Here is a 230,686-nt window from a genome sequence, read left to right as displayed (position 1 = left end):
CTATGCCATCAAGGCCCACGAGATCCAAGGCTGCTACGCGCTCAAGAACAGCTTCAACCGCGTCGGGCAGGACCACGTGATCCTGGTACGCCTGGCCTCCACCGCCGTGGCCACGGCCATGCTGGGCGGCACCAGGGAGCAGATCGTCACCGCCATCTCGCAGAGCTGGATCGACAACGGATCCCTGCGGACCTACCGGCACGCCCCGAACACCGGCCCCCGCAAGAGCTGGGCAGCCGGGGACGCCTGCCGTCGCGCCGTCACCCATGCCATCAATGCCGTCTACCGCGGCGTGGTCGGCTACCCCTCGGCACTCAGCGCCAAGACCTGGGGTTACTACGACGTGGCCTTCAAGGGCCAGGCCTTCCAGTTCGAGCGGCCGTTCGGCAGCTACGTCATGGAGAACGTGCTGTTCAAGATCAGCTTCCCGGCCGAATTCCATGCCCAGACGGCCGTGGAGTGCGCCATGAGGCTGCATGGCGCCGTGGCCGGCCGGCTCGACCAGATAGATAAGGTGGTGATCGAGACGCAGGAGGCGGGGGCCCGCATCATCGACAAGACCGGCCCCCTGGCCAACTACGCCGACCGCGACCACTGCATCCAGTACATGGTCGCCGTACCGCTGATCTTCGGCCGCCTCACCGCCGATGACTACAACGACGAGGTGGCTGCCGACCCGTGCATCGACGCCCTGCGCGACAAGACGGTGGTCAGCGAGAACCCGCAATTCACCAGGGACTACTATGACCCCGGGAAGCGCTATATCGGTAACTCGGTCCAGGTCTTCTTCAAGGACGGCAGCCACACTGACAAGGTGTCCGTCGACTACCCGATTGGCCACCGCAAGCGCCGCGCCGAGGGCATCCCGCTACTGTTGAAGAAGTTCGAGGCAGCCCTGCGCGGCCACTTGCCAGCCCATCGGGTGAGGGCCATTCTGGACGTGACAGCTGACCCGGAGACCTTGGACGCCATGCCGGTTCAGGATTTCCTGGGTCTCTTCACGCTGTAAAGACGGCGTTAGCAGAAAATGAACAGGCGTTTGGGGTCGATTTGCAATTGTTTAACTTTTGCTAAGCTACTCCGCGCCCGTTTCGGGTAAACCTAGCATCGAAGTTCCGTAGGTAAGTCGGCGGGTTCATAGGAGTTCGAACTCACGGCTGATGATTTTCCCGTCTGGGGTGAACGGACGCGTACACCAATAAACGAGGAGACACCTGATGAAACGTAAGGGCTTGTACATGCTCATTGCCCTCGCCTTGGGCGGCGCAGGCGCCGTTCACGCGCAGGACAACACTTCGACTTCCGCTCCGACCACAACGCCAAGCTATGACGGTCGCTGGTACATCGCCCCGACCGTGGGTGGTTACTACAACGACACCGACCGCAACACCAACAGCCGCCAGTTCTACTATGGCCTCGGTGTCGGCCGCTTCTTCTCGCCCAACTTCTCGCTCGACCTGTTCTTCGATCGCACCAAGCGCGATCGCGACACGTTGGTCAATGGTGTAGCCACCAATGGCGGCAAGTGGGCGAACAACAACTGGGGCGTGGCGGCACGCTACTACTTCGGTGAGTGGACCGCGTGGCGTCCGTACCTGTTGGGTGGTGTGATCGGCAGCTACCACCAGAACAGCAACGACAACGGTTGGGATCCGGCAGTGGAAGGCGGCCTGGGCGTTTCCAAGACCGTCACCGACAGTTCGGATATCCGCATCGAAGCGGGCTATCGCTATGACTGGGACGACAAGACCCAGTCGAACAAGAGCGGTTACGGCGACTGGTTCCTGGGCTTCAGCATCGTGTCCCGCTTCGGCGAGCCCGCTGCTGCGCCGGTGGTTGCAGCACCGCCGCCGCCGCCGGACTGCTCGAAGATGGACAGCGACGGCGATGGCGTCAACGATTGCGACGACAAGTGCCCGAACACGCCGGCCGGCACGATCGTCGGTCCGGATGGTTGCCCGCAGAAGGTCGTGATCGACCTGCGCGGCGTCAACTTCAAGTTCGATCGTCCGAAGAAGGGCGAGAAGGACATCAGCAAGTCGCTGGCTGAGCCGAGCAAGGATTCGATCGCGGTTCTCGACCAGGCAGTTGATACCCTGCAGCGCTATCCGCAGGTCAAGGTCACGGTTGCCGGCTATACCGACTCTGTCGGTAAGGATGCCTACAACCAGAGCCTGTCCGAGCGTCGCGCTCAGATCGTGTACGACTACCTGACCTCGCATGGCGTCGACGCGAGCCGTCTCGAAGGCCCGATCGGTCACGGCAAGAACGATCCGATCGACACCAACGACACGGATGCTGGTCGTGCCCGCAACCGTCGTACGGAATTGCAGGTCCAGCAGTAATCGCTTTGCTCAACGCAGTACGAAAAGCCCGGCGAAAGCCGGGCTTTTCTTTTGTACGGCTGCATGCGGCGGTGATCAGGAAACAACGCAAGGACATGCTAATGCGCGACACGTTGTCGCACCTTGCGGGCACTTCGTGCGCATCAGACGGGCGTTGTCTGAACCGGGATTCACCAACGACGTCTCGGTAGGCGTGCGATGCGCTTAACGATTTTGCTACACTCCGCCGCGCTTTGATCTTTGACACCAAATTTGATCGGGACGCAAAGCAAGGGACGGAAGTAAGTCCCTGGATGTAGAAGTCAGTGACGCGCGTTTTCCGTCTGGGGTGGAGCGGACGCGAATACCAATAAACAAGGAGACACCTGATGAATCGTAAGGGCTTGTATTTCCTGATTGCCCTGGCCCTGGGCGGCGTAGGTGCCGTTCACGCGCAAGACAACACTGCCGGTGCGACCACGCCGAGCTATGACGGCCGTTGGTACATCGCTCCGACCGTGGGCGGCTACTACAACGACACCGATCGCAACACCAACAGCCGTCAGGTCTATTACGGCCTGGGCTTTGGTCGCTTCATTGCGCCGAACACCTCGATCGACCTGTTCGTGGACCGCACCAAGCGTGATGCCGACGCTGGCGGCAAGTGGTCGAACAACAACTACGGCGTTGCCGCTCGCTTCTACTACGGCGACTGGAACGCATGGCGTCCGTACCTGCTCGCAGGCGTGATGGGCAGCTACCACCAGAGCGCAGCCGACCACGGCTGGTCGCCGGCTGCAGAGCTGGGCGCTGGCGTGTCCAAGACCGTCACCGACAGCACCGACATCCGCGTCGAAGCTGGCTACCGCTATGACTGGGACGACAAGACCCAGCCGGCGAAGAACGGCTACGGCGACTGGTTCCTGGGCTTCAGCATCGTGTCGCGCTTCGGCGAGCCGGCTGCTGCTCCGGTGGCCGCAACCCCGCCGCCGGCTGCTCCGGACTGCTCGAAGCTCGACAGCGACGGTGACGGCGTCAACGATTGCGACGACAAGTGCCCGAACACCCCGGCTGGCACCATCGTCGGTCCGGACGGCTGCCCGCAGAAGGTCGTGATCGACCTGCGCGGCGTCAACTTCAAGTTCGATCGTCCGAAGAAGGGCGAGAAGGACATCAAGAAGGCGCTGGCTGAGCCGACCACCGACTCGATCGCCATCCTCGACCAGGCTGTGGACACCCTGCAGCGCTACCCGCAGGTCAAGGTCAACGTTGCCGGCTACACCGACTCGGTCGGTAAGGACGCCTACAACCAGGATCTGTCCGAGCGTCGCGCTCAGATCGTGTTCGACTACCTGACTGCTCACGGCATCGCCGCCAGCCGTCTGGAAGGTCCGGTCGGTCACGGCAAGAACGATCCGATTGGCAGCAACGACACGGATGCTGGCCGCGCCCAGAACCGTCGTACGGAGCTGCAGGTCCAGCAGTAACCGGACTTGTAAATGCAGTACCGAAAAGCCCGGCGCAAGCCGGGCTTTTCTTTTGTGCGTCGTGTGTTGCCACGCGATCCCCTACCATGTCGCGACACTCGTCGCGTATTCCTTCGTCATTCCATGCGTCCGTCTCGTCCTTCCAAACCAAACTCCGCTTCACAGCCGCCACGCCATGGCCTGGCGCGCGTGCTCAGCAAGCTGGGTGTGTGTTCGCGTAGCCAGGCGGAGAAGGCCGTGCGCGAGGGCAGGGTGCGTGTGGACGGCAAGGTCGTGCTCGATCCCGAGCGTCCTGCCGATGCGCAGCGGCAGCGCATTACGCTCGACGGCGAAGCGGTAGCGGCAAGCGAGCGCGTCTATATCGCGCTCAACAAGCCGCGTGGCATCGTGGTGAGCGCAGCGGATGAGCGTGGCCGCGATACCGTTTATGACCTGCTGAAGAGCGCTGGTCTGCCATGGCTAGGGCCGGTGGGCCGCCTGGACAAGGCGAGCGAAGGTCTGCTGCTGTTGAGCAACGACAGTGTGTGGGCTGCGGGGCTCACCGAGCCGAAGCATCATGTCGACAAGACGTATCACGTGCAGATCGACAGCATTCCCGACCAGGCCTTGCTTGATGCGCTGGTCGAAGGCGTGGTGGAGCAGGGGGAGCGGCTCGCTGCGCGCCGTGCGGTGTTGTTGCGGCAGGGTGAGAAGAACGCGTGGCTGGAGATTGTGCTGGATGAGGGGCGCAACCGGCATATCCGGCGGCTGCTCGCGGCGCACGATGTTTCGGTGATGCGGTTGATTCGCGTGGCGATCGGGGCGTTGGCGCTTGGCGAGTTGGCCAAGGGGCAGTGGCGGCACCTCACCGAGGCTGAGGTGCGGGCCTTGGCCCAGCTGTAAGCGCTTTGGCGCGGGCTTTTGCACTCACGCCGTCCTTGTCTACCTCTGCCAACTGTAGGAGCGCACCCAGTGCGCGCCAACTATGTCCATGCGAGCCGTGACTCCCTCTCCCTCCGGGAGAGGGTGCGGTTCTCGCCCCTGTCTGTCATCAGTGCGCAGGTAGGTAGAGCTTTACAGGAGCCAAGAGTCGGCGCGTGGAGTCTCGGCTTTTGCTCGATACGTTATCGCGAGCTTGCCGCTTACGCAGCGGGCGTTTCGATCCCCTGCCGGCGCTCGAGTCACTTTTCTTTTGCTGGCCCAAAAGAAAAGTAACCCAAAGAAAATGGCCTTAAGGGCTCTCGTAGCGAATTGCGGAATACGAGCGCCCGTGATCGAGGCCAGCCGGACCGGTCTCGTGCTACCTCAGGGATAGCGGCTACACCGCAACGCGTCGATGCGCTGAGGACTTAGAGCGGGAGTGGCGAAGAGGGCTTTGTAATGCCCTCTTCGTCGACTTGCCTGCTTAGATCACACCCAGCTTCTTGCCCACCTTCGTAAACGCGGCGATGGCCTGATCCAGGTGCTCCCGCGTATGCGCCGCACTCATCTGCGTGCGAATGCGTGCCTGCCCCTGCGGCACCACCGGGTAGAAGAAGCCGGTGACGTAGATGCCTTCGTCCAGCAGCTCGGTGGCCATGGCCTGGGCCTTCTTGGCGTCGTAGATCATCACGGGCACGATCGGATGCACGCCCGGCTTGATGTCGAAGCCGGCTTTGGCCATCTGTTCGCGGAAGTAGGCGGTGTTGGCCTTGACCTGGTCGCGCAGTTCGCCAGCGGCGGCGAGCATGTCGAACACCTTGATGCCGGCGGCGACCACGTGCGGCGGCAACGAGTTCGAGAACAGGTACGGACGCGAGCGCTGGCGCAGCATCTCGATCACTTCGCGCGGGCCGGTGGTGAAGCCACCGAGCGCGCCGCCGAGCGCCTTGCCCAGCGTGCCGGTGATGATGTTGATCTTGTTGAGCACGCCTTTGACTTCAGCCGAACCGCGGCCGGTATCACCGAGGAAGCCGGTGCAGTGGCATTCGTCGATGTGCACCAGCGCGTTGTACTTCTCGGCGAGTGCGGTGATCTCATCCAGCGGGGCGATGAAGCCGTCCATCGAGAACGCGCCGTCGGTGGTGATCAGCTTGGTGCGTGCGCCGGCGGCGTCGGCAGCCTGCAGCTGCTTCTCGAGATCGGCCATGTCGCAGTTGGCGTAGCGGAAGCGCTTGGCCTTGCACAGGCGAATGCCGTCGATGATCGAGGCATGGTTCAGCGCGTCGGAGATGATTGCGTCCTCTTCGCCCAGCAACGGCTCGAACAGGCCGCCGTTGGCGTCGAAGCAGGCGGCGTAGAGGATGGTGTCCTCGGTGCCGAAGAAGTCGGCGATCTTCTTCTCCAGCTGCTTGTGCAGGTCCTGCGTGCCGCAGATGAAGCGCACGGAGGCCATGCCGAAGCCGTGGGTGTCCAGCGCATCCTTGGCGGCCTGGATCACGTCGGGGTGATCGGCGAGGCCGAGGTAGTTGTTGGCGCAGAAGTTGAGCACTTCCTTGCCGCTCTCGAGGCGGATCTTCGCCGACTGCGGCGAGACGATGATGCGCTCGGCCTTGAACAGGCCCTGCTCACGAATGGATTCGAGTTCGGCGGCGAAGCGCGACTGACCGGGGTAGCTCATGGGGGCATTCCAAGGGGGGGGCAAAAGGCTATTTTGACCCCCTGGAAGCGAGCTGTGAAGGAAGCGGCTCTTGAAACCGGCGGAGCGCCGCTATTCCGGCTTGCGCCGGAGTGACGGCCCCGGGGAGGGCAGTGGCAAAGCGGCCTCAGCCCTGGTGCAGGCCGAATTCCGCCCGCGTGGTCTTGCCCTTGTCGTCGATGCCCTTGGTGTCCAGCACGGGATCCTTCAGCGACATGCGCTTGTCGTCCAGCTTGCCTTTCAGCCAGGCCTGTACGGCGGTGGCGCGGCGCTGCCCGAGGTCGCGCATGGCCGCGTCGTCGACAGGGATGTTGGTTTCCATCAGGCTGCGCATCTCGTCGGCATCGAGCGATTTCTTGAGACCGATGAAGTTCTTCGGCTTGCCCTTGAAGTCGTCGTCCTTGTACGCGCGCTTGAGGTACTTCTCGTATTCGTCGGGCGTGACATTGACCGCTGCGAGCGCGGCATCCGAGGTATCGGCGTTCTTGCCGTCCTGATCCAGCGCCTTCTGGCGGCGCACCAGGTTGTCCACCGTGACCTTGCGCAGGCCATCCTGATCCTTCGAGGGATCCACGCGGCCGGTGATGTCCAGCTTGAGCGAAGGCTTCTGGTTGAGCATGGCGACGATCTTGCCGAGTCGATCCTGTGCGTTCTTGTCGAGTACGGCCGACCCCGGGTCGAACTCCACGTAACCGAGGTCCTCATGGTTGCTGCCGCCGAACGCCGCGCCGAGCAGGCGGAACGGAGCGGTGACCGCCTTGGCGATCAGATTGCCGACGGCGCGCCAGATCAGGCCGCCCATGCTGAACTGCGGATCGTCCAGCGAGCCGGATACCGGTACGTCCACATCGATGTTGCCTTGCGTGTCCTTGAGCAGGGCCACCGCCAGCTTCACCGGCATGTGCTGGATGCCCGGGCTTTCGTCGCGGTCGCCGAAGGTCAGCTGGGTAATGAAGATGTGGTTGTCGGCATTGAGCTTGCGCTGGTCAAGCATGTAATGGACGTCCATCGTCAGCTTGCCTGCCGTGATGGGGTAGCCCGTGTACTTGGTGGAATACGCGCTCAGTCCCGTCAGCTCAACTTCGTTCGCCTTGCCCTTGATGTCGAGAAAGGCCACGGGCTGCAGCGGGTTGATGGTGCCGTCGATATCGATGGGCGAGTTGTCGTTCAGCGCGGCCTGCACCGACAGGTCCGCCGGCGGGTCGCCCGGCGTGGTGCCAAAGGCGCCGATCTTGCCGGTGACCTTGGTCATGTTGGCGGTGTAGTTGGGCTTGATGAAGTTGTCGGTGTAGTTGAGCTGGCCGTTGACCAGCGTGAGGCCGCCGATGTGGATATCGGCTGGCGGTGTCGCTGGCGCGGTGGTGGACGGGGCGGGTGTCGCCGCAGCGGCTTGTGTCTTCGCCGTCGAAGCGGGCGCCGGTGCGGGGCGCGGCGCTGGCGCCGGCTTTGCGCCGGGGACGGGTTGCTCGTTTTCGCCGCGCGTCACCGAGACGGGCGCCGACTCGGGATTGGCCACTACCTCGGACAGGTTCAGCGTGCCGTTCGAGTTGACGATCATGCGCGCATAGAACGAGCTGAGCACCAGGCTTCCGACATGCATGCGTGGCGCGCCGATGCCGTAGGAGACGTCCAGCTGGTTGCCGCTCAGCGTGCGCCAGCGCAGGAAGTCGTCACCCGTGAGCTTGTCCTGGATGCGTACCTGTTCCAGCGCCGCATTGCCCTTGTAAGTCATCTTGGGCTCGGCGCTGCGTCCGTCGTAATGCAGCTTGCCGCTGCTGGTGACGCGCGCGCTGGAGATGGTGACGTTCAGCGGCACGCTGATGTATGGCTGGAAGGTGGAGATGTCCAGGCGCTTGGTGTCGAGCTGGATGTCGGCGAGCGTCGGCAGCGGCTGCACCTTGCCGTTGGCCGTGAAGCTGCCCTTGTCGATGTTGCCCGACAGCTTCATCTCGCGTGGCTCGTTGAGCTTGTCGCTCAGGTTGTCCATGCCGCCGCTAAGCGAGTCGATCTTGATCTTCACCGGCTTGTCGCTACCGGAGGCCAGGTCGGTGAATGCGACCGCAGTTTTGTCGAACACCAGGTGCTCGATGCTCCAGTGCCATGGTGTACTGCTGGCCTCGGCCTTCTTCGCTGGCGCCCCCTTGGCGGCGAACAGGTCGACCAGGCTGATGTACTTGTTGCTGTTGCGCTGCACGTCCAGGCTCAGGCCCGTCGCTTTGACGGTGCCCAGCTGCGCCTGTTGGGTAGCGAGATCGATCTGCTTGATCTCCGACTCCAGCACCTTCCAGGCCACCGGCGAATCGTGGCCCTTGTACTGCGGCTCCATCACAAAATCAGTGACGGTGGTGTGGGCGTCCGACAGGTGCACGTTGAACGGCTTGCCCCAGTCGACTTGAAGCTGGCCGGTGGCATCGAGCTTGCCCTTGGTCAGGCGGGCTGCCAGCCCCTGGTAGGTGGCTGCCTGCAGCGGCGCCATGTCGACCTGCTTGGTGTTCAGTGCGGCAACGAGTTTGTCCTTGGCGAGGTCCACCGTGCCCTTCATGGAAAGCTCGCCGCCAAAGAGCTGCGCCGTTACATCCAGTTTCGCCGGTGGGGCGGCCAGCATGCTCAGCGCCTGCATGCCACCGTGGACGTTGCCCAGGTCGATCTTGCCGGTGGCATTGGCGTAGTGGATGGTGCTGTTGGCGAGCGTCATCGAGGTGATGCGCAGGTCCATCGGCTGGGCTTTCGCATCGGCGGCCGGCTTTGCCGGCGGCGCCAACAGCGTGTCGAAATTGCTGCGGCCGTCCGCCGTGGACGTGTAATAGAGCTGCGCCTGCTCGAGCGCGAGCGTGCCGATCACGTAGCGCGATTGCAGCGGCTGCACGTCGGACAGGTCGGCGGTGCCCTTGCCAAGGGCGAGGATCGCCTGGCCATCGCTGCTGTTGAGCACGAAGTCGTCGAGCTGCAGCTTGCCGGTGAGCTGCACTTGCGGCTCGGGCTTGGCCTGGACGAAATGCAGCGTGAGGTCACCACTAAGGAGGCCCTTGGGAATCCTGACGGGCAGTGTGGTGGGGGCGTAGCCGATGTAGCGCGCGAGGTCGAGTCGATCGAGCCGGAAGTCGATGGTCGATTCGCGGTTGTCCGCGAACGGCTTGGTGTGGCCATCCACGCGCAGCGGGCTGCCATCCACCTTCATCGACAGCAGCGGTTGCACGAACACATCCGTGTCGCTGGGCAGGTTGGCGATGAACGGGATGCCGAGCTCCAGATTCTCGACGTGATGGCTGGCCTTCAGCGCTTCATCCTCGAACTGGATGTCGCCGTTGTGCACGCTGATGTTCGAGAGCGCGAAGCGCGTGGGCGGCGCGTTCGGATCCGACGGTGTCGCGTTGAAGCGGTCGATGATGTCGCTGAAATTGAAGCGCTGGTCGCCCGTGCGCACGAGGCGGATGCGCGGGCGTTGCAGGGAGAGCTCGTCCAGCACCGGCTTCAGGCGGAACAGCGAACCCCATGAGGCGTTGATCACCGCCTGGTCGATGTCGACGAACGGCGACTTGCCGTCAGCGTCGGCGATGTGCAGCTGGTCCAGCTGCAGGCGCAGGGTGTAGGGATTGAGATGAACGGCGCCCACGGTGACCTGGCGCTGCAGCGCGACGCTGGCGCGCTTCTCGATCTGGCTGCGGATGATGTAAGGCGCTGCGAAGAAACCGAGCAGGCCAAAGACCACGATCGCGATGACCCCGATCAGGGTCCATTTGCGGACGCGATGCGAATGGTAGACGGCGAGGGCGCGGTCGCGTCCTGCGGCCATACGGGGGTTGCTGAAAAGATCAGCCATGCCGACGATGCTCCGATGTCATCGCGAGCCGACCGTGCGAGGTCTCGACGACCCGGCAACGTCACTGTTCCGGTCATGCTATCGGCGCGCCCTAGGCGAAGAGTGTACTAGGGCGGCCGAGACGGTAGCAGCGTTTTCCGCCGATCGGATCGGCGGAGTGTTTGGTTATGTGATGGTTTCGTGGAAGCTCAGCTCCAGGAGCACACGACCTTGCCGCACTTGCCCGCATCCATCAGGTCGAAACCTTTCTGGAAGTCGTCGATGTGGATCTGGTGCGTGAGCACCTTTTGCAGCGGGAAGCCGGTCAGCACCATCTGAGTCATCTTGTACCAGGTCTCGTACATCCGGCGGCCGTAGATGCCCTGCAGGGTGAGGCCCTTGAAGATCACCTTGTCCCAGTCGATGCCAGCACCGCGCGGCATGATGCCGAGCATGGCCACCTTGCCGCCGTGGTACATGCATTCGAGCATGTCGTTGAAGGCGCGCGGATTGCCGCTCATTTCCAGGCCCACGTCGAAGCCTTCCATGTGCAGGTCCTTCATCACGTCCTTCAGCGACTGGTTGGCCACGTTCACCACGCGGGTGGCGCCCATGTCCGCCGCCAGCTTCAGGCGGTAGTCGTTGATGTCGGTGACCACCACGTTGCGTGCGCCCACGTGCTTGGCGATGCCTGCGGCGATGATGCCGATCGGGCCGGCGCCGGTGATCAGCACGTCCTCGCCGATCAGGTCGAACTCCAGCGCGCAGTGCGCGGCGTTGCCGTAGGGGTCGAAGAACGCGGCCAGCTCGGACGGGATCTGGTCCGGGATCGGCCACAGGTTCGAGGCCGGCATGGTCATGTACTCGGCGAACGCGCCGTTGCGGTTGACGCCGATGCCGATGGTGTTCGGGCACAGGTGCTGGCGGCCGGCGCGGCAGTTGCGGCAATGGCCGCACACGATGTGACCTTCGGCCGAGACGCGGTCGCCGATCTTGTAGCCGGTGACGCCCGGGCCGATCTCCACGATGCGGCCGACGAACTCATGACCGATGGTCAGGCCGGGCTTGATGGTGCGCTGGGACCAGTCGTCCCACTTGTAGATGTGCAAGTCGGTACCGCAGATCGCGGTCTTTTCCATCTTGATCAGCACCTCGTTGGGGCCGACCTCGGGGACGGGCACTTCTTCCATCCAGATGCCCTGTTCGGGGTTGCGCTTGACCAGGGCTTTCATCATCTGAGGCATGGGATTTCCGTGGGGAAGGACAGGAAAACCGACATTATAGGAGGCTGTCGGGGTGGCGGCTTCCTGCACTGCAACGTTGTGGTCCCGGGCCCATGCTTTTACTGTCGCAAGACTGTGCGTCACTGAACGGAGCGGACGAATGCGTTTGAGCAGGATGGGGAGTTCGGTTTTGGCGGGGCGGAAGTTGGGGCGGCGGTCCGTCGCGGCCACACTGATACTGGTGGGCCTGGCGCTGTCGCCGGCCTGGGCGGCGCAGGACCCGGGCACCAAGCCGCCGCTGCAGTTCCGCATTACCGAAGGCAACATCGAGAACGCGTTCTTGCAGAAAGGCAGCATTGCCGCCCATCTGCTGCTCAGCTCCGGCGACAAGCCGCGCGTGCTGGTGGCGTTCCCGGCCGGGAACAGCGGGGCAGGCGTGTGGTTCGAACCGACCGACAAGCCGGTGCACTGGACCCTGGGCTCGCTGACCGGTCAGCAGCGTATGGTGGACGGTCGCGCCTGGAACGGCATCGCCGCCGATGCCACTGTCACGGTGGACCGCCTGGTGTTGAAGGACGCCGTGCTGGGCAGCATCCGCATGCTGCGCGACTACCAGCAGGGCCAGGGTTACGCGGCCCAGCTCGCGGCCACGCCCAAGGTTGCCGCCACGCCGCAACTCACCGAGCGCTCCGTCAGCTGGCAGCGCCAGCGACTGGATGGCGCGCCGGGCTATGCCATTGCGCTTAGCTCGGACAACGGTCGTTTTACGCGCGAGGATGGGCACCTCGTGCTGCGCCCGGACCATGCGGGCGAGGCGATGCACCTGCATATTGAAGCGAGCACCGGCGAGACCCCGCTGACGCCCTTCACCAACCTGCTCAATGATCGGGCGCAGCCGGACGAACGCAGCCGCGAGGCCTTGCAGTTCCTCAGCTACCGCGAAAAATTCCTCGCCGGCTCCTGGCGCTTCGATACCTATTTCGGGCGCGACACGATGATGTCGCTGCGCCTGCTGATGCCGGTGCTGCAGCCCGCTGCGGTCGATGCCGGTATCGCCTCGGTGCTGGCGCGCCTTTCGCCCGATGGCCAGGTCGCGCATGAGGAAGGCATCGGCGAGTTCGCGGTGTTGCAGCACCTCAAGGAAGAGGGCAAGCCATCGGCCGAGCCGATCTACGACTACGTGATGGTGGATAGCAACGTGATGCTGCCGCCGGTGGCAGCGGCGTGGCTGCTGGAGGATCCGCGCGGCCGCGATGGCGCACGAGCCTTCCTCGCCGGCAAGCTCGGAACGGGGCGGCAGGGCGATGCGCTGGTACGCAACCTGATGTTCGTTGCCAACAGCAGCGAAGCGTTCGCGCACGATCCGGTGTACTCGAACCTGATCGCACTCAAGCCCAACGCCAAGGTGGGCCAGTGGCGCGACAGCAACGAGGGCATCGGTCGCGGTCGGTATCCCTATGACGTCAATGCAGTCTGGATGCCTGCCGCGTTGCGTGCCATCGGCCAGTTCCTCGATGCCGGCCTGCTCAATGACTACACCACGCCGGCTCAACGCGAGCGCCTGCACGCGGCGGCGGCCAGCGCCAACGAGTGGGAACAGCATGCGAGCGCGCTGTTCGCCGTGCGGATCACGAATGACCGTGCCACCCAGCAGGTGCGCGATTACGCAAAACAGATCGGTGTGTCGGATGCCTCCGCCCTGAAGGCGATGGACGGCGCCAGCGTGGAGTTTCCGGCCATCGCGCTCGACGCGCAGGGCAAGCCGGTTCCCGTGCTGAATTCCGACGAAGGCTTCCAGTTGCTGTTCGGCAAGCCGGACGCTGCCGTGCTGGATCGCAACGTCAGCAACCTGATGCGGCCGTTCCCGGCGGGCCTGATGACCGACGTCGGCATGGTGGTCGCCAATCCCGCCTATGCGGATCACGATGTGTGGTCACGTTTTGGCAACAGCGCCTATCACGGCACCGTGGTCTGGGCGTGGCAGCAGGCGATCATGGCCGCCGGCCTGAAGCGCCAGCTGGCGCGCAGCGACCTGTCGGCGACGACGCGACAGCATCTGGAAACCGCACAGGCGGGGTTGTGGCGTGCGATCTGTGCGGCCAATGCGGTGCGTACATCGGAGCTGTGGTCCTGGTCTTACGCCAACGGCCACTACCGCATCGAGCCGTTCGGTGCGGAAGGTGCGCACGAGGATGAGTCCAACGCCGCGCAGTTGTGGAGCACCGTATTCCTGGCGCTGCCGCCGCCGGCTGGACAATCCTGTCATTGAACCGAGCTGACGCCCGCAACCCATGGGGGCGTCAACCTTGCAGCTGCAGGCGCCGATCCGTTCCTGCCTGAAGTGTGCAATGCAGCGTTACCCGCGCGGGCGTTTCGTTCTATGGTCGCAAGTTATTGCGAATCGTCCGAGGAACAGGCATGCGTTTGAAGAAGATGGGGTGGGTCATGGTCATGGTGCTTGCTACGACAGCGCACGCGGATGAAGGCATGTGGATGCCTTCGCAGCTGCCCAGCATCGCCAAGCAACTGCATGCCGCGGGTTTCCAGGGCAATCCCGCCGATCTTGCCGATCTAACCAAGGCGCCGCTCAGCGCAGTGGTGAAGGTGGGCGGCGCCACCGGTGCCTTCGTCAGCAACGATGGCCTGGTGCTGACCAACCACCACGTGGCCTTCGGTGTCATCCAGTACAACAGCAACGCACAACGCGATCTCATCCAGAACGGCTTCGTCTCGCACGAGCGCGCGGAAGAGCTGCCGGCCAACCCCGATTTCCGCCTGCGCGTCACCACCGGTTTCGACAAGGTCACCGATAAGGTGCTCGGCGCGGCCAAGGGCAAGACGGGGCGTGCGTACTACGACGCCATCGACACCGCCAGCAAGGCGCTGGTGACCGAATGCGAGCGCGAGCCCGGCATGCGCTGCAGCGTAGTCAACATGTTCTATGGCCGCGACTTCTACCTGGTGAAGCAGCTGGAGCTGCGCGACGTGCGCCTGGTCTACGCGCCGCCGCGCGCGATCGGCAACTACGGCGACGAGGTGGACAACTTCGTGTGGCCGCGCCATTCGGGCGACTTCACCATCCTGCGCGCCTATGTGGGCCCGGATGGCAAGCCGGCCGACTACGCCAAGGACAACGTGCCGTACCACCCGCCGGCGCATCTGCAGATCGCCGCACAGGGCGTGCACGAGGGCGACTTCGTGATGCTGGCGGGCTATCCGGGCGTCACCTATCGCCACCGTACCGCCGCCGAGTTTGCCGACCAGGTGCAGTGGCGCCTGCCCACCACGGTGGACGTGTTGCGCCAGTTGCAGGACGTGATCGAGGAGGTCGGTCACACCGACCGCCAGGCGACCATCCGCTATGCCTCGCAGCTGCAGTCGCTGAAGAACAACATCAAGCGCTACAGCGGCGAGCTCGACGGACTCAAGCGCAGCGATGCGGTCGCCATCCGCCGCAAGGACGAGGAGGCGATGCTGGCGTGGCTGGCCACGCAGCCATCGGCTGCCACGTTGCGGCCCCAGATCGACGAAGTTGCGAGGCTGATTGCCACCGGCAACGCCACGCGCGAGCGGGACCTGCTGCTCGCCGTGATGCAGACGCAGACGCAACTCATGCGTTCGGCCTTGACCCTGCAGCGCCTTGCCCACGAACGCGCCAGGCCCGATGCGCAACGCGAAAGCGGTTACCAGCAGCGCGATGAAGACCTGACGGCCGGCATGCTGCGCCAGGTGCAGCGCCGTTATGACCCGAAGGTCGAGAAGCAACTGCTGGTTTCGCTGCTGACGCGCTATCAGAAGCTGCCCGATGCGCAGCGGTTGCCCGAGTTCGACGCCGCGTTCGGACGCACGCCGGCTGAGCTGACGGCCACGCTGGACAAGATCTACGCGGCCACCCACCTGGGCGACGAAGCGCAGCGCCTGCACTGGCTGACGGCCGAGCCGGCGGAGCTGGCCAAGTCGGACGACGCGCTGCTGGTGCTGGCGGCGAAGCTGCAGCCGGCGTTGCTGCGCATGGAGGAAGAGCGCAAGGCGCGCGAGGGCGACCTACTGCGCCTGCGGCCGGCCTATATGGACGCGCTGATCGCCTACCGCGAGAAGCAGGGCCGCGCGGTATATCCCGATGCCAACTCCACGCTGCGCGTGAGCTACGGCAAGGTCACGCCGCTGCAGGCGCGCGATGCGGTCGTCTACCAGCCGCTCACCACAACGGCGGGCATCGTGGAGAAGAACACCGGCGTGGAGCCGTTTGATGCGCCCAAGCCGCTGCTGGACGCCATCGCGCGGGGCGACTATGCCGGTTACGCCGACGCGAAGACCGGCGCCATGCCGGTGGACTTCCTCAGCAACCTCGACACCACCGGCGGCAACTCCGGCTCGCCCGTGCTCAACGCCAAGGGCGAACTGGTCGGCCTCAACTTCGACAGCAACTGGGAGGCGGTGAGCGCGAGCTGGATGTTCGATCCACGCTACAAGCGCGCCATCCACGTGGACCTGCGCTACATGCGCTGGCTGATGGACAAGGTGTACCCGGCGCCGCAGCTGTTGAAGGAGCTGGGCGTTCCTGCCCACTGACGATCCGCGCCACTTCCCCCTTTGTAGGAGCGCACCCAGTGCGCGACCGCGGAGTCTGGGGTTACAGCTCCGTAGGCTTTTCGCGCACTGGGTGCGCTCCTACAGGGAAGGCGGCGTGATCGTTACAATGGCTGGATGACGATCGATCAGCGCCCACTCGCCGTATTCCTGATGGGCCCGACCGCGTCGGGCAAGACGGCGCTTGCCTGCGCGTTGAGCGAACGGTTTCCGGTGGAGCTGGTGAGCGTCGATTCGGCGTTGGTCTATCGCGGCATGGACATCGGCACCGCCAAACCCGACGCCCAGACACTGGCGAGGTATCCGCATCGCCTCATCGATATCCGCGATCCGGCCGAGCCCTATTCGGCGGCCGATTTTCGCGGCGACGCGATGGAGGCCATGCAGGGAATCACCGCCAGGGGCAGGGTGCCCTTGCTGGTGGGGGGCACGGGTCTTTACTTCAGGGCGCTGCAGCAGGGACTCTCCCGCCTGCCCGAGGCCGACCCGGCGATTCGCGAGCGACTGAGCGCCGAAGCCGTGGAAGCGGGGTGGCCCTCCCTGCATGCACGCCTGCAGCGCCTCGATCCAGCCGCCGCCGCACGCATCGGCCCCAATGACGCCCAGCGCATCCAGCGCGCGCTGGAGGTAATCGAGCTCACCGGCCGGCCGTTGTCCGAGCAACAGCAGGGCGGCAGCGGCGAACGGTTTCCATGGCGGGTGCTGAAGCTGGCGTTGTTGCCGGCCGACCGCGCACCCTTGCACGCGCGTATCGCCGAACGCTTCGACGCGATGCTGGCGGCCGGCTTCCTGGGCGAGGTGCGAACCCTTCGCGAGCGCAAGGACTTGCACGCCGACCTGCCGGCCATCCGAGCCGTGGGATATCGCCAGGCATGGGAGCATCTGGACGGCCAAACGGACGCCGCCGAGTTTCGCGACAGGGGTGTCTTCGCCACCCGCCAACTCGCCAAACGGCAGATCACCTGGCTGCGCAGTGAGCTCGATGCCCGCGTGCTTGATCCGGATCGAGCGGGTTTGCAGGCTCGTGCCGAGGATGCGCTCGAGCTCTTTCTTTGAGATGCAGAACACATCTCGTGAGGCGTTTTCTAAACGTCTTTTTCACAGATCGGGCAGATGTACTTCTGCTCTTTCATCAACGATTTAAAAGTGGTTAATATTCATCCATCTTGGGCCGGGGCGCGGCGTGCGTCTTTTATCCGGCCCGTCCGTTTGCGAGGGGAGAACAAGAAATGTCCAAGGGGCAGTCATTGCAAGATCCGTTTCTGAACGCACTTCGCCGGGAGCGTGTCCCGGTAGCGATCTACCTGGTCAACGGCATCAAGCTGCAGGGCACGATCGAATCCTTCGACCAGTTCGTTGTGCTGCTGCGCAACCAGGTCAGCCAGATGGTCTACAAGCACGCGATCTCCACCGTCGTGCCGAGCCGCAACGTTCGTGTCGGCAACGGCCACGAAGGTCATGGCGACGCGCCCATGGCCCCCGACACCGAAGGTTGATTCGGCGGACCTGTCGACCCATGTGAGTGAGAGGGCGTAACGCCGGTCCCGTTTTGGGGTCTGGCGGCACGTCGGCATACACTTTCCACTCCCGCCTGGCGCCGTGGGCTTCCCGCCCGCGGCGCCGCGTCTTCCTACAGGTCCGTTCCTATCCGTGTTTGATCGTCAAAAGAAAGGCGAACGCGCCGTCCTCGTCCTCCCGCATTCGCGCGCAGGGGACGCAGTGCGGCGTGCCGAAGAATTCGCCGAGCTGACCAAGTCGGCCGGCGCCGAGATCCTGGGCAGCATCAGCGCTCGCGTCGACGTTCCCAACCCGCGCTACTACATCGGCACCGGCAAGGCCGACGAGATCGCCGAAGCGGCGCGTGCGCTGGAGGCGGACCTGGTACTGGTCGACCATCTGCTCACGCCCGTGCAGGAGCGCAACCTCGAGAAGCTGCTCAATATCCGCGTGGTGGACCGGGCCGGCCTGATCCTGGACATCTTTGCCCAGCGAGCCCGCTCGCACGAAGGCAAGCTGGAAGTGGAGCTGGCCCAGCTCAAGCACCTGGCCACCCGCCTGGTGCGCGGCTGGACCCACCTGGACGCCCAGCGCGGCGGTGCCATCGGCAACCGCGGTCCGGGCGAAACCCAGCTGGAAACCGACCGCCGCCTGCTCGCCGAGCGCGTGAAGATGCTCACCAAGCGACTGGAAAAGGTGCAGACGCAGCGCGTGCAGCAGCGTCGTGCCCGCCTGCGCAACACGGTGCCGCGCGTGGCGCTGGTGGGCTACACCAACGCCGGCAAGTCCACCCTGTTCAATGTGCTGACCGAGGGCGAGGTGTTCGCCGCCGACCTGCTGTTCGCCACGCTGGACCCGACCGTGCGCAAGCTCGACGGCCTGTCCTGCGGGCCGGCCGTGCTTGCCGATACCGTGGGCTTCGTGCGCGAGCTGCCGCATGACCTGGTGGCTGCGTTCCGCGGCACGCTGGCCGAGGCGCGCGACGCGGACCTTCTGCTGCACGTAAGCGATGCCGCCGACGAGGAGCGCGAGCGCCTGGCCAAGGTGGTCGACAACGTGCTCGAGGAAATCGACGCGGGCGACCTGCCGCAGCTGCGGGTGATGAACAAGATCGATCTGGCCGATCTCGAACCCCGCATCGACCGCGACGCCGAGGGTCGACCGACCACGGTATGGCTGTCTGCCGCCACCGGCGTGGGCCTCGATTTGCTGAGGCAGGCGCTGGGCGAGTTGCTGGGCGGTGATCGCGTGCAGTCGGAACTGCGCCTGCCGCATTCCGCGGGCCGCCTGCATGCCCGGCTCAAGGCCGCGGGCGCCATCGCGGGCGAAGAGGTGGACGAGCACGGCTGGCGGCTGAGCATCGACGCGCCGCGCAGCGTCATCGCCCCCTTGAGCGGCGGCAGTGCCGCCGAAGCGGCCCTGCTGCGCGAGATCCTGGGAAGCGTGGAAGAACAGGAAACCCTGTAATCCGTCCGTCGCCGGCCATGGGGAGGAATCCCCGTCCGGCTCTGGTAGAATCCCCGGTGTTTGTGCGGCCATCCGGGCCCGGGCGGCACACTTGTCACGACAAGCACCCGAGACCATGTCCAAACCCGTTCAATGTGTTTCCCGGCCAATGCAGCCGGCCTCCCAGCGGCCTCAAGGAGACTGACCATGGCCTGGAACGAACCCGGTAACGGGCAACGTGATCCCTGGGGCAAGAATCGCCCCTCCGGCAACAAGCCGGGGCTGGACGACATCCTCAAGCAGCTTCGAGACCGCTTCGGCAAGCTCGGCGGCGGCGCGGGCGGCATCTTCGTGATCCTGCTGGCCTTCGTCATCGTGTGGGTGGTGATGAGCAGCTACACCATCGTGGACGCCCGCCAGGCCGGCGTGGTGCTGCGCTTCGGCAAGTACTCGCGCACGCTGCAGCCGGGTTTCCACCTGAAGTTTCCGCGCCCGCTCGAAACCGTGACCAAGGTCGGCACCACCGAGATCCGTTCGGTGTCGGACAAGGTGCGCATGCTGACCAGCGACGAGAACATCATCTCGGTCGACTTCAACGTGCAGTACCAGGTCTCGGATGCGCGCAAGTACCTGTTTTCGCTTAGTGGCCCGCCGGAAGACACGCTGCGCCAGGCCGCCGAAGCCGCCGTACGCACGGTGGTGGGCGCCAACATCATGGACAACATCCTGACCAGCCAGGGCAACGAGCAGGGCACGGCCGCCACCCCGGCCACGGCCAGCACGGCCGCGACGGTCGCCGTGCCGGTGGTCCCGGCGACGCCGGCCGCGGCGGTTCGCGACACGCTGCAGCAGCAGACCCGCGAGATCCTCCAGGCCACCCTGAACGAGTACGACTCGGGCCTGATGGTCACCGATGTGAGCTTCCAGAACGTGGCCCCCCCGCAGGAAGTGAAGGACGCCTTCGACGACGTCAACGCCGCGCGCGAAGACAAGCAGGGCACCGAGAACAATGCGCGCGCCTACTCCAGCCAGGTGGTGCCGGTGGCGCGCGGCGATGCCTCGCGCATCCTGGCCGAGGCGCAGGGTTACAACGCGCAGCGCGTGGCCATCGCCACCGGCGACGCGGCCCGCTTCAACCTGATCCTCAAGGAATACAAGGGCGCCCCCGACGTGACCCGTCGCCGCCTGTGGCTGGAAACGGTCGAGGCCGTGATGTCCAACAATCCCAAGGTGCTGGATGGCTCCGGTGGCCGCAACATGATCTATCTGCCGCTTGACCGTGCCGCAGGCAAGGACGTACCCGGCGTGGGCGCGGTGATGCAGTCCGCGGGCAGTGACGCGATGGCCGGCAAGGAGAAGCAGCCATGAAGTTCGTCTCCGCCATCATTGCCGTGCTGCTGGTGCTGGTTGGCTTCAACAGCCTGTTCGTGGTCAACGAAGGGCAGACCGCCCTGGTGCTGCAGTTCGGCCGCATCGTGCGTACCGGCGACACGCCGGGCCTGCATGTGAAGATGCCGTTCGTGCAGCAGGTGATGACCTTCGACAACCGCATCCTCACCCTGGAAGCGCAGCCCGAGCGTTACTTCACCTCGGAGAAGAAGAGCGTCAACGTCGACTTCTACGTGAAGTGGCGCATCGCCGACAACGCCGCCTACTACCGTGCCACCGCCGGTGACGAGCTGCAGGCGGCCAACCGCCTCACGCCCATCGTGAAGGACGCGCTGCGTTTCGAATTCAACGGCCGCACCTTGCAGGAGCTGGTTTCGGCCGGCCGCAAGGACGTCACCGAGCGCGTGCGCAAGCAGACCGACCTGGCTGCGCGCAAGAACCTCGGTATTGCCGTGGTCGACGTGCGCATCAAGCGCATCGACCTGCCGGACGAAGTGAGCGAGTCGGTCTACAAGCGCATGCGCGCCGAACGAGCCCAGTTGGCCAACGAGCTGCGTTACACCGGTCAGCAGGCTGCCGAGACAATCAAGGCTGACGCGGATCGCCAGGCCCAGGTCATCAAGGCCGAGGCCGAGCGCGACGCCGCCAAGGTGCGTGGCGAGGGCGATGCCCAGGCAGCCGCCATCTACGCGCAGGCCTATGGGCAGGATCCGGAGTTCTTCGCGTTTTATCGAAGCCTGGCGGCGTACCGTAAGTCGTTCGAGGACGGCAAGGGCGTGCTGGTGCTGAAGCCGGACTCGGAGTTCCTGCGGTATTTCAACGACGGCGCATCGCCCAAGCACTGAGTGGTGGACGGCGATGTCGCGTGAGCTGCTGGCGGCACTGTGTCTGGTGCTGGTGATCGAAGGGCTGGTGCTGTTTGCCGCGCCGCGCGGTTGGCAGGCCACCATGCGCGAGGCGGTGAAGCTGCGCCCGCGCACGCTGCGCGTGTTCGGCGCGGTGGCCATCGGCATCGGGCTGGTCGCGTTGCAGTTGATGCATTGATTTGATGCGGTGGATGGGCCGTTAAAAACCATCGTGAACATGCGGGACGTGGTGGTTGCAGCGAGCCGGTTGCCGGCGGCATGACCACGTCGCGGAAAGAATGCGCCCCTCAGGGCACCGACCTTTTCAAATTGACGAGAGCAACATCATGGGCAAGTCAGTAGTCATCCTCGGCGCGCAATGGGGCGACGAAGGCAAGGGCAAGATAGTCGACCTGCTGACCGAGCAGGTCAAAGCCGTCGCTCGCTTCCAGGGCGGCCACAACGCCGGCCACACGCTGGTGATCAAGGGCAAGAAGACCGTCCTGCACCTGATTCCCTCGGGCATCCTGCGCGATGACGCGCTGTGCCTGATCGGCAACGGCGTGGTGCTGTCGCCGCAGGCGCTCAAGCAGGAAATCGAAGAACTGGAAGCGCAGGGCGTCGAAGTGCGTTCGCGCCTGAAGATCAGCCCGGCCACGCCGCTGATCATGCCGTACCACATTGCCGTGGATAAGGCGCGCGAAGCCGCCGCCGGCAAGTCGGCGATCGGCACCACCGGCCGTGGTATCGGCCCGGCTTATGAAGACAAGGTGGCACGCCGCAGCGTGCGCGTCGCCGACCTGATGTACCCGCACGAGCTGCCCGAGAAGCTCAAGGCGGCCGTCGAGTACCACAACTTCATCCTCACCCAGTGGCTGAAGGCCGAGCCGGTCGATTTCCAGACCGTGCTGGATGACGCGCTGGCCTATGGCGAATTCATCCGCCCGATGGTCGACGACGTCGCCACCATCCTGCACGACGTGCGCAAGGAAGGCGGTCACATCCTGTATGAAGGTGCGCAGGGCGCGCTGCTCGACATCGATCACGGCACCTATCCGTACGTGACCTCGTCCAACACCACCGTCGGTGGTGCGCTGGCAGGTACCGGCGTGGGCGCGGGTGACATCGACTATGTGCTGGGCATCTGCAAGGCCTACGCCACGCGCGTGGGCGGCGGTCCGTTCCCGACCGAGCTCGAGGACGAGATGGGCGAGCGCCTGCGCAAGGTCGGCAACGAGTTCGGTGCCAGCACCGGCCGTCCGCGTCGCTGCGGCTGGATCGACCTCGTCGCGCTCAAGCGCGCCGTGCAGATCAACGGCATCAACGGCCTGGCCATCACCAAGCTGGACGTGCTCGACGGCCTGCCGTCCATCAAGGTCTGCATCGCGTACGAATACCGCGGCAAGCGCCGCGAACTGGCGCCGCTGGACGCCGACGGCTGGGCCGAGTGCAAGCCGGTGTACCTGGAATTCCCGGGTTGGGAAGAATCCACTGCCGGCATCCGCGAGTGGGACAAGCTGCCGCCGGCCGCGCGTGCCTACCTGCGTGCGGTGGAAGAACTCTCCGGTTGCAAGCTGTCGCTCGTCGCCACCGGCGCCGATCGCGACGACACCATCGTGCTGGACGATCCGTTCGCCTGATCCGGCGATCTCGGATTCAGACCCAAAGAGCCCCGCATTGCGGGGCTTTTTGCTGCGCCACGCTGGAGCCTCTGTAGGAGCGCACCCAGTGCGCGAAAAGCCAACGGCGCGATGACACCGTGACTTTGCGGTCGCGCACTGGGTGCGCTCCTACAGGAGAAGGGGCGCGTCTGAACCCACCATGACTTCCGGCCATGTTGGTCGGCGCGCGCATACAGCAACATCGACCTGTTTTGCACCATTTCAGGGCCACCGACTTGGCCCATCTACGAGGGGATACAACATGCGTACTCGCCTGGTTTCCGCCATAGCGCTTGCTCTGGCTGGCGTGACTTTCACCGGAGCCGTGCTGGCTGCCGATGCCGCACCGACCGCCCAGACCACCACCCAGCTGCCGCGCGCCGTACGTCCTTCGCACTACGCCGTGTCGATCACGCCGCATGCGTCCACGCTGACGTTCGACGGCAAGGTGACGGTGGACGTGGAAGTGCTCGCGCCCACCAACAGCATCACGCTCAATGCCATCGACATGAGCTTCAGCAAGGTGGAGCTCACGGCCGGCAAGGGCGCCTCCGCCCTGGCGCCGAAGGTGACTACGGACAACGATGCGCAGACCGCGACCTTCACCTTCGACAAGCCGATCGCCAAGGGCAAGTACCAGCTGTCGATGACCTACAGCGGCAAGATCGGCACCCAGGCCAACGGCCTGTTCGCCATCGACTACGACAGCAAGGCCGGCAAGAAGCGCGCGATCTACACCCAGTTCGAGAACTCCGACGCCCGTCGCTTCATCCCCTCGTGGGACGAACCGAACTACAAGGCCACGTTTGATCTCGACGTGACGGTGCCCGCCGGCGACATGGCGGTGAGCAACATGCCGGTGGCGTCGAAGACCGATGCCGGCAATGGTCTCTCGCACATCACGTTCCAGACCTCGCCGAAGATGTCGACCTACCTGCTGTTCTTCGGCACGGGTGAATTCGACCGCATCACGACGAAATCCGAGGGCGTGGAGATCGGTGTGGTGACGCAGAAGGGTCTCACCTCGCAGGCTGCCTTCACGCTTGAATCCGGCAGTGCAGTGCTGAAGGAATACAACGACTACTTCGGCGTGCCGTACCCGCTGCCCAAGCTCGACAACGTTGCTTCGCCGGGCAGCAGCCAGTTCTTCTCGGCGATGGAGAACTGGGGCGCGATCTACACCTTCGAATACGCGTTGCTGCTCGATCCGTCGATCTCCACCCAGTCGGACAAGCAGGAAGTGTTCAACACGGCCGCGCACGAAATGGCGCACCAGTGGTTCGGCGACCTGGTGACCATGCGCTGGTGGGACGACCTGTGGCTCAACGAAGGCTTCGCCTCGTGGATGGCCTCGCGTACCACCGACCGCCTGCATCCGGAGTGGAACACCAAGCTCGATGCGGTCGGCATTCGCGAAGGCGCGATGTCGCGCGACGCCGTGGTCACCACGCATCCGGTCGTGCAGCGTATCGACACGGTGGAGCAGGCCAGCCAGGCGTTCGACTCGATCACCTATGCCAAGGGCGAATCGGTGATCCGCATGCTGGAAAACTACGTGGGCGCCGACAACTGGCGCACCGGCGTGCGCAACTACATCAAGGCGCATGCCTACGGCAACACGGTGTCGGACGACCTGTGGCATGCCATGGACGCCGTGGTGCCGGGCAAGCAGGTCACCACCATCGCGCACGAATTCACCCTGCAGCCGGGCATTCCGCTGATTCGCGTGGAAGCGGGTGAGTGTGCGAACAACACGGTGACGCTCAAGCTCACCCAGGGCGAGTTCACCAAGGATCGCCCGGACAAGAAGCCGCTGCGCTGGCACGTGCCGGTGACCGCGCAGAGCATCGGCGGCAAGCCGGTGCGCACGCTGGTCGACGGCGAAGGTACGCTGGCCGTGCCGGGCTGCGGTCCGGTGCTGGTGAATGCAGGGCAGAGCGGTTACTACCGCACGCTGTACGCACCGGCTCAGGTTGCCGCGATCAAGGGCAGCTTCACCAAGCTCGAGCCGATCGACCAGCTTGGCGTGATGAGCGACACCTGGGCGCTGGGCATGGCCGGGCTGCAGCCGGTGGCGGATTTCATGGATCTCGCCAAGGCCACGCCGGTCGATGCCGATCCGCAGATCTGGGACGAAGTGGCCGGCAGCCTCGCCGCGCTCAATGACTACTATCGCGGTGATGCGAAGCGCCAGGCGACGTTCCGCGCGTTCGCCATCAAGCGCCTGTCGCCGGTGTTCGCGCACGTGGGTTGGGAAGCCAAGCCGAACGAGAGCGTGCCGACCACGATCCTGCGCAGCCACCTGATCAATGTGCTCTCCGCTCTGGGCGACAGCACGGTCATCGACGAAGCCCGTCGCCGCTATGCGGCGCAGGCTACCGATCCGAAGGCGGTGCCGGCCGAACTGCGCAAGACCATCCTCGCGATCGTTGCCAACCACGCCGACGCCGCTACCTGGGACAAGCTGCACGCCGCCGCCAAGGCCGAGAAGACGCCGCTGGTGAAGGATCGCCTGTACGCACAGCTCGCTTCGGTCGAAGACGAGGCACTCGCCAAGCGTGCACTCGATCTCGCCTTGACGGATGAGCCGGGCGCCACCAACAGCGCCGGCATGATCCGCATCGTGTCGCGCCTGCATCCGGAACTGGCTTTCGACTTTGCCATGGCCCATCGCGAACAGGTCGACAAGGTGGTGGACGGCAGCTCGCGCAGTCGCTACTACCCGACGCTCGGCGCCAGCTCGTTCGACCAGGCGATGATCGACAAGATCAATGCCTATGCGACCAAGTACCTGGCACCCAGCTCGCGTCGCGATGCGGAGACCGCCGTGGCCAACATCAAGTACCGCATGATGGTCCGCAACGAGCGCCTGCCGTCGGTGGATGCCTGGTTGGCGAAGAACGGCGGCTGATCTTTCCGTCCGCCTGAAGCCCGAAAAGCCCCTCTCCCATCGGGAGAGGGGTTGGGGAGAGGGTGCGGGGCTTGCGCGGGCCTTCATGATTCGCTCCGCCCGTACCCTCATCCGGCTGCCGCCACCTTCTCCCAGAAGGAGAAGGGTTCCTCCGCTCACATCTGTGCTAATCCCTCTCCCGTCCGCGCATCGAAAGGAGTCCCCAGTAGCGAAGAGAGACTGGGCGAGGCTTTCCGTACCGCCAGTCCCGTCGAATCGCTAACATCGGCTCGACCACGGCGCGGAGGGCGCCGCTGGCACTCAATGTGACAGGGGAAACTAACGTGGCTAGGAGCAGCAAGCCGGAACGCTGGTATTGGCCGGAGATCGGCAATCTCGCCGATGCGGAGCAGGCTTCGAATCAAGGTTTCTGGGCAGCGGTGGTGTGCGCGGTGGTTACCGTGCTCATTGCGACCGTCGCCATAACCGCTGGAAAATCGATTGCTGGCATCGATGCGACGGCCTATGCGGACGCCGCGGCATTCGCCGTGATTGCCTGGCGTATCCGCGCGCGCTCCAAGAGTTTCGCCGTGATTGGCCTGGTGTTGTTCCTGATCGAGAAGATCATCCAGTTCGCCACGCAGCCATTGAACCTCGGGTTCGGCATTGTCGTGGCGGTATGCCTGTTGCTGGCCTTTATCACGGGTGTCCGCGGTACGTTTGCCTACCACCGCCTCAAGGACGCTGCTTTGTTGCAGCAGGGCGCAACTCAGGACGCCTGAGCGAACGACGTATAGCAGCGCTGAAGCGTGCAAATGAAAAGGGCTCCGCATGCGGAGCCCTTTTCGTTCATCACAGCGTGAACGTGCTTACGCCACGTTCGGCTCGCTGAACGCCTCGATCTCGCCCTTGAACGCTTCCACCGGCACGCAGCTGCAGAACACGTTCTTGTCGCCGTAGACGTTGTCCACGCGGGCCACTGGCGACCAGTACTTCTGGAACTTCAGGCTGGGCAGCGGGAAGGCGGCCAGTTCGCGGGTGTAGGCGTGCGTCCACTCCGACGCCGACACCATCACGGCGGTGTGCGGCGCATGCTTGAGCGGGTTGTCTTCGCGATCGAGCTTGCCGCTTTCGATGGCGCGGATTTCGTCGCGGATCTGGATCATCGCGTCGATGAAGCGGTCTAGCTCGTACTGCGATTCGCTTTCGGTCGGCTCGACCATCAGCGTGCCCGCAACCGGGAAGCTCAGCGTCGGTGCGTGGAAGCCGAAGTCAATCAGGCGTTTGGCCACGTCTTCGGCGCCGATGCCGGTGGCGTCCTTGATCGGGCGCACGTCGAGGATGCACTCATGCGCCACCAGGCCGTTGCGGCCGGTGTAGAGCGTCTCGTAGTGCGGCGCAAGGCGCTTGGCGATGTAGTTGGCGTTGAGCAGGGCCACCTGGGTGGCACGGCGCAGGCCGGCGGCGCCCATCATGGTGATGTACATCCAGCTGATCGGCAGGATCGAGGCCGAGCCGAAGCTGGCAGCACTCACCATGCCTACGGTGCTTTCAGCACCGTAGGTACCCGGCAGGAACGGGGCCAGATGCGACTTCACCGCGCACGGGCCGACGCCCGGGCCGCCACCGCCGTGCGGGATGCAGAAGGTCTTGTGCAGGTTGAGGTGCGAGACGTCCGAACCCCACTTGCCCGGCTTGGCGACGCCGACCAGCGCGTTCATGTTGGCGCCGTCGGTGTACACCTGACCGCCGTGCTCGTGCACGATCTCGCAGATCCTGACGATGTCTTCCTCGAACACGCCGTGCGTGGACGGGTAGGTGATCATCAGGGCGGCGAGGCGGTCGCTGAACTTCTCCGCGGCGCGCTGGATGTCTTCGACATCCACGTTGCCATTCGCATCGCACTTGGTCACCACCACCTGCATGCCGCACATCTGCGCGGAGGCCGGGTTGGTGCCGTGGGCCGACTCGGGAATCAGGCAGATGTCGCGATGGCCCTGGCCGCGCGAGCGGTGGTAGGCGCGGATCGCCAGCAGGCCGGCGTATTCGCCCTGCGCGCCGGAGTTCGGCTGCAGGCTCACCGCGTCATAGCCGGTGCATTCCACCAGCATCGCTTCCAGCTCGTCGATCAGCTGCTTGTAGCCGGTGGCCTGGTCGGCCGGGGCCAGCGGATGGATGTTGGCGAACTCGGGCCACGTCACCGGGATCATCTCGGCGGTGGCGTTGAGCTTCATGGTGCAGCTGCCCAGCGGGATCATGGTGCGATCCATCGCCAGGTCCTTGTCGGCCAGCGAACGCATGTAGCGCAGCAGTTCGTGCTCGCTGTGGTGCGTGTTGAAGGCCGGGTGGGTCAGGAACTTGGTCTTGCGGACCAGATCGCGCGGCAGTGCATCGTGCACCTGGGCATCGAGCGCATCGATGTCGGCGATGGCGGCGCCGAACACGGCGGCGAGCGCGACAACGTCAGCACGCGTGGTGGTTTCGTCCAGGCTGACGCTGACGCTGTTCGCGTCGATCGCTCGCAGGTTGATACCGGCGGCCCGTGCCTTGGCGTGCACGGCGGCGGCATCCACGCCGGTCACGTGCAGCGTGTCGAAGAAGTCGGGGCCAGCGGTGACGCCAGCCTGGCGCAGCGCCACGAACAGGATCGAGGCCAGACGATGCACGCGACGGGCGATGCGCGTGAGGCCTTCCGGACCGTGGTACACGGCGTACATGCTGGCCATCACGGCCAGCAGCACCTGCGCGGTACAGATGTTGGAGGTGGCCTTCTCGCGGCGGATGTGCTGCTCGCGGGTCTGCAGGGTGAGGCGGTAGGCCGGCTTGCCCTCGGCGTCGATGGAGACGCCGATCAGGCGGCCCGGCATCGAGCGCTTGTAGCTGTCGCGGCAAGCCATGAAGGCGGCATGCGGGCCGCCGAAGCCGAACGGCACGCCGAAGCGCTGGGTGTTGCCGACCACGATGTCCGCGCCCCATTCGCCCGGCGAGGCGATCAGGGTGAGGGCGAGCAGGTCGGTGGCCACGCAGACCACGCCTTGGCGCGCGTGCACCGTGTCGGCCAGGGCCTTGTAGTCGTTGATGCGGCCGAAGGTGTTGGGGTACTGCAGCAGCACGCCGTAGCTTTCGACCGTGGTGGCTTCGCTGTCGTCGCCGATGTGCAGGTCGATGCCCATCGCCTCGGCGCGGGTCTTGATCACTTCCAGCGTCTGCGGATGCACGGCATTGGAAACGAAGAACACGTTGGACTTGGACTTGGCCGAGCGCTTGGCCAGGGTCATGGCCTCGGCGGCGGCAGTGCCTTCATCGAGCAGGGACGCGTTGGCGATCTCCATGCCGGTGAGGTCGGCGCACATGGTCTGGAAGTTGATCAGCGCTTCCATGCGGCCCTGCGAGATTTCCGCCTGGTACGGCGTATAGGCCGTGTACCACGCCGGGTTCTCGAGGATGTTGCGCAGGATGACGTTCGGGGTCAGCGTGCCGTAATAGCCCTGGCCTATGAAGCTGCGGAACACCTGGTTTTTGTCGGCGATGGCGCGGATCTTGGCGATCGCTTCGACTTCGGTGATCGGCGCGGGCAGGGCGAGCGGGGCCGGCGACTTGATCTTGCCCGGCACGATGGCATCGGTCATGGCCTCAAGCGAGTCGTAGCCGACCACGCCCAGCATGGTGGCGATTTCCGCGTCGTTGGGGCCGATATGACGCTCGATGAAGGCGTCGTGGTGCTCGAGGTCGCGCAGCGAAGGATGGGCGTTCTGACTCATGGCAGGGGCTTCCGGGATGGCAATAGAGGAGCGGGACCAATGACGGCCGGACGTGCAAGCCGCACGTGAAGCGCCCCTCTGTCCTTTTGCCTGAGAGTTTGGAAGCTTGCGCTTCGTGCCCCTTCGGCGCCGGATTTCAGAGTCGCTAACAAAACGTAGCGAGCGTTCTCGAGGTGGGTGTGGGCGGCACGCAGGAACCGGAAAGTACTTAAGGTGTACATGAGGATTCCGAGCACCGACCGCGCCCGCCTCGGGGACGCGCAGTAGTTTTGTTAGCGACTCTTGACCGGTCTCTCCAGAGTGTTGGTACGAGTGATGGTATGGGGCCTGAGCGATTACGGGCTTTTGCGCCTTCGGCAGCGGTTCGCACCGCTTCTCCCACCACACGCTAAACCACGATTATAAGGTGCCCGGACCCGCTTTGCCTCCCTCCGGAGCCTCGGCTTCAGTCGCGGTGCGGCTCGAGTCTCACCCCGCGTAAGATGGTCGCCCCCAGCCCCGGTAAGCGCCATGACCCCTCCCTTCCAATTAACCCGGATCGATCATGTGGTGCTGCGCGTGGGCGACCTGCCAGCCATGCAGCGCTTCTATTGCGATGTGCTCGGTTGCCGCGAGGAACGCAGGCAGGACGAGATCGGCCTGGTCCAGCTGCGCGCCGGCGACTCGCTGATCGATCTGGTGGTGCTGGACAGCAAGCTCGGCCGGCTGGGTGGCGCGGGACCGGGGGCGGAAGGGCACAACATGGATCATCTGTGCCTGCAGGTAGAGAACTACGACGAAGCGACCATCGTGTCCCACCTCAAGGCCCATGGCGTGCGGGTGGGCGAGATCGGTTCCCGCTACGGCGCCAAGGGCGAAGGCCCGTCGATCTACCTGTATGACCCTCAGGGCAACATGATCGAGCTGAAGGGGCCGCCTCACGCGTGATCGCCGCTTTCGACCTGCCGGCGTCGTCTTCACGCGGCGGCGGAGAAGGCGCCCTTATAGTCCCCTCCCGTTGGTCCCGGTTGCGCGACTGCCGCGTCACCGGGGGTGCCCCGTCCCTGGCAAGCCGCAGACCGGCGCCACGGGACAAGCGCTGTGCCTGTGCCGCCCATCGCGTTCCTTTCTCACGTTGGATCCAGACAGGAGAACCAGCATGGCGACATATATCTCGCTCACGCACCTGACCGATCAGGGCATGCGGGCGATCAAGGACACCACCAAACGGGCGGACGCCGTGAAAGGCGTCGCGGCGAAATTCGGCGCCACCGTCCAGGGCATCTATTGGACGCTTGGGCAATACGACCTGGTGACCATCATCGATGCCCCCGATGAGCAGTCCGCAACGGCGTTCGGCCTGACCATCGCGGCGGCCGGGAATACCCGATCCGAAACCATGCGCGCGTTCTCCGCTGAAGAGATGCAAAGCGTGCTGGGCAAGATGGGCTAGGTTGTCCCCGGGACGGACCAAACCCGCCTTGGGTTTGGTCCTCTCACCAACGCTCAGCCCTGCGGCACTCCCGCCATGTCAGGCAGATGATGGGCGATGCCCTTGTGACAATCGATGCAGGTCTTTTCACCTGAGCCCAGCCAGCGCTTGTGGATTTCCGCCGCGCGGCTCGATTGCCGCGTGAGATCCATCGAGGCGTAGTTGTGGCAGTTGCGGCATTCCAGCGAGTCGTTGGCTTTTAATCGCGCCCATTCGTGCTCGGCCAGTTCCAGGCGGTGGTCGAGGAATTTTTCGCGGGTGTCGATCGTGCCGAAGATCTTGCCCCATACCTCCTTGGAGGCCTGCATCTTGCGCGCGATCTTGTCCGTCCAGTTGTGCGGCACATGGCAGTCGGGGCAGGTGGCGCGTACGCCCGAGCGGTTGCTGTAGTGGATGGTGGACTTCAGTTCCTGGAACACGTTGTCGTGCATCTCGTGACAACCGGTGCAGAACGCTTCCGTGTTGGTCGCTTCCAATGCGGTATTGAACGCGCCCCAGAACAGCAGGCCGGCGACGAATCCTCCCAGCGTGAGGAAGCCCAGGCTGTAGTGCACGCTGGGTCGGCGCATGGTCCGCCAGAAGGCGATAGCCCACGACTTGATCCGTGTCCACATGGTCAGTTCGCCTTATGCTCGGGCTGTTCGGACAGGATGGTGTCGATATCCTTGAAGTTGTTGGCGACCAAAGGCTTGGCATCTGTTTGCACCACGTGACACTGGTTGCAGAAGTAGCGTCGCGGGGAGATGGTCGCCAGGAACTGGTCGTCGCGATCCATGTAGTGGGTCACGCTGACAGGGGGCGCCTGGAACTTGTCCGCATTGGCGCGTGCATGGCACAGCAGGCAGCGGTTGGAGTTCTTGTCGACCTGGTAGTTGTCGATGGAGTGCGGGATGGTCGGCGGCTGCATGGGGTAGGCGCGATTGCGTTTGATATCGGCGTTTTCCACATGGGCCAGCGACGGTACCGCGCCTTCCTGATTGACCGGGATACCGCGCCTCATGGCATCGATCTGGTTGCCCTGTGGCGCTTCCTCCGCGGCGGGTTTGGCGCCGGGTGACGGCAGGTTGGCAGAGGTGGCCGCCGTCGCGGTTACCGGCGGCGGGGTGTTGGCTGCTTTCCTGCCCGCCATGAAGGCCACGGCGGCCACGACGATCAGTACCAGCAGGCCAATGGCGATGAGAGGTTTGTCGCGCATATCGATGTCCCCTTAGACAGCCACGACCTTGACCGCACACTTCTTGTAGTCGGTCTGCTTGGATATGGGATCGGTCGCGTCGAGCGTGACCTTGTTGATCAGTTGGCCTGCGTCAAACCACGGCACGAACACCACGCCGGTCGGCATGCGGTTGCGTCCGCGCGTCTCGATGCGCGAACGCATGTCGCCACGACGCGATATCACGCGTACCTCGTCGCCACGCTTGAAGCCGCGCGCTTTCGCGTCGTCGGGGTTCATGAACACCACGGCCTCGGGGAACGCGCGATAAAGCTCGGGCACGCGCATCGTCATCGAGCCGGAATGCCAGTGCTCCAGCACGCGGCCGGTGACCAGCCAGAGATCGAATTCCTTGTCCGGGCTTTCGGCGGGCGGCTCGTAGGGCAATGCCCAGATCACGGCGCGACCGTCCTTGTTGCCGTAGAACTGGAAGCCGGTACCGGCCTTGACGTAAGGATCCGTGCCTTCGCGATAGCGCCACAGCGTTTCATGGCCATCGACTACAGGCCAGCGCAGGCCGCGCGCCTGGTGATAGGCGTCGAACGGCGCCAGGTCGTGGCCGTGGCCGCGGCCGAACTCGGCATACTCCTCGAACAGGCCCTTCTGCACATAGAAGCCGAAGGCCGCCGATTCGTCGTTGTCGTAGCCGGCCTCGATTTCCGAGGTGGGAAATTTGTCGACCTTGCCGTTCTTGAACAGCACCTCGAACAAGGTCTTGCCCTTGTATTGCGGGTTCGCGGCCAGCAGGTCCGCCGGCCAGCATTCGTCGGTGGTGAAGCGCTTGGAAAATTCCATCAGCTGCCACAGGTCCGACTTCGCTTCGCCGGGCGCCTTCACCAGCTGGTGCCAGAACTGCGTGCGTCGTTCGGCATTGCCGTAGGCGCCTTCCTTCTCGACCCACATCGCGGCGGGAAGGATGAGATCGGCGGACTGGGCGGTGACGGTGGGGTAGGCATCCGATACCACGATGAAGTTGCGCGGATCGCGATAGCCCGGATACGTCTCCTGCATCAGGTTCGCACCGGCCTGCATGTTGTTGTTCACCTGCACCCAGTAGGCGTTGAGCACGCCGTCACGCAGCTTGCGGTTCTGCTCCACCGCGTGGAAGCCGGGCTTGGGCTGGATGATGCCGTGCGGAATGTTCCAGATTTCCTCGGCGTGTTTGCGGTGCTCGGGGTTGGCCACCAGCATGTCGGCCGGCAGGCGATGGCTGAAGGTGCCCACCTCGCGCGCGGTACCGCAGGCGGAGGGCTGTCCGGTCAGCGAGAAGGGGCTGTTGCCCGGCATGGAGATCTTGCCGGTCAGCAGATGCAGGTTGTAGACCATGTTGTTGGCCCACACGCCGCGCGTGTGCTGGTTGAAGCCCATGGTCCAGAAGGAGACGACCTTGGTATTGGGGTCGGCATACAGCTCGGCGAGCTGTTCCAGCCAGCCCTTTTCGACGCCGGTCATCTCGACCGCTTTTTCCAGCGTGTACGGCGCCACGAAGGCGGCGAACTGCTCGAAGTCGATCGGGTCGCTGGCAGTCGGATCCTTCGCGTTCTTCGCCTTCATCTCCAGCGGGTTGTCGGGACGCAGGCCATAGCCGATGTCGGTGACGCCGCGCTTGAACGTGGTGTGCTGGTTGACGAAATCCTTGTTGACCTTGCCGTTTTTGATGATGTAGTTGGCGATGTAGTTGAGGATCACCAGGTCGGTCTGCGGCGTGAAGATGATCGGGATATCCGCCAACTCGAAGCTGCGATGCTCGAAGGTGGAAAGCACCGCCACTTTCACGTGGGGATTGGACAGGCGGCGGTCCGTGACGCGCGTCCACAGGATGGGATGCATCTCGGCCATGTTCGAGCCCCAAAGCACGAATGCGTCGGTGGCCTCGATGTCGTCATAGCAACCCATCGGCTCATCCATGCCGAACGTACGCATGAACCCCATCACGGCCGATGCCATGCAGTGACGCGCGTTGGGGTCGAGGTTGTTGCTGCGGAAGCCTGCCTTGAACAGCTTGTTCGCGGCATAGCCTTCCCAGATGGTCCATTGTCCGGAGCCGAACATGCCGACCGAGCCGGGGCCCTTGTCCTTGAGCACACGCTTGAATTGCGCGGCCATCACGTCGAAAGCTTCGTCCCAGGATACGGGCGTGAACTCGCCGTCCTTGGCATAGGCACCGTCTTTCTTGCGCAGCAGTGGCTGCGTCAGGCGGTCGTTGCCGTACATGATCTTGGAGAGGAAATACCCCTTCACGCAATTGAGGCCGCGGTTCACCTCGGCATGGACGTCGCCATGGGTGGCCACCACGCGACCGTCCTTGACGGCCACGTTGACGCCGCAGCCCGTGCCGCAGAAGCGGCAGGGCGCCTTGCTCCATTTGAGCTGGGTGAGGTCGCCTTCGAGCAATACGTTGGTGGCGCTTGCCGGGAGCGCGAGGCCGGCGACATTCGCAGCAATCGCGACGGCCGTATTGCGTATGAACTCGCGTCGCGTCATGGTCGGTGTCATACGTCGGCTCCCTGATGCGATTTCATGGTCATGGCGGGCTTGTCGAGTTCGTCGGCAGACTCGACATGGTGGTAGACCAGCGACACGTTGATGACGCCCGGAAGCAGGGTCAGTGCATCGATGTGATCGACGATGGCGCGCTGATTGTCCGTCTCGCACAACAGCACGCAGCGGCTATCGCCTTCGGCGGCGATGTCCAGGGCGTCATGCGCCGCGGTGAATTCGCGCACTATCGCCGCGCTTTCCGGACGGTGCAGAACGACCAGGCTTGATATGTGCTGTTCGCCTTTCATGGCTTCCCCTCTTGCAGATAAGCCGTTGCTCGCACGCCATCGCGTCAGTGGCCCGGTGGGCCGCTGACGAACATTTGCCAGAACCAGACGATGAACCCGTAGGTGGCGACGAACATCACAGCCACTACGGGAAAAAGGACAACGGCGAGCAGGAGGAACGTGTTCCTCTCCTGGCGTTTCAGACCCGCTTTCGGTGGTGTTTCCATGCACACCTCACGAGTAAGAAGCTCTCACACGGATCATGCGAGATCGGTACGCGTCTATGGCGAGAACCTGCATGAAGCGGATCGCACGAATGGAGACTAGTGTACGCAGCGAGCTGACTTTTGCAGTGAAAGCAGTGTGAATTCGCGCGACTTGGTATGACGATGATGAGCCGAGCGCGTCGGACGAAGTTCGAACCACATCCACGCATTCAGACACGCGAGTGCTGCGTGGAACCGCGTCGCGAGTAAGGGAGTCGCCGCGATCCGCGTGGCGAGCGCGCACCAATCCGCGCGGCAGCGCTTTTCCAGATGGAGTTGCTGGACGACCGTGCCGAGTGCACGTGCATGGATCGAGGGCAGGGCGAGTCGTTGGGAGGTGCGGTACCTAACGGTGTTCGCTAACGGCCGACAGATGCCTGGGGCAGCCGGTTCCGCAGTGTAGTGTCCAGCATGAAGGTTGTGCGCGGCCTTGGCTCGGGAGAGCTGGCGTTACGCCGGCGGTGCTTCCAGTTCGGCGATGGCTTCCCTGGCCAACGGCATCAGCCCTTCACCGCCTTGCGCGAGATGAGCCTTGATCTGCCGCCGCATCGCGGGATCCCAGTAGCGTTTCAGGTGATCGCGCACGCTCATCACGGCGGCAGCGTGATCAGGCTCCGTGGTGAAGTAGGTCGCGATGTCGTTGGCCATGGTGACCAGTCGCTCGATTCTCATGGCGTCTCTTGCTTCGCCGGCGGTTGCAGGCGATCCGGGTGAGTGTAGACGTTGTGGCTGCCCGGCCGGGTGAAGCCCACCAGGGTGATGCCCGCGCTGCGCGCCAGTTCGATCGCCAGTGCGGTAGGAGCCGAGATGGCCGCCAGTATCGTGATGCCGGCACTGGTGGCCTTGGTCACCATTTCGTAGCTGGCCCGGCTGGTCACGAGTGCCATGCCGTCGTTGGGATCAAAGCCACCGCGACGCATGGCGCCGATCAGCTTGTCCAGCGCGTTGTGGCGGCCGACGTCTTCGCGCACCAGCAGCACGCTGCCCGAACAGTCCGCCCAGGCGGCAGCATGGACCGCGCCGGTGGCGGCATTCATCGGCTGGCGGGATTGCAGCTGGCGCTGGGCTTCTTCCAGCGCCTCCCGCGTAATGGCCTGACCCGTGCCGACCGGATGGTCGTGACGGATCACGTTTTCAAGGTCGCGCATGCCGCAAATGCCGCAGCCGCTGCGGCCCGGCAGCAGGCGTTCGCGCTCCTTGCCGATGCGTGCTCCCGATGCATTGTCGGTGACCCGCATGGCCAGTTCGATGCCTTCGATGAGCGCGTGGTTTTCCAGCTGGAGCAGTTGCGAGGGATCGTTGATGAGGCCTTCGCTGAGCGAAAAGCCCAGCGCGAAATCGTCGAGGTCGTGCGGAGTGGCCATCATCACGGCGAAGGTCACCCCGTTGTAGACCATCGCAACGGGCACTTCCTCGGCGACGAAGTCGCTCTCGTGCGTGGACGCACCGTCGCGCCAGCGATCGACCGGCCGGGTCACGTATCCCTTCGCGCGTTCCTCTTGCTCGGGCGTGGTCAAGCGGGCTTCACCGATGGGGCGAGCAGGCCTTCCTGCGTCTCGCTAAAGGCGCGGTAGCGCCGCTGCCATTCGGACGGCTGGGTGACGCGGGTGACCTGTACGGCCGTTACCTTGTATTCGGGGCAGTTGGTCGCCCAGTCCGAGTTGTCGGTGGTGATGACGTTGGCGCCGGAGCCGGGGAAGTGGAACGTGGTGTAGACCACGCCCGGCTGCATGCGTTCGGAAATCAGCGCGCGCAGTACGGTCTCGCCCGAACGGCTGGTAATGCCAACCCAGTCGTCGTTGGCGATGCCGCGTTCTTCGGCGTCGTGCGGATGGATCTCCAGGCGGTCTTCGTCGTGCCACATCACGTTGGCGGTTCGCCGTGTCTGCGCGCCCACGTTGTACTGGCTGAGGATGCGGCCCGTGGTGAGGATCAGCGGATGTTCGGCGTTGACCTTCTCGGTGGTCGGCACGTACTCGGTCAGCATGAAACGCCCCTTGCCGCGGACGAACTCGTCCACGTGCATCACTGGCGTACCAAGGGGATGCTCTTCGTTGCACGGCCACTGGACGGAACCCAACTCGTCGAGCTTGGCGAAGCTGATGCCCTGAAACGTCGGGGTGAGGCGGGCGATCTCGTCCATGATCTCCGAAGCATGCGTGTAGTGCATCGGATAGCCCATCGCCTGGGCCAGCAGCTGGGTAACCTCCCAGTCCGCATAGCCGCCCTTGGGCTCCATCACCTTGCGTACGCGCGAGACGCGCCGCTCCGCGTTGGTGAAGGTGCCGTCCTTCTCCAGGAAGGAGCTGCCCGGCAGGAAGACGTGCGCGAACTTGGCCGTTTCGTTGAGGAACAGATCCTGCACCACGATGCACTCCATCGAGGTGAGCGCCGCGGTAACGTGCTGGGTATCCGGATCGGACTGGGCGATGTCCTCGCCTTCGATGTAAAGACCCTTGAAGCTGCCGTCCAGCGCGGCTTCGAACATGTTGGGGATGCGCAGTCCCGGCTCGGCCAGCAGCGTCACGCCCCAGGCTTCCTCGAAGCTGTGGCGTACCGCGTCGTCGCTCACGTGGCGATAGGCGGTGAACTCATGGGGGAACGAACCCATGTCGCACGAACCCTGCACATTGTTCTGACCGCGCAACGGGTTGACGCCCACGCCTTCGCGACCGATGTTGCCGGTGGCCATGGCGAGATTGGCGATGCCCATCACCGCCGTGGAGCCCTGGGCGTGTTCGGTGACGCCGAGTCCGTAATAGATCGCGGCATTGCCGCCGGTGGCGTACAGCCGGGCTGCGCCACGCACCTGGTCCGCGGGTACGCCGGTCACTTCCGCCATTGCCTCGGGGCTGTATTTGTCCTGTGCCACGAACGCACGCCACTTGGCGAAGGCTTCGGGCTCGCAGCGATTGGCCACGAAGGCCTCGGCCACCAGTCCCTCGGTCACGATCACATGGGCCAGGCTGTTGAGCATGGCGACATTGGTGCCGGGGCGGATCTTGAGATGGAACTTCGCTTCAACATGCGGCGTGCGCACCAGATCGATGCGGCGCGGATCGATCACGATCAATTTGGCGCCCTGGCGCAGCCGCCGCTTCATCTGCGAACCGAATACCGGGTGTGCGTCGGTGGGGTTCGCGCCGATCACCAGCACCACGTCGGTCGATTCGATCGAGTCGAAATCCTGGGTGCCGGCCGATTCGCCGATGGTGGACTTGAGCCCGTAGCCGGTGGGCGAATGGCAGACGCGCGCGCAGGTATCCACGTTGTTGTTGCCGAAGCCCGCGCGTACCAGCTTCTGTACGAGGTAGGTTTCCTCGTTGGTGCAGCGCGAAGAGGTGATGCCGCCAACGGCTTGTTTGCCGTAGGTCGACTGCAGGCGCTTGAACTCGCTGGCGACGTGGGCAATGGCCTGCTTCCAGCTCACCACTTGCCACGGGTCGGAGATCTTCGAGCGGATCATCGGCGTAGTGATGCGGTCCGGATGCGACGCGTAACCGATGGCGAAGCGCCCCTTCACGCAGGAATGGCCATGGTTCGCATGGCCGTCCTTGTTGGGGACCATGCGCACGATGTCCTGTCCCTTCATCTCCGCGCGGAAGCTGCAGCCCACGCCGCAGTAGGCACAGGTGGTGACCACGCTGTGCTCGGCCTGGCCCTTGTCGATCAGCGACTTTTCCGACAGCGTGGCGGTGGGGCAGGCCTGCACGCAGGCGCCGCAGGAGACGCACTCGGAATCAAGGAAGCGATTGTCCTGGCTGGCCGCTACCTTCGAGTCGAAGCCGCGATTCTGGATGGTCAGCGCAAAGGTGCCTTGCACTTCCTCGCATGCGCGCACGCAGCGCGAACAGACGATGCACTTGGAAGGATCAAAGGCAAAGTAGGGATTGGATTCGTCCTTGGCCACGAACAAGGGGTTGGCCGAACCGTCCTGCTGTTTCGCATGAACATGGTTGGCGCCGTCATAGCCATAGCGAACCTCGCGCAAGCCGACTACGCCGGCCATGTCCTGCAGTTCGCAGTGGCCGTTGGCGGGGCAGGTGAGGCAGTCGAGCGGGTGGTCGGAGATGTACAGCTCCATCACCCCGCGGCGTATCTCCGCCAGCTTCGGCGTCTGCGTGCTCACCTTCATGCCGTCGGTGACGGGCGTGGTGCACGAAGCGGGATAACCCTTGCGCCCCTCGATCTCTACCAGGCACAACCGGCAGGAACCGAACGCTTCCAGCATGTCGGTGGCGCACAGCTTGGGAATGGCGATACCCGCCTGTGCGGCCGCACGCATCACCGAGGTGCCTTCCGGCACGCGGATGCTGCGACCGTCGATGTTCAGCTCGACCAGGGTTTCGGATGGGGACTTGGGCGTGCCGTAGTCGATTTCCACGATGGACAGCATGGCGTTCTACCTCCTCAGGCGCCGGCCTTGTCGGCCGTGCCTGCGAAATCTTCATGGAAATGATCGAGCGCACTGAGCACCGGGAAGGGCGCCATGCCGCCGAGCGCACAAAGCGAGCCGGCGATCATGGTCTGGCACAGGTCGCGCAGCAGCACTTCGTTGCGCTCGCGTTCCTGCGCGCTGCCCTCGACCATGCGGTCGATGACCTCGACGCCGCGCGTGGAGCCGATGCGGCACGGCGTGCATTTGCCGCAGGATTCGATGGCGCAGAATTCCATCGCATAGCGCGCCTGCGCGGCCATGTCGACCGTGTCGTCGAACACCACGATGCCGCCATGGCCGAGCATGCCGCCGATGGCGGCGAATGCTTCGTAGTCGATGGGCGTATCGAGACGGGATGTAGGAATATAGGCACCGAGCGGACCACCGACCTGCACGGCCCTGATCGGGCGACCGCTGGTGGTACCACCGCCATAGTCTTCCACCAGATCGCGCAGGGTGAGGCCGAAGGCATGCTCGACCAGACCTGGCCGTTTGAGGTTGCCTGCCAATTGGATCGGCAGCGTACCGCGCGATTTGCCCACGCCATAGTCGCGGTAATAGCCGGCGCCGCGATCAAGAATGATTGGTACGGAGGCCAAGGTCACCACGTTGTTGATGACCGTGGGTTTGCCGAACAGACCTTCAATCGCAGGCAAGGGCGGCTTGAATCGCACCTGCCCCCGCTTGCCTTCCAGCGATTCCAGCAACGAGGTTTCCTCGCCGCAGATATAAGCGCCGCCGCCCATCCGGACTTCAAGACGGAAGGCCTTGCCGCTGCCGCATACATCGTCGCCCAGATAGCCGGCGGCTTCGGCGGTGGCGATGGCGTGTTCAAGGGCGCGCTGGGCATGCGGGTATTCGACGCGCAGGTAGATGTAGCCCCACGTAGCGCCGACGGCTAGACCGGCGATGGTCATGGCTTCGATCAGCACGAACGGATCGCCTTCCATGATCATGCGGTCGGCGAAGGTGCCCGAGTCGCCCTCGTCTGCGTTGCACACCACGTATTTCTGCGTGGCCGGTGCATCGAGGCAGGTCTTCCACTTGATGCCTGCAGGGAAGGCGGCGCCGCCGCGTCCCCGCAAGCCGGAATCGAGCACGGTTTGCACGATCTCTTCGCCAGCTATGTGCAGTGCGGCGGCGAGGCCGCGGTAGCCACCGTGCGCGCGATAGTCGTCCAGGCTGCGGGGGTCGACCACGCCCACCCGTTCGAAAGTGAGGCGCTGCTGGTTTTTCAGGTAGTCGATATTTTCGGTAGGACCGTGTGCGAGCGCGTGCTCGCCACCGTGCAGGAAATCCGCATCGAACAAGGCGGGCACATCCTCGGCCAATACCGGGCCATAGGCGAGGCGGCCCGCTGGGGAATCGACCTCCACCAGAGGCTCGAGCCAATACATCCCGCGTGAGCCGTTGCGCACCAGGCGTACCTCGACGCCGCGGCGGGAGGCTTCCGCCGCGATGGCGGTTGCCACGGCCTCCGCACCCAGCGAAAGAGCGCCGGCGTCACATGGCACGTACACCGTAATGCTCATGTCGCCTCCGCCTCGAGCCAGGCGTCGAAACGAGCAGGGGTCATGCGACCCTTGAGCTCGCCATCCACCATCATCGCCGGCGAGCACGCGCAGTTGCCGAGGCAATAGACCGGCTCCAGCGTATAGGCGCCATCGGCCGTGGTCTGATGAAAGTCTATGTCCAGGCGTTGCTTGATATGTTGCTCGAGCGTGACGGCGCCCATGGCCTGGCAGGATTCCGCACGGCACAGGTGGATCACGTGCTGCCCTGCGGGCCGCTGCCGAAAGTAGTGGTAGAAACTGATCACGCCGTGCACATCGGCGCGCGAGAGATTCATCTCGCGCGCGATGAGGGGTACGGCCTCTTCAGGTACATAACCCAGCGCGTCCTGCACCCCATGCAGGATGGGGAGCAGGGCGCCCGGCGTGCCTTTCAATCGCGCGGTCACTCCGAGCACAACCACACGGATGTGCTCGGGAATGGCCGGCAGTACGGCGATATCTATCGCTCGCTTCATGTTCCCACCATCGTGGATCTCTTCAGAACAAGGCGGCAGCCTTGGTGATAGCTATCCATACACCGATCAGGAAGGGAATGCCAACCGCCGCCCAGGCAACGACGCCCACCAGGCCGAAGCCGCCACGTGCCGCCGTCTGGGCGTTGGTGGAGAGGGTCGCCGCCTCGTGTTGCAGCGATCGCTCGTGGTCCAGTTCTTCATCGGTCATCTGCGCACTTTCCTTCACCGGCCGCACGAGCAGGTTGCAGACCATGCCGACCAGCAGGAGAACGGCGAGGATGTAGAGCGTGCGGTCATAGACCAGGTTCTTGGCCACACCCGCATTGAGTTGCGCCTCGCGGACCGCGGCGATCAGGAATGGACCCACGATGCCCGCCACCGACCATGCCGTCAGCAGGCGCCCGTGGATCGCACCCACCATCTGCGTGCCGAAGATATCCGAGAGATACGCCGGCACCGTGGAGAAGCCGCCGCCGTACATGGACAGGATGATGCACACCGCGATCACGAAGGCACCGGCCAGGCCCATGTGGCCCAGCGTTGGCAGCGAGCAGTACAACGCGATGCCGAGCGCGAAGAAGATGAAGTAGGTGGTCTTGCGACCGATGAAGTCCGAGGTCGAGGCCCAGAAGATGCGGCCCAGGCTGTTGAACAGGCTGATCAGGCCAACCAACCCTGCCGCCGATGCCGCGATCGCAGCTTTTTGCGCTGTACTCAGCTCGACCGCACTGTCCAGGCCGAGCAGCTTGCCACCGAACACATCCTGGAACATCGGGCTCGCCATCGACAGCACGCCGATGCCTGCCGTGACGTTTACGCACAGCACCGTCCAGATCAACCAGAACTGGGGTGTCTTCCAGGCCTCGCGCAGATGCACGTGCCGATGGGTGATGAGTTTGTTCGACGACTCGGACGGTGGCGTCCAGCCCAGCGGTCGCCAACCGGAAGGCGGCACGCGGAAACCGAAGGCGCCCGCGGACATCGCGACGAAATACAGCAGACCCATGCAGACCAGGGTGGAGGCCACACCAGGCACGCCATTCGTGGTGAATTTCTGCATCAGCGCCACGGCGATGGGGGCACCGATCATGGCGCCGCCGCCGTAGCCCATGATCGCAAAGCCGGTCGCCAGGCCTCGTCGGTCAGGGAACCACTTGATGAGTGTCGAAACGGGCGATATGTAGCCGAGTCCCTGGCCTATGCCTCCCAGTACACCTGCCCCCAGGTAGACGAGCCATAGCTGATGCATCGCTACGCCGATGCCGCCGATGACCAGGCCGCCGCCCCAGCAAAGTGCCGCAATGAAACCCGCCTTGCGAGGACCGGCGTGTTCCAGCCAGGCGCCCCAGATCGCGGCGGAGATGCCGAGCATGGCGATGAAGGTTTCGAAGATGTGGTTGACCGCTGGCACCGTCCAGTTGCAGCCGGTGCTGAACAGCTGCGCGAGAAAGCCCAGCTTTGCGCAGGCGGCCGGATCGGCCTCCGTCACCAGCTTGGTCATCGGCAGCCAGAACACGGAGAACCCGTAGGCCATGCCGATGCTCAGATGGATGGCCAATGCCGCGGGCGGTACCAGCCATCGGTTGAAGCGTGGACCGGCAATGGTGCGTTCCCTGGCAAGTACTCCCGGCGTTGCTCCATTCGCCGTCTTAAGGACATCCGCTCCCGGCACGCTGACCATAAGCATCCCCCGCGTTGTCGCCAGGCCAGGGGGCCTGGCTCCCCGCGCGATCTTCAAGCGGTCGCCTCAGTCGATGCCACCCGACTTAAGTCGAATATGGGGGCGTGAGGTGTACGTGGCGATGGACGAGCTCGTTCCTTTGTTGCGTCGCGGCGAGTCCGTGCCCGCATTGGCAAGCACTTGGCGGCAAAAGGATTGTGGTTGCGTATGCCCCGCCCGGCGATGCCTCGCGCCGACCCACGAGACCGCACTTGCAGCAGACATTCCGCAAGGCAGCACATCTACCGTGCTACGCATCTCTGCCCGGGGTGCCCGTCGAGATCCGCGAGCAGCCGGTTCCCTGAAACACCTTCGGAAGGGGACGGTTAGGAATCCCGACTCAAGTCGGGTCTTCGTCATGCAGGCCGCGTTCAACCGCATAGACGGCCATTTGTACGCGGCTGTTGAGGTTGAGCTTCTTCAGGATGTTCTGCACGTGAGCCTTGACCGTACTTTCGGCCACGTTGAGGCAACGAGCGATTTCCTTGTTGCTCTCACCGCGTGCAACACCGCGAACTATCACGTGCTCGCGCGCGGTGAGCCGATCTGCCGCGCCGGCAGGTTGGGGCGCGGGAGCAGGCCTGGCGGCGGAGCGAAGCTGGGCCACAAGCTTGGCGGTCATGTCGTCGGCGATGACCGAGGCGCCCGTGGCCGCCTTGCGGATGCCGGTGACCAAGGTTTCCGTTTCGATGTTCTTCACCAGGTATCCGCTCGCCCCCGTGCGCAGGGCCGTGACGAGCTCTTCGGCGTCTTCCGATACGGTGAGGATCACCACGGCGGCGTCGGGCACGTCCTGGATCAACAGCTGCAGGGTTTCGATGCCGGACAAACCTGGCATGTTCAGGTCCAGCAGGATCACGTCGGGCCGGTGCCGTTTGGCTCGCTTGATGCCCTCCAGTCCGTCCGCAGCTTCGTCCACGACATCGATGTCCGCCTGCCGTTCGAGCAGGAGCCGAATGCCGGAGCGGAACAGGGCGTGGTCATCGATCAGGAGTACGCGAATGGGCATGGGAAAGTCCGTCTATCGGTGGATTGGGTCAGGCCGGCTGGCGGTTGTTTTCCGGTAGCGTCAGGCGCACCGATGCACCGCGTTCGAGGACGCCGTGGAGTTGCAGTCGCGCATGCAGTCGGTCGGCGCGCTCGAGCATGATGCTCAGGCCCACATGCAACTGATCTCCGGCGAAGACGATCGCCGGGTCGTAGCCGCGGCCGTTGTCTTCGATGGCGAGCGTAAAGTCGGGCCCGTCCCGTACGTCGACGATGACCTGGCTGGCCATGGCGTGCTTCCTGACGTTGGAAAGCGCCTCCTGCAGGATGAAAAGCACCTGCAACTGTTGTTCGAGCGCCATGGGGGTACCACCGTCATCGGTAAAGCGGAGCGTCGCCTTGACGCTGCTCTGGCGCTGGAACCGCTCGATGGTGTCTTCGATGGCCAGCCTAAGGTTGCCGTGGCCGAGCTTGGTGCGGAAATTCGCGAGGAGCTCGCGAACATCCTGATAGCTTTCTTCCACGCCCCGTCGCAACCGGGGCACGATGGCGTGCACGTCGTGCAGATTGCCCGTCGCAATGGCATCGGCCAGCATCTGGATCTGCAGGTTCAGGTAGTTGAGCGCCTGCGCGATGCTGTCGTGCAGCCCCTGCGCGACGAGATTGCGTTCCTCCACGACGGCAAGCTGGCGTGCACTTGCCGAGAGGCGCTGGTGATTGATGGCCACACCCAGATGGTGGCCCAGCGTTTCGAGCAGGTCGGATTCGGCAGGCGACAGGCCTCGGGGCGTACGGAAGTGCAGCGAAAACGATCCCTCGGCATCATGCCGTGCACCGATTCGAAAGACCCACAGGCCTGCCAGGCCCAGCCGCAGGCATGGATAGCGTCCCTGGTCCGTTTGTGTCGTCGTCGCCTGAAGGTCGCGCACCAAAGGCGTACCCAACCGTACCGGGGCGCCGCATAAGCAGGCATCGACCGTCATGCAGTGTTCGGTCGCAGGCCACGTGGGCGGGAATCCCTCGGATACCACCAGATGGAGCTTGTCTTCACTGGGGTTGAGTATGCGCAGGCTGCCGCCGTTGGCATCGAACTGGGCCATCACCCTCTGAAGGAATCCGCGACACATCGTTTCAACGTCGTGGGGCTCGCTCAGAAAGGTGGTCATGTCATAGAGGGAAGCCAGTGCATGATTGCGAGCGGCCAGCTCCGCGGTCTTGTCCTCCACGCGCCGTTCGAGGTCGGCATAGAGGCCCTGCAGCTCTCCTGCCATGCGATTGAACCCAAGGACAAGCTGACCGAACTCGTCACGTGTCTCTACCGGAAGACGCACGGTGAAATCGCGTTCGGCCATACGGTTGAGGCCATCCTGCAGACTACGCACGGGACGAATGATCCACAGATAGAGCAGATGGATCATGGCCGCCGTGCCTATGCAGGCCAGTAGCGCAAGCAGGATCTGCGACAGGCGAAGCAGGGCGGTCTTCTGCGTATTGTCCTGCTCGATCATCCGCACGAGCTTGTCGGCCTCGCCGACGAAGCCCGGGAGCATCGCCAGGTACGTGCCGGAGTCATCGTATGGACGACGCGCGTCGTCCATGAGTGCTGGTCTGACCGTGTCGTGCCACTGATGCGCCACGCGATCGAGCTGGCCTCGCAGGGATGGCTCATCGGGAAGGAACAACGGTCGGGCCGGATTGCCGTCGCGCAGGCGCGCCAGGGTGTCTTCAAATTGCGTCATCTGCTCTTGCAGGCCGTTGGGTCGGCCTGAGCGTGTGGCCACCAGTTCTATGGCCATGCGGTTGGCCCGCATGCGCAGGCTGCCTGCATCGTTGATCGCGGCACCCGCACCCTCGAGCTTCCACGACAACAGGAGCGTGCTGAAGATCATCCCCAGCACCAAAATCAGCGCCGCCAGGGATACGGCAATGATCCGCGTGGAGAGCTGTTCCCTTGGTGCCGGTACGTTGGCTTGCACGCCAACCGGGTCGGTGGGCTCATGCGCCGCTGTGGCAGAAATGTCGATCACGGCGTTCCACCCCGCGACAACCAGCGTTGCCCGCGTCATTCCTGATGTCGGCGGGATCCCAGGCCGGATGGATCGACGGGGATGGTGATGTCCAGATGTCCCGTGATCCCGCAGGTAACCGCTATCCATGAGGCACTCCGGCCCCGATGGCAGGAATGTCGTCGTAGCTCCGCCATCCGGAGCTGCTGACCTCATCGATGGCGCGGCGAGCGTCATTCCGGGAAGGACGTCCCGTCCTCTGACCTTCCACCCGAGGTTACGTGACGCCATCCACCTTATCGATGCGGCACGGCGTCACTGGAGGCATGACGCCGCCCCAACCTCCAGGCGCTTGCGTGCGGACCGCAGCGATGGGTCCGAGGTTCTCGGAGGATTCGCAACGTTGACGTTCAGCGAGGACGTACCAGCTGCCACGCGCGACCCAGGTAGGTCACCGAGGCCAGGCCACTCCACACGTGCACGAGTCGCGTGAACGGGAAGATCAGGAACAGCGTTAGACCCATGAACAAATGCGCCTTGTAGACCAGGGGAATGTCGACGATGTAACTGGATGCATCACCCCGGAACGTCGTCACGTGCTGGGCCCAGGCCATGAGTTGCACCATGACGTGGCCGTCGAGGTGTTCCGCAGACACGGCAATGGTCGACAGGCCAAGCAGTAGCGTGATCAGCAACCATGCGAGCAGCAGTTTGTCGCCCCGTGTGGTGACCGCCGCCAGGCGTGCGTGGGCAAGGCGTCGCTGAAGCAGGATCACCAAGCCGATCAGACAGAGTGTCCCCATGACGCCACCGGCGACCATCGCCACTTGCTGCTTGAATCCATGCGATATGCCGAGTGCGTCCCAGAAGGCGACGGGCGTCAGCAGGCCGACCAGATGACCGAGGAACAGACCTAGGATGCCGACGTGGAACAGGATGCTGCCGAGTCGAAGTCGTCCGTGGTAGAGCAGCTGCGAGCTGTCGCTCTTCCACGTGTACTGCTCGCGTTCGAAGCGGATCAGACTGCCCAGCAGGAAGACCGTCGCGGCGATATAGGGGTAGACGCCGAACAGAAATGAATGAAGGAGGGACATGGCGGGCGCCTCGCTACGCGGAAGGAGTGGAGCGGGGATGCGGGCGGAACGGATCCGCCTGGCATGCGGCGGGAGCCAGCAGCGGCTCCACGCCATCCACGCCCGGGCCAAAGCGCTCCATGGCTTCATCCATGTCCCTGACGGGCGGTTCGGGTTGCTGTCTTGGCTGGATGGGCGTCAGCGTACGCAGCAAGGTGAAGACTGCCGCATAGGGACTCGTTTCGCGGGCCAGGCGATCCCCGATGGCGGCGAGAATGTGTATGGCTTCACCCAGCCAGCGGGCAGCGTCGTCTTCGCCCGCCTCCGTGGAACGCACGCCAAGGAACTCGAGAAAGACCGGAATATGGTCCGGCAGCTCATGTGCGCTGGGGGCCCAGCCGTGGCGACGATACTCATTGAGGAGGTCGACCATGGCTTGTCCGCGATCCCGGCCTTCGCCATGTATGTGTTCGAACAGATACAGCGCGCATCCCGGATGCCGATCGAACGTGGCGACGTAGCGTTCCTGCAGGTCGATCAGGTCATCGTTGTGCAGGTGAGCCAGCAATGGCGCCAATATGTCGCGCACGGTGGGCCGGTCGGCCAGGTATGCCTCGATGTCCGGCAGTCCGGCGATCAGCCGCGGCTCCGGATAAGCAAGCAGAGCCGATGCGAGATGGTAGATGCGACCGTCCTTCTGCGGACCGGTCGGGTGTCCGGCGGTGTTCATGTGGGGGTCTCCGGTTTCTTCCTTGACGGGGAGTGGCTGGTCCCTCGTGGTCGCAGGGCGAACAGTGAGCCGGGTGAGGCGCCCCCCGAACAGCCGTTGCCGAAGGTGAATCCGCAGCTTCCCTTTTCATTGAAGCTGTCTTCAGCCGTTTCCTTGTGCGAGGAGGGCACAACGAAACGATCCTCGTAGTTGGCAATGGCCATGGTCTGGTACATGTCCTCGACCTGCGCCGCCGTCAGGCCGACTTGCTCCAGCACCGCCTCGTCGCAAGCGCCGTGGACCGTCTGTGCGCGCTTGTAGGCGCGCATCGCCAGCATGCGTTCGAGCGCCTGGACGACGGGTTGCTCGCGACCCGCAGTCAGCAGGTTGGCGAGATAGCGCAGGGGAATACGCAGGCTGGCCACATCGGGGATGATGCCATTCATGCCCATGTGGCCGGCCTTGGCGGCCGTCTGGATGGGCGACAGGGGCGGGACGTACCAGACCATCGGTAGCGTCCGGTATTCCGGATGCAAGGGAAAGGCGACCTTCCACTCGCAGGCCATCCGGTAGACGGGTGAGCGCTTTGCGGCGTCGATCCAGCTCTGGGCAATGCCCTGCCGTAGCGCTTCGGCTTGCACCTCGGGGGCGTGCGGGTCGAGGAATACGTCCAGCTGCGCCTGGTACAGATCGCGCTCGTCGCGAGTTGCTGCGGCCTCGGCGATACGGTCGGCGTCGTACAGCATGACACCGAGGTAGCGTATGCGGCCAACGCAGGTTTCCGAGCAAACCGTGGGCTGACCGGCCTCAAGGCGGGGAAAGCAGAACGTGCATTTTTCCGCCTTGCCGCTCTTCCAGTTGTAGTAGATCTTTTTGTAGGGACAGCCGCTGATGCACATGCGCCAGCCGCGGCACTTGTCCTGATCGACCAGCACGATGCCGTCGTCTTCGCGCTTGTAGACGGAGCCGGAAGGGCAGGACGCTACGCAGGTCGGGTTGAGGCAATGCTCGCAGAGCCGTGGCAGATACATCATGAAGGTATTTTCGAAGCTGGCGTACATCTCCTTCTGCACGTCTTCGAACAGCGGGTCACGGCTTCGCGATTCGAACTCGCCGCCGAGATCGTCTTCCCAGTTGGGTCCCCATTCGATCTTGTCCATCTTCTTGCCGGTGATGGCCGACACCGGGCGAGCCGTCGGAGGGGTCTGCGACAGGGGAGCGTTCTGAAGACGCTCGTAGTCGTAAGTGAACGGTTCGTAGTAGTCGTCGATCTGTGGCAGGTTGGGGTTGGCGAACAGGTTGCCCAGTATCCGCAGCTTGCCGCCCTGGCGCGGGCGCAGCTTGCCGTCGGCATCGCGGGTCCAGCCGCCGCGCCATTTGGCCTGGTTCTCCCACTCCTTGGGATAGCCGATGCCGGGTTTGGTTTCAACGTTGTTGAACCAGGCGTATTCGACGCCGTCGCGCGACGTCCAGACGTTCTTGCAGGTGACGGAACAGGTGTGGCAACCGATGCATTTGTCGAGGTTGAGCACCATGGCAACCTGAGCACGGATCTTCATTGGCCAGCCTCCCCGGCGATGGCGTCTTCAAGCCATTCCACCTTGCTCATCTTGCGAAGGATCACGAATTCGTCGCGATTGCTGCCGACCGTGCCGTAGTAGTTGAAGCCGTACGCCTGCTGCGCATAGCCGCCGATCATGTGCGTGGGTTTGATCACGGTGCGGGTCACCGAGTTGTGGATGCCGCCGCGCATGCCCGAAGTTTCGGCGCCCGGTACGTTCACGATCTTTTCCTGGGCGTGGTACATGAGGCACATGCCGCGTGGCACGCGTTGGCTCACCACAAGACGGGCAGTGAGCGTGCCGTTGAGGTTGAATACCTCGACCCAGTCGTTGTCCTTGAGGCCGGCTTCCTTCGCTTCCGCCTCGGAAATCCAGACATGGGGGCCGCCGCGTGAGAGCGTGAGCATGCGCAGGTTGTCCGAGTACGTGGAATGGATGCCCCACTTCTGGTGCGGCGTGATCCAGTTGAGCACGAGCTCGGGGTGGCCGTTGGGTTGCCTGGCCAGCATCGGTGTCACCGTCTTGGTGTCGATGGCGGGCTTGTAGGTGCAGGAGCCTTCGCCGAAGTCCAGCATCCAGCGATGGTCCTGGTAGAACTGCTGGCGGCCGGTGAGCGTGCGCCAGGGGATCAGTTCGTGCACGTTCGTATAGCCGGCGTTGTAGCTCACTTCCTCCGATTCGAGCCCGGACCAGGTGGGAGCGGAAATGATCTTGCGGGGTTGTGCCTGCACATCACGGAAGCGGAGCCGGTCGTGTTCGCGACCGAGGGCGAGGTGGCTGTGTTCGCGGCCGGTGATTTTCGATAGGGCCTGCCACGCTTTCACCGCGACGTGTCCGTTGGTTTCCGGCGCCAGGGTAAGGATCATTTCCGCGGCATCGATGGCCGTCTCCAATCGCGGACGGCCGCGGGACACGCCATCTTCCGTTACCACGCGCGTGAGTCCCGCTATGTCATGTACTTCGTGACGGGTGTCCCAGCTGATGCCCTTGCCGCCGTTGCCCAGGGTCTCGAGCAAGGGGCCGACGGAAGTGAACTTGCGGTAGATGTCCCCGTAATTGCGTTCGACCACCGTCATGGCTGGCGCGGTCTTGCCGGGAACAAGATCGCATTCGCCAAGCCGCCAGTCGCGCGGCTCGAAGGCCTGGCCAAGTTCGCTGGGCGTGTCGTGCAGCAGCGGCGTGCAGACCAGGTCCTTGCGCGTGCCGAGGTAGGGGCCGGCCAGTTCGCTGAACTTGCGCGCGATGGTCTTGTAGATCTCCCAATCGGTGCGGCTCTCCCACAGCGGTTGCACGGCCTCGCTCAACGGATGAATGAAGGGATGCATATCCGAGGTGTTGAGGTCGTCCTTTTCGTACCAGGTTGCCGTCGGCAGCACGATGTCGGCATAGAGGCAGGTGGTGCTCATGCGGAAATCGAGCACGGTCAGCAGGTCGAGCTTGCCTTCGGCAGCTTCGCGTACTTCGACCTGCGACGGTTTGATGGCCGTGTTCTCGTCGCTGAAGACCGCGTTCTGCGTGCCTAGCAGGTATTTGAGGAAGTATTCGTGTCCCTTGCCGGCGCTGCCGAGAATGTTGGAGCGCCACACGAACATGTTGCGGGGAAAATTGGCGGGGTTGTCGGGCTCGTCGCAGGCAAACTTCAGGGCGCCCGATGTCAGACTCTCTACCACGTAAGCGACTGGGTCTTTGCCCGCCTCCTGTGCCTGGGTCACCAGGTCCAGGGGGTTGGCACCCAGCTGCGGTGCGGAAGGCAACCAGCCCATGCGCTCGGATTTGGCGTTGAGATCCAGCAGTGAGAGGCCGTCATAGCGCGTACGATCAGCCGTGGGCGCGAGAATCTCGTCCAGCGAAAGTTTTTCGTGCCGCCATTGGCTGGTATGGTTGTAGAAGAACGAGGTGCCGTTCATCTGCCGCGGCGGGCGTGACCAGTCCAGCGCAAATGAAAGCGGGGCCCAGCCGAATTGCGGCCGGAGCTTTTCCTGTCCGACGTAGTGGGCCCAGCCGCCGCCGCTCTGGCCCACGCAGCCGCACATCACCAGCAGGTTGATGATGCCGCGGTAGATCATGTCGTTGTGGTACCAGTGGTTGAGCGCGGCACCGACAATCACCATGCTCTTGCCGCGCGTCTGGTCGGCATTGTCGGCAAACTCGCGGGCGACCTGGATGACCAGGTGGCGGGGCACGCTGGTGTGCTTCTCCTGCCATGCCGGCGTGCAGGGCACGTCGTCGTCGTAGGACGTGGCGACGTTGGCTCCGCCTAGACCCTGGTCGACGCCATAGTTCGCCATCTGCAGGTCGTAGACGGTCGCCACGGCCCTGACGGTGCCGTCGGCGAGCGTCACATGGCGCACCGGCACGCGGCGCGTGAGCAGGGCGTCGTGGTCGGCACCGAAGTACGGAAAGCCGACATCGACCACGTCGTCATGCTGGTCCACCAGGGAAAGCTGCGGGTCCACTTCGACGTCGCGCTCCCCGTCCTTCAGCTCGAGATTCCAGCGCCCGGGTGGAGCGCCGTCGCCCTGTGTCCGCTCCCAACGGAAGCCAATGGTGCCGTTGGGGACGGCGAGGGCACCGGTCTTCGCATCGATGAGCAGCGTTTTCCAGTCTGGATGGGCACCATCAGCGTGATCGCTGAGTTGCGATGCCCGCAGGAAGTGATCGGGTACGAGGCATGAGCCATGTTGTTTCAGCGTAACCAGCATCGGCATATCGGTGTAACGCTTGGCGTAGTCCCTGAAATACGTTGACTTGCCAGTGGCGTGGAATTCCTTGAGAACCACATGCCCCATCGCCATGGCGAGGGCTGCATCGGTACCCTGCTTGGGCGCAAGCCAGATGTCGCCGAACTTCACCATCTCGCCGAAGTCGCTGGAGATGGCTACGGTCTTGGTGCCCTTGTAGCGAACCTCGGTATAGAAATGCGCGTCAGGTGTGCGCGTCTGGGGAACGTTGGAGCCCCACACCATGAGGTAGGTGGAGTTGTACCAGTCGGCCGATTCGGGAACGTCGGTCTGCTCCCCCCAGATTTGCGGACTCGCCGGCGGAAGGTCGCAGTACCAGTCGTAGAAGGACAGACAGGCGCCGCCGATCAGGCTCAGATAACGTGCTCCCGCTGCATACGACACCATCGACATGGCGGGAATGGGCGAGAAGCCGATCACGCGATCGGGTCCATAGGTCTTGATGGTGTAGGCGTTGGCCGCAGCGATGATTTCCGTCGCGGTTTCCCAGTCGGCTCGAACGAAGCCTCCCTGGCCACGTGCGTTCTTGTAGTGCCGTGCATGGTCAGGGTTCTGGCTGATCGAGGCCCATGCCTCGATGGGATCGAGCGTCTTGCGCGCTTCGCGCCACAGGCGCATCAGGCGGCCGCGGACCAGCGGATGCTTCACGCGCTGTGACGAGTAGACATACCAGCTGTATGACGCGCCGCGAGCGCAGCCGCGCGGCTCATGGTTGGGGAGATCAGGCCGTGTACGGGGATAGTCGGTCTGCTGTGTTTCCCAGGTGATCAGGCCGTTCTTGACATAGACCTTCCACGAGCAGGAGCCGGTGCAGTTCACGCCGTGCGTGGAGCGGACCACCTTGTCGTGCTGCCAGCGATGGCGATAGCCGTCTTCCCATCGGCGATCCTCATCGACCACGGCGCCATGGCCGTCGGCGAAGGTCGATGTGACGCGGGTGAGGAAGGTCAGGCGATCGAGGAAATGGCTCATGCGGATCTCCTATGGGACGCCGGTGCGCACTTGCGCTCTTCGGCATCGCTTGATGAAACGGTATGCAGGCGCGAGCCCTGCGCCAATTCACTGAAGGAAGGTTTGCGCTTCGGCAGCCCGACCTAGGTCGGGCTGCGAGGGCGCTTGCGGAGGGATTAGTTCCAATGGCGAATGTCTGGCCAGGACTACTGTCCGCCTGAGCTCACCGCGGACCTTCGGTTGCGGCGATGGCCGACAATCAACACGGCATGTCCGCCGCTTTGCGCGCGTAGAACCACCAGGTGACGAGGAGGCAGCTGAGGTAGAACGCAACGAAGCAGTACAGAGCTGCATCTGGTGCGCCGGTCAGGCTGAGCGCCGTGCCGAAACTCTTGGGTATGAAGAAGCCACCATAGGCGCCGATGGAACCGGAGAAGCCCAGTACCGCGGCAGACTCCTTGCCCGCATCGAGGACGGCCTGCTTCTGCGCCACGATGCTCTTGCCTTCGGCGGCGCGCTGCCGGTCGGTGAGGAAGATGATCGGGATCATGCGGAAGGTCGATCCGTTGCCGATGCCGGTCAGGGCGAACAACACGATGAACATGGCAAGGAACCCGTCGAAATTCCCCCCTTGTCCCTGATGCGGCAGACTGGTGAGCACGCCGAATACGGCCAGGATCATGCCGAGGAACGTCCAGAAAGTGACGCGCGCGCCGCCCACCTTGTCCGAGATCCATCCGCCGATGGGGCGGGCGAGTGCGCCGGCGAGTGGGCCGAGAAAGGCATAGGCGGTCGGGTTCACATCGGGGAACTGCGATTTCGTAAGCAGTGGAAGCCCCGCCGAGAAGCCGATGAACGAGCCGAACGTGCCGACGTACAGCCAGCACATCAACCAGTTGTGCTTGCGACGGAAAATGATGGCCTGGTCGGCGAACGAGGCCTTGGCGTCGGCGATGTCGTTCATGCCGAACCATGCAGCGAGCGCTGCCGCGGCAATGAAGGGCACCCAGATGAAACCGGCGTTCTGCAGCCAGACCTGTTGCACCACGCCGTTGCTGGTGAACTCGTGGGGCTCGCCGGCAAGCGCGCCGAACACGCCGGCGGAGATCGCCAGCGGCGCGATGAACTGCACCACCGACACACCGAGATTGCCGAGGCCGGCGTTCAGCCCCGTGGCAATGCCTTTCTTCGCCTTGGGAAAGAAGAAACTGATGTTGGCCATGGACGAGGAGAAGTTGCCGCCTCCCAGTCCGCAAAGCACGGAAAGCAGCAGGAGCGTGGGATATCCGGTGGTCGGGTCGCGCAACGCGAAACCCATGCCCAGTGCGGGAATCAGAAGGCTGGCGGTCGACAGAGCGGTCCAACGCCGTCCGCCGAAGATCGGCACCATGAAGGAATAGAACAGGCGCAGCGTGGCACCCGACAGCGCGGGCAGGGCGGTCAGCCAGAACAGCTGGTCCTTGCTGAAGTGGAAGCCCGCCTTGTCGAGATTGACGACGGTGACGCTCCACAAGGACCAGATGATGAAGGCGAGCATCAGCGCGGGTATCGAAATCCAGAGATTGCGATAGGCGACCTTTTCGCCTGACGACTGCCAGAAGGCCGGGTTCTCCGGCTCCCAGCGGGAGAGAACGTGCGATGACATGACGGATGGCTCCGGTGTGGTTGCCGGGCTTAGGCCGGCGTGATGCGAATCGGGATCGGCGAGGGACGCGTTAGGGCGCCGGGTTCTTCGTGGCGTGCGCGATGCGCTCGGCACGGAAGCTGTAGTGCATGCAGACCAGGCTGATGCAGACCGTGCCGTACATGAGCATGAAGCAGGTCGAGCGCACGCCGGTGAAGTCCGAGAGCACGCCAAACATGATGGGAAGAAGGAAACCCGCCATGCCGCCGGCGAGGCCGACCACGCCGGAGACCGCGCCGATGTTGTCGGTGTAGTCATCGGAGATGAACTTGAACACCGATGCCTTGCCTACGGCCATGGCGATGCCGACGACGAACATCAGCAAGGTGAAGATCGTGGGGCTCAGGCCGATATGCAGGTTCCTGGGGCCGCCAATCGCCTGCACGATGAACGTGGTCTGCGGGTAGCTGAGGATGAAGAAGGTCACCCAGCACAACCACATTACCCACCAGGTCGTGCGATAGGCGCCATACCGGTCGGATATCCAGCCTCCGATGGCCCGGAGGACGCCCCCGGGTAGTGAAAAGCAGGCGGCAAGGAACGCGGCGACCTTCATGTCGAAGCCGTATTCGCCGACGTAGTACTTGGTCATCCACAGCGCCAGTGCGACGTAGCCGCCGAACACCACCGAGTAGTACTGCGAGTAGCGCCAGACGCGAGGATCCTTCATGACTGCCAATTGCTCGCGAAAGCTGGCCGTCTTGCCGGACAGATGCGAGGGGTTCGTGGCCGAGGCCAGCCAGAACACGATGGCGGTCACCAGCATGGCTACCGAATACACCTTGGGCACGATGGTCCAGGTCCCGGCGGCAGCGATCAATGCAGGGGCCACGAACTTCGTGAGTGCCGAGCCGGAATTGCCCGCGCCGAACACCCCCATTGCCAGGCCCTGGCGCGACTTGGGAAACCAGCGTGCAACGTACGGGGTGCCTACGGAGAACGAGCCGCCCGCCAGGCCGACGAACAGCCCCAGCACGAGGAACTGCCATAACTGGGTTGCGTAGGACAGCAACCAGATCGGCGCCACGGTGGCCAGCATGAGGATGAAGAAGACGATGCGACCGCCGTACCGGTCGGTCCATATGCCGAGCGGTACGCGGATCAGCGACCCGGTGAGCACGGGCATCGCGGCGATCAATCCGAATTCGGTATCGCTGAGGTTGAGCTGGGCCTTGAGCGGAATGCCGAGGATGGCGAACATCATCCACGCGGCGAAACAGATGGTGAAGGCGAACGTGCTGGAAACGAGCACCGAGTAGGCCTGCCGGCCCAGTGGTGGATGACGGTCGGACGCGGGATTCATGGATGCCTGCCTTTCGCTGGGGTAGCGCGAAGCCCAATGGCTTCCGGAAAGGCTAGAAAGAGGGGGCGGACCTGCCTATTCGCCGGTCGAAGGGCAAGGGCGGCTGAGGCGGTGGCACTGTGATTAGTTCAACCGACCAATGGGCGGTGCCGCGCCGGCCGGCTTATGCTTGCCCCGAGGCGGTCGGTGTGCATGGATATACGTCCACTGGACCTTCACTACGGCCACCATAGCGTTCACGCCACATGATCAGTTACGCCCAGGCACTGGAACGGCTTTGCGCACACGTCCGGCCGCTGGCTGGCGATGTCTGCCTGCTGGCGGCGGCATCCGGCCGGGTGCTTGCGCTGGATGTGATCAGCCCGATGGACCTGCCTTCGTTCGATCATGCGGCCATGGATGGGTATGCCCTGTCCGCCAAGGGGGCCTTGGATGCCGGGTCCGAACACGATGTCGGCGGCTCGCAAGCGGCAGGCGATACGGCGACCGGAGCGAATCAGCGCGCCTGGGAAATCATGACGGGGGCTCAGCTCCCGGCGGGGCTGGATACCGTGGTGCCGGTGGAGCGCACGGAACTGCTAAGCCAGGGTCATGATGGCTTGCCGCTACGTATCCGCTTGCTGGAACCGATCGAACCCGGCGCCAATGTTCGCCTCGCCGGCAGCGACGTTGCCAGGGCGGAGCGGGTTCTCGCCGCGGGCGTTCGTATCGAACCCGCTCATATCATGTTGCTGGCTGCGCTGGGTATCGCGCGAGTCGATGTTACGCGCGCCCCCCGCGTCGCCATCATTTGCACGGGCAAGGAGCTGCAGCCCGATCCGGAGCGGCCGCTGGCTGCTGGGCATATCCACAATTCCAACGGCCCGTATCTGAGTGCTGCACTTGCAGGCATGGGCGTGCGGGTGCTGTCGTGCGAAACGGTGGACGACACGGCCGACAACTACGAGCGCGCCGTGCAACGGGGGCGCAAGGCCGGTGCCGATCTCATCATCAGTACCGGTGCCGTTTCGATGGGGCGCTACGACTTCGTTCCCGACACCTTGCGCCGACTCGGTGCGGATATCTTGTTCCACAAGGTCGCCATGCGACCCGGCAAGCCCCTGCTGGCCGCGCGGATGGATGACGGTGCGCTGGTCGTGGCGCTGCCTGGCACGCCAATGGCTGTTGCCGTGGGTTTCAGGTTCTTCATCGTCCCAACGTTGCGGGCGATGCAGGGGCTGAGTAGCGAAGCGGTGCTGCATGCCCGGCTGGATACGGGGCAGCAACCCAAGCCGGGGCTGCGGCACTTCCTGCGCGCGACCCTGATGCAGGATGCAGAGGGGCGCCTGCATGCCAGCGTGGCCGCCCTGCAGCAGCCATTCCGCATCCGGCCTTTCGCTGAGGCGGACGCCTGGGTAGTCCTGCCCGAGGATGCGGGCGACTGTCCTGCCGGCACCTTGGTGCAGATTGTCAGCATGCATCCCGCTGCGAGCCTCACTTTCATGCCCACGCACGTTCCAGGAGTCACCGGATGAAACTGCAGATCGAAGGACAAAGCCTGCGTGTGCGCATCGGCGAGGCTGAGCTGACGCAGCTGCTGGCGGGCGGCACGGTTGAGTCGCATACCCGGTTCGCCCAGGCGTTCGCCATGGGGTGTGCTTTACGCCTGGGTGGAAGTATCGATGCCGGGCTGTCCGGGCGGGCTGATGCCTGGCTGATCGAGCTCCCGGAGGCAGCCGTGCGGGCACATGCCGCGCGGCTGCCCACGCGCGAAGGACTGACCTTCAACTTGCCCACGGGAAGCGGCGATGACGTGCTTGAACTGTTGTTTGACGTGGATGTGCGCGATAGCGTGAGGCAGCGTCGTTCGTCCTGACCGCTACGCCTGGATATATGACGGTGCCTGCTCCACGAATTCCGCTCGCAGATGAAAAGGGATGCAACGAATGAAATTCCATTTGGGATCCTGCCTGTTCCTGATCGCTGCCACACTGATGCCATGGCCCAAGGCCAGCGCGCAGGAGCAGCACATCACCATCGCGGCAGCGGCGGACCTGCATGACGCGATGGGCAAGCTGGTCGAGGCTTATGGCCATGATCACCCTGGCGCCAAGCTTGACGTCGTCTTCGGTGCGTCAGGCATGTTGCTGACGCAGATCGAGCAGGGCGCACCGTTCGAGTTGTTCTTTTCGGCCGACAGCAGCTACCCCCAACAGCTGGTTGCCCACGGCAAGGCGGGTGGAACACCCGTGCCCTATGCGGAGGGCCATCTCGTGATGTGGAGCGCGAGCATCGACATGCATGGCGTGCAGGTGGCCGACCTCGCACAGCCCCGCTTCGGTCGCATAGCGATCGCCAACCCGCAGCACGCGCCCTATGGCAAGCGCGCGGAGCAGGCCCTGCGCGCGGCGGGCATATGGGACCAGGTGCAGCCCCGGCTGGTGTTCGGCGAGAACATCGCGCAGACCGTCCAGTTCGCGCAGAGCGGCAACGCTCAGGTGGGGCTGGTGGCCGAGTCGCTGGTGCTGGCGTCCCCTGGCAAGGGCAGTTACGCACCGGTGCCGGCGTCTCTGCATGAGCCTTTGCGACAGAGCTTCGTGCTGACCAAGCGTGGCGCCGGCAATGCGCTGGCCGAGGACTTTGCGCGCTATGTGCAGCAAGCACCGGCACGCGCCATCCTGGCTGGTTACGGCTTCAGTCTCCCTGGTGGCGGCGAACACTGAGCGGCGGCCATGGCGTTGCTTTCCGGCCAGGATCTTCAGGCACTCGGACTCACGCTGCGGCTCGCCGGCGTCGTGACCCTTTTGCTGCTGGTGATCGGTATGCCGCTGGCATGGTGGCTGGCGCATACCGCGTCGCGCTGGCGGCGGCCGGCCGCCGCCGTGGTGGCGTTGCCGCTGGTGCTGCCTCCCACCGTGCTGGGCTTCTATCTATTGCTGCTGCTGGGGCCCGAGGGGCCGGTAGGCCGGGCCATCGCGGCGCTCGGCCTGACCGCACTTCCTTTCACCTTTCAGGGCCTGGTGGTGGCGTCCATGCTCTATTCGCTGCCCTTCGTGGTGCAGCCGTTGCACAACGCGTTCGAGTCGATCGGTGCCCGCCCGCTGGAGGTTGCATCCTGCCTGGGCGCGCGGCCACTGGATCGCTTTTTCACAGTGGCCTTGCCGCTGGCATGGCCGGGCGTGGTCACGGCGGCGGTGCTGGGCTTCGCACATACCGTGGGCGAGTTTGGTGTGGTGTTGATGATCGGCGGCAACATCCCGGGCCAGACCCGCGTGCTGTCCATGCGCATCTACGATCACGTGCAGGCAGGCGAGTACCACCAGGCCAATGTGCTGTCCCTGTGCCTGCTGGTGGTTTCGTTTGCCGCGTTGCTCGCCATGTCGCTGCTTCGCCCACGCAGGTACGTGCGTGACTGAGTCGCTGCACGGACTCGACGCGAAACTCGCGCTGCGTCGTGGCGCCCTGGTGCTGGACGTCGACATGGCGTTGCCTGCGCGAGGCATCACGGCATTGTTCGGCCCATCCGGGGCAGGGAAATCCACTTGCCTGCGCGCTATTGCGGGCCTCGAACAGGACAGCACGGGCAGGGTCTCGTTCGGACATGACCTGTGGCAGGACTCGGCGCGCCGCGTGTTCGTGCCGCCGCACAAACGGCGGCTGGGTTATGTGTTTCAGGAACCGAGTCTGCTCCCCCATCTTTCGGTGGGGGGCAACATCGACTATGGATTTCGGCGTGCGGGTCGTCCGGCACACCTTGATCGCGAGGGCATGATCGACCGTTTCGGTCTGCGCACATTGCTCGATCGTCGCGTGGGTGCGCTGTCCGGCGGTGAACGCCAGCGCGTCTCCATGGTCCGTGCACTGTTGTCAGATCCCGCCCTGCTGCTGTTCGACGAGCCGTTGTCCGCGCTCGACGCCACGGCGCGCGTGGATCTGCTGGGCTGCCTGGAGCGCCTGCACGGCACGCTGCAGGTCCCGATGCTTTACGTCAGCCACAACATCGACGAAGTGGTGCGCCTGGCAGACCACATCGTGTTGCTCGAAGGCGGCCACGTGGTCGCCCAGGGCAATCCGCAGGACACGCTCACCCGCCTGGATCTTCCACCCGCGATGGGTGAAGCGCTGGGAACGGTGATCGAGGGTACGGTGCGTGGCATCGACACGCACGACCAGCTTATCGAGCTGGAGTTTCAGGGCGGCACGCTGTGGCTTCCGCATCACGAAGAGAGGATGGGGCAATCGGTGCGTTGCCGCATCGCGGCACGTGACGTGGTGTTGAGCCGGGAGCGGCAGGTGTCCACCAGCGTATTGAACCAGGTGGCCTGCCGCATCGTCGCCATGGCCGATGCAGGGGCTTCCTCGCAATGCCTCGTGCGGCTCGACGCCTCCGGCAGCCCCTTGCTTGCCCGCATCACACGCCGTTCATGGCATGACCTGGGGCTGTCGCCAGGGGACGAGGTATGGGCGCAGGTCAAGGCCGTGGCGTTGGGTGCATGATGGAATTCGTCGCTTTGATTGTGCATCCCCGATACCCACTTCATAATCGTTGCCAGCACCTTTTCCGGGTTGCCACCGTGCCATGTCCATGACCGAGTTGATCAGCGTCGCGCAGGCCGAGGCCCTCATTGCCGAACACATGTCGTCGTTCGGCAGCGAGCCGGTGTCGCTGCACGAGGCGGCCGGCCGCATCCTGCGGCAACCGGTGCATGCCGAACACGACCATCCGCCGTTCGACCGCGTGATGATGGATGGCATCGCCATCCGCTGGCATGAAACCCTTCCGCGGGCATTCACCCTGGCAGGCATGCAGCTGGCGGGCATGTCGTTGCAGGCGCTGGTGCCGAGCGATGCCTGCATCGAAGTGACCACCGGCGCCATGCGGCCGACGGGTTGTGATTGCGTGATTCCCGTGGAGCAGACGCGGCGTGAGGGAGAGCTCTATCACCTCGCCGACGGTTATCAGCCGGCGCGTGGGCAATTCATCCATTCGCGTGGCTCCGACTGCGTCGCCGGCGAGCCGTTGCTCGACGTGGGCACACCGATTGGCGCGCCCGAAATCGCGTTGCTTGCCGCGAACGGCTTCGCCCGGGTGGAAGTGGCCTCCATCCCTTCCATCGCCATCCTCTCCACGGGCGATGAACTGGTGGAGGTGGGAGCGTCGCTGGGCGAAGGCCAGATCCGGCGTTCCAATGACATCGCCGTGGCGACCGCGATGCGTCTCCACGGATTCGGGCGAGTCACCATCGATCACGTTGCCGATGACCAGGAGGCAACGCGCGGCAAGCTGGCGAAGCTGCTTGCCGCGCACGATGTGTTGATCCTGTCTGGCGGCGTATCGATGGGGCAGCGTGATTACGTGCCGTCCGCGCTGGAGGCCCTCGAGGTGCGTCGCGTGTTCCATCGCATTGCGCAGAAGCCCGGCAAACCCATGTGGTTCGGCGTGGGATCGAGCGGTCAGGCCGTGTTCGCGTTGCCCGGCAACCCGGTATCCGCGCTGGTATGTGCCATTCGCTATGTGCGTCCGGCTTTGCTGGCCGCCATGGGCACGACGCCGACGCCGATGGAGATGGTCTGCCTGGATGCGGCGATGGATACCAATGTCATGCTGACGAGCTTCGTGCCCGCGCACGTGCACACCGATGCGCAGGGGTTGGTCATGGCTCATCCGGTGCCGTCGCGCACGTCAGGCGATTTCTCGTCGCTGCCGCGTACGCATGGCGTGGTGCAACTTCCGCCCGGACTGGGCCCCGTGCCAGCCGGCACCATTGCAGCGTTCTATCGGTGGTGACATGAGCGTCCTGCATGCCCATCCCGAAGCCTCGGCCGAACTGCCTCAGGACCAGCACGGACGGCCGATGCACGACCTGCGCATCTCGGTGATGGATCGCTGCAACTTCCGTTGCCCGTACTGCATGCCCGAATCCACGTACGGCGAACACTTCACGTTCCTGCGCAACGACGAGCGTCTGAGTTTCGACGAGATCGAGCGTCTGTGCCGGCTGGCGGCGACGCTTGGCGTCAGCAAGCTGCGCCTTACCGGTGGAGAGCCATTGTTGCGGCCGCAACTCGCCGAGCTGGTGTCGCGGCTGCGTCGCATCGATGGCATTACTGATCTGGCGATGACAACCAATGGCGTTCTGCTGGCGCGCCACGCCCGCGAGTTGCGCGACGCCGGGCTCGACCGCATCACGGTGAGCCTCGATACGCTCGATCCGGCGCTGTTCCATCGCATGAGTGGCGGGCGCGGCGCGCTCGGCGATGTGATGGACGGGATCGAGGCGGCGCAGCTCGCCGGATTTCCACACGGCGTGAAGCTCAATACGGTGGTGCAGCGGGGCGTCAACGAAGGCACGGTGACGGAGCTGGTCGAGCGCTTTCGCGGCACCGGCATCGTGGTGCGTTTCATCGAGTATATGGACGTGGGCAACCACAACGCGTGGCGCGCCGACGACGTGGTGCCTTCGCAGGAGCTGATCGAGCGCATCCATGCGCGATGGCCACTGCAGGCTGTACCACCCAAGTATCCGGGCGAGGTCGCCACGCGTTATCGCTTTGTGGACGGGGCAGGGGAGATCGGCATGATCTCGTCCATCAGCCAGCCGTTCTGCGGTGGCTGCACGCGTGCCCGGCTGTCCTCGGAGGGCCAGCTTTACACCTGCCTGTTCGCCACCCGGGGCACCGACCTGCGCAGCCTGATGCGCGATGGTGCCAGCGACGAGGCAATGACCGAATGCCTGCGCAACGTCTGGCTGCGCCGAAGCGACCGCTACAGCGAAGAGCGCGCCGAGCGTCACGGCAGCCGCAAACACAAGATCGAGATGCACTATATCGGCGGGTAGGCCTAAACGGTTTCTTCATGCCGTCGCCTTGCGCCAGGCCGATAATCACGCCATGCCGGAGCTGGAATCCATCGTGACCTCATCTACCGCCAAGCTCACCCACGTCGACGAATCGCAGCAGCCACGCATGGTGGACGTCGGCGCCAAGCCCGTCACCCATCGCGTGGCACAGGCGAGGGCGAGGGTGACATTCCCCGCCGATGTCGCCCAGGCCCTGCGCGATGCCGGCCATGTCACGCGCAAGGGTGCCGTGATCACGGTGGCGCAGATTGCCGGCGTGATGGGTGCCAAGGCAACGCCCCAGCTGATTCCGCTGTGCCATCCGCTGGCCATCGATCGTTGCGACGTGGTCATTCGCATGGAGGGTGACGATGCGCTGATCGACTGCACGGTCTCCTGTCGCGGCAGCACCGGCGTGGAGATGGAGGCGCTCACCGGCGCCAGCGTCGCCGCGCTGACCATCTACGACATGTGCAAGGCGCTGTCGCACGACATCGTGATCGGCGACATCCGCCTGATCGGCAAGAGCGGCGGCAAGCACGATTTCACCGCCACGGAGTCCGCATGAGCGACCGGCAACCACCCCTCTTTGGATTGCTGCTGAGCGGCGGTGCGAGCCAGCGCATGCGCCAGGACAAGGCGGCCTTGCCCTATCGCGGCGAACCGCAACTGCTGCGGGCATGGCGACTGCTGGAAGCTGTCACCGAGCGTGCCTTCCTGTCGGTGCGCGATCAACAGCGCGATGACCCGCTGCGCGCAGGCTTGCCGCAGATCGTGGACAGCTACGACGCCATCGGCCCCGCGGCAGGCATTCTCTCCGCACAGGACCGTTTTCCCGAGGCAGCCTGGCTCGTGCTGGCCTGCGATCTTCCGCTGCTGGACGAAACGACCCTGCAGCAGCTGATCGATGCGCGGGATGCCTCCGCCAGCGCCACGGTGTTCGCGAGTCGTCACGATGGTCTGCCCGAACCGCTCTGCGCGATCTGGGAGCCCTCCAGCCATGCCTTGCTGAAGCAGCGCTATGAGGACGGCAGCTACTGCCCCCGCAAGGCGCTGATCCAGTCGCGCATCGTGCTGTTGCCGGCGCCCGGCGACGCGCTGGACAACGTCAACACGCCCGAAGAGCGCGATGAGATGCAACACCGCATGGAGTTCCAGGCATGACCGTGGTGAACCTGCAGTACTACGCCCAGCTGCGCGAACAGGCCGGTTCGTCCGGTGAGCAGGTGCAGACGGCTGCCACATCGGTGCGCGAACTCTATGACGAGTTGCGGGCGCGCCACGGTTTTTCGCTTGCCGCCGATGCGCTGAAGGTCGCGGTCAATGCGCAATTCAGCGCCTGGGACCGACCCTTGCGAGAGGGTGACACCATTGTCTTCATTCCACCGGTGGCAGGCGGCTGATGCGCTTTCGTCTTTCCAACGTGCAGGTCGATACGGCGCAACAGCGCGAAGGGCTCAAGCACTCCGGCAGCGGCGGATTCTGCGCCTTCGAGGGCTGGGTGCGCGACAGCAATGAAGGGCGCGAGGTGGATGGCCTGGAATACGAGGCCTACGCCGAGCTGGCCGAAGCCGAGGGCGAGCGCATCCTGGCGGAAGCCATCGAGCGTTATGGCGTCACCGATGCCGGCTGCGTCCACCGCACCGGTGACCTCAAGGTGGGCGATCTCGCGGTGTGGATTGGCGTCTCCGCCGCGCATCGCGACGAGGCATTCCGCGCCTGCCGCTACATCATCGACGAGATCAAGCATCGCCTGCCGATCTGGAAGAAAGAGCATTACCTGACCGGTGACACGGCGTGGGTTGCCTGCACCCACGTACACCGGGCGCATGAGCACGAGTCGGATCCTGCGCATCACCATCATCACGAGCCCGGGGCGTTCACACCGGACTACTCGCGACAGGTCCGCCTGCGCGAAGTGGGCGAGGCAGGGCAGTCCAGGCTCGCTGCGGCGCGCATACTGGTGATCGGCGCCGGCGGTCTGGGTTGCCCGGCCATCAGCTATCTCGCTGGCGCAGGCATCGGCACGCTGGGCATTGTCGATGGCGATCGCCTGGAGGCCAGCAACCTGCATCGTCAGACCCTTTACGACACGCGGGACATCGGTGAACTCAAGGCGGAGCTGGCGGCACGACGCGTGGCTGCGCTCAATCCCACCGTGGCTGTGCAGACCTGGACCGAGCCACTGCACGCCGGCAACGCGGTCGAGATCTTCCGCCAGTTCGACCTGGTGCTCGAATGTACCGACGACATGCGCAGTCGCTACCTGAGCAGCGATGCGGCCGTGCTCAGCGGTACGCCGCTGGTTCTCGCCAGCGTCTACCAGTACGAAGGACAGCTGCAGGTGGTAACGGCACAGCCGGGTACACCGTGCCTGCGCTGCCTGTGGCCGCTCGAGCCTGCGCCCGAGGCTGTGGGCAGCTGCGTGCAGTCCGGTGTGCTTGGTCCGGTGCCCGGCATGTTCGGCACGATGCAGGCGATGGAGGCGTTGAAGCTCCTGCTCGACTTGCCACGCCCCTGCGAACCGGCCTTGTTGCTGCTCAATCTGCTCGACTACACGACGACCCGTCTGCCCATCGACGTGGCGCAGGGTTGTGCTGCGCATGGCGGTTGCGTCGCGGTTGCGCGGCAGGCCGTGGCCCTGGTGCAGTCGCAAAGCGACATCGACGTGGTGTTCGGGCGGCTGGAAGACGCCTTGGCGGCAGGCTATCGACTGGTCGACCTGCGCGAAGCAGGCGAGATCGCGATCGAGCCGCTGGAGCTGCCGTCGCTGCAGGTTCCCTCCGCGCAGGTGATGGCGCACGTGGCGGAACTTGCAGAAGGGCGGACGCTATTGATCTGCGCCAGCGGCCGACGCAGCGGACACGCGGCGCGACTGTTGCGCGCGGAAGGTCTCGAACATGTGCATTCACTGGTCGGCGGGTTGAGTGCGCTGCGTGTCATCAGCTGAGCTGGCGATGGCGCAGAGCCCGAACGACAGAAACGAAAAAGCCCGCATCGCTGCGGGCTTCTTCTATAATTGGTGCCCAGGAGAGGACTCGAACCTCCACGGTTTTACCCGCTAGTACCTGAAACTAGTGCGTCTACCAATTCCGCCACCTGGGCAGGTGTCACGCTGTGCTTTTTGAGCTGCGTGAGCCGCGTAGATTAGGCATGTGTCGGTGAGTTGTCAACTATTCTTTCACTGATTTTTGATCGGCCCGCGTTGCTCGCGGGCCGGCCCTAGCAAAAGGCATGGATGTGACCCGAAAAAAAGAACCACGCAATCGCAAGCAGGACGCCAAAACCAGCCCCGTCGCGCTGAAGAAGAGCGCACGACGCTCGGCACTCGACCCGTCGAAAGTACGGGAAGGCCGGGTGGGCGATCCGCATGCCGAACGCGAGGCACAACGTTATGAACGCCCCATCCCCAGTCGCGAGGCCATCCTTGGGCTGCTGGAATCGCGGGGCGAACTGCTGACCGAGGCGCGCATCGCCGAAGCACTCTCCCTTGCCGACGAGTACGAGCTCAATGCCCTGCGCAAGCGCCTGGGTGCGATGGTGCGCGACGGACAGTTGCTGCTCGGTCGTCGTGGCGGTTACGCGCCGGCGAACAAGCTGGACCTGATTCCCGGTGTCGTGCTGGCGAATGCGGAGGGCTACGGCTTCCTGCGACCGGACGACGGCGGCGACGACCTCTACCTGTCCCCGCAACAGATGCGCCTGGTGTTGCATGGCGATCGCGTGCTGGCCAGTGTGGTCGGCATCGACCGTCGCGGCCGCAAGCAAGGCGCCATTGTTGAAGTGCTGCAGCGGCGTTCGCCGCGCCTGGTCGGTCGCGTGGTGCTGGAGGATGGCGTGATGCTGGTGGCGCCGGACGACCGTCGCCTCCACCAGGACGTGATGATCCAGCCGGGACAGGACATGGGAGCGCGCTCCGGGCAGATCGTCGTGGTTGAGATTACCCAGCCACCGTCAGCCCACCGCGGCCCGCTCGGTGCGATTCGCGCGGTTCTGGGGGAACGCCTGCAGCCATCGTTGCTGGTGGAGATGGCGATCGCCAGCCATGACCTGCCGCACGACTGGCCGGATGCGGTCACGCGCGACGCGGCCCAGGTGGAACCGCAGGTGACGGCCGCCGAGCGCGAGGGACGTATGGACCTGCGGTCGCTGCCGCTGGTGACCATCGACGGTGCGGACGCCAGGGACTTCGACGACGCCGTGTACGCGGAACCGCGCCGTGGCGGTGGCTACCGCCTGGTGGTCGCCATTGCCGACGTATCGCATTACGTGAAGGTGGGCTCGGCGCTGGACAAGGAAGCCTACGAGCGCAGCACATCGACCTATTTTCCGGGCTTCGTGGTGCCGATGTTGCCGGAGACGCTCTCCAACGGCATCTGCTCGCTGAACCCCAAGGTCGAGCGCCTGTGCATGGTGTGCGACATGGTCGTGGACACCGAAGGCGCGGTGGTCAAGTCGAAGTTCTACGACGCGGTGATGCGTTCGCATGCACGCCTGACCTACGACCGCGTGTGGCAGGCCATCGGGCTCGAGGACGCCGATGCGCGCCACGAACTGGCCGACGTCATGCCCCAGCTGGAGCATCTGCACGGCCTGTATAAGCTGATGGCAGCGCAACGCAAGCGTCGCGGCGCGATCGACTTCGAGACGCCCGAGGTGAAGTTCCGCCTGGACCAGCGCGGCGAAGTGGAGGCCATGGGCGCCACCGAGCGCAACGATGCGCACAAGCTGATCGAGGAATGCATGATCGCCGCCAACGTGCAGGCGGCATTGTTCCTCGAGAAGAAAAAGATTCCGGCCTTGTTCCGCGCGCACGAGCCGCCGCCGGTGGAGAAGTACGAGGATCTCCAGCAGTTCCTGCGCGAGTTCAAGCTGCGCATGCCGCCGGTGGAAGAGGTGACCCCGGCCGACTTCGCCGACATCCTTCGGCTGGTGCACGACCGTCCCGAGCGCGAGCTGATCCAGTCGGTGCTGCTGCGTGCGCAGAGCATGGCCGCGTATCAGCCGGACAATCGCGGGCATTTCGGTCTCGCCCTTGAGGCGTATGCGCATTTCACCTCGCCGATCCGTCGCTATCCGGATCTGCTGGTGCATCGTGCGATCCGTTACGCCATCACCGGCGGCAAGCCCTCGGGCTACAGCTATACCCCCACCGAGATGGCGGCCATGGCCGTGCATTGCTCGCAGCGCGAGCGCCGTGCGGAAGAGGCCGAGCGCGACGTGGACGAGCGCTTCAAGTGCGCGTGGATGTCCAAGCATGTGGGCAGCGAGTTCGCCGGTACGGTCACCGGCGTCACCTCGTTCGGCCTGTTCGTCGAACTGGACGAATCGAAGGTGTCGGGGCTGGTGCACATCAGCCAGCTCTCCAACGACTACTACCACTTCGATCCCGTGCGCCATCTGTTGAAGGGCGAGCGCAGCGGCGCTCAGTTCCGATTGGGCGACCACGTGCGGGTGCAGGTGCTGCGCGCTTCGCTGGAAGACCGCAAGATCGACTTCCGCCTCGTTTCGCCGCGCAAGGAAAAGGCCGTCGAGCCGCCGCGCGGCGAGCGTCGCTACGACTACGCCGCTGCGGGCGAGCGCTATTCGCTGCCGCAGAAGGGACGCAAGGCGACGGAGCGCCCCGCGCCGCGCGATAATGCCGCCCCCGCCGTGACGCTGCCGCCGCTGCCACCGGCCGGGCGCAAGACGCCTTCGAAGGCCGTCGGCAAGCCGGCCGAGGGAGGAGGCGTGTTCGCCAAGGTAAAGTCGGCGGCCAAGGACAAGCTGAAGGCCGCGAAGGCGGCGGCGTCCCAGGCCACCTCCAAGGTCCGCAAGACCAGCAAGAAGAAAGGTAAACGATGAGTGAGAGTTGGATCGTCGGGATCAACCCGGTCGAAGGCGCGCTGAGCAACGACGCATCGCGCGTACGCGAGCTGCTGGTGGAGCAGGGGCAGCGCAATGCGCGCGTGCAGGAACTGGCCACGCGCGCCAAGGCGCTGAACATCCCGGTGCATCATCGCCCGCGCGAACAGCTCGACAAGCTGGCGGGTGAGGCGCGTCACCAGGGCATCGTGGCGCTTTACGAAGCGCCGCCGATGGGGGGCGAGAACGATATCACCGGCCTGCTCGAGGCTGCCGGCAATGATGCGCTGGTGCTGGTGCTGGATGGCGTCACCGATCCGCACAACCTCGGCGCGTGCCTGCGCAGCGCTGCTGCGGCGAAGGTCACCATGGTCATCGTGCCCAAGGATCGGGCCGTGGGCCTCACTCCCGTGGTGCGTCGCGCGTCGGCGGGCGGCGCCGATCGCGTGCCGCTGATTGCAGCGACCAACCTCGCACGTGCCTTGCGCACGCTCAAGGATGCGGGAGTGTGGATCACGGGCTTGGCTGGCGACACTGATACGTCCCTCTACAGCATCGACATGAAGGGGCCGGTGGCGCTCGTGCTCGGCAGTGAAGGCGAGGGCATGCGCCGGCTCACGCGTGAAACCTGCGATTTCGTCGCGAAGATCCCGATGCCGGGTGTGATGGAGAGCCTCAACGTCTCCGTTGCCGCCGGCGTGGTGTTGTTCGAGGCTTTACGTCAAAGGAGTGAAAAGCGATGACCTTCCTGTGGCATGACTGGTGTGGTTATGTCGGCGTGGTGCTGGTATTGCTCGCGTTCCTGTTGCTGCAGGCCCACAAGCTGCACGGCAACGGCTTGCTGTACCAGCTGATGAACGTACTGGGTGCGCTGGGGGTGATCCTGTCGCTGGTGTTCGGCGTAGCGATGAACTGGCCCGCGTTCCTGATGCAGGTCGCGTGGATCGTCATCGGCGTCTACGGCATCGTGCATTCCGCTCGCGCACGGCGCGAGGCCCGTGAGCTGGGCAGCAAGATCACATCCTGAAAGGGCATTCAGGCGGCTCATGTAGAATGACGTGACTGGCCCTGCAATGGGGCCAGTCTGCGGGGACGGCCCCGCATGCATGCTTTATCGCGGGGACGACCCTGCTCTTTCCAGAGGAGCAGTCTCATGCCCTGGATCTATCTTGCCCTTGCCGGACTGTTTGAAGTGGTCTGGGCGGTGGGGCTCAAATACACCGAAGGTTTCAGCCGGTTGTGGCCCAGTGTGGTCACTGTGTCGGCGATGACGGCCAGCATCATTCTGCTGGCGATGGCAGTGAAGACGCTGCCGATCGGGACGGCTTATGCGATCTGGACCGGTATCGGCGCGGTGGGCGCGGTGCTGCTCGGTATCGTGTTGTTTGGCGATTCGGCGTCGCCGTTGCGGTTGGCGTGCGTCGGGCTGGTGGTGTTGGGGATGGTGGGGTTGAAGATCACCAGTGGGCATTGACGCCGGAGACGACTAATTCCCATCTTTCATTGAGCATGAACGGAGGAATCCTTCTCCCTGCGGGAGAAGGTGCCGGTAGGCGGATGAGGGTGCGGGCGAAGCGAAGGGTGGGAGGCTACGCAAGCCTCGCACCCTCTCCCCAACCCCTCTCCCAATGGGAGAGGGGCTCAGAGATCAGTCCTTGTTGCCCAGCTTGGTCAGCTCGGGATTCGAGGTGAAATCACGCTTGGCGCGCTGCGCCGTCAGCGGTTCGCCGTTGACCTGATACCAGATGCTTTCGGCGATGTTCGTCGCGTGATCGCCGATGCGCTCGATGTTCTTCGCCATGAACAGCAGGTGCGTGCACGGCGTGATGTTGCGCGGGTCTTCCATCATGTAGGTGAGCAGCTGGCGGAAATAGCCGGTATAGGCTTCGTCCAGCTCGGCGTCGTCCTTCCACACCTGGTAAGCACGTTCGGCGTCGCGGTCGCGGTAGGCGATCAGCACGTCGCGCACTTCCTGCGCGGCCAGTTCGGCGAGGTAGCCCAGGCCGCTGGTCGGGCTGACCGGCGCCACCATCGACAGCGGGATGGAGCGCTTGGCCACGTTGGCGGCGTAGTCGCCGATGCGCTCGATGTCGGCCGCGATGCGCAGGGCCGCGAACACGTTGCGCAGGTCGCCGGCGATCGGCGCGCGCAGCGCCAGCAGGCGTACCACGTCGTGGCTGATTTCCTGCTCCAGCAGGTCGATGGCGTCGTCGTTGTTGACCACGTGCTGCGCGGCGCGCTCGTCACGGCGGTCGATCACGTCGATGGCCGCTTCCAGCTGGCTCACCGCGAGCTCGCCCATGCGAACGATTTCGCCGGTGAGGCGGGTCAGCTCGTCGTCGTAGCTCTTGATGATGTGTTCTTTGCTGCTGCCGCTCATGTGGATTCTCGTGCGATGAGTTGGAGCAAGTGAAGGTTGCCGCAAGACTGGCCCCTCACCCCAGCCCTCTCTCCCACGGGGACTACCTTCGGGTCGCCCAGAGGGGAGAGGGATAAAGTTAGCCGAAGCGACCGGTGATGTAGTCTTCGGTCTGCTTCTTGCTCGGCTTGGTGAAGATCTGTTCGGTACGGTCGAACTCGATCAGCTCGCCCAGGTACATGAAGGCAGTGAGGTCCGAACAGCGGGCCGCCTGCTGCATGTTGTGGGTGACGATGACGATGGTGTACTCGTTCTTGAGTTCTTCCACCAGCTGTTCGATGCGGCCGGTGGCGATCGGGTCCAGTGCCGAGGTCGGCTCGTCCAGCAGCAGCACTTCGGGCTTCAGCGCGATGCCGCGGGCGATGCACAGGCGCTGCTGCTGGCCGCCGGAGAGGCCGAGCGCGCTCTGCTTGAGCTTGTCCTTCACTTCGTCCCACAGCGCGGCGCTGCGCAGCGCCTGCTCGACGCGGATGTCCATGTCGGCGCGCGAGAGCTTCTCGTGGTGGCGGATGCCGTAGGCCACGTTCTCGAAGATGGTCATCGGGAACGGCACCGGCTTCTGGAACACCATGCCGACCTTGCTGCGCAGGCGGTTCATGGAATAGCTGGCGTCGAGGATGTTCTCGCCATCCAGCACGATCTCGCCCTTGGCTTCCAGCTTCGGGTAGATCGCATAAATGCGGTTGAAGATGCGCAGCAGGGTCGACTTGCCGCAACCGGACGGGCCGATGATGGCCGTCACCTTCTTCTCCGGAATATCCATGCTGATGCCTTTCAGCGCATGGAAACCGTTGTAGTAGAAGTGCAGGTCGCGCACCTGGATCTTGGTGGGCGCGATCGGGGCAGGCGTGGCCGCGGACTGCGGATGGATGCCGGCGGCGGCGGACTCAGTCATGGGACACCTTGTTGCGTGAAAGGACCAGACGGGAAGCAAGGCTCAGCAGCAGCACGAACATGGTGAGCACGAACGCACCGGCCCAGGCGATGGCGTGCATCGCCTCGCCCGGATCGTTGGCGTACTGGTAGATCACCTGGGGCAGGCTGGACATCTTGTCCATCGGGTTGGCGGTCATGTAGTTGTTGCCGAACGCAGTGAACAGCAGTGGCGCGGTTTCGCCGCTGATGCGCGCGAGCGCCAGCAGTACGCCGGTGATGATGCCCGAGCGCGCCGAGCGCACCAGGATCTGCGTGGTCAGCTTCCACTGCGGGATGCCCAGCGACAGCGAGGCTTCGCGCAGGGTGGAGGGCACCAGGCGCAGCATTTCGTCGGTGGTGCGCACGATCACCGGCAGGGCGATCAGCGCCAGCGCCACGCCGCCGGCCAGGCCGGAGAAGGTGGTGTTGCCGGAGGTGAGCGCCGTGGTCGGCAACACGATGATGGTGTAGACGAACAGGCCCAGCACGATCGACGGCGCCGACAGCAGGATGTCGTTGAGGAAGCGGATCGACTCGCCCAGGCGCGTGCGATTGGCGTACTCGGCCAGCCATGCACCGGCCATCACGCCGATCGGCGTGGCGATGAGGATGCCGATGAGATTGATGATCAGGCTGCCGACCATGGCGTTGGCCAGGCCGCCGTCCTCGCCGTAGGCGGTGATCTTGGTGAACAGCTTGGGCGTCAGGGCGCCGAGGCCCTGGCGCAGCGTTTCCCACAGGATCCAGGCCAGGAAAATCAGGCCAAGCACCGTGGCCATCGTGCTGAGCGTCAGCGCCAGCGCGTTGGTGAAGCGGCGGCGCAGATACAGGCTGGAATTGCCGGCCATCAGCGACCCTCCTTGTGGGCGAGCTGGCGCAGCATCCAGCGGGCGATCAGCAGCACGATGAAGGTCACCACGAACAGCAGGAACGCCAGCGCCATCAGCGTGGACTTCTGCAGGCCCGCGGCCTCGCTGAACTGGTTGGCGATGGTCGAGGCGATCGATGCACCCGGATCGAGGATGGATGCAGAGAACTGCATGGCGTTGCCGAGCACGAAGGTCACCGCCATCGTCTCGCCCAGCGCGCGGCCGAGGCCGAGGAAGATGCCGCCGATTACGGCCGAGCGTGTGTAGGGCAGCACGATGTCCCAGGACACTTCCCAGGTGCTGGAACCCAGCGCATAGGCCGACTCCTTCAGGCGCGTCGGCACCGTCTGGAACACTTCGCGCATCACTGAGGAGATGAACGGGATGATCATCACTGCCAGCACAATGCCGGCGGTGAGCACGCTGGCGCCGAACGGGTAGTCGCTGCCGAACAGCTTGCCGATGAAGGGCACGTGCGCGGCCACCCACGACAGCTTGCCGTCGTCGGGCTTGTCGCCCAGGTAGTTGGTGAGCCACGGCTTGATGTGGTCGGCGAAGAAGGGCGCAAAGATGAAGAGGCCCCACATGCCATAGATGATCGAAGGGATGCCGGCGAGCAGTTCGATGGCCGAAGCCACCGGGGTGCGCAGCCATGCGGGGGCCACTTCGGAGAGATAGAGCGCGACGCCGAAGCTGATCGGCACGGCGATGATCAGGGCGATCACCGAGGTGGCAATGGTGCCGTAGACAGGAACGAGCGCGCCGTAGGTATCCGTACTCGGATCCCACGCCGAACTGATCAGGAAATGCCAGCCGAAGGTGGCGAACGCGTGGCGACCGCCCCACAGCGTGGCGCCGGCCGCGCCGAGCAGGCTGGCCAGCACGAGCAACGCGCAACCCTTGAGCAGCCAGGAGAACAGGCGGTCATGTCGCGCATCGCGATGCGCGCGTTCCTCCTGGACCATGGTCGAGGCGACGGCGCCTACATTCGCTTGCATGTGATTGCGATCCCTCTCGTGGCTGCCGGCCAGGCGATGCAGGCCCAGCCGATCATTGACGATGCGCCGTTGCGAGGCGCCTTTCAACAACAGGCCGCCCGAGGTGAGTCGGGCGGCCATGCCGTGCGATCAAGTCCAAGGGTAGGGCCCGCCGGTTGCCGTAGCATGACCGGCGAGACGTGACGCCTTAGTGCTTGTACTCGGTGCTCCAGTAAGCCTCGATCTTCTTGACCAGGCTGTCCGGCAGCGCGACGTAGTCGAGCGAGGCGGCGTCCTTCTGGCCGTTCTCCAGCGCCCACTTGAAGAATTCGAAGGCCACCTTGGTGTGCTCGGCGTTCTTCGGCTTCTTGTACATCACCACCCAGGTGGTCGCGGTGATCGGCCATGCCTGCGCACCCGGCGCGTTGGTCATGATCACGTTGAAGTCCTTGGCGCTGCCCCAGTCGGCGGTGGCAGCGGCAGCGGCGAAGGCATCGGCGCTCGGCGCGATGACCTGGCCAGCGGCGTTCTTCAGGTTCACCCAGCTGATCTTGTTCTTCACGGCATAGGCGTATTCGACGTAGCCGATCGAACCCTTGATCTGCTTGACGTACTGAGACACGCCTTCGTTGCCCTTGCCGCCCACGCCGGTCGGCCAGTCAACGGCGGTGCCGAACTTCACCTTGCCAGCCCATTCCGGGCTCACCTTCGACAGGTAGTTGGTGAAGTTGAACGAGGTGCCCGAACCGTCCGAGCGGTGCACGACCGTGATCTTGCCGGCCGGCAGGTTCAGGCCGGCGTTCAGCGCGGCGATCTTGGGATCGTTCCACTGCGTGATCTTGCCGAGGAAGATGTCGGCGAGCGTGGCGCCGTCCAGCTTGATCTGGCCGGCTTCGATGCCGTTGATGTTGACCACCGGCACGATGCCGCCGACCACGACCGGGAACTGGCCCAGGCCGAACTGCGCGAGGTCTTCAGCCTTCACCGGTGCGTCGGTCGCGCCGAAGTCGATGGTGCCTTCCTTGATCTGGGCCACGCCGGCGCCCGAGCCGACGGACTGGTAGTTGAGCTTGTTGCCGGTCTTCTCGGCATAGCCCGCGGACCACTTCGAGAGCACCGGGTAGACGAAGCTCGAGCCAGCGCCCGTGATGTCGGTGGCCTGTGCGGCCATGCCGAACATCGAGGCCGCGGCGAACACGGCGGTGGTGAGGTATTTGGTTGAGGTCAACACGGTGGCTCCTTTGAGCGATAAGGGTCTCGGGGGATTCCCGCCCGCCGCTATTTCATGCGTGCCGTGTTGCAATGAAATGAGTTCAATGTTTCAGCTATATGACAATGCGCAAGACTTGTCATATGGCGCTGATAAAAAAGGGATTAAGGCGACACCCCGGAAACGCCCCCGGGGCGGCTTTTGCCTTTACATCGACTCAATGCCGATCTGCTCGCGCTCGAATACCTCGAGGCGGCGCCAGCGGTTGACGATGGTGCAGAACAGTTCGGCCGTGCGCTCGGCGTCGTAAATGGCCGAGTGCGCCTCGCGCGTATCAAAAGGAATGCCAGCCGCCTGCACGGCCTTGCTGAGCACCGTCTGGCCGAATGCCAGGCCGCTCAGGGTGGCGGTATCGAAGCAGCTGAAGGGGTGGAAGGGGTTGCGCTTGTGCCCCACGCGGCGCACCGCGGCATTGAGGAAACCCAGGTCAAAGGCCGCGTTGTGCCCCACCAGGATGGCGCGCTGGCAATCCATGTCACGCATGGCGTCGCGGATGGGCTTGAACACGTGGTCCAGCGCCAGACGCTCGTCCAGCGCGCCGCGCAGCGGGTTGTCCGGGTCGATACCGGTGATTTCCAGCGCACGCGGATCGATGTTGGCGCCGGGAAACGGCTCCACATGGGCCGCCACGGCGGGCATCGGCTGCAGATAGCCTTCGGGTGTCATGCGCAGGATGACGGCGGCGATTTCCAGCAGCGCGTCGCGCTCGGAGTCGAAGCCACCGGTTTCCACGTCCACGATGACCGGCAGGAAGCCGCGAAAGCGCTCGGCCATGCGGCCGGCCATGCTGTTGCAGAGGTTTTCCATCCCGCAAGCATAGCAGCCACTGCCAGGTGGCCGTGGCCCGGTGCTCAGGGCAGGGCGCTCGTTAGCTCTCCGTTGGCGGGCTCCAGCAGACCGATGTCTTGGTTCTGTCACATAACGTGCATCTAACGGTAAAGACGCGGCCGCATCCTGCGCTCCGATCGTGCTTGGACGGCCGGAGATCGAAAGGGGGCGGTCCAGGTGGTTCCTACCTACATGCGGAGAATATCCATGCGTTCCAAGTTGCTCGCGGTAGCCGTTGCTGCCGGTTTGGGCGTTACCAGCTTTCACGTGATGGCCGATCCGGCCCAGGCGAACTCGAAGACCACGCAGTCGTCGCAGTCCGCTGAAATCGAAGCGCTGAAGGCCCAGTTGCAGGCCCTGCAGGCGAAGGTGGTCGAGCTGGAGCAGCGTACGGATGCTCAGTCCGACATCAACGTGTCCACCGGCCAGGCCGTGGAGCAGGTGCAGAAACAGGTCGCCGCGACCGACACCCAGGTGAAGAAGTCGGCTGACAAGATCGCCTACAAGGGCGTGAACATCACGCTCGGTGGCTTCCTGGCGGCTGAAACGATCTACCGTTCGGCCCAGGAAGGCGCGGACATCGCCTCCAACTACAGCGCGATGCCGTACAAGAACGTGCAGACCGCGCACATGAGCGAGTTCCGCATGAGCGCCCGCCAGAGCCGCCTGTCGGCCCTCGCGCAGGGTGACGTGAACCCGAACACCCATCTCGCCGGTTACATCGAAATGGACTTCCTGGGCGGCGCCCAGACCGCGAACTCGAACGAGTCCAACTCGTTCAATCCGCGCATGCGCAACGTCTACATGACCTCCGACTGGGACAACGAAGGCCTGCACCTGCTGGCCGGCCAGAACTGGTCGCTGCTGACGCTCAACGCCAAGGGCATCATCCCGCGCACCGAGCAGATGCCGCCGCAGATCGACGCACAGTACATCCCGGGCTTCACCTGGGCGCGTCAGGCGCAGATCCGCCTGGTCAAGGATTGGGACAAGAAGTACTGGCTGGGTATCTCGCTCGAGAATCCGCAGACCACGTTCTACTCCAGCCCGAACCAGGCCAATGCGCCGGTGCAGCAGACGGCTTACAACATCGGTGCAGGCTCGGGCTTCGACTCGGCCAACACGCTGTCGCTCAACCACATGCCGGACGTGATCGTGAAGTTCGCCGCCGATCCGGGCTTTGGTCATTACGAAGTGTTCGGCCTGGGCCGCGCCTTCTACAACCGTTATGCCGTCAACGGCTCGTACCAGAACCACGACACCTACGGCGGTGGCTGGGGTCTGGGCGCGATCATGCCGCTCATCGACAAGACCCTGGATTGGCAGATCTCGGGCATGTCTGGCAAGGGCATCGGCCGCTACGGCAGCACCCAGCTGCCTGACGTGACCTTCTCGCCCCAGGGCAACCTGGCTCCGATCAAGGAAAGCATGATCCTGACGGGCCTGACCTGGCACGCCAACCCGGACATCGACGTCTACCTGTTCGGCGGCCGCGAGTCGACGAGCAAGAAGGACTTCATTGCTTCGAAGAACGGCGCCCTCGTGCAGCTCGGCTACGGCAACCCGGCCTACAACAACAGCGGATGCGACACCACCGGTGCCGCTGCGGCCACCTGCGTGGGCAACGCCAAGGACATCTGGCAGGGCACCGCCGGCTTCTGGTGGAAGTTCTACCAGGGCAAGTTCGGCAAGATGCAGTTCGGTGCGCAGTACTCGCACACCGAGAAGGAAGCGTTTGCTGGCCAGGGCTTCGTCAACGGCGTGCTCACCAACGGTGCCGCTTCGCCGAAGGCCAAGGAAGACATGTTCTTCACCTCCTTCCGCTACTACCCGTTCTAAGCAACCGCACGACTATCGCAACGGAGTTCGACCCAAGGATGGAGAGACGGCGGGCATTGCCCGCCGTCTCTTTTTTTCGCGCTGCTCATTGGATGGCTAAACGCTTCCTGAGTTTGCGCACGGAACATGTCATGAAATCATCGCAAACACTTGCGATTCATGACTGCTTTCCGATAGTTTTGATGCATGACTTCGCGTCGCCTCTCTTCTCCTTTCGCCGTATGGCTCGCCTACGTGTTCAGCCTGTTGCTGCTGATCGGCGTGCCTGTGCGGCCATTGCCTGCGTCGACGCCGACACAGGCAGGAGAGAAGTGTGCGCTTGTCATCTCGATGGCCGATGACGTGCAGAACGACGCCGATTCATCCGGGCAGTCTTCGCTCGAAGACAACACCGGCGGCGGGATGGATGACATCCTGCATCCATTCGATACCGCGCATTTGTGGGCTCCCATGCCCATCGGTCCTCCCGTTGCCGGCGCCCACGATGTGGGGCCGCACGCGCCTTCCCGGCTGCTACGCCCGCCCGAAGCGGTCTGATCGACGCCACCGCCCCGTGAAGGGCATGCACGATTCTTTCCGCGTGCATGACATGCCGGTGTCTACCTCCCTGAGTCGTTGATTGCTGCGCGCTGCGTGCGCCTGCGGCCCGTCACGGCCATTCCAACCATCCAAGTCTTTCGGTGCCGCGTCGGCGCATGCCGCGTCGTGGGCATCGCACCCTATTTTTGCCTGGAGTTTTCGCATGAAGCGTTTGATCGAAGGTTTCGAACAGTTCCGCAACGATGTCTTTCCCGCCCAGCGCGAGGTCTTCCGCAAGCTGGCCGCCGGCCAGAATCCCGGCACGATGTTCATCACCTGCGCCGATTCGCGCGTGATGCCGGAGATGATGTTTTCCACGCAACCCGGCGAGCTGTTTGTCTACCGCAATATCGGCAACATCGTGCCGCCGTATGCCCAGCACGTGAGCGGCGTGGTCGCCGCCATCGAGTACGCGGTGAAGGTGCTTAAGGTGAGTCATATCGTGATCTGCGGTCATTCCGATTGCGGCGCGATGAAGGCGCTGCAATATCCCGAGCTGGTGCAGGACATGCCGTCGGTGGCGGCGTGGATGAAACATGCGGACGTGGCGCGCTATGTGGTCGAGCAGAATGGCCCCGATCTGCAGGGGCCGGAAGGCCTGCGCTGCCTGACCGAGGAAAACGTGGTGGGGCAGCTCGAACACCTGCGTACCTTGCCCGCCGTGGCGGCCGCGCTGGCGAGTGGCCAGCTGAGCATTCACGGATGGGTTTACGACATCGCGCACGCGGAACTGAAGGCGTTCGATGCGCAACAGGGCTGTTTCGTGCCGATCGAGCCGGGCAAGGGCAGGGTGCCCGAGGCGACGCCGCATGCGCGCTTCTCGATGCCCGCTGCGTCCGCTGCGTGAGGACGGCTGCCGTGATACAGCGTTACTTCTCGCAAGGACGGTTCGGGCGGGACCTGCTCGGATCGGTCGTGGTCTTCCTGGTCGCGTTGCCCTTGTGCATGGGCATTGCGATCGCTTCGGGCATGCCGCCTGCCGCGGGACTGATCACCGGTATCGTCGGTGGCGTGGTGGTCGGCGCCATCGCCGGTTCGCCGTTGCAGGTCAGTGGTCCTGCTGCGGGGCTTGCCGTGCTGGTGTTCGAACTGGTGCGCGAACACGGCGTGGCCGCGCTTGGCCCGGTCGTCCTGCTGGCAGGCCTGATCCAGATCGCAGCCGGTTTGTGCCGTGCCGGCGTGTGGTTCCGCATGTGTTCGCCGGCGGTGGTCGCGGGCATGTTGTCGGGTATCGGTGTATTGATCGTGGCTTCGCAGATGCACGTGCTGATGGACGCCGTGCCCAAGGCGCGAGGCCTCGAGAACTTCGCCGCATGGCCGGGTGCACTGGTCGACGCGTTGCAGGGCGAGCGTGGAAGCCTGGCGGCATTGGGTGTCGGCGTGGCAACCATCGCCATCATGTTGGGCTGGGAAAAGCTGCGTCCGGCGAAGCTGCGCTTCGTGCCCGGTGCGTTGCTGGCGGTGGTGGCGCTTACGGCAATCGTGCAGTGGATGAATCTGCCGGTGAAGACCGTGGACGTGCCATCCAACCTCATGGCTGCGGTGTCCATGCCGAGCTGGAGCGGCCTGGCGGGTTTGCTTGAGCCGTCGTTGTTGATCGCGGCCCTCACGTTCGCCTTCATCGCGAGTGCGGAAACGCTGCTGTCGGCTGCTGCAGTCGATCGCATGCACGATGGAGCGCGCACACAATACGATCGCGAGCTCACCGCGCAGGGCGTGGGCAACATGCTGTGCGGCCTGTTGGGCGCGTTGCCGATGACGGGTGTGATCGTGCGTAGCGCGGCGAATGTGCAAGCGGGTTCTGCCACGCGCATGGCGACCATCATGCACGGTGCATGGTTGCTGGTATTCGCCGCGCTGTTGCCGTGGCTGATGCGCATGACGCCGGTGGCCTGCCTCGCGGGCATCCTCGTCTACACCGGCATCAAGATGGTCAACTTCAGGCAGGTGAAGGCGCTGGCGCAATACGGCGCGGGCACGGCGTGGATCTATGTCGCGACCACGCTCGCCATCGTGGCGACCGATCTGCTGGCGGGCGTGCTGGTCGGTTTCGCGCTGTCGCTGTTCCGCCTCGCGCTGCACTCCTCGCGACTGAAGGTGAACCTGCACCAGCATGACGAGCCCGGTACGGCCTCGCTGAGGCTCGAAGGCTCGGCGACGTTCCTGCGCGTGCCTTCGGTGGCGCGCACGCTGGAACGCGTGCCGCCGAACACGCGGCTGCAACTGGTGGTGGATCGTCTGCAGCACGTCGACCAGGCGTGTCTGGAGCTGCTGCGCGAATGGGGTCGTAATGCCTCGTCGCGCGGGTGCGAGCTGGTAGTGGACTGGAAACAGCTCAACCAGCGCGTCGAAGGCGTACGAAGGGCCGCATAGGAAGCGGCCCGATCATGGAACCTGTTCGCGGCCTCCCCTCTCTCCGCACGTGAACAGGTTCCTAAGTCCCCGGGCGGGCGCGTCGGTGTAGGTCCGACGTGTCAGTGGGCCCGGGGTGTCACGAACCTGTTCGCGGCTTCCCCCTCCCTCCGCATGTGAACGGGTTCCCACGCCCCCGGGCAGGCGCTTCGGTGTAGGTCCGATGCGTCAGCGGGCCCGGGGTGTGTTTTCCGAAAGTGCCTTGTCTTCGCTCGCCAGCTGCGCGCTGTCCCAGCCGCCGCCAAGCGCGCGGATCAGGTCCACGCTGGCCTGCAGGCGACGCGTACGCACCTGCTCGGCGCTGCGTTCGGCCTGCAGCGCGGCCGTCTGTGCGCTGACCACGTCGAGGTAATTCACCGCGCCTTCGCGGTAGCGATTGGTGGCGATGGTCTGCGAGTCGCGTGCCGAGCTGGCGGCATCATCCTGTTCGTGCGCTTCCTTGCCCAGCTGTTGCAGCAAGGTGAGATTGTCTTCCACCTGCTGGAAGGCATTCAACACGACTTGCCGGTACTGTCCTGCTGCCGCATCGAGATTTGCTTGCGCGGCCTGCACGCGGGAGTGGCGAAGGCCGCCGTCGAACAGGCTCATCGCCAGTTCGGGGCCCAGTGCCCAGTAGCGATTGCCCGCGGTGAGCAGCTCGCCTCCGGTGTTCTGCCAGCCGAACACGGCGGACAGGCCGATGCGGGGGAAAAACGCGGCCCGCGCCACGCCGATCTCCGCATTCGCGGCGAACACGCGGCGTTCGGCGGCCGCGATGTCGGGGCGTCGCTGCAGCAAGGTCGACGGCACGCCGAGTGGAATCGCCGGCACCGGCATCGCCGCGTCGGTGGTGGACAGCTTGAACGTGGACGCCGGTTCGCCCACCAGGGTGGCGATCGCGTGTTCGGTGAGCCCGCGTTGCGCCTCCACTTCGGAGACCTGGGCCATTGCGTCAGACAACTGGGTCTTCGCGCGGCTTACGTCCAGGCCAGAGGCAATACCGCCCTCGAAACGGCGCTGGGTCATGTCCAGCCCCTGGCGATAGGCGTCCAGCGTGTCCTTGAGGATGCGGTCCTGCACGTCATAGCCGCGCAGGCGGATGTAGAGATTGGCCAGCTGCGCTTCCAGGCTGAGCTTGGCTGAAGCGAGATCCGCCGCTGCCGCCGTGGCGTCGGCCTTGCCGGCGGCCACCTCGTTGCGTACGCGGCCCCACAGGTCCAGCTCATAGCCGGCGGCGAAGCCGACGGTGTCCGCGCTGTATTCGTTGGGCTGATTGCTGCCGCGTAGCGGGCGGTTGTCGGACTGGCGGTTGCGCAGGTCGCTGGCGCCGACGCCCAGGTGCGGATACAGATCGGAACGAACCTCGCCGACCACGGCACGCGCCGCGTCATAGCGCGCCAGGGCGACCGAGAGCGAAGGGTTGGCGGCATCGAGCTGCTTTTCGAGCCGATCGAGCTCGGGGTTGTCGTACACCGACCACCAGGGGCCGCGCGACGCCGTATCCGCCGGATGCGCAGGCGACCACAGTCCATCCTGGGTCTGGCCGGCGAACGCTTCCGGCAACTTGCCGACATCGGGCTTCTGGTAGGCCGGTGCGAGTGAACACGCGGGCAGCGCCGCGATCGCCGAAAGGCAGCACAGGCGCAACAACAGAGCACTGCGCATGGTCGTCACCCCTTCTTCGCGCCGGACGCCGTCGTGGCAACCATCACCTGGTCACCCTGCATCAGCGAATCGGGCGGATGGTCGATGATGCGGTCGCCGGGCTTCAGGCCCTGGTCGATCTGCAGGTGGTCGCCCAGGTCCATGGCGATATGCACCTTGCGCAGTTCCGCCTTGTTGTCCGCACCCAGTACGGCGACCTGAGGGCCCTGTGCGCGGAACAGCAGCACGGTGGCCGGCACGGTGATGATGTGGTTGCTGCTGTCCGTGGGCAGATGCACTTCGGCATATGCGCCGGGCATCAGCGCGTTCTTCGTGTTGTCCACTTCAAACTGCGCGAGCACGGTACCGGAGGCCTGGTTCACCGCGCCGGCATTGCCGATGAGATGACCGGTGAACTGCTCGCCCGGATGATCCGGCACATCCAGCTGCACGCTCATGCCCGGCTTGATGGCGCCGGCATAGCCCTGCGGGACATCCACGTACAGGCGCATGCGGCTGGTATCGGCGACGGTGAACAGGGCGGGGCCGCTGTCGTTCGCGCTGATCAGGTCGCCGATGTCGGTGTGGCGCGCGGTGACCGTGCCGGCGAACGGCGCGGTGACGTGCTTGAACGCTTCCAGCGCGGCGACGCGGTCCATGTCGGCCTGCGCGGCCTGCACGTTGGCTTCCGCCGCCTCCGCTTCGCCGGCCTTTTCGTCGGCTTCCTGGCGGGATACCGAGTTGGACGCAAGCAGGTTCTTCCAGCGCTTGTCGGTCAGCGCGGCGAGACGCGCATTGGCCTTCGCGCGGGCGAGATTGGCCTTGGCCTGCTCGAATTGCTGGTCCAGCTCAGGCGTGTCGATGACGGCCAGCGTTTCATTGGCGGCCACCTGGCTGCCGATGTCGTGGTTCCAGCTCTTGAGGTAACCACCCACGCGCGCATGGATGGGCGCGCTGATCCAGGCGTCCAGATGGCCGGGCAGGCTCATGCCCTCGGCGCTGCCGCCGACGTCGGGCGTGATCACCTGCACGCTCGGCAGCACCTGCGCGTCGGTCCACTTGACCACGCGATGGTAGTCGTAGGCACGCACGGAAATGCCTGCGATGGTGGCGAGCACGGCAAGGGCAATGCCTATGCGCAATGCCTTGGACACATTGGGCGGTTGCCGCGGCGTCGTGGCGGCATGGGCATCATGCGGCATGAACGGTATCTCCAATCAGGGAATCGGGTGACGGCTGCACCTGCTCACGGCCATGCACGATGCTGAAGATCACCGGCACGAACAGCAGGGTGGCGAAAGTGGCGAACAGCAGGCCGCCGATGACGGCGCGGCCCAGCGGCGAGTTCTGTTCCTGGCTCAGCGCCATCGGCAGCATGCCGATGATCATTGCCAGTGCGGTCATGCAGACCGGGCGGAAGCGGGTGAAGCCGGCTTCGAGCGCGGCCTTCATGGCGTCGCCATGTTCGGCCAGTCGTTCGCGGCAGAAGCTCACCACCAGGATCGAGTTGGCGGTGGCCACGCCCATGCACATGATGGCGCCGGTCAACGCAGGCACCGACAGCGTGGTGTGCGTGATGAACAGCATCCACACGATGCCGGCGAGCGCCGCGGGCAGGGCGGTGATGATCACGAACGGATCCAGCCACGACTGGAAGTTCACTACGATCAGCAGGTAGATCATCACGATCGCGCCCACCAGGCCGAAGATCAGGCCGCCGAACGCTTCGTTCATCGTGCCGACCTGGCCATGCAGGGCAACTACGGTGCCCTTGGGACGCGTGGCGGCGAAGCGGTCGAGCACCTTCTGCACGTCGGAGGATACGGCGCCCAGGTCGCGATCCTGTACGGTGGCGTAGATGTCGTACGCCGGCATGATGTTGTAGTGCGACACCACCGCTGCGCTAGGTTCGCGAGTGAACGTGGCAAGGCCGCCGAGGATCTGGCTGGCGCTCTTGCCACCGGCCGTCACCGGCAAGCTGGCGAGGTCGGCCATGCTGTCCATGCGGTACTGCGGCGTGGACGCCACGATCGCATAGGACACGCCGCTCTTGGGGTTCAGCCAGAACGCCGGCGCGACCTGCGAGCTGCCGGCCAGCGACGCGACCATGCTGTTGGTGACATCGCGCTCGGTCACGCCAAGCTCGTCGGCGCGCGTGCGGTTCACCTTTACGTTGAGCTGCGGATAGCTGGAACTCTGCTGCAGACGCACGTCGGCGATGCCCGGCACCTTGCGCAGCTCCTTCATCATCGACATCGCGTACGCCTCGTTCGCCTCGCGATCGCGGCCTGTGATGTTGATGTCCAGCGGCGCGGGTGCACCGAAGTTGAGGATCTGGGTGCTCATGTCCGCGGGAAGGAAGGCGAACTGCGTGCCGGGGAACTCGCGCGGCAGCTTTGCGCGCAGCTCGCGCACGAAATCGGCGGTGGGGTTGTGGCCGTCCTTCAGCACGATCTGGATGTCGCCGTCCTGCGGGCCGATGGTGCCGCTCGCGTTGTAGACCAGGTTCACGCCGCTGAGCGGCAGGCCGATGTTGTCGATCACCGTTTCCAGCTGGTCGGGCGGAATCACCTTGCGGATGGCCGCCTCGATATGGTCGAACTCCGCGGCGGTCTCTTCCACGCGCGTGCCCATCGGGGCGCGCACATGCATGGCGATGGAACCCGCGTCGACCTCGGGGAAGAAGTCGCGGCCCAGGAACGGCACCAGTGCGAAGGAGACCAGCACGAAGCCGAGGAAGCTGATGACGAATTTGCGGCGATGGGCCAGGGCGATGCTCAGCGTCGCGTAGTACACATCGCGCACGCGGGTGAAGTGGTGCTCGAAGCGTTGCTGCATCGACACCAGGCGAACCATCAGGCTGGAGCGGCGACGCTGGGTCGGCTGGTCACCCTCATGGTGATTGATGTACGGATCTTCCGGATGGTCACCCTTGCCGTGCTCGGTGTGGTGCGGCTTGAGCAGGTACATCGCCAGCGTCGGCACCAGGGTGCGCGAGAGCAGGAACGAGGAGGCCATGGCGAAGATCACCGCCAGCGCCATCGGGCGGAACAGGAAGCCCGCGATGCCGTTGAGCATGAACATCGGCACGAACACGATGCAGATGCACAGCAGCGAGACAAAGGCCGGTGTCACGATCTGCCTGGCGCCGTCCATGATGGCGGTGTGCACGTCCTTGCCCTGCTCGAGATGCCAGTTGATGTTCTCGATGGTCACCGTGGCGTCGTCGACCAGGATGCCCACCGCGAGCGCAAGGCCGCCCAGGGTCATCACGTTGAGGGTTTGCCCGGTTACCGCCAGCAACGCGATGGCCGAGAGGATCGATAGCGGAATCGATACGGCGATGATCACCGTCGAACGCCAGCTGCCAAGGAAGATCAGGATCATCACCGAGGTAAGCAGGGCCGCGATGATGCCTTCGCGCGCCACCGAACTGATCGCGGACTTCACGAACACCGACTGGTCGGCCAGCAGCGAGATCTTCAGCGACGAGGGCTGGGTTTCCTTGATCAGCGGCAGCAGCTTCTTGATGCCGGCGACCACGTCCAGCGTCGACGCGTTGCCGTTCTTCAGCGCGGGCATCAGTACGGCGCGCTTGCCGTCCACGCGCACCACGTTGTTCTGCGGTGGCGCACCGTCGCGCACATGCGCCACGTCTCCGATGGTGATCGTCGCGCCGTTGACGGTTTTCACCGGCAGCGTGTTGAGCTCCTCGATCGCCGTGGGGCTGTTGTTGAGCTGCACGTGGTATTCGTAGGTGCCGATCTTCGCGGTGCCCACCGGGATGATCTGGTTCTGTGCGGACAGCGCATTGCCCACGTCCTGCGCGGAAAGGCCCTTGGCGGCAAGCGCCTGCGGGTCGAGGTCCAGCGTGATCTGGCGCTGCTTGCCACCGTAGGGCGTGGGAATCGCCACGCCCGGCACGGAGATCAGCGTCGGGCGCATGAAGTTCTGGCCGATGTCGCGGATCTTCGACTCGGACAACTCGTTGCTCGACAGCGCCATCTGCAGCACGGGTACGGTCGAGGCGTTGTAATTGAGGATCAGCGGCGGCGTGATGCCGGGCGGCATCTGCTTCACGACCGTCTGCGAGATGGAGGTCACCTGCGCGGTCGCCGTGCGGATGTCCACGCCGGGCTGGAAGAAGATCTTCACGATGCCCACGCCTGGCAGCGACTGCGACTCCATGTGCTCGATGTCGTTGACCGACGTGGTGATCTGGCGCTCGTAGTAATAGATGACGCGACCGGACATCTGGTCGGGCGGCAGGCCGTTGTAGGTCCACACCACGCTGATCACCGGGATGCCGATGTTCGGGAAGATGTCGGTGGGTGTGCGAAAGGCCGCCAGCGGGCCGGCGATCAGGATGACGATCGCCAGCACGATGAAGGTGAGCGGTCGCGACAGGGCGATTCGGACTAGACCAAGCATGGAGATTCCAGCGAAACGTGGGCGCACAGACGGCGCCGGGCAGGCGGCGCCGTTACGGTGAGGTCACGGCGAGGACGGCTGGAGGCAGGGTGGTCCGGAGGCAGGGGAGTGCGGAAGCAAGGGCATGTCATGGCTCGGTGCAGGCGCAGGGCCCGATCAGCCCATGATCTCAACCCAATCTTGTGGAAACCTTTTGGATGGCTGAAGGGTGGCTGGGCAGCGGGGAGCTTAGGTGTGCCATGTTGCGGTGAGACGACGGTGGTCGTATGTCCGGGAAACCTGAGCGAAGCAGCCCTTCTCCCTTCGGGAGAAGGTGCCGGTCCCACAGGGACTCCTTTCAGTCGCAGCGGATGAGGGTGCGGGCGGAGCGCGACTTACGCGGCTTCCGCCGCCATCCGGATCCTCACCAGCAACCCCCGCCCCAGCGGCGACTCCAGCAACTCGACGGATGCCTCATGCAGCTCGATCGCGCGCTGCACGATGTTCAATCCCAGCCCATAGCCGCGCGTGGCGCTTTCCTCCTCGCGGTGGAAGCGCTGGAACACCGCCTGGCGGCGTCCCTCGGGAATGCCGGGGCCGTTGTCGCAGATGTCGATGACGGCGCTGTGGCCGTCGCGATGGATGGACACTTCGACCTGCCCGCCGGCCTCGGTGTAGCGCAGGGCGTTTTCGATCAGGTTGCGGAACATGGCGGTGAGGGCGACTTCGTGGCCGCGTACGATCACCGGTTCGTCATCGTGGCTGAGACTAGCGGCGATGTCTTTCTCAACGATCAGCGGCGCAAGCTCCTCGATCACTTCGGTGGCGATGCGGGCCAGGTCCAGGCGGGTGCGTTGCTGGGAAGCGGCGCCTGCCTCGAGCCGTGCCATCGCCAGGATCTGCTCCACGCGCCGACCCAGCCGCGCCATGCTCTGCTGCGCATTGCGCACGGTGAACTCCACCTCGGTGGGGTCGTCCGAGATCATTGCGCTTTCCAGGTGGATCATGGTCGCGGCGAGCGGCGTGCGCAGTTCGTGGGCGACGTCGGTGGCGAAGCGGTGTTCGCGCTCCAGCGCGTCTTCCAGTCGTTCCAGCTGCTGGTTGAGCGCGACGATCAGCGGCTTGATCTCCTGCGGCGCGACGTTGGCGGGCATCGGCTTGCGGCTACCCGGCGTGCGCCGGTCCAGCATCTCGGTCAGTACCGCGACGGGGCGCAGGCCGCGCTTCACTGCCAGGCTCACCAGCAGGGCCAGCAGGGGCAGGCCGATCAGCAGGGGCAAGGTGTGCTCGATCACCAGGCCGCGTGCGATGTCCTGGCGATTGTCCGAACGCTCGCCAATCCGTATCACCAGGTTCGCGCGGTTCTGCAGGGTGAAGGTGCGCCACAGGCGGCCTTCGTGCTGGATGTCGCGGAAGCCGCGCTCGTCGGCGGAGGGCGGCGGCAGGTCGGAGAGATTGGAGGTCGCGGCGATCAGTTCGCCACGCGGGTCGTAGGCCTGGAAGCCCACTTCCGGTTCATAGTTGTGCGGATGCACCGACACCACCACGCCGTGATGCCGCGTCTCGCCATCCTGCTTGATGCCCGGCAGTTCGGCATCGCGCTGCGGCAGCTCGCCGTGCGCGATCAGCGTGCCCAGCGTGCGCCCGGCCTGGGCGAGTCGGCCGTCGAGCAGCTCGTTCATCTCACGCAGTTCGCGGCGGTAGCTGATCCAGCCGAGTGGAATCAGCACGGCGACCATCACGGCGATGATCAGCCAGGTAAGGCGCGTGCGGAGACTGGCGGGATGAGACGCTGGGCTCATTTGGGTTCGCGCGGGATCATGTAGCCGATGCCACGCACAGTATGGATCACCTCGGTGCTGAGCTTGCGACGCAGCCAGTGCACCTGGACTTCGATGGCATTGCGTTCGACCACGGTGTCCAGGCCGTAGACGGAAGTCTCAAGCGTCTCGCGGCGGACGATGCGTCCCGCCCGCTCCATCAATACGCGGAGCAGGGCGAACTCGCGGCGGGTGAGGCTTACCAGCGCGCCGCGGAACTCCACTTCGGCCGTCGCCAGGTTGAGGCGCAAACCGCCCACTTCCACCAGGTTGTCGGCCAGGCCTTGCGTGCGCCGGGTCAGCGAGCGGATGCGGGCGGACAGTTCGCCCAGATGGAACGGCTTGACCAGATAGTCGTCGGCGCCCAGGTCCAGGCCGCGGATGCGCGTTTCCAGCGCATCGCGCGCCGTCATCACCAGCACCGGCGTCTTCACGCCCGCGCGGCGCGCCTGGGCCAGCACTTCGAGGCCGTCCTTGCCGGGCAGCCCCAGGTCCAGCAGCACCAGGTCGACCGGCTCACCGCGCAAGGCTTCGCTGGCTTCGCGGCCGTCACGCAGCCAGGTAATCGCGTACGACTGGTGCTCCAGCGCATGCTTGATGGCGCCGCCCAGCTCGGCATCGTCCTCGACCAGCAGAATATGCATGCGCAGGCACCCGTATCGGCCTCGGGAAATCGTGGCTCATGCCACCGTACACCGCCATGATCCCCAGACTTCCTTTTGTGGATCTTTTGCCGCTGGCGGTGGACACGTTGGCCGCTGGGCTGTGCGCCGTCAATCGATACGGGTCTTTACATACCTGACGACGGGCCTTGGCCCGCCGTCAGGTTCCCTGCGATGGCGCCAAACGGGCGCCAGAGAAACGCGGTTCAGGGCCTCTTCGCCACGGACGCGGCAACGATAGCCTGCTTGAGTTGCTCGTCACTCAGGGCGACGCCCTGCGATTCGTCGATGGCCACGGCCTTGATGCTCTGTGGCACCAGCATCAGATGACGGTCGCGCTCCCAACCCTTGGCCTGCTGCTGGGCACGGGCGAAGTCCTCGGGACTGTGTCCGACGAAGCCAATCACGGCATAGCCGTTCTCGTCGACGGTATAGGTTTCAACGGCGCTGGCCGTGCCGGCGAAGGCAAGTCCCAGCACGATGACAGCGGGGAGAATTTGACGCTTCATGGTGGCCTCCTGATGGGGTCTGAGGTTCCGGGGAGGCTTAAACATAGGCTCGCGTCGCACATCAAGCTTGATGAAGTTGCGCGAAACACTGAGGAAAACATGAGGAATCCCGGTGCGGAGCGCCCGCACCGTGCCACTAGTCATGCCTTTTCGTTGTCCACGGTCTTCGGCTTGTAACGACAGAGGTCGCGAATGACACAACGGGGACATTCGGGCTTGCGTGCCTTGCATACGTAGCGGCCGTGCAGGATCAACCAGTGATGAGCGTCCTGCTTGAACGGCAGCGGCACCACCTTCTCCAGTTTGTCCTCCACCACACGCACGTCTTTGCCCGGAGCGAGACCGGTGCGGTTGGCGACGCGGAAGATGTGCGTATCCACCGCAATGGTCGGATGTCCAAACGCGGTGTTGAGCACCACGTTGGCGGTCTTGCGTCCCACGCCCGGCAGCGCCTCGAGCGCTTCACGCGTGTCCGGCACGTCGCCGCCGTACTGCTTAACCAGGATGCGACACAGCGCAATCACGTTCTTGGCCTTGCTGTTGAACAGGCCGATGGTGCTGATGTACGGCTTGAGCTTCTCCTCGCCGAGATCGAGGATCGCCTGTGCGGTGTTAGCAACCGGATAAAGCTTTTTTGTCGCCTTGTTCACACCCACGTCGGTCGCCTGCGCCGACAGCACCACGGCGATCAGCAGCTCGAACGGCGTGGTGTAGTTGAGTTCCGTGGTGGGGTGCGGATCGAGTTCGCGCAGTCGGGTGAACAGCTCGACGACGTCGGCCTTCTTCACGAGGGCTTTCCTTGTTGTTTGGCGCGCGCGCGGGCGAGTGCGGCCAGCACGGGATTGGTCTGCATGGCCGTGCCGACTTCGGCCTTGCGAGCGGCCAGTTCGACTTCACGCTGCGCCTGCTCGCGCTCCAGTCGTGCCTCGCGACGCTGGAAATGGGCACGCGCCGCATCGGCGTGGGCGGTGTCTTCGGCCTGTGCGAGCGGCATGGGTTCCAGCACGATGCAGTCCACCGGGCAGGCCGGCACGCACAGTTCGCAGCCCGTGCAGTCGTCGACGATCACGGTGTGCATCAACTTGGCCGCGCCCACGATGGCATCGACCGGGCAGGCCTGGATGCACTTGGTGCAGCCGATGCAGTCAGCCTCCACGATGCGCGCGAGCGTGCGTGGCTTCTCCACGCCATGCTCGGGATCGAGTGGCAGCACCGGCACGTCCAGCAGTTCGGCGAGACGCGCGATGCCCGCGGCACCTCCCGGCGGGCATCGATTGATCGAGGCCTCACCGCAGGCAATCGCTTCCGCATACGGGCGGCAACCATGGAAGCCGCATTGTTCGCATTGCGTCTGCGGCAGCAGGGCGTCGATGCGATCGGCGAGCGTCATGGGATCAGCGGACAGTTGCGCCCGGCTTCGCACCCTGGTCGGCGTCCAGCAGGAACAGATCGCTGCCACCGTCGCCGGCGGAGAGGATCATGCCCTCGGAGAGGCCGAAACGCATCTTGCGCGGCGCCAGGTTGGCGATGAACACCACGTTGCGACCCACCAGCTTTTCCGGCTCGCCGTAGGCAGCGCGGATGCCGGAGAAGATCTGGCGCGTACCCAGCGGGCCGGCATCGAGTTCGAAGCGCAGCAGCTTGTCCGAGCCGTCCACGAACTCGCACACGGTGACCTTGCCCACGCGCAGGTCGAGCTTGGCGAAATCGTCGATGCCGATCACGGCGGGGCCGTCGGTGGCGGCGGTCGGAGTGGTGCTGGCTTCGCTCATGGGCTTGCTGGTGTCCTTGGCTTGCTTCGGGGTGGGCTTGGGTTTCTCGGCGGGCGCGAGAGAGTCCTTGGACATCTCCACCATCGCCACGACGTGCTTGGAATCGATGCGTCCGAGCAGGGGCTCGAACACGTTCACGGTGTGGTTGTGCAGTTCGGCGCGCGCATCGTCGAAACCGGTGATCGGCGCGGCGAGGAAATGCTCGGCCGCTTCCACCGTGGCCGGCAATACGGGCTTGAGCAGGCCGGCGAGCAGGCGGAATGCAGCCAGCGCAAACGAGCACACCTGGTGCAGTTCATTGCGCTGCGATTCGTCCTTGGCCATGGCCCACGGCGCCTTGGCCGCGATGTAGCCGTTGACCATGTCGGCCATGGTCACGAAGCGCCGCGTCACTTCGGCGAACTCTCCGCTGTTGTACAGCGCCGGCACGTCGCCGTAGAGCGAGAGCAGTTCGCGCCACAGTTCCTGCTCTTCATGGCTGAAGGCGGGTGCGAGGCGTCCTTCGAAATACTTGTGCACGAAGCCGGCGGTACGGCTGGCGATGTTCACCCACTTGCCGACGAGGTGCGAATTGACGCGCTCCTCGAAGGCCTTGAGGTCCAGGTCCACGTCCACCGGCGTGTCGCTCAGCATGCTGGCGAAGTAGTAGCGCAGGAATTCCGGATGCAGGCCCGCATCGAGGTAGGTGCGCGCCTGGATGAAGGTGCCGCGCGACTTGGACATCTTCGCGCCGTTCACCGTCAGGTAGCCGTTGACGTGCAGTGCGGTCGGCGTACGGAAGCCCGCGCCGTGCAGCATCGCCGGCCAGAACAGGCCGTGGAAATTGATGATGTCCTTGCCGATGAAGTGGTGCAGTTCGGCGTGGCTGTCCGGCGCGAGGAAATCCTCGAACTTCAGGTCGGTGCGCTCGCACAGCGCCTTGAAGCTGGCGAGGTAACCCACCGGTGCATCGAGCCACACATAGAAGAACTTGCCCGGCGCATCGGGAATGGGGAAGCCGAAGTAGGGTGCATCACGGGAGATGTCCCAATCCTTCAGTCCGCTGTCCAGCCACTCGCGCAGCTTGGCGACCACACCGCTGTTGGCCACCGGCTGGCCATCAGTGAGCTTGCCACCGAACCAGTCACGCAGCAGCGGCTCGAACTTGCCGAGTTCGAAGAAATAATGTTCCGAGTCGCGCAGCACCGGCGTGGCGCCCGACATCACCGAATACGGGTTGACCAGGTCGGTCGGCGCGTAGGTCGCGCCGCAGTTCTCGCAGTTGTCGCCGTACTGGTCGGCCGTGCCGCAATTGGGGCAGGTGCCCTTGATGTAGCGATCCGGCAGGAACATTTCCTTTTCCGGATCGAACAACTGCTGGATGTCGCGGCGCGCGATGTAGCCGCCGTCGCGCAGGCGCGTGTAGATCAGCGAGGCGAGCGCGCGGTTCTCTTCCGAATGCGTGGTGTGATAGTGGTCGAACGCCACGTTGAATGCGGCGAAATCCGCCTCGTGCCCCACGCGGATGCCTTCGATGTAGGTCTCCGGCGTCAGGCCGGCCTTTTCGGCGGCCAGCATGATCGGCGTGCCATGGGCGTCGTCGGCGCAGACATAGATCGTCTCGTTGCCCTGCATCCGCTGCGCACGCACCCATACGTCGGCCTGGATATAGCCCAGCAGGTGACCCAGGTGCAGCGGGCCATTGGCATAGGGCAGGGCGTTGGTGACGAGGAGGCGACGGCTCATGGGCGGAAGCGGCTGCGAGGGGGTTGAGCATTATGGCATGGCGCCCCCTGGAAACCGCGCCAGCGGCGCCATGGGGCCGGTTACGTCCGTTTGGACGTCCACCGCCAGGCGACGATGCCGGCCGCGATGATGGCCGTCGGCAGCCATACCCAGCAGAACTCCGACTGCAGCACGTGCCACCCACGCTCGCTGAAAAAGCGCGCGCCGATTGGCGACACGGCAATCGGGCGGAAAGCCGCGAACCATCGCGCATCGCTGAAGGGCCACCACAGCGCGACGCCGAGACCGCCGTTGGTACAGGCATCAAGCAGGGGGTGCGAGAGGGCGGCCAGGCCGACGAACCCCGCGGCTCGCCATGGCGTGGTGTTCAATCGCCGGTGCCACAGGGCGGCAGCGACGGCGAGCAGCAGCGCGAACATCATCGAATGCGTGGCGCCGCGATGGCCGAAGCTGTCGGCATAGGCGACGTGGAACTTGAAGGCCAGCACATCGGCATCGGGCAGCATCGCCGCGACGGCCCCGGCGGCGAGCAGGCGACGGCTGATGACGCGACGACCGAGGGCGCCGCCGAGCATCAGCGGGACAACGGCGTGGGTGAGGATGGTTGGCATGTTCGCGACTCCTTGCGTGGCCTGACCGCCAGCGTGCGTGCTTCCGGGGGCGCCAGCATGGCAGGAAGCGGGCAACGAGCGGTGCACGATTGTCACGGTATTGCACGTTTATGCACGATTAGCTACCTTTATCGCGTTCTCTCCTTCCCCAAGAGTCCGCCGTGAAAGCTATTTCCGCCGCTGTGCGCGGCCTTCCCGAGGGCCGTTCGCTGGCCGCTGCGCGGCGAGCCACGCGCGTGATCTTCCTGGTGTCCGGCATCGGCATGTCGGCCTGGGCTCCCATGGTTCCCTATGCCAAGGCGCGGCTCGGGCTCGACGACGCGCAACTCGGCCTGGCGCTGCTGGTGTTCGGCGGTGGCTCGATGCTGTCGATGCCGTTCGTCGGCTGGCTTGCGCACAAGCTGGGCAATCGCACGCTGATCGTCGCCTCGGGCCTGTTGTTGTGCCTGGCGCTGCCCGCGCTGGCCCTGGCATCGAGCATCGCGGCGCTGGTCGCGACGCTGTTCTATTTCGGCGTGATGCTCGGCGCGGTCGACGTCGCGATGAATGCGCACGCCGTCGATGTGGAGCGGTTGGATGGCGGCCGGCTGATGTCGGGCTTCCATGGACTCTTCAGCATCGGTGGCCTCACGGGCGCCGCGGTGGTGAGCGGATTGCTGGCCCTGGGACTGCCACTCGTATTCGCGGCGACGGTCGTTGCCGTGGTGCTGCTCTCGCTGGTGCTGTGGCTGCGTGGCGACCTGCTCGACGATGCACCCCAGGCCACCGATACAGAGAAGACCAAGTTCGGCATGCCGCATGCGCTCGCATGGCTGCTTGGGCTGATGTGTTTCGCCAGCTTCCTCGCCGAAGGCGCGATGCTCGACTGGAGTGCGGTGTTCCTGCGTGATTTCCGCGGTTTTGCCGCTGCGTCCGCGGGCTTCGGTTACGCCTGTTTCTCGGTGGCGATGGCGCTGGGCCGCCTTATGGGTGATCGCCTGATCGCGCGCTTCGGGCCTGTCTGGGCCGTGCGCACCGGCGCCGCGCTGGCGGTCGCCGGCTTCCTGGTGGTGGCGTGGGCGCCGGGTGCACTCGCGGCGCTCGGCGGTTTCGTGTTGATCGGCCTGGGCGCCTCCAACATCGTGCCCGTGATGTTCAGTGCGGCAGGCCGGCTTCCTGGCACGCCGCCGGCAATAGCCATCGCCACGGCGACCACGCTGGGTTATGCAGGACTGTTGAGTGGCCCGGCTTTGATCGGTTTCGTGGCGCATGCGAGCAGCTTGCCGATGGCGTTCGCCGCGGTGGCGGGGCTGCTGGTGCTGGTGGGACTTTCTGCGAGGATCGTGCAGCGATGAGCAAGCGTGTCGACACCGTGGTCTTTGATCTGGGCAACGTGTTGATTGCCTGGGATCCGCGTCGCCTCTACCGGCAGTTGATCGACGATGAGGAGCGCATGGACTGGTTCCTGCGCGAAGTCTGCAACAGCGCCTGGAACGAGCAACAGGACGCGGGACGCTCGTGGTCCGAAGCGACGGCCCTGCTGCGCGATCGCTACCCCGAGCATGCAGACCTGATCGATGCTTATCACCTGCGCTGGGAAGAGACCCTGGTGGGGCCCATCGAGGGAACGGTGGCACTGCTGGCCGAATTGAAGGCACGCGGTGTACGTCTCCTGGCGCTCACCAACTGGTCGCACGAGACGTTTCCCATCGCACGGCAGCGCTATCCGTTCCTGCAGTGGTTCGAGGGCATCGTGGTGTCGGGCGAAGAGCGACTGATCAAGCCCGATCCGCGCATCTACCAGTGCCTGCTCGATCGCTATGCGGTGGATCCGGCACGTGCGCTCTACATCGACGACTCCCGGCGCAACGTGGACGCCGCCGAGGCGCTGGGCATGCAGGGCTGGTGGTTCAGCGAACCCGATGGCCTGCGCATCCGGCTCACTGAGCTTGGCCTGCTTGCCGCCGACGGTGTGCGTCATGGCTAAGCCCGCACAGCCCGCACCCGACAGCGGCGCGCTGCCCCAGGAGCGGCAGCAGCGCATCCTGGCGAAACTGCGCAACGACGGGCGCGTGGTGGCGGCGGAACTCGCCGCCGTCTTCGACGTGTCGGAAGACTCCATTCGCCGCGACTTGCGTGAACTGGCGGCGATGGGTTTGTGCAAGCGCGTCTATGGCGGCGCGCTGCTGCCTACGGCCACGCCGTCGCCGCTCAAGCAGCGTCGCGGCGAGCATTCGGCACGCAAGCAGGCATTGGCCCGCAAGGCGGCGGAACTGGTGCGACCCGGCCAGACGTTGCTGATCGACACCGGCACCACCAACGTGGCAATCGCCTCGGTGTTGCCGACCGATGCGCGGCTTACCGTCATCACCAATGCACCGCATATCGCGCAGCTGCTGCTGGATCGCGAAGGCTTCGATGTCTTGCTGATCGGCGGCCGCGTCGATGCCACCATCGGCGGCACCATCGGTGCGCAGGCGGTGGAGCAGGTGCGTCGTGTGCGCGCCGACCTGTGTTTCCCGGGCGCCTGCGCCATCGATGCAGCGCATGGCCTGTGGGGTTTCGACAGCGAAGAGGCGCTGTTCAAGCGCGCGATGATCGAGGCCAGCGACGAGACGGTGGTAGTCGCCACCGATGACAAGCTCGGCGCCGTCGCCGCGCACCAGGTGGCGGAACTGTCGCGCGTGCAGCATCTGGTGGTGGAACACTCGGCAGACCGGGCCACGCGTGCGGCGTTCACGGCGCGTGGCGTGGCGGTGCATCGGGCGGATTCGGCCTGATCGACCCGTTTGTTGTAGGAGCGCACCCAGTGCGCGATAGACCCTAGACATTAGCGGGTTAGGGAAGTCTGCGGTCGCGCACTGGGTGCGCTCCTACGGGGGTGATCGCAAGATTGGCCCCTCACCCCAACCCTCTCCCCAAAGGGGAGAGGGAGTCAAAGCGGGTTACTACTGACGCTGCCACTCCTGGCTGCGGCCCAGCAGCGAGAAGCCGATGTAGCCGCGGACGGTGAGCTTGCTGCCATCTTCGCTGGGCTGCAGCTTCACCTTGTAGACCTTGCCGGTCTTGGGGTCGAGGATCTTGCCGCCGTCCCAGACGTCGCCGTCCTTGTGTACGCCCCACATGATGTTCATGCCTTCGATCGGCTTGTTCTTGCGCTCGCCGTCGCAGTTCTTGCAGACGGGATGCGGGCCTTCGTCGGACTGCAGCACTTCCACTACGGTCGCCTTCAGTTCGCCGCCTTCATCCGTGATCTTCACGATGGACTTGGGCTTGCCCGTCTCGTCATCGATGGTCTTCCAGGTGCCGACCGGGGTGTTCTCGGCGGCAAATACCGAACCGGCGCCCAGCAGCAGGGCGGCGACGACGGCGGCGCGAAGCAGTGACTTCATGGGTGATCCTCCCGTACGAAAGCGTATGTTTGGAGCCTGACCGAGGTCATGCAGGGGCGTCAAGTTGCAATGCGAGAGCGTCGCAACGGGCCGGATAGGGGGCTGCGGCTGGCATAATGAGTGATCCCCATGACAGTCCACGATTCGATATGACGCAGGCAAGCGAAGCCCTGGTCCGCCGCATTCTCGGCGAGCTGATCGACCCTCACACCGGTGCGCCGCTGGTCGACGCCGTGCGCGCCGTCGGCGTGGACGGCGACCGCGTCTCCGTGGACATCCAGCTGGGTTATCCCGCGACGGGCGCCATTCCTGCGCTGACGTCCCTCACGAAGCAGGCGCTTGAAGCCGATCCGGCGATTGCCTCCGCCGCCGTCTCGATCGGCACGCGCATCCACTCTCACAAGGTGCAGGGCACGTTGGGCCCGTTGCCGGGCGTGAAGAACATCATCGTGGTGGCCTCGGGCAAGGGCGGCGTAGGCAAGTCCACGGTGTCGGCCAACCTCGCGCTCGCGCTGGCCGCGGAAGGCGCCAGGGTGGGTGTGCTCGACGCGGACATCTACGGCCCCAGCCAGCCGCGCATGCTCGGCATCAGCGGCAAGCCGCAGTCGCCGGACGGCAAGACCATCGTCCCGATGGAAGCCCATGGCCTGCAGGCCATGTCGATCGGCTTCCTGGTGGACGAAGAGACGCCGATGATCTGGCGCGGACCGATGGTCACCCAGGCCATGATGCAGCTGCTCAACGACAGCCGCTGGGAGCAGCTCGACTACCTCATCGTCGACCTGCCGCCGGGCACCGGCGACATCCAGCTCACGCTGTCGCAGAAGGTACCGGTGGCCGGTGCCGTCATCGTCACCACGCCGCAGGACATCGCGCTGCTGGACGCGCGCAAGGCGCTGAAGATGTTCGAGAAGGTCGAAGTGCCGGTGCTGGGCGTGGTGGAAAACATGGCCACCCACGTCTGCTCGAACTGCGGCCACGAAGAGCACATCTTCGGCGAGGGCGGTGGCCAGCGCATGGCCGACCAGTACGGCGTGGCCTACCTGGGTTCGGTGCCGCTGGACATCCGTATCCGCGAGCAGGCCGATAGCGGCACGCCGACCGTGGTGGCGATGCCCGATTCCGATCTGGCCGCGCGTTACCGCGAGATCGCCCGTAACGCCGCCGGCCGGCTGTCGCGCCATCCTCGCAACAAGTCGCTGGGCCTGGGCAAGATCATGGTGCAGGGCACCCCGTGAGTCCGGATGCCGGACGGGCGCCGCCACTGCGCGTGCTAGGCCTGTCCGGCAGCCTGCGCCGGCGTTCGGGCAATACGGCCTTGCTGCGAGCCGCAGCAAGGCTCGCTTCCGGGGATATCTCCCTGACTGTCTATGACGGCCTGGCGAGCCTGCCGCTGTTCAACCCGGACGATGAGATGGAAGCGTTGCCGGCTTCCGCCGAGGCGCTGCGGCGACTGGTGGGCGCCAGCGACGCCCTGCTGATCGCCTGCCCGGAATACGCCCATGGCGTGCCGGGCCCGTTCAAGAACCTGCTGGACTGGCTGGTGGGCAGCCTGGAGTTTCCCGATAAGCCGGTCGTGCTCTGGAACGCCTCGGCGCGCGGGTCGCACCACGCCCAGGACGCTTTGCGTGAAATCCTGCGCACCATGTCGGCCCGCCTGCTGGAGCCGGCCTTCGTCACCGTCCCGTTGCCGGGAGCCGGTTGCGACGAGGCCGACCTGCTCGCCGATGTGTCGCAGGTCGCGCTGGTACGCGAGGCGCTGGGCGCGCTGACCCGCGAATTGGCGCGGGCGACTGGCGGGTGAACCCGGGTTTCCGCTATTTTCCCGGTCTTTACGCCCCACGGCGCGACTGACAACCCCTTCGGGAGTCCGAGTGAGCATCAAATCCGACAAGTGGATCCGCCGCATGGCCGAACAGCACGGCATGATCGAGCCGTTCGAGCCGGGCCAGGTCAAGACGCGCGACAACACCAAGCTGGTGTCGTACGGCACGTCGAGCTATGGCTACGACGTGCGTTGCGCGCGCGAGTTCAAGATCTTTACCAACATCAACTCGACCATCGTCGATCCGAAGGCGTTCGATCCGACCAGCTTCGTCGACGTCGAGGCGGACGTGTGCATCATCCCGCCCAATTCCTTCGCGCTGGCGCGTACGGTCGAGTACTTCCGCATCCCGCGCCAGGTGCTGACCATCTGCCTGGGCAAGAGCACCTATGCGCGTTGCGGCATCATCGTCAACGTGACGCCGCTGGAGCCGGAGTGGGAGGGGCATGTGACGCTGGAGTTCTCCAACACCACGCCGCTGCCCGCCAAGATCTACGCCAACGAAGGCGTGGCACAGATGCTGTTCCTCGAGTCCGACGAGGAATGCGAGACCAGCTACAAGGATCGCGGCGGCAAGTACCAGGGCCAGCAGGGCGTGACCCTGCCGCGCACCTGAGTCTTCGACCTTTTTGATCCACCTGAACGGCTACCTTCCCGGTCCGATGCGTTCGGCCGGGGCGGCGCTACACTCACACAGTCAACATCCATGCATTGCAGGAGATTCCGCATGACCCGTTTTCCCACGCTGCTGACCCGCGCGGCCGCAGCCATCCTGCTGGGCAGCATGCTGGTGCTGGCCGGTTGCCACCGCGGCAGCACCAAGGACGAAGTGCGCACGGCGGACATGAAGAGCCAGTTCGACGTGACCATCCAGGCCTACAAGAATGGCCAGTTCATCGTCGACGGCGCCGTGCTGTCGGCACTGGATACGGGCAGCCACTTTGCCTACCTGAAGGACCAGGGCAAGTTGCCCAAGACCGTGCTGGTCGAGCCCAGCGACGACTCCAAGGTCCGCAAGCAGCACCTGCAGTACATGGCGCGCCTGCAGCTCGACTATGGCTTCACGGTGTACTACGACGACGGTGGTCAGCTGAAGAAGATCAGCATCGTCGATACCAAGGCGCGCGACCTGGAAGACTACAAGGCTCCGCCGAAGGCCGCGGAACCCCCGCCGCCGCAGCAGCACTGATCGGTAGCCGATTGACAAGAAAGCCCGCGAAATTCGCGGGCTTTTTTTGTGCAGTGGTTAGTAAGGGTGATCGCGCACTGGGTGCGCTCCTACAGACGAGCTGGCGCGCCAATCGCTGTTGTAGGAGCGCACCCAGTGCGCGATCGGCGCTCAACGCGCCAAGGCCGAGCGCAATCGCTCCGTCATCGCCACCAACGCGTCTTCCGCATAAGGCTCCGCCCGTCCGCTACCCCACACCGGGCCTGGCCACGCGGCATCGCCTTTGCGACGGCCGACGACGTGCACATGCAGCTGCCGCACGATGTTGCCGAGCGCACCCAGGTTGAGCTTGTCGAAGGGCGCCACGGAGCGCAGTACCTGTGCGGCCTGGTTCACTTCCTGCCACAGCGCGGCCTGTCGTTCGGGAGGAAGGTCGCAGATCTCGACGAGTCCCGCCTGGCGGGGCACGAGCACCAGCCAGGGAAAACGCGCGTCATTCATCAGCAATACTTCGCACAGTGCGAGCGACAGGACGGGGCGGGTATCGTTCGCCAGTCGCGGATCCAGCGCGAACTCGCTCATGCGCCCTGCACCAGATGCTTTTCAAAAAACGCGAGCGTTCGCTCGTAGGCCAGCTTGGCGCTCGCCTCGTCGTACTGCGTTCCCACATCACGATTGAAAGCGTGGTCAGCCGGGTACGTGAACACCTCCATCTGCGGCAGCATCTGTCGGTGCTTCTCCACCATCTCCGCTGGAATGCCCTTGTCCTTTTCGCCGAAGTGGAACATCACAGGCGCCTTGGGTTTTTCGCCAAGGAAGGGCACGTTGCGCGCACCGTAGTAACTGACGGAAGGCAGTCCCAGACGCATGGCGGCGAGCATTGCCACCGTGCCGCCCCAGCAGTAGCCCACGGTACCGATGCGCCCCGCGGAGGAAATCGCCTCGGCAGCGCTGGCCACGTCCTCCACGGCGCGGTCCATGCCCAGCTCCATCACCAGTGCCTTGCCGCGTGTATAGCCTTCTTCGTTGTAGCCCAGTTCGACGCCAGTCTCGAGGTGATCGAAGAACGACGGGGCAATGGCCGTGTAGCCGGCTTCCGCAAAGCCATCGGCAACGCGACGAACGTGATCGTTGACGCCGAAGATCTCCTGGATCACTACGATGCCGCCCTTGGACTTGCCCGCCGGCTTGGCCAGGTAGGCGCCGATGCACTGCATGCGCGTGGTGTTGAGATTGATGGTCTGGCCCATGACAACGCTTCCCGGGTGGCAAGGCGCCCATTCTAGTCGTTCAGGGAAATGAACCGACCTGGGCTATAATGGTCCGTTTTCCGCATAGTTACGGTTGCTCCTCCATGTCGCAGGCCTCGCCCAAAGTCGGTTTCGTCAGTCTTGGTTGCCCCAAGGCCCTGGTCGACTCCGAACGCATCCTCACCCAGCTGAAGGTCGAGGGCTACGAGATCGTGCCCAGCTACGGTGCGGCGGACGCGGTGGTGGTCAACACCTGCGGCTTCATCGATGCGGCCGTGCAGGAGTCGCTGGATGCGATCGGCGAAGCGCTGCACGAGAACGGCAAGGTGATCGTCACCGGTTGCCTGGGCAAGCGCTCGGAGCTGATCCGCGAAGCCTATCCGGATGTGCTGGCCATCACCGGTCCGCAGGACTACGCCAGCGTGATGAGCGCGGTGCATTCGGCGCTGCCGCCCAAGCGCAACCCGCTGCTCGACATCATTCCGGACACCGGCATCAAGTTGACGCCGAAGCACTACGCGTACCTGAAGATTTCCGAGGGCTGCAACCACCGCTGCAGCTTCTGCATCATTCCCTCGATGCGTGGCGACCTCGTGTCGCGCCCGGTCGATGAAGTGCTGCTGGAAGCCGAGCGCCTGGTGAAGGGCGGCGTGAAGGAACTGCTGGTGATCTCGCAGGACACCAGCGCCTACGGCGTGGATGTGAAGTACGCCGAGCGCCAGTGGCGCGACAAGAGCTACCGCACGCGCATGACCGAGCTGTGCGAAGGCCTGTCCGAGTTGGGCGTGTGGGCACGACTGCACTACGTCTATCCGTATCCGCACGTGGACGAAGTGATGCCGCTGATGGCGGAGGGCAAGATCCTTCCGTACCTCGATATCCCGTTCCAGCACGCGAGCCCGCGCATCCTCAAGCTGATGAAGCGCCCGGGCAACATCGACAAGACGCTGGAGCGCATCCGCAACTGGCGCAAGGTCGTGCCCGACCTCACCATCCGCAGCACCTTCATCGTGGGCTTCCCCGGCGAAACGGATGCGGAGTTCGAGGAGTTGCTCGACTTCCTGCGTGAGGCCGAGCTCGATCGCGTCGGCGCGTTTGCCTACTCGCCGGTGGACGGCGCCAAGGCCAACGAGCTGCCGGGTGCCGTGTCCGAAGAGCTGAAGGAAGACCGCCTCGAGCAGTTCATGGCGGTGCAGGCGGAAATCTCCGCCGCCAAGCTGCAGCGCAAGATCGGCCGCACCATCAAGGTGCTGGTCGACGAGGCGGGCGCCAATGGCGCGGTCGCGCGTTCGGCCGCGGATGCGCCGGAAATCGACGGCGTGGTGCACATCGCCAACGGCCAGCTGCTGAAGCCGGGCCAGTTCGTCGACGTGGTAGTCGAAGACGCCGACGAGCACGACCTGCACGCACGCCTGGCGGGCTGATCGCGACGGCGCGGCGTCATGCGTTATGTGGCGCCCGCCCGCGGCACGATCGATCCCGAGGTATTTCTCCGTCCGCCATTGAGCGAATGGCAGGCGCACGCTGACTGGCTGTGCGCAGATGCGTGGCCCGGTATCGATGCGTTGAATGCCGCGCGGCCTGCGGCGATGCGCGAACGTTTCGTCGTGCAGACGCCGGCGCTGCTGGACGACGGCGTGCATTACGAGCAGCGCATCGCCGATCACGGCGACATCGCCACGCGCGAATCCAACTGGCACGACCTGTTCAATGCGTTGATCTGGCTGCGCTATCCCGACATCAAGCGGGCGCTCAACCTGCAGCAGATGATTGACATTGGGCGCATGGGCGCCAAGCAGCGTTCGCGTGCGCAGTATGCGATGACGCATTTCGACGAGGCCGGCGTCATCGTGCTGCTGCGTGATCGCCGTCTGCTGGATGTGTGGGATGCACACGACTGGCATGGGCTGTTCTGGCGCGAACGCGCGGCATGGCAGGACGGGCGCATTGCGATCGATCTGTTCGGCCACGCGTTGATGGAGCACGCATTGACGCCCGACAAGCTCCTGGTCGGCAAGGCCCTGGTCTTCCTCGCCGATGGCACACAGGACAGCGCCATCGGCGCCTGTGTCGAAGGCGTTAGGAATGGCCGGTTATTGCGTGATCCCCTGGAGTTGCGGCCGTTGCCGCTATCGGGCATTCCCGGCTGGCATCCGGAAAACGGCCATGAAGCCTTCCATCGGAACACCGTCTGCTACCAGCCGCGGCGCGAAGGGCGCCAGTATCCGGCCCCCACGACCCTCTGATGGGTGCATCACCCCCGGCATCTTTGAAATTGCGGTGGGTCCGCAATCGCGCTAAAAAGCCAGTCAGCAGGGCGCTGGGGAACGGGCATGGAAAAGGCTGGTCGGACGCGCTTTGGGGAGAGACTGCAACGCCTGCTGGGATTTGGCGTGCTGGTCGGCTTGTTGCTTGGCGCCGTCCCTTCGATAGCCGATGATGGCGCGGGGACGAAAGCGCCGTCGATAGCCATTCATTTCGGCATCCTGCCGATCGGGAGTGCAGCCGAATCGCGCGAGCAGTGGCGGCCATTGCTGGAAGACCTGGACAAGCGGCTGGGACATCCTGTCGATACCGTATCCGTCAGCAGTTACGCAGGGCTCTCCGGTGCGATCGCCGAGAAGCGCGTGGATATCGCCTTTCTCTCGGGACGACTCGCCACCGAGGCCGTGCAGCACCAGCACATGCGCGTGGTGGCTCAGTTCGTTCGCAGCGATGGCGTGAAGGGCAATGTCGCGATGCTGATCGTTCGCTCCGACAGCCCCATCCACGATCTCAAGGATATGCTCGCGAAGCCGGGGCATTGGCGTTACGGTCGCGGCGAGCCGCTGTCGGTGACGGGGTATGTCGCGCCCGAGGCGCAGGTGTTCGCGTCGCAAGGGCTCAACTCGGACACCTTCTTCTCCAATGTGCGCGTGGCCAATCACCAGAACAACGCGCTGGCGGTGGTCAACGGCGAAGTCGACGTGGCGACCTGCAATAACCCGGATCTGGATCTGTTTCGCCGCAATTTTCCCAACGAGGCGACGCACATCCGGGTGATCTGGAAGTCGTCCCTGATTCCTTCCGGCGTGCTGGTGGTCCGCGATGGCATGCCTGAGCCGTTGCGCAGTCAGCTGATCGCCTTCATGCGCGACTACGGGCATGCCCCGGGCGCGGCGGGTGAGCGCGAGCGGACCAATCTCGCTCGCATTCCGGACCTGGCCGGCTTCGATGCCGCCGATGAAAGCGTGCTCAAGCCCTTCATCGACATGGAATTCCAGCTCCTGCGCGAGCAGGCCCGCAACGGTCGCTGGGTCAGCGAGCAGGCCCGGAACGCCCGCCTGAAGCAGATCGACGCGGATTACCAGAAGGCCGTGCACCTGCTGCTGCGGCACTGAGCCGTCATTCAAGCGCAGGATGCTAGGGTGCTGCTTTCGCCGGCAACGCCGGTCTGCCCGGAGAGTTTCATGCCCGCTTTCGATCGTTTCCTGCGCCGCTGCCAGCTGGGCATGCTGGCCTTGCTGTTGGGCATCGTGCCCCTGGCGCACGCGCAGCTCGCACCTACGGGGCTGCCTGAGTCAGACAAGCAGCAGATCAAGAACTACACGCTCAATGACGATGTGTTCAATCGTCTTGCCGCGGCAACGCGCGAGGCGCGGGCCACCGGCATCCCGCCGCAGGGCGCGCCGGACCCGACCAAGGTGCACAGCCTGGATGACCTGGCGGCGCAGGCCATGGCCAGTGACGCGCGGATTCCGGCATTGGTGAAGAAGTACGGCTTTACGCCCCGCGAATTCATCGTCGCCAACATCGCGTTGATGAATGCGGTGATGGCGGCACAGGCGCGCGAAGATCCCGCGTTGTCGAACAACATGAACAAGGTCTGGGTCAACCCGGACAACCTGCGCTTCGTCGACTCGCATCGCGGGCAGATCGCCGCGCTGCTGCACGGCGAGTAATGCCGGCCAGGTTGCTTCAGTAGTTCACGGCCACGATCGCGAAGCGCGTGAGCCCGCCGGGCAGTTCCGCCTCGAATTCATCGTCGAGGCGCTTCTTGAGCGCGGCGCGCGCGAGCGGCGAATCGATGCTGATCCATCCCAGTCGCGCGTCGGTCTCGTCGGGACCGACGATGCGATAGGTCACGCTCTCACCGGACGCGATGTTCTCCAGTTCGATGCTGGCGCCGAAGAACACCGCTTCGCGATCCGCAGGCGCGCCTTCGGCGACTTTCAGCGAGGGGATGCGCTTGCTCAGGTAGCGCACGCGGCGATCGATCTCACCGAGCTGCTTCTTGCGGTAGGTGTATTCGGCGTTCTCCGAGCGATCGCCTTCGGCGGCCGCCGCGGCGAGGGCCTTGACCACTTCGGGACGCAGCGTATGCCACAGGTGGTCGAGCTCCGCCTTCAGCTTTTCGAAGCCTTCGCGAGTGATGATGGAAGTGGAGTGGAGGGCAGGCGGTCGCCAGCGGGTCATCTCGGTACGTCCGTAGTGCAGCGTTCGAAGGCCCATTCTATCGAGGGCCACATGATGCGAGGTGACTCAGGCCGGCCTGGGTTGCTGTTGCAGGCGTTGGGCCAGGGTGTCGATATCCTTGCGCAGGGGATGTTCGGGCCACGCCGCGGCCAGCTTGCCCAGCAGTACGACCGCCTCGGCGCGCTGGTCGAGTTCATCACCCAGTAGACGTGCAGCGAGCAGCCCGATGCGTGGCGCGTCCGGTGAACGCGGCCAGTGGGCGAGGTAGCCACGGCAGAGCTTGAGGGCCAGGCGCGTCATGCCCGCACGCGCGGCCTGATCAGCGAGCAGGCCCGCATGCTCGGGAGCATCCGGCAGGAAGGCGGGGTCGATCTCCATGCATTCCTGGACCAGTCCGAGCGCGCGGCGCGGCTCGTTGTTGGCCAGCAGCACGGCCGTCCAGATGTGTCCATGCTCCAGCAGGCCATCGCGCAAGCCCTCCTGGCGCAGCAGTTCTCGATAGGCCTGGTGCATCGGCACGGGCGCGCTGCGACCCTGCATGCGCGTCACCAGCATGCCGATGGCCGCGCGACGATCGGTGGAGGCGACGGCCTTCACCTGTTCCAGCAATTGCGTGTCTTCGTCGTAACCACCTTCGCGCACGAGCTCCTCGGCCTCAGGCTCGATGCCGAAGCTCTCGTGGCGCTGGTGGATCATCGCGCCCATCAGATGCAGGTTGAGGATGATCAGGTAGGTATAGGCGAAGGCGAACAGCGGCAGCGACAGCAGCTTCGGCAGGAATGCCGTCGCCAGTGAAGCCAGGATGATCAGCACGCCGGTGGCCAGGTTCAGTCCCACCGGAATCAGATACGAACTGCCGAACCGGCGCATCACCTCCCACCAGTTCACCGGGCTCATCGCCACTTCCATGCTGCCGTCGAAGGCGAGCGACATGTCGATGGCGGGCAGGGTGATCGCAAACAGCAGCACCAGCGGCCACAGGGCCGGCGGATAGAACACGCTGCTCACGAAGCAGAGCGCGACGGCGAACAGGTGGATGGCGGTGAGACCATTGCCGGCGGAGGGATTGCTGTCCACGCCGATATCAGGAGGATCGGCGTAGCCGTTGGCGGTGTGCAGCAGGCAGGTGGCCGCGTAACGCCACGTGGCCGCCCACAGCGCAAAGCTGGCGAAAATGCCGATGTAGGACGGCAGGATCACCAGGTAGTGGGCCAGCGCCAGCGCGGCGCAGGTGGCCAGGCTGCCACCGCGCAACGGATAGCCGAAGCCCGCCACGAAGCGCTCGCTGAAGGGCGTGTCGGACGAGACGGTGGCGACGCGCGGCATCAGTAACTCTCAGTCATGGCTGGTCATCGATGGAAGTACACGTTGCGTCATGCGATGGCGATTCATCGCTTGCCGCCAAAGATGCCACCCAGTACGCCGCGCACGATCTGCTGCCCAAGCTTCGAGCCCACCGCGCGGCTGGCGGATTTCGCCATCGCCTCGATCATGCCCTGGCGACGACTGGTGCCGAGCAACGCGTCCTTCACCGCATCGGTCCAGTCCGGTCCCTGCTTTTCGGTGGATGCATCGGTCGAACCGCGTTTCGCGACGACCTGGGGATCGGCGGCTTTCTCGCTGGCGCGTTTGGCGAGCATTTCGGCGGCGGATTCGCGATTGACGGCCGTGTCGTATTTGGCGCCCACCGGAGAGCGCTGGCGCACGGTGCTGCGCTCCGCGTCGGTGATCGCGCCGATGCGCGCGGTGGGCGAGGTCACCAGCACGCGCTCGACAGGCGAGGGCACGCCACCATCGCGCAGTGTCGAAGCGAGAGCCTCGCCGACGGCAAGCTGGGTGATCGCTTCCGCCACGTTGATCTTCGGATTGGCCACAAACGTTTCGGCGGCGGCTTTCACCGCCTTCTGGTCGCGTGGCGTGAAGGCGCGCAGAGCATGCTGCACGCGATTGCCGAGCTGGCCGAGAATGTTGCCGGGCACGTCGTCCGGGTTCTGCGAACAGAAATACACGCCCACGCCCTTGGAACGGACCAGGCGCACCACCTGTTCCACGCGCTGCAGCAAGGCTGGCGGCGCGTCGTCGAACAACAGGTGCGCTTCGTCGAAGAAGAACACCAGCTTGGGCTGGTCGAGGTCACCCACTTCGGGCAACTGTTCGAACAGTTCCGACAGCAGCCACAGCAGGAAAGTGGAATACAGGCGCGGCTTGAGGATCAGCTGGTCGGCGGCGAGGATGTTGATCACGCCGCGTCCGCTCATGTCCTGGCGCATCAGGTCGGAGAGCTCCAGTGCCGGCTCGCCGAAGAACTGATCGGCGCCGTCCTGCTCCAGTTTGAGCAGCGCGCGCTGGATGGCCGCGATGCTCTGCGTGCTGATCAGGCCATAGTGGCTGGAGATGTCCTTTGCGTTCTCACTGGCAAAGCCGAGCATGGCGCGCAGATCGGCCAGATCGAGCAGCAGCCAGCCCTGGTCGTCGGCCACCTTGAAGATCACTTCGAGCACGCCTTCCTGCGTGTCGTTGAGCTCGAGGATGCGACCCAGCAGCGTTGGTCCCATCTCGCTGATGGTGGCGCGCACGGGATGGCCGAGCTTGCCGTAGATATCCCAGAAGATCACCGGATTGGCCTGCGGCTTCCAGTCGTTGAGCTGCAGCTTGGCCAGGCGCGCCTGCAGCTTGTCGCCCGGTTCGCCGGCAGGCATCGACAGGCCGGCCAGATCACCCTTGGCATCGGCCAGGAAGCAGGGCACGCCGAGCTTCGAGAAGCCCTCAGCCAGCACCATCAGCGACACCGATTTGCCGGTGCCGGTAGCGCCCGCGATCATGCCGTGACGATTGCCGTAGTGCGGGTCCAGGCACACGCTGGTGCTGTCGTTGCGGCCGATCAGGATGTCAGTCATGGGTTCCGTCCTCTTGTGGCCGCTCGATTGTAGCCACGCGAACTCGCCCCGGGCACGCTCGTGTGTAGGTATCTGTCGCAGCGTGAGCGCATCGGATCGGTTGAGTCGCCGGGGCGATGCGCAGTAAGGTCCGTCAACTGATCCGACAGCGAAGTCGTCCATGGTTTCCCCCGCATTTCGTCGCTCCCTGCGCCTGGTCCCCCTCGCCGGCGCAACCTTGCTGCTTGCCGCCTGCGCGAGCGGTGGTGGTGCCAAGCCGAAGCCCACGCCTGAGGCCAACCAGCTCTACACACAACTCGACCAGGCCAGCCGTGGCTATGAAAACGCCGTGGCGCAGACGCGCGCCGGCAACACCCAGGCTGCGCAGCAGACGCTCGATGCATCGCTGGACCAGTTGAAGAGTGCCGCCGCGCATTGCCCGAGCACGCCGGGTTGCGATTCGCAGCGCTTCTTCTCGGTGTTCGATCGACTGCTGCGTCTGAAGGACGGCAACTTCGCGCTGGGCGATGATCTGGGTGCCATGGGCGATGAAGTGCCCGAAGGCAGCGAAAGCGGCAAGACCGGTGCGGCCAGCCTGCCCGAGGCCCAGCGCAGCGTGACGCTGTTGCGGGGGCAGCAGCTGTCCCAGCTGATCGCGATGAACGGTCCGGTGAAGGCGGCGCTGGAGATGTGGTTGACGCAGTGGCGCGGCAATCTCATGGACGCCTACATCAACTACCAGTTCCTGCGTTACCAGATGTGGCCGGAATACCAGAAGGCGGATCTGCCCGAGGCGCTGCTGTTCGGCATCCTCGCCAAGGAATCCGGCGGCAAGGTGCATGCGGTATCGCGTTCCGGCGCGGCGGGCCCGCTGCAGTTCATGTATGCCACCGGTTTGCGCTTCGGCCTCACCACCGAGGACGGCTTCGATTCGCGCTTCGATCCCGCTGCATCGGCGCGCGCCAATGCGGAGTACATGGACGAGCAACTGCGCGCCTTCAACAACAATCTCGAGTTGACCCTGGCCGCCTACAACGGCGGCGAGGGGCGCATGCGCCGCATGGTGGGCGACAACACCTCGGTGAGCCTGTACGACCCGACCATCTACAACCAGCTCTCGCAGGAAACGCGCGACTACGTGCCGTCCGTGCTGGCAGCCGCGTGGCTGTTCCTGCATCCGGAGAGCTACAACCTGCGCTTCCCCCGCGTGGACGGTGCGCCGGGCAGCATCGTGCTCAAGCGCCCGGCATCGCTGACCGAGCTGACCGTGTGCCTGGGTTCGGCCGCTGGCATGAGTGACGGCTGGTTCCGTACCTTGCGCAATCTCAATCCGCGGCTCGACCCCCAGGTCAGCCAGCCGACCGGCGTGCGTGTGATGGTGCCGAAGGTGCTGGAGAAGCCTTACGAGGCACGTTGCACCGACGGTCCGTGGCCGATCCTTGCCAACGACCTGCACACCGCCGTGTTGCCGGTGGTGCCACCGCCGCCTCCGCCTCCGGCTTCTTCGCCCTCGCGTTCGTCCAGCAGCGGCAAGACCCGCAGCTATACGGTGCGGCGTGGCGACACCCTCACCAGCATCGTCAACAAGCTGGGCTGCACCTCGGTGCAGGAAGTGGCCGAAATGAATGGCCTCAACCACCAGCACATCAAGCCGGGCCAGTCGTTGAAGGTGCCGAGCTGCCGCTGAGGCTTGCCTGGCCAAGGCTGCAAAAAAGAACGCCGCCCCTGAGGGCGGCGTTCCTTCTTCCACGGGCGGTGTTCAGGCGGCTGCGGTGGCCTGCATCCAGGTCTGCGGCGAATCTCCGCGGTGCGCTTCCTTCAGCTCGCGCAGCAGGCGCATCAGTTCGCGATGCTGCGGGCGCAGGTTGGCGTGCGGAGTGTCCTTGGTTTCGTGATAGGCCACGGCCAGCCACAGGGCGATGCCGCGCATCGAGACCTCGGGGTTGTCCGAACGGGCGCGGGCAAAGCCGATATCGGTGCCCTGGCCCCACGGCAGGTAACGCTCTTCCGGGGCCGTGCCGTAAAGGTGGGGGAATTCGGAACGCGAAGCTTGCCCAATCTCCCGCAAGGCCATGGTGCCGAGTCGGGCACGCGTGCGCTTGGGTAGCGCATGGACGCTGCGTTCGATCTCGCGGAGCTGGCGGGCCAGCTGGCGGGCGCGGCTCATGGCGATGAGGCGGGTGACAATGCGCATGGATGCTCCTCGGGCTGGCCTGGGCTGGCATCCGCTCGTTGCGGCGCCGGCAGCGAGCTTAGCCATCCCCGAGGAGGCGTTGCGCCAAAATCGTCACAAAACGACGAAACGCGTCACCCTGGGCGTCAATAATTTGACGCCATGAGGGTCACCCTTTGAGCTGCATGCCCAGGCGCTGCCCCACCTTGACTGCCTGCTGCGGGGGCAGCGGGTCAAGCTCGGCCATGCCCTCCGGGAACAGCAGGATCACCGTGGAACCCATGTTGAAGCGCGCCATCTCGGCAAAGCGCTCGAGCGTAATGTTCTGTCCGGAGAAGGACTTGCGGCGGATCGATGACGCATACGGCGGAATCACCAGGCCGTCCCATACGGTGGCCACGCTGGACACCAGGATGGCGCCGACCATCACCGCCACGAACGGGCCGTGCTCGCCGTCGAAGTGGCAGACGAGGCGCTCGTTGCGGGCGAACAGGCGGGGAATCGCTTTCACCGCAAACGGTGCCACGCTGAAGATGCGGCCGGGCACGTGCACGGTTTCCCTGAGCGTTCCCTTCAAGGGCATGTGCACGCGGTGATAGTCGCGCGGCGACAGGTAGATGGTGGCGAAGCTGCCGTTGCGGTACGGCGCGGCGCTGGCCTCGTCGCCCAGCAGTTCGGCAGCCGTGTACTCCTGGCCCTTGGCCTGGAAGATGCGGCCCTCGACGATGCGGCCCATCTGGCTGATCTTGCCGTCGGCCGGCGAGAGCACGGCGGCAGGATCGGCGTCGGCCTGTCGCGCGTCGGGCCGCAGCTTGCGCGTGAAGAACGCATTGAAATGCTGGTAGGCCAGCGGATCGGGCTGCGCGGCCTCGGCCATGTTGACCTGGTAGTTGCGCACGATCGTACTGATCAGGAAGTCCTTCCACGGCTTGAACGTCCAGCGCGTGGCCCAGTAGACCACCCGCGACAGGGCGCGGTGGGGAAGGATGTATTGGAGGAGTACGTTGAAGGTCATCCGGCAAGTATGAACGAAGCGCGGGATGATTACGCCTGGGTGACGGCCCGGCTCCGGCTATACTTGGCGGCCCCCTGAAGCCTGACAAGCCGCCGTGACCCACGAACTCGCCTCGATCATCGACTTCATCCGTTACGGCGCCAGCCGCTTCTCCGCGGCAGGCCTTACCTTCGGGCACAGCCACGACAACCCGATCGACGAGGCCACCCACCTGGTGCTGGCCAGCCTGCACCTGCCGCCGGATATCCCGCCGGCCTATGGCGCAGGCAAGCTCACCGGCGAGGAGCGCGAGCGCGTGCTGGCGCTGATCGAGCGCCGCGTCACCGAGCGCCTGCCGGTGGCCTACCTCGTTGGCGAAACCTGGTTCGCGGGCCTGAAGTTCAAGAGCGACCGCCGCGCCCTGGTGCCGCGGTCGCCGATCGCCGAGCTGATCGAGTCGGGCTTCCAGCCGTGGCTCGACCACCGCCACGTCGAGCGTGCGCTGGACCTGTGCACGGGTTCGGGCTGCATCGGTATCGCCATGGCGGAGTACAACCCCGACTGGCAGGTCGACATCGTCGACATCAGTGATGAGGCGCTGTCGCTGGCGCGCGAGAACATCGCGTTTCAGCACGTCGAGGGTCGCGTCGAGGCGATCAAGTCCGACCTGTTCAACGGCCTCGCGGGCCGTCGCTACGACCTGATCGTGTCGAACCCGCCGTATGTCACCGAGGACGAATACGCCGCGCTGCCGGGCGAGTACAGTCATGAGCCGAAGCTCGGCCTCACCTCGGGCGAGGACGGCCTGGACATCTGCTTCCGCATGCTCGACGAAGCAGCGGACTACCTCACCGAAGACGGCCTGCTGATCGTCGAAGTGGGCGAAAGCGAGCGCGCGCTGGTCGAGCTGATGCCCCAGGTGCCGTTCGTGTGGATCGAGTTCAAGGTCGGCGCGATGGGCGTCTTCGCGCTCGAGCGTCGCGACCTGATCGAGCACGCCGACGCGATCCGCGCCGAAGCGCAAGCGCGCCAGGGTCGTTGATCGACCATGGAGCTGGAGACCTCGCGGCTCCGGCTCGACGCGTTGCATCCCGTTGATGCAACCGTCCTGTTTCGCTACCGCTCCGATCCGGAGGTGGCGCGATACCAGGGCTGGCAACCCGTCACGCTGGCGGATGCGGATCGTTTCATCGGTAATCAATCGGCGACGCCCGCGCCTGGCACCTGGTTCCAGCGCGCCATTCGATTGCGCGATGGCGCGCTGATCGGCGACCTGGGTTTCTGCCTGTCGGGAGACGGCCTCGGCGAGTTCGGCATCACCGTGGCGCCAGAGCATCAGGGGAAGGGTTTTGCGCGCGAGGCCGTGCAGGTGCTGCTCGGCGAGCTGTTTGGCCGGCTGGACGTCCATCGCGTCCATGCCTCGGTCGACCCGCGTAACGAGCCGTGCATGGCGCTGATGCGTGCCCTGGGTCTTCGCCAGGAAGCCCATTTTCGCGAGAGTTTTCGGCATCGCGGCGAATGGGTGGATGACGTGGTTTTCGCCATGCTTGCGCGGGAGTGGCGCGAAATCGCGGCAAACAGCGCAGCGGTGCCCGCATCGCGCTAAGCTGTGCGGGTTTCCCCGCAGACGAACGAGCCTCGTGTCCAGCAACTCCTTCGGCAAACTCTTCACCGTCACCACCTTCGGCGAAAGCCACGGTCCCGCCATCGGCTGCGTGATCGACGGTTGTCCGCCGGGCCTGTCGCTGGCAGTGGAAGAGTTCCGCGCCGATCTGGATCGCCGCGCCACCGGCAAGACGCGCCATACCTCGCAACGTCGCGAGGCCGACGAGGTGGAGATTCTCTCCGGCGTGTATGAAGGCAAGACCACCGGCACGCCCATCGCGCTGCTGATCCGAAACACCGACCAGCGCAGCAAGGACTACGGCGACATCACCCAGACCTTCCGTCCGGGCCACGCCGACTACACCTACTGGCAGAAATACGGCATCCGCGACCCGCGTGGTGGCGGGCGTTCCTCCGCGCGCGAAACGACGATGCGCGTGGCAGCCGGCGTGGTTGCGAAGAAATGGCTGGCCGAACGCCATGGCGTGCGCGTGCGCGGCTACATGGCGCAGATCGGCGAGATCACGCCGGGCTCGTTCGACTGGGGCGTGGTGGAGCAGAACCCGTTCTTCTGGCCCGACGCGCATGAAGTGTCGGTGCTGGAGGGATACATGGATGCCTTGCGCAAATCCGGCGATTCCGTCGGTGCGCGCGTCAACGTGGTGGCCGAAGGCGTGCCGCCGGGCTGGGGCGAGCCGATCTATGGCAAGCTCGACGCCGATATCGCCGCCGCGCTCATGTCCATCAATGCGGTGAAGGGCGTCGAGATCGGCGACGGCTTTGGCGCGGTGGTACAGCACGGCAGCCAGCATCGCGATGAAATCAGTCGCGACGGCTTTGCCTCCAACCATGCCGGCGGCATCCTCGGCGGCATCAGCTCGGGCCAGGCCATCGTCGCTTCGATGGCGCTCAAGCCCACGTCGAGCATCCTCATTCCCGGCCGCAGCGTGAACCTTGCCGGCGAACCGGTCGATGTGGTCACCAAGGGACGCCACGATCCCTGCGTGGGCATTCGTGCGACGCCGATCGGCGAGGCCATGGTGGCCCTGGTGTTGATGGATCACGCGCTGCGCCATCGCGCGCAGTGCGGCGACGTCGGCGAGGTCGATCCCCGTATTCCCTAAGTTTTGGCGCGTCGCCGCGCCAACTGATGTTGAGCAGACCCATAAGCTGATGACCGCCAAACCGAAAGTCTGGGTATCTCGCCCGTTGTTCCCCGATGTGCTTGCGCGCCTGGCCGAGCATTTCGATGTCGAAGCCGAGGCTGTCGAGCGCCGACACACTGCCGATGAGCTGAAGAGGAAGCTGGCGGGCGTCGATGCCGCCGTGGTCGGCCTGGCCGATCGTGTGGACGCCGCCGTACTGGACGGCAATGCGCGTCTCAGGGTCGTCGCCAATCTCGGTGTCGGTTACAACAATCTGGATCTGGACGCGCTCACCCGTGCAGGGATCCTCGCCAGCAACACCCCCGAAGTGCTCACTGAAAGCGTCGCCGACTTTGCCTGGGCGCTGATGCTGGCGTCGGGGCGTCGCGTCGGGGCGGCGGAGCGCTGGCTGCGGGCGGGGCAGTGGCCGGGCAGCCACATGCGCTTCGACGACTGGCTGGGCCTGGACATCCATGGACGCACGCTGGGCATCCTCGGCATGGGGCGGATCGGGCAGGGTATCGCCCGCCGCGCGTTCGGCTTCGACATGCGGGTGCTGTATCACAACCGCTCGCGACTGCCTGAGACAGTGGAGCGCGAGTGCCACGCCACCCTGGTCAGCAAGGAAGAATTGCTGCGCCAGTCGGACTTCCTGGTGCTGGTGCTGCCTTTCACGCCGGAGAACCGGCATGCGATCGGAGCTCCGGAGCTGGCGCAGATGAAGCGCTCGGCGGTGCTGGTGAATGTTGCGCGAGGCGGCATCGTCGACGATGCTGCACTGGCGGCGGCGCTTCGCGAGGGCCAGCTGGCCGCAGCGGGGCTGGATGTCTTCGAAGGCGAGCCTTGCGTACATCCGGACCTGATGTCGTTGGAGAATGTGGTGCTCAGCCCGCATATCGCCAGCGCCAGCGAAGAAACGCGCCGCGCGATGGCCAATCTGGCTGTCGATAATGTGATTGCGGCGCTGGGATTTGGTGAGTCGGCCGGAAAACCGCCGACGCCGCTGAACCCGGCCGTATTGAGCCGAGTGACACCCAAAGCGTGATGACTTTCACGCCCATGCGTGTCGCAGGTTGTTTTGTGCGCTGCCCCGGCTAGATTTCCGCGCATAGCGGAGATCGGTGCCGCGAGGCGATTTTCCGATTCCTCCTACCTGATAACGGGACATGAGCAAGAAGAGCAGCTACAAGGTGGCAATGGTCGGTGCGACGGGCGCCGTGGGTGAAACCCTGCTGGCCATCCTGGCCGAGCGTGATTTTCCGATCAGCGAGCTGGTGCCGCTGGCCAGCGAGCGTTCGGCGGGCGAAAAAATCACCTTTGGCGGAAAACAGGTCACCGTACAGAACCTGGCCGACTACGATTTCAACGGCGTGGACATCGCCTTCTTCTCGGCCGGCGGCTCGGTGAGCCGCGAGCACGCGCCGCGCGCTGCGGCAGCAGGCGCCGTGGTGATCGACAACACCTCCGAGTACCGCTATCAGGACGATATCCCGCTGGTGGTGAGCGAGGTGAACCCGCACGCCATCGCCGAGTACACCACGCGCGGCATCATCGCCAATCCGAACTGCTCCACCATGCAGATGCTGGTGGCGCTGGCGCCGATCCATCGCGCCGCGGGTATCGAGCGCATCAACGTGGCGACCTACCAGTCCGTGTCCGGCGCCGGCCGCAGCGGCCTGGAGGAACTCGGCCAGCAGACCGCCGCCATGCTGAGCTTCCAGGACGTGGAGCCGAAGAAGTTCTCCAAGCAGATCGCCTTCAACGTCATTCCGCACATCGACGACTTCCAGGCGAACGGCTACACCAAGGAAGAAATGAAAATGGTGTGGGAGACGCGCAAGATCCTCGAGGACAACACCATCCAGGTGAATCCGACGGCGGTGCGCGTGCCCGTGTTCTACGGCCACGCCGAGGCCGTGCACATCGAGACCCGCGACAAGATCACCGCCGAGCAGGCACGCGAGCTGCTGGAAAACGCCGAAGGCGTGGTGGTGATGGACGAGCGCAAGGCCGGTGGTTATCCGACGCCGGTGGGCGACGCCGCGGGCAAGGATCCGGTGTTCGTCGGCCGCATTCGCGAGGACATCTCGCATGAGCGCGGCCTCGATCTCTGGGTCGTCGCCGACAACATCCGCAAGGGCGCCGCACTGAATGCCGTGCAGGTCGCCGAACTGCTCATCAAGGATTACCTGTAATGAAAGTCGTGCTGTCCAGGCTGTCGTGGTGTGCTCTGGTGCTTGCCGTGCCAGCCTGGGCAGCGCAAAACCCCTCCGCGTCGGGAAGCCAGGTCCCCGCCCAGCAGAAGCAGCTGGACCAGGCCATTTCCAGCCAGCAGGGGGAAGTGAAACGGTTGCAGGGTGACGTCCAGAAGGAAGAAGGCCGGACGCATCAGGCGGACGAGAAGCTCAAGCAGCAGGACCAGCAGATTGCCGACCTGCAACGCCAGCTCAAGGCGCTGCAGGCGACCCAGCAGGGAACCGGCCATCCCTGAGTTGAAATCCGGCCCTTTGGCGGGTGCGGACAGACAAGAACAAACTGCAGCAAGATGTTGTAAATACTGGCCGGTACTATTGTTGATTGGCTTGTACCTAACTAAAGTGACCGCGTTGCAGGTGCCACCGTTTTGCGGTGAGCCAATAAAAACGTCGGGGTCGTTCGGGGGAATACACGATGAATCGTTCGTTGAAGCTGTCTATGCTGGTGGCGCTCGCCCTCGGCAGCAGCCAGGCAGCCGCACTGGAACTGGGCCAGATCCAGGTGAAATCCGCCCTGGGGCAGCCGTTGCTGGCCGAAATCCCGGTTAATCCCGACAGCCCGGCCGAGCTGCAGAATCTGACTGCACGGCTCGCTTCCGCCGAGGATGCCGCCCAGGCGGGCGTTGCCGCGGGCCCGACGGTTCCCCTGCAGTTCGCCGTCGTCAACGGCGCCAATGGCAAGAAGGTCATCCGCATCACCAGTTCCGCACCGGTGAACGACCCTTACCTGGACTTGCTGGTCGAAGTGAACAACGCCGCCGGCAAGAGCGTGCGCGAGTTCACCATCCTGCTCGATCCGCCGAGCGCCATGGCCAACAATGTGCCGGCCACAGCCGCTCCGACGCAGGCAGCGCCGAAGGCGTCGCGCCGTGCTGCCAGCACGCCGCCGGCCGCCAGCAGTACCAGCCAGGCGGCCGCTGCGGCGCCGGCACCCGAGGCCAAGCCTTCCAAGCCGGCGGCAGCTCCCCGTGCCGCGGCTGGCGAGACATTCGGTCCGGTCGAGCGTGGCCAGACCTTGTCGGCCATCGCGCATGAAACGGCCCCCGAGGGCGTCGACTTCAACCAGATGCTGTTGGCCCTCAAGCAGGCCAACCCGGACGCGTTCTACCGCGACAACGTCAATGCCCTGAAGACCGGCGCCGTGCTGCGCATTCCTTCGAAGGCGGATGCCCAGGCAACGGCGGTCGCCGCCGCTGCTGCCGAAGTGATGCGCCAGAACAGTGACTGGCGTTCCGGCGCCGCGCGCGCACCGACTACGGTGGCCGATGCCGGTACCCGCGCCAACGCCTCGTCCGCACCGACCACGGCGGCGCCTTCAGGCGATCGCCTGGCCCTGGTGCCGGCCAAGGAAGGTGCTGACAACGCTGCCGGCAAGGGCGGCAAGGGCGCCGACAAGGCGGCGGAGAAGGGCATGGCTGCCCTTCATCAGGACCTGCTGCGCAGCCAGGAGGCGCTCACCACCTTGCAGCAGCAGGGCAATGAGCTGAAGTCGCGCCTGAAGGACCTGGAAGACATCAATGGCAAGAACGAGCGCCTGCTCTCGCTGAAGGACAGCGAGATCGCCGACCTGCAGCACCAGCTGGCGGATGCCCGCAAGGCCGCTGGACAGCCGGCTGCCGCTGCTGCCGCCCCGGCCAAGGCCGACGCGACCGCCAAGCCGGAAGCGAGCAAGCCCGAGGCTGCCAAGACCGAGGCCGCCAAGCCGGCCGCGGAAGAAACCGTGGTCAAGGCCAATGCGCCCGGTACCACGCCGGCACCGGCTGCCAGCGCGCCGAGCGCCACGGCTGCCACGCCGTCTCCCGCCAGCGAACCGGCACATGCCAGCACGACCGCCGCTGCCAAGCCGGCCCCGGTCAAGCCGGTCGCCAAGCCTGCTGCGCCGAAGCCGGCGCCGGTGGCTGATGAAGAACCCTGGTACATGCAGACCTGGGCCTGGGGTGCGGGCGCTGGCGCCGCCGTACTGCTGCTTCTGCTCGGCCTGCGTGGCCGCAGTCGCAAGCCGGCCGCTGCCGCCGGTGCCGCTTCCACGGGCTCGCTGGCCGACCGCTTCGGCACCGAGCCGACGATCGGCATGGACAGCCTGGATCCGGATCAGGACGAGCTGCTCGACCAGCTTGCCGAACACCCGGATGACGTCGGCCTGCACCTGGAGCTGGTCAGCCTGTACTACAGCCGCCGCGACGTGGAGCACTTCGAGGCTGCCGCCGAGGCGATGCACGCACATATCGCCGATCCGCAGCAGTCGGAATGGCAGGACGTCGTGCACATGGGCGAAGACCTGGTTCCCGAGCATCCGTTGTTCTCCCATGGTGCGCCGCTGCCGGTGCATGACGAGGAAGAGCGTGACGCGCTGGATCACTTCGACCTGGACCGCTACGCCGAAGAGAAGCACGAAGGCCACGACGACGAAGAGCTGCCGCCGCCGCTGCCGCAGCACGTTTCGTCCTCGAACAAGAAGGTCAGCGAGTACCACTTCGATTTCGACCTGACGCCGCGTCCGACGACAAACCACGCCCATGCTCCGGCGGGCGAACCTGTCGCTGCGGTCGGGAAGAGCGTCGAGGAAGAGTTCGAGACCAGCGGTTCGAGCTGGGCTTTCGCCGAGCCAGCCGAAGAGATGCCGGCCCACGAGCTGGACCACGAGATCGGTACCTTCAGCGACGATCCGGTGGATACCAAGCTCGACCTCGCGCGCGCCTACCTCGACATGGGCGATCCGGACGGTGCCCAGGCGATGCTCGAGGAAGTGATCCACGAGGGCACGCAGATGCAGAAGGACGTGGCCAAGCGCCTGCTCGACAGCATCCACTGACGCGCTCCGTCATCGCAGCAAACCCCGCTCGGGCCGGCCTTTGCCGGCCCGAGTGCGTTTGGGGCCTGTTACCCTTGTCGTTCCCGTAGATGGCGTTTTCCCTTCATGCGACTTGCCCTTGGCATCGAATACGACGGCACCGATTTCTCCGGCTGGCAGCGGCTGACCCACGGCGACACCGTGCAGGGCGCGCTGGAGAAGGCGTTGTCGTTCGTTGCCGCGCATCCCGTGGAAGTGACCTGTGCGGGGCGCACGGATGCGGGTGTACACGGGCGTTGCCAGGTGGTGCATTTCGACACCGAAGTGCAACGCGACCTGCGCGGCTGGGTGCTCGGCACCTGCTCCAACTTGCCGCCCAGCGTGGCGGTGCTGTGGGCACAGCCGGTGGACGAGGCGTTCCATGCACGTTTTTCCGCGCGCAGCCGGCGTTACTGCTATCGCATTCTCAATCGACCGGTGCGCGCCGCACTCGACGCGCGCTACGTGACATGGGAGCGGCTGCCGCTGGATGCCGTGCGCATGCACGAGGCGGCGCAGGTCCTGATGGGCGAACACGACTTCAGCGCATTCCGCGCGATCTCCTGCCAGGCGGCTCATGCGCGTCGCGAAGTGCTGGGCGTGAGCGTCCGTCGCGAGGATGAGCAGGTCATCATCGAAATCGAGGCGAACGCTTTCCTGCATCACATGGTGCGCAACATCGTCGGCTCGCTGTTGCCGATCGGGCGCGGCGAGCAACCGGTGTCCTGGATGGGCGAACTGTTGGCGGGGCGCAGCCGTGAAGTGGCGGGTCCTACGGCACTCGCCTCCGGCTTGACGTTCATCGGGCCGCGCTACGAAGCACGTTGGGGCCTGCCGGCGGAGGTAAGCCAATGACCCGCATCAAGTGCTGCGGCATGACCCGCGTCGAGGACGCACTGCTGGCGGCGAAGCTGGGCGCGGATGCGATCGGGCTGGTCTTCACGGAGCGCAGCAAGCGCCGCGTCACGCTGGAGCAGGCACGCACCATCGTGGATGCCTTGCCGCCCTTCGTCGGCACAGTCGCGCTGTTCATGGACGACGATGCCGAGCTCGTGCAGGAAGTGATCGAAGCGGTACAGCCGGATCTGCTGCAGTTCCATGGCCAGGAGCCGGACAACTGGTGCGCCCAGTTCGGTCGGCGCTTTCTCAAGGCCATTGCCATGGGCGAGGGCAAGGTGGCCTTGCACAAGCTGCGGCGCTATCCGTCCGCGGCTGGGCTGCTGCTGGACGGGCATGGCCTCGGTGAGGCAGGCGGCAGCGGCAAGACCTTCGACTGGTCGCTGATGCCCAACGATCTCGCGCAGCCGTTGATTCTCGCGGGTGGCCTCACCCCGGCGAACGTGGGCGAGGCCGTTCGCGTGGCACGACCGTGGGCGGTGGATGTCGCCAGTGGTGTCGAATCCGCGCCGGGCATCAAGGACCCGGTCAAGCTGGCGGATTTCATCCAGGCCGTGCGCAACGCCTCACGGTAGGAGCGCACCCAGTGCGCGACCGCAGCCTCGCCGGCTCACCTCAGCCAACGGTTGTCGCATCAGCCCGCTGCACAGGCACGTTGCGGCACCGATCGCGCACTGGGTGCGCTCCTACAGCTGGAGGCACCGATACGTTTTCCACAGCGAATGTGGATGCGTGCTGGAAAAGCCTGTGGATAGATGCGCTAACTGCCTGATCGCGAAGGCGCGGCGACGCGATGGTGCGCAAATGCGCAGTCGCTTTATCCAGGAGCTCGTCTGAACTCGGCGGCGAGCCAGCGCGCCAGCGCCTCCGATCGCTCGACTGGCATGCGCGATGGCGTCGCGAGTACCCACTGCGCCGATGAATCCACGAACCCCCAGGGCGCGACCAGTCGCCCGGAGGCCAGGTCGTCAGCCACCAGTGGCTCAGGTGCGATGGCGAGGCCACGGCCAGCGACGGCAGCTTCGATCAGGTGATACAGGTGGGGATAGCTCTGCGCTGCCGGCAACTGCACGTGGACGATGCCGGCCGCCTCCGCCCACTTGCTCCAGGCCTGGGCTCTCGATTGGGTTTGCAGCAGCGGAAGGTCTCGTGCCGCATCGGGTGGTCGTCGGGCCAGTTGGTGGGCTTGTGCGAACTCCGGGCTGGCCACCGGGCCGATGCGTTCCTGCACCAGCGGGCGCACATGCCATGACGCGGGCCATGGCGCATCACCGGCGAGCACGGCCGCATCCAGGCCGCTGAGGACATCGTCGAAGGGCGTCTCCTGCGGGCGCAGGTGCAGGTTGAGTTCCGGCAGTTCCGCCATCAGGCGCTCCAGCCTGGGAATCATCCAGCGCGCCAGCAGGCTCACCGGACAGCCCAGCACGAAAGGCGCATGACCTGCTTCCGGCCGCAGCGACTCCACCGTGTCGCGCAACTGGGCGAAGGCGGCGGTCGCCGTGTCGCGCAGGCGCTGTCCGGCGGGGGTAAGCGCGAGACCTCGTCCCTGGCGCTGGAACAGGGGCAGTCCCAATGCCTCCTCCAGTGAGCGTATGTGTCGGCTTACGGCGCCATGGGTGACATGCAGTTCGACTGCAGCCTTGCTCACGCTGCCCAGGCGGGCTGAGGCCTCAAAGGCATGCAGGGCATTCAGGGAGGGTAGCGGCCGAGGCATGGCACGTGTGAGTTTATCTGACAGGTGGTGGCCATCATATCGCTTTTGGGGAGGCGGTCTCTGGGGTAGGGTGGCGGAAGCATTTCTTCCTTCCGAGCGATCCCCATGAGCAAGATCGACTTCAACGCCTACCCCGACGAACACGGGCGGTTTGGCGCCTACGGCGGCAGCTACGTCGCCGAAACCCTGATGGCGCCCCTGGCCGAGCTGACCGAGGCCTACCTGCGCCTGCGCGAGGATCCGGATTTCCTGGCCGAGCTGGATCGTGACCTGAAGTACTACGTGGGCCGTCCCAGTCCCGTGTACTACGCCGAGCGCCTGTCGCAGCACGTGGGCGGTGCGCGCATCCTGCTCAAGCGCGAAGACCTCAACCACACCGGCGCGCACAAGATCAACAACACCATCGGCCAGGCGCTGGTGGCCAAGCGCATGGGCAAGCCGCGCATCATCGCGGAGACCGGCGCGGGCCAGCACGGCGTGGCGAGCGCGACGGTGGCCGCACGCTTCGGCATGAAGTGCGTGGTGTACATGGGCGCCGTGGATATCGAGCGCCAGAAGATCAACGTCTACCGCATGAAGCTGCTCGGTGCGGAAGTCGTGCCGGTCACCTCCGGCTCGAAGACGCTCAAGGACGCGCTCAATGAAGCGATGCGCGACTGGGTCACCAACGTGGCCGACACCTTCTACATCATCGGCACCGTGGCCGGACCGCACCCGTATCCGCTGATGGTGCGCGACTTCAACAGCATCGTCGGCCGCGAGGCGCGCGTGCAGGTGCAGGAACAATTCGGCCGCCTGCCGGACGTGATCACCGCCTGCGTGGGCGGTGGCTCCAATGCGATCGGCCTGTTCCATGCGTTCCTCAATGACGAGAAGGTGCGCATCGTGGGTGCCGAAGCAGCAGGCGAGGGCATTGCCACGGGACACCATGCGGCTTCGCTGGCGGCGGGTCGTCCTGGCGTGCTGCACGGCAATCGCACCTATGTGCTGTGCGATGACAACGGCCAGATCACCGAAACGCATTCGGTGTCGGCTGGTCTCGACTACCCGGGCGTGGGTCCGGAGCACGCATTCCTGAAGGATGCGGGCCGCGCCGAGTACGTGGGCGTCACCGATGACGAGGCGCTGGAGGCATTCCACTTGCTGGCGCGTACCGAAGGCATTCTCGCCGCGCTGGAATCGAGCCATGCCGTTGCGCAGGCCATCAAGCTGGCACGCGAATACCCGAAGGACGGCCTGGTGCTGTGCAACCTCTCCGGTCGCGGCGACAAGGACGTGCACACGATTGCCGCACGCGAAGGAGTGCAGGTATGAGCCGCATCGATCGTCGTTTCGAGCAGTTGAAGTCCGCGGGACGCACTGGGCTCATTCCGTTCGTCACCGCGGGTGATCCGTCGCCTGAGCATGCCGTTGCGCTGATGCACGCACTGGTCGATGCCGGGGCCGACGTGATCGAACTGGGTGTGCCGTTCTCCGATCCGATGGCGGATGGCCCGGTGATCCAGCACGCCAGCGAGCGGGCAATCGCGAAGGGCGTAGGTCTTGGAGACGTGCTGGGCTGGGTTTCGCAGTTCCGCCAGCGTGACGCGGACACGCCGATCGTGCTGATGGGCTACCTCAACCCCATCGAGATCCACGGCTACGTGCGCTTTGCGCAGGAGGCCGTGCAGGCCGGCGTGGATGGCGTGCTGGTGGTCGATTGTCCGCTGGAGGAGTCCTCCGTACTGCAGCCGCTGCGCCACGCGGGCCTGCAGCAGATCCTGCTGGCGGCTCCCACCACCGCACCCTCGCGTATGGTGCAGCTGTGCGGGTCGGCCCAGGGTTTCCTGTACTATGTCTCGTTCGCCGGCATCACGGGTGCGGCACGATTGAGCACCAATGACATTGCTGCTCGCGTGGCCGATATCCGTGCGAAGTCCAAGGCACCGGTGGCTGTAGGTTTCGGCGTGCGCGATGCGCAGTCGGCCAAGGCCATCGCCGGTTTCGCGGATGCGGTGGTGATCGGCAGTGCGCTGGTGGAGCGCCTGGCGGGTGCGGAGGACGTCGATGACGTCGTCGCGCGAGCCAAGGACTTCCTGGCGCCGATACGCAAGGCACTCGATGCCTGAGCTTGCTCCCTCTCCCCCTCGGGGAGAGGGTTGGGGTGAGGGGCGGGGCTTGCGGGCGACATTGAATGTGCAGGCTTTGGACTCCGGGAAAGAGGAGTGTCAAAGCCGGACCGAGGCAAGATTGGCCCCTCACCCCAGCCCTCTCCCCGAGGGGGAGAGGGTGACGAGTTTCGAGGTTGAGTTGATATGAATTGGCTCCAGAAAATCATGACTCCGCGCGCCCGCACGGAAGCCACCGGAACCGGCGGCAAGGGCAAGGTGCCGGAAGGCGTGTGGGAGAAGTGCGGCGGCTGCGGCACGGTGCTTTACCGGCCGGAGCTGGAGCGCAACCTGATGGTGTGCCCCAAGTGCGCCCATCACCACACCATCGACGCACGTGCGCGCCTGGACTCGCTCCTCGACGCGGGTTCGGTGCAGGAGCTGTGGGCCAGCATGGAGCCGAGCGACCCGCTCAAGTTCCGTGATTCCAAGAAGTATCGCGACCGCATCATCGCGGCGCAGAAATCCACCGGCGAGAAGGACGCGCTGCTGGCGATGAGCGGCCGCCTCAAGGGTCGCCCGCTGATGGCGGTGGCGTTCGAGTTCTCCTACATGGGCGGTTCGATGGGTTCGGTAGTGGGTGAGAAGTTCACCCGCGCTGCCGAGCGTGCGCTGGCCGATCGCAGCGCCCTGGTGTGCTTCTCCGCCACGGGCGGTGCGCGCATGCAGGAATCGCTGTTCTCGCTGATGCAGATGGCGAAGACCTCCGCGGCGCTCGCGCGCATGCGCGACGCCGGCGTGCCGTACATCAGCGTGCTCACGCATCCGACCACCGGCGGCGTGTCGGCAAGCCTGGGCATGCTGGGTGACATCAACGTGGCCGAGCCGAAGGCGCTGATCGGTTTCGCCGGTCCGCGCGTGATCGAGCAGACCGTGCGCGAGACCTTGCCGGAAGGCTTCCAGCGTTCGGAGTTCCTGGTCGAGCACGGCGCAATCGACATGATTGTCGATCGCCGCGAAATGCGCGACAAGCTGGCCGACCTGCTGGGCATCATGCAGAAGGCACCGCGCGTGGCGTGATCACGTATTCTCATGTTGCAAAAGAACAGCGCCCTTGTGGCGCTGTTTTTTTTGCGACGTTTTCCACAGCTCGTGTGGATGTGTCCGGGAACAGCCTGTGGATAGGTGCGCTATCTGTCTGAAGATAAAGACCTGACGACGCAGTGGCGCATGTTTGCGCAGGAGCGAGGCAAGCAACGTCGAGCGCCAGAAGCGGTTCCACGTGACCAGCAATCGATTCGAATGCGGAGCGCAGCCTGCGTGCGCCACGGTTTTCCACAGCCAATGTGGATACGCATGGAAGAAGGCTGTGGATAGGTGGGCTATCTATTTGATGGTAAAGATGACGTGACACGCTGATGTCTGATTGCGCAGGCTTGAGGCGGCCCGTGTCGCGCACAGGGTGCGCTCCCACATCACGATCTCCGTGTTCGTTTTAAGGGGCATGGCTCGATGTGGTTGCAAGGCCTCTGCGGTTTTCCACAGCCAATGTGGATACGCACACAGGAAGCCTGTGGATAGCTGCGCTATCTCGTTGACGATAAACGCATCGCGACATGCTGATGCCTGATTGAGCACACAACCGTTTCGCGTGCTCTTGTGGGAGCGCCCCCTGTGCGCGACTGCGCTACGCCATGGTTTTCCACAGTCGATGTGGATACGCCTTCCGGCAACCTGTGGATAGATGATCTATCTCATTGAAGCCAAACAGGTCGCGACGCAGTGATGCTGATTTGCCCAGCGGCTGGTGCGACTCAACAGGGCATCCGCGGACGGGCAGGCACGCGAAGGCCGGCGCGTTTTCCACAGACAATGTGGATGTATGTGGGAAAAGCTTGTGGATAGGTACGCTATCTATTTGAGTGTAAAGCGCGAGCGACGCGATGGCGGCGAATTGTGCAGGGTGCGGCGAGGTTGGATCGCGCACTGGGTGCGCTCCTACCAAGGCACCGTGTCCTTGTAGGAGCGCACCCAGTGCGCGATGCACGCCTGCCTCACCCCACCAACGCCCGCAGCGGCAGCAACCACAACGACAACGCACCCAGCGCGCCGCCGATGGCGGTCGCGGCGATCACGTCGCTCGGATAGTGCAGGCCCAGGATCACGCGCGATGCACCCACCAGCGTAGTGAAGGTGAGCAGCAGCGGTGCAAGCAGCGGGTACCAGGCCAGCGCGACGACGGTAAAACTCACCGCCTGCAGCGTGTGGCCCGATGGGAAACTGAATTCGTCGAGCGGCGGCACGTGAGCGATTACGCCGGGGCAGGCGCGGAACGGACGCGGGCGGCGCGTCCAGCGCTTGAGCAGGCGGTACAGGAACAACGCGGTGAGTCCAGTCACGGCCATCTGCGCGGCGGCGAGCAGGCCGCGGCGTCCGTCGACCAGGGCAAGCACCGCCATCAGCGAATACCAGAACACGCCATCACCGAGCCGGCTGATGATGCCGAAGAAGACGCCGACCGCGCGACGCGTGCCCCAACGGTTGGCGGCCACGCACATGCGGCGGTCGATGGCGAGACGAGGGCCCGGGAGTGTGCTCATGGCTTCTCCGTGATCCACGCCCGGTCAGGCGTGTGCAGCGGTGGCAGGGTGTTCATGCACGTTCTCCTGGGCCAGTTCACGCAACAGGTTTTCGAACTCGCGGATCACTGCCTCCGGCGAAAGATTGGCGATGCTTGCGTGCGCCGCGCGACCCATGTGGCGGATCAGGCTGGCGTTGCCGGCGAGCGTCACCGTCGATTCCATGAAGGTCTTCTCGTCGCCTGCGTCGATGCGATAGCCGTTGTGGCCGTGCATCAGGTGCTCGCGTGCGGCACCTTCCTCGTACGCAACCACCGGCAGGCCGGCGGCCAGCGCTTCGAGAATCACGTTGCCGAAGGTTTCGCTGAGGCTGGGAAAGGGAAACAGGTCGGCGCTGGCGTAATGGCGGGCGAGCGCGTCGCCGCGCTGCATGCCGACGAAGATGAAATCCGGATTGGCGGCCTGCAGCGCCGCGCGGGCCGGGCCATCGCCCACCCACACGTAGCGCGCCTTGGGCACCTGCTGCTGGATCGCACGGAACGTGCGCACGGCCAGATCGAGATTCTTCTCCGGTGCGATGCGTCCGACGTACAGCACCACCGGCGTGTTGCCGTCCACGCCCCAGGTTTCACGCAGTTCCGCGCTGCGGTGGCGCGGATGGAACAGTTGCGTGTCGACCGCGCGACGCAGCAGGCGCGCGGTGTCGACGCCCAGCGCTGTCAGTTCGGCGGCCAGTGCATCGGTGGGCACCAGCGTGGCGGCAGCACGCCGGTGAAAGCGCCGCAGGTAGCCACGGACGATGGGAGTGAGAAAGCCCACGCCGTAGTGATCGGCATAGGTATCGAAGCGGGTATGGAAGCCAGTGGCTGCCGGGATGCCCAGGCGCTTGGCCGTGCGAATCGCCGACCAACCCAGCGGTCCCTCGGTCGCGACATAGATGGCATCGGGGCGCAGTCGCGTCCATCGCTCGCGCAGCTGGCTGCCTGCGGGCCAGCCGAAACGCAGGCCGGGGTAACGCGGCAGCGATGCACCGGGGACATCGAGTGCGACGATGCCTGGCTCGTCCTGGAAAGGCTGCTGTTGACGGGGACGGATCAGATCGACCGTGTGCCCTTGCGCCGCGAGTCCCGCGGTGAGGCTGTGCACGGTCAGTGCCACGCCGTTGATTTCGGGTGGATAGGTCTCGCTGACAATGCCGATGCGCACTTGGAGATTACCGTTGGCTGGCCCGGTGCAGGTTCCTCTGTGGGCGTTGCGGGCGCGTGGCGCGCGCATGACGCCCACGTGACGATGGTCATGCGATCGGATGCAGTCGACACCCTCATGACATTTCGTGGTTACACTGCGGGGACTTGTCACCGCGGAGACACTTCGATGAAACGCATGTTGCTAGCACTCGCGCTCACCGTTGCTGCCGGTGGCGCTTTCGCCGCCGATGCACCGGGCGTCCCGGTCACGAAGGCTCCGGCGGGTGCGGAGGTCTACATCATCTCGCCCAAGGATGGCGCCATCGTCGGTTCCGAAGTCACGGTCCAGTTCGGCCTCAAGGGCATGGGCGTGGCGCCGGCGGGCGTGAAGAAGGAAGGTACCGGCCATCACCACCTGCTGGTGGACGTGACGGACATGCCGGCTGCCGGCCAGCCGATTCCGAAGGATGAGCACCACCTGCATTTCGGCAACGGCCAGACCGAAACCACCGTCAAGCTCGCGCCGGGCAAGCATGTCCTGCAACTGGAGCTGGGCGACGAGAACCATGTGCCGTTCGACCCGCCGATTGTTTCCAAGCCGGTCACCATCACGGTGAAGTGACCCTGGCCGCCGGCCTGCAAAGGCCGGCAAGCCGCTCTGGTGCCCAGGGGCATGGCCACTGGCCTTCCGCGCCCGGATATCGGGTATCAGCGGCGCTAGGGCATACATGGGGCAATCGTTTTGGGCGGGCGGTCGGCTCCCGAGCCGGTATCGGCTAAAATGGGCGACTTCTTTCGCGTCCCCCGCTGGATCCCATGACCGTACGCACCCGCTTCGCCCCCAGTCCCACCGGTTTCCTGCACATCGGCGGCGCCCGCACGGCGCTGTACTGCTGGCTGGAAGCGCGTCGCCGCGGCGGCCAGTTCGTGCTGCGCATCGAGGACACCGACCGCGAGCGCTCCACCGAGGCAGCCGTGCAGGCGATCCTGGATGGCATGAACTGGCTGGGTCTTCACCACGATGAAGGTCCGATCTACCAGACCGCCCGCCTCGAGCGTTACAAGCAGGTGGCCGACGAGTTGCTGAAGGCCGGCAAGGCCTACTACGCCTACGAGTCCAAGGACGAGATCGAGGCAATGCGCAACGAGGCCATGGCCAAGGGCGAGAAGCCCCGCTACAACGGCTACTACCGCGATCGCAACGAGCCGTACCGCGACGATCCGAACCGCGTGATCCGCTTCAAGAACCCGCTGGAAGGCTCGGTGGTGTTCGACGACAAGGTGAAGGGTCGCGTGGAGTGGAGCAACACCGAGCTCGACGACCTGGTGATCTTCCGTTCCGATGGCTGGCCCACCTACAACTTCGCCGTGGTGGTGGACGATATCGACATGGGCATCACCGAGGTGATCCGTGGCGACGACCATGTGAACAACACGCCGCGCCAGATCAACATCTACAAGGCGCTGGGCGCGCCGGTGCCGGAATTCGCCCACCTGCCGATGATCCTCGGCCCCGATGGCCAGAAGCTGAGCAAGCGCCACGGCGCCGTGAGCGTCATGCAGTACCGCGATGACGGCTTCCTGCCACACGCGCTGCTCAACTACCTGGTGCGCCTGGGCTGGTCGCATGGCGACCAGGAAATCTTCTCCGAGGAGGAGATGGTTCGCCTGTTTGACATCGGCGACGTCAACAAGGCTGCCTCGCGCTTCGACGTGACCAAGTTGTCGTGGCTCAACCAGCATTACCTGAAGACCGAAGAGCCGAGCGCAATCGTGCCGGAGTTCGAGTGGCACCTTACGCAGGCCGGCATCGATTTCAGCACGTGGCCAAAGCCCGCTGACGTGATCGTCGCACTGCGCGACCGCGTGCAGACGCTGAAGGAAATGGCCGAGCGCGCGAAGATCTGGTACGGCCCGATCGTCGAGTGGGACGACAAGGCTGTCGCCAAGCATCTGAAGAACGACAGCGCCGTCGCCGTGCTGGAAGCGGCCAAGGGGCTGCTGGCGGACGTGGAGTGGAAGCCCGAGTCGATCCATGGCGTGATCGAGCAGGTGGCGGCGAAGCTGGAGCTCGGTATGGGCAAGATCGCCCAGCCGCTGCGCGTGGCGATGACGGGTACGCAGGTGTCGCCGTCAATCGATCACACGATTTATCTGGCGGGGCGCGAGGTGGCGCTCAAGCGGATTGATGACGCGATTGCGAAGGCGCAGGGTTGATCGGGAAAAGTTGAGGCGCTTGCATCACTGGTTCGAGGAAGCGGGTCGGTTGCGTTTTGCCTGAGCGCTGCAAAGGCGTTGTTCTGGCGAAAACTCTTCCTACGTCGTCATCCCTGCAAAAGCAGGGATCCAGTGACTTTTGCTCTTCCAGGCGTCGTCGCGACTGGGCTCGCCTGCCGCGGGCTTCCGACCTCCTGCCGGAGGCCGGGTCACTTTTCTCTGTATGGCCAGAGAAAAGTAACCAAAAGAGAGGCCACCCCATTTCGCGCCTTCCGGGCTGACGCGCGGAAGGTACGCGGGCGGGTTGCGGGGTTTGTCGACAGGGCATCCTGCCCTGACGACAAACTGGCCGGCGTCCTTGCCGGCCACCCTTCGGGCTTTCCTCCACCCGCCCGCCGCGGCATAGGGGAGGGGAGATCAAGAGTCAAAGCGAAGAGCGGGACCCTCCTCTCTGTAGGAGCGCACCCTGTGCGCCACCGCGGCGTAGGGCATCACCTCTGCGGTCGCGCACAGGGTGCGCTCCCACAACGAACGATGACGCGCATCTCTACAACGCGATGTGCCGCGCAGCGGCACGAGCCTTAGACCGTCCCCTGTGTGGCGGTGAGGGGTGGACGATCAGGCCCCGCAGGGGTGCCCGACAGGACGTCGGGCACTTTTCGTCCGGGCAGGAGCCCGGTCGAAAAGCCCGGCCGCCCCTCACGGACTGGCTGGGCGCAGCCCGGCCAGCGCCACGCGGGGTGCCTTTCTCTTTGGTTACTTTCTGACGCGAAGCTAATCCCTGTGGGACTTGGGCATGCAAGAGAAAGTGACCCGGGCCGCGGCAGCGGCTCGGAAGCCCGCTGCAGGCGAGCCAGATCGCGCTATCTCAAGGGAGAACCCATGGTGGATTGCCCTGAAGCGATCACCCCGACTTCTTCGTCCCAGAAGAGTCCTGCCACCCACCCCCCAACGCCTGAATCAACGCCGCCGTATCACTGAGTCGCGCCGCCTGCGCCTGCACCCGCGAAATCCGTGCCTGCTCATACGCCTGCTGCGCATTGATCAATGCCAGCGAATTGACGTAACCCAGCTGCTGCTGCTTCTGCGTGAGAGTGAGCGTGCGCTGTGCGGCCTTTTCGGCATCGTCCGCCGCAGCAAGCGCACGCGCATCGCTGTCGATGGCATACAAGGTGTCAGCTACATTCTGGAATGCCCCAAGCACCACGCCACGGTACTGCGCGGCCGACTGCTGCAACGCTGCCTCGGCAGCGCGCTGCTTGTGCTTGAGTGCACCGAAATCGAACACCGTCTGGGTGACGCTTCCAGCCAGCACCCAGAAAATATTGTCGTCGGTGAACATGCGCGTGAACGATGTCGCGCTGCCGCCGTAGGCGCCGGACAAGGTGAGCTGCGGCAGGCGATTGGCCAGCGCCACGCCAACCTGGGCACTGGCGTCATGCACGCTTTCCTCGGCCGCGCGTACATCCGGGCGTTGCGTCACCAGTTGCGAGGGTACGGCTTGTGGCAGCGCCACCGGCAGCGTCAGGTGCTCCAGGTCGAACTCCAGTGCACCAGCCTGGTCGGGTGTGTCGCCGCATAGCACGGCGAGCAGGTCGCGGTTCTGCTGCAGCTGCTTCTGCAGGCCGGGGAGCGCCTGGCGCGCCTGCGCAAGGGCACTTTCCTGCGCGGCCACGTCGAGGGCGGAGGCATAACCCAGTCGGGCCTGGTCGTGCAGGATCGCCAGCGCGCGGGTCTGGGCGTCGATCACCGTGTTGGTCGCATCGATCTGCGCACGCAGCGAGGCCTCCTGGATGGCCGTGTTGACCACGTTGGCCGCAAGGCTCAGGCGCGCGGCTTCCAGCTGAAAACGCTGGTTGTCGGCCTGCGCCTGCAACGACTCCACGGTGCGCCGGTTGAGTCCGAATACGTCAGGTGCGTAGCTGATGCTGAGCTGCGCGGTATGCAACGTGTAATAGGTCGAGCCCGCCGTCAGCGTCGGCGAGAGCGTGCCCACGGCGTCACGCTGACGCGAGGGCGCGTAGCCCAGCTGGGCGCTGGGGAAGAACGTGGCCCGCTGTGCCGCCACGTTCTCCTGGGCCTGGCGCAATGCCGCCATGGCGGCATCGAGGTCCGGGTTGTGCGCAAGCGCGCGCTGCACGCGGGCATTGAGCGCTTCGGACCCGAATACCTCCCACCACGTCTGACTGATCGCCTCGCTGGATGTCCATTGCTGCGTGCCGCCGTTCTGGCTTCCGGCCGTATCGCCGAGCGCTTCGCGGGTGAAACGGGCGGGCGTGGGCGTGGACGGGCGCTGATAGTCCGGGCCGACCGCACAACCTGCGCAGACCGCAAGCGTCGTTGCGAGCACGCTGTGACGCCACGTCCTGAGTGAAAGCATCATGGCGCGCTCCTCGCCAGGCGACGCTGGCGTCGCTTCTGCGACCATTCCACTACCAGCACCTGCAGTGCGGGCGCGACGACCAGCAACATCACCGGACCGATCAGCATGCCGCCCACCACCACCGTAGCCAGCGGGCGTTGCACCTGGCTGCCGATGCCCTGCGAAAGTGCGGCGGGCAGCAGACCGATGCAGGCGGAAAGGGCGGTCATCAGCATGGGGCGCATGCGTTGCTCGGCCGCCTGCATCATGGCATCCAGCGGTGTGTGGCCCGCGAATATCAGGTGGTTGAAGTAGGTGATGACGAGGATGCCGTTCATCACCGAAACACCGAACAGCGAGACGAAGCCGATCGCCGCGGAGATGCTGAAATCCAGTCCCGACAGGTGGAGCGCGACTATGCCGCCGCCGATGGAGAACGGAATCGCGGCCAGCGTGAGCAGGCTGTCGCGCAAGGAATTGAACAGCGCGAACAGCAACGCCAGGATCAGGCCGACCGCGATCGGCAACACCACCGCCAGGCGTTGCTTGGCCTGCTGCAGGTCGTTGAACTCGCCCGCCCACGTGAGGTGATAACCGGGCGGCAAGGCAACATGCTGCGCGATGCGTTGCTGCGCCTCTTCGACGGTGCTTCCCAGGTCGCGCCCGCGCACGCTGAATTTCACCGGCACGAAGCGTTCGTTGCGCTCGTGATAGATGTACGACGCACCGGTATCCAGAGTGATGCTGGCGACGTCCCGCAGCGGCACGTATCCGTTGCCGCCGTTCGGCAGGCTGTAGCCCACCTGGATGTTGCCGATGTCTTCGATGCTGCGCCGGTACTGCGGTGCAAGGCGCACCACCAGGTCGAACTGGCGTTCGCCCTCCAGCACGGTCGTGGCGGACGCACCGCCCGCGGCGGCCTGCACCACGGTATTGATGTCGCCGGTATTGAGGCCGTAGCGCGCCGCCTTGGCACGGTCGACGGTGATGTTGAGGTTGGGCTGGCCCAGGACGTGGAATACGCCGAGGTCCTGCACGCCACGCACCTTCTGCATCTCGTGCATCACCTCGTCGGCGAGACGTTCGAGCTCGGGAAGTTCGGGACCGACGATCTTCACCGAATTGGCACCCTTCACGCCGGACAGGCCTTCCTCGATGTTGTCCTGGATGTACTGCGAGAAGTTGAACTCGACACCGGGCAGGGCGTTCTCGAACTCGCTCTGCAGTTCGGCGACAAGCTTCTCCTTGGTGTGCCCGCTGGGCCAGTCGTCCTGTGGCTTCAGCGGCACGAACAGTTCGACGTTGTAGAAGCCGGAAGCGTCGCTGCCGTCATCGGGCCGGCCATGCTGCGATACCACCGTCACCACTTCCGGGTGCTTGAGCAGGATGTGGCGCAGCGTGTTTACCTTGTCCGCGCCAGCCTCCAGCGAGATGGTGGGCGGCATCGACGCGCGGATCCACAGATTGCCTTCCTCCAGCGCCGGCAGGAACTCGGTGCCCACGCGGGTCAGCAGCAGTGCGGCCAACAGCAGGAAGCCCACGCCCAGGCCCACCGTGGTGCGGCGACGGGCCAGCGCCCAGCGCAACACCGGCGTATAGACGCGACGGATCGCGCGCACGAAGGCCGTTTCGGTCTCCTTGACATGCTTGGGCAGCAGCAACGAGGCCAGCACGGGCGAAATGGTGAAGGTGGCGATCAGCGCGCCGGACAGCGCATAGGCGTAGGTACGCGCCATGGGGTTGAAGATCTGGCCTTCCACGCCCTGCATGGTGAACAGCGGTATGAATGCCGCCACCGTGATGGCCGAGGAGAACAGCACCGCACGATCGACCTGCATGGCGCTGATGAAGAGCAGGCGCAGGCGATCCGTCCAGCCGTGTGCTGCGCCGCCGCGCATGTAGGCGCCGAGGTCGCTCTGCACCGACTCGTGCAGCAGCTCCTGGCGTTCTTCCTGGGTTTTCTGGAAATTCCGGAAGATGTTCTCGATGAGGATCACCGCCGAATCGACGATGATGCCGAAGTCCACCGCGCCCAGGGAGAGCAGGTTCGCCGAGTCGCCCATCAGCACCAGGATGATGATGCTGAAGAACAATGCCACCGGGATGTTCGCGCTGACAATGATGGCGCTGCGCAGATCGCCGAGAAAGACCCACTGGATCAGGAAGACCAACAGACAGCCGAAGATGAGGTTGTGCAGCACGGTGTGCGTGGTGACGGCCACGAGCGTGGAGCGGTCGTAGAACGGCACTAGCTTCACGCCCGGTGGCAGCGTGCCGTCGCTGTTGAGCTTGCCTACTTCGTCCTGGACCCGCGCCACCACTTCGTTGGTCTGCAGCGTGCGGTTCATGACCACGATGCCGGTGACTACATCGTCCTGATTGTCGCGTCCGGCGCGCCCAAGTCGCGGCACGGCGCCAAGCTTCACCTTGGCTACGTCCTTCACCAGCACCGGCGTGCCGTTGTTCTGACTCAGCACGGTGTTGCCGATGTCGTCGACATTCTTGATCAGGCCGATGCCGCGGATGTTCACCGACTGCTGGCCGACATTGATGGTGCGGCCGCCCACGTTGCTGTTGGCATTGCCGATGGCGCTCACCAGCTGGGGCAGGGTGATGCCATAACCCTGCAGCTTGGCGAGGTCGGCATCCACCTCGTATTCCTTGGTGGTACCGCCCCAGGTCACCACCTGCGCCACGCCCGACACCGACAGCAGGCGCCGGGTGACTACCCAGTCCTGCAGCGTGCGCAGCTCGGTAAGGCTCATGGAGGGCGGCCCGACCAGCTGATAGCGGAAGATCTCACCCACCAGGCTGGATGCCTGGATCTGCGGCTGCACGTTGTTGGGCAGGCTGACGTTCTGCTGCAGGGCCAGCGCGGCCTGCGTGTAGTCGAAGTAGTAGTCGGTGCCGTACTTGAAGGTGACGCGCACGAACGACAGGCCGTAGAACGAAGTGGAGCGAATGCTCTCGACACCGGGTGTGGTGGCCAGGCCCACTTCCATGGGGCGCGTATAGCTGCGCTCCATTTCTTCCGCGGACAAGCCTGGCGCCTGTGCGGTGATTTCAAGGATCACCGGCGCGGGGTTCGGATAGGCCTCGATGTTGAGCTTCGCGTAGGCGACAAGGCCCGCGATGATGAATGCAGCCAGCGCCATCATCACGATGGCACGGCGGGTCAGCGCGAACGCGACGAGGCCTTTGAACACGATCGATCCCTGACGTCGGCAGGTGGAGGAAGGGGGCTTACTGCGACTGCAGCGCCAGGGCGTTGCTCAGGAACAGCGCGCCCTCGGTGGCGATGCGCTCATGCGGCGGCAGGCCGGCGAGCACCGGATAGAACCCGTCCTGCAACACGCCGACCTGCACCGGATGGCGAGTGAAGCGCAGGCCGTCGGTCGTGGTGAACACCACCATCGCACCCGTGCCTTCGCGTACGACGGCATCGACGGGCAGCGCGTCGTGGTGGCTCGGCTCGGCAGTCTGGATACGGAAGTTCGCCAGCATCTGCGGGCGCAATCCGGCAGGCGGCGTGTGCAGCACGGCGCGCAGCATGACGCGGTGCGTCGACGGGTCCGAACTGCTGGCGACATAGTCGACATGCGCGTCGATCGGCTTGCCCGGCAGCGCCGGCAGGCTCGCCGTCATGGACTGGCCCAGCTGGATCTGTGCTGCATCGGCATCGACCACGTTGGCCACCAGCCACAGGCTGTCCTCGTCGGACACGCTGAAGGGCGAGGGCGTACTGCCCGGCTGTACCAGATCACCTGGCGCCACGTTGCGTGCCGTCACCCGGCCGGCGATGGGACTCTCAATGCGCAGCTCGCCATCAACGCGCCGCGTCGCTGCGATCCGGTCGATGTCCGCGTCGCTCTTGTCGAAGATGCGCAGCGCGCGCCGTGCCGCCTGGTAGTTGCCTTCGGCCGTCTGCTGATCCGCGACGGCCTGCTCCAGGTCACGGGGAGCATTGGCCTGCACCTGCGCCATGCCCTTGGCCCGCTCGAGCGCGGCGCCGGTCTGCGCGCGTGCGGCGGCGGCGCTCACCAGGGTGGCTTCGGCCTGGGCAAGATCGGGACTGTCCAGTGCGAACAGCGCCTGTCCGCGCTCGACCTTGTCACCGGCCCTGGCGAACACTTCGCGCACGCGTCCGGCATAAGGTGAGTTGACCTGGGCAAGATGGTCCTGGTCGAAATCGACATAACCGACGGCATCGACCGTAGGATAGAACTCGCGTTGCGTCACTTCGGCCACGCGGACCTGCTTGGCCTGTTGCGGATTGACGGCGACGGTTTGCGTATCCGTCGGCGCTGGCCGCGGCGAGGCATGCGCCTTGGCCGGCAGTTCGTGCCGCGCGGCGAGCACCAGGAGGAGTGCTGCCAGTAGGCAACCTACTGTCACCAGTCGTCCGTGATGGTTCTTCATGGTTCTGTCGCTTATGCCGAGCCGGATGCGCATGCGCACCCAAGGGCCGGGCGCGGGCCTGGCCTGTGCTGTGGGGTGCACGCCAGCCATCACGGGGTGGGATCAGGCCGGCGTGCGAAAAGGGTCACGCGAACCTTAGTCGTGCCGCATGCCTGGCGACAGTTACGGTTTGGTAAGACTTGCCGTGGGCAGGTCGATATCGACTTTCAGGCCGGGCCTGGCGTTGGACAGCGTGAGAAGGCCGCGATGCAGTTCGACCACGGCCGCCACGATGCTGAGCCCCAGGCCGTTGCCGCGCTGGTGCCGGCTGGTGTCGGTGCGGAAGAAGCGTTCGGTGACGCGCGGCAGCGCCACGTCCGGGATGCCCGGACCATCGTCCTGCACGCAGACGTGCACGCGACCGGCTTCCTGTCTGGCGCTTACGGCGATCTGGGCGCCTTGTCCGGCGTACTTGAAGGCATTGTCCAGCAGGTTGGCCAGCACGCCGGCCAGCAGATGGCGGTCGGCCAGGACGCAGGGATCGCCTTCGATGTGGCAGTTCAGCTGGATCGACAGCGATTCGGCCGCGGGCTGGTAAAGCTCGATCATGTCGTCGAGCAGGTTGCGCAGCACGACCGGTTCGAAGCTCTGGCGGCGCACGCCGGATTCGGCCTCGGCGATCTGCAGCAGCTTGTCGAGCACGGTGATGAGGCCATCGATCTCGTCGATGGCGCGCTGCGCTTCCTGCGGCAGTTGTTGCTGGCGTTCGGGCGATCGCAGCGAATGCTCCAGCGCGCCGCGCACGCGCCCCAGCGGCGTGCGCAGGTCATGCGCGATCGCGTTGGAAACATTGCGCGAGGTTTCCATCAGGCGCTGGATTTCGTCGAGCATGCCGTTGACGTCGTGGGCGATGACGGCGAACTCGTCGCGCGAATTGAGCACGGCAATACGCCGGTCGAGCTGTCCCGCGGCAATGTCGGTGGTGGTGCGATGAATGGCCTTGAGCTGTCGCTGCAGCTGGGAGCGGAACAGCACCGCGCCGCTGCCCGCCAACACCAGGGCAAGCATGCCGCCCAGCCCGAGCGCGACAAGGATCATGTGCTCCAGTTCGCGAACATCGTCCATGTCGCGACCGACCACCAGCACGGCGCCATCGGCGAGCACTCGCGTCTGCAGGCGGCTGGATGAGCGACGTCCCAGGCGTACCACGTCGAGCTGCTGCAATCCGTCGTGGGCAAAGGCCCGGCTGGGCCAGCCGGTGAGGTTGCCTACGAGCGTGTGACCCTGGCGATCGAGCAGCAGGTAGATCTCGGTGTCGCTGTCCTGGTTGTCGTTGAGCAGGCTGTCGATCTCGCGGGCGAGCGCGCCGATGCCGCTCTGTTCTTCGAGCTGCGAGAGATGGCGCGAGGCGCTGCCCAGCTGCTGGTCGATGTTCCGCCGCAACAAGCCGGCCGTAGCCACGTAGAACACGGCCGAGATCACGGCGACTGAAAGCAGCAGCAACAGGCCGTAGCCGGCCGCCATGCGAAACACCACCGAGTGGCGGAAGCTAGCGATCGCCATCGCCGGCTTCCGTCGTGTTGATGGTGAAGCCCACGCCGCGTACGGTGCGGATCAGCGGGTCCACCTCGTCCTTGTCGATCTTGTTGCGCAACCGGCTCATCTGCACGTCGATCACGTTGGTCTCCGGATCGAAGTGATAGCCCCACACGGCCGTCAGCAGCATTTTGCGCGTCACCACTTCGCCCTGGTGGCGCATCAGGTATTCCAGCAGCTGGTATTCGCGTGGTTGCAGCAGGATCGGCCGGCCACCGCGGAATACGCGGCGCGTGCGGGGCTCAAGCGTAAGGTCACCCACGCTGAGCTGGTCCAGGTCGCTGTGCTGTCCGGCGCGGCGAGCCAATGCTTCGATGCGCGCCATCAGTTCGTCGAGCGCGAACGGCTTGGTCAGGTAATCGTCACTGCCGCTGCGCAGGCCGCGGATGCGTTCGTCCAGGCTGCTCAGCGCACTCAGCACCAGTACCGGCGTGCGATCGCCACGGGTGCGCATCGCCGAGAGGATGTCCAGGCCATCGAGGCCGCCGGGTAGCATGCGATCGAGCACCACCAGGTCCCACAGTTGGTGCGTGGCGCTGGTCATGCCGCTGGTCCCGTCGTGGCAAACCTCCACCTCGTGCCCCGCCTGCTGCAGGCTTTCGCGGATCAGGCTGGCGGTCTGGTTGTCGTCCTCGATCAGCAGGCAACGCATGGTTTCGGTCCGGCTAGGGCCTGTTAACGCTATTCGCGTGGCTCGCGCCGGGAGCTGTTTGCCCGCCAGGCAAGGAAGAGGGAGAGAGTGTACGTCCGTACACGACCGAGCGATGACGCGGCATGGTGGGCAAACAGCCCCGGCCCGAAGGGTGGTTCGTCCGTGGCCGCCCAGCGGCAGCGCGCGACTTGACCTGGCAGCCAGCCAGGCCGGCGCCACGCACCACCACTGAACGGCCACGGACGAACCACGCGAGCTACGCGAATAGCGTTAACAGGCCCTGATGGGCGGGGTGCAAGCGGCGCGCTGCGGCCGCATTATCCATCCATCCTAGTGAGTCAAAGGGCGCCCGGTGGAGCAATGGCTGGACAAGGCAATGCAGGGCGTGGATCCGGACAGCCCGGACGCGTTCCTGCGCATTTTCATGAACCTCATGGACATGTTCCCCTGGGCCGCCCTGTTCTGGTGGAACGTGGCCTTCGTGGTGGTGGGCGCGCTGATCGGCTGGTGGAAGGGGCGCCTGCTGGAAGGCGTCGTATGGGCCGCGGTGCTGGGGCCTATCGGCTGGATCGTGCTGCTGCTGCGCCCGCGTCCCAAGCCTGGGAGCACGCCGCCGCCCCTGCCGGGCAGGCGCTGAATAGGAACTTGCGAGCGGGTGTATCATGTCGAACGAGGTGAACCCATTGAGTCAGACCGTTTCCGGCAAGCCGCACGCGCATCACCACCATCATCATCATCACGACGATGCGCAGAGCTTCGTGCGTGCGGTGGAGCATGCGAGCGAGGAACGCGGCCTGCGCCTCACGCCCCTGCGCAAGGAAGTGCTGGAGCTGGTCGCCGCCGCTGGCAAGCCGGTGAAGGCGTACGACCTGCTGGACCAGCTGCGCGAACGGCATGGCAACGCAGCGCCGCCTACGGTCTACCGCGCGCTCGACTTCCTGCTCGAGCACGGTTTCATCCACAAGCTGGAATCGATCAACGCCTTCGTCTCCTGCCATCACCCGGCCGAGGCGCATCAGGTGCCGTTCCTCATCTGCGATAGCTGCTCCAGCGCCCAGGAAGTGTGCGACGAGCGCGTGGCCGAGCTGATCGAGGCACAGGCCAAGGCCTTCGGCTTCCGCCCGCAGGCGCAGACGCTGGAAGTGCACGGGCTTTGCAAGAACTGCCGCAAAGGCTGAACCCGGCCGGGAAGCCCCGCGTCCGTCGGGCTTGCTTTCGAGACGTTATAATGTAACATGCTGTCACCGGGCAGCCTTGCCCGACTCGCGAAGCGCTCCGGTCCAGACCGATGGAAGCCCAGCAAGAGCCCAAAACCCGTTGGTGGTCACTGGCCGATCGGATCGGAGCCACCGCTTCGTTCCTGTGCGCCATCCACTGTGCGGCCCTGCCGTTCGTGCTGGCACTGTTGCCGCTGCTGGGTCTGGGTTTTCTGGCGGATCACCGCTTTGAACGCGGTTTCGTGATGTTTGCCTGTGCGCTGGCGCTGTTCAGCCTGGTGACGAGCTATCGCCATCACCGCCGTCCACGGCCACTGATGCTGGCCATGCCGGGGCTGGCCCTCCTGGTTGTCGGCGTCACCTTTGCGGACGGCTACTCCATCGCCTTGCACAGCGTGCTGGTGACTTGCGGCGGCCTGCTGGTGGCGGCTTCCCACTTCATCAACCTGCGTACGCACCGCGCCGTGCATGTGCATGGTCCCAGTTGTGCCCATTGAATCCTGCCGCGCCAGCGGCGCGGGTGATTGTGTAACGGGCCCCACGATTCCTAGCATTTGCGGATGACTTCGGCTCACGCGCACACGCACGACGATCACGATCATGACCATCACGGTCATGCGCATGGCCACGCCCATGATCACGATCATCATCACGGCAGCATCAGCGGGCGCGAGCGCAAGCTGATCTTCGCCTTCGTACTCACCACGCTGATGATGCTGGTGGAGATGTTCGGCGGTTTCTGGTCGGGTTCGCTGGCCCTGGTCGCCGATGCCGGCCACATGTTGATCGACGCGTTGGCGCTGCTGCTGGCGATTGCCGGTGCCTGGTTCGCCAAGCGACCCGCGGATGCGCGCCGCACCTACGGCTACGGCCGGCTGGAAGTGCTGGCGGGTTTCGTCAACGCGCTCACCCAATTCGCGCTGGTGGCTTTCATCGCCTATGAAGCGGTGACGCGCCTGTTCAATCCGGCGCACATCCTGTCGGGCATGATGCTGGTGGTGGCGATCGCCGGCCTGGTCGTCAATCTGCTGGTGCTGCGCACTCTGCATGGTCATGCCCATGACGACGTGAACCTGGCAGGCGCGACGCTGCATGTACTGGGCGACCTGCTGGGCTCGGTGGCTGCGGTGGTCGCTGCGCTGCTGGTGCGATGGCTGGACTGGAACTGGGCTGACCCGGTGCTTTCGTTGCTGGTCTCGCTGCTGATCCTCAACAGCGCATGGCGCCTGTTGCGACGTTCCGCGCACATCCTGCTCGAAGGTGTGCCGGAAGGCCTCAGCACCGACGACTTGACCGATGCACTGCGCGTGGCCGATCCGTCGATCCATGACATCCACCACGTGCACGTATGGCAGCTGGCGTCCGGTTCGCGCATGGCCACGCTGCACGCCGAGTTGAACGAAGGGCATCGCAGCGCGACGGCCATTGCTGCGATCAATCGGGTGCTGGCGGAGCGTTTCGGCATCCAGCACGTGACCGTGCAGGTCGACACTGAACCGTGTCCCGACCAGGGCCATGGCTGCGCCGGGCAAGGTCATTCCTGACTATTGCGCTTTGCACGACCACTGATAGGATGGTCGACTGTTCACCCTAACGAATCAAGGAGTTCCCCCATGGGCAAGGGCGACCGCAAGACCCGTCGTGGCAAGACCTACCGTGGCAGCTATGGCAACAGCCGCGCGCATTCGCTGCAGCCGGCCGTCGCTGGCGCCAAGGCGACCGTGACCAAGCCGCTCGCCACCAAAAAGGCCGCTCCGAAGAAGAAGTCGGCCTGAGCCAGATAGGCTCCCGAAAAGCCCCCGCCCATGCGGGGGTTTTTTTTTGCCACCCGGCATGACCGGCGGCACGTTTGCCGGGCAGGAACGCATGCTCCAATCGAGTCGGCTCAACTAGGGAGAGACGGCATGAAAGGGCAGTGGGCACAGCGTTTTCTGGTGGTCTATTCGGGCGTGCTGACGACCGCGGTCGTGGCGGCCTTGCTTTCCGGTTTCGTGGTGAAGCCGAAGAAGCTGCAGATCGATGAGCTCGACGTGCAACGGATCAACCTGGTGGAGCCTGACGGCACGCTGCGCATGGTGATCTCGGACAAGGCTAACTTCCCCGGCGCGATCTTCAAGGGCAAGGAATACGCGCATGCGCGACCCAATGCCGGCATGCTGTTCTACAACGACGAAGGCACGGAAAACGGTGGGCTGATCTTCGCCGGCCACAAGGACAAGGACGGCAAGATCGTCGACAGCGGTGGCAGCCTCACCTTCGACAAGTACGAGCAGGATCAGCTCGTGCAACTGGTAGGCGCGCACGACAGCAGCGGCCATCTGGCGGGCCTCATCGTGAGCGACCGTTCGGATCGACCCATCGAGCAGGATTTCATCAACGCCGGCAAGCTGGAGGCGATGCCGAAAGCGCAGCGCGATGCGTTGATGACCCAACGCTATAAGGACGGCTACTACGGTGCGACGCGCATCGCGGTCACCCGCAGCGACGATGGCGTGGCCAAGGTTTCGCTGCGTGACGCGCAGGGAAATCCCCGGATCGTCATGGGCGTCGCGGCGGATGGTGCGTCCAGCCTCAAGTTCCTCGACGCGGACGGCAAGGTGCTCAACGAACTGGCGCCGGCGGCGAGGAAGTAACGCGCTCGCGTCGCTCAGGATTCCGGTGACAGCAGCTCGCCACCCAGGAAGATGTCGCGCAGGACGTGGCTGCCACCAATCCAGTAACAGAGTTCCGCGGGCTCGCGCACATTCCATACCGCAAGATCGGCACGCTGGCCCACGGTCAGCGTGCCCCGATCGGTAAGGCCAAGGGCCTTTGCTGCATTCACGGTCACGCCGCGCAGGGCTTCTTCCGGCGTCAGGCGGAACAGCGTGCAGGCCATGCCGGCAGCGAGACGCAACGAAAGCAGGGGCGAGGTGCCGGGATTGCAGTCGGTGGCGACCGCCATCGGAACGCGGTGCTCGCGCAGGCCGGCAATCGGCGGGAGTTTTGTTTCGCGCAGCGCGTAGAACGCACCGGGTAGCAGCACCGCCACCGTACCCGCCGCTGCCATCGACCGGATGCTGCTGTCGCTGAGATGTTCCAGGTGATCGGCGGAAAGGCCGTGATAGCTCGCCACCAGGGCAGCACCCTCGAGATCGGACAGCTGCTCCGCGTGCAGTTTCACCGGCAGGCCGAGCTGCGTGGCGCGATCGAACACGCGGCGCGTTTCGTCGGGCGTGAACCCGATGTTTTCACAGAACGCATCGACCGCATCGACGAGCCCTTCGCCGGCCAGCGTCGGCAGCATTTCGTCGCACACGAGGGCGACATAGCCTGCGCGGTCATCGCGATATTCCGGAGGCAGCGCATGCAGGCCAAGGAATGTCGTGCGTACCGTGACGCCCAGTGCCTTGCCGATGCGCCGCGCCACGCGCAGCATGCGCCGTTCCGTGTCGAGGTCGAGGCCGTAACCCGACTTGATCTCGATGGTGGTGACGCCATCGGCGAGCAATGCATGTGCACGCGGCAAGGTTTGCGCAAACAGTGCATCCTCGCTGGACTCGCGGGTGGCTTTCACCGTGGAGACGATGCCCCCTCCCGCGCGCGCAATCTCCTCGTAACTGGCGCCATTGAGGCGCAGGTCGAACTCTTGCGCGCGATCGCCGCCAAAGACCAGATGCGTGTGACAGTCGATCAGGCCCGGTGTCACCAGCGCGCCATCGAGGTATTCGACGCGGGCAGCGCGATGCTCAGCATCGGCGGGCAGGGCGCTTTGCGGGCCGATCCAGCTGATGCGCCCTTCGTGCAGCGCGATGGCTCCATGGCGGATCAGGCCATAGGGCGCGTCGCCGTCAAAGGTTGCCAGCGTGGCGCCCAGCAGCAGGTGATCCCAGGAATGGCTCATTCGATCAGTGTCCAGGCGAAGGGGACGTAGTGTGGTCGTCGGGCCGGGCGGCGGGAGGAATCGGCGTGGCAGGATCCTCGCCGGCAGATGCCAGCTCGTCATCCTGTTCCTCGGCGGCGCGCCGCGCGAGTTCCAGTTCGTAGCCTTCGATCAGCTTGTCGGCGAGCGCGCGATACACCGGTTTGCGCGAGAGGATGGACGATGCCGCGCGTGCGAGCAGGCAAGTGGCCATGATCGGCAGCACCATCTGCTGGTTGGCGGTGAGTTCCATCGAGATCACCGTCGCGGTCAATGGCGCCTGCGTTACGCCAGAGAGATAACCCGCCATCGCGAGCAGTGCCACCGCCGAAGGATCGACGCCCGGGAGGATGGTGCTGAGATTGTTGCCCAGGCCGGCACCCACGGCGAGTGCGGGCGAGAAGATTCCGCCCGGAATACCCGCCCAGTAGGAGGCGATGTTGCCGAGGAATTTCAGTACACCGAACGCGGAGACGGTGTCGGCATGCCCCTCGATGATTTCCCGCGCCTGTGCGTAGCCCGTGCCATACAGGCCGGTGCGCGTGAGCTGGCTCAACAGCACCAGCGCGAGGCCGCACGCGGCGGCGAATACGACGGGCTGGCGTGCACGAAGGCGCCCGATGAAACCGCGAAACCCGTGATCGCTGGGTACGATGAGGCGCGCGAACAAACCCCCCGCGAGACCGCAGACGAGACCGGTGGCCAGCACCGCCCACCACGCCTTGCCAAGCGGCAGGCCGATGTCGAACTGGCCGAAATAGGCGTAGTTGCCAAGGATGCCCAGTGACACCATGCCCGCGATGAATACGGCAGTGAGCAGGATGCCGCTGAGGCGATGCTCGAAAGATCCGCTCATCTCTTCGATGGCGAACACGATGCCGGCCAGCGGCGTATTGAACGCAGCGGCGAGGCCCGCGGCGGCACCGGCGAGGATGAAACGACCCGCTGCGGCGGGTTCGGCGAAACCGAAGCGGCGGCCCAGCGAGTAGAGCAGTCCCGCACCCACGTGCACGGTGGGGCCCTCGCGCCCCACGGACGCACCGCCAAGCAGCGCAACCAGCGTCAGCGCCATCTTGCCGATGGCCACGCGCAGCGACAGCAGGCCCTGGCGGAACCCTTCGTCTTCCACCTTGAGTGCGGCAATGGCCTGTGGAATGCCGGAACCTCGGGTGGCCTTGAGCGCCCCCTGGGTCAGCCATGCCAGTACCGCGAACGTAAGCGGGGTGATCAGGAATGCCCAGTACGCATTGCGCGTGATCACGCCATGGAACACCCGGTAGGCCCAGTCGGCTGCCTGGGCAAAGCCCACGGCGGCAAGGCCTACGAGCACGGCGCCGCTCCAGAACAGGATGCGGCGCCGCCATTGCGGAAGGGAAAAGAGTTCGGACTCGCTCAGACGTCGAAGCCGTGCCTGCGGACTGGCGGGATCAGGGCCTTCGTCGTCGCTGCTCACGGCTTGGTCTCGGAGTTGCGCGTCCAGCGCGTCTCGTAGAGGTCGAAGCGACGATCCTTGAGGTTCTGCACGGCACCGGCATTGCGTGCACGGGCGAGACTTTCCAGGTGCAGGTCGGCAAACAGCACGGTTTCGATGTTGGGCGTGGAATCGGCGGCAATGCCGTCACGTGCAAACGGGAAGTCGCTGGGCGTGAGGATGCAGCTCTGGCCGTACTGGATGTCGAAATTGTTGACGCCGGGCAGGTTGCCCACGTTGCCCGAAAGCACCACATAGCACTGGTTTTCGATCGCGCGGGCCTGCGAGCAGTAGCGCACGCGCAGGTAACCCTCGCGCACGTCGGTGCAGAACGGCACGAACAGGATCAGGGCGCCCTGGTCAGTGAGGTGGCGCGCGACTTCCGGGAATTCCGAGTCGTAGCAGATCATCACGCCGATCGGACCGCAGTCGGTCTGGATGGTGGCTGCGGTGTCGCCACCGGTAATGTTCCACACCGTGCGTTCGCTCGGCGTCGGATGCAGCTTCTCCTGTTCGTGGATCGAGCCGTCGCGCAGGCAAACATAGCAGACGTTGTGGATATCGCCGTTCGACTGCTCCGTGGGGTGCGAGCCGGCAATGATGTTGATGTTGTAGTGCACGGCCAGGCGGCTGAAGAGCTCCTTCACCTGCGGCGTGTACTGGCTGAGCTTGCGGATGGTTTCGACCGGCGAGAGTTCTTCGTTCTCGATCGAGAGCAACTGCAGGGTGATCAGCTCGGGGAAGGTGACGAAATCCGCGTTGTAGTCCGCCGCGATGTCGGTGAAATATTCGACATGCGTCGCGAACTCCTCGAACGAACGGATGCGCCGCTGCTGGTATTGCACCGAGGCCACGCGCACGAGGTCGGGCAAGGGTTGCGTCGAGGGAATCGACGGGATGTCCGGATGGTCGAGCAGCTGTGGATTGCGCCACACCAGATGAGCGGCGTAACCCAGCGAGTCATAGTCGGACGGCACGTAGCCGCGCAGCAGGCCGACGACCTCAAATTCGTTGCTCAGCTGGAAACTCAGGGTCGGGTCGCGGCGCTTGCCTTCCACCACGGCCTGCACATAGGCCTCGGCTCTGCCGTAGCGCTGCAGGTTACGCGCGAGGCCGGGAATGCGGCCGCCGAAGACGATGCCGCGCAGCTTGAGGTCGGTGCACAGGCGCTTGCGTGCCTGGTAGAGGCGCTGGCCGATGCGCATGTTGCGGTAGTCTGGATGCACCACCACTTCCATGCCGTACAGCCAGTTGCCGTCGCGGCGATGACGCGAGCCCATGCCGCCGCCGGTGATCTGCATCCAGGTATGCGGTGCGAGCGCGGTCGCTTCGTCGATGCGGAACGTCGCGCAGTAGCCGACGATCTTGCCTTCGTATTCGACGACGAACTGGCCTTCGGGGAAATGGGTCTGCTGGGATCGCAGCATTTCCGCCGAGTGACCCCATTCGGGGCTGTAGACACGACCGGTGAGGTCAACCAGTGCCGGCACGTCGGCGGGCTTCGCCAGGCGCACCAGCAGCTTCGGGGCGTTTTCCTGAATCTTCTTGGCCATCGTCGCATTATGCCGTACCTCGCTGAACGAGGTTGTGAGCGCTGCGGTTACACTCGCAAACATTGTCTTCAGGAGTCCGGACCATGGCCGCCGTCATCCCCACTCGCTACACCGCCGACCGACTATGGAGCCCGCAAGGCTGGATGCGTGATGGCGGCGTGCAGGTGGACGATCGCGGCATGGTCGTCGGTCTTGAAGGCGGCGAAGGTGAGCGGCTGGGGCGCTGGGTGTTGCCCGGCATGCCGAACCTGCATTCGCACGCCTTCCAGCGCGCCATGGCGGGTCTTGCCGAGCGCAGGGGCAAGACCGACGACAGCTTCTGGACGTGGCGTGAAACCATGTATGCGTTTGCGGCCACGCTGGGGCCCGACGAACTGCAGGCGATCGCCTCGCAGCTCTACGTGGAAATGCTCAAGAGCGGCTACACCCATGTGTGCGAGTTCCACTATCTGCACCACCAGCCGGATGGCACGCCGTACGCGCAGCCGGAGGCGATGTCGCTGGCCCTGATCGAGGCTGCTCGCGAAGCGGGTATCGCGCTCACGCTGCTGCCCGTGCTTTACATGAGCGGCGGTTTCGATGGCCGCCCGCTGGCGCCTCGCCAGCGCCGCTTCGGCCACGACGTGCCTTCGTATCTGCGGTTGCTGCAGGCCCTGCGTGCCCATGAGAGCGATCGCGTACGCGTGGGTATCGCGCTGCATTCGTTGCGCGCGGTACCGGAGGAGGCGATGCGCGAGGTGCTCGCCGACGATCTCGCCAAGGGTTGCCCCATCCACATCCACATCGCGGAGCAGATCGGCGAAGTGCAGGATTGCCTCGCCACGCGAAGTGCACGTCCGGTCGAGTGGCTGTTCGATCATGCGGACGTCAATGCGCATTGGACGCTGGTGCACGCGACGCACCTGAGTGCGCAGGAGACCAGGCAACTCGCCCGCAGCGGCGCCGTGGCGGGGCTTTGTCCCACCACCGAGGCGAACCTGGGCGATGGCCTGTTTCCGTTGGCCGACTATCTCGATGCGCAAGGCGTGCTGGGCATCGGCTCCGATTCGCACATCTCGGTGTCGCCGGTGGAAGAACTCCGTTGGTTGGAGTACGGCCAGCGACTGTCCACGCGTCATCGCAATATCGCCGCGCGTCACCAGGGCGAAAGCGTAGGCAGCACGCTGTGGCCCGCCGCCTTGCGCGGTGGTGCGATGGCGTCCGGACTGCCGATTGGCGAACTGCGCGAAGCTGCACGTGCAGACCTCATCGTGCTGGACGACCGCGCGCCGCTGCTTGCAGCGCGCGACGAGGCGTCAGTGATCGACAGCTTCCTGTTCGCCGGCAACGTGCCACTGGTTCGCGATGTGATGGTGGGCGGTGAATGGATGGTGCGTGATTTCGCCCATCGCGATGAGGATCGCATCGCTGCGCGCTACCGCAGCGTGATGGAGCAACTGGCGCAACGCTGAGTCGCAAGCATCACGACAGCATGAACAATGGCTGCGGCGAGGATGAACCGCAGCCATCGGCAAGCGGATGCATGGTCGGCAGCTTCTCGTGGGACGGCGTTCTCCGTCGCAAGTCCCATCACTGGAGGAGTGCGTCATGCGTCGACTCATGCTTGTCGGTCTTGGCTTTGCCGTCATGTGCAGCGCGATGCTGTCGCTGACCGGCTGCGTGGTGGTCGAGCCGCGGCCGCATTACGCCGCACGCGTGTGGGTGCCGGGTTACTACGCGCCCGCCGGGATCTGGGTGTCCGGCCACTGGCGCGGATAATCAGAGCTGAGCCCTCACTTGTAGGAGCGCACCCAGTGCGCGATCGCGACATCGCAACCATTCCGCTACCCGGTCGCGCCCTGGGTGCGCTCCTACAACAGGGTTGGAATCGCTCGGCGCAGGTGCTCGATGAACACGCGAAGTTTCGGAGGCACCTGCAGCCGGCTGGGGTAATAGAGATAGAAGCCGTCGAACGGTGGCAGCCAATCGTCGAGCACGGTGACCAGCCGCCCGTCGGCAACGGCGGAACGCACTGACAGTTCGACCATGTGCGTGAGGCCCAGGCCATCCATGGCCGCGCGAATGGCCAGCGCGGGGTCGTTGGTGGTCAATGGGCCATCCACGTCCAGTTCGAACCACTGGCCCTTCGACGCGCCCGATGGATGAGCGAATTCCCAGCGATAGATCGCGCCGCTGCTGAAGCGGAAGCGGATGCAGTCGTGCGCGGCAAGATCGCGCGGGTGTTCTGGCTTGCCGTGCGCGGCGAGGTAGGACGGCGAGCCGACCACGACCGCGCGTTGCGCGCCGCCGAGCGGAATGGCGACCATGTCGCGCGCCAGCCGCTCACCCAGGCGGATGCCGGCGTCAAAACCTTCGGCCACGAGATCGGTGAGCCGGTTCTCGACCTGGATATCGACGCGCACTTCGGGCCATGCACGCATGAAGTCGGCGAGCGTGGGGGTGATCAATGTATCCAGCACCATCTGGGGCACGGCGATACGCAGGGTGCCGACCGGGCGGTCGCCGTGCTGGCGCAATGCATCGATGGCGCTGTCGATTTCGCCCAGTGCCGGCGTGATCCGCTCCAGGAACGCGCGACCGGCTTCCGTGAGTCCGACGCGGCGGGTGGTCCGGTGCAGCAGGCGCACGCCCACATGGGTTTCGAGCTGGCGCAGGGTCTGGCTCAGCGCCGAGGCCGTCACCTCCAGCTCGGCCGCGGCGCGGGTGAAGCTCCCATGCCGGGCAATCAACTGGAATGCCCGCAGGGCGGCGGTGTGGTCGCTGGACATTAATTAGTCACGCTTAATAAAGCATGTAAACGATGACTATTTTTCCAGGTAATGGCAAGGCCCAGACTGGCGCCATCCCCGACCACAAGGAGTTCGCCATGTCGCTCGACTCGTACTACACCCTCGGCCGTTCCGGCCTGCGCGTCAGTCGTCTTGCCCTGGGCACGATGACCTTTGGCGACAACTGGGGCTGGGGTGCGGCGGAAGACACCGCTCGCGCCATGTTCGACCGCTATCTGGCCGCCGGCGGCAATTTCATCGACACCGCGGACCTGTACACCGAAGGCGCCAGCGAGGAACTGCTGGGTCGCTTCGTGGAAGAGGCTGGCGTGCGCGATCGGGTCGTGCTGTCCACCAAGTTCAGCTACAACGCCCAGCCAGGCAATCCGAACGCCGGCGGCAATGGCCGCAAGAACATCCTCCGCGCGGTGGAAGGCTCACTGCGCCGACTGCGCACGGATTACATCGACCTCTATCTGCTGCACACCTGGGATCGCGTCACACCCGCGGAGGAAGTGGTGCGCACGCTCGACGACCTCGTGCGCGCCGGCAAGATCCGCTACGCCGGCCTGTCCGATGTGCCGGCCTGGTACGCCTCGCGCGCCCAGACCTATGCCGAGGCGCATGCGCTCTCGCCGCTGGTCAATCTCCAGCTGGAATACTCGCTGGTCGAGCGCAACCTCGAGCACGAATTCGCGCCGATGGCGCTGGAGCTGGGCATGGGCATCACGGCATGGAGTCCGCTAGCCATGGGCCTGTTGTCCGGCAAGTACAAGCCCAGTGAAGCGGGTGGTGCCGGCGAGGGGCGACTGGCGAAGGTATCCGGACTGCCCGGCTTCGATCGCTTCACCGAGCGCAACTGGCGCATCGTGGCTGCGTTGGAAGAAGTGGCCCGTTCGCTGGGTAAGCCCATGGCGCAGGTCGCGTTGAACTGGGTGGCGACGCAACCGGCAGTGGCGTCGGTGATCGTGGGGGCGACCAAGCTCGCACAGCTGGACGACAACCTCGCGGCGTTGTCCTTCGACACTCCCGCCGAGCTGCGTGCACGCCTGAACGAAGCGAGTACGCCCGAAACGCCGTTTCCGTATTGGTTCTTTGGCGATACGCAACAGACCCGCATCCATGGCGGCGTCAGCGTGGGCAGCAAGCCGGCGGGTTACGCGCCGCCGGTGTATGTGAAGGCGCAGGCGGCGGGTGAGTTCAACGCGCGCTAGCCCTTTCCCTGTCTATAGGAGCGCACCCAGTGCGCGATCGCGGCGTTGCGAGGCCCTTGTGACATCGGCCACCGCGAGAGAGATTTGGCTTAACTGCTTCGTAGGCTTTTCGCGCACTGGGTGCGCTCCTACAGAAAGCACTTAAAAAGAAACGGCGCCAGCATGCAGGCTGGCGCCGATGTTTTTTTGCCGTGGAATATTTTTCTGTGTGGTCTGTTTACTGTGCGGTGGAAGAGGTCGAGGCAGGATGCTGCGCCTTGAACTGCTCCCACTGCTGGTGACGCGCCTGGCGCTCGGCCTTCAGGGTAGCCAGCTGGGCCTGCTGGGCGGGCGTCAGCACCGCGTAGACCTGTGCGCGGATGGCGGCTCGCTGCTGCACGCGGGCGGTGGCGGCGGCGCCTTCGGCCTGGGCCAGCGCGGTGGCGGCGGCCTGGTAGCCGGAAGCGTTCGGGGCCATCTGCTCGAAGGCCTCACGCTGCTGGCGCAGGTTCTGGCGCTGCGTCTTGGTCTGGCTGAAGGCGTTCTGCATGATCTGCTTGATGTTCGCCTTCTGGGTGTCGCTCAGGTTGAGCTTGGAGTACTCGCCGGCAAAGGCGTGACCGCCGTGGCCGCCGTGAGGGCCGCCGTCCTGGCCAGCCGCAGCAGCGATGGCGAACGGGGCGAGAGCCAGGGCCGAAGCCATGGCCAGGGCGAGGGTAAGGTTCTTGCGCATGGAAAGTTCCTTTGTCTTCGTGGACCGGGGAGGTGTGTCCATTTGACGACGACGCTATGTGTATGTTCTTTGCGTAAAGGTAAAGAAGCGTAAAGCTGGTGGAGGCCGGGCCAGGGCGCCGTTTCAATGAGTCCAGCTGCACGAGTCATTCCATGCCGAGACTATTGATTGTTGACGACGACCGGGCCCTGTGTGGCCTGCTGAAGGATTACCTCGAGCGCGAGGGCTTCGCGGTGGAAGTCGCCCACGACAGCGAGACGGGCCTGGCCCTGCTGCACAACCCGGCCACCCGGCCGGATCTGCTGATCCTCGACGTGATGATGCCCGGCCGCGACGGCCTGGATACCTTGCGGGAACTGCGCCTCAAGCACCGCCTGCCGGTGATCATGCTGTCGGCCAAGGGCGAACCGGTCGACCGCGTGGTCGGACTGGAGCTGGGCGCTGACGATTACCTCACCAAGCCCTGCCTGCCGCGCGAACTGCTCGCTCGCATACGCGCGCAACTGCGCCGCAATGCACCAGCGACGGCGGGCAGCACGCAGGTGGGCGTACTGCGGCTGGAGCCGGGCGAGCGTCGTGCCTATGTCGAAGAGCAGGAATTGGCCCTGACGGGTGCGGAATTCCAGCTGCTGCTCGCACTGGCGCAGCGCGCCGGCGAGCTGGTCGACAAGGCGACACTGACCCGCATGGCGCTCGGACGTGAGCTGGAGCGCTTCGACCGCAGCATCGACGTGCACGTGAGCCGCCTGCGCCACAAGCTGGCTGAGGCGTCGACGCAGTCGCCGCGCATCGAATCGGTACGCGGCTCCGGCTACAGCCTGGTGGCGGGGGGCGCGTGAGTCCGTTCAAGAGCTCCCTCTATTGGCGACTGCTGGTCAGCTTCTGCGCGGTGAACCTGCTCGCGCTGCTGTTCGGAGGCTTCCTCACCCAGCGTTTCATCGAGTACGGCACGGCAGTGGAGATCAACTGGGCGTCGCTCGCGCAGAGTGCGAACGAGGCCTACGAAAATGGCGGTTCCAGCGCGCTCATCGAGTGGTCGCTGCAGCAGCGCCGCGAGGGCATCGAGGCCACGCTGTACGAGAACGACGAAGCGCTGGCGCCCATCCACATGTCCTCGTGGATGCGCGGATCGCTGCAGGACTGGCTGGATGAAAAGCGCGACATGGTCTTGCAGCCATGGCCGAACATCTATGTGGCCGTGCAACAGGTGAACAGCAGCGACGGCCACACGCGGCAACTGGTGGCGGTGAGCCGCACGCATTCGCGCATGCGTCCGCAGACGCGCCAGACCATTTTCCTGGCGAGCCAGGCCGTGCTGTCGCTGCTGTTCATCGGCCTGGTCGGCTGGTGGGTGGCGCGCAGCGTGGCGCGGCCGGTGGAGGCGATTCGCCAAGCGACGCGTCGCATGGCCTCGGGCGTGCTGTCGGCGCGCGTGGGCAGCGAAGGCCAGCGCGCCAACGACGAACTGGCGCAACTGGCGCGCGATTTCGACGCCATGGCTGTGCGTATCGAGGCGCTCGTGGCGCATGAACGCAGCGTGTTGCAGGACCTTTCGCACGAGTTGCGATCGCCGCTGGCGCGGCTGCACCTGATCCTGGACCTGGCGCGGCGCAGCGAAACCCCCGAGGCTGCCGCACGCTATTTCGGGCAGGCCGAACAGGAAATCAGCCGGCTGGACCACATGACCGGCGAGATGCTCGCGCTCTCGCGCCTGGAAAGCGGTATCCCCGGTGAGAATCGCGAACGCATCGACGTGACTGCCTTGCTGCAGGAGTGCATGCGCCGTGCTGACGTGGAGGCCCATGCTCGCCGTATCGTGCTGTCCATGGCGTCGTCGGCGCCGGCCATCGTGTCGGGCAGCACCTTGCTGCTGGAGCGCGCGTTCGACAACCTGATCGCGAATGCGATCAAGTTCAGCCCCGAAGGCGGCACGGTGGAACTGGCTGCGAACCCGATCCAACGCCATGTCCTGTGCACGGTGCGCGACCATGGTCCGGGCGTGCCGGAGGCCGAGCTGCCGTCGCTGTTTCGTCCGTTGTTCCGAGGCAGCAATGCATCGCGCGCGGAGGGTCACGGGCTGGGCCTGGCCATCGTGCAACGCGTGGCGCGGGCCCATGGAGGCGATATCGAGGCCCGCAATGCCGAGGGCGGCGGTTTGCTGGTGGCATTGACGCTGCCGCTTGCGCCGGCGGCATAACGATTCCCCCTGTCGGCCTTCGAAAACGCCGCGTCATTTGCCACACTCGGCGTTTTCAGCCACGGGACGCCCATGCGCTCCAATGCTTTCGCCGCGGTGGGACTGGCGCTGTGCGCGGCGCTGTTCTTCACCATGACCTATGTGCTCAACCGCAGCCTGGTGGCGGGCGGTGGTCATTGGGCGTGGGCGGTGATCCTGCGTTACCTGATCACGCTGCCGCTGCTGGCGCTGGTGTTGCCGTGGCAGGGTGGCCTCGGCCAGCTGCCGAAGGAGTTGCGGCAGTATCCACGCCCCTGGCTGCTGTGGAGCACGGTCGGCTTCGTGCTGTTTGGCCTGCCGCTGACCTGGGCGGCCAACAGCGGCCCGTCGTGGCTGGTCGCGGGAAGTTTCCAGAGCACCGTGCTGGCCGGGCCACTGCTTGCGCCCTTCATCTATCGCGATGAACGCCGTCGCGTGGCCTGGGGCAGCGTGGCGATAGGCGCCCTGATCCTGGCTGGCGTGTTCGCGCTGCAGTGGGGCCACGCGCAGGGACGCCTGCAAGCCGGCGACTGGCTGGCAATGGCGGCAGTGGTGTTTTCCGCGTTCGCCTATCCGCTGGGCAATCGCATGGTGCTGCTGCATCTGGAGCAGACCGGCACACGCATCGGTGCGACGCAGCGCGTGTTCGGCATGACCCTGTGCAGCTGGCCGCTATGGTTGGTGCTGGCGGTCGTCGCCTGGTTCACGGTGGGGCCGCCAAGCATGCGCGAGGCCTTGCTGGCGGGCGGCGTGGCGCTGTCCTCCGGCGTGATTGCCACAGTGCTGTTTTTCCGCGCCACCGACATGGTGCGCAGCGAGCCGACCTCGCTGGCGGCCGTGGAGGCGATGCAGGCGGCGGAACTGCTGTTCGCCACCGTCATCGGCGCCTGCTTTCTCGATGAAACGTGGCCGCACGGGTTCTCCGCGCTGGGCGCGCTGATGATCGTGATCGGCATCGCATTGTTCGGCTGGATCAGCGGGCGCTCCGCGGCCGGGCATGATGAGGCCGTGCGCACCTTGCGCACCGATCGCGGTGCCTGATCGACACCTCTGGAACTTGCCCCTGGGCGCGCACTCGGGTTAAACACCCTGGTTCCGGCCACGCACCGCGCGGCCGGTTTCCTTTTCGCGATCTGGGGTAGTCATGGGGCAGCAGCGTAGTGCGTGGATCCTGGTGGGCGCTTTGCTCGGTGCATCGTGCTCGGCTTATGCGCAGGCTCCGGCAGATCTCCAGCCGCTGCGCTGGAATGCGGATGCGCTGGGCAACCATCGCTACCTGATCGAGGTGAAGGCCGCGGCCAAGGCCGTGCATGTGGTGATTCCCTGGCGTCGTCGCGATGCCCATCCCGAACAGGTGGCCGTGATCGTCACCGGGCCCGACGGCAAGCCAGTGGCGAATGTCCTGCGAGGCAGCATCAGCCAGGCGCAGGGTGAGCTGGTGTTCGAAGCCGTCCAGGCCGGAACCTACGCCGTCTACTACCAGCCCTACGTCAGCAAGGGCCGCAGCAACTACCCCACCGTGACTTACGCCGCGCCGACAGACACGGCGGATAAGGCCTGGGCACACAAGATCGGCAGTGACACTCGCGGTTGGCGCAAGCTGCCGGAGGCGAAGGTGTTGCGCTACGAAGCCGTCGATGACTTCGACGCGTACACCTCGATGGAGCGCACCGCCACGCCGGAGGAAATGAAGGCGCTGCTGGCGGCACACGCGAACGAGCGCCTGCTGGTGTTTCCGGAGACGCGCGAGCATCCGGTACGCATGTTCGACGCATTGCCGGAGAGCTGGGCCAAGCGCGGTGCGGGTGGCGCATTCAGGGATAACGCTCAGCGTGGCGAATACCTGAGTTTCCAGATCGGTGCCTGGGCGCCACATGGCAAGGTCGATGACGTGCGCGTGTCGTTCAGCGAACTGCGCAGCGATGCGGGCGCCAGCATTCCGGCGACGGCGCTGACCTGCTTCAACCTTGGGGGTGTCGATTACGCGGGCAAGCCGTTCACGACGCGCGTCGATGTGGCGGACGGCCGTATCCAGCCGCTGTGGATGGGAGTGGACGTGCCGGCGTCGGCCCAGCCGGGCGTGTATCACGGCGAAGTCACGATCACCGCGGAAGGCGTGCCCGCACAGAAGATCCCGCTCACCATCACGGTGGATGCCGGGCAGGCGGCAGCACACGGCGACGATGATCCCTTCAAGCTCACCCGCCTGCGCTGGCTCAACTCCACGCTGGCGCAGGACGACGAGCTGGTGAAGCCGTTCACCGCGATCACCGTCAAGGGCAGCACGCTGGGCCTGCTGGGGCGCGAGGTCAGGCTCGACAGCAATGGCCTGCCGGCGCAGATCATCAGTCATTTCGACGAACGCATGACGGGGTTCGCGGCCCATCCGACCGCCATGCTGGTGGCACCGATGCGCCTGGTCGTGGAGGACGCGGGCGGTGCGCACGTGTTGACGGGCTCGAAGGCGCCCAACGTACAGACGGATGGGCCTGCCAAAGTGCACTGGCAGGTGGCGAGCGCGGCCGGACTGTTGCAGGGCGACGTGCAGGCCAGCCTGGAGGCCGACGGCACGCTGGTCTATTCGATCGCATTGACGGCGAAGAACGCGGTGACCCTGCGCGACATCCGCCTCGAGATGCCGTTGAGCCATGGCGTGGCCCAGTACCAGCTGGGCCTGGGGCGTACCGGCGACCATGCGCCTGCGGATTTCCAGTGGAAGTGGAACGTAGAGAACAACCAGGATGGCGCGTGGATCGGCGCGGTGAATGCGGGCCTGGAATTCCATCTGCGCGACGAGCATTACCTGCGTCCGTTGAATACCAACTTCTACCACCAGCAGCCGCTTCGCATGCCGGTGTCGTGGGACAACGCCGGGCAGGGCGGCATTCGCCTCCGCAACGAAAGCAAGGCGTATGCGGTGGAAGCGTTCAGCGGTCCCCGCACCATGCAGGCCGGCGAGACGCTGCACTACGACCTGGTCATGCGCGTCACGCCGTTCAAGACGATCAAGCCGTCGGAGCATTTTGCCGAGCGCTTCTTCCACAAGTACGGCGATCTCGACGCGATCAAGGCCGATGGCGCGGACGTGGTGAACATCCACCACGCCACGCCGATCAATCCCTGGATCAACTATCCGTTCCTCGAGCCGCAGGCGATGCGCGCCTATATCGACGCGGCGCACCAGCGTGGCATGCGGGTGAAGATCTACGACACGGTGCGCGAGCTGTCCGACCGTGCGCCCGAACTGCCGATGCTGGAAAGCCTGGGCCACGAGGTGATCAGCAGCGGCAAGGGTGGTGGCTTCTCGTGGCTGCAGGAACATCTGGACGGCGACTACATCGCCGCGTGGCACGTGCCCGAGAATCGCGATGCGGCAGTAATCAACGCCGGCCAGAGCCGCTGGCACAACTACTACATCGAAGGGCTGGACTGGCTCGCGCGCAACATGGGCATCGATGGCCTGTACCTCGATGACGTGGCCTACGACCGCACCACCATGAAGCGCGTGCGTAAGGTGCTACAGGCGCGTCGCGAGCATCCGCTGATCGATCTGCATTCGGCCAGCCAGTACAACCCGCGCGACGGCTACATCAACAGCGTGTTGCTGTACATGGAGCTGTTCCCGTACATCGATCGCCTGTGGTTCGGCGAGGAGTTCGATTACGAGAAGACCTCGCCGGGCTACTGGCTCACCGAGATCTCGGGCATTCCGTATGGCCTGATGGGCGAGATGCTGCAGCACGACGGCAACCCGTGGCGCGGCATGCTGTTCGGCATGACCAACCGCCTGGGCTGGTCGCCGGGCAGTGATCCGCGCGGGTTGTGGAAGCTGTGGGACGCGTTCGGCATCGAGCAGGCCGACATGGTCGGCTGGTGGGTGCACGGCACACCGATCAAGACCGATCGCGCCGACGTGCTGGTGACCAGCTACGTGCGCAAGGGACAGAAGACCCTGGTGGCGCTGGCATCCTGGGCGCCGGAGAAGACCTCGGTGAAGCTCGCGATCGACTGGAAGGCGCTGGGCCTCTCCGCGGGTAAGGCCAGGCTCGTGGCCACGCCAGTGGAAGGCTTCCAGCCTGCGGCATCGTTCAAGCCGGGTGACGCCATCCCTGTCGAGCCGGGCAAGGGCTGGCTGCTGGTGCTCGAATGAGGGAGTGGCGCGGCACGAACGCGATGAAGCCATGGCGAGCGCTGCTGCTTGCCCTGGCGCTGGTGGGTGGCCTGCATGCGCAGGCGCTCGCGCCATCCGCCGACGATCCGTCGGTGGTTCATGCGGCGCTCGATGCGAAGGCATTTGCGCCCGAGCAGATCAAGGTGACGGTGTATCTGCCTCCGGGTTATGCGGACAAGGATGCGGTGCATACCCGCTATCCCGTGCTCTACGCCAACGACGGGCAGGACATGGCGGCCGTGGGCTTGCGCGACACGCTCGCTCGTCTCTATGCCGAACATGCAATCGAACCGGTGATCGTGGTCGCCGTGGACATGCTGACGGATCGTGCGTCGGGCTATGGCCTGTCGGATCGCGCGCGGCGCCGCAGCGTGGTGGGTGGTTCCCGCATCGGGCCGATCGGCAGTCGCGCTTACGAGTATTCCGACTGGGTCGCGACGCAGCTGGTGCCTTATGTCGATGCGCACTATCGCACCCGTGCGGATGCCCGCGGGCGTACGGTGCTCGGCTGGTCGCTGGGTGCGCTGAACGCGTTCAATCTGGGATGGGAATATCCGGATGTTTTCAGTCGCGTCGGCGCGTTCTCGCCATCGTTCTGGCTGGCCGCGGATCGCAGCACGCCACAGGCGGTTGAGTCGTCGCGCCTCGCGCAGGCGATGGTGGATCGCGCCAAGGAGCGCAAGCCGCTGCGCTTCTGGATCACCGTGGGTGGTCGCGAAGAAACGAATGATCGCAACGGCAACGGCGTGATCGACGCGGTGGAAGATGCGCAGGATTTCGTCGAAGGCGTACGCCTGCCGGATGGCACCCACGCGCGTGGACTACGCGACCTGGGTTATCGCGTCGATGACAGCCACGGCGAACACCCGTCGCGCGATGCGGATGTCGCGTTCTACGTACTGGACGATGGCGAGCACAACCAGGCGACGTGGAAGCGGATGTTGCCGCCGTTTCTTGTGTGGGCTTATGGCACTCCGGCGAAGTGATCGCCGGAGTGCACCGGGTCGTCAGGCAGCTGCCAGCGCGAGGCGGCCGATCTTCACCAGCCCTGGGCTGAATTCGAGATCGGCCGGCAATACGGTCTTGGGATTGGGCGTTGGCTCAGGCAGGGCGAGCGCACCGGCGGCCGTGAGCACCGCCTGCCTGGGCATGGTGATGCCCAGGCGAGTCCGCGCCTGCAGCAGGCGCAGTGCGAGATCTTCGTCCTCCGAGGCATCCTCGGCGGCAGCCGCGGCCAATTCGTGCATGCCATGCATCGGTGAGGAGAGCAGGGCAATTTCGCTGGACAGACTCGGCGAACGATCTGCGCGCCGCAGATCCTCGAGGGTCTCGTGCGCGAGCGCCAGCAAGTCGATGTCGGGCAACGGTGTGTGCTGGCGGGAGCGCGTGATCACCGGCAGGCGCAGCGCATGGGCGGGCTCGGTCGGTGCTTCGTCGAAGCCGCGATAGACCAGCTCGCTGCACACCACCCGGGTCGGATCGTTGTCGATGACCAGGTCAAGCGCCATGCGCAGCACGCGGCGCAGGTCGCGGCTGCCGGGAATCTTGTTGCGCACGGCGCACGTGATGCCCAGCACGAACAGCGAGGTCATCGGGTAGGGGCGACCGAGATAAGGCATCAGCGCCGTGCGCAGGTCACCGAGCATCGTGTCGTGATCGGCCTGCTGCAGGCAGCTTGGCCGGAACACGTCGATGTAGTGGAAGTTCTCCTTCATGGTGATGCGCTGCGCGAGCGTCGCGAACCGCACGCCAACGGTCGCGGCCTCGATCAACTGCGTCTCGTCGAACACCACGGCCGCATGGCTGTAGGCGCTGTCACCCACCCAGGCGATCAATCGGGATAGTTCGCCACGCCCCATGTGCAACAGCACATCGCCGGCTTCCAGGTCCTGCGGCTGCAACACGTGCGGTGTGTCCACGAGCGTCCTTCGATCAGTGGCCGGTAGCGGCGAGAGGAATGTGCGCGACGATGCGGTTGCGTCCGTCGACCTTTGCGCGATACAGCGCGGCGTCGGCACGGGCAATCAGTTCGTCGGCGGTGTCGGTGTGGTCGCCAAGGATGGCGACGCCCATGCTGATGGTGGTCTGCAGCGTCGTGCCGCGCGAATGGACCTGCAGCGTCTCGATGCGGTGGCGGATGCGTTCGCCAATGTGCATCGCGTTGTCGCGGGATGCGCCGGGCAGGCAGGCCACGAATTCCTCGCCACCGTAACGGCCCAGCCAATCGGTGGGCCGCAGCTCATCGCCGATGGCTTCGGCAACGGCGCGCAGGCAGGCGTCGCCGACCTGGTGGCCGTAGCGATCGTTCACCGACTTGAAGTGATCCATGTCGAGGAACAGCAGGGCCAGCGGTTCTTTTTGCAGGCGTGCCTCCGTGATGGCCGCATGCAGGCGGCGTACCAGCGCGCGACGGTTGAGCACACCGGTGAGCGCGTCGTGATCGGCCAGGTGGTGGGCCATGTCGCGTTCGCGGCGCGCGCGCAGCGATAGATCGGCCAGGCCGATCGTCACCATCACGCAAGAAAATGCCATCGTGAACGGATAGCCGTACTCGAGCCATGGCGGCAGGTCCAGCTTCATCAGTATCTGGACGACGCGCAGCAGGGTGAGCATCACCTGCGGCATCCAGGCGATCAGGAAGAAGCGCGCCTGCCGCCCGTGGCGCGCGGCGGCGAGAATCACCGTACCCAGCGCCCACATCGAGGTGATCATGAACCACAGGTTGAACGAATTGACGAGTGCATTCGTCCGCACCGCAAACGGCATCCATATCAGCAACGCGGCAGGGAGGAATGGCCAGCGCATCCAGCCGAGAATCCTTGCGGCCTTCGGGCTCATGTTGCGCAGATCGCAGAATTCCAGGATGAAGGACATCGAAAGCGGCGCGCTCAGCGTGGCGAACAGCCAGGGTGCGCGCGTGTCCAATGGGACCAGGATGCCGGCGCCCGGCAGCTCGTAGATCTCGCCGCTCATCAACATCTGGTACACCAGCTGGAACGTGGCATAGCCGATGAAGTAGGTCAGCACGCGGTCCCGCAGTACCAGCCACAGGCACATGGCTGCCAGGATCATGGTGAACTGCACGCTGGCGAACAACGTAGTCAGGCGTACGTGGGTGAGGTCTTCGGCCTGGTACTGCGCCATCTCCGTGAGCGCAGGCTTGATCTGGCGCGTGAAGCTGTCAGAGGCGATCTCCACATAGACCGGTTCGCCCGCGCGCAGGTCCTGCGGCAGCTGGACAGCCAGATGGTGGCGCGAGAAGCGGTGGATGCCTTCGGTCTGCGCGAACCACAATTCCTGCGGCTGGTAACCGGGCGGCGCAAAGACCGTGAGGCGGATATAGGTGGCACCGGTAAAGCTCAGTACCGGCGGGCTCGTCCCATTCCAGTCGATGTCGGTGGTGAGCCGGTACCAGCGACGGGTATCGGCGGCATTGGGCGTGTAGGGCGACTGGCTGGGTACGAACGAGCCATCCAGCGCGCCGTGCACGACCTGTTCGACGGCCTGTGGCGGCGACGTGGCCGGCAGCGCGGCGACCTGCAGGGTGGGTTGGCGGGGTAAGGAAGGGGCGGCGTGCAGCACCAGCGCGTAAAGCGCCACGAACAGGCATGCGATGAAGACCGCAATGGGCTTCCGATACACGAATCCCCCCATTTTTCCGGCCCCCCATTGCCGGTGTCCGGGCCCGCTGTTTTCGTTGGGCGGCCCGCGTTATGCACTATGTATCACGTTCAATGGCTGTCGGGATGTTTTCACCCGGGTTTTGCCGCGGAAAACGTTTTCCAAACAGGCGTTTGAGCCATTGGTCGATCCAGGCGTCGCCACGTCCTATGCTTGTGCCTCCCCGGTGCGGTCAAGGTGCGAGTGGATGGGCAGGCAGGATAAGGTGGATTCGGTGTCTCGCCCCGAACATCGACCTGGCATGGCGGAACTTGAGCCATCCGGTTACATCCGCCACGGCACGCCCGCTTTTCGCCGTACCAACCTGGCGCTGTTTGCCGCCGGCGTGGCCACCTTCGGACTGTTGTACTGCACGCAGCCCCTGATGCCGGAGTTCAGCAAGGACTACGGCGTGAGCGCCGCCACCTCGGCGCTATCGCTTTCGCTGACCACCGGCGTGCTCGCCTTCGCGATGCTGTTCGCGGGCGGCATCTCGGACGCCGTGGGGCGCAAGTCGGTGATGACGGCGTCGCTGCTGTCATCCGCCGTGCTGGTGCTGCTGACGGCGCTGGTGCCGGACTGGAACATGCTGCTCATCCTGCGCTCGCTGCTGGGCCTCACCTTGAGCGGCTTGCCCGCGGTCGCGATGACTTATCTCAGCGAGGAGATGCACCCCGAGTCGATCGGGCTCGGCATGGGGCTCTACATCAGCGGCAACGCGATCGGCGGCATGGGCGGACGCCTCGTGGCCGGCGTGCTGGCCGATTTCGTTGGCTGGCGCTGGGGCATCGCGACAGTCGGCCTGATTGGCCTGGTGTCCGGCCTGATCTTCTGGCGCAGCCTGCCGCCCTCGCAGCACCACGTGCGTCATCCCTTGCAGCTGCGCACGCTGGTGGGGCGCTTCATGCTGACGTTCCGTGACGCCGGCCTGCCATGGCTGTTTGCCGAGGGCTTCCTGCTGCTCGGCGCTTTCGTCACGGTCTACAACTACATCGGCTACCGCCTGCTGGCGCCGCCATACGGACTGGGCCAGGCAGTGGTCGGCGCGATCTTCAGCGTCTACCTGATCGGAACCTTCAGCTCGGCGTGGATGGGGCATCTCGCCGGCAAACTGGGACGGCGCAAGGTCTTGTGGACGGCGTTCGCGCTGATGCTGTTCGGCGTGGGGCTCACCATGCTGAAGCCGCTGCTGCTGATCGTGCTGGGCATCGTGGCGGTGACGTTCGGCTTCTTCGGCGGCCACTCCATCGCCAGCAGCTGGGTAGGCCGTCGCGCCGGTAACGCCAAGGCACAGGCCTCGTCGATGTACCTGTTCGCGTATTACATGGGATCCAGCCTCGCCGGTGCGGGCGGTGGACTGTTCTACGCATCGCATGGCTGGAACGGCGTGGCCTTGTTCGTCGCCGCTCTCGTACTCGCTGGCCTGCTGGTCGCCTGGCGCCTGTATTACCTGCCGCCGCTGCCCGGTCCGCCGTCGCCGGGCACCGAGCCGCCGATTCCGCAATAGGCGTCCACAGCGGGTTGCGGACTTTGTAGGAGCGCACCCAGTGCGCGATCACAGCGTGCGGCTTCATCGCTCCGTTGGCTTTTCGCGCACTGGGTGCGCTCCTACAGGGGGCGTTGGATTTAGCGCTTACTGAGCCTCGGGCTTCAGCATGTCCTTCACCGCCTGGTAGTCGCCGTCATTTGCGACGGGCGGCAGGCCGAGCAGGTGGGCCATCAGCGGATAGACGTCCACGTTCGGGAACGACGGCACGTTCGCACCCTGGCGAAACGCCGGGCCATGCGCGACGAACAGCGCCTGCATCTGCGGGGCTTCGTTGTCGTAGCCGTGCTCGCCAAGGCTGAACTTGTCCTTGCGCTTCTTCGCGGCATCGGTGGTGGTAATACGCCAGCCGACGTCGGCCAGGCACAGCAATTGCGGCACGCGCGGGTTGCTGCCGTAGGCGAGGCGGGCGGGTACGCGCGTCTTGTCCCAGCAGGTCATATGCTTCTGCGGCTTCTCAAGCTGTGCTTCGATCTTCGCGAAGTCGTGGCCCGGCGTGGGGTTGAGGCCAGCAAGCACGCCCAGGCTCACCACGTCCACGCGGGTCAGCGGGATCACCTTGTCCAGCATCACGCTGTTCTTTGCCGGTACCGTCGCCATGCCGTGGTCGGCGAGCACGATCAAGTTGATGTGGTCGAGCAGGTTGCGCTGCCTGAGGCCCTGTACCAGGCGGGCCATCGCCGCGTCGGTGCTGCGCAGTGCGTCATCGACCTGCGGCGTGTCCGGACCGAACGTATGGCCGGCGTGATCCACTTCATCGAAGTACAAGGTGAGGAAACTCGGGCGTTCGCTGGCCGGCATGTCCAGCCATGCCAGCACCTGGTCAACGCGCTGGTCAGGAGAGACGTTGCCATCGTACGTCTTCCAGTAATCCGGGTGCCTGCCGTGGATATCCGCTTCCGAACCTGGCCAGAACATCGTCGCGCTCTTGAGGCCATGCTGGCTTGCGGTTTCCCACAGCGGCGTGCCTTCGTTCCACCAGCGGCCATCGCCGACCGCATTGCGATTGCCAAGCGAGAAGCGGCCGAGCACCGGATCGAACATGGTGTTGTTGACGATGCCGTGGTGATCGGGACGCAGGCCGGTGACGATCGTGTAGTGGTTCGGGAATGTCAGCGAGGGAAACGAGGGCTGCATGCCCGCGGCGCGCACACCCGACTTCGTGAGTTCCACCAGCGTGGGGCTGAGACCGCGTTCGATGTAATCCGCGCGATAGCCGTCGATGGAGATGAGCAGCAGTGGCGCTGGAGCCGTCTTCGTCGTGGTGGCCTGGCTCGCGGTATTGGCAGTGGGCGGCGTGGGTTGATTGGCGCAACCGGCACTGATGGCAATCAGCGAGCAAAGCAACAGGCGAAACGGGATTTTCATGCTTGGGTCCGTACTATTAAAACAAAGCCCCTATCATCACCCAGCCGTATGACCATTACACGTCTTTTTTCCTGCATTGCCTTGCTGGCGATCGTCGGCGCATTGGGTTGGGTGGGTGACGTGCATGCGCAGCAACAACCTGCAGCGGCGTCATCCGTTGCGGCACCGGCAAAGGCGCAAGTTGCCGAGCCGGCGGGTGTTGCAGCGCAAGGGCACACAAAGCAGGCGTCGAAGACTGCCGCCATATCACACGTGCAGGCGATCGTGGCCGCGAACACCACGGCTGAAGTCGACAAGGAGCAGGCGCGTTACCAGTCGCATCCGCGCGGCAATATGGATCCGTACCGCAATGCGGTCACGCCACCCGTCGACAGCGGGCGCTGAAGATTCCCGAGTACGCGCATCGCGCAGGATGCTGCTTCAACTGGCTTGCAGTTGTGCACCGAACAAGTCGCCGCGAGCGATGCGATCTTCCATCGACAACAGATAGCGTTTGGTCGGCAGGCCGCCGCCAAAACCGGTGAGGCTTCCGTCTGCTCCGATCACGCGATGACAGGGCAAAACGATGGGTAGCGGATTGCGCCCATTCGCGGCACCTACCGCACGCATGGCCGCCGGCCGGCCGATACGTCGCGCCAGTTCGCCGTAGCTGATGGTGCTGCCATAGGGAATGCGGGCCAGCTCCCACCACACCATTTTCTGAAATTCAGTGCCATGCGGACACAGAGGCAGGTCGAACTGCTGTCGCGTGCCGGCGAAATACTCCTCCAACTGTTGCCGCGCATGGGCGAGCGGCTCTCTGGCACGCTGCCAGCCGGCATGCGGCTTCTTCGGGTGACGCTCGCGTTCGAACCAGATCTCGCGCAGACCATGTTCATCACCCACCAGGCGAAGCACGCCGACGGGCGTGTTCATTTCGTCGTACCAGATAGTGCTGGACATCAGCTCACCTTCTTCGCGACGGGTTTCACCGCGTCGCTTGCGCTGCGCCAAAGGTGCATGACCGAATAGGCGCGCCACGGGCGCCATGCCTCGGCAAGCGAAGAGAGCGCTTTCGTGCTGAGCATGGAACCGTCGTTCGTGGCCGCGCGGCGCAGGATCAGGTCGGCTGCAGGGAACGCATCGGGATGGCTCAGCGCGCGCATCGCCATGTAATGCGCCGTCCATTCGCCGATGCCGGGCAACGCCACCCAACGCTCGACGAATTCATCGAGGGGCTGCTCGCTGCGGAAATCGATGCGCCCGTCAAGCAGCGCCTGCGCGACGCCACGCACCGTGGCCGCGCGTGCCGTGGTCAGTCCGATCTCGCGCAGGTCGGCGTCTGCGAGTGCTTCGGGACCAGGGAACAGGCGCTCGAGGCCGGGCATGCCCGTCACCACGGGCGTGCCGTAGCGGTGGACGATGCGCGTCGCCAGCGTACGCGCCGCCGCGACGCTGACCTGCTGGCCGAGGATCGCGCGAACCGCGATCTCGAACCCATCCCATCCACCAGGCAGGCGCAGGCCCGGGCGTTTGCGCCACAGGGGCTTCAGCAAGGCACTCTGCTTCAGCGCGTCGCCGATCGATTGCGGATTCGCGTCCAGATCGAACATGCGCCGCAGCTTCGTCACGATCGAAAGCAGGCGTGCCGGTTGCGGACAATGCAGCTCCAGTTGCAGCGCGTGATCATCACCCGGACGCGCGCTGAGGCGCAGCCATCCGGGCGCGTCCGTGGGACCGAACACGCGCGAATAGCTCTCGTCATCGACGAGTTCCACGCCCGGCAACGAGCGCCCGCGCAGGAACCCAAGAATCGCCTCGAAGTCATAAGGCGGGCGATATCCGAGGCGCAACGTGATGGCATCGCCGCCCACCACGCCGGGATGACGGCGCAGTTCGCGTGGCGGAACGCGGTTTGCCTGCAGGAACGCAGCATTGAACCGCCGCAGGCTGCGGAAGCCGGAAGCAAGTGCCACTTCCGTCACGGGCATCGATGTTTCCGTCAGCAACTGCTTCGCGAACAACAGGCGGCGCGTGGTATAGACATTGATCGGCGGCGCTCCGAGTCGATCGACGAACAGGCGCCGCAACTGTCGCGCACCGAGGCCCACGCGCTCCGCCATCGCTTCCATCGACAGCTCGTCCAGCGCGCCTTCCTCCATCAGTTTCAACGTGCGCGCGATGACGTGGTCGCCGCGCTGCCATGCATCGTTGCCGGGCGACAGCTCCGGCCGGCAGCGAAGGCAAGGACGAAAGCCGGCAGCTTCGGCGGCGGCCGCGCTTGCGTAGTAGCGGACGTTCTGCGGCTTCGGCGTGGGGGCAGGGCAGACCGGGCGGCAGTAGATGCGCGTGCTGGTGACGGCGGTGAAGAACAGGCCATCGAAGCGTGCGTCGCGGCTGAGCCGTGCCTGTTCGCAGACCTGGTCATCGAGCAGGGAGAAGGCGTGTTCGGTGTTCATGGATTGAAGGCTAGCACCGTCCGGCAGATCGGACTCGCCGTTTTCGGACATCAATGATCGGGCGTTCAAGCAGCCAAATCGCGGTGCGCGAGGATTTTGCCGCACTGCGGTTTGCGGGCGCCGCTCCGGGTCGCCACAATCAGGGCTTCCCACTCGATTTCTGAGCTCCCATGAACGCTCCGACCCGTATCGACACCACCCGCACCATCCGCGCGCCGCGCGGCACCGAGCTGAGCTGCAAGAGCTGGCTCACCGAGGCGCCGTTCCGCATGCTGCAGAACAACCTGGATCCGGAGGTGGCCGAGAATCCGGCCGAACTCGTGGTGTATGGCGGCATTGGCCGCGCCGCCCGCAACTGGGAATGCTTCGACGCGATCCTGCGTGCGCTGCGAGAGCTCAACGACAACGAGACGCTGCTGATCCAGTCCGGCAAGCCGGTCGGCGTGTTCCCTACGCATGCGGATGCACCGCGCGTGCTGCTCGCGAACTCGAACCTGGTGCCGGCGTGGGCAAACTGGGAGCATTTCAACGAGCTCGATAAGAAGGGCCTGATGATGTACGGCCAGATGACGGCCGGCTCGTGGATCTATATCGGCTCGCAGGGCATCGTGCAGGGTACGTACGAGACGTTCGTGGAAATGGGCCGCCAGCATTACAACGGCAGCCTCAAGGGCAAGTGGATCCTTACCGCCGGTCTCGGCGGCATGGGCGGCGCGCAGCCGTTGGCGGCGACGCTGGCGGGTGCCTGCTCGCTGAACATCGAGTGCCAGCAGAAGAGCATCGATTTCCGCCTGAAGACGCGCTATGTCGATGAGCAGGCGACCGATCTGGACGACGCGCTCGCGCGTATCGCGAAGTACACGGCTGCTGGTGAGGCGAAGTCGATTGCGCTGCTTGGCAATGCGGCCGACGTGCTGCCGGAACTCGTACGCCGTGGCGTGCGTCCGGACGCAGTCACCGACCAGACCAGCGCGCACGATCCGGTCAACGGTTATCTGCCGGAAGGCTGGACCGTCGAGCAGTGGTTCGAACGCCGCAAGAGCGATCCGGCCGGTACCGCGAAGGCCGCTAAGCAGTCGATGAAGAAGCACGTGGAAGCGATGCTCGCATTCCATGCGCAGGGCATCCCCACGTTCGACTACGGCAACAACATCCGCCAGATGGCGAAGGACGAAGGCCTCGCGAATGCGTTCGCGTTCCCGGGCTTCGTGCCGGCGTTCGTGCGACCGCTGTTCTGCCGCGGCGTCGGCCCGTTCCGCTGGGTCGCGCTGTCCGGCGATCCGGAAGACATCTACAAGACCGACCAGAAGGTGAAGGAGCTGATCCCCGACGATCCGCACCTGCACCGCTGGCTCGACATGGCGAAGGAGCGCATCAGCTTCCAGGGGCTGCCTGCACGGATCTGTTGGGTTGGCCTGGGCCTGCGCCACAAGCTCGGCCTCGCGTTCAACGAGATGGTGCGCAACGGCGAGCTGAAGGCGCCGGTGGTGATCGGGCGCGATCACCTCGATTCCGGTTCCGTGGCCAGCCCGAATCGCGAGACCGAAGCGATGCGCGATGGCTCGGATGCGGTCAGCGACTGGCCGTTGCTGAACGCCATGCTCAACGTGGCCGGTGGTGCGACGTGGGTGTCGTTGCACCACGGCGGTGGTGTGGGCATGGGCTATTCGCAGCACTCCGGTGTGGTGATCGTGTGCGATGGTAGCGAGGCGGCTGACAAGCGCATCGCGCGCGTGCTGTGGAACGATCCGGGCACAGGTGTGATGCGCCATGCGGATGCGGGTTACGACATCGCGATCGAGTGTGCGAAGGAGCAGGGGCTGAAGCTGCCGATGCTCTGACCTTCTGTTTTTTGTAGGTGCGCACTCTGTGCGCGACCGCCTTTCGCCTCGGTCCGCATCGTCATTCCCGCGAATGCGGGAATCCGGTGACTGTCGCTTCTGATCTAACTTTCCCGCCAGCGTGCTCGCCTGCCGCGGGCTTCCGTCCTCCTGCCGGAGGCCGGGTCACTTTCTCTTGCTTGCCCAAGTCCCACAGGGATTAGCTTCGCGTCAGAAAGTAACCAAAGAGAAGGGCACCCCGCGTGGCGCTGGCCGGGCCTGCGGCCCAGCCAGTCCGTGAGGGGCGGCCGGGCTTTTCGACCGGGCTCCTGCCCGGACAAAAAGTGCCCGACATCCCTGTCGGGCACCCCTGCGGGGCCTGATCGTCCACCCCTCACCGCCACACAGGGGATTCAGGACGGCTCGTGCCGCTTCGCGGCACATCGCGTTGCGGTGAGGGTGGAGGTCGTCGTTCGTTGTGGGAGCGCACCCTGTGCGCGACCGCGGAGGTGATGCCCTTCGCCGCGGTCGCGCACAGGGTGCGCTCCTACAGAGGGCGGTCTCTCGTGTGCCCCAATTTCGCCACACTGCCGTGCAAGATTCGTTCGATCCCTTCTTCGATTAGGCACGACCGCATGCGACTTTTTCCGCTCCGCCTTTGCCTGGCCATCATGGCCGTCGTCGTAGCGGGTCAATGGCCCCATGAGGCGTCGGCCGCCGATCAGTCCGCTGTTGTGTCCCGTGAAACCGGGCGGCTCCAGCAGGCGCTCGATGCGGCGGTTCAAGGTTCGAAGCCGGGCACGCTAGGCGTTGCTGTGCTCGACCTGCGCACCGGCGCGACCGTCGGCGTACACGCGGACCAGCCGTTCCCCATGATGAGCGTGTTCAAGGCGCCGGTGGCAGCAGCGGTGCTGGCGCGGATCGAGGCAGGCTCGTTGTCACTCTCGCAGGAAGTCACGGCGAGCCGTGACGATCTGCAGGAAGGTTCGGCGGTGCCCTCCGTGGGTAAAGAGGTCAAGGCAGGCAAGACGACGTTCACCATCGAGCGACTGCTGAAGGGCGCGGTGTCGGAGAGCGACAACACGGCGGTGGATATCCTGCTGCGTGTCATGGGCGGCCCGCAGGCGGTGATGGCGTTCCTGCATGCGCATGGCATCGATGGCATGCGCGTGGACGTGGATGAGGCGGGCGTCAGCCGGATCTTCAACGACCTGAAAGCTGGGCAGGTTCTGCCGCAGGACGAAAGCGATCAGGCATTCGAGCAGCGTCGCCAGCGCGGTTACCAGGCGTTTCTGGCCGATCCGCGCAATCGCAGCACGCCGGCAGGGGCGGTTGAATTCCTGCGCAAGCTGCAAGGTGGCGAGCTGCTGTCGCCGACATCCACGCAATACCTGCTGCGCCTGATGGCCGCGCAGACCAAGCCCAACCGTCTGCGTGTCGGCGTGCCGCAGGGCGTGCAGTTTGCCGACAAGGCCGGTACGTCTGCGACGGAGCAAGGACGCACGGCGGCCTATAACGACATCGGCATCATGAGCTGGCCCGACGGACGCATCGTCATCATTGCCGCGTTCCTGAGCGACTCGACGGCGTCGGGCAAGGAGCGTGACGCCCTGTTTGCCGACCTGGCCCGTTCCGTGGCCGCCGCCGCACAGCCGTAACAAAGCCCTTGCCGCGCTCTGGCACGGCCCCTGGGCCGGGCGCATCATGGACGCACATCCAACGGGGAGGTGCGACATGGCGGTCGAACTGCAGGTGTTGGGCTGGTCGATTGTGCTGGGGTTGGTGTACGTGATGTTTGCCACCACGCTGTCCACGGGGCAGCGTGGCCTCACCTGGAATGCAAGCAACCGTGATGGCGAGCCGGTACCTCTGACTGGTGCCGCGGCCCGCGCGGATCGTGCCAGCCGGAATTTCCTCGAGACGTTCGGGTTCTTCGCGGCCGCGGCACTCGCGGTGGTGCTCGCGCAGCGCGCCAATGCCCATAGCGCGCTTGGCGTGCAGTTGTACTTCTGGGCTCGCGTGGCCTACCTGCCGGTGTACGCGATCGGCATTCCCTACCTGCGTACGCTGGTGTGGGCGGTGTCGGTGGTGGGCATCGTGATGGTGCTCAGCGCCTTGTTCTGAGGCGATCCGAAGAAGCCGTTCAGCCCTCCTGAGCGGCTTTTTTGTGAATTTCATCACAAGTTAATTTTTATTGTTCTTTTTTAAAATCAAATAATTAAGAGAAGTTTGTGAGGCAAGGTCTCACCTGGGTGTCGCACACGAAACCGGGCGTGACCACTATGCAGTTCCGGCCATTCCGCCGGGGCCGCCGGCAGGGGCTGGCGGTCTTCCTTACTTATTCCCAGGAGAACTGCATGAACACCAATTTCGAACGCACCGGACCGCTCGGCGAACTGTCCAGCTACCCGCAGTGGGCGCAGGACATGATCGCGGCATGCGAGCCCGCCCGCCGGCGCGTGCGCGACCACCTGATGTGGGATCTGATGGGCGAGGGCCGCATCGACCCGGTGACCATGGCCAATTTCATGATTGGCACCTGGTCGCTGATCGAGCGCTTCCCCTCGTTCATGGCACTGAACCTGATGAAGACCCAGTACGGACGCAGTGTCGGCGACAACATGGCGCGGCGTTGGCTGGTGCGCAACATCCGGGTGGAACAGAACCATGCCGAATACTGGCTGGACTGGGCCGACGGTGCAGGCGTGCCCCGTCAACAGGTGTTCGATGGCCTGCCGCCACGCGGAACCCAGGCCGCCACCGAGTGGTGCCTTGAGGTCAGCGGACAGGACACACTGGCCGCTGGCATGCTGGCTACCAACTACGCGATCGAAGGCGTGACTGGCGAATGGTCGCAAAAGGTCTACGACAGCGTGGCGTATGCGGACAGCCTGCCGACGGCGGGCCGGAAGGCCACCCTGCGGTGGCTTCAGTTGCACGCCGCTTATGACGATACCCATCCGTGGGAGGCGCTCGAGATTGTCTGTACCCTGATGGGCAATAATCCGGCGCCGGAAGAAGTGGACCACCTGCGGGAGTGCATCGAGCGCAGCTATGCCAGCCTGCATTACGGGCTGGAGCGCTGCCTGGTGCAGCCGCATGTGGAGGAGGTCGAGGAGCAGGCCGCATGATGCGAGCGGTCTTGCCGTCGACAGCGTGATGAGGCGAGATGTAGCTTAATGAGGTGGTCGTGTAAAAGGGACGCCATGGATTCGATCCGTAGCACCTCGCTAAGACCGCTGGAACGACGCTTGAGGCCACTGGCCTATGGGCTGGTGGCCGTCATCGGCCTCATCCTCTTGTTTACCTGGGGAGCACTCCAGGTCCAGGTCACTCTCGCCGGGTTTCTCAACGGCGAGAGTGTCTGGAGCAAGGCGCAGAAGCAGGCGGTGATCGACCTCTCGGTTTACGCGGAGACCGGCAATACCGGCCGGTTGGCCGCATTCGATCAAAACTATGGACTCCTGATGTCCGACGGCTGGGCGCGTGATGCCATTGCGTCGGGCGTCTACGACCGCGCGGAAGTGGACCGCGCATTCGAGCGGGGCAAGATCTTGCCCCAGGCCAAACCCGGCATGATCTTCATGCTTCGCTGCTGCACAAACGTGCCGCACATGCGCGAAGCCGTCGCCGTGTGGCGCGAGGCGGACGGTCCCTTGAAGCAGCTGGCCGACATCGCCGCCGAACTCAAACAGGCGCATGCGCGAGGGTTGCCGGAGCATGACTGGACTGTGCAGCGACTGGCACGGATCAACGCGCTCAATGACGAACTGGAGCCGTTGACCAAGCGCTTCTCGCTGGAGGTGGCGCAGGGCGCCATGTGGCTCGGGCGCGTGCTGTTCGGCAGCGTGTTCCTGGTGGCGGCACTCGCGTCGCTGCTGTGGCTGAGCATGGCGCGGCGCATCCTGCTGGGCATCCGCGGCACCGAAGAGCGTTACAGCCTGCTGTACGACAGCGCGGCCGACGCCATCATCATGGTGGACGAAGCCAGCGGCCGGATCCTGGGCGCCAACCGCACGGCCTTGCAGTGGACCGGGCAGAGCATGGATTCCCTGCTGGGCAGGGAGCTTTCCGAATTGTTCGTGCCGTCGCTGCACCGCTCCGATGGTGCGGTCACCGGCGAACTGTATGGGCGCGACGGCGAGATGCGTCCGGTGGAGATGCGCAGCAGCGTGGCCTACTGGGGCACGCAGAGCGTGCACCAGTCCATCCTGCGCGACATCACCGAGCGCGTGAGCCTGGAGCAGCAGCGGCGCATCGCTTCCGAAGCAATGGCCAGCATCGCCGAGGGCGTGATCATCGCCGACGCCAGCCGCCAGGTGTTGCGCGTGAATGCGGCCCATATCCGCATGACCGGGTTCACGGCACAGGCGCTGCAGGACGTGCGCTTCGACGACCTGCGTTGCATGCCTGACGGAACGCCGCTGCCCGACTCGGTATGGAAGATCATCCACACCGACGGCAACTGGGTCGGTGAGGTACGCAACCGCCGCCTGGACGGCACCTCGTACCCCGAATGGCTCAGCATCAGTGCCATCCGCGATGCCGACGGCAACGTGCAGCACTACGTGGCGGTGATCAACAACATCAGCACGGCCAAGGCGAACGAGCAGCGCCTGCAGTACATGGCGGCGCACGATGCGCTTACCGGCCTGGCCAATCGCGCCGAATTCGAGCGGCGTTGCGTGCAGGCGGTGGCTGCGGCCGAACGCGAGCGCGGCATGATCGCCGTGCTGTTCATCGACCTCGATGCCTTCAAGGCGGTGAACGACAGCTACACCCATGCCATTGGCGACCACCTGCTGGTCAAGGTGGCCGAGCGCATCGTGTACGAACTGGGCGACAAGGGACTGGCCGGTCGTATCGGCGGCGACGAGTTCACCGTGCTGCTGGACGACCTCTACACGCGCGAGCAGGCGAGCGCGATGGCCGGCCGCCTGCTCACCACGCTGGCGGCGCCGGTGGTGGTCGGCGACTACGAGCTGGCCTTGAGCGCGAGTATCGGTATCGCGTGCTATCCGCTGGACGGCACCGACGTGCCCACGCTCATCACCAACGCCGACGCCGCCATGTACGCGGCGAAGACCGAGGAGCGCAACGCCTTCCGTTTCTATTCGCCGCGCATGCAGGCGGACGCCCGCCGGCGCATCGCGCTGGCGTCGGAGTTGCGCAAGGCGCTGGCGGAAGACGAATTCCACCTGCAGTTCCAGCCCACGGTGGAGATGCGCAGCGGGCGCATCGTGGCGGTGGAGGCCTTGTTGCGTTGGCACCATCCGGTGCGCGGCCGTATTCCTCCGGGCGAGTTCATCCCCATGGCGGAAAAGCTCGGCCTGATCCGGCGCATCGACCAATGGGTACTGCAGGCGGCGTGCCGCCAGCTGAGCGTGTGGGACAAGATCGGGCTGCCGCCGTTGCGCATGGCGGTGAACGTGTCCGCCCACTGGTTCGGCCAGGCGAACTTCGTCGACGATATCCGCGCACTGCTGGAGTCGCAGCGGCTGGCGCCGGAACGCCTGATGCTGGAGATCACCGAGGGCGCGATCCTGCGTTTGGGCGAAGAGATGGAGCGCACCCTGCATGCGCTGCATGCCCTTGGTGTCGGCGTGGCCATCGACGATTTCGGCACGGGCTATTCGTCGATGAGTTACCTGAAGATGCGCGCCATCGCGTATCTCAAGATCGACCAGAGTTTCGTCGCCGGTTTGCCGGAAGACGAGAGCGACGGCGCCATCGTGGAAACCATGCTCACGCTGTGCCGCAAGCTGGGCATCAGTCCGATCGCCGAAGGCATCGAAACCGAGGAACAGCATCGCTTCCTGCTGCGCGCCGGCTGCACGGAGGGCCAGGGCTATCTCTATTCGCGACCGATCGAGCCGGAAGAGATCGTGCAGCTGATGACCACCGGCAAGCGCCAGGGCACCAGCTCGCACCTGCGGCTGGTGCCGCCCGAAGTCTGAGGCAGTTGCCTCGCCTTTTTGTAGGAGCGCACCCAGTGCGCGAAAAGCCTACGGAGCGGCGACGCCGTGAGTTTGCGGTCGCGCACTGGGTGCGCTCCTACAGGGAGCGAGGCACGGTGGTGTCTCAGTGCAGATCCACCATCACCACCTGTTCCGTCGGACGGTACAGCGCGGGGAACTGCTGCTTCAGGTGCACGACCTTCGGCGCATCGTTGAACATGATGTAGGGCTCGTCCGGGTGATGCTCGGCATAGTCCTGGTGATAGGCCTCCGCCACATAGAACGCCTTGAGCGGCACCACCTGCGTCACGATGGGGGCGGCGAACGCGTGGGCCGCCTTGAGCTGGTCGATATAGGCGGTGGCGACACGTTTCTGGTCGTCGTTGCCGTAGAAGATGACGGAGCGGTACTGCGTGCCCACGTCAGGCCCTTGCCGGTTGAGCTGGGTGGGATCGGTCGCCACCGAGAAGTACACCTTCAGCAGCTGACCGTAACTCACCTTGGCGGGGTCGTAGAGGACCTTCACCGACTCGGCGTGGCCGGTGTCGCCGTCACTGACCCGCTCGTACTGCGCCGTGCTGGCGTCGCCTCCGCTGTAACCGGCCCATACCTTCTTCACCCCCTTCACGTGCTCGAACACCGATTGCAGCCCCCAGAAGCAGCCACCTGCCAGTACGGCCACCTGATCGCCTTGCTGGGGCGCGGCGTCCACGGTCGGGTCGGGCAGGGTCGCGGCATCGCTGCCGGCGGCGAGGCTGCAGGCGCCCAGCCCGGCCAGCAGAAGCAGGCCGGCGAGGGCAGGGAAAAGGGACGTGCGGCGGGTGCTCATGACGAAACGCTCCATCGGCAGACGGGAGGCGGCCACGCGATCCGTGGTCGTCACTGAGCTATTCGTCGCTCCGTCGGCCGCGGTTACCTGCATCCTCCCACCGGCGCGGCGGCGACGTGCTAAACCGGCGACAACGCGGTGTTATGGTGCCTGTTCACCGTCCCGCGGGTATCTGCATGAGCCACGTGATCGACCTGAACGCCTATCTTCAACGCATCGGTTATGACGGCCCGCTGGCGGCCGACCTGGCAACGCTGCGCGCGATCACCACCGCCCACGTGGCGGCCATCCCGTTCGAGAACCTCAACCCCTTGCTGGGCCTGCCGGTATCGCTCGAGCCGGTCGATATCGAGCGCAAGCTGGTGCATGAGCGACGGGGCGGCTACTGCTTTGAACAGAACGGCCTGTTGCTCGACGTGTTGCGCACGATGGGCTACGACGTGTCGGGGCTGATTGCCCGCGTGCTGTGGATGAAGCCGGAAGATGCCATGGTGGCGCAGACGCATATGCTGCTGCGCGTGGAGCTCGCCGGCGAGAGCTGGCTGGTCGATGTGGGGTTCGGCAGCATGGCCTTGAGCGGCGCGCTGCGCCTGCAACCGGACATCGTGCAGGCCACCGGCAACGAACCGTTCCGCCTGCTTCACGATCACGGCGAATGGCGCATGCAGGCCCAGGTTCGCGATGAATGGCGGACGCTCTACCGCTTTGACCTGCAGCCCCGCCCGGCGGTCGACTACGTGGTGGCCAACCACTACACCTCGACCTATCCCGCGTCGCATTTCCTGCATGGCCTGATCATGGCGCGCACGCTCGCGGACCGGAGGCTTGGCCTGCGCGATCGCGAGTTCGTGGTGCATGACACCGGCGGCGAGTCCGTCCGGCGGGTGCTGGCGGGCGTCGATGAAATCAAGCAGGTGATACGGGATGAATTCGGCATCCAGCTGCCGGCCCATCCCGGGCTCGACCGCAGGCTGGCTGAGCTGCCCGCGGCGGAGTGAGGTGAACTCACTCGGCGGAGTGCACGTGGATGACGATGTCCTCGACCTGCACGACCTGGCCCGCGTGGATCTTGCAGGTCTTGCGCAGTTCCTGCTCGCCATCTACCGACACGGCGCCGCTCGCCACGATCGCCTTGCCGGCGCCGCCGCTGTCGCATAGCCCCACCAGTTTCAGCAACTGGTTGAGTTCCACGTAGTCGCCGTCAAGTTCGAACTCCAGCTCGTGCATCTAGTCTTCCACTTCATCAAAGGCGCTTTCGGGCAGCGCGAAAAATACGAAGAACGGTGAACCGGCATCCTGCCAGTAGTCCACCGACTCCTCCAGGATATCGAGGAGGGTGTCGAAGTCCTCCTCATGGGTATCGCGCATGCCTTCGGCATGGTCGAACAGCAGGATGAAGCCGGGGGCCTTCAGCCAGGAGAGATCGCGCATGCTGTCGGCCAGCGCGTCCCAGTTGCGGCCGAAATCGGCTGGCAAGCGCAGCGCCTGGGTCAGGCGGTCGAACAGGGCGTCGCGGCTCGCGTAGTCGGCAAGGTCGATACGGCATACGCGCAGGCCTTGCATCCCTGCGGCTTCGGCCAGCGGTTCGAGATCTTCCGAGGTGACGAAGAAAATGCCTCCATCCGCCGCATCGCCGAAGTCGAGATCAAATTGTGCGTTCATCGGGTTACCTCGAAGGGGCGGAACGTGCGGTAGTGGTCATCGGTGTAGTAGTAGATGGCGGGCGGCGTACCGCCGGTGATGATGCGCCGCGCGCCGCGATAGTCCAGCCCCGGCGTATCCACGGTGTACTCGTGGTAATAGCCTTCCGGTTCCCGTGGCAGGCGTCCTTCGCGATTCTGGAACACCACGCCGTCCTGGCGATGTTCGAACGGTCCACCATGCGCAATGTGCGACAGCACGCCTGCCGCCTCGGGCGGAAGGAACGAGGGCAGCGCCGTACCGGCATCATGCGGAATGGCAAGACCGCCGGGGGCCGAGGGTTCTGGTACGTGTCGGCCCCACAGCAGGGCGGCCATGGCCAGCACAACCAGCAGAAGAACAGGTTTGAGTGCGCGCATGGGCGGACGCTTCGTGGCGAGGGCGCGAGTGTAAAGCTTACGCTGCCCCAGGTCGCGTGGTGTGTCGGGCCGGGAACCTCATCCGCTGCCGGCGGCGCCCGCCGCCAGCAGGGTGCGGGTACTAGCCGACTTTCCTGAACTCGACGCCGTGGCCCTCGCGGCGCGAGTAGAAGCCGATGACCTTGCCGTGATCGTCACGTTCGAATACGCGGCGTGCCCTTGGCTGCCCCGGCGTGAACAGCACGTCGCGCACTTCCGCCTGCAAGGGAGTGGCCTTGGCGCCATGGGTGGCACTGAACAGTTGGCTGCCCTGACGCGTGATGGTTACCGACATCCCCGGTGCGGCCTCGTAGGTGCCCACGTACTGGTCCATCTCGTTCGCCGTCAGCGCGTGAGCGGGCGGGTCATCGGACAGGGCCACGGTCTGGCTGGAGATCATCAGCCACTGCTTGCCCTCCTGCAGCCACACCTCGGTCGAACGGAAGCGCGGTTTCATGGTCTGGTCGCCGACTTTCACGGTGGCGTTGTCGGTAAAGCTGGTCACCGCGACGTTGCCATGGATCTCGATGTTGAAGTCCGTCTGCACCAGATGGTTGCTGACGCTCTTCGGACCGGCGGGCCCGGGCGTGACGATGTCCTTCCTGGTGGCGATGTCGCCGCCTTCGTTGATGAAGACGACACGGTCATCCAAGTACTTCGCCAGCGTCGCCGTGTCATTGGACGCCGAAGCGTCGGAGAACTCCTGCGACTGCCGCCGGATCAGGGTGGCAACGTCTTCTTCGGCATGGGCGGGCGTGATGACGGCAACGGCAAGCAGGGTCATTGCGTAAGGCAAGACGTATCGCATGGCGGCCTCCTGGGGTTGGGCGCCAATGTATCGCCGTCACGGGGCGTTTCATGTGCCGGTCGTCGTGGCTGCAAGCAGGACGACCGGGCCGATAGGATCAGCGCAGCGCGTCCACTCGCTGCTGCAGCGCCATCGCCGCGGCCGGGTTGCGTTCCTTCGCGCTGCTGATGAAGTAGATGAAGACGTCGCGCGGCCCCTGTGCCGGCAATGGCGCTGCCACGTGCGGCAACTCGGAGGGATCGCCTCCTTCGGCCCACAGGCGCGCACGCGCTGCCCACGTCTCGAGATCGCTCGATGCATAGCCGGTGTCGATGTGCGATTCGCTGCGCATCAGTCGTGCATAGGCAAAGTCGCCGGTGAGATCCGCCAGTGACGGGTATTTCGGCGAATCGGTAAATACGGTGGGGATGCGGTGGGTGCGGGCGAGCGCGACATAGCGCTCATCCAGGAAACTCGTGTGGCGTACTTCGAGCACATGCCGCATGGGCTGTCCGTTGAGTTCGCGCGGCAGCCGGTCGAGGAAGGCGGCGAGATCGCCGCTATCGAAAGGGCGCGACGGCGGCAGTTGCCACAGCACCGGGCCAAGACGGTCACTGAATTCCGCGAGGCCTCCCAGGATGAAGCCGTCGATGCCGCGGGCCGTGTCGGCCAGGCGCTTGCCTTCGGTGATGTAACGCGGTGCCTTCAGCGAAAACACGAAGCCGTCAGGGGTCTCCGCCGCCCACTTGGCATAGGTGGCGGGCTTTTGCGCGCCGTAGAAGGTGCCGTTGATTTCGATGGCGCGCAGGTGCCGGCTGGCGTATTCCAGCTCGCGACGCTGCACCAGCCCCGATGGATAGAAGTTGTTGCGCCACGGTGCGAAGTTCCAGCCACCGATGCCTGCGCGGATGCAGGAGGCGGGGCCACTGGCAGGTGTGACGGAGAACAGATCGCTGGGCATGGCGCAGTCCCGGGTTAGGAGCTGGCGATTGTAGTCGCGTCATCATCTCCTTGTAGGAGCGCACCCTGTGCGCGACCGCTTTTCGCCCCAGTCTTTATTGTTCGTGATGCCAACAGAGGTTGGACAAGCACGTAGCGCGCAGGACGCCCACAAGGCGGCCCAAAAGAGGCGAGCGTAGCGAGTCATCCAGTGACTCTCGCTCATCCTTACGTCATCGTCACCTGGCTCGCCTGCGGCGGGCTTCCGCCGGCCTGCCGGCGACCCGAAACTAGTCCCGTGGGGCCGCCGGGTCACTTCTCTTTGCTTGGCCAAAGAGAATTAACCAAGAGAAAGGCCACCCCATTTCGCGCCTTCCGGGCATTCGCCCGGAAGGTTCGCGGGCGGGTTGCGGGGTTTGTCGACAGGACATCCTGCCCTGACGACAAACTGGCCGGCGTCCTGCCGGCCACCCTTCGGGCTGTTCCTCCATCCGCCCGCCGCGGCATAGGGGACCCAACGTCAAAAGCCAGAGCGAAGAGCGGGCCTATTTGCCTGTAGGAGCGCACCCAGTGCGCGATCGCGGAGGTCATGACACACGCTGCGGTCGCGCACTGGGTGCGCTCCTACAGAGGGGCTTTCGTCAATCCAGCGGCAGATGATTCACATAAGGCCCACGCGCCGCCATGAAGGCGGTCGGTGTCATGCCCGCGAAGTCGCGAAATTCGTGTACGAGATGGGGCTGGTCGCCGTAGCCACCATCCGCGGCGACGCGGCTCCAGTCCACCGTTCCACAGCGATGTACCGTTTCGACCACGGCGCGAAAGCGCAGCAGTCGTGCGTAGCGCTTGGGTCCCATGCCGACCTGTCGACGGAACAATCGACCGAAGCGGTATTCGGAAAGACCGGTCTCTTTCACCAGTGAACCGATGCAGGCGACTTGCGGGCAAATACCGATCCGTTCGAGCGCGTGCAGCACTTCCGGCGCAAGGGAGGGTGTTCGCATGTGGGCGAATAGCCAGCGCTCCAGCACGCCGAGGCGTTGCATCGGGTCGGGTGTGTCCAGCAACCGTTCGCGCAGGCCATGCGCACGGCTGCCGAAGATGTCCTCCAGCCCGATGTCGCGCGCGACCAGTGCTTCGTGGTCCTCGCCGGTGAGCGCATGCGCGCCGCCGGGCCGGAACACCACGCCCATCACGCGTACCTGCTCCGACGTGTCGATGATCTGGCTGCGCAGGCAAGGGCCGCCGATCACGGCCGCGGGGGCGCGAATACAGCGGCGCTCCGCATCATCTGTGTAGACGCGCGTTTCATCTTCGTGAAGATTGATGATGAGGGCAGCACCGGGAACGGGCAGCACGCGTTCGTAGTGGTGCGAAGCAGGCGGCATGTCCCAGTCCCACAGGCGCGAGATAAGCGCATCCAGCGGGGGAGCTGGGGTGACGACGTGGAATCCCATCGGCTGGCTCCAGGCGATGCCCGAAGTCTAGGCCGATGGAACACCGCTGTCAGGTCTTGGGGCCGGGCACGATGGTTGTGGGCTGCGGCGTGCCCTCGGTGCTTTCCGGATGCATGGTGCGTACCACCATGTCCTGCGGCGTGGTCAGCGGCAGGTTCGCCTTGCGCAGGCGGTCGATGATCTCGAACAGCACGTCGCTCTTCACGTTGCTGGCATCGCGCGGGTTGCCCACGTAGGCCGTGCACACGAACATCATGGAACCGGCATCGACATTGTCCAGCTGCACGCTGGGTGACGGCGCGTCCAGCGTGCCCGGATGGTTGCGCAGGATGTCGAAGATGATCTGCCGCACCTTGCTCGCGTCCGAGCTCAGCGGCATCGGCAGGCGGACCTGCACGCGGCCCAGGGCGTTGGCCAGCGTCACGTTGCGCACGTTCTGGGTGATCAGCTGGGAGTTCGGAACGATCACGGTCGAGCGGTCGCCCTGCTGGATCTCGGTGGCGCGCACATTGATGCGCTTGATGTCGCCTTCCACGCCGGCAATGCTGACCCAATCACCCACCTTCACCGGACGCTCGGCGAGCAGGATCAAACCCGAGATGAAGTTCTGCACGATCGCCTGCAGGCCAAAGCCGATACCCACCGAGAGTGCGGAGGCAACCCAGGCGATGCTCTGCACATCCACCTTCATCGCGCCCAGCACCAGCACGAACACCAGCACGCCACCCACGTAGCCGAGCAGGGTGACGATGGACGTCTGCATGCCGAGGTCGAGCGACGTCTTCGGTAGCAGCTGCGTGCTGAGCCAGCGCTTGATCAGCCGCATCACGATGACGCCGATCACCAGCACCAGGATCGCGTTGAAGATGTTGGTGGGGTTGATGGTCAGCGTGCCGAGCGAACGCCCGGCGAACATCTGCGAGCCGCGATCGACCAGCTCGGTCGGGCCGGAACCGTACGGAGCCAGGATGAGCGGCACGGCGATCAGCAGCAGGAATGCCCGGACCACCCCCGACACGACGGTGGCGGTCTGCTCAAGCCGCGCCGGTGCGATGCCGAAGGTCTCCTGCATGCGCACGCCGCTGCGCGTATCGGGCGAAAGCAGCGATTCGCACAGGTCGTTGATCAGGTGCATGAACAGGTAGAGCAGCGCGATCATGAAGCCCGCGCGCATCGCTTGCCGGGCGAGGAAGAACGCGAAGGCGATGTAACCCGTGGCGACGGATCCCAGCACCAGCACCGTGATGACGAAGGCGGCCGCGATCAGCAGGCCTACCCACACGGGGCGCTTGGCGGGCGTGCCGCCGCCGGCGATGAGTGCGCGGCGCGCCTTGCCCATGCGGATCAGCGCGGAGGCCATCAGCAGGCCGATGACCGTGGCGGCCAGCGCATTGGCGGCCATGGCCGTGCCCAGGCTCGCGCCGATGTCGCCGGTGACCTGTTCGACGATGCCGAGCAGCAGCATGCTCACCGCCAGCAGGGCAGGGAACAGCCATAGCCGCTTGGCCAGATCATCGGAAATCGGCGGCAGACGCCAGGAAGGGCGCTTCACGCTGAGCATCGCGCGGCCGATGCCGGCCATGCTGGCCGCGAAGAAGGTCAACCGCACCAGCGGTCGTGCCACATCGTCCAGCTCTTCGTCGAACACCCCGTTCCAGTTCACCGCGAGGTAAATCAGCCATGCGGTGATGCCGTAGGTGAGCGTCGTGATCAGCGTGATGATCAGCGCCATGGCACTGCGCCGCAGATGGCCCGCGGGCAGGTATTTGCTGGCGAGGTCCAGCACCTTGTGTTCCAGCAGCCGTCGTCCTACCGCCAGCAGTGCCGCCGCCGCGAGCAGGCAGAGCACGAACGGGATGCGGTTGCCTGGCTGTAATGCCTGGGCAAGCGCGCCCTGGAACAATGAGCCGAGTTGTCCGAGGCTGGCACGGTCATCGGGCAGGTTCTGCGCGAGCCTCGACCAGAACGGCTTCGCCAGGGGCGAGGCGGTGCGCTGGCTGATCTGTGCCTGGAACAGGCCACGGCGCAATCCCGCGATCTGCGTAGCGAGCTGCTGGCTTTCCAGGTTGAGCGACTTGGCCTGCGTGAGCTGGCCGTCCAGGTCGGTCTTGTCCTTGGTGAGCTGCTTGCGCTGGGCGGCCACTTCCGGCGCCTCGGGCGGCGCGCCCTTGGCTGGTGCGGGACCCAGCACGTCGAGTTTGGCCTTGAGCGCATCGACCTGCGGCACCAGGCTGGTGGCGAGCTGCTCCGCCTGCTGCTGCACCGCCGCTGCCTTGCTGCGCGCATCGGTGAGCACGCTGTCGGTGAGCTTGGTCTTGTCGGTGATCGATTGCTTGATCTGGTCCAGCTGCGCGCTGAGCTGATCCGGCGTGGCCAGCGTGGCCTGCGGAATCTGCGCCGGGGCCTGGTTGTTGTTCTGGGCCAGCGCGGGCGAGGCGCCGGCCGTGGCGAGTAGAAGGATCAGCAGCAAGCGGAGCACGATAGGCATGGCGGCATGATCCGGGCGTGTACTGAACCGGTCAATGAATAATTGGATTGACGCTTTGTTCAGTGCGCGGCATTCACGCTGTCGTGATGAATATCGCTTTCACGCCCGACTTGATTCCCCTTTGGGATGGCGATGTCGCCAAGGCCAGGCGCCTGCAGCAGGAACTCGCCACGCAGGTACGGCTGGAGGACGACCATCCGCCGCTGCGGCGTATCGCCGGCGTCGACGTCGGGTTCGAGGATGGCGGCCTGGTGACGCGTGCGGCCGCGGTCCTGCTCGATGCGCAGACGCTCATGCCGCTGGAGGAAGTCGTGGCGAGGCTGCCTACGCGCATGCCGTATATCCCGGGCCTGCTGTCGTTCCGCGAATTGCCGGCGGTACTGCAGGCACTGGGCGAGCTGTCCGAGATTCCGGACCTGGTGTTCGTGGACGGCCATGGCATCGCGCATCCCCGTGGGCTGGGCATCGCGGCTCATCTGGGCGTGGTGACACACCTGCCCACCATCGGCGTGGCGAAGTCGATACTGGTCGGTACGCATGGCGAGCTGGGCGCGGCCCGTGGCGATCGCGTGCCGCTGCACTATCGCGACGAGGTGATCGGTTGCGTCCTGCGCAGCAAGGACAAGGTTCGCCCGTTGATCGTTTCGCCGGGACACCGGGTCAGCATGGAGGCGGCGCCTGATCTGGTACTGGCGTGCTGCACGAAGTACCGATTGCCGGAACCGACGCGGCTGGCGGACCGCCTGGCGTCGAGGCGCGACCGGGCAAAACGGCCGGACGTTTAGCGGACGGGCGCGCGGTCCGTCGCGCGCACGAGCTGATAGCCGAACGCCGCCGCCAGTTGCGCGAGGGCCGCTACGGCCGCCGCATCACGCGAGGGCACGTCATCCAAGGCCGGCCCATGACCGAGATGCTAGCGCGAACGCTCGTGCGGCACTGGACGCGAGCAGGCCAGGCCGTGCCATTCCAGCTCGCGCAGGAAGCGATACACCGTGCCCAGGCTGGTGCGTGGTTCCAGCGACTGCGCCCGGCGCAGCACATTCACTGCGTCGGGCTCGTCGTTGGCGTCGTGCAGCACCTGCCATATCGCCAGCCGCGGCGGCGTGGCGCGCAGGCCCGCCCGGGCCAGCGCCGCGTGGGCGTCTGTCGACGCGGCGGGCAGGCGCTCAGGCATCCTTGCGGCCCTTGGCGATCTCTTCAGCGGCCTTCTGGATGATGTCGCGGATGCGCTTCACCTCGGCTGCGTTCCACGGGCCGCCATGCATGAACAGAGCGCGCTTGAGGTTGTGCATGGCCTCGCGCAGCGCCATCGGCGCGGCGGCGCGGGCAAACATCTTCGCGGTCTGCTCCATGCGCGACATCACGGCATCGACCGCTTCCTTGTTCTCGGCCAGGAACGCCTTGCCATCCTCGGTGATCGTGTAGAGCTTCTTACCCTCGTCGTTCTGCACGCTGGCGTGGCCGAGTTCTTCCAGCAGGGTGAGGGTGGGGTACACCGCGCCCGGGCTGGGCGCATAGGCGCCGTCAAACATCTCTTCGATGGTGCGGATCAGTTCGTAGCCGTGGCGGGGCTGCTCGGCGATCAGGGCGAGCAGGATCAGCTTCAGGTCACCATGGCCGAAAACGCGGCCACCGCGGAAGCGCCCGCCCATCCCGCCCCAGCCGCCGGGGCCTTCGTCGTCGCCGAAACCCCGCCCGAAACCGCGGCCTCGTCCGAAGCCCATGGCCTCGCGGATCCAGGCCTCGCGGCCTTCCTGGTGGTGGTGATGGTGGTGCCTGTCTGAGCAGTGATGGAATCGCATGGGTAAAACTCCGATATATCGTAAGTAACAGTCTTAAGATATATCGTAAGTTTTCTGGAGTGCAAGTGTCTGGCCTGTCCCATGTAGGAGCGCACCCAGTGCGCGATCGCCGGTCCGCACGCACGGATGAGCTGGAATGTTGCGATCGCGCACTGGGTGCGCACCTACAGGGGGAAGCGGCCGTGGTGGCGCGTTTTGCTTGAATCTCATGCTCAGCGCCTTCACTCACCTACTATCCCGCCCGCCTGTTTCCCCCAAGGACGACCCCATGGTGTTCCGCTGGTTCGAATCGCTGATCGACGCGTTCAAGGAACCCATCGACGGCATGCCGCCGCAGTCGGTGTGGCGCTTCTATCTGTTCTACCTGCGCCAGGTGTGGCCGGTGTTTGCCGCCGCCATCGTGGTCGGCTTTGGCGTGGCCATCGTCGAGGTGTCGCTGTTCGGCTTCATCGGCAGCATCGTGGACATGGCGAAGGGCACGCCGGCTGCGGACTTCTTCCAGGCCCATGGGCACGAGCTGCTGTGGATGGGCTTCGTGGCGCTGATCGCGCGCCCGGTGCTGATGGGCCTGCACGACCTGCTGGTGAACCAGGCGATCGTGCCCAACCTTACCAACCGCATCCGCTGGCAGAACCATCGCTATGTGATCCGCCAGAGCCTGGGCTTCTTCCAGAACGACTACGCGGGCCGCATCGCCAATCGCATCATGCAGACGTCCGGCGCGCTGCGTGAGTCCGCGGTGCAGATTGTGGATGCCATCTGGTACGTGGCGATCTACACCGGCAGCGCCATCGTGATGTTCGCCAAGGCGGACTACTGGCTGGCCTTGCCGCTGGTGCTGTGGCTGGTCCTCTATGTGGTGACGCTGGCGTATTTCGTGCCGCGCACCAAGGAGCGTTCGTGGAAGCAGTCCGAGGCGCGCTCGCGCCTGATGGGGCGCATCGTGGACGGTTACAGCAACATCCTCACCCTCAAGCTGTTCGCGCACACGCAGCGCGAGGAAGCCTACGTGGCCGACGCGATGGGCGAGCAGATCAAGCGCATGCGCGCGATGACGCGTCTCACCACGGCGATGGACATCACCATCACCACGCTCAACGGCTTCCTCATCGTCGGCACCTCGGCGCTGGCGGTATGGCTATGGAGCCAGGGCAAGGTGACGGTGGGCGCGATCGCGCTGTCCACGGGCCTGGTCATCCGCATCAACAACATGTCCGGCTGGATCATGTGGGTCGTGAACGGCATCTTCGAGAACGTGGGCACGGTGCAGGACGGCATCGAGACCATCTCCAAGCCGCGCACCGTGCAGGACCACGAGGGCGCCATGCCGCTGGAAGTCACCGAGGGTGGCGTGCGCTTCGAGGACATCCACTTCCACTACGGCAAGCAGGGCGGCGTGATCTCCGGCCTCGACCTGGCCGTGCGCGGTGGCGAGAAGATCGGCGTGGTCGGCCCTTCCGGCGCCGGCAAATCCACCCTGGTGAACGTGCTGCTGCGCCTGTACGACCTGGAGGGCGGGCATATCCTCATCGACGGGCAGGACATCGCCAATGTGACTCAGGAGAGCCTGCGCGCGCAGATCGGCGTGGTCACGCAGGACACTTCGCTGCTGCATCGCTCCATCCGCGACAACCTGCTGTACGGGCGCCCGGACGCCACCGAGGCGCAGGTGATCGAAGCCGTGCGCAAGGCACGCGCGGAAGAGTTCATTCCGGAACTCGTGGACGGCGAAGGCCGCGTCGGCTATGACGCTCTCGTGGGCGAGCGCGGCGTGAAGCTCAGTGGCGGCCAGCGCCAGCGCATCGCCATCGCGCGCGTGCTGCTGAAGGACGCACCCATTCTCATCCTCGATGAGGCGACCTCCGCGCTGGATTCGGAAGCGGAAGCGGCCATCCAGGACAGCCTGGAATTGCTGATGCGCGGCAAGACCGTGATTGCGATTGCGCACCGCCTGTCCACCATTGCCAGGATGGATCGCCTGGTCGTGATGGACAAGGGCCACATCGTGGAGAGCGGCACGCATGCCGAGCTGATCGCGCACGGCGGGCTGTATGCACGGCTGTGGCAACGCCAGACGGGCGGTTTCGTGGCGGCGGAAGACCCCGCGGAAGACAACGCGCTGGCCTGAGGCTCTCCGGCCGAACAGGAGCGGAGCAGCGGGAAATTCGCTGCTGAACGGTTGGCGGGAACTTCAATATTTCTTGCCCCGTGCTTCACGCCTTCGCCCTCAGCATGAACCCTCCTTCCGATACCGGAGCAGAGTCATGCCTTCCAAGACCGCCATGGCACGCGCGCAGAAGGACAAGCGCGAGGGCAAGTCGGCCAGCACGCAGGCGGGCGAGTTCGTCCGTGAGGAAATCGAGCACGTGCGAAAGGGCAAGCACGGTGCACGCTCGTCGGCGCAGGCCATCGCCATTGGCTTGTCCGAAGCACGTCGCGCGGGCATCAAGGTGCCCGCCAAGAAGGGCGCGACGGCCAAGAAGAGCGCGACGGCCAAGAAGAGCAGCCGCAAAAAACCTGCGGCGAAAAAGGCCACCAAGAAGACGTCGGCAAAGCGCAGCCGCGCGACGCTGGGTGCGTTGAAGCGCGAGGGTTCGGCGGCCGCCTCGAAGACGGCCTTGGCCCGTCACGCCCGCAAGGCTGCATCCAAGCGGACTGCTTCCGAGCGATCCGCCTCGGCGAAGAAGGCCGCGCGCACCATGGGCCCCGCCGTGCGCAAGGCCGCGGCGAAGAAGGCCGCTGCCCACAGGAGCGCCGCAAGCCGCTCCGCGGGTGCCACGCGCGCCGCACGTACCCGAGCCATGAGGGCGCGGTCACGTTGACGGGATAGTCGCGTCCGGTGGCAAGCGCTCAGCGGTTTACATAGATCGGATTGCCATACAGCCACGGTGCGCCGTCCGCGCCGCGCACTTCCACGCGCAGCCAGTGCGGCTTGCCGTCGGACGTCCAGTCGAAGTCCAGGTGTGCATCATCGCCATCGAGCTTGCCACCGTCGGCAAGTGGAAGTGCCTTGCCATCGAGCACGCCCACAGCGTGGGCACCGGCGGCATGTGTCGCATGCAGGGTGAAACGCACGGCAGCTCCGGCTTTCGCTTGCAGTGAATCGCCCATCGAGGCTTCACCGCCCATCGTGCTTGCGCTGAACTCGAGCACGCGGTCGCCGCTGCCCTGCACGTCGACGAAGACCTGGCCGGCGCGCACGCCTTCGAGGATCGCGGGCATCGAGAGCGCTTCGGCGTGGACCGCTGTAGTCGGGTGGCCGATGGTGCTGGAACCCGGGCGCGCCTCGGTCGCGCCGGCGTCATGGTTGTCGCTGCCTCCGATGCCCGTGACGTGGTAGCCGGCATTGAGCTGCTGCTCCCAGAACGGAATGCCTGACATCACCGAGCCGGCATCGCCATCGTTGACGATCTCCACGGCCTGCACCAGGCGCATGTCGATGGGCGGCTTGGCGGTCCAGCCGCAACCCATGCAGATCTCGCCGCTGGGGCGGATGGCGTGGTTGATCGACAGCACGCCGTGCAGGGCGGCGGCATTGCGCGCGACAGTGGTCCAGTCGGGCACGTCCTTGCTGCCGACGCGGAAATCCAGCGGCTCGCTGCTGCCGAACAGGTTCGCGTGTCCGGTGAAGGTGGTGATCTCGCGTCCCGGGATCAGCAGCAGCTGGTCGAAATAGGGCTGCAGTTCACGCATCGCGTTGGTGTGGGACACCGTGTTGTGATCGGTGATCGCGATGAAATCCAGGTGCCGCGCCACGGCGGCCTGCACGGTGAGGAACAGCGGGCACGACACGCGCTTGCCGCTCTGGCTGTTGCATTGGCCGTCACTGTGCGCGGTGTGCATGTGCAGGTCGCCGCGATACCACGCGGTGCCTGTCCGCAATGGCGGATTGAGCACGTCCGGCTTCCACGCCGGGTCGCCCGCTTGGCCAAACCAGACCTTGACGTCATATGGCGTGTGCGCGTCGGGCCGAACGTTGGGCAGTCCCAGCAGCAGTTGCCAACGGCCGGGACGGATAGCGCCCGGCAGATAGGACGGCGTGGCATCGGTGGCCGATACGGTGAAGACGCGCTTGGTGCCACCGCTCCAGCCGCGGAAACCGTCCTGTCCCCGAAAGCCATCGGGGCCGAGCAGCCCCAGGTCGATGGTGGTGTGGTCGGTCTTGTTGTCGTAGTCGAACTGCACGGTGACGCGCGTGGTACCTGCCGGCACGTCGAACGGGATCAGTCGGTAGGTCTGGTGATCCTTGCCGCTGACTTCGCCGTGCAGCGTGAGGTCGGGCTTGTCCGCACCATTGGCGCGGGCGTACGCGGCAGCGGACAGGGCGAGCAGGAGCAGGGCGAGGCGGCAACGCATCAGGATGGTCCTTGCGGCGAGCAGGTCGCCGATTTCACGTCTGGCAAGCAGCGTGCGAGCGCCGCATCGGGAGGGTGGCACGGCAGGGGCGCGAAGCGCGTGCCCGAAACCATGTCATCGTTACGGCAGTTGTTCATCGGATGGAGCAGGGCCCGGTGCGAGCCCTGCCATCCGGCACGCCATCGGCATGCCAGTGCCGCGAGCGATCGTCAGAAACGGTACATGATCGCAAAGCGGTACGTGCGGCCGAGAATCGGGCGGGCAATGAACGTGTTCGCACCCGCATCGGCACTCTGCAGCTCGCCTGCGCGCGGGTTGCCCTCGGTGAGGCCCAGCGAGTTGGTGAGGTTGTCGCCGTACAGGTAGAGCGAGAAGTTCTGCGTCATGTCGTAGCGCGCGCTGGCGCTCCACACGTCGTAGGACGGCAGGCGCACCGAGTTGGCGGTATCCACGTAACGTTCGCCTTCGTATTCGTAGGCGATCTGGAAGCGCAGCTTGCCGTCCAGCAGGTTCACGCCCGGCACCACGCGGTAGCTCACCTTCGGCACGCGGATCAGCTGGTTGCCCACGTAGTCGCGCAGCACCGGCGCGCCGTTGACGATTTCGGTGTAGCGCAGGCCCTGGTACTTCGGATCCTGGTAGGTTGCGGTCACCTGCACGTCGAAGAACTGGCTCGGGAACCACGAGCCTTCGAGTTCGAGGCCCTTGGTCTTGGTGTCCGCATAGCCCTGCTGCACCGTCGAGGTGTTGGAGGTGGCGTTGAAGACGTAGTTGCTGAAGCCGACATTGTTGTACTTGGTGTAGAACGCCGTGGCGTACACGTCGAACTGGCGATCGGTGTACTTGTAGCCCACTTCGCCCAGGTCCATGGTCTGGGTGATCGGCGTGGCCGAGGGACTGGTGATGTAGGAACTCAGGTTCGGCAGGCGGAAGGTCGGCGTCCAGCGCGCGAACACGCCCGAGTTCGGCGAGAACTGCCAGTTTGCGCCCAGCGTCCAGCCCAGCTTGCTGAAGGTGTGGTCGTAGGGCACGAACACGCCAGTGCCGGTCAGGATGTTCGAGGTGGCGAAAGTGCCGTCGTTGACGGTGGTCTTGGTTTCGGTCTGGCCGCGCGTGTTCACCTGTTCCCAGCGCGCGCCGCCGTCGATGCGCAGGTTGTCCGTGACCTGCCATTCGTCGGAGAGATAGAACGCATTGGTGGTGGACTTGCCGCCCGCGTCTTCCCATTCGTAGCCGTAGCGGTAGATGCCGTTGTCCGTGAGCTTGGCGATCGGCTGGCCGGCCGCGTTCACCGCCACCAGGTCGAGCAGGCGTGCGTTGTCGCGCGCGTCGAGCAGGGCCACGGAGGAATAGCGGCTGAAATCCTGGTTGAAGTGCGCGTAGTAGTAGCCAAGCGTGACGTCATGCGTCTGCCCGCCGAGTTCGAACTTGCGCAGGATGCGCGTGTCGTTGTCGAACTCGTTGACCGGCATGGTCACGCCACGCAGGCCGGCCTGCACCACCAGTGCGTTGCCGTTCTGGTTGGCGAGGTCGAACGCCTGGTTCGGATTGTCCACATAGCGAAGCTGCAGCCCGGCCGTGCCGGCGGGCAGGTAGTTCTTCACCGCGCCCTGGGCCGTGGCAAGGAAGGCCGTGCCGCTGGACAACGCGTTCGGGAACACGCCGTTGCGCTGCGTATGGGTATTGGAATAGCGGAACGATTCGGCGAGCTTCCAGTCGTCGATCAGGTCGTGATCGAACTTGATGGTGACCTGGTCGCGCTTGACGTGCGTGCCTTCGCTGTTGTCGAAGTTGTACAGGCTCCCGTCGCCCATCTTCATCTGGATGTGCTCGGTTTCCGGACCAGCCAGCGTGCCATAGTTGCCGTCCACGCCTGGCACGGCGCGGATGTCGCCATTGGGCAGCGTGCGCATCGGGATGCCCAGGTACAGCGCCACCTTGTCGTCCATGTGCTTGTAGTCGACGCTAAAGCTGCCGTGCTCGAACTGCTTGGCGAGGTTCACGCGGATCTGGCCGCCATCGTTGGCGGGAAACTGCGGATCGCGGACGCCGTTGTCCTTGCGGTAGAAGCCGCCGACTCCCAGCTTCCAGCCATCGCCCACCGGCGTGCCCAGCCAGAAATCACCGCGCTCCATGCCGTAGTCGCCCACGGTGAACTTGAACAGGCCTTCGGTGGTGTCGCCGACCTGGCGCGGAATGAAGTTGATCGCGCCAGCGGGGGCGTTGGAATAGAACACCGACGATGGACCGCCGCGCACCACTTCGATGCGCTCGATGGTTTCGTCGAGACGGAACGCCTGGTCGGCATTGAGGTACCCCAGCGCCGGGTCGTGCTGCACCGGCACGCCATCTTCCAGCAGGTTCACCGAGCCGTAGCCATCCACCGGGATGCCGCGCGCACGGATATTGCCGCTCGCTTCGCCACCCGAGGCTTCCACCCAGAAACCCGGTACCGACTTCATGGCTTCGGTGACCGAGGTCGGCGCCTGCATGCGCAGGCGGTCTTCGTCGATGGTGGTGACGGAGTAGCTGGTTTCCGCCTTGGTGCGCACATCCACACCCGAGCGCGCCGTCACCACGATGCCATCGAGATTCTTCGCCTTGTCCTTTTCGGCAGGCGTGTCCTTCTGGTCATTGTCAGACGTGGGCGCGGTCTGCGCGTGCAGCGCAATGCTGCAAAGGCTGACAGAGGCAAACAGGGCGAGGCGGACGGCGTGGGAGATGGGGCGGGAATGCACGGGCTGCTCCGGTAGCGGGGATGAAGCCGTGCGTTCGCAAGCATTTCCGTCCGCCATGCCGCGACGCGGCACCGCGAAAATGCGTGTCTAGATCGATTCAAATCCTGAGCCAGACAAGCCCTGCACAGCCGGCCGGAAGACTAGGAGCGGCAAATGACAAGTTCGTGCGAAAGACGTGACGATTTCTTGCGAATCTTTTGATGTTTGCTACGAAACGACGACAGGTGTGACGTGCCTCGCAAGAAGGGCCATCAACGGCGACGAATGCCATGGACGAGTGGGGCCGGTGGGAAATTCAGCGAAAGAACGGCATGGCACGGATGACTTCATGCACACGCGTGGCGGCAAGCCAATGGGCAGGCTTGGCACGATCCGGTCAGGAGGTGGTGATGCAGATGCGCTCGCTGGGACTCATGGCCGCCGGCATCCTGTCGGCGTGGACCGTTTCCGCTGCCGAGGCACCGAAGTCGCTGCAGGATGAGTTGCTGCGAACGACGCAGTCGCTGGTCGACGCGCTGCCCACCGGAAACAAGGACGCCTGGGAGCACGCGCTTGCCGATGATGCCGTGATCATCGACGAATTCGGCCGCATCGCGCACAAGGCCGACACGGTGGCATCGATCCACGCGTTCCCGAAGGGACTCTCGGGCAGCATCGAATTGCGCGATCCGCACGTGCAGCAATACGGCGACACCGCGATCCTGCAGGTGGAGGAATACGAGCGCGAAACGGTGTTCGGCCAGCAGCTGGTCGTGCGCTACCAGTCCCTGCTCACCTTCGTGAAGCAGGCTGGCGCGTGGAAGCTGGCCGGCTACGAGGATGTCACGCTGCCCACCGAGCCGCCGAAGCTCGCCGTTGCCAGCCTTGCCCTGGGCGATTACGAGGGCAGCTATCGCTACGCACCCGAGCGAACCTGGAAGGTGAGCAGCGAGCAAGGCGAGCTGCGCATCGTCACCCGGCCGGGGGCACCGCCGAACGCGCTGCAGCCCATCGGCAAGGACGTCTTCATGGGCAGCGATGACGAACGGAATGTCTTCATCTTCCGTCGTGGCGCCGACGGCAAGGTCAATGCGCTGATCGAGCGGCGCAAGTTCAACGACCTGCGCCTGGAGCGCACGCCGTCGGCGGCGAGTTAGCCCGTCAGGACGAGACGAACGCGGCGCTCAGCAACCGCCGCGCCGCCTCGTCGGATAGTTCGCCGCTCATGGCGCCCTTGAAGAAGAGCACGCGGTCGAACAGAACATGAAGCCCTCAGGCTGACGGCGGCGTGGCTTCCGCGGCGCGGCCGCTTTCATCCGGGGCGATGTTCCGCGATGGCTCCGCCGGCGCATCCTGATGCGGAAACCCGACCGTCATGCTCGGAAATACCTCGTCGCGTCGGATCAGGGCGTGGAAGAGCGCGGCGCCCATATGTCCCAGGATGGTGAGGAAGAACAGGTAGGCCAGGTAGCCATGCGCTTCACGCAGCCACGCGAACAACACGCCATTGGCGGGCGCGATCGGCGGCAAATGCCACGCATGGCCCAGCATGATCGGATAGCCGCCCGCCGAAAGCATGGCCCAGCCAATCAGCGGCATCGCGAGCATCAAGCCGTAGAGCACCCAATGCGAAGCATGTGCGACGAACTGCATCAACGCCGGCATGTCCGCGGGCAGGGCAGGTGGCTTGAAGCGCAAGCGAACGCCAATGCGGATGAGGGCCAGCACGAAGATGGCGGCACCGAGCGGGCGATGCAGCGCGAGCAGCCATTGGTGCTTCTCGGAAACCGTCGTCACCATGCCGACGCCCACGAACAGCATCGCGAGGATCAGCAAGGCCATGGTCCAGTGCAGCAGGCGTGCTAGCGGATGGAAGGCTTGGGGCGCGTTCATCACGGCTGCTCCTGCTTGGACGTGTCGGCACGGGCCGCGCCGGGAAGCTTGGCTTCTTCGCTGGTGCGGCGCAGGTAAGAGCTGGCATAGGCAGCCGAGCGCGCGGCAAGCAGGGGATCGTCCGATACCTCGATCCCGTCAGGCAGTACGGTCGGGTCGTAGTTGATGTCGCGGCAGGCGCCGCTTTCCTGAGGCTGCTCGCTCTCGATGACCAGGGTCCCCGCATCGATCGTCGTGCGATCGTTGGGCCACACCTTGGTTGCATCGTTGGTGGGGTCGCCGGGCGCCGCCAGCGTCACCATCAGATGCCAGCGTTGCGGACCCGCGGCGAGGCGTGTGCGCAGGTCGCTGGCGAGATAGTCGGTATCGCCGGCCGGACCCGGGGCGGCGTCCTTTGCATCGGGCACCACCTGCCAGCGCACCGCATGACGCTCTCCCTTGGCATCGATGAAATAGAACGCATCGAGCGCACTGTAGCTCTCGGTCGCATAGCTGGCCGACGGCTTGGCCGTCTTGACCCAGGCGAGGAACGCACCCGCTTCCGGATGGGCGGCAAAGAACGCCTTGATTCGCGCAGGGTCTGGCTTGCCCGTGGCGGGATCCGGCTGGCTGGCCTGCAACTGCTCGTAAAACGCTTCCGGTGTCGACACCGGGAACACCGGCATGCTGTTCATGCCGGTGCGCCACTGCTGGCCGTTCGCGAGGGCAAAGCGCAACGCGAAGCTGCGGATCGGCACGCTGCCATCGGGGGCATACGGATTGCCACCCGGGAGCGCGAAGCGTCCGACCACGGGTGTGCGGCCAGCGGCGAATACGATGGATTTGGAATAGGGCGAGGCGGCGCCGTTTCCTTCGAAATAGCCGGCTACGCAAACGCCCTTGGCGTGGTTGCGCCGGAACCCCGGATGCACGCCGCCGCTCTGCAGCGCATCCACGATGCGTTGCGGTGTCAGCCGGTGTGGAGTGAGCCATCCGCCAACGTAAGCGAAGGCGACGGCGAGCAGTGCAACAGCGGCGCCGATGGCGCACCAGCGCCAGAGCAGGTGCGGGGGCTTGCGGGACGGATCGGACATGGGAGCTCCGGTCGAAGGGGATCGGTCCTCCTATCTTCGTCCGGCAAGCCCGAAGGTTACGTCACGACGCCGACCGCCCGGATTGCCCTGGCCTTGGGCATCCCTCGTCTGGGGGCGTCACGGGTGGGTGCTACCTGCCTCCCAGGGCGCGACCATGTTCGGCCGTGCCTTGGTTCGGTGTGACCCCGAAGGCTCAGCCCTTCGCCTCGGCGGCGTTCCAGGCGGCGACCTTCTTGTGGGTGTCATCGAGCATGCCGTCCAGCGCCTTGCGGTCGTAGACATGGCCGCGAAGGATCACGGTGTCGATGGCGCGGGTGGCGTTGATGTCCTGCAGCGGGTTGCGATCCAGCAGCACCAGGTCGGCCGCCTTGCCCGTCGATACCGCACCGTAGCGGTCGAGCTTGCCGAACCAGGCCGGGCCGGCGCGCGTCGCCGACGACAGGGCCTGGGCCGGGGTGAGGCCGTTCTGCACGAACTGGGTCAGCTCGTCGTGCAGTCCGATGCCGGGATAGTCGAACGAATTGAGGAAGCCGGCGTCCGTGCCCGCCATGATCGTCACGCCGGCCTGCTGCAGCATCGGCAGGACCTTGGTCAGGTGCTCGTAGTGCGCGTGTCGTGCGGCGATCTGCTCGGGCGTCGCCTTGGCAGCGCGCTCGATGCGCCAGTCGTAGGTCTTGCGCAGCTTGGGACCGATGTAGGCCAGGTACGCATCGTTGGCGTGGTTGTCGACGTCCAGGAAGTCCAGCACGCGGCCGCCGTTGAGCGTCGGTGTCACGAACACGCCCTTCTCGGCGAGGTTGCGATACGCCGCCATCGCCGTGGTCGGGTCGAAGCCTGCATCAAGGCGGCGGTTGGCTTCGGCGCGGTTGATCTTGCCGGCCGCGAAGTCGGCGGAAATGGCCGCCTCGTCCTTCACGCCCGCCTTGTAGGCGTAGTCGAGGTGCTCGATGGAACTGATACCCGCATCCACTGCCTGCTCGACGGTCAGGGCCATGGGAATATGACCCGAGGAGCGCATGCCAAAGCGCTTGGCTTGCGACACCGCATAGAGGAACAGCTGCGGATCGAGCGTGCTGTCGGTGATCTTCACGAAGTCCACGCGGTCTTTCTTCAGTCGGACAAATGCGGCATCGACGTCCGCTTTGCTGCCGACCTCGATGGTGCCCTTCCATACCGGATGGATGCCCTCGATCTTTGCGCCGGATGTGAACAGCTGCGGCCCGAACAGCGTGCCCTTGGCGATCTCGCCGCGCCACTGCAGCACCTGCTCGGGCAGGTCGCCGGAGCAGTCGCGGATCGTGGTGATGCCATGGGCGATATACAAGGGCAGCAGCGCCTTGTTCTCGTCGATAAGGTCGGGACCGCCGCCGAAGTGCACGTGCATGTCCCACAGGCCCGGGATCAGGAAGCGTCCCTTGCCCTCGACGGTCTGCCTGGCCGTCCATGCCTTGGCGATATCCGCATCCGAACCGACGGCGACGATGTCGCTGCCGCGCAGCACGACGGCCTGGTCATCGACGGTGCGCGCGTGCTCGACATCGATCACCGTGGCATGACGAATCATCACGTCACCGCTGGAGGTCGCCGCATAGGCGGGTGCGGCGAAGGCAAACAACGTCGCGATGGCGCACGCGAGGGACTTCTTCATCGGATCGGTTTCCTTGGCGCGTTGGTCAGGCGCGCATCAATGCGAGTGGAAAGGGCTTTCCGGGCGATCGTCCGCTCCATGGGGATGTCTGCGAGGTCCGCAGCCGATTGCCCGGCATGGCGGGCCATGTTAGATACCGTGCCATCCATTTAGTAGGTAAATATTCGAATGGCTATCAGTGTGAAATCGAATAGAGCCTTGTTCGAGCTCGATCTCCTGCGGGCGATGGTCACGGTGGCGGACTGCGGCAGCTTCACGACGGCCTCGGCGCGGCTGCATTCCACCCAGTCCACGGTGAGCCAGAAGGTGCGTCGCCTGGAAGAGATGGCCGGGCACCAGTTGCTGGTGCGCGGCAAGGGTGACGTGCGACCGACCGACTCCGGCGAAACGGTGCTTGCGTACGCGCGACGGATGCTCACGCTCAACGACGAATTGCTGGATGCGCTGGCCGGCGCCGATGTCGCCGTGACCGTGCGTCTCGGCGTACCGGAGGACTTCGCGGCCGGCCGCACCACCCAACTGCTTGCCGCGTTCAACCGCAAGCATCCACGCGTCAAGCTGGAAGTCACCACCGGCCTGAGCCGCGACCTGGCGGGCAGCTACGACCACGGTGAGCTGGACCTCATACTCATCAAGCAGCGGCGCAACAGCCGCGAAGCCGTCGCGCGTTGGCCCGAGAGCATGCGTTGGATCGACAGCGCGAAGAGTCCCGCGTTCGCCCTCGATCCCGTGCCCCTCGTCGCGTTTCCGCCTCGCGGGCTCTATCGCGACGAGATGATCAAGGTGGTGGAGGGCATGGGTCGGCGCTGGCGCATCAGCTTCACCAGTTCGAGCCTGTCGGGCATCCAGTCGGCCGTAGCCGGTGGCCTCGGCATCAGCCTGTTGCCCGCGCGCGCCGTCACGGCGGAGCACGCGGTGCTCACGCGCAAGCAACGCTTTCCAGCCATCGACACCATGGATATCGCGCTCCTGTACCGGCCGACGGCCGATCCTGTCGTGCAGGAGCTGGGGCGTGAGCTGGGGCGCATGCTCGACCGCGACAGGAAATAGCCGGGGAGGGCGTCGCCGGGATGTCGGCCGACGCGCAACCGGCGTGGAGGTTCACGCCAGTCACGACGGTTGCGCGTCCGCCCAACGCGGTTATTGAGGAATCCGCCTGCAGCATCGATACCGCACCCACGGCGTCAGCTTGGGCGAGTCACCATGGACAGGGCATCGCCGTTTTTCCAGAACTCGCCACGTCGCACGATGGTGCGGTCGTTGGGTACACCGGCCACGGCGGCGGCCCCGTTCGGCGCGTCGATCACGAGGAAGCTCGCTTCGTTGCCGGGGTGCAGGCCATAGTCGCGCTTGCCGAGCACCTTCGCACCCGCCTCGGTGGCCATGTCGAATGCGACGAGCAGGTCCTCGTCCGTGTAGAAGCCCGAGCGGTAGCCGATCAGGTTCGCGCGCTGGAGCATGTCGCCGTTGCCGTAGGGCCACCATGCGTCGCGAATATTGTCGTTGCCGGCGAATACATGGACGCCGGCGTCACGCAGGCGGAGAACGGGAGGGAAGGGACGGTCACCCGGGGCGTTGGTCATGATGGCGACGCCAGCATCAGCCAACACCGGGGCGATGCGATCCACCACATCCATCGGTACTTCGCCAAGCGCATACGCATGACTGACCGCGACACGTCCGTTCATGCCGAGCACGCGCGTGCGTTCGGCGATGCGCTGCAGCTGGTCGATGCCTTGCAGGCCCGGCTCGTGCAGGTGAATGTCGACCTTGGAGGCGTGCTTCCCCGCAATGCCGAACACGACATCCAGCTGGCCATCGGCATCACCGTCGAACGTGGTCGGGTCGATGCCGCCGATGACGGTGGCGCCTTCGCGCATCGCCGCGTCGAGGATGTCCGCCGTCCCCGGACAGGACATCACGCCGGCCTGCGGGAAGGCCACGATCTCGATTTCGATCGAATCACGCCACTTGCTGCGGGCTTCCATCACCGCGTGCAGATGGGACAGGCCCGTGGTGGCGTCCACATCGACATGGCAACGCATCGCGACGGTACCGAACGCGGCCGCCTGTGCAATGAGCGCATCCGCGCGCTCCGCCATCGGGCGCGACCGCGCGAGCAGCGCCTTCTCGGCGGCCAGCCGCTCGCGCAACGACTGCGCCTCGACATGCGGCCGCCAGACGTCGCCGACGAAGCTCTTGTCCAGATGGATATGGCCATCGACGAACCCGGGCATCACCAGGCGGCCGCCCAGATCGACGACCTCATGGGAGGCAGTGGCAAGGTCATCCAGTCCGACCTCGGAAAAACGGCCGTCTTTCACGGCCAGGCGCAGCTTGTTGCCGTGGATGTCCACGGCATTCTCGAACACACGATCAAACATGGCGTAGTCCCATGGCTGTCATGACCAGGGGAGCGCGGCGTGACGCCGTGACGCGGTCATGAGAAGGAATGGCGACACCTTATGGCGAGAACCGTCCATTCGCAAATTAAATGATCAGATATGATCTATTTGATATGTGAATACATCTGCTTCGTGCCTGTGCACGAGTCGCTGCATGGGCGGCGCTGGGGCGGTTACGGAGAACGAGAAAAGGGGGCGACAGATGAAGCCTCAGTTGCATGTGATCGTTTGACCAGCTCCGGCCCTTTTTGGCCCGAAACCTGAATGGCCCGTGCCTAGTCCCAATTTGGGATTGCATTAGTCCCAATCTGGGACTATGGTGTCCCCATGAAAGTTATTGCGATTGGAACGCTAAGGGCTTTCTGGGAACGCCATGCAGATGCGGAGCAACCGCTGAAGGCCTGGTATGACGAAGCAAAGGCAGCATCCTGGAGCGGCCCTCAGGACATCAAGGATCTCTACGCCAGCGCCAGCTTCGTCGGCAAGAATCGCGTCGTCTTCAACATCAAAGGCAACAGCTACCGCCTGATTGTCGCCGTCGCGTACCGTTTCCAGGCGGTCTACATCAAGTTCATTGGCACTCATGCCGAGTACGACAAGGTCGACGCGGCGACCGTGGAGGATCTATGACAATGCAAGCCATCCGCCCCATTCGCAGCAAAAAGGATTACGAGGACGCCCTGCGCGAAGTATCTGCCTATTTCGACAACGAACCGGAGCCCGGCTCCGCCGAAGGCGATCGCTTCGAAATTCTCACCCTGGTCATCGAAAGCTACGAAGCCAAGCACTTCACGATCGAGGCTGCCGATCCCATCGAGGCCATCAAGTTCCGCATGGAGCAGCAAGGCCTCACGCCCAAAGATCTCGTGCCGTCCATTGGCAAACCCAATCGCGTCTACGAAGTGCTCAACCGCAAGCGTGGCCTCACCATGGAGATGGTGCGTAACCTGCACAAGAACCTCGACATCCCGCTCGAAAGCCTCATCGGCGCCTGACGCATGGACAAGAAACCTTCCAGCACGCTGGGCGCCGACGGGGTGACCGTTTAACTACCTCCGGCCCTTTTTCGGGTGAAATTCTCACCCTGGTCATCGAAAGCTACGAAGCCAAGCACTTCACGATCGAGGCTGCCGATCCCATCGAGGCCATCAAGTTCCGCATGGAGCAGCAAGGCCTCACGCCCAAAGATCTCGTGCCGTCCATTGGCAAACCCAATCGCGTCTACGAAGTGCTCAACCGCAAGCGNGGCCTCACCATGGAGATGGTGCGTAACCTGCACAAGAACCTCGACATCCCGCTCGAAAGCCTCATCGGCGCCTGACGCATGGACAAGAAACCTTCCAGCACGCTGGGCGCCGACGGGGTGACCGTTTAACTACCTCCGGCCCTTTTTCGGGTGGTCATCGAAAGCTACGAAGCCAAGCACTTCACGATCGAGGCTGCCGATCCCATCGAGGCCATCAAGTTCCGCATGGAGCAGCAAGGCCTCACGCCCAAGGATCTCGTGCCGTCCATTGGCAAACCCAATCGCGTCTACGAAGTGCTCAACCGCAAGCGCGGCCTCACCATGGAGATGGTGCGTAACCTGCACAAGAACCTCGACATCCCGCTCGAAAGCCTCATCGGCGCCTGACGCATGGCCAAGAAACCTTCCAGCACGCTGGGCGCCGACGGGGTGACCGTTTAACTACCTCCGGCACTTTTTCGGGGGCCCTTTTTCGGGCGGGGTGACCGTTTAACTACCTCCGGCCCTTTTTCGGGCGGCCCTTTTTCGCGGCGTAGTGGGCATTTGCGACGTCGCATGCCAGCAACTTGATCGGTAGCAAGGGCTAGCAGCACCTCTTCCGACAATCTGGAAAAACGACGGCGCAACAGTCGCTGATTAGCGTTCCATGTGTCCGGTCCGTACAAGAACATTTCGGACTCATCCGATCCTATGCGGATGGCAATTCGGTCATGCTTACCTTTACGTGGGCGTATGGACTGCCTGGTAAAAGGGGTAGCACCTATGAGATTGGGCCTTCCGAAGTTGTCGAGGATCGCGTTACTAGGCGTGGGGCTCGTGATAGTCGTCGCATTAAGCCATCCGCAACATGCAGTGGACAGGTCTCAAATCCCCACGGCGGCACTTGCGGCGAACCTTAGCTCGCCAACCGGCGTTGCCGTCAACGGCGCGGGCGACCTGATTATCGCGGACATGGTCAATCACCGTATCCGCAAAGTGGACCGGCGGACAGGCGGCATCCGCACCGTGGCGGGGGATGGCGTCGATGCCCACGACGGAGGCAGCACCACGGCACTCAAAGCTAGCCTTCAGCAGCCCTACGGTGTGGCTATTGATGGTGCCGACAATCTCTATATCGTCGAGGCGGAAGGGAATCGCGTCCAAATGGTCGATGCGCGGACCGGTATCATCGGCACCGTTGCTGGCTCGGGTTTCGGTGGGGGCGGGTTTCTCGGTGAGGGAGTGGAGTCGACACAGGCTCGATTGGATAGCCCTGAATCGGTCGCAGTGGATGTCGACGGCAATATCTATGTCGCCGACACGGCCAACAATCGTGTTCGCAAAGTCGATGCGCACACTCACGTTATCCGAACCGTGGCTGGCAATGGTACTGGCGTCTTCAGCGATGGCGCAGGCCATCTGTATGGCAGCTACGAAGAATATTGCCGGGAACACGGCACGGCGGGGGTAGAATTAGCACGGTGCCGAAAATACGAAGGCGCGGCGCTCGACATCGAGGTCAGCGGTCCGTCGGGCATCGCTGTCGATCAAACAGGCAATTTGTACATCGCCCAAGATGGGGGGCATCGCGTCATCAAAGTTGCGGCGGCCACGGGTATGGCGACAGTCGTCGCTGGTAACGGTCAGCCAGGGTATCGCGGCGATGGCGGCCCCGCGGTAAACGCCCAGCTCAACTCGCCACGAGGTATAGCGGTCGATCACAGTGGCCAACTGTATATCACCGACACCTTCAACCACTGCATCCGCAAGGTGGATGCGCAGACCGGCATCATCACAACCATCGCGGGGACGGGCTGGGCGGGACACCGTGGCGATGGCGGGCCAGCGAAGTCTGCGCGGCTGAATATTCCAACGGGCAACGTGGCGATTGATCAATCCGGAAACATCTATATCGCTGACACCGGAAATCACCGAATTCGCCAAATCGTGGCGGGGACGGGGGTAATCGGAACCGTCGCTGGCAGCGGGGTGGAAGGTTATAGCGGCGATGCAGCAGAGCAGAGGGTGGATCGATGAGGGCTCCTCGCGCGAAGGGCGTCTTATGGCTGCTCCTCACACCCACGATAGCTTTGGCGGCTCTGTGGCTGTTCGGCGTATACATAAGTTTGGAGGGTGTAGGTGGCTCCGGTGTGCGGGACGGAAATGTAGGTGCATTTCTAGTGCTGCCGTGGATCGTAGGCATCGGCGCACTCGGCATGGTCCTTTTTGCCGCTCTGATCGCCGCGGATGTCATAGCCACGCAACGATACAAGCACTGGCTTAATCACGGGCGCAATCGTCGTGCATGGATCATCATCGGTGTGCTGGCCGTACCTCAATGGGCCGCCATGCTCATTGTAGCCGTCGTGCTGGGTCCTCTGCCTGACTGGTTTGACGGCCGCATTGAGGCCTCGCACGAACGTCAGCGAGAAGCGGTAATGCACACGCTGGAGGCTGACGATCTCAAGGCGTTTAGCGTGGCGGTCGAGCGTTGCGATCATCGGTGCGCGTTCATGCCAAACGCATCGCAGCAGCGCTGGCCGTCAGCGCAAGATGAAGGCGAATATTGGGCCGAGCTCGCCATCAGTGCCGGAGCGCCCCGGATACTAGATGCGCAGATTGCCGCTGTGGGCGGCCAACCTAGTAGCTGGCTGACAGCGGGATCAGCGGCGACACCGACGTGTGTGAACATCCTCGATCAGTGCGAGATGCGTCCTGCCGCCTTGGCATGGTGTCGCGAGGACGGTCTTTGTTCGAGGGATATCTACTTTCACACCGCCAAGATCGGCGACTTGGTCGCATGGCAGAAGCTACTAGCCCATGCGAGCGCGATCGATCAGGTGGCGGCGTATCAATCCGCCGCGAAAGCTAACCGCCCAGATTTCATGGATCTTGTACTGAAATCAGGACTCGCGGTCGGCGCACCCAGTCCATGGTGTGAATCAGAGTCTAGCGGGCCTAAGTGCGACACCCCGTTGACAATTGCCTGCCCCCTTTTGCGCGGCGCCGTGGAAGCACAAGCGATCGACAGTGTGAAGTGGTTGCTCGCGCACGGCGCCCTCGTAGGCGATTGCAGGCAGGGAGGGGACACCGTGCTTCATCAGCTTGCGGCCGATCGATCCATCGGTAGTCATGAAGACGAATTGACTGTATTGCTTGACGCAGGAATCGATGTCAATACGCGCGACAGTTCGGGCTGGACGCCGCTGGCCGTGGCTCTGAACCAGGATAACCCTTCGACCGCCTCGCTATTGCTTGCCCGGGGTGCCGACATCAATGCGCCTGATAGCCATGGGCGAAATATCTTGATGCAGCTTCTCTTGGACCCGCGCGCGACCAATCAAGCCATTTCGTTTGCATTGGATCATGGGGCCAACGTCAATTGTGTGGATCATGGCGGCACTACGGCGCTCGATGCAGCTGTTGATGGCCTCGTGGACCTCCAAGACGGCGAGCGCATTGAGTTCATTCGTCAAATGCAAGCGCGTGGTGCCAAGCTTGGCGCGCACTCAACGAACCACGGCCGGCTGACGGAAATCTTGGCGAGTGGCTCAGCCCCGACCGAATAGGGCAGAGACTTCCCGGGCAGCTATATGGGAGCGGCATGTAGGCTGGTCTAGTTGGGCAAGCTGATGTCTATTTGCAACGGTGCTGGCGTTCGTGAGCTATTTGGCTGGTGACAAGGCCTTCCAATCTTTGAACCATAGGCTTTTCGCAGTGTTTTATGACTTCACGGAAAGATATCTCCACCCATGAAATATCGTTTCAGAATCAGCACCGAGGAGTGCCAGTCTTTGGCCTCGCTGGCGGCCGCAGTACGAGTTGCGGAGATCAGAGAGCTTAGCTCGCGCCGACAAGAAGGGCTGGATCGTTTCTGGGGCCAGTGACGTTGACCCACCCCCGGAAAACTGAGCCATCGTAAAGTAGAGACTTCGCCAGCATGGGCCCCGTAGTCAACGAGGAGTCAGGCAGTGAAGAAGTCGCGATTTACGGAGGAGCAGATCGCCTACGCGCTCAAGCAAGTGGAGCTCGGGACGGCGGTGGGAGAAGTCTGCCGGAAGATGGGGATCGCTGAGGCGACGTTCTACGTGTGGCGGAAGAAGTATGGTGGCTTGGGCCCGTCGGAGCTCAAGCGGCTACGCGTTCTCGAAGAGGAGAACCGCAAGCTCAAGCAGCTGGTAGCCGACCTGAGCCTGGACAAGGCCATGCTCCAGGAGGTGGTCACAAAAAAGCTCTGAGGCCTATCCAGAAGCGCGCCTGGGTAGGCCGATTGCAGGAGCGGTTTGGGGTGAGCGAGCGGCGCTCCTTGAGAGTGATGTCGATGTCGCGATCGTCATTCGCGTATCGGGCGAAAGCGCGTGATTGCAGTGCGATCCGTATGCGAATGCGGGAGATCGCGCTGAGCCGAGTCCATTACGGATGCGAGCGGGTTTTTGTGATGCTGCGGCGCGAGGGCTGGAGGGACAATCACAAACGCGTGCACCGGCTTTACAAGCTGGAAGGCCTGTCGCTTCGGCATTGCCGTCCGCGTCGAAGTCGCAGTGCGCGCCGACGCCAACCCAAGATGGTCGCCACGATTCCGAACGAACTGTGGGGCATGGACTTTGTCAGTGACGCGTTGTTCGATGGGCGCCGGTTCCGCTCGTTGACGGTGGTGGATCACTTCACCCACGAGTGCCTGGACATCGTGGTGGATCAGTCACTGCGTGGCGAGCATGTGGCGGAGGCCATGGCCCGGCTGGTGGCCCAACGTGGCAAGCCTGCGGCGATCAAGGTGGACAACGGAAGCGAGTTCGCCGGGAAGGTGATGGATCGCTGGGCCTACGAGAATGGCGTGGAGTTGGACTTCTCCCGGCGCGGTACGCCGACCGACAACGCGTTGGTAGAAAGTTTCAATGGACGGCTTCGGCAGGAGTGCTTGAACGAGCACTGGTTCTTGTCGCTGGAGGATGCACGGAGCAAAATCGCAGCATGGCGGCGCTTCTATAACGAGGATCGCCCCCACTCTGCACTGGCATGGAAAACCCCTGCCGAATTCGCCCGAGAATACGGGTCCCAAGCGAATTCACAGGCGCCGTAACAGCTCGGATTCTCTACCGAGCGTTGGCCTAGGAATCGGGGGTGGGTCAACAGCTCGGATTCTCTACCGAGCGTTGGCCTAGGAATCGGGGGTGGGTCAGGTCAACAGCCTCCCGGACTCCAATTCGCTCCGCTACTGAAGGCGGGGGGACGTCGATCTTTGTGTTTTCGATCGCGGGATCCTCACGCGCACGTAAACCGGATGTCTAAATTGTCGGTGTAATGACAAACACTTGCGTCCGCTTCCGACCCAATGCTGACGTTCCCACCACGTCAACCATCTTTACCGTACGGTTGCCTGTTCGGGCGCCTACCAGTGCCATCGCTATGGGCCGGTGCCAGGGATAGGGACGCCAGGGACAGGGTTTAGGACTGTCGGCAAACGGGCAAGTGAAAGAACGGGCTTGACTCTAGACCTTGATCAAAGGTCTAGACTTGTCCCATGAACACTCCCCAGACCCCCATGACCATTGGTGCCGTCGCCAAGCGCGTCGGCGTGGCGATCGACACCATCCGCTATTACGAGCGCGAAGGCCTGCTGCCGGAACCCCTGCGGCGCGCGTCGGGCTATCGCAGCTATGACGAAGGTGCGGTGCGGCAGTTGCGCTTCATCCGGCGCGCAAAGGACCTTGGCTTCACGCTGGAGGAAATCCGCGACCTGCTGGCGCTCTCCGCGGACCGCCAGCGCGGCGTGAAGGCGGTGAAGAAGCGCGCGCAAGAGCGCCTGGCTTCGATCGACGAGCGCATCGCCGAGCTCACCCGCGTCCGCGACGGACTGGAACAACTCATCGACGCCTGCCCGGGCCATGGCTCGCCCGAGCAATGCCCGATCCTGCGCGCGTTGGCCGATCAGGAGGACGAGGCATGAGCATGGAGAAGCACGCCTGTTGCAGCGCCAAGGAAGTTGAGCCTGCGCCGGTTGCGAAGTCCTGCTGCGGTGGCGCTGCTACGGAGACGGAGCACGCACATCATCACCATGACCACGGCAGTCACCACGATCACGCGGCGCATACGGTGAAGGACCCCGTTTGCGGCATGAACGTGGACCCGCACAAGGCCGCTCATCACCTGGAACACGACGGGCACACCTATTACTTCTGCGCCCAGCGCTGCAAGGAAAAGTTCCAGGCCGATCCGCAGCGCTACCTTGAGCCGCAGTTGGCGCCTTCGCCCGCGCTGGCCGGCGCGATCTATACCTGCCCGATGCATCCGGAAGTGCAGCAGATAGGGCCCGGCCATTGCCCGAAATGCGGCATGGCGCTGGAACCGATGATGCCCAGCCTCGACGAGGACGATGGGCATGAGCTGCGGGCGATGTCGCGCCGGTTCTGGACGCTGGCCGTTCTGACCCTGCCGGTGTTCGTGCTGGCGATGGGGTCGCACCTGCTTGGTTGGCATTGGCCGTCGCCGTGGGATGTTGTGGCCGCATGGTCCGAAGCCGTGCTCGCCACGCTCGTGGTGGTGTGGGGCGGTGCGCCTTTCTTCGCGCGCGGTTGGCGTTCGCTCAAGCCGTGGTCGCCCAATATGTACACGCTGATCGCGCTAGGTACGGGCGTGGCGTGGGCTTACAGCGCGGTGGCGTTCCTGGCGCCGGGTCTGTTCCCGGAGGGCTTCCGCGACATGCACGGTCGCGTGGGCGTGTACTTCGAGTCAGCTGCCGTCATCGTTACCCTGGTTACGCTCGGTGACTTCCTCGAGTTGCGCGCGCGTCGGCGCACCAGTGCCGCACTGAAGGGATTGCTCGGACTCGCTCCCAAGACCGCGCGTCGCGTAGACGCCAATGGCAGCGAACGCGATGTGCCGCTGGACGACGTGCACCGTGGCGATACGCTGCGCGTGCGTCCCGGTGAAAAGGTGCCGGTGGATGGCATCGTGCTCGACGGCCGCAGTCACGTGGACGAATCCATGCTTACCGGCGAGCCGTTGCCCGTCGCCAAGGGGCGTGACGATCAACTCACCGGCGGCACGCTCAACCAGGACGGCGCCTTGTTGATGCGCGCCGAAAAAGTCGGCGCGGAAACCATGCTGGCCCAGATCGTCACGCTGGTGGCACAAGCGCAGCGCAGCAAGGCGCCGCTGCAGCGGGTGGCCGATCGTGTGGCGGCATGGTTCGTGCCCACGGTGGTCGCGGTGGCTGCGTTGGCCTTCGTGCTGTGGGCGTGGCTGGGGCCCGACCCGAAGCTGGCCTATGCGCTGATCGCCGGCGTGTCGGTGCTGATCATTGCGTGCCCTTGCGCATTGGGTCTCGCGACGCCCATTTCCATCATGGTCGCCAGTGGCCGTGCCGCGCAGAACGGCGTGCTGTTCCGCGACGCTGCAGCGATCGAATCGTTGCGCGACATCGACACGCTGGTGGTGGACAAGACCGGCACGCTCACCGAAGGCAAGCCCACCCTGAAGGACGTGGTGAGTCTCGGCACGTATCCGTTCGACCAGTTGCTGGCGCTCGCCGCCGCGCTGGAAAAGCCCAGCGAACATCCGCTGGCGCGCGCTATCGTCGACGGCGCACTGTCGCGAGGCATCCCGGTGCCTGACGTGGAGGATTTCCGCACGGTCACGGGGGCTGGCGTGGAAGGCTCGGTACAGGGGCATCCCGTAGCGCTCGGCAACCGCCAGATGCTGGCGAATATCGGCGTTGCTGCCGACGAGTCGGCGTTGGCGCGTGCCGATGCGATGCGCGCTGAAGGCGCCACCGTGATGTTCATCGTGGTCGACGGCGTGCTGGCGGGCCTGCTTGCCGTGGCCGATCGCGTCAAGGCGAGCACGCCGCAGGCGATCCGCGACCTGCACGCGGCGGGCCTGCGCATCGTGATGCTGACTGGCGACAACGTCACCACGGCGAAGGCGGTCGCCGGTTCGCTCGGCATCGATGAGGTACATGCCGACGTCTCGCCGGCCGACAAGGCCGCCGTGATTCGTTCCTTGCGCGCGGAAGGTCATCGCGTGGCGATGGCGGGCGACGGGATCAATGATGCGCCGGCGCTCGCCGTGGCCGACGTCGGCATCGCCATGGGCAGCGGCACCGACATCGCCATGGAAAGCGCCCAGGTCACCCTGGTGAAGGGCGAGCTGACGGCCATTGTGCGTGCCCGCGCGCTGTCGCAGGCGACCGTGCGCAACATCCGCCAGAACCTGTTCTTCGCCTTCGTCTACAACGCCGTGGGCGTGCCGCTGGCGGCGGGGCTGCTGTATCCGCTGCTGGGCGTGATGCTGTCGCCGATGGTCGCTGCGCTGGCGATGAGCCTCTCGTCGGTGTCGGTGGTGGGCAACGCATTGCGCCTGCGGCGGACGCCGTTGTGATGATTGTCACCCACGATGATTGACGGCCAGCCCTGCCGGACCGGCAGCGCGATCCGGAAGATGACTCCTGCACCATAGGGGTGCGGGAGGGGCATCACATGAACATCATCAACGACACCCGCAGCACGCTGGAAAAGCACATGCCGCTGCTGCTGGGCCTGCTGGTCGCGCTGCTTGCCGGCCGCGCGCTGAAGAAAATGTTCTGGACCGCGTTTGGCATGTACTGGGCGCTGCGGGCCAGCGGTATCCATTTCTGATCGCGCTTTAGCCATTCCGACGAACGCCTGGATCCGGCGTTTGCCGGAATGACACGGAAAAGCAACGCTACGTTCGCGCGAGCGGCACTGCGCCTCGGGCACCCATGCTTTAAGCTGTGTGGCTCCCGTCCCCGCAAGATGCCGCCATGCCGACCAGCGTTGCCCTCATCGAGAGTTACTACGAGGCCTTCAACCGCGCCGACTGGGAGGCCATGCTGGCCTATCTGGCCGACGACGTGGCGCACGACATCAACCAGGGGCATCGCGAGACGGGGCTGGATACCTTTCGCGGTTTTCTTGCGCGCATGAACCGGTGCTACCGCGAGCAGTTGCGCGACATCGTGGTGATGGCCAACGCCGATGGCAGCCGGGTCGCCGCCGAATACGTCGTGCATGGCGAATACCTCGCCGACGACGAAGGCCTGCCGCCGGCCCACGGCCAGCGCTACGTGTTGCCGGGCGGCGCGTTCTTCGAGATCCGCGACGGCCGCATTGCCCGCGTCAGCAACTACTACAACCTGCAGGACTGGATCGCCCAGGTGACAGGCGCCTGAGCGATGAGCGTGCGCGTCATCACCAGCATGGGCCCGGGGATACGTCCGTATCTGGACGCGCTGGCACGACTGCGCATCCAGGTGTTTCGCGACTATCCGTACCTGTACGACGGCGACATGTCGTACGAGCACCGTTACCTGGAAGCCTACGCGCGCTCACGGCGCAGCGTGTTCGTGATTGCGCTCGATGGCGACGAGGTGGTCGGTTGCTCCACCGGTATTCCGCTGGTGGACGAGGTGGCGGCCATCCAGCAACCCTTCGTGGAGCGCGGGATGCTGCTCGGCGAGGTGTTCTATTTCGGCGAGTCGGTGTTGCTGCCCAAGTACCGGGGGCAGGGCATCGGTCATCGCTTTTTCGATCTACGCGAATCGCATGCGCGGCGCCAGGGTGGTTTCCGCTGGACTGCCTTCTGCTCGGTGGAGCGCGCGCCGAACGATCCGCGCCGCCCCCGCGATCACCGCACCAATGACGAGTTCTGGCGCAAGCGTGGTTATCAGCGCCAGGACGACATGTTCTGCACCCTGGACTGGACCGAGATCGACGCGGTCGAGTCCACTGCCCATCGCCTGCGCTTCTGGCTGCACTCCCTCAACGCCTGACCTGACGACATCCTCCGCATGACCCGCACCCTCGACGAATGGCTGGCCTACCAGGAACGCGTGAACGTGCGCAGCATCGAGCTGGGGCTCGATCGCGTGCGTGCCGTCTGGCAGGCCATGGGCGCCCCCGCACCGGCTCGCCGGGTGATCACTGTCGGCGGCACCAACGGCAAGGGTTCCACCGTGGCGTTGCTGGAAAGCATGCTTGCCGCGGCGGGCCAGCGCGTGGGCTGCTATACCTCGCCCCACCTGCTGCACTATCGCGAACGGGTGCGCATCGACGGCGCGGACGCCTCCGAAGAGGCGCTGATCACCAGCTTCGAGCGCATCGAGGCGGCGCGTGGCGAGATCCCGCTGACCTACTTCGAATTCGGCACGCTTGCCGCGCTGGACCTGTTCGCCCGCGCGAACCTGGATGTGGCCGTGCTGGAAGTGGGCCTGGGCGGACGCCTGGACGCGGTGAACATCATCGACGCCGATGTCGCCATCATCACCACCGTCGACCTGGACCACATGGACTGGCTCGGCCCTGATCGCGACAGCATCGGCGGCGAGAAAGCCGGTATCGCCCGCGAGGGCCGGCCTGCCATCGTGGGTGAGGCCGAACCGCCGCAGGGTCTGCTCGATGCGCTCCAGCGGATCGGCGCGTCGGTGCAACGGGCAGGCCGGGACTTTTCATCCGAGCGCGCCGTCGACGGTGGCTGGCGCTGGCAGCATGCGGACGGTACCGGGCTGGCGTTACCCGATCCGGTGCTCGCCGCACCGGTGCAGTACGCGAACGCCGCCGCCGCCATTGCCGCCCTCCATGCGCTGCAGGTGACGGACGAGTACGTCGCGGCCATCGATCTCGGCAAGGCGGCTTCCACGGGCCTGCAGACCGTACATGTGGCTGCCCGTCTGCAGTCGCTGGGAGGCGATCCGGCACTGGTGGTGGATGTCGGCCACAACCCGCAGGCGGCCCGCGCGCTGGCCGAATGGCTGGACGCGCGGCCCGGTGGGCACGTGCATGCCGTGTACGGCGCGTTGTCTGACAAGGACGTGGGCGGCGTGATCCGCGCACTGGGTCCGCGCATCGATCACTGGCATCTCGCCGGGCTTGAGCAGGACACGCCGCGCGGCCTGCCTTCCAGCGTGCTGCTGGATCAGTTGCTGCTGGCATTGCCCGACGCGCGCTACGACCTGCACGGCGACGTGCGTTCGGCGTTGGCAGCGGCGCGCACCAGCGCCACGGCCGGCGATCGCGTGCTCGCATTCGGCTCGTTCTTCGTTGCCTCGGCAGTGCTTGCTGAATCGAAAGGGTCGGATTCGGCCTGAACCGCGAGCGGGGCAGGTATAATCGCGCCCGTTCCCGCACCCCTGTCGTTTGGAGCCTGTCTTGAAAACACGTCTGCTGGGCGCTGCCGTACTTATTGCGTTGCTGGTGCTCATCGTGCCGATGTTCTTTTCCAGCAACCCGCCCAGCACGAGTGGCGACGAATCGGTCAGCCTGGCGATTCCGCCGGCGCCCGATCGTGACCTGCAGACCAAGACCATGAGCCTGACGCCCGGCGCTGCGCCGGCCGCGTCGTCGTCGGCCGCTCCCAAACCGGCCGTGCAGACCCCGACGCCCGCTCCGACCGCCGCGCCGGTGGGCTCGTCCGACCAGCTCGCCACGGTGAACATCGGCTCCAACCGTCCCAAGGACGTGGAAACCGATCCCACCGCCGGCCAGAAGCCGGAGCCGACCACGGTGACCCGTCCGGGCTCGAGCGCTTCGCAGCCGGTGATCCCGGTGCAGGGCAAGGCCGACACCACCGCGGCACCGGCCAAGACGACGGCGCCCATGGCTGCCGCTACGTCGGCAGCAGCTCCTGCCATGGCTCCCGCCACTGCCGCGCATGGCCAGTATTCGCTCAATCTCAGCGCGTATGCGTCCAGCGCCAGTGCGCAGAGCCTGATCCAGCGCGTGCGTGGCCTGGGCTATCCCGCCTCCGGCCGCAGCATCAGCCAGGGCGGCAAGCAGCTGACCCTGGTGACCGCCGGTCCGTTCGACTCGCGCGCCGCGGCCGAAGCGGCTCGCCTGAAGATCACCCAGACCATTCCAGGCGCGCCGGCCCACCTCGAAAGCAGTGCCAGCACGCCGGCGCAGGACGATCCCGCCCCGGTCGCCAAGGCGGCCAGCGCGACCTCGAGCGCCGCTCCGGCTGGCGCCAGTGCCTCCAAGCCCGGTGGCTGGGCCGTGCAGATCGCCGCCATGGGCAGCCAGAACGACGCCAATGCGCTGCGCGACAAGCTGCGCGCCAACGGTTTCGACGGTTATGTGGACACGGTGAATGCGAGCGGCAAGCAGCTGTGGCGCGTGCGCGCCGGTCCGCAGACCCAGCGTGCCGATGCGGTGCGGATTCGTGACCAGATCAAGACCAAGATGGGCGTGGACGGCAACGTCGTCAGCGCTCCCTGAACCTGAATCCACCGAGAAGCTGACCCGGTGAACTGGGCCGACTACATCATCCTCGCGGTACTCGCCGTCTCGGTCTTGATCGGGCTGTGGCGTGGCCTCATTTCCGAAGTATTGGCGCTGGCGATCTGGGTCGCGGCGTTCTGGGTGGCGTGGACGTTCGGTCCCAGCGTGGCTGGGCACTTCGAACACAGCATCCAGTTGCCGTCGGCGCGGATCCTGGTGGGTTACGGCATCTGCTTTCTCGCCGTGCTGATTGCCGGAGCGCTGTTGCGCTTCCTGGTCAGCAAGCTGATTGAAGGCACCGGCTTGTCCGGTACCGATCGCTTGCTGGGCATGGTGTTTGGGTTTGTCCGCGGCGTGCTGCTGGTGACGCTCGCGGTGTTCCTGCTCGGGTTTACCGCGTTCGTACGCGACCCGTGGTGGAACGAATCGGCGTTATTGCCGCAGTTCAAGGGAATGGCTGCGTGGCTGGGCGAGCGCGTGCCGGACAGTGTCCGCCACTACCTCAATCCCCCGGCCTTGCTTGACCATTTGCCCGCCTTGCCGGCGGGAGTTCCGGGCGCTTCACCAGCGACCGGGCACGATACCCATCCGGCGGCCGCCACCACGACCGCTCCGGCAACGACTCACTAATTACAGGCTTTCAACCATGTGCGGAATCATCGGCATCGTCGGCACCAGCGAGGTCGCCGCGTCACTCTATGACGGTCTGACCGTATTGCAGCACCGCGGCCAGGACGCTGCCGGTATCGCCACCGTGGATGGAGCCCGCCTGCGCCTGCACAAGGGCAATGGACTGGTGCGCGACGTGTTCAGCCAGAGCGCCATGAGTGGCCTGCGCGGACGCATCGGCCTGGGCCACTGCCGCTATCCCACGGCCGGCTCGGAAGGTTCCTCCGAGGCACAGCCGTTCTACGTGAACTCGCCTTACGGCATCGCGTTCGCGCACAACGGCAACCTGGTGAACACCGAGGCGCTGCGCCGCGAGATGTTCGAGGACGATCGCCGCCACATCAACACCGATTCGGACTCCGAAGTGCTGCTCAACGTGCTGGCGCACGAGCTGCAGATCCAGGGCCGCATGGCGCTGACGCCGGACCACATCTTCAAGGCCGTCGCCGGCGTGCATCAGCGCGCGCGTGGCGGTTACGCCTGCCTCGCGCTGGTGCTGGGCTATGGCCTGTTGGCGTTCCGTGATCCGAACGGCATCCGCCCGCTGGTGCTGGGCGAGCGCATCACCTCGGAAGGCCGCGAATACGCGGTCGCCTCGGAATCGGTGGCGCTGGACATCCTGGGCTTCAAGCGCCTGCGCGACGTGGAGCCGGGCGAAGCGGTGTTCATCACCAATGACGGCCAGCTGTTCTCCCGCCACTGCGCCGAAGGCGCGGTGCATGCGCCGTGCATCTTCGAATACGTCTACCTGGCCCGCCCGGACTCGATGATCGAGAACGTGTCGGTGTACAAGGCGCGTCTGCGCATGGGCCAGAAACTGGCCGAGAAGATCCTGCGCGAGCGCCCGGACCACGGCATCGAAGCGGTGATCCCGATCCCCGACACCGCACGTACCGCGGCCTCCGCGCTGGCCGAGGCGCTCGGCGTGCCGTTCCGCGAAGGCTTCGTCAAGAACCGCTACATCGGCCGCACCTTCATCATGCCGGGGCAGGGCGAGCGCGTGAAATCTGTGCGCCGCAAGCTCAATCCGGTGGAGCTGGAGTTCCGCAAGAAGAATGTGCTGCTGGTGGACGACTCCATCGTGCGTGGCACGACCTCGCGCCAGATCATCCAGATGGCCCGCGACGCCGGCGCCAGGAACGTGTTCTTCGCCTCCGCCGCACCGCCGGTGCGCTACCCGAACGTGTACGGCATCGACATGCCGGCCGCCTCGGAGCTGGTGGCCGCGGGCCACACCGAGAAGGAAGTGGAGAAGGTGCTCGGCGCCGACTGGCTGATCTACCAGGATCTCCAGGACCTGGTGTGGGCGGTGCAGGATGGCAACGAGACGCTGAAGCAGTTCGATACCTCGTGCTTCTCGGGCGAGTACGTCACCGGCCTCGACCAGCAGTACCTGCAGCAGATCGAGATGCTGCGCTCGGATGACGCCAAGGCAGCGCGCCGCAGCGCTTAACGTCACGATGCAAACTCTGTAGGAGCGCACCCAGTGCGCGATCGCCGCGCTGCGGTGTGTCCGCCCCGTAAGGCCATCGCGCACTGGGTGCGCTCCTACAGAAGAGCATGTTCGCGCCATGACTGACCTCCACGCCGCCGCCAAGCGTTGCCTCGACGCCACCGATCCGGCGGAGAAGCTGCGTCTGACGCATGCCGTGTGGGAGGCCTTCCTCGCCGGCGAGCTGCGCCCTGATCTCTCGTCGCCCGCGCCCGAACCGATCGGTCCGCCCGGTCGACCGGAACGACCGCAGCTGGTACCGCAACGCCAGGTGCCGCAACGCGGACTGGGTACGCCGGAAGGCCGTGTCGCGCTGGTGCACGCCGTAGCGCACATCGAATTCAATGCGATCAACCTTGCCTGGGATGCGGTGTACCGCTTCCGCGGCAAGCCGCTGGAGTACTACCGCGACTGGGCGAGCTGTGCGCACGACGAGGCGCGCCATTTCGCCATGCTGTCCGGGCGACTTGCCGAACTTGATCACGCCTACGGCGACTTCGACGCGCACAACGGCTTGTGGGAAATGGCCGAGAAGACCGCGCACCACGACACCGCGCGGATGGCGCTGGTGCCGCGCGTGCTGGAAGCGCGTGGACTCGACGTCACGCCGGGCATGATCGAGCGCCTGCTTTCCGTGGGCGACGATCGCACGGTGGCGATACTCGAAATCATCCTGCGCGAAGAAGTGGCGCACGTGGCGGCGGGCACGCGCTGGTTCCGCTACTGCTGCGAGCGCGATGGCCTGGATCCGCGCAAAACGTTCCTTGACCTGCTGCGTGACTATATGGGCCGCAACCTGCGCGGTCCGTTCAACCGTCCGGCCCGCCTCGAGGCGGGTTTCGACCACGAAGAACTGGACCGCCTGACCGCGCTGGCGCTGCAGAGCTGAGCAGGGCGGGCGCCGCTTGCGCTCCGCGACTTCTCCATCATGTTACGCGGAGTAGCCTGCGGGCTTTCCTCGGCGCCAAGGCCAATCCATGAAGACGTTGTCCGGAAAGCTTGTCTGGGTCGAGCACGCCAGCGCCGATCCCGCCGAGGCGACGCGCTTCTACTCGGCTCTGCTGGGATGGGACGTGGCCTCGATGGACGTGGGCGGACAGCCGTACCAGATCATCATGAACGCAGGTCAGGGTATCGGTGGCTATCGCCAGGCGCAGCCGGGCGAGCATGCCAACTGGGGCATCTATCTGAGCGTGCCCGATGTCGATCGCAGTTTTTCCGAAGCCCTGGTGGCAGGCGCCTCGCCTTGCATGGTGCCGACGGATTTCTCGCCGGCCGGGCGTGGCGCGACGCTGCTTGATCCTACCGGGGCGATGTTCTCGATCTGGCGCAGCAGTACGGACGACGCGCCGGACGCCCCCGTGCCGCCCGGGCATTGGTGCTGGCACGAGCTGCATGCCACTGATGACGAGAAGGCGCTGCGCTTCTATGAGAGCTTGTTCGGCCTCGAGCATGACTCGATGCCGGCCGGCGAGGAAACCTATTACGTGCTGAAGAGCGGCGACCACGCCCGCGGTGGACTGGTGCGCAATCCCGGCGGCGCCGGCCCGTCGCTGTGGTTGCCCTATGTGCTGGTCACCGATGTCGATGCCGCCGCGCACAAGGCCGAGACATTGCGTGCGGAGGTCGCCACCGCGCCGGAAAACATCCCGGGCATCGGCCGCTACGCGATGCTGCTCGACCCGCAAGGCGCGCTGTTCGCCGTATTCCTGCCGGAACGCCAGTAACCCTGCAGCTCTTTTGTAGGAGCGCACCCAGTGCGCGATTCACCTCGCGACAGCCTGACCTTCGTGCGAGGCCGGTCGCGCACTGGGTGCGCTCCTGCAGACAAGCATGAAAAAGCCGGCACTGGGCCGGCTTTTTCATTCGTCAAACGCGAGGGGCTTACAGGCCGATGGCGGTTTCCGCCTTCACGTACGGCAGGTTGTGAGCCTGGGCCACCGGCTCGCAGGTCACCTGGCCTTCGCTCACGTTCAGGCCGTTGCGCAGGTGCACGTCGTTCGCCAGTGCCTTCTTCCAGCCCTGGTTGGCCAGTGCGAGGGTGAAGGGCAGGGTTACGCTGTTCAGCGCGAAGGTGGAGGTGCGGGCCACGGCGCCCGGCATGTTGGCCACGCAGTAGTGCACCACGCCGTCCACCACGTAGGTCGGGTCGGAGTGGGTGGTGGCGTGCGAGGTTTCCACGCAACCGCCCTGGTCGATGGCGACGTCCACGATCACCGAGCCCGGCTTCATGGTGCGCACCATGTCGTGCGTTACCAGCTTCGGCGCGGCGGCGCCCGGCACCAGCACGGTGCCGATCAGCAGGTCGGCGCGACGCACCAGCTCTTCGATGGCGGCGCGGGTGGAGAACACGGTGGAGATAGCCGTGCCAAACTGGGCGGCCAGACGCTTCAGCGCATCAGCCGAACGATCGACCACGGTCACCTTGGCGCCCATGCCCACGGCGATGGTCGCCGCGTGGGTGCCGGACACGCCGCCACCCAGGATCACCACTTCAGCGGCCGGCACGCCCGGCACGCCGCCGAGCAGCACGCCGCGGCCGCCCTGGGCCTTTTCCAGCGAGTGCGCGCCGACCTGCGGGGCCAGACGACCAGCCACTTCGGACATCGGCGTCAGCAGCGGCAGCGAGCCGTTCGGCGAGGTCACCGTCTCGTAGGCGATGCAGATTGCGCCCGAGTCGATCAGGTCGCGGGTCTGCTCCAGGTCCGGGGCCAGGTGCAGGTAGGTGAACAGGATCTGGCCCTTGCGGAGCTTCTTGCGCTCCACCGCCAGCGGCTCCTTCACCTTCACGATCATGTCCGCTTCGGCAAAGATCTGGTCCGCGCCATCGATGATGGTCGCGCCCGCCGCGACGTAGTCAGCATCGGTGATGCCCGCGCCCAGGCCGGCACCGGCCTGCACCAGCACCTGGTGGCCGTTGTGCACCAGCTCCTGCACGGAGGACGGGATGAGGCCCACGCGGTACTCGTGGTTCTTGATTTCTTTGGGCACACCGATGCGCATGGCGTCTGTCTCTCGCTAAAGAAGGTCGGGATTCCGCCGGCTGGCGGATGGTGCGCAGTATGATTGAGACATCAAGCAATTTATCGCGAATTTTGCGGCATGAACCGCTCGCTCATGGAATAATTGGCGGCGATTCGATCATTTGGTGAAATGAAATGCCAAGCCTGGAGCAAGGCCTCGACGACCGCGACCGGGCGATCCTCCGGTTGCTCCAGCAGGACGGGCGCCTGACCAACCTGGAGCTCGCACAACAGATCAATTTGTCCCCCTCGGCGTGTCTGCGACGGGTGAAGCTGCTGGAGGAGCGGGGACTGATTTCGCGCTATGTGATGCTGGTCGACGAGAAGGCTGCGGGCCTGCCGGGCACCGCCTTCGTGCTGGTCACGCTGGACCAGCAGGGGCGAGCCGCGCTGGACGCGTTCGAGGCCGCGATCCAGCACCATCCGGAAGTCACCGAGTGCTGTTTGCTGGCCGGCGCTGCCGACTACATGGTGCGCGTGGTGTACGCCGACTCGGCCGATTTCGAGCGCATCCACACCGAGATCCTCACCCAGTTGCCGGGCGTGGTGCGCGTGCAGTCCACGCTGGCGCTGCGCACGGTGAAGAAGACCACCGCATTGCCGATGTGATGCGCGTATCGCCGCGCCATGCTGCGAACTTACGGGAGACGGAAAAAGAAGAAGGCCCTGAAAACTCGCGTTTTCAGGGCCTTCTGATCTCGAATTTTTGGTCGGGGTGACATGATTCGAACATGCGACTTCTACGTCCCGAACGTAGCGCTCTACCAGGCTGAGCTACACCCCGTGGGAGCCGCGTATCTTAATGACACCCCCGGATCTTGGCAACACTTTGTGAAAAAAATTCTTCACGAAGTTGCACGAGCGTATTCCTGCATCTCTTCGGCAGGGGACGGAGGGGGTTCTGCTAACCTATGCGGCTACGTCGGAGCTGCTGCCATGCGGCGGCGGCCGGCGCATTTCTCAACGCTTAAGCAGAGGATTCCATGGCGCTTACCCAGGCCCGCACGATGCCCGGCGTACTCGAGCTGTTGCCGCTCGACCAGATCGCGTTCCAGCGCATGCTTGACGTGATCCGCCGCAACTATGAGCGCTTTGGCTTCCTGCCGGTGGAAACGCCGGTGATGGAGTATTCGGATGTGCTGCTGACCAAGACCGGTGGCGAGACCGAGCGCCAGGTCTATTTCGTGCAGTCCACCGGCACCTTGAATGCCGAAAAGGAGGGCGTGCCCGAGCTGGCGCTGCGCTTCGATCTCACCGTGCCGCTGGCCCGCTACGTGGCTGAGCACGAGCACGATCTGTCGTTCCCGTTCCGCCGCTACCAGATGCAGCGCGTGTACCGCGGCGAGCGCGCCCAGCGCGGCCGCTTCCGCGAGTTCTACCAGTGCGACATCGACGTGATCGGCAAGGACAGCCTGTCGGTTCGTTACGACGCCGAGTTGCCCGCGGTGATCTACAGCGTGTTCCGCGAATTGAACATCGGCGCGTTCACCATCCAGCTCAACAACCGCAAGCTGATGCGCGGCTTCTTCGAGAGCCTGGGCATCATCGACGGCGAGCAGCAGACGCTGGTGCTGCGCGAAGTGGACAAGCTGGACAAGCGCGGCGCCGACTACGTGCGCGACACGCTCACCGGCGAGCAGTTCGGCCTGAGTGCCGAGGTGGCGCAGAAGATCCTCGACTTCGTGCAGGTCCGCTCCACCTCGCTGCAGGATGCGTTCGACAAGCTAGATGCGCTGGGCCCCGGCCCGGAATCGATGGAGCAGGGTCGTGCGGAACTGAAGGAAGTGCTGGGCCTGATCCGCGACTTCGGCGTGCCGGAATCGCACTTCGTGATGAACCTGTCGATCGCGCGTGGCCTGGACTACTACACGGGCACCGTCTACGAGACCACGCTCAATGATCATCCGCAGATCGGTTCGATCTGCTCGGGTGGCCGCTACGAAAACCTGGCCAGCCAGTACACCAAGTCGAAGCTGCCGGGCGTGGGTATTTCCATTGGCCTCACGCGCCTTTACTGGCAGCTGCGTGATGCCGGCCTGATTGCCACCGGCCAGAGCACGGTCGATGTGCTGGTGACGCAGATGGACGCGGCGCAGATGCCGGCGTACCTGGCGCTCGCCAACGAACTTCGTTCGGCAGGCATTGCCACCGAGGTGGTGCTGGAAGGCGGCAAGCTCGGCAAGCAGTTCAAGTACGCCGACCGCGCGGGCATCCGCTTCGTGATCGTGCTCGGCGAAGACGAGATCGTCAAGGGCGTGGTCACCGTGAAGGACCTGCGTCGCGAAGACCAGTTCGAAGTGTCGCGCGTTGACCTGATCAAGTCGCTGCGCGTGGAACTGGCGCAGGCCGAAGTCGGCCGCTGATCCGTCGCGCCTGAAGCAGGGCCGCACCCATGGGGTGCGGCCGTACAACCTCAATAAGTGGCCCGTCCGGGCTGGAGCCATGCATGACCGCAAAGACGATACTCCTGGACGGCAACAGCCTCACCCGCGAACAACTGGTGGCAGTGGCGCGCCAGGGCTTGCGCGTGGCGCTGGATGAAGAGCTGCTCAAGCGCGTGCAGCGCGCGGCAGATTTCCTGGCCGACAAGGTGAGCTGCGGCGAGCCGACCTACGGCGTCACCACCGGTTTCGGCAGCAATGCCGACAAGTTGCTGGGCGCGCATCGTCTGCGCGACGAATTGCCGGGCGGTAATCCCGACAAGCCGGAAGGCACGCTGCTGGAAGAGCTGCAGCACAACCTCATCACCACGCACGCGGTGTGCGTGGGCAAGCCGTTTGCGCCGGAGGTGGTGCGCGCGATGCTGGTGATCCGCATCAATACGCTGATGCGCGGCCATTCGGGCATTCGTGTGGAGACGCTCAAGGCGCTCACCGCCATGCTCAACGCCGACGTGGTGCCGGTGGTGCCTGAGAAGGGTTCGGTGGGCGCCAGCGGCGACCTCGCGCCGCTCTCGCACCTCGCCATCGTGCTGCTGGGCGGTGGCGAGGCGTTCTACCAGGGTGAGCGCTTGTCGGGTGCGGAAGCGCTGAAGCGTGCGGGCCTGTCACCGATCCGCCTCTCCTTCAAGGAAGGCCTGGCGCTCAACAACGGTACGGCGCAGATGCTCGCCACGGCGACACTGGCGCTGGACGATCTCGAAAAGCTGCTGGATCTCGCCGATCTCGCCGCCGCGATGACGCTCGATGCGTTCGCGGGCCGCAGTGGCGCCTTGCGTCCGGAAGTGCACGCACTGCGTCCGCACCCGGGGCAGGTGGATACGGCCGCCCATGTGCGTGGCCTGCTCGAAGGCAGCACGCTGGTCGACATTCCTTATCACCTGGTGCCGCGCTTCAAGCAGTGGACCGCGGAAGCCTGGGCTGATCCTTCCGACCAGGCACTCACTTTCGATATCGGCTGGGACTGGGTGCCGGCGAACCAGCGTCACGGCCGCGAGGCGTTCTACGCGCGCTTCCTGCCGTTCAAGGGCGGCAAGAAGCACCAGCCGCAGGATGCCTACTGCCTGCGCTGCATGCCGCAGGTGCACGGTGCAGTGCGCGATGCCTGGGCACAGGCCTGCCGCGTGATCGACATCGAACTCAATGCCGTCACCGACAATCCGCTGATCTTCCCGGATGCCGAGAACGCGGAGTTCATCGAGGAGCAGGTGATCTCCGCCGGCCATTTCCACGGCATGCCGCTGGCGCTGGCGATGAGCTATGTGAAAGCAGCGATCCCGGTGCTGGCTTCCATCTCCGAGCGTCGCCTCAACAAGCTGGTCGACCCGGCCACCAACGATGGCCTCCCGGCGTTCCTTACCGGCAACGAGGACGGCACCGATTCCGGCTTCATGATCGTGCAGTACACGGCGGCCGCGCTGGTGAACGATCTGGCCACGCGCGCGCACCCGGCCAGCGTGTACTCGGTGCCGACCAGCGCGAACGCCGAGGATCACGTGTCGATGGGTGCCAACGAGGCGCGCCACGTGCTGGAGATGATGGAAGACCTTGGGTACGTGATCGCCATGGAGCTGTATACCGCGGCGCAGGCGCTGGATTTCCGCCAGGCGATGCTCAACGCGGCGTGCCGCCTGGCTTCGCGTGGCGACTGGCAGGCGCTGGCGGGCAAGGTGTCCAATGCGCCGCGCGAAGGTCATCCGCACTACGCGCAGTTCGTCGCCGAAGTGCAGCAGCTGACCCAGGCGCTGGCCAGCGTGGGTGATTTCCATGCGGGTGAGTCCGTGCGCAAGGCGCACGATGCCTTGCGCCAGCACATCGGCTTCATGGCACGTGATCGTGCGATGGATGGTGACGTGCGCGCGGTTTGCGAGCTGGTGCGTCAGCGCGTGTTCGAGGCGTAACAAAAGGTCTCGTACTAGGTCGCTCCTACAGCGAGTTTTCCCTGTAGGAGCGCACCCAGTGCGCGATTCAATCTCGCCTCTGTTCCCGCCGCAGCTGCCACGCCGCCCACCCCAGCCAGAGCAGGATCAGCACGATCAGCAGTTTCTGGGTAAGGCCGGGCGGCAGATCCTTCCATAGCGCCAGCACCCACATCTGCACGAAAGCGAGCCAGGCAAGCACGACGCCTGCTCGCCGCGCATGTGTGCTTTCCTGTTGTTGCCAGCGCGAAGACCACAGCAGCATGCCCATGACGAGGCAAAGAAAGGTGGCCTGCGCCGCCAGGCCATGCACCAGCCGTGCAAGATTTTCCTGGGCGGTGTTTTCGAACAACACCGTATAAGCCACGACCGGTAGCGCCACGGCCGCGATCATGAAAAGCGCGCTGGCCAGTACGCTGCGTGAGGCATTCGCCATCGCGCGATAGCCGGCGAAGGCGAACACGGCGAGGGATGCCGCCATCAGGTAGTAGGCATCGCGCAACCAGAATCCACCGGGGCCGCGCAGATAGGTGCTGAGCGGCATCGCGATGGGGTCGAGATCGATGCGCGTGAACTGCAGCGTGCCGGCCGTCAGCGCAAACGCGGCGACGGCGGTGCAGAGCAGGGCGATGGACAGTCGTTGCAGTGGCGCATGGTGATGCCTGTCCATCGTGATCCTTTCCCTGGCTTCAATCGCCGGCAGCGGCCGGTGCGCTGTGATGATCGCGCAGCGGCAGCTCCGGCATAAGCAGGATGAGCAGGAATGCGCAGGCGATCACGCAAGTGCCCACCAGGAAGGTCGTGGTGATGGCATGCCGGTACAGCGGTACCGCAGTGCTCGCGGCATGTGACCAGTCGAACGTCGCACCGCCTTCGCCGGGCAATGGCGTGACCGCCGCCGTGCCGCCGTGAGCCCGCAGCTGCCAGGCGAGGATCGCACCGGAACCTGCGACGCCGATCAGTCCGCCCAATGAGCGGAAGAACGCCAGCGTGGCCGTGCCGACACCACGATGGAGGGGCGCCAGTGCGTTCTGCACGGCGATGGTCATGTTCGGCATCACCAGTCCCAGGCCAAGACCCAGCGCGAGGATCGCCGGCTCGATTACCGCGAGGCTCTGCGACGTTGCTGCGCCCCAGGTGAGTACGGCGAAAGCGAGCGCGGCACCGGCCAGTCCGGTGATCTGCGCGGGCTTGTAGCGTCCTGCGCGCAGCAGCACGCGACCATTGAACAGTGACGATGCCGCCATGCCGATCATCAGCGGCCCGATCAGCAGGCCCGACTTGGCCGGACTTGCGCCCATCACCAGCTGGAAGAACAGCGGGAAAAACAGGCTGGCACCCATCAGGCCCATGAAGGTCATCGCCATCACTGAGCTGGCGATAACGAACAGCCGGTTGTGGAACAAGCCCAGCGGAAGCACCGGCTCGGGCTCGTGCTGCACATGACGCACGAACAGCACGCCGCATACCAATGCGAGGATCGCCATGCCGCCGAGTGGCATGGAGAACCATGGCCACGTCGATCCGCCCAGGGTCAGCACCAGCAGGAAGGCCACGGTCGCCACCGTCATCAGCACCGAGCCGATGTAGTCAATGCGTCGCGCATGCAGTGGCGTGTATTGGCGCAAGGCGCGCCCGATCATCACCATCGCTACCGCGCCAACGGGCAGGTTGATGTAGAAGATCCAGTGCCATGACAGCAGGTCGGTGATGACGCCGCCGAGCAGCGGGCCGAGCACGCTGCAGATGGCGAAGATCGCGGCGATCACGCCTTGCCAGCGTCCGCGGCGGGTCGGCGTGAGCATGTCGCCGATGATGATCTGCGCCAGCGGCACCAGGCCACCCGCGCCCAGGCCCTGCACGGCACGGAACACGATCAGCTCGACCAGGTTGCGCGAGGCGCCGCTCAGCACCGAGCCGAGCAGGAAGGTGATCACGGCCACGTACACCATCGGCTTGCGGCCGTACTGGTCGCTGAGCTTGCCGTACAGCGGCATGGTCGCGGTGGAAGCGAGCACGTAGGCGGTGACCACCCAGGACAGGTGGCTGATGCCGCCGAGGTCACTGACGATACGGGGAAGGGCGGTGGCCACGATGCTTTGGTCGATAGCGCCGAGCGCCAGCATGATGATCAGCCCGATGAAGACTTGGCGTACCTCGCGCTCGGTGGGGATGACCGTGGTATCGGTGTGCGGGGATGTCATAGATCCAGTTCGTTCAAGGCCGGAATGGCGGCTCGGATGGCATGGCGCGATTCGGGCGGAAGATTGGCCAGCGCCTGCGCCAGCCGGTCGGTGCGGCGCTTGCGATGAGCTTCGATGGCGTCGTTCGCCTGAGCGGTGGCGATCAGGCCCACGCGACGACGGTCTCCCGAAGCGGGTTCGGTGCGCTTCACCAGGCCGGCGGCGACCATCGCATTGATATGGCCGCTGATGGTCGGGCTGCGCAGGTTCTCCTGCCGAGCCAGGTCGCCGACGCCGATGCCAGGGTGGTCGATGATGGCGATCAGCAGCTGTTTGCGCAGCGGCGGAATGCCGTCGTCGTTGGCATCGCGGCGCAGCTGCCGGTAGATCCGGCGCAGAGGCGTGCGCAGTTCTTCGGCCAGCAGGCGGGCATCGCTGGTGATGGCGGGCATGGCTGGCTTCTCCAGCTTGATAGGTAGGCTACCTATCTAATATAGCTGGGCAGGCGGGCCGGGGAAAGGGTGTGAATGAGAGGGTCTGGCGAATCTAGCCACGAAACCTCCTGTAGGAGCCCACCCAGTGGGCAACCGCAACGTCCCGGCGTCACCGCTTCGTAGGCTTATCGCGCACTGGGTGCGCTCCTACAAGGGCGACGGCTGTGTCGTCGACGCAAGAAACCACGACTGCGGGTCGCTCGCTTAACGACGGGCGTGCCCGTTCGATTTGCACGGTTGCTGCACTGCATCGCGTCGCGTATGATGCGCTCCATTGTATTAACGCATTAGTACATTATGAAGCGCCGATCGCTCGATCCCGAAACCCCCGCCGAGTCCGCCGAGCTCAGTCTTTGCGAGGCTTTGCTCTCGCTGAAGAACGCCGAGGAGATGTCCGCCTTCCTGCATGACCTGTGCACACCGGCCGAGCTGGAGGTGCTGGTGGATCGCTGGCGCGTGGTGCCGTACCTGCTCGATGGCGTGGCCTATCGCGAGATCCACGAGCGGACCGCGGTGAGCATCACCACCATCGGGCGCGTGGCGCGTTTCCTCAATCAGGGCAATGGCGGCTACCTCGCCGCCGCCGCCCGCGCTGCCCGCCGCCGCGCGGCCGGCAAGGCAACCAGCAAGAAGGTCAAGGCATGAAACCGCGGGATCGACTACGTATAGCGATGCAGAAGTCCGGCCGCCTCACCGAGCCGGCGCTGGAACTGCTCAACCGTTGCGGCCTTTCGTTCCGCCAGAGCCGCGACAAGCTGTTCCTGTTCGGCGAGGGCGAGCCTGTCGACCTGTTGCTGGTGCGTGACGACGACATCCCCGGCCTGATCGCGCAGGGCGTGTGCGACCTGGGCATCGTGGGCCGCAATGTGCTCAGCGAGTTCCAGTACACCACCGGACGGGAAGGACCGGCGCTGGCCGAATGGCGTTCGCTGGGTTTCGGGCGTTGCCGTCTTTCGATCGCCGTGCCGCAGGAACTGGACTATCGCGAACCCGCGCAACTGCAGGGCATGCGCATTGCCACGTCGTATCCGGGCCTGCTCGGTGAATGGCTGCGTACGCAGGGCGTGGACGCTGGCGTGGTGACACTGGCCGGCTCGGTGGAGATCGCTCCGCGCCTCGGTACCGCCGATGCCATCTGCGATCTCGTGCAGAGCGGCGGCACGCTGGTGGCCAATCAGCTGCGCGAAGCCGACGTGCTGCTGGAAAGCGAAGCCGTACTGGCGGGGCCTGCGTCACTGCCCACTGACGAGCGTGGCGACATGATCGACCTGCTGCTCAAGCGCCTCGATGGCGTGATCCAGGTACGCGAATCGCGCCTCCTGCTGCTGCAGACCTCACGCAACGCATTGGACGCGGTGATCCGCCTGTTGCCCGGCGGTCCGCAGCCGACCCTGCTGCCGGTGGCTGGCCAGCCCGACCAGCTGATGCTGCAGGCGCTGTGCGCGGGCGAAGTGAGCTGGCGACAGCTCGAAGAGATCAAGAAGGCCGGTGCACGCGAGATGTTGGTGCTGCCGGTCGAGAAGATGCTTGCGTGATGCAGGCGGATTGAAAGGTAGAACGTCATGAACCGCCTTGATTGGAATGCCCTCGACAACGTGGCGCGCCGCGCGGCGCTGGCTCGTCCGGCGCAGTCGCGCGCCGAGACCCTGCGTAACGGTGTGGAGCAGATCGTTGCGCGCGTACGCGCTGACGGTGACCAGGCCCTGCGCGAGCTCAGCGCGCGTTACGACCGCTGCACGCTCGACGCCATCGAAGTATCGGCACAGGAGATACGTGAAGCCGAAGCCCGTCTGGCGCCGGAACTGAAGGCTGCCATCGACGAAGCCGCCACGCGCATCGAAGCATTCCACCGCGCGGCCGCCCCCCAGCCCGTGGCGCTGGACACGGCCAACGGCGTGCGCGTCGAGCGCGTGCTGCGTCCCATCAATCGTGTCGGCCTTTATGTGCCGGCAGGCAGCGCGCCACTGCCTTCCACAGCGCTGATGCTGGGTGTGCCTGCGCGTATCGCTGGCTGTACCGAGGTGGTGCTGTGTTCGCCAGCCCGCGCCGATGGGCGCTGCGACGAGGCCGTGCTTTACGCGGCGCGCATCACCGGCGTGCACAAGGTATTCAAGCTGGGTGGTGCGCAGGCAATCGCGGCGATGGCCTACGGCACGGAATCGGTGCCCAAGTGCGACAAGCTGTTTGGCCCCGGCAACGCCTGGGTGACCGAGGCGAAGCTGCAGGTGTCGGCCGACCCGGACGGCGCTGCCATCGACATGCCCGCAGGTCCATCGGAAGTGCTGGTGATTGCGGACGAGCAGGCCAACGCAGCCTTCGTCGCCGCCGACCTGCTGTCCCAGGCCGAACACGGTCCGGATTCGCAGGTGATCCTACTGAGTCCTTCTCAGGCGCTGCTGGATGCGGTCGAGGCAGAGGTGGCCCAACAGTGCGCCGTGCTGCCGCGCGCGGATATCGCCAAGCAGGCCTTGTCGCAGAGCCGACTGATCGCGGTGTCCTCGCTGGCGCAGGCGGTGGAAGTGAGCAATCGCTATGCGCCGGAGCACCTGATCCTGCAGGTGGAGCAGCCGCGCGAACTGCTGGCGGGCGTGCAGAGCGCCGGCTCGGTGTTCCTCGGCGCCTGGACGCCCGAATCGGTAGGCGACTACTGCAGCGGCAGCAACCATGTGCTGCCGACTTACGGCTATGCACGCAGCTACAGCGGGGTATCCGTGGCGAGTTTCCAGAAGCAGATCACCGTGCAGGAGTTGTCGCCCGCCGGTTTGCGCGAGATTGGTCCATGCACGGCGACTCTGGCCGCTGCCGAACAACTGGAAGCGCACCGCCGCGCCGTCACCTTGCGCCTCGCCGCGCTGGAGACGGCAGCATGAGCATCGTGGACATTGCCCGGCCCGAGATCCGCGCCATGCAGCCGTATTCCTCCGCGCGCATGGAGGCGAGCGGCGGCGCGATCCTGCTCAACGCCAACGAGTCCTCCTGGGCGTCGCCCGGCGGCGATGCGCTGGAGTGCAACCGCTATCCCGAGCCGCAGCCGCCGGCGCTGATCGAAGCGCTGGCGACGCTGTATGGCGTGCGCCTGACACAGGTGCTGGTGGGGAGGGGCAGTGACGAGGCCATCGACCTGCTGGTGCGCGCGTTCTGCCGCGCCGGCCAGGATGCCATCGCGATCCAGCCACCGACGTTCGGCATGTATGCGGTATGCGCGCGTATCCAGAACGCGGCGGTCGTGGAGATTCCGCTGGCCGACGATTTCTCCCTGGACGTGGACGCCGTGCTGGCCGCGGTGACGCCGGCGGTGAAGCTGGTATTCGTGTGCGCGCCGAACAATCCCACCGGGCAGCAGGTGACGCTGGCCCAGGTGGAGCGCCTCGCGCAGTCGCTGTCCGGTCGCGCCTTGCTGGTGGTGGATGAGGCCTATATCGAATTCTCCGATCTGCTGAGCGCGGCGCCGCTGATCGACCGCTACGACAATCTCGCCGTGCTGCGCACACTGTCCAAGGCGTGGGCGCTCGCTGGTGCGCGCATCGGCACCTTGCTGGCTGGCGAGGATGTGATCGCACTGCTTCGCCGCATCATCGCGCCGTACCCGCTGCCACGGCCGTGCGTGGCGCTCGCCCTGCAGGCGTTGTCGGCCGAAGGGCAGGCGCAGGCGCGCCAGCACATCGCCATCGTGCGTGAGCAGCGCGAGCGGATGGCCGCGGCGCTCGCGGCCTTGCCAGGCGTGCGCGCGGTACTGCCTTCGCAGGCCAACTTTCTGGCCGTGCGATGGGACGATCCCGCGACGGTCTACCAGAGCCTGCTCGACGCCGGCATCGTGGTGCGCGATGTACGCCGTTATCCACACCTGGGCGACGCGTTGCGCATCACCATTGGTAGCGCGGAAGAAAACGACCGTCTGCTCGCCGTATTGAGGAGTCCGGCCATGGATGGCCGGGGTTTTGCCGATGGATCGGCATGGGGTAAACACGCATGAGTCGCAAGATACTGTTTATCGATCGCGACGGTTGCCTCATCGAGGAGCCGGAAGATTTCCAGATCGACAGCTTCGAGAAATTCGCCTTGCTGCCGGGCGTGATCGCCGCGTTGCAGCGCATCGTGGCTGGCGGCTATGAGCTGGTGATGGTGACCAACCAGGACGGCCTCGGCACCGACAGCTTCCCCGAGGCGGATTTCACCGGTCCGCACGAATTGCTGATGCGCATCCTTGCGTCGCAGGGCGTCAAGGTGCGAGAGGTATTGATCGATCGCAGCTTCCCGCACGAGAACAAGGACACGCGCAAGCCTGGCGTGGGCATGCTGCGCCACTACCTGGCCGATGACGGCTGGAGCCGCGCCGCGTCGGCCATGGTGGGCGATCGCGAGACCGATCTGCAGTTTGCTGCCAACATGGGCGTGCGTGGCTTCCGCGTCGGCCCCCAAGGGTTGCGCTGGGACGAGATCGCGCACCAGTTGCTCGATGCGCCGCGCATGGCCACGGTGGAACGCAATACGCGCGAGACGCGCATCACCGTGAGCGTGAACCTGGACAAGCTCGCCGAA

At 64.9% G+C, this 230,686-nt stretch carries 199 protein-coding genes, 2 tRNA genes, 1 other RNA gene, 1 pseudogene and 1 riboswitch (2 of these 204 only partly in view); of the genes and pseudogenes, 115 read left to right on the top strand and 88 right to left on the bottom strand.

Going from position 1 to position 230,686, the window contains the following annotated elements; translation table 11 throughout:
* From EPB08_RS07590 to EPB08_RS07575, 4 genes are all read left to right on the top strand, one after another.
* Positions 1-1,009, top strand: the 3' portion of a protein-coding gene (locus tag EPB08_RS07590) for a bifunctional 2-methylcitrate dehydratase/aconitate hydratase (protein ID WP_130618448.1). The gene continues 443 nt to the left of window position 1, outside the view; the window shows 1,009 of its 1,452 coding nt (coding positions 444-1,452); its start codon lies off the left edge, out of view; its stop codon occupies positions 1,007-1,009.
* A gap of 208 nt (positions 1,010-1,217) precedes the next feature.
* A complete protein-coding gene (locus EPB08_RS07585) occupies positions 1,218-2,345 on the top strand; it encodes an OmpA family protein (protein WP_130618447.1) in 1,128 nt (375 codons plus the stop codon).
* A 368-nt stretch (positions 2,346-2,713) separates the two neighbouring features.
* Positions 2,714-3,811, top strand: a complete 1,098-nt coding sequence (locus tag EPB08_RS07580; protein ID WP_130618446.1) for an OmpA family protein — start codon at positions 2,714-2,716, stop codon at positions 3,809-3,811.
* A 66-nt stretch (positions 3,812-3,877) separates the two neighbouring features.
* Positions 3,878-4,693 carry a pseudouridine synthase gene (locus EPB08_RS07575; RefSeq protein ID WP_425598248.1) on the top strand — a complete coding sequence of 272 codons (816 nt, stop codon included), beginning with the start codon at positions 3,878-3,880 and terminating at the stop codon, positions 4,691-4,693.
* A 502-nt stretch (positions 4,694-5,195) separates the two neighbouring features.
* Here the strand turns inward: EPB08_RS07575 and kbl are convergent.
* The 3 genes from kbl to tdh all read right to left on the bottom strand — a co-directional run bounded on the left by kbl (position 5,196) and on the right by tdh (position 11,438).
* Positions 5,196-6,389 carry a glycine C-acetyltransferase gene (gene kbl / locus EPB08_RS07570; RefSeq protein WP_130618444.1) on the bottom strand — a complete coding sequence of 398 codons (1,194 nt, stop codon included), beginning with the start codon at positions 6,387-6,389 and terminating at the stop codon, positions 5,196-5,198.
* Between the two features lie 145 nt (positions 6,390-6,534).
* On the bottom strand, positions 6,535-10,227 hold the full coding sequence (locus EPB08_RS07565) for a DUF748 domain-containing protein (protein ID WP_130618443.1): 3,693 nt from the start codon (positions 10,225-10,227) through the stop codon (positions 6,535-6,537).
* Between the two features lie 188 nt (positions 10,228-10,415).
* Positions 10,416-11,438 (bottom strand): L-threonine 3-dehydrogenase, encoded by a 1,023-nt coding sequence (gene tdh / locus EPB08_RS07560; RefSeq protein WP_130618651.1) that lies wholly within the window; start codon positions 11,436-11,438, stop codon positions 10,416-10,418.
* Between the two features lie 196 nt (positions 11,439-11,634).
* Between tdh and EPB08_RS07555 the strand changes: the two genes are divergently transcribed.
* The 11 genes from EPB08_RS07555 to EPB08_RS07505 all read left to right on the top strand — a co-directional run bounded on the left by EPB08_RS07555 (position 11,635) and on the right by EPB08_RS07505 (position 26,529).
* The gene (locus EPB08_RS07555) at positions 11,635-13,698 is read left to right on the top strand and encodes a hypothetical protein (protein ID WP_229238246.1); all 2,064 of its coding nucleotides are present in this window, start codon (positions 11,635-11,637) and stop codon (positions 13,696-13,698) included.
* Between the two features lie 149 nt (positions 13,699-13,847).
* On the top strand, positions 13,848-16,001 hold the full coding sequence (locus tag EPB08_RS07550) for a S46 family peptidase (protein ID WP_130618441.1): 2,154 nt from the start codon (positions 13,848-13,850) through the stop codon (positions 15,999-16,001).
* A gap of 135 nt (positions 16,002-16,136) precedes the next feature.
* The gene (gene miaA / locus EPB08_RS07545) at positions 16,137-17,075 is read left to right on the top strand and encodes a tRNA (adenosine(37)-N6)-dimethylallyltransferase MiaA (protein ID WP_130618440.1); all 939 of its coding nucleotides are present in this window, start codon (positions 16,137-16,139) and stop codon (positions 17,073-17,075) included.
* A gap of 173 nt (positions 17,076-17,248) precedes the next feature.
* A complete protein-coding gene (gene hfq, locus EPB08_RS07540; RefSeq protein ID WP_130618439.1) occupies positions 17,249-17,515 on the top strand; it encodes an RNA chaperone Hfq in 267 nt (88 codons plus the stop codon).
* Positions 17,516-17,669: 154 nt separating this feature from the next.
* Complete coding sequence (hflX, locus tag EPB08_RS07535) at positions 17,670-18,983, top strand: ribosome rescue GTPase HflX (RefSeq protein WP_130618438.1); 1,314 nt, start codon at positions 17,670-17,672, stop codon at positions 18,981-18,983.
* A 186-nt stretch (positions 18,984-19,169) separates the two neighbouring features.
* The gene (hflK, locus tag EPB08_RS07530) at positions 19,170-20,330 is read left to right on the top strand and encodes an FtsH protease activity modulator HflK (RefSeq protein ID WP_130618437.1); all 1,161 of its coding nucleotides are present in this window, start codon (positions 19,170-19,172) and stop codon (positions 20,328-20,330) included.
* Entirely contained in the window at positions 20,327-21,196 is an 870-nt protein-coding gene (hflC, locus tag EPB08_RS07525; protein WP_130618436.1) for a protease modulator HflC, read from the top strand. Before hflK ends, hflC begins: the two co-directional genes overlap by 4 nt.
* Before the next feature lie 13 nt (positions 21,197-21,209).
* Positions 21,210-21,395 carry a DUF2065 domain-containing protein gene (locus EPB08_RS07520; protein ID WP_130618435.1) on the top strand — a complete coding sequence of 62 codons (186 nt, stop codon included), beginning with the start codon at positions 21,210-21,212 and terminating at the stop codon, positions 21,393-21,395.
* 148 nt (positions 21,396-21,543) lie between these two features.
* Positions 21,544-22,836 carry an adenylosuccinate synthase gene (locus tag EPB08_RS07515; protein WP_130618434.1) on the top strand — a complete coding sequence of 431 codons (1,293 nt, stop codon included), beginning with the start codon at positions 21,544-21,546 and terminating at the stop codon, positions 22,834-22,836.
* Positions 22,837-23,119: 283 nt separating this feature from the next.
* The gene (locus EPB08_RS07510; RefSeq protein WP_130618433.1) at positions 23,120-25,768 is read left to right on the top strand and encodes a M1 family metallopeptidase; all 2,649 of its coding nucleotides are present in this window, start codon (positions 23,120-23,122) and stop codon (positions 25,766-25,768) included.
* Positions 25,769-26,091: 323 nt separating this feature from the next.
* Positions 26,092-26,529: a hypothetical protein gene (locus EPB08_RS07505; RefSeq protein ID WP_130618432.1), complete on the top strand. Its 438-nt coding sequence runs from the start codon at positions 26,092-26,094 to the stop codon at positions 26,527-26,529.
* 87 nt (positions 26,530-26,616) lie between these two features.
* Here the strand turns inward: EPB08_RS07505 and gcvP are convergent, their stop codons facing one another.
* Entirely contained in the window at positions 26,617-29,508 is a 2,892-nt protein-coding gene (gene gcvP, locus EPB08_RS07500) for an aminomethyl-transferring glycine dehydrogenase (protein ID WP_130618431.1), read from the bottom strand.
* Between the two features lie 143 nt (positions 29,509-29,651).
* Positions 29,652-29,729, bottom strand: a non-coding RNA gene (locus EPB08_RS21380) — sX9 sRNA.
* A gap of 85 nt (positions 29,730-29,814) precedes the next feature.
* A riboswitch (glycine riboswitch) is annotated at positions 29,815-29,899 on the bottom strand.
* A gap of 119 nt (positions 29,900-30,018) precedes the next feature.
* On the opposite strand from EPB08_RS21380, the gene EPB08_RS07495 reads away from it, so the two are divergent.
* Together EPB08_RS07495 and EPB08_RS07490 are read left to right on the top strand one after the other, a co-directional pair.
* Positions 30,019-30,435, top strand: coding sequence for a VOC family protein (locus tag EPB08_RS07495; protein ID WP_130618430.1), 417 nt, complete (start codon positions 30,019-30,021; stop codon positions 30,433-30,435).
* Between the two features lie 211 nt (positions 30,436-30,646).
* Complete coding sequence (locus EPB08_RS07490; protein WP_130618429.1) at positions 30,647-30,940, top strand: GYD domain-containing protein; 294 nt, start codon at positions 30,647-30,649, stop codon at positions 30,938-30,940.
* Between the two features lie 53 nt (positions 30,941-30,993).
* On the opposite strand, the gene EPB08_RS07485 is transcribed toward EPB08_RS07490, so the two are convergent.
* The 19 genes from EPB08_RS07485 to EPB08_RS07395 form a co-directional block, all read right to left on the bottom strand.
* The gene (locus EPB08_RS07485) at positions 30,994-31,593 is read right to left on the bottom strand and encodes a cytochrome c3 family protein (protein WP_130618428.1); all 600 of its coding nucleotides are present in this window, start codon (positions 31,591-31,593) and stop codon (positions 30,994-30,996) included.
* A gap of 2 nt (positions 31,594-31,595) precedes the next feature.
* Positions 31,596-32,174 (bottom strand): nitrate reductase cytochrome c-type subunit, encoded by a 579-nt coding sequence (locus tag EPB08_RS07480; RefSeq protein ID WP_130618427.1) that lies wholly within the window; start codon positions 32,172-32,174, stop codon positions 31,596-31,598.
* 12 nt (positions 32,175-32,186) lie between these two features.
* The gene (napA, locus tag EPB08_RS07475; RefSeq protein WP_205746300.1) at positions 32,187-34,688 is read right to left on the bottom strand and encodes a periplasmic nitrate reductase subunit alpha; all 2,502 of its coding nucleotides are present in this window, start codon (positions 34,686-34,688) and stop codon (positions 32,187-32,189) included.
* On the bottom strand, positions 34,685-34,981 hold the full coding sequence (locus tag EPB08_RS07470) for a chaperone NapD (RefSeq protein WP_130618426.1): 297 nt from the start codon (positions 34,979-34,981) through the stop codon (positions 34,685-34,687). The genes napA and EPB08_RS07470 overlap by 4 nt, the downstream gene beginning before the upstream one ends.
* Before the next feature lie 44 nt (positions 34,982-35,025).
* Positions 35,026-35,187, bottom strand: a complete 162-nt coding sequence (gene napE / locus EPB08_RS07465) for a periplasmic nitrate reductase, NapE protein (RefSeq protein ID WP_130618425.1) — start codon at positions 35,185-35,187, stop codon at positions 35,026-35,028.
* A gap of 489 nt (positions 35,188-35,676) precedes the next feature.
* The gene (locus EPB08_RS07460; protein WP_130618424.1) at positions 35,677-35,898 is read right to left on the bottom strand and encodes a formate dehydrogenase subunit delta; all 222 of its coding nucleotides are present in this window, start codon (positions 35,896-35,898) and stop codon (positions 35,677-35,679) included.
* The gene (gene fdhD / locus EPB08_RS07455; RefSeq protein ID WP_229238245.1) at positions 35,895-36,704 is read right to left on the bottom strand and encodes a formate dehydrogenase accessory sulfurtransferase FdhD; all 810 of its coding nucleotides are present in this window, start codon (positions 36,702-36,704) and stop codon (positions 35,895-35,897) included. Before fdhD ends, EPB08_RS07460 begins: the two co-directional genes overlap by 4 nt.
* Positions 36,705-36,739: 35 nt before the next feature.
* Positions 36,740-39,622, bottom strand: coding sequence for a formate dehydrogenase subunit alpha (gene fdhF, locus EPB08_RS07450; RefSeq protein ID WP_130618422.1), 2,883 nt, complete (start codon positions 39,620-39,622; stop codon positions 36,740-36,742).
* A 14-nt stretch (positions 39,623-39,636) separates the two neighbouring features.
* Positions 39,637-41,196: a formate dehydrogenase beta subunit gene (locus EPB08_RS07445; protein WP_130618421.1), complete on the bottom strand. Its 1,560-nt coding sequence runs from the start codon at positions 41,194-41,196 to the stop codon at positions 39,637-39,639.
* The gene (locus EPB08_RS07440; protein WP_130618420.1) at positions 41,193-41,693 is read right to left on the bottom strand and encodes a formate dehydrogenase subunit gamma; all 501 of its coding nucleotides are present in this window, start codon (positions 41,691-41,693) and stop codon (positions 41,193-41,195) included. Before EPB08_RS07440 ends, EPB08_RS07445 begins: the two co-directional genes overlap by 4 nt.
* Positions 41,694-41,715: 22 nt before the next feature.
* The gene (locus tag EPB08_RS07435) at positions 41,716-43,365 is read right to left on the bottom strand and encodes an OFA family MFS transporter (RefSeq protein WP_425598247.1); all 1,650 of its coding nucleotides are present in this window, start codon (positions 43,363-43,365) and stop codon (positions 41,716-41,718) included.
* A 388-nt stretch (positions 43,366-43,753) separates the two neighbouring features.
* Positions 43,754-44,422 (bottom strand): response regulator, encoded by a 669-nt coding sequence (locus tag EPB08_RS07430; RefSeq protein WP_130618419.1) that lies wholly within the window; start codon positions 44,420-44,422, stop codon positions 43,754-43,756.
* A gap of 28 nt (positions 44,423-44,450) precedes the next feature.
* Positions 44,451-46,427: a type IV pili methyl-accepting chemotaxis transducer N-terminal domain-containing protein gene (locus tag EPB08_RS07425; RefSeq protein WP_205746299.1), complete on the bottom strand. Its 1,977-nt coding sequence runs from the start codon at positions 46,425-46,427 to the stop codon at positions 44,451-44,453.
* 389 nt (positions 46,428-46,816) lie between these two features.
* The gene (gene narI / locus EPB08_RS07420) at positions 46,817-47,500 is read right to left on the bottom strand and encodes a respiratory nitrate reductase subunit gamma (protein ID WP_130618418.1); all 684 of its coding nucleotides are present in this window, start codon (positions 47,498-47,500) and stop codon (positions 46,817-46,819) included.
* Between the two features lie 13 nt (positions 47,501-47,513).
* Positions 47,514-48,209, bottom strand: a complete 696-nt coding sequence (gene narJ / locus EPB08_RS07415; protein WP_130618417.1) for a nitrate reductase molybdenum cofactor assembly chaperone — start codon at positions 48,207-48,209, stop codon at positions 47,514-47,516.
* A complete protein-coding gene (narH, locus tag EPB08_RS07410) occupies positions 48,206-49,747 on the bottom strand; it encodes a nitrate reductase subunit beta (RefSeq protein WP_130618416.1) in 1,542 nt (513 codons plus the stop codon). The genes narJ and narH overlap by 4 nt, the downstream gene beginning before the upstream one ends.
* Positions 49,744-53,463: a nitrate reductase subunit alpha gene (locus EPB08_RS07405; protein WP_130618415.1), complete on the bottom strand. Its 3,720-nt coding sequence runs from the start codon at positions 53,461-53,463 to the stop codon at positions 49,744-49,746. Before EPB08_RS07405 ends, narH begins: the two co-directional genes overlap by 4 nt.
* A gap of 238 nt (positions 53,464-53,701) precedes the next feature.
* A complete protein-coding gene (locus tag EPB08_RS07400; RefSeq protein WP_130618414.1) occupies positions 53,702-55,087 on the bottom strand; it encodes a NarK family nitrate/nitrite MFS transporter in 1,386 nt (461 codons plus the stop codon).
* Between the two features lie 70 nt (positions 55,088-55,157).
* Positions 55,158-56,429: an MFS transporter gene (locus EPB08_RS07395; RefSeq protein WP_130618413.1), complete on the bottom strand. Its 1,272-nt coding sequence runs from the start codon at positions 56,427-56,429 to the stop codon at positions 55,158-55,160.
* A 245-nt stretch (positions 56,430-56,674) separates the two neighbouring features.
* Here EPB08_RS07395 and EPB08_RS07390 point away from each other — a divergent pair, with 245 nt between their 5' ends.
* The 12 genes and pseudogenes from EPB08_RS07390 to EPB08_RS07340 all read left to right on the top strand — a co-directional run bounded on the left by EPB08_RS07390 (position 56,675) and on the right by EPB08_RS07340 (position 66,197).
* Positions 56,675-57,943: a molybdopterin molybdotransferase MoeA gene (locus tag EPB08_RS07390; RefSeq protein ID WP_130618412.1), complete on the top strand. Its 1,269-nt coding sequence runs from the start codon at positions 56,675-56,677 to the stop codon at positions 57,941-57,943.
* Positions 57,940-58,284, top strand: coding sequence for a DUF7009 family protein (locus EPB08_RS07385; protein WP_130618411.1), 345 nt, complete (start codon positions 57,940-57,942; stop codon positions 58,282-58,284). The genes EPB08_RS07390 and EPB08_RS07385 overlap by 4 nt, the downstream gene beginning before the upstream one ends.
* Before the next feature lie 70 nt (positions 58,285-58,354).
* A complete protein-coding gene (gene modA, locus EPB08_RS07380; protein WP_205746298.1) occupies positions 58,355-59,131 on the top strand; it encodes a molybdate ABC transporter substrate-binding protein in 777 nt (258 codons plus the stop codon).
* Positions 59,132-59,140: 9 nt separating this feature from the next.
* Positions 59,141-59,824, top strand: coding sequence for a molybdate ABC transporter permease subunit (gene modB / locus EPB08_RS07375; protein WP_130618409.1), 684 nt, complete (start codon positions 59,141-59,143; stop codon positions 59,822-59,824).
* Positions 59,817-60,905: a molybdenum ABC transporter ATP-binding protein gene (gene modC, locus EPB08_RS07370; RefSeq protein ID WP_205746297.1), complete on the top strand. Its 1,089-nt coding sequence runs from the start codon at positions 59,817-59,819 to the stop codon at positions 60,903-60,905. Before modB ends, modC begins: the two co-directional genes overlap by 8 nt.
* A gap of 88 nt (positions 60,906-60,993) precedes the next feature.
* Positions 60,994-62,196 (top strand): molybdopterin molybdotransferase MoeA, encoded by a 1,203-nt coding sequence (locus EPB08_RS07365; protein WP_130618407.1) that lies wholly within the window; start codon positions 60,994-60,996, stop codon positions 62,194-62,196.
* Between the two features lies 1 nt (position 62,197).
* Positions 62,198-63,247, top strand: coding sequence for a GTP 3',8-cyclase MoaA (gene moaA / locus EPB08_RS07360; protein WP_130618406.1), 1,050 nt, complete (start codon positions 62,198-62,200; stop codon positions 63,245-63,247).
* Between the two features lie 73 nt (positions 63,248-63,320).
* Positions 63,321-63,815 (top strand): cyclic pyranopterin monophosphate synthase MoaC, encoded by a 495-nt coding sequence (gene moaC, locus EPB08_RS07355; RefSeq protein ID WP_267873342.1) that lies wholly within the window; start codon positions 63,321-63,323, stop codon positions 63,813-63,815.
* Entirely contained in the window at positions 63,812-64,411 is a 600-nt protein-coding gene (locus EPB08_RS07350) for an NTP transferase domain-containing protein (RefSeq protein WP_130618405.1), read from the top strand. Before moaC ends, EPB08_RS07350 begins: the two co-directional genes overlap by 4 nt.
* Positions 64,408-64,650 carry a MoaD/ThiS family protein gene (locus EPB08_RS07345; protein WP_130618404.1) on the top strand — a complete coding sequence of 81 codons (243 nt, stop codon included), beginning with the start codon at positions 64,408-64,410 and terminating at the stop codon, positions 64,648-64,650. The genes EPB08_RS07350 and EPB08_RS07345 overlap by 4 nt, the downstream gene beginning before the upstream one ends.
* Positions 64,650-65,051: pseudogene (locus EPB08_RS21255) on the top strand (molybdenum cofactor biosynthesis protein MoaE); the annotation flags it as partial. The gene EPB08_RS07345 and the pseudogene EPB08_RS21255, both read left to right, overlap by 1 nt.
* Positions 65,028-66,197 carry a HesA/MoeB/ThiF family protein gene (locus EPB08_RS07340; protein WP_267873345.1) on the top strand — a complete coding sequence of 390 codons (1,170 nt, stop codon included), beginning with the start codon at positions 65,028-65,030 and terminating at the stop codon, positions 66,195-66,197. The pseudogene EPB08_RS21255 and the gene EPB08_RS07340, both read left to right, overlap by 24 nt.
* Positions 66,198-66,267: 70 nt before the next feature.
* Here EPB08_RS07340 and EPB08_RS07335 read toward each other — a convergent pair.
* Positions 66,268-66,352, bottom strand: a tRNA-Leu gene (locus EPB08_RS07335).
* Positions 66,353-66,487: 135 nt separating this feature from the next.
* On the opposite strand from EPB08_RS07335, the gene rnr reads away from it, so the two are divergent.
* The 4 genes from rnr to sugE all read left to right on the top strand — a co-directional run bounded on the left by rnr (position 66,488) and on the right by sugE (position 70,565).
* Positions 66,488-69,091 (top strand): ribonuclease R, encoded by a 2,604-nt coding sequence (gene rnr, locus EPB08_RS07330; protein WP_130618402.1) that lies wholly within the window; start codon positions 66,488-66,490, stop codon positions 69,089-69,091.
* Positions 69,088-69,834 carry a 23S rRNA (guanosine(2251)-2'-O)-methyltransferase RlmB gene (gene rlmB, locus EPB08_RS07325; protein WP_130618401.1) on the top strand — a complete coding sequence of 249 codons (747 nt, stop codon included), beginning with the start codon at positions 69,088-69,090 and terminating at the stop codon, positions 69,832-69,834. The genes rnr and rlmB overlap by 4 nt, the downstream gene beginning before the upstream one ends.
* Positions 69,831-70,118 (top strand): CBU_0592 family membrane protein, encoded by a 288-nt coding sequence (locus tag EPB08_RS07320; RefSeq protein WP_130618400.1) that lies wholly within the window; start codon positions 69,831-69,833, stop codon positions 70,116-70,118. The genes rlmB and EPB08_RS07320 overlap by 4 nt, the downstream gene beginning before the upstream one ends.
* 126 nt (positions 70,119-70,244) lie before the next feature.
* A complete protein-coding gene (sugE, locus tag EPB08_RS07315; RefSeq protein ID WP_130618399.1) occupies positions 70,245-70,565 on the top strand; it encodes a quaternary ammonium compound efflux SMR transporter SugE in 321 nt (106 codons plus the stop codon).
* 174 nt (positions 70,566-70,739) lie between these two features.
* On the opposite strand, the gene phoU is transcribed toward sugE, so the two are convergent.
* The 6 genes from phoU to rnt form a co-directional block, all read right to left on the bottom strand.
* Positions 70,740-71,471, bottom strand: a complete 732-nt coding sequence (gene phoU, locus EPB08_RS07310; RefSeq protein WP_130618398.1) for a phosphate signaling complex protein PhoU — start codon at positions 71,469-71,471, stop codon at positions 70,740-70,742.
* Between the two features lie 118 nt (positions 71,472-71,589).
* Positions 71,590-72,405 (bottom strand): phosphate ABC transporter ATP-binding protein PstB, encoded by an 816-nt coding sequence (gene pstB, locus EPB08_RS07305; protein WP_130618397.1) that lies wholly within the window; start codon positions 72,403-72,405, stop codon positions 71,590-71,592.
* Entirely contained in the window at positions 72,398-73,273 is an 876-nt protein-coding gene (gene pstA / locus EPB08_RS07300; RefSeq protein WP_130618396.1) for a phosphate ABC transporter permease PstA, read from the bottom strand. Before pstA ends, pstB begins: the two co-directional genes overlap by 8 nt.
* Entirely contained in the window at positions 73,273-74,292 is a 1,020-nt protein-coding gene (pstC, locus tag EPB08_RS07295) for a phosphate ABC transporter permease subunit PstC (RefSeq protein ID WP_130618646.1), read from the bottom strand. The genes pstA and pstC overlap by 1 nt, the downstream gene beginning before the upstream one ends.
* A gap of 187 nt (positions 74,293-74,479) precedes the next feature.
* Entirely contained in the window at positions 74,480-75,502 is a 1,023-nt protein-coding gene (gene pstS / locus EPB08_RS07290) for a phosphate ABC transporter substrate-binding protein PstS (protein WP_425598243.1), read from the bottom strand.
* 186 nt (positions 75,503-75,688) lie between these two features.
* Positions 75,689-76,348 carry a ribonuclease T gene (gene rnt / locus EPB08_RS07285; protein ID WP_130618395.1) on the bottom strand — a complete coding sequence of 220 codons (660 nt, stop codon included), beginning with the start codon at positions 76,346-76,348 and terminating at the stop codon, positions 75,689-75,691.
* A 228-nt stretch (positions 76,349-76,576) separates the two neighbouring features.
* On the opposite strand from rnt, the gene EPB08_RS21250 reads away from it, so the two are divergent.
* The 4 genes from EPB08_RS21250 (at position 76,577) to EPB08_RS07265 (ending at position 81,160) form a co-directional block, all read left to right on the top strand.
* Positions 76,577-78,208: a coiled-coil domain-containing protein gene (locus EPB08_RS21250; protein WP_130618394.1), complete on the top strand. Its 1,632-nt coding sequence runs from the start codon at positions 76,577-76,579 to the stop codon at positions 78,206-78,208.
* 234 nt (positions 78,209-78,442) lie between these two features.
* Positions 78,443-78,745 (top strand): hypothetical protein, encoded by a 303-nt coding sequence (locus EPB08_RS07275; protein ID WP_130618393.1) that lies wholly within the window; start codon positions 78,443-78,445, stop codon positions 78,743-78,745.
* A gap of 205 nt (positions 78,746-78,950) precedes the next feature.
* On the top strand, positions 78,951-79,634 hold the full coding sequence (locus EPB08_RS07270) for a carbonic anhydrase (RefSeq protein WP_130618392.1): 684 nt from the start codon (positions 78,951-78,953) through the stop codon (positions 79,632-79,634).
* 14 nt (positions 79,635-79,648) lie between these two features.
* On the top strand, positions 79,649-81,160 hold the full coding sequence (locus EPB08_RS07265) for a SulP family inorganic anion transporter (RefSeq protein WP_130618644.1): 1,512 nt from the start codon (positions 79,649-79,651) through the stop codon (positions 81,158-81,160).
* A 207-nt stretch (positions 81,161-81,367) separates the two neighbouring features.
* Here the strand turns inward: EPB08_RS07265 and EPB08_RS07260 are convergent, their stop codons facing one another.
* From EPB08_RS07260 to EPB08_RS07215, 10 genes are all read right to left on the bottom strand, one after another.
* Positions 81,368-82,843: an efflux transporter outer membrane subunit gene (locus EPB08_RS07260; RefSeq protein ID WP_130618391.1), complete on the bottom strand. Its 1,476-nt coding sequence runs from the start codon at positions 82,841-82,843 to the stop codon at positions 81,368-81,370.
* A 5-nt stretch (positions 82,844-82,848) separates the two neighbouring features.
* On the bottom strand, positions 82,849-84,024 hold the full coding sequence (locus EPB08_RS07255; protein ID WP_130618390.1) for an efflux RND transporter periplasmic adaptor subunit: 1,176 nt from the start codon (positions 84,022-84,024) through the stop codon (positions 82,849-82,851).
* The gene (locus tag EPB08_RS07250; RefSeq protein WP_130618389.1) at positions 84,014-87,253 is read right to left on the bottom strand and encodes an efflux RND transporter permease subunit; all 3,240 of its coding nucleotides are present in this window, start codon (positions 87,251-87,253) and stop codon (positions 84,014-84,016) included. The genes EPB08_RS07255 and EPB08_RS07250 overlap by 11 nt, the downstream gene beginning before the upstream one ends.
* A gap of 374 nt (positions 87,254-87,627) precedes the next feature.
* Positions 87,628-89,034 (bottom strand): sensor histidine kinase, encoded by a 1,407-nt coding sequence (locus EPB08_RS07245; protein ID WP_130618388.1) that lies wholly within the window; start codon positions 89,032-89,034, stop codon positions 87,628-87,630.
* Positions 89,031-89,696: a response regulator gene (locus tag EPB08_RS07240; protein ID WP_130618387.1), complete on the bottom strand. Its 666-nt coding sequence runs from the start codon at positions 89,694-89,696 to the stop codon at positions 89,031-89,033. The genes EPB08_RS07245 and EPB08_RS07240 overlap by 4 nt, the downstream gene beginning before the upstream one ends.
* Positions 89,697-89,920: 224 nt before the next feature.
* Positions 89,921-90,223, bottom strand: a complete 303-nt coding sequence (locus EPB08_RS07235) for a hypothetical protein (protein WP_130618386.1) — start codon at positions 90,221-90,223, stop codon at positions 89,921-89,923.
* A gap of 140 nt (positions 90,224-90,363) precedes the next feature.
* On the bottom strand, positions 90,364-91,011 hold the full coding sequence (nth, locus tag EPB08_RS07230) for an endonuclease III (RefSeq protein WP_130618385.1): 648 nt from the start codon (positions 91,009-91,011) through the stop codon (positions 90,364-90,366).
* The gene (locus EPB08_RS07225) at positions 91,008-91,613 is read right to left on the bottom strand and encodes an RnfABCDGE type electron transport complex subunit B (RefSeq protein WP_130618384.1); all 606 of its coding nucleotides are present in this window, start codon (positions 91,611-91,613) and stop codon (positions 91,008-91,010) included. The genes nth and EPB08_RS07225 overlap by 4 nt, the downstream gene beginning before the upstream one ends.
* 4 nt (positions 91,614-91,617) lie before the next feature.
* On the bottom strand, positions 91,618-93,720 hold the full coding sequence (gene metG, locus EPB08_RS07220; RefSeq protein ID WP_130618383.1) for a methionine--tRNA ligase: 2,103 nt from the start codon (positions 93,718-93,720) through the stop codon (positions 91,618-91,620).
* A gap of 80 nt (positions 93,721-93,800) precedes the next feature.
* Positions 93,801-94,331, bottom strand: coding sequence for a metal-dependent hydrolase (locus EPB08_RS07215; protein ID WP_130618382.1), 531 nt, complete (start codon positions 94,329-94,331; stop codon positions 93,801-93,803).
* Between the two features lie 263 nt (positions 94,332-94,594).
* On the opposite strand from EPB08_RS07215, the gene EPB08_RS07210 reads away from it, so the two are divergent.
* From EPB08_RS07210 to EPB08_RS07200, 3 genes are read left to right on the top strand one after another with little or no spacing between them, the layout of a single operon-like run.
* Positions 94,595-95,665 (top strand): MFS transporter, encoded by a 1,071-nt coding sequence (locus EPB08_RS07210; RefSeq protein WP_425598246.1) that lies wholly within the window; start codon positions 94,595-94,597, stop codon positions 95,663-95,665.
* Positions 95,662-96,297, top strand: coding sequence for an HAD family hydrolase (locus EPB08_RS07205; protein ID WP_130618381.1), 636 nt, complete (start codon positions 95,662-95,664; stop codon positions 96,295-96,297). The genes EPB08_RS07210 and EPB08_RS07205 overlap by 4 nt, the downstream gene beginning before the upstream one ends.
* The gene (locus EPB08_RS07200) at positions 96,290-97,090 is read left to right on the top strand and encodes a DeoR/GlpR family DNA-binding transcription regulator (RefSeq protein WP_130618380.1); all 801 of its coding nucleotides are present in this window, start codon (positions 96,290-96,292) and stop codon (positions 97,088-97,090) included. Before EPB08_RS07205 ends, EPB08_RS07200 begins: the two co-directional genes overlap by 8 nt.
* A 168-nt stretch (positions 97,091-97,258) precedes the next feature.
* Here the strand turns inward: EPB08_RS07200 and EPB08_RS07195 are convergent, their stop codons facing one another.
* Positions 97,259-97,702 carry a DUF2147 domain-containing protein gene (locus EPB08_RS07195; protein WP_130618379.1) on the bottom strand — a complete coding sequence of 148 codons (444 nt, stop codon included), beginning with the start codon at positions 97,700-97,702 and terminating at the stop codon, positions 97,259-97,261.
* A 149-nt stretch (positions 97,703-97,851) separates the two neighbouring features.
* On the opposite strand from EPB08_RS07195, the gene apbC reads away from it, so the two are divergent.
* The 4 genes from apbC to EPB08_RS07175 all read left to right on the top strand — a co-directional run bounded on the left by apbC (position 97,852) and on the right by EPB08_RS07175 (position 100,716).
* The gene (gene apbC / locus EPB08_RS07190; RefSeq protein ID WP_130618378.1) at positions 97,852-98,940 is read left to right on the top strand and encodes an iron-sulfur cluster carrier protein ApbC; all 1,089 of its coding nucleotides are present in this window, start codon (positions 97,852-97,854) and stop codon (positions 98,938-98,940) included.
* Positions 98,937-99,506, top strand: a complete 570-nt coding sequence (locus EPB08_RS07185) for an NADPH-dependent FMN reductase (protein WP_229238243.1) — start codon at positions 98,937-98,939, stop codon at positions 99,504-99,506. The genes apbC and EPB08_RS07185 overlap by 4 nt, the downstream gene beginning before the upstream one ends.
* 70 nt (positions 99,507-99,576) lie before the next feature.
* Positions 99,577-100,143: a dCTP deaminase gene (gene dcd / locus EPB08_RS07180; RefSeq protein WP_130618377.1), complete on the top strand. Its 567-nt coding sequence runs from the start codon at positions 99,577-99,579 to the stop codon at positions 100,141-100,143.
* Positions 100,144-100,254: 111 nt separating this feature from the next.
* The gene (locus EPB08_RS07175) at positions 100,255-100,716 is read left to right on the top strand and encodes a hypothetical protein (protein WP_130618376.1); all 462 of its coding nucleotides are present in this window, start codon (positions 100,255-100,257) and stop codon (positions 100,714-100,716) included.
* Positions 100,717-100,866: 150 nt separating this feature from the next.
* Here the strand turns inward: EPB08_RS07175 and EPB08_RS07170 are convergent, their stop codons facing one another.
* Entirely contained in the window at positions 100,867-101,277 is a 411-nt protein-coding gene (locus EPB08_RS07170) for an HIT domain-containing protein (RefSeq protein WP_130618375.1), read from the bottom strand.
* Entirely contained in the window at positions 101,274-101,945 is a 672-nt protein-coding gene (locus EPB08_RS07165) for a dienelactone hydrolase family protein (RefSeq protein WP_130618374.1), read from the bottom strand. Before EPB08_RS07165 ends, EPB08_RS07170 begins: the two co-directional genes overlap by 4 nt.
* A gap of 104 nt (positions 101,946-102,049) precedes the next feature.
* Between EPB08_RS07165 and rimO the strand changes: the two genes are divergently transcribed.
* The 4 genes from rimO (at position 102,050) to EPB08_RS07145 (ending at position 105,886) form a co-directional block, all read left to right on the top strand.
* Positions 102,050-103,369 (top strand): 30S ribosomal protein S12 methylthiotransferase RimO, encoded by a 1,320-nt coding sequence (gene rimO / locus EPB08_RS07160; protein WP_130618373.1) that lies wholly within the window; start codon positions 102,050-102,052, stop codon positions 103,367-103,369.
* A gap of 18 nt (positions 103,370-103,387) precedes the next feature.
* Entirely contained in the window at positions 103,388-104,191 is an 804-nt protein-coding gene (locus EPB08_RS07155) for a DUF3025 domain-containing protein (protein WP_130618372.1), read from the top strand.
* Between the two features lie 87 nt (positions 104,192-104,278).
* Positions 104,279-105,325, top strand: a complete 1,047-nt coding sequence (gene phnD, locus EPB08_RS07150; RefSeq protein WP_130618371.1) for a phosphate/phosphite/phosphonate ABC transporter substrate-binding protein — start codon at positions 104,279-104,281, stop codon at positions 105,323-105,325.
* 69 nt (positions 105,326-105,394) lie between these two features.
* Positions 105,395-105,886: a hypothetical protein gene (locus tag EPB08_RS07145; RefSeq protein ID WP_130618370.1), complete on the top strand. Its 492-nt coding sequence runs from the start codon at positions 105,395-105,397 to the stop codon at positions 105,884-105,886.
* Between the two features lie 16 nt (positions 105,887-105,902).
* Here the strand turns inward: EPB08_RS07145 and greB are convergent, their stop codons facing one another.
* The 3 genes from greB to EPB08_RS07130 all read right to left on the bottom strand — a co-directional run bounded on the left by greB (position 105,903) and on the right by EPB08_RS07130 (position 109,297).
* Positions 105,903-106,400 (bottom strand): transcription elongation factor GreB, encoded by a 498-nt coding sequence (gene greB / locus EPB08_RS07140; RefSeq protein WP_130618369.1) that lies wholly within the window; start codon positions 106,398-106,400, stop codon positions 105,903-105,905.
* 66 nt (positions 106,401-106,466) lie between these two features.
* On the bottom strand, positions 106,467-107,726 hold the full coding sequence (locus EPB08_RS07135) for a tetratricopeptide repeat protein (protein WP_130618368.1): 1,260 nt from the start codon (positions 107,724-107,726) through the stop codon (positions 106,467-106,469).
* Positions 107,727-107,788: 62 nt separating this feature from the next.
* Positions 107,789-109,297, bottom strand: a complete 1,509-nt coding sequence (locus tag EPB08_RS07130; RefSeq protein WP_130618367.1) for a helicase HerA-like domain-containing protein — start codon at positions 109,295-109,297, stop codon at positions 107,789-107,791.
* 160 nt (positions 109,298-109,457) lie between these two features.
* Between EPB08_RS07130 and EPB08_RS07125 the strand changes: the two genes are divergently transcribed.
* Complete coding sequence (locus tag EPB08_RS07125) at positions 109,458-110,963, top strand: transglycosylase SLT domain-containing protein (protein WP_130618366.1); 1,506 nt, start codon at positions 109,458-109,460, stop codon at positions 110,961-110,963.
* 72 nt (positions 110,964-111,035) lie between these two features.
* On the opposite strand, the gene EPB08_RS07120 is transcribed toward EPB08_RS07125, so the two are convergent.
* Complete coding sequence (locus EPB08_RS07120) at positions 111,036-111,470, bottom strand: hypothetical protein (RefSeq protein WP_130618365.1); 435 nt, start codon at positions 111,468-111,470, stop codon at positions 111,036-111,038.
* A 148-nt stretch (positions 111,471-111,618) separates the two neighbouring features.
* Complete coding sequence (gene asd / locus EPB08_RS07115) at positions 111,619-112,464, bottom strand: archaetidylserine decarboxylase (RefSeq protein ID WP_130618364.1); 846 nt, start codon at positions 112,462-112,464, stop codon at positions 111,619-111,621.
* Between the two features lie 94 nt (positions 112,465-112,558).
* On the opposite strand from asd, the gene prmB reads away from it, so the two are divergent.
* From prmB to EPB08_RS07070, 9 genes are all read left to right on the top strand, one after another.
* Positions 112,559-113,485, top strand: a complete 927-nt coding sequence (gene prmB / locus EPB08_RS07110; protein ID WP_130618363.1) for a 50S ribosomal protein L3 N(5)-glutamine methyltransferase — start codon at positions 112,559-112,561, stop codon at positions 113,483-113,485.
* Positions 113,486-113,491: 6 nt separating this feature from the next.
* Positions 113,492-114,049 carry a GNAT family N-acetyltransferase gene (locus tag EPB08_RS07105; RefSeq protein ID WP_130618362.1) on the top strand — a complete coding sequence of 186 codons (558 nt, stop codon included), beginning with the start codon at positions 113,492-113,494 and terminating at the stop codon, positions 114,047-114,049.
* Between the two features lie 34 nt (positions 114,050-114,083).
* Entirely contained in the window at positions 114,084-115,172 is a 1,089-nt protein-coding gene (gene aroC / locus EPB08_RS07100; protein WP_130618361.1) for a chorismate synthase, read from the top strand.
* A gap of 49 nt (positions 115,173-115,221) precedes the next feature.
* On the top strand, positions 115,222-116,238 hold the full coding sequence (locus tag EPB08_RS07095; RefSeq protein WP_130618360.1) for a 2-hydroxyacid dehydrogenase: 1,017 nt from the start codon (positions 115,222-115,224) through the stop codon (positions 116,236-116,238).
* A 121-nt stretch (positions 116,239-116,359) separates the two neighbouring features.
* On the top strand, positions 116,360-117,388 hold the full coding sequence (locus EPB08_RS07090) for an aspartate-semialdehyde dehydrogenase (RefSeq protein WP_130618359.1): 1,029 nt from the start codon (positions 116,360-116,362) through the stop codon (positions 117,386-117,388).
* Positions 117,388-117,684, top strand: coding sequence for a hypothetical protein (locus EPB08_RS07085; protein WP_130618358.1), 297 nt, complete (start codon positions 117,388-117,390; stop codon positions 117,682-117,684). The genes EPB08_RS07090 and EPB08_RS07085 overlap by 1 nt, the downstream gene beginning before the upstream one ends.
* Positions 117,685-117,863: 179 nt before the next feature.
* The gene (locus EPB08_RS07080; RefSeq protein WP_130618357.1) at positions 117,864-120,260 is read left to right on the top strand and encodes a motility hub landmark protein FimV; all 2,397 of its coding nucleotides are present in this window, start codon (positions 117,864-117,866) and stop codon (positions 120,258-120,260) included.
* Positions 120,261-120,365: 105 nt separating this feature from the next.
* On the top strand, positions 120,366-121,133 hold the full coding sequence (gene truA, locus EPB08_RS07075) for a tRNA pseudouridine(38-40) synthase TruA (protein WP_130618356.1): 768 nt from the start codon (positions 120,366-120,368) through the stop codon (positions 121,131-121,133).
* Positions 121,130-121,750: a phosphoribosylanthranilate isomerase gene (locus EPB08_RS07070; protein ID WP_130618355.1), complete on the top strand. Its 621-nt coding sequence runs from the start codon at positions 121,130-121,132 to the stop codon at positions 121,748-121,750. Before truA ends, EPB08_RS07070 begins: the two co-directional genes overlap by 4 nt.
* A 242-nt stretch (positions 121,751-121,992) precedes the next feature.
* On the opposite strand, the gene EPB08_RS07065 is transcribed toward EPB08_RS07070, so the two are convergent.
* A complete protein-coding gene (locus tag EPB08_RS07065; protein ID WP_130618354.1) occupies positions 121,993-122,889 on the bottom strand; it encodes a LysR substrate-binding domain-containing protein in 897 nt (298 codons plus the stop codon).
* A gap of 105 nt (positions 122,890-122,994) precedes the next feature.
* Here EPB08_RS07065 and trpB point away from each other — a divergent pair, with 105 nt between their 5' ends.
* From trpB to accD, 3 genes are all read left to right on the top strand, one after another.
* Positions 122,995-124,203, top strand: coding sequence for a tryptophan synthase subunit beta (gene trpB, locus EPB08_RS07060; protein WP_130618353.1), 1,209 nt, complete (start codon positions 122,995-122,997; stop codon positions 124,201-124,203).
* Positions 124,200-124,997: a tryptophan synthase subunit alpha gene (trpA, locus tag EPB08_RS07055; RefSeq protein ID WP_130618352.1), complete on the top strand. Its 798-nt coding sequence runs from the start codon at positions 124,200-124,202 to the stop codon at positions 124,995-124,997. Before trpB ends, trpA begins: the two co-directional genes overlap by 4 nt.
* A 186-nt stretch (positions 124,998-125,183) precedes the next feature.
* A complete protein-coding gene (gene accD, locus EPB08_RS07050) occupies positions 125,184-126,056 on the top strand; it encodes an acetyl-CoA carboxylase, carboxyltransferase subunit beta (protein WP_130618351.1) in 873 nt (290 codons plus the stop codon).
* A 974-nt stretch (positions 126,057-127,030) separates the two neighbouring features.
* Here the strand turns inward: accD and EPB08_RS07045 are convergent.
* The gene (locus EPB08_RS07045) at positions 127,031-127,576 is read right to left on the bottom strand and encodes a phosphatase PAP2 family protein (protein ID WP_130618350.1); all 546 of its coding nucleotides are present in this window, start codon (positions 127,574-127,576) and stop codon (positions 127,031-127,033) included.
* 24 nt (positions 127,577-127,600) lie between these two features.
* Complete coding sequence (locus EPB08_RS07040; RefSeq protein WP_130618349.1) at positions 127,601-128,761, bottom strand: glycosyltransferase family 4 protein; 1,161 nt, start codon at positions 128,759-128,761, stop codon at positions 127,601-127,603.
* 168 nt (positions 128,762-128,929) lie between these two features.
* Between EPB08_RS07040 and EPB08_RS07035 the strand changes: the two genes are divergently transcribed.
* Both EPB08_RS07035 and gltX read left to right on the top strand, forming a co-directional pair.
* Positions 128,930-129,364, top strand: coding sequence for a DUF4399 domain-containing protein (locus EPB08_RS07035; protein WP_130618348.1), 435 nt, complete (start codon positions 128,930-128,932; stop codon positions 129,362-129,364).
* A gap of 194 nt (positions 129,365-129,558) precedes the next feature.
* Positions 129,559-130,959 carry a glutamate--tRNA ligase gene (gene gltX, locus EPB08_RS07030; protein WP_130618347.1) on the top strand — a complete coding sequence of 467 codons (1,401 nt, stop codon included), beginning with the start codon at positions 129,559-129,561 and terminating at the stop codon, positions 130,957-130,959.
* 904 nt (positions 130,960-131,863) lie between these two features.
* Here gltX and EPB08_RS07025 read toward each other — a convergent pair.
* From EPB08_RS07025 to EPB08_RS07005, 5 genes are all read right to left on the bottom strand, one after another.
* Positions 131,864-133,342, bottom strand: a complete 1,479-nt coding sequence (locus tag EPB08_RS07025) for an efflux transporter outer membrane subunit (protein ID WP_130618346.1) — start codon at positions 133,340-133,342, stop codon at positions 131,864-131,866.
* A complete protein-coding gene (locus EPB08_RS07020; protein WP_130618345.1) occupies positions 133,339-136,527 on the bottom strand; it encodes an efflux RND transporter permease subunit in 3,189 nt (1,062 codons plus the stop codon). The genes EPB08_RS07025 and EPB08_RS07020 overlap by 4 nt, the downstream gene beginning before the upstream one ends.
* 37 nt (positions 136,528-136,564) lie before the next feature.
* On the bottom strand, positions 136,565-137,740 hold the full coding sequence (locus EPB08_RS07015) for an efflux RND transporter periplasmic adaptor subunit (RefSeq protein ID WP_165418433.1): 1,176 nt from the start codon (positions 137,738-137,740) through the stop codon (positions 136,565-136,567).
* 162 nt (positions 137,741-137,902) lie between these two features.
* Positions 137,903-139,282, bottom strand: coding sequence for a sensor histidine kinase (locus EPB08_RS07010; protein ID WP_130618343.1), 1,380 nt, complete (start codon positions 139,280-139,282; stop codon positions 137,903-137,905).
* Entirely contained in the window at positions 139,269-139,967 is a 699-nt protein-coding gene (locus EPB08_RS07005; RefSeq protein WP_130618342.1) for a response regulator transcription factor, read from the bottom strand. The genes EPB08_RS07010 and EPB08_RS07005 overlap by 14 nt, the downstream gene beginning before the upstream one ends.
* A gap of 352 nt (positions 139,968-140,319) precedes the next feature.
* Between EPB08_RS07005 and EPB08_RS07000 the strand changes: the two genes are divergently transcribed.
* The 6 genes from EPB08_RS07000 to EPB08_RS06975 all read left to right on the top strand — a co-directional run bounded on the left by EPB08_RS07000 (position 140,320) and on the right by EPB08_RS06975 (position 143,817).
* Positions 140,320-140,604, top strand: a complete 285-nt coding sequence (locus tag EPB08_RS07000) for a hypothetical protein (RefSeq protein WP_130618341.1) — start codon at positions 140,320-140,322, stop codon at positions 140,602-140,604.
* 25 nt (positions 140,605-140,629) lie between these two features.
* Complete coding sequence (locus EPB08_RS06995) at positions 140,630-141,145, top strand: transcriptional repressor (protein WP_425598242.1); 516 nt, start codon at positions 140,630-140,632, stop codon at positions 141,143-141,145.
* Between the two features lie 110 nt (positions 141,146-141,255).
* Complete coding sequence (locus tag EPB08_RS06990) at positions 141,256-141,681, top strand: MerC domain-containing protein (RefSeq protein ID WP_130618339.1); 426 nt, start codon at positions 141,256-141,258, stop codon at positions 141,679-141,681.
* Positions 141,682-141,744: 63 nt separating this feature from the next.
* Entirely contained in the window at positions 141,745-142,728 is a 984-nt protein-coding gene (locus tag EPB08_RS06985; protein WP_130618338.1) for a cation diffusion facilitator family transporter, read from the top strand.
* Positions 142,729-142,797: 69 nt separating this feature from the next.
* On the top strand, positions 142,798-142,959 hold the full coding sequence (locus EPB08_RS06980; protein WP_130618337.1) for a 30S ribosomal protein THX: 162 nt from the start codon (positions 142,798-142,800) through the stop codon (positions 142,957-142,959).
* 129 nt (positions 142,960-143,088) lie between these two features.
* Entirely contained in the window at positions 143,089-143,817 is a 729-nt protein-coding gene (locus EPB08_RS06975) for a hypothetical protein (RefSeq protein ID WP_130618336.1), read from the top strand.
* Between the two features lie 14 nt (positions 143,818-143,831).
* Here the strand turns inward: EPB08_RS06975 and hutI are convergent, their stop codons facing one another.
* The 3 genes from hutI to EPB08_RS06960 are packed head-to-tail and all read right to left on the bottom strand — an operon-like array spanning position 143,832 to position 148,109.
* The gene (hutI, locus tag EPB08_RS06970; protein ID WP_130618335.1) at positions 143,832-145,067 is read right to left on the bottom strand and encodes an imidazolonepropionase; all 1,236 of its coding nucleotides are present in this window, start codon (positions 145,065-145,067) and stop codon (positions 143,832-143,834) included.
* A gap of 4 nt (positions 145,068-145,071) precedes the next feature.
* Positions 145,072-146,538: a chloride channel protein gene (locus tag EPB08_RS06965; RefSeq protein ID WP_130618334.1), complete on the bottom strand. Its 1,467-nt coding sequence runs from the start codon at positions 146,536-146,538 to the stop codon at positions 145,072-145,074.
* Positions 146,535-148,109: a bifunctional GNAT family N-acetyltransferase/carbon-nitrogen hydrolase family protein gene (locus tag EPB08_RS06960; RefSeq protein ID WP_130618333.1), complete on the bottom strand. Its 1,575-nt coding sequence runs from the start codon at positions 148,107-148,109 to the stop codon at positions 146,535-146,537. The genes EPB08_RS06965 and EPB08_RS06960 overlap by 4 nt, the downstream gene beginning before the upstream one ends.
* A gap of 83 nt (positions 148,110-148,192) precedes the next feature.
* Here EPB08_RS06960 and EPB08_RS06955 point away from each other — a divergent pair, with 83 nt between their 5' ends.
* Complete coding sequence (locus EPB08_RS06955) at positions 148,193-149,560, top strand: formimidoylglutamate deiminase (RefSeq protein WP_130618332.1); 1,368 nt, start codon at positions 148,193-148,195, stop codon at positions 149,558-149,560.
* A gap of 136 nt (positions 149,561-149,696) precedes the next feature.
* Positions 149,697-149,867, top strand: a complete 171-nt coding sequence (locus tag EPB08_RS21035; protein ID WP_165418432.1) for a hypothetical protein — start codon at positions 149,697-149,699, stop codon at positions 149,865-149,867.
* A gap of 92 nt (positions 149,868-149,959) precedes the next feature.
* Here the strand turns inward: EPB08_RS21035 and EPB08_RS06950 are convergent, their stop codons facing one another.
* Positions 149,960-150,877 carry a LysR family transcriptional regulator gene (locus EPB08_RS06950; protein WP_130618331.1) on the bottom strand — a complete coding sequence of 306 codons (918 nt, stop codon included), beginning with the start codon at positions 150,875-150,877 and terminating at the stop codon, positions 149,960-149,962.
* A 32-nt stretch (positions 150,878-150,909) separates the two neighbouring features.
* Here EPB08_RS06950 and EPB08_RS06945 point away from each other — a divergent pair, with 32 nt between their 5' ends.
* The gene (locus EPB08_RS06945; protein ID WP_229238242.1) at positions 150,910-152,091 is read left to right on the top strand and encodes an aldo/keto reductase; all 1,182 of its coding nucleotides are present in this window, start codon (positions 150,910-150,912) and stop codon (positions 152,089-152,091) included.
* Positions 152,092-152,308: 217 nt separating this feature from the next.
* Here EPB08_RS06945 and EPB08_RS06940 read toward each other — a convergent pair whose 3' ends face one another.
* On the bottom strand, positions 152,309-152,803 hold the full coding sequence (locus EPB08_RS06940) for a Spy/CpxP family protein refolding chaperone (RefSeq protein WP_130618330.1): 495 nt from the start codon (positions 152,801-152,803) through the stop codon (positions 152,309-152,311).
* Positions 152,804-152,955: 152 nt separating this feature from the next.
* On the opposite strand from EPB08_RS06940, the gene EPB08_RS06935 reads away from it, so the two are divergent.
* The 5 genes from EPB08_RS06935 to EPB08_RS06915 all read left to right on the top strand — a co-directional run bounded on the left by EPB08_RS06935 (position 152,956) and on the right by EPB08_RS06915 (position 160,175).
* Positions 152,956-153,642, top strand: a complete 687-nt coding sequence (locus EPB08_RS06935) for a response regulator transcription factor (RefSeq protein WP_130618329.1) — start codon at positions 152,956-152,958, stop codon at positions 153,640-153,642.
* Complete coding sequence (locus EPB08_RS06930) at positions 153,639-155,000, top strand: sensor histidine kinase (RefSeq protein WP_130618328.1); 1,362 nt, start codon at positions 153,639-153,641, stop codon at positions 154,998-155,000. Before EPB08_RS06935 ends, EPB08_RS06930 begins: the two co-directional genes overlap by 4 nt.
* Before the next feature lie 72 nt (positions 155,001-155,072).
* On the top strand, positions 155,073-156,059 hold the full coding sequence (locus EPB08_RS06925) for a multidrug resistance efflux transporter family protein (protein ID WP_130618327.1): 987 nt from the start codon (positions 155,073-155,075) through the stop codon (positions 156,057-156,059).
* 103 nt (positions 156,060-156,162) lie between these two features.
* Entirely contained in the window at positions 156,163-159,168 is a 3,006-nt protein-coding gene (locus EPB08_RS06920; protein ID WP_130618326.1) for a glycoside hydrolase domain-containing protein, read from the top strand.
* A 23-nt stretch (positions 159,169-159,191) separates the two neighbouring features.
* Positions 159,192-160,175, top strand: coding sequence for an alpha/beta hydrolase (locus tag EPB08_RS06915; protein WP_130618325.1), 984 nt, complete (start codon positions 159,192-159,194; stop codon positions 160,173-160,175).
* Between the two features lie 21 nt (positions 160,176-160,196).
* Here EPB08_RS06915 and EPB08_RS06910 read toward each other — a convergent pair whose 3' ends face one another.
* A complete protein-coding gene (locus tag EPB08_RS06910; RefSeq protein WP_130618324.1) occupies positions 160,197-161,108 on the bottom strand; it encodes a C40 family peptidase in 912 nt (303 codons plus the stop codon).
* Between the two features lie 13 nt (positions 161,109-161,121).
* Positions 161,122-162,831, bottom strand: coding sequence for a GGDEF domain-containing protein (locus EPB08_RS06905; RefSeq protein WP_165418431.1), 1,710 nt, complete (start codon positions 162,829-162,831; stop codon positions 161,122-161,124).
* A gap of 280 nt (positions 162,832-163,111) precedes the next feature.
* Between EPB08_RS06905 and EPB08_RS06900 the strand changes: the two genes are divergently transcribed.
* Positions 163,112-164,356 carry an MFS transporter gene (locus tag EPB08_RS06900; protein ID WP_130618640.1) on the top strand — a complete coding sequence of 415 codons (1,245 nt, stop codon included), beginning with the start codon at positions 163,112-163,114 and terminating at the stop codon, positions 164,354-164,356.
* Positions 164,357-164,482: 126 nt separating this feature from the next.
* Here EPB08_RS06900 and EPB08_RS06895 read toward each other — a convergent pair whose 3' ends face one another.
* Positions 164,483-165,763, bottom strand: a complete 1,281-nt coding sequence (locus EPB08_RS06895) for an alkaline phosphatase family protein (protein ID WP_130618322.1) — start codon at positions 165,761-165,763, stop codon at positions 164,483-164,485.
* A gap of 48 nt (positions 165,764-165,811) precedes the next feature.
* Between EPB08_RS06895 and EPB08_RS06890 the strand changes: the two genes are divergently transcribed.
* On the top strand, positions 165,812-166,147 hold the full coding sequence (locus tag EPB08_RS06890) for a hypothetical protein (protein ID WP_130618321.1): 336 nt from the start codon (positions 165,812-165,814) through the stop codon (positions 166,145-166,147).
* Positions 166,148-166,183: 36 nt separating this feature from the next.
* Here the strand turns inward: EPB08_RS06890 and EPB08_RS06885 are convergent, their stop codons facing one another.
* Together EPB08_RS06885 and EPB08_RS06880 are read right to left on the bottom strand one after the other, a co-directional pair.
* Positions 166,184-166,705: a methylated-DNA--[protein]-cysteine S-methyltransferase gene (locus tag EPB08_RS06885; protein ID WP_130618320.1), complete on the bottom strand. Its 522-nt coding sequence runs from the start codon at positions 166,703-166,705 to the stop codon at positions 166,184-166,186.
* Entirely contained in the window at positions 166,705-168,201 is a 1,497-nt protein-coding gene (locus tag EPB08_RS06880) for a DNA-3-methyladenine glycosylase 2 family protein (protein ID WP_130618319.1), read from the bottom strand. Before EPB08_RS06880 ends, EPB08_RS06885 begins: the two co-directional genes overlap by 1 nt.
* Before the next feature lie 170 nt (positions 168,202-168,371).
* Here EPB08_RS06880 and hutU point away from each other — a divergent pair, with 170 nt between their 5' ends.
* From hutU to EPB08_RS06855, 5 genes are all read left to right on the top strand, one after another.
* Positions 168,372-170,042, top strand: coding sequence for a urocanate hydratase (hutU, locus tag EPB08_RS06875; RefSeq protein WP_130618318.1), 1,671 nt, complete (start codon positions 168,372-168,374; stop codon positions 170,040-170,042).
* 614 nt (positions 170,043-170,656) lie between these two features.
* Positions 170,657-171,679: a class A beta-lactamase gene (gene bla / locus EPB08_RS06870; protein WP_130618317.1), complete on the top strand. Its 1,023-nt coding sequence runs from the start codon at positions 170,657-170,659 to the stop codon at positions 171,677-171,679.
* 76 nt (positions 171,680-171,755) lie between these two features.
* Positions 171,756-172,145 (top strand): MAPEG family protein, encoded by a 390-nt coding sequence (locus EPB08_RS06865; protein ID WP_130618316.1) that lies wholly within the window; start codon positions 171,756-171,758, stop codon positions 172,143-172,145.
* A 233-nt stretch (positions 172,146-172,378) separates the two neighbouring features.
* Positions 172,379-173,152, top strand: a complete 774-nt coding sequence (locus EPB08_RS06860; RefSeq protein WP_130618315.1) for an iron-containing redox enzyme family protein — start codon at positions 172,379-172,381, stop codon at positions 173,150-173,152.
* A gap of 75 nt (positions 173,153-173,227) precedes the next feature.
* A complete protein-coding gene (locus tag EPB08_RS06855; RefSeq protein WP_165418430.1) occupies positions 173,228-175,978 on the top strand; it encodes a putative bifunctional diguanylate cyclase/phosphodiesterase in 2,751 nt (916 codons plus the stop codon).
* 124 nt (positions 175,979-176,102) lie between these two features.
* Here EPB08_RS06855 and msrA read toward each other — a convergent pair whose 3' ends face one another.
* Entirely contained in the window at positions 176,103-176,807 is a 705-nt protein-coding gene (gene msrA, locus EPB08_RS06850; RefSeq protein ID WP_229238241.1) for a peptide-methionine (S)-S-oxide reductase MsrA, read from the bottom strand.
* Between the two features lie 176 nt (positions 176,808-176,983).
* Between msrA and EPB08_RS06845 the strand changes: the two genes are divergently transcribed.
* The gene (locus EPB08_RS06845) at positions 176,984-177,805 is read left to right on the top strand and encodes an arylamine N-acetyltransferase family protein (RefSeq protein WP_130618314.1); all 822 of its coding nucleotides are present in this window, start codon (positions 176,984-176,986) and stop codon (positions 177,803-177,805) included.
* A 7-nt stretch (positions 177,806-177,812) separates the two neighbouring features.
* Here the strand turns inward: EPB08_RS06845 and EPB08_RS06840 are convergent, their stop codons facing one another.
* From EPB08_RS06840 to EPB08_RS06810, 7 genes are all read right to left on the bottom strand, one after another.
* A complete protein-coding gene (locus EPB08_RS06840; RefSeq protein ID WP_130618313.1) occupies positions 177,813-178,034 on the bottom strand; it encodes an RNA-binding S4 domain-containing protein in 222 nt (73 codons plus the stop codon).
* Positions 178,035-178,469 (bottom strand): barstar family protein, encoded by a 435-nt coding sequence (locus EPB08_RS06835; protein WP_130618312.1) that lies wholly within the window; start codon positions 178,467-178,469, stop codon positions 178,035-178,037.
* Positions 178,466-178,867, bottom strand: coding sequence for a guanyl-specific ribonuclease (locus EPB08_RS06830; RefSeq protein WP_130618311.1), 402 nt, complete (start codon positions 178,865-178,867; stop codon positions 178,466-178,468). The genes EPB08_RS06835 and EPB08_RS06830 overlap by 4 nt, the downstream gene beginning before the upstream one ends.
* Positions 178,868-178,988: 121 nt before the next feature.
* Positions 178,989-179,714, bottom strand: coding sequence for a nuclear transport factor 2 family protein (locus EPB08_RS06825; protein WP_130618310.1), 726 nt, complete (start codon positions 179,712-179,714; stop codon positions 178,989-178,991).
* 97 nt (positions 179,715-179,811) lie between these two features.
* Positions 179,812-180,654, bottom strand: a complete 843-nt coding sequence (locus tag EPB08_RS06820) for a DUF72 domain-containing protein (protein WP_130618309.1) — start codon at positions 180,652-180,654, stop codon at positions 179,812-179,814.
* 619 nt (positions 180,655-181,273) lie between these two features.
* A complete protein-coding gene (locus EPB08_RS06815) occupies positions 181,274-182,089 on the bottom strand; it encodes a helix-turn-helix domain-containing protein (RefSeq protein WP_130618308.1) in 816 nt (271 codons plus the stop codon).
* 49 nt (positions 182,090-182,138) lie between these two features.
* Positions 182,139-184,577, bottom strand: coding sequence for a DUF3772 domain-containing protein (locus EPB08_RS06810; RefSeq protein ID WP_130618307.1), 2,439 nt, complete (start codon positions 184,575-184,577; stop codon positions 182,139-182,141).
* 86 nt (positions 184,578-184,663) lie between these two features.
* Between EPB08_RS06810 and nfi the strand changes: the two genes are divergently transcribed.
* Positions 184,664-185,362, top strand: coding sequence for a deoxyribonuclease V (gene nfi / locus EPB08_RS06805; RefSeq protein ID WP_130618306.1), 699 nt, complete (start codon positions 184,664-184,666; stop codon positions 185,360-185,362).
* A gap of 128 nt (positions 185,363-185,490) precedes the next feature.
* Here nfi and EPB08_RS06800 read toward each other — a convergent pair whose 3' ends face one another.
* Together EPB08_RS06800 and EPB08_RS06795 are read right to left on the bottom strand one after the other, a co-directional pair.
* Positions 185,491-185,751, bottom strand: a complete 261-nt coding sequence (locus EPB08_RS06800) for a transcriptional repressor (protein WP_130618305.1) — start codon at positions 185,749-185,751, stop codon at positions 185,491-185,493.
* Positions 185,744-186,379 (bottom strand): PadR family transcriptional regulator, encoded by a 636-nt coding sequence (locus EPB08_RS06795; RefSeq protein ID WP_130618304.1) that lies wholly within the window; start codon positions 186,377-186,379, stop codon positions 185,744-185,746. Before EPB08_RS06795 ends, EPB08_RS06800 begins: the two co-directional genes overlap by 8 nt.
* A gap of 271 nt (positions 186,380-186,650) precedes the next feature.
* Here EPB08_RS06795 and EPB08_RS06790 point away from each other — a divergent pair, with 271 nt between their 5' ends.
* Both EPB08_RS06790 and EPB08_RS06785 read left to right on the top strand, forming a co-directional pair.
* Positions 186,651-188,507, top strand: coding sequence for an ABC transporter ATP-binding protein (locus EPB08_RS06790; RefSeq protein WP_165418444.1), 1,857 nt, complete (start codon positions 186,651-186,653; stop codon positions 188,505-188,507).
* A gap of 136 nt (positions 188,508-188,643) precedes the next feature.
* Positions 188,644-189,201 (top strand): DUF6496 domain-containing protein, encoded by a 558-nt coding sequence (locus tag EPB08_RS06785; protein WP_130618302.1) that lies wholly within the window; start codon positions 188,644-188,646, stop codon positions 189,199-189,201.
* Positions 189,202-189,229: 28 nt separating this feature from the next.
* On the opposite strand, the gene EPB08_RS06780 is transcribed toward EPB08_RS06785, so the two are convergent.
* Both EPB08_RS06780 and EPB08_RS06775 read right to left on the bottom strand, forming a co-directional pair.
* A complete protein-coding gene (locus EPB08_RS06780; protein WP_130618301.1) occupies positions 189,230-190,735 on the bottom strand; it encodes a CehA/McbA family metallohydrolase in 1,506 nt (501 codons plus the stop codon).
* Positions 190,736-190,944: 209 nt separating this feature from the next.
* Entirely contained in the window at positions 190,945-193,473 is a 2,529-nt protein-coding gene (locus tag EPB08_RS06775) for a TonB-dependent receptor (RefSeq protein WP_229238240.1), read from the bottom strand.
* A gap of 389 nt (positions 193,474-193,862) precedes the next feature.
* On the opposite strand from EPB08_RS06775, the gene EPB08_RS06770 reads away from it, so the two are divergent.
* Entirely contained in the window at positions 193,863-194,609 is a 747-nt protein-coding gene (locus EPB08_RS06770; protein ID WP_165418429.1) for a nuclear transport factor 2 family protein, read from the top strand.
* A gap of 115 nt (positions 194,610-194,724) precedes the next feature.
* On the opposite strand, the gene EPB08_RS06765 is transcribed toward EPB08_RS06770, so the two are convergent.
* From EPB08_RS06765 to EPB08_RS06755, 3 genes are all read right to left on the bottom strand, one after another.
* Positions 194,725-195,345, bottom strand: a complete 621-nt coding sequence (locus tag EPB08_RS06765; RefSeq protein ID WP_130618298.1) for a cytochrome b — start codon at positions 195,343-195,345, stop codon at positions 194,725-194,727.
* Positions 195,345-196,418 (bottom strand): catalase family peroxidase, encoded by a 1,074-nt coding sequence (locus tag EPB08_RS06760; protein WP_130618297.1) that lies wholly within the window; start codon positions 196,416-196,418, stop codon positions 195,345-195,347. Before EPB08_RS06760 ends, EPB08_RS06765 begins: the two co-directional genes overlap by 1 nt.
* 193 nt (positions 196,419-196,611) lie before the next feature.
* Positions 196,612-198,066, bottom strand: coding sequence for an amidohydrolase family protein (locus EPB08_RS06755; protein WP_130618296.1), 1,455 nt, complete (start codon positions 198,064-198,066; stop codon positions 196,612-196,614).
* 180 nt (positions 198,067-198,246) lie between these two features.
* On the opposite strand from EPB08_RS06755, the gene EPB08_RS06750 reads away from it, so the two are divergent.
* On the top strand, positions 198,247-199,116 hold the full coding sequence (locus EPB08_RS06750; protein WP_229238239.1) for a LysR family transcriptional regulator: 870 nt from the start codon (positions 198,247-198,249) through the stop codon (positions 199,114-199,116).
* A 134-nt stretch (positions 199,117-199,250) separates the two neighbouring features.
* Here EPB08_RS06750 and EPB08_RS06745 read toward each other — a convergent pair whose 3' ends face one another.
* A complete protein-coding gene (locus EPB08_RS06745) occupies positions 199,251-200,450 on the bottom strand; it encodes an amidohydrolase family protein (protein WP_130618294.1) in 1,200 nt (399 codons plus the stop codon).
* 348 nt (positions 200,451-200,798) lie between these two features.
* Between EPB08_RS06745 and EPB08_RS06740 the strand changes: the two genes are divergently transcribed.
* The 17 genes from EPB08_RS06740 to EPB08_RS06660 all read left to right on the top strand — a co-directional run bounded on the left by EPB08_RS06740 (position 200,799) and on the right by EPB08_RS06660 (position 217,817).
* The gene (locus tag EPB08_RS06740; RefSeq protein ID WP_130618293.1) at positions 200,799-201,101 is read left to right on the top strand and encodes a type II toxin-antitoxin system HigB family toxin; all 303 of its coding nucleotides are present in this window, start codon (positions 200,799-200,801) and stop codon (positions 201,099-201,101) included.
* Positions 201,098-201,466, top strand: a complete 369-nt coding sequence (locus tag EPB08_RS06735) for a helix-turn-helix domain-containing protein (RefSeq protein WP_130618292.1) — start codon at positions 201,098-201,100, stop codon at positions 201,464-201,466. Before EPB08_RS06740 ends, EPB08_RS06735 begins: the two co-directional genes overlap by 4 nt.
* A gap of 401 nt (positions 201,467-201,867) precedes the next feature.
* Positions 201,868-202,104: a helix-turn-helix domain-containing protein gene (locus EPB08_RS06725; protein ID WP_229238238.1), complete on the top strand. Its 237-nt coding sequence runs from the start codon at positions 201,868-201,870 to the stop codon at positions 202,102-202,104.
* Between the two features lie 375 nt (positions 202,105-202,479).
* Entirely contained in the window at positions 202,480-203,733 is a 1,254-nt protein-coding gene (locus EPB08_RS06720; RefSeq protein ID WP_165418428.1) for an NHL domain-containing protein, read from the top strand.
* Between the two features lie 143 nt (positions 203,734-203,876).
* The gene (locus EPB08_RS06715; protein WP_165418427.1) at positions 203,877-205,265 is read left to right on the top strand and encodes an ankyrin repeat domain-containing protein; all 1,389 of its coding nucleotides are present in this window, start codon (positions 203,877-203,879) and stop codon (positions 205,263-205,265) included.
* A 402-nt stretch (positions 205,266-205,667) separates the two neighbouring features.
* Positions 205,668-206,776 (top strand): IS3 family transposase gene (locus EPB08_RS06710; protein WP_130618289.1). Its coding sequence is split into 2 segments (ribosomal slippage): positions 205,668-205,920 and positions 205,920-206,776, totalling 1,110 coding nucleotides; the frame shifts between segments, so codons are not numbered across the junction.
* Between the two features lie 441 nt (positions 206,777-207,217).
* A complete protein-coding gene (locus tag EPB08_RS06705; protein WP_130618288.1) occupies positions 207,218-207,643 on the top strand; it encodes a MerR family DNA-binding protein in 426 nt (141 codons plus the stop codon).
* A gap of 2 nt (positions 207,644-207,645) precedes the next feature.
* Entirely contained in the window at positions 207,646-210,075 is a 2,430-nt protein-coding gene (locus tag EPB08_RS06700) for a heavy metal translocating P-type ATPase (RefSeq protein WP_130618637.1), read from the top strand.
* A 98-nt stretch (positions 210,076-210,173) separates the two neighbouring features.
* A complete protein-coding gene (locus tag EPB08_RS21030; RefSeq protein ID WP_165418425.1) occupies positions 210,174-210,332 on the top strand; it encodes a hypothetical protein in 159 nt (52 codons plus the stop codon).
* Between the two features lie 146 nt (positions 210,333-210,478).
* Positions 210,479-210,886 carry a ketosteroid isomerase-related protein gene (locus EPB08_RS06695; protein ID WP_130618287.1) on the top strand — a complete coding sequence of 136 codons (408 nt, stop codon included), beginning with the start codon at positions 210,479-210,481 and terminating at the stop codon, positions 210,884-210,886.
* Positions 210,887-210,889: 3 nt separating this feature from the next.
* Complete coding sequence (locus tag EPB08_RS06690) at positions 210,890-211,486, top strand: GNAT family N-acetyltransferase (RefSeq protein ID WP_130618286.1); 597 nt, start codon at positions 210,890-210,892, stop codon at positions 211,484-211,486.
* An 18-nt stretch (positions 211,487-211,504) separates the two neighbouring features.
* Positions 211,505-212,800, top strand: a complete 1,296-nt coding sequence (gene folC, locus EPB08_RS06685) for a bifunctional tetrahydrofolate synthase/dihydrofolate synthase (protein WP_130618285.1) — start codon at positions 211,505-211,507, stop codon at positions 212,798-212,800.
* Between the two features lie 61 nt (positions 212,801-212,861).
* Complete coding sequence (locus EPB08_RS06680) at positions 212,862-213,926, top strand: SPOR domain-containing protein (RefSeq protein ID WP_130618284.1); 1,065 nt, start codon at positions 212,862-212,864, stop codon at positions 213,924-213,926.
* Positions 213,927-213,953: 27 nt separating this feature from the next.
* Positions 213,954-214,559 (top strand): CvpA family protein, encoded by a 606-nt coding sequence (locus EPB08_RS06675; RefSeq protein WP_130618283.1) that lies wholly within the window; start codon positions 213,954-213,956, stop codon positions 214,557-214,559.
* Between the two features lie 16 nt (positions 214,560-214,575).
* A complete protein-coding gene (gene purF / locus EPB08_RS06670) occupies positions 214,576-216,051 on the top strand; it encodes an amidophosphoribosyltransferase (RefSeq protein WP_130618282.1) in 1,476 nt (491 codons plus the stop codon).
* A 118-nt stretch (positions 216,052-216,169) separates the two neighbouring features.
* The gene (locus EPB08_RS06665; protein WP_130618281.1) at positions 216,170-216,979 is read left to right on the top strand and encodes a ferritin-like domain-containing protein; all 810 of its coding nucleotides are present in this window, start codon (positions 216,170-216,172) and stop codon (positions 216,977-216,979) included.
* An 88-nt stretch (positions 216,980-217,067) separates the two neighbouring features.
* A complete protein-coding gene (locus EPB08_RS06660) occupies positions 217,068-217,817 on the top strand; it encodes a VOC family protein (protein WP_130618280.1) in 750 nt (249 codons plus the stop codon).
* Between the two features lie 157 nt (positions 217,818-217,974).
* Here the strand turns inward: EPB08_RS06660 and ald are convergent, their stop codons facing one another.
* On the bottom strand, positions 217,975-219,093 hold the full coding sequence (gene ald / locus EPB08_RS06655) for an alanine dehydrogenase (RefSeq protein WP_130618279.1): 1,119 nt from the start codon (positions 219,091-219,093) through the stop codon (positions 217,975-217,977).
* A 155-nt stretch (positions 219,094-219,248) separates the two neighbouring features.
* On the opposite strand from ald, the gene EPB08_RS06650 reads away from it, so the two are divergent.
* Positions 219,249-219,722, top strand: a complete 474-nt coding sequence (locus EPB08_RS06650) for an Lrp/AsnC family transcriptional regulator (protein WP_130618278.1) — start codon at positions 219,249-219,251, stop codon at positions 219,720-219,722.
* 98 nt (positions 219,723-219,820) lie between these two features.
* Here the strand turns inward: EPB08_RS06650 and EPB08_RS06645 are convergent.
* Positions 219,821-219,897 (bottom strand) — tRNA-Pro (locus tag EPB08_RS06645).
* 199 nt (positions 219,898-220,096) lie between these two features.
* Between EPB08_RS06645 and hisS the strand changes: the two genes are divergently transcribed.
* Both hisS and EPB08_RS06635 read left to right on the top strand, forming a co-directional pair.
* A complete protein-coding gene (hisS, locus tag EPB08_RS06640) occupies positions 220,097-221,476 on the top strand; it encodes a histidine--tRNA ligase (protein WP_130618277.1) in 1,380 nt (459 codons plus the stop codon).
* Between the two features lie 83 nt (positions 221,477-221,559).
* On the top strand, positions 221,560-223,452 hold the full coding sequence (locus tag EPB08_RS06635; RefSeq protein WP_130618276.1) for an HAL/PAL/TAL family ammonia-lyase: 1,893 nt from the start codon (positions 221,560-221,562) through the stop codon (positions 223,450-223,452).
* A gap of 67 nt (positions 223,453-223,519) precedes the next feature.
* Here the strand turns inward: EPB08_RS06635 and EPB08_RS06630 are convergent, their stop codons facing one another.
* Genes EPB08_RS06630 through EPB08_RS06620 form a run of 3 tightly spaced genes read right to left on the bottom strand, consistent with a single transcriptional unit; the run spans position 223,520 to position 226,105 of the window.
* Complete coding sequence (locus EPB08_RS06630) at positions 223,520-224,140, bottom strand: DUF998 domain-containing protein (RefSeq protein WP_130618275.1); 621 nt, start codon at positions 224,138-224,140, stop codon at positions 223,520-223,522.
* 19 nt (positions 224,141-224,159) lie between these two features.
* Complete coding sequence (locus EPB08_RS06625; protein WP_130618274.1) at positions 224,160-225,674, bottom strand: MDR family MFS transporter; 1,515 nt, start codon at positions 225,672-225,674, stop codon at positions 224,160-224,162.
* Entirely contained in the window at positions 225,671-226,105 is a 435-nt protein-coding gene (locus EPB08_RS06620) for a MarR family winged helix-turn-helix transcriptional regulator (RefSeq protein ID WP_130618273.1), read from the bottom strand. The genes EPB08_RS06625 and EPB08_RS06620 overlap by 4 nt, the downstream gene beginning before the upstream one ends.
* Positions 226,106-226,444: 339 nt before the next feature.
* On the opposite strand from EPB08_RS06620, the gene EPB08_RS06615 reads away from it, so the two are divergent.
* The 5 genes in view from EPB08_RS06615 to hisB are tightly spaced (at most 27 nt apart) and all read left to right on the top strand, a layout consistent with a single transcriptional unit that may run on beyond the window.
* Complete coding sequence (locus EPB08_RS06615; RefSeq protein WP_130618272.1) at positions 226,445-226,792, top strand: YerC/YecD family TrpR-related protein; 348 nt, start codon at positions 226,445-226,447, stop codon at positions 226,790-226,792.
* Entirely contained in the window at positions 226,789-227,682 is an 894-nt protein-coding gene (gene hisG, locus EPB08_RS06610) for an ATP phosphoribosyltransferase (RefSeq protein ID WP_130618271.1), read from the top strand. Before EPB08_RS06615 ends, hisG begins: the two co-directional genes overlap by 4 nt.
* A gap of 27 nt (positions 227,683-227,709) precedes the next feature.
* Positions 227,710-229,017 carry a histidinol dehydrogenase gene (gene hisD, locus EPB08_RS06605; RefSeq protein WP_130618270.1) on the top strand — a complete coding sequence of 436 codons (1,308 nt, stop codon included), beginning with the start codon at positions 227,710-227,712 and terminating at the stop codon, positions 229,015-229,017.
* Complete coding sequence (gene hisC, locus EPB08_RS06600) at positions 229,014-230,120, top strand: histidinol-phosphate transaminase (RefSeq protein ID WP_130618269.1); 1,107 nt, start codon at positions 229,014-229,016, stop codon at positions 230,118-230,120. The genes hisD and hisC overlap by 4 nt, the downstream gene beginning before the upstream one ends.
* A protein-coding gene (gene hisB, locus EPB08_RS06595; protein WP_130618268.1) for a bifunctional histidinol-phosphatase/imidazoleglycerol-phosphate dehydratase HisB crosses the window boundary here: on the top strand, positions 230,117-230,686 show its 5' portion. The gene runs 495 nt beyond the window's last position; the window shows 570 of its 1,065 coding nt (coding positions 1-570); the start codon lies at positions 230,117-230,119; its stop codon lies beyond the right edge, outside the window. The genes hisC and hisB overlap by 4 nt, the downstream gene beginning before the upstream one ends.

The organism is Dyella amyloliquefaciens (assembly GCF_004296575.1).
Taxonomy (GTDB): Bacteria; Pseudomonadota; Gammaproteobacteria; order Xanthomonadales; family Rhodanobacteraceae; genus Dyella; species Dyella amyloliquefaciens.
Note: the sequence above shows the minus strand (reverse complement) of the source record. Positions and strands in the feature narration are given on the sequence as shown.

Bases quoted from the DNA above. Each gene is read 5' to 3' on its own strand.
- EPB08_RS06820 (WP_130618309.1), bottom strand. From the start codon at position 180,654: ATGCCCAGCGATCTGTTCTCCGTCACACCTGCCAGTGGCCCCGCCTCC.
- fdhF (WP_130618422.1), bottom strand. From the start codon at position 39,622: ATGCTGTCCATCGTGGAAATCGACTACGGCACGCCCAAGTCCCCATCC.
- accD (WP_130618351.1), top strand. From the start codon at position 125,184: ATGAATTGGCTCCAGAAAATCATGACTCCGCGCGCCCGCACGGAAGCC.
- EPB08_RS06915 (WP_130618325.1), top strand. From the start codon at position 159,192: ATGAAGCCATGGCGAGCGCTGCTGCTTGCCCTGGCGCTGGTGGGTGGC.
- EPB08_RS06990 (WP_130618339.1), top strand. From the start codon at position 141,256: ATGGAAGCCCAGCAAGAGCCCAAAACCCGTTGGTGGTCACTGGCCGAT.
- EPB08_RS07510 (WP_130618433.1), top strand. From the start codon at position 23,120: ATGCGTACTCGCCTGGTTTCCGCCATAGCGCTTGCTCTGGCTGGCGTG.
- EPB08_RS06735 (WP_130618292.1), top strand. From the start codon at position 201,098: ATGACAATGCAAGCCATCCGCCCCATTCGCAGCAAAAAGGATTACGAG.
- EPB08_RS07430 (WP_130618419.1), bottom strand. From the start codon at position 44,422: ATGCCCATTCGCGTACTCCTGATCGATGACCACGCCCTGTTCCGCTCC.
- EPB08_RS07365 (WP_130618407.1), top strand. From the start codon at position 60,994: ATGACCGAGTTGATCAGCGTCGCGCAGGCCGAGGCCCTCATTGCCGAA.
- tdh (WP_130618651.1), bottom strand. From the start codon at position 11,438: ATGAAAGCCCTGGTCAAGCGCAACCCCGAACAGGGCATCTGGATGGAA.
- hisG (WP_130618271.1), top strand. From the start codon at position 226,789: ATGAAACCGCGGGATCGACTACGTATAGCGATGCAGAAGTCCGGCCGC.
- EPB08_RS07170 (WP_130618375.1), bottom strand. From the start codon at position 101,277: ATGAGCGAGTTCGCGCTGGATCCGCGACTGGCGAACGATACCCGCCCC.
- EPB08_RS07125 (WP_130618366.1), top strand. From the start codon at position 109,458: ATGGTTTCCCCCGCATTTCGTCGCTCCCTGCGCCTGGTCCCCCTCGCC.
- hutU (WP_130618318.1), top strand. From the start codon at position 168,372: ATGAACGCTCCGACCCGTATCGACACCACCCGCACCATCCGCGCGCCG.
- EPB08_RS07195 (WP_130618379.1), bottom strand. From the start codon at position 97,702: ATGAAGTCACTGCTTCGCGCCGCCGTCGTCGCCGCCCTGCTGCTGGGC.
- EPB08_RS06865 (WP_130618316.1), top strand. From the start codon at position 171,756: ATGGCGGTCGAACTGCAGGTGTTGGGCTGGTCGATTGTGCTGGGGTTG.
- modB (WP_130618409.1), top strand. From the start codon at position 59,141: ATGGCGTTGCTTTCCGGCCAGGATCTTCAGGCACTCGGACTCACGCTG.
- EPB08_RS07445 (WP_130618421.1), bottom strand. From the start codon at position 41,196: ATGAGCATTACGGTGTACGTGCCATGTGACGCCGGCGCTCTTTCGCTG.
- ald (WP_130618279.1), bottom strand. From the start codon at position 219,093: ATGCGCATCGGTGTGCCCAAAGAAATCAAGAACCACGAGTACCGCGTG.
- EPB08_RS07255 (WP_130618390.1), bottom strand. From the start codon at position 84,024: ATGCCGCATGATGCCCATGCCGCCACGACGCCGCGGCAACCGCCCAAT.
- narJ (WP_130618417.1), bottom strand. From the start codon at position 48,209: ATGAACACCGCCGGACACCCGACCGGTCCGCAGAAGGACGGTCGCATC.
- rlmB (WP_130618401.1), top strand. From the start codon at position 69,088: ATGAGTGAGAGTTGGATCGTCGGGATCAACCCGGTCGAAGGCGCGCTG.
- EPB08_RS07385 (WP_130618411.1), top strand. From the start codon at position 57,940: ATGAAACTGCAGATCGAAGGACAAAGCCTGCGTGTGCGCATCGGCGAG.
- EPB08_RS06900 (WP_130618640.1), top strand. From the start codon at position 163,112: ATGGCGGAACTTGAGCCATCCGGTTACATCCGCCACGGCACGCCCGCT.
- EPB08_RS07345 (WP_130618404.1), top strand. From the start codon at position 64,408: ATGACCGTGGTGAACCTGCAGTACTACGCCCAGCTGCGCGAACAGGCC.
- EPB08_RS06690 (WP_130618286.1), top strand. From the start codon at position 210,890: ATGAGCGTGCGCGTCATCACCAGCATGGGCCCGGGGATACGTCCGTAT.
- EPB08_RS06975 (WP_130618336.1), top strand. From the start codon at position 143,089: ATGAAAGGGCAGTGGGCACAGCGTTTTCTGGTGGTCTATTCGGGCGTG.
- EPB08_RS21035 (WP_165418432.1), top strand. From the start codon at position 149,697: ATGCGTCGACTCATGCTTGTCGGTCTTGGCTTTGCCGTCATGTGCAGC.
- EPB08_RS07130 (WP_130618367.1), bottom strand. From the start codon at position 109,297: ATGACTGACATCCTGATCGGCCGCAACGACAGCACCAGCGTGTGCCTG.
- gcvP (WP_130618431.1), bottom strand. From the start codon at position 29,508: ATGAGTCAGAACGCCCATCCTTCGCTGCGCGACCTCGAGCACCACGAC.
- EPB08_RS06720 (WP_165418428.1), top strand. From the start codon at position 202,480: ATGAGATTGGGCCTTCCGAAGTTGTCGAGGATCGCGTTACTAGGCGTG.
- nfi (WP_130618306.1), top strand. From the start codon at position 184,664: ATGAATATCGCTTTCACGCCCGACTTGATTCCCCTTTGGGATGGCGAT.
- EPB08_RS07045 (WP_130618350.1), bottom strand. From the start codon at position 127,576: ATGAGCACACTCCCGGGCCCTCGTCTCGCCATCGACCGCCGCATGTGC.
- EPB08_RS06885 (WP_130618320.1), bottom strand. From the start codon at position 166,705: ATGTCCAGCACTATCTGGTACGACGAAATGAACACGCCCGTCGGCGTG.
- EPB08_RS07480 (WP_130618427.1), bottom strand. From the start codon at position 32,174: ATGCGCGACAAACCTCTCATCGCCATTGGCCTGCTGGTACTGATCGTC.
- EPB08_RS06650 (WP_130618278.1), top strand. From the start codon at position 219,249: ATGCCAAGCCTGGAGCAAGGCCTCGACGACCGCGACCGGGCGATCCTC.
- napE (WP_130618425.1), bottom strand. From the start codon at position 35,187: ATGGAAACACCACCGAAAGCGGGTCTGAAACGCCAGGAGAGGAACACG.
- EPB08_RS07155 (WP_130618372.1), top strand. From the start codon at position 103,388: ATGCGTTATGTGGCGCCCGCCCGCGGCACGATCGATCCCGAGGTATTT.
- EPB08_RS06800 (WP_130618305.1), bottom strand. From the start codon at position 185,751: ATGCCTGAGCGCCTGCCCGCCGCGTCGACAGACGCCCACGCGGCGCTG.
- EPB08_RS07015 (WP_165418433.1), bottom strand. From the start codon at position 137,740: ATGAAGAACCATCACGGACGACTGGTGACAGTAGGTTGCCTACTGGCA.
- purF (WP_130618282.1), top strand. From the start codon at position 214,576: ATGTGCGGAATCATCGGCATCGTCGGCACCAGCGAGGTCGCCGCGTCA.
- trpB (WP_130618353.1), top strand. From the start codon at position 122,995: ATGAGCAAGATCGACTTCAACGCCTACCCCGACGAACACGGGCGGTTT.
- sugE (WP_130618399.1), top strand. From the start codon at position 70,245: ATGCCCTGGATCTATCTTGCCCTTGCCGGACTGTTTGAAGTGGTCTGG.
- EPB08_RS06755 (WP_130618296.1), bottom strand. From the start codon at position 198,066: ATGAAGAAGTCCCTCGCGTGCGCCATCGCGACGTTGTTTGCCTTCGCC.
- EPB08_RS07470 (WP_130618426.1), bottom strand. From the start codon at position 34,981: ATGAAAGGCGAACAGCACATATCAAGCCTGGTCGTTCTGCACCGTCCG.
- narI (WP_130618418.1), bottom strand. From the start codon at position 47,500: ATGTCCCTCCTTCATTCATTTCTGTTCGGCGTCTACCCCTATATCGCC.
- EPB08_RS06955 (WP_130618332.1), top strand. From the start codon at position 148,193: ATGGCCGCCGTCATCCCCACTCGCTACACCGCCGACCGACTATGGAGC.
- EPB08_RS06825 (WP_130618310.1), bottom strand. From the start codon at position 179,714: ATGCGATACGTCTTGCCTTACGCAATGACCCTGCTTGCCGTTGCCGTC.
- EPB08_RS06810 (WP_130618307.1), bottom strand. From the start codon at position 184,577: ATGCCTATCGTGCTCCGCTTGCTGCTGATCCTTCTACTCGCCACGGCC.
- EPB08_RS07260 (WP_130618391.1), bottom strand. From the start codon at position 82,843: ATGCGCAGTGCTCTGTTGTTGCGCCTGTGCTGCCTTTCGGCGATCGCG.
- pstA (WP_130618396.1), bottom strand. From the start codon at position 73,273: ATGGCCGGCAATTCCAGCCTGTATCTGCGCCGCCGCTTCACCAACGCG.
- EPB08_RS06880 (WP_130618319.1), bottom strand. From the start codon at position 168,201: ATGAACACCGAACACGCCTTCTCCCTGCTCGATGACCAGGTCTGCGAA.
- EPB08_RS06625 (WP_130618274.1), bottom strand. From the start codon at position 225,674: ATGACATCCCCGCACACCGATACCACGGTCATCCCCACCGAGCGCGAG.
- EPB08_RS07250 (WP_130618389.1), bottom strand. From the start codon at position 87,253: ATGCTTGGTCTAGTCCGAATCGCCCTGTCGCGACCGCTCACCTTCATC.
- EPB08_RS06920 (WP_130618326.1), top strand. From the start codon at position 156,163: ATGGGGCAGCAGCGTAGTGCGTGGATCCTGGTGGGCGCTTTGCTCGGT.
- EPB08_RS06795 (WP_130618304.1), bottom strand. From the start codon at position 186,379: ATGCGATTCCATCACTGCTCAGACAGGCACCACCATCACCACCACCAG.
- EPB08_RS06940 (WP_130618330.1), bottom strand. From the start codon at position 152,803: ATGCGCAAGAACCTTACCCTCGCCCTGGCCATGGCTTCGGCCCTGGCT.
- EPB08_RS06995 (WP_425598242.1), top strand. From the start codon at position 140,630: ATGTCGAACGAGGTGAACCCATTGAGTCAGACCGTTTCCGGCAAGCCG.
- pstB (WP_130618397.1), bottom strand. From the start codon at position 72,405: ATGACTGAGTCCGCCGCCGCCGGCATCCATCCGCAGTCCGCGGCCACG.
- EPB08_RS07320 (WP_130618400.1), top strand. From the start codon at position 69,831: ATGACCTTCCTGTGGCATGACTGGTGTGGTTATGTCGGCGTGGTGCTG.
- EPB08_RS07135 (WP_130618368.1), bottom strand. From the start codon at position 107,726: ATGCCGCGCGTCGCCACCGTCTCGTCCGACACGCCCTTCAGCGAGCGC.
- phoU (WP_130618398.1), bottom strand. From the start codon at position 71,471: ATGAGCGGCAGCAGCAAAGAACACATCATCAAGAGCTACGACGACGAG.
- EPB08_RS07120 (WP_130618365.1), bottom strand. From the start codon at position 111,470: ATGCGCATTGTCACCCGCCTCATCGCCATGAGCCGCGCCCGCCAGCTG.
- EPB08_RS07565 (WP_130618443.1), bottom strand. From the start codon at position 10,227: ATGGCTGATCTTTTCAGCAACCCCCGTATGGCCGCAGGACGCGACCGC.
- EPB08_RS06960 (WP_130618333.1), bottom strand. From the start codon at position 148,109: ATGGCCAAGAAGATTCAGGAAAACGCCCCGAAGCTGCTGGTGCGCCTG.
- phnD (WP_130618371.1), top strand. From the start codon at position 104,279: ATGGAAAAGGCTGGTCGGACGCGCTTTGGGGAGAGACTGCAACGCCTG.
- EPB08_RS06665 (WP_130618281.1), top strand. From the start codon at position 216,170: ATGACTGACCTCCACGCCGCCGCCAAGCGTTGCCTCGACGCCACCGAT.
- apbC (WP_130618378.1), top strand. From the start codon at position 97,852: ATGACGCAGGCAAGCGAAGCCCTGGTCCGCCGCATTCTCGGCGAGCTG.
- EPB08_RS07245 (WP_130618388.1), bottom strand. From the start codon at position 89,034: ATGAGCCCAGCGTCTCATCCCGCCAGTCTCCGCACGCGCCTTACCTGG.
- truA (WP_130618356.1), top strand. From the start codon at position 120,366: ATGCGACTTGCCCTTGGCATCGAATACGACGGCACCGATTTCTCCGGC.
- EPB08_RS07210 (WP_425598246.1), top strand. From the start codon at position 94,595: ATGTCGGCCTGGGCTCCCATGGTTCCCTATGCCAAGGCGCGGCTCGGG.
- EPB08_RS06845 (WP_130618314.1), top strand. From the start codon at position 176,984: ATGAGCCACGTGATCGACCTGAACGCCTATCTTCAACGCATCGGTTAT.
- miaA (WP_130618440.1), top strand. From the start codon at position 16,137: ATGACGATCGATCAGCGCCCACTCGCCGTATTCCTGATGGGCCCGACC.
- EPB08_RS07225 (WP_130618384.1), bottom strand. From the start codon at position 91,613: ATGACGCTCGCCGATCGCATCGACGCCCTGCTGCCGCAGACGCAATGC.
- narH (WP_130618416.1), bottom strand. From the start codon at position 49,747: ATGAAGATCCGTGCTCAGGTTGCCATGGTGCTCAACCTCGACAAATGC.
- EPB08_RS07515 (WP_130618434.1), top strand. From the start codon at position 21,544: ATGGGCAAGTCAGTAGTCATCCTCGGCGCGCAATGGGGCGACGAAGGC.
- EPB08_RS07095 (WP_130618360.1), top strand. From the start codon at position 115,222: ATGACCGCCAAACCGAAAGTCTGGGTATCTCGCCCGTTGTTCCCCGAT.
- EPB08_RS07270 (WP_130618392.1), top strand. From the start codon at position 78,951: ATGAAGCGTTTGATCGAAGGTTTCGAACAGTTCCGCAACGATGTCTTT.
- EPB08_RS07400 (WP_130618414.1), bottom strand. From the start codon at position 55,087: ATGTCATCGCACGTTCTCTCCCGCTGGGAGCCGGAGAACCCGGCCTTC.
- modA (WP_205746298.1), top strand. From the start codon at position 58,355: ATGAAATTCCATTTGGGATCCTGCCTGTTCCTGATCGCTGCCACACTG.
- asd (WP_130618364.1), bottom strand. From the start codon at position 112,464: ATGACCTTCAACGTACTCCTCCAATACATCCTTCCCCACCGCGCCCTG.
- EPB08_RS07200 (WP_130618380.1), top strand. From the start codon at position 96,290: ATGGCTAAGCCCGCACAGCCCGCACCCGACAGCGGCGCGCTGCCCCAG.
- EPB08_RS06745 (WP_130618294.1), bottom strand. From the start codon at position 200,450: ATGTTTGATCGTGTGTTCGAGAATGCCGTGGACATCCACGGCAACAAG.
- hisS (WP_130618277.1), top strand. From the start codon at position 220,097: ATGGCGCTTACCCAGGCCCGCACGATGCCCGGCGTACTCGAGCTGTTG.
- EPB08_RS06830 (WP_130618311.1), bottom strand. From the start codon at position 178,867: ATGCGCGCACTCAAACCTGTTCTTCTGCTGGTTGTGCTGGCCATGGCC.
- EPB08_RS07580 (WP_130618446.1), top strand. From the start codon at position 2,714: ATGAATCGTAAGGGCTTGTATTTCCTGATTGCCCTGGCCCTGGGCGGC.
- EPB08_RS21030 (WP_165418425.1), top strand. From the start codon at position 210,174: ATGAACATCATCAACGACACCCGCAGCACGCTGGAAAAGCACATGCCG.
- EPB08_RS07550 (WP_130618441.1), top strand. From the start codon at position 13,848: ATGCGTTTGAAGAAGATGGGGTGGGTCATGGTCATGGTGCTTGCTACG.
- EPB08_RS07215 (WP_130618382.1), bottom strand. From the start codon at position 94,331: ATGCCAACCATCCTCACCCACGCCGTTGTCCCGCTGATGCTCGGCGGC.
- metG (WP_130618383.1), bottom strand. From the start codon at position 93,720: ATGAGCCGTCGCCTCCTCGTCACCAACGCCCTGCCCTATGCCAATGGC.
- hisD (WP_130618270.1), top strand. From the start codon at position 227,710: ATGAACCGCCTTGATTGGAATGCCCTCGACAACGTGGCGCGCCGCGCG.
- EPB08_RS06895 (WP_130618322.1), bottom strand. From the start codon at position 165,763: ATGAAAATCCCGTTTCGCCTGTTGCTTTGCTCGCTGATTGCCATCAGT.
- EPB08_RS06620 (WP_130618273.1), bottom strand. From the start codon at position 226,105: ATGCCCGCCATCACCAGCGATGCCCGCCTGCTGGCCGAAGAACTGCGC.
- hfq (WP_130618439.1), top strand. From the start codon at position 17,249: ATGTCCAAGGGGCAGTCATTGCAAGATCCGTTTCTGAACGCACTTCGC.
- EPB08_RS06615 (WP_130618272.1), top strand. From the start codon at position 226,445: ATGAAGCGCCGATCGCTCGATCCCGAAACCCCCGCCGAGTCCGCCGAG.
- pstC (WP_130618646.1), bottom strand. From the start codon at position 74,292: ATGCAAGCGAATGTAGGCGCCGTCGCCTCGACCATGGTCCAGGAGGAA.
- EPB08_RS07235 (WP_130618386.1), bottom strand. From the start codon at position 90,223: ATGAAGCGTCAAATTCTCCCCGCTGTCATCGTGCTGGGACTTGCCTTC.
- EPB08_RS07065 (WP_130618354.1), bottom strand. From the start codon at position 122,889: ATGCCTCGGCCGCTACCCTCCCTGAATGCCCTGCATGCCTTTGAGGCC.
- EPB08_RS07240 (WP_130618387.1), bottom strand. From the start codon at position 89,696: ATGCATATTCTGCTGGTCGAGGACGATGCCGAGCTGGGCGGCGCCATC.
- EPB08_RS07390 (WP_130618412.1), top strand. From the start codon at position 56,675: ATGATCAGTTACGCCCAGGCACTGGAACGGCTTTGCGCACACGTCCGG.
- EPB08_RS07105 (WP_130618362.1), top strand. From the start codon at position 113,492: ATGGAGCTGGAGACCTCGCGGCTCCGGCTCGACGCGTTGCATCCCGTT.
- EPB08_RS06635 (WP_130618276.1), top strand. From the start codon at position 221,560: ATGACCGCAAAGACGATACTCCTGGACGGCAACAGCCTCACCCGCGAA.
- EPB08_RS06765 (WP_130618298.1), bottom strand. From the start codon at position 195,345: ATGAACGCGCCCCAAGCCTTCCATCCGCTAGCACGCCTGCTGCACTGG.
- hflK (WP_130618437.1), top strand. From the start codon at position 19,170: ATGGCCTGGAACGAACCCGGTAACGGGCAACGTGATCCCTGGGGCAAG.
- EPB08_RS06935 (WP_130618329.1), top strand. From the start codon at position 152,956: ATGCCGAGACTATTGATTGTTGACGACGACCGGGCCCTGTGTGGCCTG.
- EPB08_RS07395 (WP_130618413.1), bottom strand. From the start codon at position 56,429: ATGAATCCCGCGTCCGACCGTCATCCACCACTGGGCCGGCAGGCCTAC.
- trpA (WP_130618352.1), top strand. From the start codon at position 124,200: ATGAGCCGCATCGATCGTCGTTTCGAGCAGTTGAAGTCCGCGGGACGC.
- EPB08_RS06770 (WP_165418429.1), top strand. From the start codon at position 193,863: ATGCAGATGCGCTCGCTGGGACTCATGGCCGCCGGCATCCTGTCGGCG.
- folC (WP_130618285.1), top strand. From the start codon at position 211,505: ATGACCCGCACCCTCGACGAATGGCTGGCCTACCAGGAACGCGTGAAC.
- EPB08_RS07485 (WP_130618428.1), bottom strand. From the start codon at position 31,593: ATGTGGACACGGATCAAGTCGTGGGCTATCGCCTTCTGGCGGACCATG.
- greB (WP_130618369.1), bottom strand. From the start codon at position 106,400: ATGACCCGCTGGCGACCGCCTGCCCTCCACTCCACTTCCATCATCACT.
- hflC (WP_130618436.1), top strand. From the start codon at position 20,327: ATGAAGTTCGTCTCCGCCATCATTGCCGTGCTGCTGGTGCTGGTTGGC.
- EPB08_RS07070 (WP_130618355.1), top strand. From the start codon at position 121,130: ATGACCCGCATCAAGTGCTGCGGCATGACCCGCGTCGAGGACGCACTG.
- kbl (WP_130618444.1), bottom strand. From the start codon at position 6,389: ATGAGCTACCCCGGTCAGTCGCGCTTCGCCGCCGAACTCGAATCCATT.
- EPB08_RS07495 (WP_130618430.1), top strand. From the start codon at position 30,019: ATGACCCCTCCCTTCCAATTAACCCGGATCGATCATGTGGTGCTGCGC.
- EPB08_RS07350 (WP_130618405.1), top strand. From the start codon at position 63,812: ATGAGCGACCGGCAACCACCCCTCTTTGGATTGCTGCTGAGCGGCGGT.
- EPB08_RS06835 (WP_130618312.1), bottom strand. From the start codon at position 178,469: ATGAACGCACAATTTGATCTCGACTTCGGCGATGCGGCGGATGGAGGC.
- EPB08_RS06760 (WP_130618297.1), bottom strand. From the start codon at position 196,418: ATGTCCGATCCGTCCCGCAAGCCCCCGCACCTGCTCTGGCGCTGGTGC.
- gltX (WP_130618347.1), top strand. From the start codon at position 129,559: ATGACCGTACGCACCCGCTTCGCCCCCAGTCCCACCGGTTTCCTGCAC.
- rnt (WP_130618395.1), bottom strand. From the start codon at position 76,348: ATGGAAAACCTCTGCAACAGCATGGCCGGCCGCATGGCCGAGCGCTTT.
- EPB08_RS07490 (WP_130618429.1), top strand. From the start codon at position 30,647: ATGGCGACATATATCTCGCTCACGCACCTGACCGATCAGGGCATGCGG.
- EPB08_RS06860 (WP_130618315.1), top strand. From the start codon at position 172,379: ATGAACACCAATTTCGAACGCACCGGACCGCTCGGCGAACTGTCCAGC.
- EPB08_RS06980 (WP_130618337.1), top strand. From the start codon at position 142,798: ATGGGCAAGGGCGACCGCAAGACCCGTCGTGGCAAGACCTACCGTGGC.
- EPB08_RS07585 (WP_130618447.1), top strand. From the start codon at position 1,218: ATGAAACGTAAGGGCTTGTACATGCTCATTGCCCTCGCCTTGGGCGGC.
- napA (WP_205746300.1), bottom strand. From the start codon at position 34,688: ATGACACCGACCATGACGCGACGCGAGTTCATACGCAATACGGCCGTC.
- bla (WP_130618317.1), top strand. From the start codon at position 170,657: ATGCGACTTTTTCCGCTCCGCCTTTGCCTGGCCATCATGGCCGTCGTC.
- EPB08_RS06695 (WP_130618287.1), top strand. From the start codon at position 210,479: ATGCCGACCAGCGTTGCCCTCATCGAGAGTTACTACGAGGCCTTCAAC.
- EPB08_RS07440 (WP_130618420.1), bottom strand. From the start codon at position 41,693: ATGAAGCGAGCGATAGATATCGCCGTACTGCCGGCCATTCCCGAGCAC.
- EPB08_RS06855 (WP_165418430.1), top strand. From the start codon at position 173,228: ATGGATTCGATCCGTAGCACCTCGCTAAGACCGCTGGAACGACGCTTG.
- EPB08_RS07010 (WP_130618343.1), bottom strand. From the start codon at position 139,282: ATGGCGATCGCTAGCTTCCGCCACTCGGTGGTGTTTCGCATGGCGGCC.
- EPB08_RS07145 (WP_130618370.1), top strand. From the start codon at position 105,395: ATGCCCGCTTTCGATCGTTTCCTGCGCCGCTGCCAGCTGGGCATGCTG.
- EPB08_RS06780 (WP_130618301.1), bottom strand. From the start codon at position 190,735: ATGCGTTGCCGCCTCGCCCTGCTCCTGCTCGCCCTGTCCGCTGCCGCG.
- EPB08_RS06630 (WP_130618275.1), bottom strand. From the start codon at position 224,140: ATGGACAGGCATCACCATGCGCCACTGCAACGACTGTCCATCGCCCTG.
- EPB08_RS06740 (WP_130618293.1), top strand. From the start codon at position 200,799: ATGAAAGTTATTGCGATTGGAACGCTAAGGGCTTTCTGGGAACGCCAT.
- EPB08_RS06660 (WP_130618280.1), top strand. From the start codon at position 217,068: ATGAAGACGTTGTCCGGAAAGCTTGTCTGGGTCGAGCACGCCAGCGCC.
- EPB08_RS07205 (WP_130618381.1), top strand. From the start codon at position 95,662: ATGAGCAAGCGTGTCGACACCGTGGTCTTTGATCTGGGCAACGTGTTG.
- EPB08_RS07085 (WP_130618358.1), top strand. From the start codon at position 117,388: ATGAAAGTCGTGCTGTCCAGGCTGTCGTGGTGTGCTCTGGTGCTTGCC.
- EPB08_RS21250 (WP_130618394.1), top strand. From the start codon at position 76,577: ATGCGTTCCAAGTTGCTCGCGGTAGCCGTTGCTGCCGGTTTGGGCGTT.
- EPB08_RS06785 (WP_130618302.1), top strand. From the start codon at position 188,644: ATGCCTTCCAAGACCGCCATGGCACGCGCGCAGAAGGACAAGCGCGAG.
- moaA (WP_130618406.1), top strand. From the start codon at position 62,198: ATGAGCGTCCTGCATGCCCATCCCGAAGCCTCGGCCGAACTGCCTCAG.
- EPB08_RS07520 (WP_130618435.1), top strand. From the start codon at position 21,210: ATGTCGCGTGAGCTGCTGGCGGCACTGTGTCTGGTGCTGGTGATCGAA.
- hisC (WP_130618269.1), top strand. From the start codon at position 229,014: ATGAGCATCGTGGACATTGCCCGGCCCGAGATCCGCGCCATGCAGCCG.
- EPB08_RS06985 (WP_130618338.1), top strand. From the start codon at position 141,745: ATGACTTCGGCTCACGCGCACACGCACGACGATCACGATCATGACCAT.
- EPB08_RS06840 (WP_130618313.1), bottom strand. From the start codon at position 178,034: ATGCACGAGCTGGAGTTCGAACTTGACGGCGACTACGTGGAACTCAAC.
- EPB08_RS06705 (WP_130618288.1), top strand. From the start codon at position 207,218: ATGAACACTCCCCAGACCCCCATGACCATTGGTGCCGTCGCCAAGCGC.
- EPB08_RS07080 (WP_130618357.1), top strand. From the start codon at position 117,864: ATGAATCGTTCGTTGAAGCTGTCTATGCTGGTGGCGCTCGCCCTCGGC.
- EPB08_RS06700 (WP_130618637.1), top strand. From the start codon at position 207,646: ATGGAGAAGCACGCCTGTTGCAGCGCCAAGGAAGTTGAGCCTGCGCCG.
- EPB08_RS07405 (WP_130618415.1), bottom strand. From the start codon at position 53,463: ATGAGCCATTTCCTCGATCGCCTGACCTTCCTCACCCGCGTCACATCG.
- EPB08_RS06815 (WP_130618308.1), bottom strand. From the start codon at position 182,089: ATGGGATTCCACGTCGTCACCCCAGCTCCCCCGCTGGATGCGCTTATC.
- hutI (WP_130618335.1), bottom strand. From the start codon at position 145,067: ATGAGCCATTCCTGGGATCACCTGCTGCTGGGCGCCACGCTGGCAACC.
- msrA (WP_229238241.1), bottom strand. From the start codon at position 176,807: ATGAGCACCCGCCGCACGTCCCTTTTCCCTGCCCTCGCCGGCCTGCTT.
- EPB08_RS06890 (WP_130618321.1), top strand. From the start codon at position 165,812: ATGACCATTACACGTCTTTTTTCCTGCATTGCCTTGCTGGCGATCGTC.
- EPB08_RS07035 (WP_130618348.1), top strand. From the start codon at position 128,930: ATGAAACGCATGTTGCTAGCACTCGCGCTCACCGTTGCTGCCGGTGGC.
- EPB08_RS07460 (WP_130618424.1), bottom strand. From the start codon at position 35,898: ATGAGAATCGAGCGACTGGTCACCATGGCCAACGACATCGCGACCTAC.
- EPB08_RS07025 (WP_130618346.1), bottom strand. From the start codon at position 133,342: ATGATGCTTTCACTCAGGACGTGGCGTCACAGCGTGCTCGCAACGACG.
- EPB08_RS07090 (WP_130618359.1), top strand. From the start codon at position 116,360: ATGAGCAAGAAGAGCAGCTACAAGGTGGCAATGGTCGGTGCGACGGGC.
- EPB08_RS07175 (WP_130618376.1), top strand. From the start codon at position 100,255: ATGACCCGTTTTCCCACGCTGCTGACCCGCGCGGCCGCAGCCATCCTG.
- EPB08_RS06945 (WP_229238242.1), top strand. From the start codon at position 150,910: ATGACTATTTTTCCAGGTAATGGCAAGGCCCAGACTGGCGCCATCCCC.
- EPB08_RS06925 (WP_130618327.1), top strand. From the start codon at position 155,073: ATGCGCTCCAATGCTTTCGCCGCGGTGGGACTGGCGCTGTGCGCGGCG.
- EPB08_RS06950 (WP_130618331.1), bottom strand. From the start codon at position 150,877: ATGTCCAGCGACCACACCGCCGCCCTGCGGGCATTCCAGTTGATTGCC.
- EPB08_RS07165 (WP_130618374.1), bottom strand. From the start codon at position 101,945: ATGGGCCAGACCATCAATCTCAACACCACGCGCATGCAGTGCATCGGC.
- EPB08_RS07005 (WP_130618342.1), bottom strand. From the start codon at position 139,967: ATGCGTTGCCTGCTGATCGAGGACGACAACCAGACCGCCAGCCTGATC.
- rimO (WP_130618373.1), top strand. From the start codon at position 102,050: ATGTCGCAGGCCTCGCCCAAAGTCGGTTTCGTCAGTCTTGGTTGCCCC.